178 protein-coding genes and 2 pseudogenes (1 of these 180 running past the window's edge) are annotated in these 230,686 nt (G+C 47.2%); 79 read left to right on the forward strand and 101 right to left on the reverse strand.

Annotated elements, in window-relative coordinates; all coding sequences use genetic code 11:
* Positions 1-144 precede the first annotated feature (144 nt).
* Positions 145-465: a hypothetical protein gene (locus tag NH568_RS03395; protein WP_138553155.1), complete on the reverse strand. Its 321-nt coding sequence runs from the start codon at positions 463-465 to the stop codon at positions 145-147.
* A gap of 302 nt (positions 466-767) precedes the next feature.
* Here NH568_RS03395 and NH568_RS03400 point away from each other — a divergent pair, with 302 nt between their 5' ends.
* Entirely contained in the window at positions 768-1,211 is a 444-nt protein-coding gene (locus tag NH568_RS03400; protein WP_253044584.1) for a GNAT family N-acetyltransferase, read from the forward strand.
* Here the strand turns inward: NH568_RS03400 and NH568_RS03405 are convergent.
* The 10 genes from NH568_RS03405 to NH568_RS03450 all read right to left on the reverse strand — a co-directional run bounded on the left by NH568_RS03405 (position 1,201) and on the right by NH568_RS03450 (position 14,249).
* Positions 1,201-2,010, reverse strand: a complete 810-nt coding sequence (locus tag NH568_RS03405) for a transporter substrate-binding domain-containing protein (protein ID WP_253044585.1) — start codon at positions 2,008-2,010, stop codon at positions 1,201-1,203. The two genes, NH568_RS03400 and NH568_RS03405, sit on opposite strands and share 11 nt — an antisense overlap.
* 108 nt (positions 2,011-2,118) lie before the next feature.
* Complete coding sequence (locus NH568_RS03410; protein ID WP_253044586.1) at positions 2,119-5,169, reverse strand: non-ribosomal peptide synthetase; 3,051 nt, start codon at positions 5,167-5,169, stop codon at positions 2,119-2,121.
* A complete protein-coding gene (locus NH568_RS03415; protein WP_253044587.1) occupies positions 5,166-5,885 on the reverse strand; it encodes a DUF1796 family putative cysteine peptidase in 720 nt (239 codons plus the stop codon). Before NH568_RS03415 ends, NH568_RS03410 begins: the two co-directional genes overlap by 4 nt.
* On the reverse strand, positions 5,882-6,985 hold the full coding sequence (locus NH568_RS03420) for a glycosyltransferase family 2 protein (protein WP_253044588.1): 1,104 nt from the start codon (positions 6,983-6,985) through the stop codon (positions 5,882-5,884). The genes NH568_RS03415 and NH568_RS03420 overlap by 4 nt, the downstream gene beginning before the upstream one ends.
* An 8-nt stretch (positions 6,986-6,993) precedes the next feature.
* Positions 6,994-8,616: an ATP-binding cassette domain-containing protein gene (locus NH568_RS03425; RefSeq protein WP_253044589.1), complete on the reverse strand. Its 1,623-nt coding sequence runs from the start codon at positions 8,614-8,616 to the stop codon at positions 6,994-6,996.
* Complete coding sequence (locus NH568_RS03430) at positions 8,613-9,296, reverse strand: glycosyltransferase (RefSeq protein WP_253044590.1); 684 nt, start codon at positions 9,294-9,296, stop codon at positions 8,613-8,615. Before NH568_RS03430 ends, NH568_RS03425 begins: the two co-directional genes overlap by 4 nt.
* A gap of 8 nt (positions 9,297-9,304) precedes the next feature.
* Positions 9,305-10,477 carry a radical SAM protein gene (locus tag NH568_RS03435; protein WP_253044591.1) on the reverse strand — a complete coding sequence of 391 codons (1,173 nt, stop codon included), beginning with the start codon at positions 10,475-10,477 and terminating at the stop codon, positions 9,305-9,307.
* A gap of 17 nt (positions 10,478-10,494) precedes the next feature.
* On the reverse strand, positions 10,495-11,595 hold the full coding sequence (locus NH568_RS03440) for a glycosyltransferase (RefSeq protein WP_253044592.1): 1,101 nt from the start codon (positions 11,593-11,595) through the stop codon (positions 10,495-10,497).
* Position 11,596: 1 nt separating this feature from the next.
* Positions 11,597-12,205 carry a hypothetical protein gene (locus tag NH568_RS03445; RefSeq protein WP_253044593.1) on the reverse strand — a complete coding sequence of 203 codons (609 nt, stop codon included), beginning with the start codon at positions 12,203-12,205 and terminating at the stop codon, positions 11,597-11,599.
* Positions 12,206-13,436: 1,231 nt separating this feature from the next.
* Positions 13,437-14,249 carry a hypothetical protein gene (locus tag NH568_RS03450; protein ID WP_253044594.1) on the reverse strand — a complete coding sequence of 271 codons (813 nt, stop codon included), beginning with the start codon at positions 14,247-14,249 and terminating at the stop codon, positions 13,437-13,439.
* A gap of 191 nt (positions 14,250-14,440) precedes the next feature.
* On the opposite strand from NH568_RS03450, the gene NH568_RS03455 reads away from it, so the two are divergent.
* On the forward strand, positions 14,441-15,133 hold the full coding sequence (locus NH568_RS03455; RefSeq protein WP_253044595.1) for a pirin family protein: 693 nt from the start codon (positions 14,441-14,443) through the stop codon (positions 15,131-15,133).
* Between the two features lie 373 nt (positions 15,134-15,506).
* Here NH568_RS03455 and NH568_RS03460 read toward each other — a convergent pair whose 3' ends face one another.
* From NH568_RS03460 to NH568_RS03485, 6 genes are read right to left on the reverse strand one after another with little or no spacing between them, the layout of a single operon-like run.
* Positions 15,507-17,396: an NAD(P)-binding domain-containing protein gene (locus NH568_RS03460; RefSeq protein WP_253044929.1), complete on the reverse strand. Its 1,890-nt coding sequence runs from the start codon at positions 17,394-17,396 to the stop codon at positions 15,507-15,509.
* A 19-nt stretch (positions 17,397-17,415) separates the two neighbouring features.
* Positions 17,416-17,904, reverse strand: coding sequence for an aromatic-ring-hydroxylating dioxygenase subunit beta (locus NH568_RS03465; protein ID WP_253044596.1), 489 nt, complete (start codon positions 17,902-17,904; stop codon positions 17,416-17,418).
* A gap of 2 nt (positions 17,905-17,906) precedes the next feature.
* Positions 17,907-19,115 (reverse strand): SRPBCC family protein, encoded by a 1,209-nt coding sequence (locus NH568_RS03470; RefSeq protein ID WP_253044597.1) that lies wholly within the window; start codon positions 19,113-19,115, stop codon positions 17,907-17,909.
* A complete protein-coding gene (locus NH568_RS03475; RefSeq protein ID WP_138543147.1) occupies positions 19,112-20,257 on the reverse strand; it encodes a cupin domain-containing protein in 1,146 nt (381 codons plus the stop codon). The genes NH568_RS03470 and NH568_RS03475 overlap by 4 nt, the downstream gene beginning before the upstream one ends.
* A gap of 18 nt (positions 20,258-20,275) precedes the next feature.
* Positions 20,276-21,730 carry a di-heme oxidoredictase family protein gene (locus tag NH568_RS03480; RefSeq protein WP_253044598.1) on the reverse strand — a complete coding sequence of 485 codons (1,455 nt, stop codon included), beginning with the start codon at positions 21,728-21,730 and terminating at the stop codon, positions 20,276-20,278.
* A gap of 28 nt (positions 21,731-21,758) precedes the next feature.
* A complete protein-coding gene (locus tag NH568_RS03485) occupies positions 21,759-22,364 on the reverse strand; it encodes a glutathione S-transferase family protein (RefSeq protein ID WP_253044599.1) in 606 nt (201 codons plus the stop codon).
* Between the two features lie 123 nt (positions 22,365-22,487).
* On the opposite strand from NH568_RS03485, the gene NH568_RS03490 reads away from it, so the two are divergent.
* Positions 22,488-23,423 (forward strand): LysR family transcriptional regulator, encoded by a 936-nt coding sequence (locus NH568_RS03490; RefSeq protein WP_253044600.1) that lies wholly within the window; start codon positions 22,488-22,490, stop codon positions 23,421-23,423.
* A 74-nt stretch (positions 23,424-23,497) separates the two neighbouring features.
* Here NH568_RS03490 and NH568_RS03495 read toward each other — a convergent pair whose 3' ends face one another.
* Positions 23,498-24,400, reverse strand: coding sequence for a LysR family transcriptional regulator (locus NH568_RS03495; RefSeq protein ID WP_253044601.1), 903 nt, complete (start codon positions 24,398-24,400; stop codon positions 23,498-23,500).
* A 178-nt stretch (positions 24,401-24,578) separates the two neighbouring features.
* Between NH568_RS03495 and NH568_RS03500 the strand changes: the two are divergent.
* Positions 24,579-25,279 (forward strand): annotated as a pseudogene (locus tag NH568_RS03500) (SDR family oxidoreductase).
* On the opposite strand, the gene NH568_RS03505 reads toward NH568_RS03500, so the two are convergent.
* Together NH568_RS03505 and NH568_RS03510 are read right to left on the reverse strand one after the other, a co-directional pair.
* On the reverse strand, positions 25,276-27,339 hold the full coding sequence (locus tag NH568_RS03505; RefSeq protein ID WP_253044602.1) for a TonB-dependent receptor: 2,064 nt from the start codon (positions 27,337-27,339) through the stop codon (positions 25,276-25,278). The pseudogene NH568_RS03500 and the gene NH568_RS03505 overlap by 4 nt on opposite strands.
* A 238-nt stretch (positions 27,340-27,577) precedes the next feature.
* The gene (locus NH568_RS03510; protein ID WP_253044603.1) at positions 27,578-29,383 is read right to left on the reverse strand and encodes a S41 family peptidase; all 1,806 of its coding nucleotides are present in this window, start codon (positions 29,381-29,383) and stop codon (positions 27,578-27,580) included.
* Positions 29,384-29,793: 410 nt separating this feature from the next.
* Here NH568_RS03510 and betI point away from each other — a divergent pair, with 410 nt between their 5' ends.
* From betI to NH568_RS03535, 5 genes are all read left to right on the forward strand, one after another.
* A complete protein-coding gene (gene betI, locus NH568_RS03515) occupies positions 29,794-30,384 on the forward strand; it encodes a transcriptional regulator BetI (RefSeq protein WP_253044604.1) in 591 nt (196 codons plus the stop codon).
* A gap of 1 nt (position 30,385) precedes the next feature.
* A complete protein-coding gene (gene betB, locus NH568_RS03520; protein WP_253044605.1) occupies positions 30,386-31,849 on the forward strand; it encodes a betaine-aldehyde dehydrogenase in 1,464 nt (487 codons plus the stop codon).
* A 16-nt stretch (positions 31,850-31,865) separates the two neighbouring features.
* Positions 31,866-33,533, forward strand: a complete 1,668-nt coding sequence (gene betA / locus NH568_RS03525) for a choline dehydrogenase (protein WP_253044606.1) — start codon at positions 31,866-31,868, stop codon at positions 33,531-33,533.
* 136 nt (positions 33,534-33,669) lie between these two features.
* The gene (locus NH568_RS03530; RefSeq protein ID WP_253044607.1) at positions 33,670-34,887 is read left to right on the forward strand and encodes a BCCT family transporter; all 1,218 of its coding nucleotides are present in this window, start codon (positions 33,670-33,672) and stop codon (positions 34,885-34,887) included.
* A gap of 12 nt (positions 34,888-34,899) precedes the next feature.
* On the forward strand, positions 34,900-35,604 hold the full coding sequence (locus tag NH568_RS03535; protein WP_253044608.1) for a TorF family putative porin: 705 nt from the start codon (positions 34,900-34,902) through the stop codon (positions 35,602-35,604).
* A 46-nt stretch (positions 35,605-35,650) separates the two neighbouring features.
* Here NH568_RS03535 and NH568_RS03540 read toward each other — a convergent pair whose 3' ends face one another.
* The 3 genes from NH568_RS03540 to NH568_RS03550 form a co-directional block, all read right to left on the reverse strand.
* Positions 35,651-35,998, reverse strand: a complete 348-nt coding sequence (locus NH568_RS03540) for a hypothetical protein (protein ID WP_253044609.1) — start codon at positions 35,996-35,998, stop codon at positions 35,651-35,653.
* 380 nt (positions 35,999-36,378) lie between these two features.
* Positions 36,379-37,395, reverse strand: a complete 1,017-nt coding sequence (locus tag NH568_RS03545) for an AraC family transcriptional regulator (RefSeq protein WP_253044610.1) — start codon at positions 37,393-37,395, stop codon at positions 36,379-36,381.
* Complete coding sequence (locus tag NH568_RS03550) at positions 37,392-38,279, reverse strand: GGDEF domain-containing protein (RefSeq protein WP_253044611.1); 888 nt, start codon at positions 38,277-38,279, stop codon at positions 37,392-37,394. The genes NH568_RS03545 and NH568_RS03550 overlap by 4 nt, the downstream gene beginning before the upstream one ends.
* Before the next feature lie 413 nt (positions 38,280-38,692).
* Here NH568_RS03550 and NH568_RS03555 point away from each other — a divergent pair, with 413 nt between their 5' ends.
* Together NH568_RS03555 and NH568_RS03560 are read left to right on the forward strand one after the other, a co-directional pair.
* A complete protein-coding gene (locus tag NH568_RS03555) occupies positions 38,693-40,624 on the forward strand; it encodes a phytase (RefSeq protein WP_253044612.1) in 1,932 nt (643 codons plus the stop codon).
* Between the two features lie 657 nt (positions 40,625-41,281).
* Positions 41,282-42,739 carry an alpha/beta hydrolase gene (locus NH568_RS03560; protein WP_253044613.1) on the forward strand — a complete coding sequence of 486 codons (1,458 nt, stop codon included), beginning with the start codon at positions 41,282-41,284 and terminating at the stop codon, positions 42,737-42,739.
* A gap of 173 nt (positions 42,740-42,912) precedes the next feature.
* Here the strand turns inward: NH568_RS03560 and NH568_RS03565 are convergent, their stop codons facing one another.
* Together NH568_RS03565 and NH568_RS03570 are read right to left on the reverse strand one after the other, a co-directional pair.
* Positions 42,913-43,638 (reverse strand): YebC/PmpR family DNA-binding transcriptional regulator, encoded by a 726-nt coding sequence (locus NH568_RS03565; RefSeq protein ID WP_046007129.1) that lies wholly within the window; start codon positions 43,636-43,638, stop codon positions 42,913-42,915.
* 112 nt (positions 43,639-43,750) lie between these two features.
* A complete protein-coding gene (locus NH568_RS03570) occupies positions 43,751-44,368 on the reverse strand; it encodes an HAD-IA family hydrolase (protein WP_253044614.1) in 618 nt (205 codons plus the stop codon).
* Positions 44,369-44,586: 218 nt separating this feature from the next.
* On the opposite strand from NH568_RS03570, the gene pdxH reads away from it, so the two are divergent.
* The 4 genes from pdxH (at position 44,587) to NH568_RS03590 (ending at position 48,516) form a co-directional block, all read left to right on the forward strand.
* Complete coding sequence (pdxH, locus tag NH568_RS03575; protein ID WP_253044615.1) at positions 44,587-45,165, forward strand: pyridoxamine 5'-phosphate oxidase; 579 nt, start codon at positions 44,587-44,589, stop codon at positions 45,163-45,165.
* 166 nt (positions 45,166-45,331) lie between these two features.
* Positions 45,332-45,757, forward strand: a complete 426-nt coding sequence (locus tag NH568_RS03580) for a DUF2141 domain-containing protein (protein WP_253044616.1) — start codon at positions 45,332-45,334, stop codon at positions 45,755-45,757.
* Positions 45,758-46,023: 266 nt separating this feature from the next.
* Entirely contained in the window at positions 46,024-48,015 is a 1,992-nt protein-coding gene (locus tag NH568_RS03585; RefSeq protein ID WP_253044617.1) for a methyl-accepting chemotaxis protein, read from the forward strand.
* A complete protein-coding gene (locus tag NH568_RS03590; RefSeq protein WP_253044618.1) occupies positions 48,016-48,516 on the forward strand; it encodes a tyrosine-protein phosphatase in 501 nt (166 codons plus the stop codon). It begins immediately after the preceding gene.
* A gap of 38 nt (positions 48,517-48,554) precedes the next feature.
* Here the strand turns inward: NH568_RS03590 and NH568_RS03595 are convergent, their stop codons facing one another.
* The 3 genes from NH568_RS03595 to NH568_RS03605 all read right to left on the reverse strand — a co-directional run bounded on the left by NH568_RS03595 (position 48,555) and on the right by NH568_RS03605 (position 50,945).
* On the reverse strand, positions 48,555-49,367 hold the full coding sequence (locus NH568_RS03595; RefSeq protein ID WP_253044619.1) for an SDR family NAD(P)-dependent oxidoreductase: 813 nt from the start codon (positions 49,365-49,367) through the stop codon (positions 48,555-48,557).
* A 220-nt stretch (positions 49,368-49,587) separates the two neighbouring features.
* Positions 49,588-50,196, reverse strand: coding sequence for a glutathione S-transferase family protein (locus tag NH568_RS03600; RefSeq protein ID WP_253044620.1), 609 nt, complete (start codon positions 50,194-50,196; stop codon positions 49,588-49,590).
* Between the two features lie 74 nt (positions 50,197-50,270).
* Positions 50,271-50,945 carry a type 1 glutamine amidotransferase domain-containing protein gene (locus tag NH568_RS03605; protein ID WP_253044621.1) on the reverse strand — a complete coding sequence of 225 codons (675 nt, stop codon included), beginning with the start codon at positions 50,943-50,945 and terminating at the stop codon, positions 50,271-50,273.
* A gap of 412 nt (positions 50,946-51,357) precedes the next feature.
* On the opposite strand from NH568_RS03605, the gene NH568_RS03610 reads away from it, so the two are divergent.
* The 3 genes from NH568_RS03610 (at position 51,358) to NH568_RS03620 (ending at position 54,413) form a co-directional block, all read left to right on the forward strand.
* Positions 51,358-52,410 (forward strand): alpha/beta hydrolase, encoded by a 1,053-nt coding sequence (locus tag NH568_RS03610; protein ID WP_253044622.1) that lies wholly within the window; start codon positions 51,358-51,360, stop codon positions 52,408-52,410.
* 132 nt (positions 52,411-52,542) lie between these two features.
* Positions 52,543-53,136 carry a hypothetical protein gene (locus tag NH568_RS03615; protein WP_253044623.1) on the forward strand — a complete coding sequence of 198 codons (594 nt, stop codon included), beginning with the start codon at positions 52,543-52,545 and terminating at the stop codon, positions 53,134-53,136.
* Positions 53,137-53,144: 8 nt separating this feature from the next.
* Positions 53,145-54,413 carry a S41 family peptidase gene (locus NH568_RS03620; RefSeq protein ID WP_253044624.1) on the forward strand — a complete coding sequence of 423 codons (1,269 nt, stop codon included), beginning with the start codon at positions 53,145-53,147 and terminating at the stop codon, positions 54,411-54,413.
* A gap of 539 nt (positions 54,414-54,952) precedes the next feature.
* On the opposite strand, the gene NH568_RS03625 is transcribed toward NH568_RS03620, so the two are convergent.
* A complete protein-coding gene (locus tag NH568_RS03625; protein ID WP_253044625.1) occupies positions 54,953-56,029 on the reverse strand; it encodes an amidohydrolase in 1,077 nt (358 codons plus the stop codon).
* A 209-nt stretch (positions 56,030-56,238) separates the two neighbouring features.
* Here NH568_RS03625 and NH568_RS03630 point away from each other — a divergent pair, with 209 nt between their 5' ends.
* Positions 56,239-58,650 carry an ABC transporter permease gene (locus tag NH568_RS03630; RefSeq protein ID WP_253044626.1) on the forward strand — a complete coding sequence of 804 codons (2,412 nt, stop codon included), beginning with the start codon at positions 56,239-56,241 and terminating at the stop codon, positions 58,648-58,650.
* A 29-nt stretch (positions 58,651-58,679) separates the two neighbouring features.
* Here the strand turns inward: NH568_RS03630 and NH568_RS03635 are convergent, their stop codons facing one another.
* Positions 58,680-60,080, reverse strand: coding sequence for an MATE family efflux transporter (locus tag NH568_RS03635; RefSeq protein ID WP_253044627.1), 1,401 nt, complete (start codon positions 60,078-60,080; stop codon positions 58,680-58,682).
* Between the two features lie 97 nt (positions 60,081-60,177).
* Between NH568_RS03635 and NH568_RS03640 the strand changes: the two genes are divergently transcribed.
* The gene (locus NH568_RS03640) at positions 60,178-61,053 is read left to right on the forward strand and encodes a LysR family transcriptional regulator (protein WP_253044628.1); all 876 of its coding nucleotides are present in this window, start codon (positions 60,178-60,180) and stop codon (positions 61,051-61,053) included.
* Here NH568_RS03640 and NH568_RS03645 read toward each other — a convergent pair.
* Positions 61,050-61,619 carry a DJ-1/PfpI family protein gene (locus NH568_RS03645; protein ID WP_253044629.1) on the reverse strand — a complete coding sequence of 190 codons (570 nt, stop codon included), beginning with the start codon at positions 61,617-61,619 and terminating at the stop codon, positions 61,050-61,052. The genes NH568_RS03640 and NH568_RS03645 overlap by 4 nt on opposite strands.
* 170 nt (positions 61,620-61,789) lie before the next feature.
* Between NH568_RS03645 and NH568_RS03650 the strand changes: the two genes are divergently transcribed.
* The gene (locus NH568_RS03650) at positions 61,790-63,958 is read left to right on the forward strand and encodes a M3 family metallopeptidase (RefSeq protein WP_253044630.1); all 2,169 of its coding nucleotides are present in this window, start codon (positions 61,790-61,792) and stop codon (positions 63,956-63,958) included.
* Positions 63,959-64,023: 65 nt separating this feature from the next.
* Here the strand turns inward: NH568_RS03650 and NH568_RS03655 are convergent, their stop codons facing one another.
* Both NH568_RS03655 and NH568_RS03660 read right to left on the reverse strand, forming a co-directional pair.
* Complete coding sequence (locus NH568_RS03655) at positions 64,024-64,401, reverse strand: response regulator (RefSeq protein WP_253044631.1); 378 nt, start codon at positions 64,399-64,401, stop codon at positions 64,024-64,026.
* A gap of 84 nt (positions 64,402-64,485) precedes the next feature.
* Positions 64,486-64,959: a GNAT family N-acetyltransferase gene (locus NH568_RS03660; RefSeq protein ID WP_138553009.1), complete on the reverse strand. Its 474-nt coding sequence runs from the start codon at positions 64,957-64,959 to the stop codon at positions 64,486-64,488.
* 641 nt (positions 64,960-65,600) lie between these two features.
* Between NH568_RS03660 and NH568_RS24165 the strand changes: the two genes are divergently transcribed.
* Entirely contained in the window at positions 65,601-66,527 is a 927-nt protein-coding gene (locus NH568_RS24165) for a GNAT family N-acetyltransferase (RefSeq protein WP_349287981.1), read from the forward strand.
* On the opposite strand, the gene NH568_RS03675 is transcribed toward NH568_RS24165, so the two are convergent.
* Positions 66,524-67,228 carry an MBL fold metallo-hydrolase gene (locus NH568_RS03675; protein ID WP_253044632.1) on the reverse strand — a complete coding sequence of 235 codons (705 nt, stop codon included), beginning with the start codon at positions 67,226-67,228 and terminating at the stop codon, positions 66,524-66,526. The genes NH568_RS24165 and NH568_RS03675 overlap by 4 nt on opposite strands.
* Before the next feature lie 336 nt (positions 67,229-67,564).
* On the opposite strand from NH568_RS03675, the gene NH568_RS03680 reads away from it, so the two are divergent.
* The 8 genes from NH568_RS03680 (at position 67,565) to NH568_RS03715 (ending at position 76,347) form a co-directional block, all read left to right on the forward strand.
* Positions 67,565-68,593 (forward strand): DUF4097 domain-containing protein, encoded by a 1,029-nt coding sequence (locus NH568_RS03680; RefSeq protein WP_253044633.1) that lies wholly within the window; start codon positions 67,565-67,567, stop codon positions 68,591-68,593.
* A gap of 134 nt (positions 68,594-68,727) precedes the next feature.
* A complete protein-coding gene (locus tag NH568_RS03685; protein WP_253044634.1) occupies positions 68,728-69,507 on the forward strand; it encodes an SDR family oxidoreductase in 780 nt (259 codons plus the stop codon).
* Positions 69,507-70,526: an AraC family transcriptional regulator gene (locus tag NH568_RS03690; RefSeq protein WP_253044635.1), complete on the forward strand. Its 1,020-nt coding sequence runs from the start codon at positions 69,507-69,509 to the stop codon at positions 70,524-70,526. Before NH568_RS03685 ends, NH568_RS03690 begins: the two co-directional genes overlap by 1 nt.
* 69 nt (positions 70,527-70,595) lie before the next feature.
* Positions 70,596-72,758, forward strand: a complete 2,163-nt coding sequence (locus NH568_RS03695; RefSeq protein ID WP_253044636.1) for an ATP-binding protein — start codon at positions 70,596-70,598, stop codon at positions 72,756-72,758.
* 231 nt (positions 72,759-72,989) lie between these two features.
* On the forward strand, positions 72,990-73,718 hold the full coding sequence (locus NH568_RS03700; protein ID WP_054016353.1) for a glutathione peroxidase: 729 nt from the start codon (positions 72,990-72,992) through the stop codon (positions 73,716-73,718).
* 90 nt (positions 73,719-73,808) lie between these two features.
* Positions 73,809-75,257, forward strand: a complete 1,449-nt coding sequence (locus NH568_RS03705; protein WP_253044637.1) for a dihydrolipoyl dehydrogenase — start codon at positions 73,809-73,811, stop codon at positions 75,255-75,257.
* Between the two features lie 206 nt (positions 75,258-75,463).
* Positions 75,464-75,820, forward strand: a complete 357-nt coding sequence (locus NH568_RS03710; protein ID WP_253044638.1) for a RidA family protein — start codon at positions 75,464-75,466, stop codon at positions 75,818-75,820.
* 191 nt (positions 75,821-76,011) lie between these two features.
* Complete coding sequence (locus NH568_RS03715) at positions 76,012-76,347, forward strand: hypothetical protein (RefSeq protein WP_054016356.1); 336 nt, start codon at positions 76,012-76,014, stop codon at positions 76,345-76,347.
* 51 nt (positions 76,348-76,398) lie between these two features.
* Here the strand turns inward: NH568_RS03715 and NH568_RS03720 are convergent, their stop codons facing one another.
* Positions 76,399-77,226, reverse strand: coding sequence for a DUF4437 domain-containing protein (locus tag NH568_RS03720; RefSeq protein WP_253044639.1), 828 nt, complete (start codon positions 77,224-77,226; stop codon positions 76,399-76,401).
* A 211-nt stretch (positions 77,227-77,437) separates the two neighbouring features.
* On the opposite strand from NH568_RS03720, the gene NH568_RS03725 reads away from it, so the two are divergent.
* Positions 77,438-82,732, forward strand: coding sequence for a hypothetical protein (locus NH568_RS03725; protein WP_253044640.1), 5,295 nt, complete (start codon positions 77,438-77,440; stop codon positions 82,730-82,732).
* 121 nt (positions 82,733-82,853) lie between these two features.
* The gene (locus NH568_RS03730) at positions 82,854-83,192 is read left to right on the forward strand and encodes a metalloregulator ArsR/SmtB family transcription factor (RefSeq protein ID WP_253044641.1); all 339 of its coding nucleotides are present in this window, start codon (positions 82,854-82,856) and stop codon (positions 83,190-83,192) included.
* An 11-nt stretch (positions 83,193-83,203) separates the two neighbouring features.
* Here NH568_RS03730 and NH568_RS03735 read toward each other — a convergent pair whose 3' ends face one another.
* The 3 genes from NH568_RS03735 to NH568_RS03745 form a co-directional block, all read right to left on the reverse strand.
* Positions 83,204-84,463, reverse strand: a complete 1,260-nt coding sequence (locus NH568_RS03735; RefSeq protein WP_253044642.1) for an FAD-dependent oxidoreductase — start codon at positions 84,461-84,463, stop codon at positions 83,204-83,206.
* Between the two features lie 78 nt (positions 84,464-84,541).
* A complete protein-coding gene (locus NH568_RS03740) occupies positions 84,542-85,549 on the reverse strand; it encodes a permease (RefSeq protein WP_138552997.1) in 1,008 nt (335 codons plus the stop codon).
* 117 nt (positions 85,550-85,666) lie between these two features.
* Positions 85,667-86,545: a LysR substrate-binding domain-containing protein gene (locus tag NH568_RS03745; protein WP_253044643.1), complete on the reverse strand. Its 879-nt coding sequence runs from the start codon at positions 86,543-86,545 to the stop codon at positions 85,667-85,669.
* A gap of 153 nt (positions 86,546-86,698) precedes the next feature.
* On the opposite strand from NH568_RS03745, the gene NH568_RS03750 reads away from it, so the two are divergent.
* The gene (locus NH568_RS03750; protein ID WP_253044644.1) at positions 86,699-87,460 is read left to right on the forward strand and encodes an isocitrate lyase/phosphoenolpyruvate mutase family protein; all 762 of its coding nucleotides are present in this window, start codon (positions 86,699-86,701) and stop codon (positions 87,458-87,460) included.
* On the opposite strand, the gene NH568_RS03755 is transcribed toward NH568_RS03750, so the two are convergent.
* Positions 87,428-88,420 (reverse strand): LysR family transcriptional regulator, encoded by a 993-nt coding sequence (locus tag NH568_RS03755; protein WP_253044645.1) that lies wholly within the window; start codon positions 88,418-88,420, stop codon positions 87,428-87,430. The two genes, NH568_RS03750 and NH568_RS03755, sit on opposite strands and share 33 nt — an antisense overlap.
* A 159-nt stretch (positions 88,421-88,579) precedes the next feature.
* Here NH568_RS03755 and NH568_RS03760 point away from each other — a divergent pair, with 159 nt between their 5' ends.
* The 4 genes from NH568_RS03760 to NH568_RS03775 are packed head-to-tail and all read left to right on the forward strand — an operon-like array spanning position 88,580 to position 91,394.
* Positions 88,580-89,788 (forward strand): MFS transporter, encoded by a 1,209-nt coding sequence (locus tag NH568_RS03760; protein ID WP_253044646.1) that lies wholly within the window; start codon positions 88,580-88,582, stop codon positions 89,786-89,788.
* A complete protein-coding gene (locus NH568_RS03765; protein ID WP_253044647.1) occupies positions 89,785-90,342 on the forward strand; it encodes a hypothetical protein in 558 nt (185 codons plus the stop codon). Before NH568_RS03760 ends, NH568_RS03765 begins: the two co-directional genes overlap by 4 nt.
* Positions 90,343-90,346: 4 nt before the next feature.
* Positions 90,347-90,748: a hypothetical protein gene (locus NH568_RS03770; RefSeq protein ID WP_253044648.1), complete on the forward strand. Its 402-nt coding sequence runs from the start codon at positions 90,347-90,349 to the stop codon at positions 90,746-90,748.
* Positions 90,741-91,394, forward strand: coding sequence for an SCO family protein (locus NH568_RS03775; protein WP_253044649.1), 654 nt, complete (start codon positions 90,741-90,743; stop codon positions 91,392-91,394). Before NH568_RS03770 ends, NH568_RS03775 begins: the two co-directional genes overlap by 8 nt.
* A 151-nt stretch (positions 91,395-91,545) precedes the next feature.
* On the opposite strand, the gene NH568_RS03780 is transcribed toward NH568_RS03775, so the two are convergent.
* Positions 91,546-91,731: a hypothetical protein gene (locus tag NH568_RS03780; protein ID WP_010384442.1), complete on the reverse strand. Its 186-nt coding sequence runs from the start codon at positions 91,729-91,731 to the stop codon at positions 91,546-91,548.
* Positions 91,732-91,965: 234 nt separating this feature from the next.
* Between NH568_RS03780 and NH568_RS03785 the strand changes: the two genes are divergently transcribed.
* From NH568_RS03785 to def, 3 genes are all read left to right on the forward strand, one after another.
* Positions 91,966-92,511: an isochorismatase family protein gene (locus NH568_RS03785; RefSeq protein WP_253044650.1), complete on the forward strand. Its 546-nt coding sequence runs from the start codon at positions 91,966-91,968 to the stop codon at positions 92,509-92,511.
* Between the two features lie 16 nt (positions 92,512-92,527).
* The gene (locus NH568_RS03790) at positions 92,528-93,490 is read left to right on the forward strand and encodes a helix-turn-helix domain-containing protein (protein WP_253044651.1); all 963 of its coding nucleotides are present in this window, start codon (positions 92,528-92,530) and stop codon (positions 93,488-93,490) included.
* A 68-nt stretch (positions 93,491-93,558) separates the two neighbouring features.
* Complete coding sequence (gene def, locus NH568_RS03795; RefSeq protein WP_253044652.1) at positions 93,559-94,074, forward strand: peptide deformylase; 516 nt, start codon at positions 93,559-93,561, stop codon at positions 94,072-94,074.
* Positions 94,075-94,142: 68 nt separating this feature from the next.
* On the opposite strand, the gene NH568_RS03800 is transcribed toward def, so the two are convergent.
* Complete coding sequence (locus NH568_RS03800; RefSeq protein ID WP_253044653.1) at positions 94,143-94,766, reverse strand: NAD(P)H-dependent oxidoreductase; 624 nt, start codon at positions 94,764-94,766, stop codon at positions 94,143-94,145.
* Between the two features lie 142 nt (positions 94,767-94,908).
* Between NH568_RS03800 and NH568_RS03805 the strand changes: the two genes are divergently transcribed.
* On the forward strand, positions 94,909-95,844 hold the full coding sequence (locus NH568_RS03805) for a LysR family transcriptional regulator (RefSeq protein WP_253044654.1): 936 nt from the start codon (positions 94,909-94,911) through the stop codon (positions 95,842-95,844).
* 102 nt (positions 95,845-95,946) lie between these two features.
* On the opposite strand, the gene NH568_RS03810 is transcribed toward NH568_RS03805, so the two are convergent.
* Entirely contained in the window at positions 95,947-96,858 is a 912-nt protein-coding gene (locus NH568_RS03810; RefSeq protein WP_253044655.1) for a LysR family transcriptional regulator, read from the reverse strand.
* 101 nt (positions 96,859-96,959) lie between these two features.
* On the opposite strand from NH568_RS03810, the gene NH568_RS03815 reads away from it, so the two are divergent.
* Complete coding sequence (locus NH568_RS03815; protein WP_138552983.1) at positions 96,960-97,442, forward strand: GNAT family N-acetyltransferase; 483 nt, start codon at positions 96,960-96,962, stop codon at positions 97,440-97,442.
* A gap of 1 nt (position 97,443) precedes the next feature.
* Here the strand turns inward: NH568_RS03815 and NH568_RS03820 are convergent, their stop codons facing one another.
* Positions 97,444-99,471, reverse strand: a complete 2,028-nt coding sequence (locus tag NH568_RS03820; protein WP_253044656.1) for a winged helix-turn-helix domain-containing protein — start codon at positions 99,469-99,471, stop codon at positions 97,444-97,446.
* 172 nt (positions 99,472-99,643) lie between these two features.
* Between NH568_RS03820 and NH568_RS03825 the strand changes: the two genes are divergently transcribed.
* Positions 99,644-100,855 carry an alpha/beta hydrolase-fold protein gene (locus NH568_RS03825; protein WP_253044657.1) on the forward strand — a complete coding sequence of 404 codons (1,212 nt, stop codon included), beginning with the start codon at positions 99,644-99,646 and terminating at the stop codon, positions 100,853-100,855.
* Here the strand turns inward: NH568_RS03825 and NH568_RS03830 are convergent.
* The 5 genes from NH568_RS03830 to NH568_RS03850 all read right to left on the reverse strand — a co-directional run bounded on the left by NH568_RS03830 (position 100,852) and on the right by NH568_RS03850 (position 104,030).
* Positions 100,852-101,340, reverse strand: a complete 489-nt coding sequence (locus tag NH568_RS03830; protein ID WP_253044658.1) for a DUF2314 domain-containing protein — start codon at positions 101,338-101,340, stop codon at positions 100,852-100,854. The genes NH568_RS03825 and NH568_RS03830 overlap by 4 nt on opposite strands.
* Before the next feature lie 132 nt (positions 101,341-101,472).
* Complete coding sequence (locus NH568_RS03835; protein ID WP_253044659.1) at positions 101,473-102,276, reverse strand: SDR family oxidoreductase; 804 nt, start codon at positions 102,274-102,276, stop codon at positions 101,473-101,475.
* 252 nt (positions 102,277-102,528) lie between these two features.
* Positions 102,529-102,819 (reverse strand): YciI family protein, encoded by a 291-nt coding sequence (locus tag NH568_RS03840; RefSeq protein ID WP_253044660.1) that lies wholly within the window; start codon positions 102,817-102,819, stop codon positions 102,529-102,531.
* 116 nt (positions 102,820-102,935) lie between these two features.
* Positions 102,936-103,301 carry a hypothetical protein gene (locus NH568_RS03845; RefSeq protein ID WP_253044661.1) on the reverse strand — a complete coding sequence of 122 codons (366 nt, stop codon included), beginning with the start codon at positions 103,299-103,301 and terminating at the stop codon, positions 102,936-102,938.
* Between the two features lie 159 nt (positions 103,302-103,460).
* The gene (locus NH568_RS03850) at positions 103,461-104,030 is read right to left on the reverse strand and encodes a uracil-DNA glycosylase family protein (protein ID WP_253044662.1); all 570 of its coding nucleotides are present in this window, start codon (positions 104,028-104,030) and stop codon (positions 103,461-103,463) included.
* A 231-nt stretch (positions 104,031-104,261) separates the two neighbouring features.
* Here NH568_RS03850 and NH568_RS03855 point away from each other — a divergent pair, with 231 nt between their 5' ends.
* The 6 genes from NH568_RS03855 (at position 104,262) to NH568_RS03880 (ending at position 112,481) form a co-directional block, all read left to right on the forward strand.
* A complete protein-coding gene (locus NH568_RS03855) occupies positions 104,262-104,558 on the forward strand; it encodes a hypothetical protein (RefSeq protein WP_253044663.1) in 297 nt (98 codons plus the stop codon).
* A gap of 2 nt (positions 104,559-104,560) precedes the next feature.
* The gene (locus NH568_RS03860) at positions 104,561-106,126 is read left to right on the forward strand and encodes a PepSY-associated TM helix domain-containing protein (RefSeq protein WP_253044664.1); all 1,566 of its coding nucleotides are present in this window, start codon (positions 104,561-104,563) and stop codon (positions 106,124-106,126) included.
* On the forward strand, positions 106,123-106,455 hold the full coding sequence (locus NH568_RS03865) for a DUF3325 domain-containing protein (protein WP_253044665.1): 333 nt from the start codon (positions 106,123-106,125) through the stop codon (positions 106,453-106,455). Before NH568_RS03860 ends, NH568_RS03865 begins: the two co-directional genes overlap by 4 nt.
* 711 nt (positions 106,456-107,166) lie before the next feature.
* Positions 107,167-107,874, forward strand: coding sequence for an SDR family NAD(P)-dependent oxidoreductase (locus NH568_RS03870; RefSeq protein WP_253044666.1), 708 nt, complete (start codon positions 107,167-107,169; stop codon positions 107,872-107,874).
* A gap of 375 nt (positions 107,875-108,249) precedes the next feature.
* Positions 108,250-109,341, forward strand: a complete 1,092-nt coding sequence (locus NH568_RS03875) for an efflux RND transporter periplasmic adaptor subunit (RefSeq protein ID WP_253044667.1) — start codon at positions 108,250-108,252, stop codon at positions 109,339-109,341.
* A complete protein-coding gene (locus NH568_RS03880; RefSeq protein ID WP_253044668.1) occupies positions 109,338-112,481 on the forward strand; it encodes an efflux RND transporter permease subunit in 3,144 nt (1,047 codons plus the stop codon). The genes NH568_RS03875 and NH568_RS03880 overlap by 4 nt, the downstream gene beginning before the upstream one ends.
* A 70-nt stretch (positions 112,482-112,551) precedes the next feature.
* On the opposite strand, the gene NH568_RS03885 is transcribed toward NH568_RS03880, so the two are convergent.
* The 4 genes and pseudogenes from NH568_RS03885 to NH568_RS24170 all read right to left on the reverse strand — a co-directional run.
* Positions 112,552-112,941, reverse strand: coding sequence for a disulfide bond formation protein B (locus NH568_RS03885; RefSeq protein ID WP_253044669.1), 390 nt, complete (start codon positions 112,939-112,941; stop codon positions 112,552-112,554).
* Positions 112,942-113,122: 181 nt separating this feature from the next.
* Positions 113,123-113,722 carry a hypothetical protein gene (locus NH568_RS03890; RefSeq protein ID WP_253044670.1) on the reverse strand — a complete coding sequence of 200 codons (600 nt, stop codon included), beginning with the start codon at positions 113,720-113,722 and terminating at the stop codon, positions 113,123-113,125.
* Positions 113,723-113,841: 119 nt separating this feature from the next.
* Positions 113,842-114,264, reverse strand: a complete 423-nt coding sequence (locus NH568_RS03895; RefSeq protein ID WP_253044671.1) for a VOC family protein — start codon at positions 114,262-114,264, stop codon at positions 113,842-113,844.
* A 47-nt stretch (positions 114,265-114,311) separates the two neighbouring features.
* Positions 114,312-114,398 (reverse strand): annotated as a pseudogene (locus NH568_RS24170) (GNAT family N-acetyltransferase); the annotation flags it as partial.
* Positions 114,399-114,589: 191 nt separating this feature from the next.
* Here NH568_RS24170 and NH568_RS03900 point away from each other — a divergent pair.
* From NH568_RS03900 to NH568_RS03910, 3 genes are all read left to right on the forward strand, one after another.
* Positions 114,590-115,936, forward strand: coding sequence for an amidohydrolase family protein (locus tag NH568_RS03900; protein ID WP_253044672.1), 1,347 nt, complete (start codon positions 114,590-114,592; stop codon positions 115,934-115,936).
* 52 nt (positions 115,937-115,988) lie between these two features.
* Positions 115,989-116,798 (forward strand): hypothetical protein, encoded by an 810-nt coding sequence (locus NH568_RS03905; protein ID WP_253044673.1) that lies wholly within the window; start codon positions 115,989-115,991, stop codon positions 116,796-116,798.
* Positions 116,799-116,959: 161 nt separating this feature from the next.
* Positions 116,960-119,080, forward strand: a complete 2,121-nt coding sequence (locus NH568_RS03910) for a TonB-dependent receptor (protein WP_253044674.1) — start codon at positions 116,960-116,962, stop codon at positions 119,078-119,080.
* 60 nt (positions 119,081-119,140) lie between these two features.
* Here NH568_RS03910 and NH568_RS03915 read toward each other — a convergent pair whose 3' ends face one another.
* Both NH568_RS03915 and NH568_RS03920 read right to left on the reverse strand, forming a co-directional pair.
* Positions 119,141-119,605, reverse strand: a complete 465-nt coding sequence (locus NH568_RS03915) for a nuclear transport factor 2 family protein (protein WP_253044675.1) — start codon at positions 119,603-119,605, stop codon at positions 119,141-119,143.
* Between the two features lie 60 nt (positions 119,606-119,665).
* The gene (locus tag NH568_RS03920; RefSeq protein WP_253044676.1) at positions 119,666-119,956 is read right to left on the reverse strand and encodes a hypothetical protein; all 291 of its coding nucleotides are present in this window, start codon (positions 119,954-119,956) and stop codon (positions 119,666-119,668) included.
* 822 nt (positions 119,957-120,778) lie between these two features.
* Here NH568_RS03920 and NH568_RS03925 point away from each other — a divergent pair.
* The 4 genes from NH568_RS03925 (at position 120,779) to NH568_RS03940 (ending at position 123,912) form a co-directional block, all read left to right on the forward strand.
* Positions 120,779-121,276, forward strand: coding sequence for an SRPBCC family protein (locus tag NH568_RS03925; protein ID WP_253044677.1), 498 nt, complete (start codon positions 120,779-120,781; stop codon positions 121,274-121,276).
* A 32-nt stretch (positions 121,277-121,308) separates the two neighbouring features.
* Positions 121,309-122,163 carry an AraC family transcriptional regulator gene (locus NH568_RS03930; RefSeq protein ID WP_253044678.1) on the forward strand — a complete coding sequence of 285 codons (855 nt, stop codon included), beginning with the start codon at positions 121,309-121,311 and terminating at the stop codon, positions 122,161-122,163.
* 126 nt (positions 122,164-122,289) lie between these two features.
* Positions 122,290-123,201, forward strand: a complete 912-nt coding sequence (locus tag NH568_RS03935; protein WP_253044679.1) for an SDR family NAD(P)-dependent oxidoreductase — start codon at positions 122,290-122,292, stop codon at positions 123,199-123,201.
* A gap of 114 nt (positions 123,202-123,315) precedes the next feature.
* On the forward strand, positions 123,316-123,912 hold the full coding sequence (locus NH568_RS03940; protein ID WP_253044680.1) for a rod shape-determining protein MreB: 597 nt from the start codon (positions 123,316-123,318) through the stop codon (positions 123,910-123,912).
* Between the two features lie 530 nt (positions 123,913-124,442).
* Here the strand turns inward: NH568_RS03940 and NH568_RS03945 are convergent.
* Together NH568_RS03945 and NH568_RS03950 are read right to left on the reverse strand one after the other, a co-directional pair.
* Positions 124,443-126,098, reverse strand: coding sequence for a hypothetical protein (locus NH568_RS03945; protein ID WP_253044681.1), 1,656 nt, complete (start codon positions 126,096-126,098; stop codon positions 124,443-124,445).
* 65 nt (positions 126,099-126,163) lie between these two features.
* A complete protein-coding gene (locus tag NH568_RS03950) occupies positions 126,164-128,059 on the reverse strand; it encodes an alkaline phosphatase PhoX (RefSeq protein ID WP_253044682.1) in 1,896 nt (631 codons plus the stop codon).
* Positions 128,060-128,310: 251 nt separating this feature from the next.
* Here NH568_RS03950 and NH568_RS03955 point away from each other — a divergent pair, with 251 nt between their 5' ends.
* Positions 128,311-128,865, forward strand: a complete 555-nt coding sequence (locus tag NH568_RS03955; RefSeq protein ID WP_253044683.1) for a hypothetical protein — start codon at positions 128,311-128,313, stop codon at positions 128,863-128,865.
* Here the strand turns inward: NH568_RS03955 and NH568_RS03960 are convergent.
* From NH568_RS03960 to NH568_RS03975, 4 genes are read right to left on the reverse strand one after another with little or no spacing between them, the layout of a single operon-like run.
* Positions 128,855-129,520, reverse strand: a complete 666-nt coding sequence (locus NH568_RS03960) for a class I SAM-dependent methyltransferase (protein WP_253044684.1) — start codon at positions 129,518-129,520, stop codon at positions 128,855-128,857. The two genes, NH568_RS03955 and NH568_RS03960, sit on opposite strands and share 11 nt — an antisense overlap.
* A gap of 9 nt (positions 129,521-129,529) precedes the next feature.
* Positions 129,530-133,186: an AAA family ATPase gene (locus tag NH568_RS03965; protein WP_253044685.1), complete on the reverse strand. Its 3,657-nt coding sequence runs from the start codon at positions 133,184-133,186 to the stop codon at positions 129,530-129,532.
* Positions 133,183-134,403: an exonuclease SbcCD subunit D gene (sbcD, locus tag NH568_RS03970; protein ID WP_253044686.1), complete on the reverse strand. Its 1,221-nt coding sequence runs from the start codon at positions 134,401-134,403 to the stop codon at positions 133,183-133,185. The genes NH568_RS03965 and sbcD overlap by 4 nt, the downstream gene beginning before the upstream one ends.
* A 53-nt stretch (positions 134,404-134,456) precedes the next feature.
* The gene (locus tag NH568_RS03975; protein ID WP_253044687.1) at positions 134,457-134,687 is read right to left on the reverse strand and encodes a hypothetical protein; all 231 of its coding nucleotides are present in this window, start codon (positions 134,685-134,687) and stop codon (positions 134,457-134,459) included.
* Between the two features lie 424 nt (positions 134,688-135,111).
* On the opposite strand from NH568_RS03975, the gene NH568_RS03980 reads away from it, so the two are divergent.
* Positions 135,112-135,606, forward strand: coding sequence for a DUF6702 family protein (locus tag NH568_RS03980; protein ID WP_253044688.1), 495 nt, complete (start codon positions 135,112-135,114; stop codon positions 135,604-135,606).
* A gap of 337 nt (positions 135,607-135,943) precedes the next feature.
* Here NH568_RS03980 and NH568_RS03985 read toward each other — a convergent pair whose 3' ends face one another.
* Positions 135,944-137,395 carry a metallophosphoesterase gene (locus tag NH568_RS03985; RefSeq protein ID WP_253044689.1) on the reverse strand — a complete coding sequence of 484 codons (1,452 nt, stop codon included), beginning with the start codon at positions 137,393-137,395 and terminating at the stop codon, positions 135,944-135,946.
* 86 nt (positions 137,396-137,481) lie between these two features.
* Positions 137,482-138,279, reverse strand: coding sequence for a transporter substrate-binding domain-containing protein (locus tag NH568_RS03990; RefSeq protein ID WP_253044690.1), 798 nt, complete (start codon positions 138,277-138,279; stop codon positions 137,482-137,484).
* Between the two features lie 169 nt (positions 138,280-138,448).
* Here NH568_RS03990 and NH568_RS03995 point away from each other — a divergent pair, with 169 nt between their 5' ends.
* Together NH568_RS03995 and NH568_RS04000 are read left to right on the forward strand one after the other, a co-directional pair.
* Positions 138,449-140,026 (forward strand): alkaline phosphatase D family protein, encoded by a 1,578-nt coding sequence (locus NH568_RS03995; protein WP_253044691.1) that lies wholly within the window; start codon positions 138,449-138,451, stop codon positions 140,024-140,026.
* A gap of 816 nt (positions 140,027-140,842) precedes the next feature.
* Positions 140,843-141,292: an Hsp20 family protein gene (locus NH568_RS04000; RefSeq protein WP_253044692.1), complete on the forward strand. Its 450-nt coding sequence runs from the start codon at positions 140,843-140,845 to the stop codon at positions 141,290-141,292.
* 90 nt (positions 141,293-141,382) lie between these two features.
* Here the strand turns inward: NH568_RS04000 and NH568_RS04005 are convergent, their stop codons facing one another.
* Together NH568_RS04005 and NH568_RS04010 are read right to left on the reverse strand one after the other, a co-directional pair.
* Positions 141,383-141,787: a hypothetical protein gene (locus tag NH568_RS04005; RefSeq protein WP_253044693.1), complete on the reverse strand. Its 405-nt coding sequence runs from the start codon at positions 141,785-141,787 to the stop codon at positions 141,383-141,385.
* Positions 141,788-141,792: 5 nt separating this feature from the next.
* The gene (locus tag NH568_RS04010) at positions 141,793-145,785 is read right to left on the reverse strand and encodes a tetratricopeptide repeat protein (RefSeq protein ID WP_253044694.1); all 3,993 of its coding nucleotides are present in this window, start codon (positions 145,783-145,785) and stop codon (positions 141,793-141,795) included.
* 158 nt (positions 145,786-145,943) lie between these two features.
* Between NH568_RS04010 and NH568_RS04015 the strand changes: the two genes are divergently transcribed.
* From NH568_RS04015 to NH568_RS04035, 5 genes are all read left to right on the forward strand, one after another.
* Complete coding sequence (locus tag NH568_RS04015) at positions 145,944-147,191, forward strand: hypothetical protein (protein WP_253044695.1); 1,248 nt, start codon at positions 145,944-145,946, stop codon at positions 147,189-147,191.
* Between the two features lie 709 nt (positions 147,192-147,900).
* Positions 147,901-148,347 (forward strand): Hsp20 family protein, encoded by a 447-nt coding sequence (locus NH568_RS04020; RefSeq protein WP_138543240.1) that lies wholly within the window; start codon positions 147,901-147,903, stop codon positions 148,345-148,347.
* 305 nt (positions 148,348-148,652) lie between these two features.
* Positions 148,653-150,377, forward strand: coding sequence for a cation:proton antiporter (locus tag NH568_RS04025; protein WP_253044696.1), 1,725 nt, complete (start codon positions 148,653-148,655; stop codon positions 150,375-150,377).
* A complete protein-coding gene (locus tag NH568_RS04030) occupies positions 150,364-151,341 on the forward strand; it encodes a universal stress protein (RefSeq protein WP_253044697.1) in 978 nt (325 codons plus the stop codon). The genes NH568_RS04025 and NH568_RS04030 overlap by 14 nt, the downstream gene beginning before the upstream one ends.
* Positions 151,342-151,573: 232 nt before the next feature.
* Positions 151,574-154,129, forward strand: a complete 2,556-nt coding sequence (locus tag NH568_RS04035; RefSeq protein WP_253044698.1) for a tetratricopeptide repeat protein — start codon at positions 151,574-151,576, stop codon at positions 154,127-154,129.
* Here NH568_RS04035 and NH568_RS04040 read toward each other — a convergent pair.
* The 5 genes from NH568_RS04040 to NH568_RS04060 form a co-directional block, all read right to left on the reverse strand.
* Positions 154,120-155,028 carry a DNA-binding domain-containing protein gene (locus NH568_RS04040; protein ID WP_253044699.1) on the reverse strand — a complete coding sequence of 303 codons (909 nt, stop codon included), beginning with the start codon at positions 155,026-155,028 and terminating at the stop codon, positions 154,120-154,122. The two genes, NH568_RS04035 and NH568_RS04040, sit on opposite strands and share 10 nt — an antisense overlap.
* Positions 155,025-156,017, reverse strand: coding sequence for a DUF692 domain-containing protein (locus tag NH568_RS04045; protein WP_253044700.1), 993 nt, complete (start codon positions 156,015-156,017; stop codon positions 155,025-155,027). Before NH568_RS04045 ends, NH568_RS04040 begins: the two co-directional genes overlap by 4 nt.
* Before the next feature lie 9 nt (positions 156,018-156,026).
* Entirely contained in the window at positions 156,027-158,321 is a 2,295-nt protein-coding gene (locus tag NH568_RS04050) for a ferritin-like protein (RefSeq protein ID WP_253044701.1), read from the reverse strand.
* A gap of 142 nt (positions 158,322-158,463) precedes the next feature.
* On the reverse strand, positions 158,464-158,844 hold the full coding sequence (locus NH568_RS04055; RefSeq protein WP_253044702.1) for a hypothetical protein: 381 nt from the start codon (positions 158,842-158,844) through the stop codon (positions 158,464-158,466).
* Positions 158,845-159,011: 167 nt separating this feature from the next.
* Positions 159,012-161,183, reverse strand: a complete 2,172-nt coding sequence (locus NH568_RS04060; RefSeq protein ID WP_253044703.1) for a malate synthase G — start codon at positions 161,181-161,183, stop codon at positions 159,012-159,014.
* A gap of 231 nt (positions 161,184-161,414) precedes the next feature.
* Here NH568_RS04060 and NH568_RS04065 point away from each other — a divergent pair, with 231 nt between their 5' ends.
* The 4 genes from NH568_RS04065 (at position 161,415) to NH568_RS04080 (ending at position 167,177) form a co-directional block, all read left to right on the forward strand.
* On the forward strand, positions 161,415-163,019 hold the full coding sequence (locus NH568_RS04065; protein ID WP_253044704.1) for an isocitrate lyase: 1,605 nt from the start codon (positions 161,415-161,417) through the stop codon (positions 163,017-163,019).
* A gap of 561 nt (positions 163,020-163,580) precedes the next feature.
* Entirely contained in the window at positions 163,581-165,674 is a 2,094-nt protein-coding gene (locus NH568_RS04070; protein WP_253044705.1) for an ATP-binding protein, read from the forward strand.
* A 297-nt stretch (positions 165,675-165,971) separates the two neighbouring features.
* Positions 165,972-166,451 carry a hypothetical protein gene (locus tag NH568_RS04075; protein ID WP_253044706.1) on the forward strand — a complete coding sequence of 160 codons (480 nt, stop codon included), beginning with the start codon at positions 165,972-165,974 and terminating at the stop codon, positions 166,449-166,451.
* A 195-nt stretch (positions 166,452-166,646) separates the two neighbouring features.
* Positions 166,647-167,177: a hypothetical protein gene (locus tag NH568_RS04080; protein ID WP_253044707.1), complete on the forward strand. Its 531-nt coding sequence runs from the start codon at positions 166,647-166,649 to the stop codon at positions 167,175-167,177.
* Between the two features lie 121 nt (positions 167,178-167,298).
* Here NH568_RS04080 and rmuC read toward each other — a convergent pair whose 3' ends face one another.
* From rmuC to NH568_RS04110, 6 genes are all read right to left on the reverse strand, one after another.
* Positions 167,299-168,756, reverse strand: a complete 1,458-nt coding sequence (gene rmuC, locus NH568_RS04085) for a DNA recombination protein RmuC (protein WP_349287980.1) — start codon at positions 168,754-168,756, stop codon at positions 167,299-167,301.
* 119 nt (positions 168,757-168,875) lie between these two features.
* Complete coding sequence (locus tag NH568_RS04090) at positions 168,876-169,568, reverse strand: response regulator (RefSeq protein WP_138553559.1); 693 nt, start codon at positions 169,566-169,568, stop codon at positions 168,876-168,878.
* The gene (locus NH568_RS04095; protein WP_054017687.1) at positions 169,569-169,775 is read right to left on the reverse strand and encodes a hypothetical protein; all 207 of its coding nucleotides are present in this window, start codon (positions 169,773-169,775) and stop codon (positions 169,569-169,571) included. It abuts the gene before it with no gap.
* Between the two features lie 238 nt (positions 169,776-170,013).
* On the reverse strand, positions 170,014-173,109 hold the full coding sequence (locus NH568_RS04100; RefSeq protein ID WP_253044708.1) for a DEAD/DEAH box helicase: 3,096 nt from the start codon (positions 173,107-173,109) through the stop codon (positions 170,014-170,016).
* A 155-nt stretch (positions 173,110-173,264) separates the two neighbouring features.
* Complete coding sequence (locus NH568_RS04105) at positions 173,265-174,227, reverse strand: transcriptional regulator (RefSeq protein WP_253044709.1); 963 nt, start codon at positions 174,225-174,227, stop codon at positions 173,265-173,267.
* A gap of 16 nt (positions 174,228-174,243) precedes the next feature.
* Positions 174,244-175,476, reverse strand: a complete 1,233-nt coding sequence (locus tag NH568_RS04110; RefSeq protein WP_138553567.1) for an AAA family ATPase — start codon at positions 175,474-175,476, stop codon at positions 174,244-174,246.
* A 700-nt stretch (positions 175,477-176,176) separates the two neighbouring features.
* Between NH568_RS04110 and NH568_RS04115 the strand changes: the two genes are divergently transcribed.
* Positions 176,177-177,391, forward strand: a complete 1,215-nt coding sequence (locus tag NH568_RS04115) for a replication protein A (RefSeq protein ID WP_253044710.1) — start codon at positions 176,177-176,179, stop codon at positions 177,389-177,391.
* A 3,070-nt stretch (positions 177,392-180,461) separates the two neighbouring features.
* Here NH568_RS04115 and NH568_RS04120 read toward each other — a convergent pair.
* Complete coding sequence (locus NH568_RS04120) at positions 180,462-181,343, reverse strand: DNA replication terminus site-binding protein (RefSeq protein ID WP_253044711.1); 882 nt, start codon at positions 181,341-181,343, stop codon at positions 180,462-180,464.
* Positions 181,344-182,968: 1,625 nt separating this feature from the next.
* Here NH568_RS04120 and NH568_RS04125 point away from each other — a divergent pair.
* Positions 182,969-184,324 carry a class II 3-deoxy-7-phosphoheptulonate synthase gene (locus NH568_RS04125; protein WP_253044712.1) on the forward strand — a complete coding sequence of 452 codons (1,356 nt, stop codon included), beginning with the start codon at positions 182,969-182,971 and terminating at the stop codon, positions 184,322-184,324.
* Between the two features lie 33 nt (positions 184,325-184,357).
* Here NH568_RS04125 and NH568_RS04130 read toward each other — a convergent pair whose 3' ends face one another.
* Positions 184,358-185,167, reverse strand: a complete 810-nt coding sequence (locus NH568_RS04130) for a pyruvate, water dikinase regulatory protein (RefSeq protein ID WP_253044713.1) — start codon at positions 185,165-185,167, stop codon at positions 184,358-184,360.
* Positions 185,168-185,308: 141 nt separating this feature from the next.
* On the opposite strand from NH568_RS04130, the gene ppsA reads away from it, so the two are divergent.
* Positions 185,309-187,684, forward strand: coding sequence for a phosphoenolpyruvate synthase (gene ppsA / locus NH568_RS04135; RefSeq protein ID WP_253044714.1), 2,376 nt, complete (start codon positions 185,309-185,311; stop codon positions 187,682-187,684).
* A gap of 47 nt (positions 187,685-187,731) precedes the next feature.
* Here ppsA and NH568_RS04140 read toward each other — a convergent pair whose 3' ends face one another.
* Positions 187,732-187,938 carry a PGPGW domain-containing protein gene (locus tag NH568_RS04140; protein ID WP_366040734.1) on the reverse strand — a complete coding sequence of 69 codons (207 nt, stop codon included), beginning with the start codon at positions 187,936-187,938 and terminating at the stop codon, positions 187,732-187,734.
* Between the two features lie 147 nt (positions 187,939-188,085).
* On the opposite strand from NH568_RS04140, the gene NH568_RS04145 reads away from it, so the two are divergent.
* Positions 188,086-191,139, forward strand: coding sequence for an FAD-binding and (Fe-S)-binding domain-containing protein (locus NH568_RS04145; protein ID WP_253044715.1), 3,054 nt, complete (start codon positions 188,086-188,088; stop codon positions 191,137-191,139).
* 537 nt (positions 191,140-191,676) lie between these two features.
* Here the strand turns inward: NH568_RS04145 and NH568_RS04150 are convergent.
* The 6 genes from NH568_RS04150 to NH568_RS04175 all read right to left on the reverse strand — a co-directional run bounded on the left by NH568_RS04150 (position 191,677) and on the right by NH568_RS04175 (position 201,267).
* Positions 191,677-192,885: a tyrosine-type recombinase/integrase gene (locus NH568_RS04150; protein WP_253044716.1), complete on the reverse strand. Its 1,209-nt coding sequence runs from the start codon at positions 192,883-192,885 to the stop codon at positions 191,677-191,679.
* A 110-nt stretch (positions 192,886-192,995) separates the two neighbouring features.
* The gene (locus NH568_RS04155) at positions 192,996-193,847 is read right to left on the reverse strand and encodes a DUF417 family protein (protein WP_253044717.1); all 852 of its coding nucleotides are present in this window, start codon (positions 193,845-193,847) and stop codon (positions 192,996-192,998) included.
* 306 nt (positions 193,848-194,153) lie between these two features.
* Complete coding sequence (locus tag NH568_RS04160) at positions 194,154-195,947, reverse strand: S8 family peptidase (protein ID WP_253044718.1); 1,794 nt, start codon at positions 195,945-195,947, stop codon at positions 194,154-194,156.
* 466 nt (positions 195,948-196,413) lie between these two features.
* A complete protein-coding gene (locus NH568_RS04165) occupies positions 196,414-199,599 on the reverse strand; it encodes a M43 family zinc metalloprotease (protein WP_253044719.1) in 3,186 nt (1,061 codons plus the stop codon).
* Positions 199,600-199,903: 304 nt separating this feature from the next.
* Entirely contained in the window at positions 199,904-200,164 is a 261-nt protein-coding gene (locus NH568_RS04170; RefSeq protein WP_253044720.1) for a hypothetical protein, read from the reverse strand.
* 140 nt (positions 200,165-200,304) lie between these two features.
* Entirely contained in the window at positions 200,305-201,267 is a 963-nt protein-coding gene (locus NH568_RS04175; protein WP_253044721.1) for a hypothetical protein, read from the reverse strand.
* Between the two features lie 146 nt (positions 201,268-201,413).
* Here NH568_RS04175 and NH568_RS04180 point away from each other — a divergent pair, with 146 nt between their 5' ends.
* Positions 201,414-201,737 (forward strand): hypothetical protein, encoded by a 324-nt coding sequence (locus tag NH568_RS04180; protein ID WP_253044722.1) that lies wholly within the window; start codon positions 201,414-201,416, stop codon positions 201,735-201,737.
* Between the two features lie 590 nt (positions 201,738-202,327).
* On the opposite strand, the gene asd is transcribed toward NH568_RS04180, so the two are convergent.
* The 12 genes from asd to NH568_RS04240 all read right to left on the reverse strand — a co-directional run bounded on the left by asd (position 202,328) and on the right by NH568_RS04240 (position 219,951).
* Positions 202,328-203,440 carry an aspartate-semialdehyde dehydrogenase gene (gene asd / locus NH568_RS04185; protein WP_253044723.1) on the reverse strand — a complete coding sequence of 371 codons (1,113 nt, stop codon included), beginning with the start codon at positions 203,438-203,440 and terminating at the stop codon, positions 202,328-202,330.
* A gap of 647 nt (positions 203,441-204,087) precedes the next feature.
* The gene (locus NH568_RS04190; protein ID WP_253044725.1) at positions 204,088-206,820 is read right to left on the reverse strand and encodes a TonB-dependent receptor; all 2,733 of its coding nucleotides are present in this window, start codon (positions 206,818-206,820) and stop codon (positions 204,088-204,090) included.
* Positions 206,821-206,898: 78 nt separating this feature from the next.
* On the reverse strand, positions 206,899-208,536 hold the full coding sequence (locus tag NH568_RS04195; RefSeq protein ID WP_253044728.1) for a hypothetical protein: 1,638 nt from the start codon (positions 208,534-208,536) through the stop codon (positions 206,899-206,901).
* Positions 208,537-208,702: 166 nt separating this feature from the next.
* The gene (locus NH568_RS04200; RefSeq protein WP_253044731.1) at positions 208,703-210,007 is read right to left on the reverse strand and encodes a tetratricopeptide repeat protein; all 1,305 of its coding nucleotides are present in this window, start codon (positions 210,005-210,007) and stop codon (positions 208,703-208,705) included.
* Between the two features lie 17 nt (positions 210,008-210,024).
* Positions 210,025-210,630 carry an energy transducer TonB gene (locus tag NH568_RS04205; protein WP_253044733.1) on the reverse strand — a complete coding sequence of 202 codons (606 nt, stop codon included), beginning with the start codon at positions 210,628-210,630 and terminating at the stop codon, positions 210,025-210,027.
* Positions 210,631-210,641: 11 nt separating this feature from the next.
* Positions 210,642-211,052, reverse strand: a complete 411-nt coding sequence (locus NH568_RS04210; protein ID WP_010381303.1) for a biopolymer transporter ExbD — start codon at positions 211,050-211,052, stop codon at positions 210,642-210,644.
* 20 nt (positions 211,053-211,072) lie between these two features.
* Positions 211,073-211,600 carry a MotA/TolQ/ExbB proton channel family protein gene (locus NH568_RS04215; RefSeq protein ID WP_253044734.1) on the reverse strand — a complete coding sequence of 176 codons (528 nt, stop codon included), beginning with the start codon at positions 211,598-211,600 and terminating at the stop codon, positions 211,073-211,075.
* Positions 211,601-211,602: 2 nt separating this feature from the next.
* Positions 211,603-212,973, reverse strand: coding sequence for a MotA/TolQ/ExbB proton channel family protein (locus NH568_RS04220; protein ID WP_138552027.1), 1,371 nt, complete (start codon positions 212,971-212,973; stop codon positions 211,603-211,605).
* 10 nt (positions 212,974-212,983) lie between these two features.
* Positions 212,984-213,736: a DUF3450 domain-containing protein gene (locus NH568_RS04225; protein ID WP_253044735.1), complete on the reverse strand. Its 753-nt coding sequence runs from the start codon at positions 213,734-213,736 to the stop codon at positions 212,984-212,986.
* Between the two features lie 188 nt (positions 213,737-213,924).
* Positions 213,925-215,814, reverse strand: a complete 1,890-nt coding sequence (locus NH568_RS04230) for a methyl-accepting chemotaxis protein (protein WP_253044736.1) — start codon at positions 215,812-215,814, stop codon at positions 213,925-213,927.
* 313 nt (positions 215,815-216,127) lie between these two features.
* Entirely contained in the window at positions 216,128-218,479 is a 2,352-nt protein-coding gene (locus NH568_RS04235) for a GH92 family glycosyl hydrolase (RefSeq protein ID WP_253044740.1), read from the reverse strand.
* A gap of 197 nt (positions 218,480-218,676) precedes the next feature.
* Positions 218,677-219,951 (reverse strand): sugar MFS transporter, encoded by a 1,275-nt coding sequence (locus tag NH568_RS04240; RefSeq protein ID WP_253044742.1) that lies wholly within the window; start codon positions 219,949-219,951, stop codon positions 218,677-218,679.
* Between the two features lie 170 nt (positions 219,952-220,121).
* Between NH568_RS04240 and NH568_RS04245 the strand changes: the two genes are divergently transcribed.
* Positions 220,122-221,312, forward strand: a complete 1,191-nt coding sequence (locus NH568_RS04245) for an AGE family epimerase/isomerase (protein ID WP_253044744.1) — start codon at positions 220,122-220,124, stop codon at positions 221,310-221,312.
* Positions 221,312-222,262: a carbohydrate kinase gene (locus NH568_RS04250; protein WP_253044746.1), complete on the forward strand. Its 951-nt coding sequence runs from the start codon at positions 221,312-221,314 to the stop codon at positions 222,260-222,262. The genes NH568_RS04245 and NH568_RS04250 overlap by 1 nt, the downstream gene beginning before the upstream one ends.
* 210 nt (positions 222,263-222,472) lie before the next feature.
* On the opposite strand, the gene NH568_RS04255 is transcribed toward NH568_RS04250, so the two are convergent.
* Positions 222,473-222,739, reverse strand: coding sequence for a hypothetical protein (locus NH568_RS04255; protein WP_253044750.1), 267 nt, complete (start codon positions 222,737-222,739; stop codon positions 222,473-222,475).
* Positions 222,740-222,869: 130 nt separating this feature from the next.
* Here NH568_RS04255 and NH568_RS04260 point away from each other — a divergent pair, with 130 nt between their 5' ends.
* On the forward strand, positions 222,870-223,955 hold the full coding sequence (locus tag NH568_RS04260; RefSeq protein WP_253044756.1) for an MBL fold metallo-hydrolase: 1,086 nt from the start codon (positions 222,870-222,872) through the stop codon (positions 223,953-223,955).
* 12 nt (positions 223,956-223,967) lie between these two features.
* On the opposite strand, the gene NH568_RS04265 is transcribed toward NH568_RS04260, so the two are convergent.
* The 3 genes from NH568_RS04265 to NH568_RS04275 all read right to left on the reverse strand — a co-directional run bounded on the left by NH568_RS04265 (position 223,968) and on the right by NH568_RS04275 (position 228,396).
* Positions 223,968-224,474, reverse strand: a complete 507-nt coding sequence (locus tag NH568_RS04265; RefSeq protein WP_253044759.1) for a YcgN family cysteine cluster protein — start codon at positions 224,472-224,474, stop codon at positions 223,968-223,970.
* An 86-nt stretch (positions 224,475-224,560) separates the two neighbouring features.
* On the reverse strand, positions 224,561-226,363 hold the full coding sequence (locus NH568_RS04270) for a DUF885 domain-containing protein (protein WP_253044761.1): 1,803 nt from the start codon (positions 226,361-226,363) through the stop codon (positions 224,561-224,563).
* 68 nt (positions 226,364-226,431) lie between these two features.
* Positions 226,432-228,396, reverse strand: coding sequence for a sensor histidine kinase (locus tag NH568_RS04275; RefSeq protein ID WP_253044763.1), 1,965 nt, complete (start codon positions 228,394-228,396; stop codon positions 226,432-226,434).
* Between the two features lie 333 nt (positions 228,397-228,729).
* Here NH568_RS04275 and NH568_RS04280 point away from each other — a divergent pair, with 333 nt between their 5' ends.
* Positions 228,730-229,869: a Na/Pi symporter gene (locus NH568_RS04280; protein ID WP_253044766.1), complete on the forward strand. Its 1,140-nt coding sequence runs from the start codon at positions 228,730-228,732 to the stop codon at positions 229,867-229,869.
* A 124-nt stretch (positions 229,870-229,993) separates the two neighbouring features.
* A complete protein-coding gene (locus tag NH568_RS04285; protein ID WP_253044768.1) occupies positions 229,994-230,518 on the forward strand; it encodes a hypothetical protein in 525 nt (174 codons plus the stop codon).
* On the opposite strand, the gene NH568_RS04290 is transcribed toward NH568_RS04285, so the two are convergent.
* Positions 230,483-230,686, reverse strand: partial view of an anhydro-N-acetylmuramic acid kinase gene (locus NH568_RS04290; protein ID WP_253044771.1) — the final stretch only. 963 nt of this gene lie beyond the right edge of the window; only the last 204 of its 1,167 coding nucleotides appear in the window; the start codon falls outside the window, past its right edge — the gene reads right to left on this strand; its stop codon occupies positions 230,483-230,485. The two genes, NH568_RS04285 and NH568_RS04290, sit on opposite strands and share 36 nt — an antisense overlap.

Below are 230,686 nucleotides of genomic sequence, written 5' to 3' on the forward strand. Positions count from 1 at the left end.
CATACGATGCAGCCCGCCCAAATGGGAAATGCCAGGATCAAACCAATCAGCAGCCTGGTTCCTTCAGCAAAAGGAAGCAACAAGTTTAAGTTCAGTACCAAAGAGACTGACAAAAATAAACCGATGAACAAACCAATTAATGTTCTAGGCCACATAACTTGCCCCTCCGAAAAGTAAACTCACCAGGCACAACGCCGCGGTTATTGAGAAGGTGCGTACTTTCGAATAACCCGAGCTGATGGTAACCGTAAACAAACTCAGCATAAACACCACCAAAGCCGCCAGCATTGACGATACCCAGGGGTAATCAAAACTGAATGTTACGATCCCGAGAATAAACAAAGAGAGCGCGCTAAACCCAGCCAACGGCTTGGGCCATGCTCTGGAAATGAGGGTTTGCCGTTCACTGCCGAGATATAAACTCAGTGCAGACAGCCATAGAGGAATAATTGCAATAAAACTCATATTTATACTAATCGTTATCATTTGCAATTATGGTACGGTTTTACACCCAGACATTCAACTACAAAGCACAAAATATAGTCGCTGATGCGCTGCGTATTGCGCTGCAGACCATTTGTTATGAGTGCCTCAACGCCCGATTTACAGGTTCATTAAAGTTTTGTTTCTTTAAACAATTTACCCTTGCAACCCCAAAAACATTGGGATTAGATAAGCAATAGCATTATCAACTCTTCAGCTTGTGGTTCAGGATGTCGAGGTGTCAACAAGGCCTGAGCGACAGACCCAGACAATAGTGAGGGAATATGGAGATAGAACTAAGACAAGCCAGCAATGCCGACAAGCCTTATCTGTTACAGCTTCGCCTGCAAACCATGGTAGAGCACCTTGAGCAGGCAGGCGTTTTCCTCTGCGAAGAAGCACACCTGTGTCGGCTGGAAGAAGACTATGCCTGCTCACACTTGCTGATCATTAATAAGGTGGTAGTAGGAACACTCAAGTTTAGGCTGATAAATAATCAGATGGACATTATGCAGCTTCAAATTGCGCCTGAATTCCAGAAACAAGGGCTTGGCCGCTGCACGCTCAAACACTTATTCGAGCAATACCCCAATACCCCCTTTATCCTGACAGTGCTCAAACACAATCCGGCGCGTCGTTTGTACCTTTCATTGGGTTTTGAGACCTATGATGAAGACGAGTATGAATACCTGATGCGCAGACCTGCACACAAAACATTTATGGCTTAGCTTGCGCTGAGCCGGATAACAAACGCTGAAAATGCAGGTCAATTAGTTCATCGATGGCAGCCCGATTACGTTCGATGGCCAGATTGAACTGCTGTAACCGTTTCTCGCTAAACAAGCCCGGCCGGATCATGTAATGTGCGGGGTTTTTATGTACAGTTAAACGACTTGCCCTGACGTGTGCTTTATAGGGTTCCCGGTTGATCAGGTAAATGCCGGTGAACAAATCTTCCACCGCGTAATCAACACGCTTTCGCACCAGCAAATTAAAGCGCTCTGTCGCTAAATTGATATCGACCACACAATCAGGACACTGCTGAGCAACGCGGGAAAATGCTTCGCCATAGACACTGCCACGATTCACAGCCACAAGCGATTTGGTCAAAAAGTGCAGGGTTGGTGCAAATGCATGTTGCGGGCTCAGGGGGTTATCCGCGTGGCGAAACAATTGCATGACTTCATCCCGGTACGGCACGCTGAATTCAGAGAATTTGCGTCGTTCCTGCGTGAAGCTGGCTGCAAAAATCACATCGACTTTGCCTTTTTTAAACTCTTCAAAAGCCCGGCTTGAAGAGGGAAAGGACACATAGCGCCAACATAAATTGGCATGTTTCAGAACCAGCTCCAGGATCTCTATATCCAGGCCCCGATACTGCTCGCCCACTCGATAAGAGTATGGCGGCCAGTTGTCACTGGCACTGACAGTGACCGTTTGATCGCAGGATTGTGCAAGGGCTAAATATGGCGCCAGGCACACTACACTGATCAGCAAAAAGCTCATACAATAACGAAAAAAGCGCATAGTTCCCCTCACACAACACTTACCAGCTTAGACCATAACACGCTCTTTAACCGAAGACTCTAATTTTACGCAACAAATCAAAGCGTTCAGCTCTGGCAAATAAGGGGGTTATCCAAAACTCAACTGCTTAAAAGCCTTGACCAGATGCGCTGATAGCACGTCAAGCCAACGCTGACTTACAATACCAGCATCACTTTTCAATTCTACTGTCAAACCGCCCTCTTGCTCACGCACAAAGCGGATCTGCAACCAGTGATAGAGTTGCCCAAAGGAAAAAACCTCTGCGTCGGTGAGCCAGTCGGTTGCACTCAAACCCAGCCTTGGCTGAGCAAATAATTGCTGCTCTGGCAGTTCAATATGATCGGCAAAAGCCACCGATATTCTTGGCGCCTGAGATTGAACAAGCACTTTAAAAGACGCGTCCTTGCTGAATAAACTCAGCCAGCCATAACTGTGCCCGCCAACCGGAAGTGCAAGTAAGTCCGTGCAGGTCGTTTCGAATTGCGCTTTAACAGACTCACAACTATGCAGCAACAAAGGAGCGCTTTGAGCAAACCAGCCCACGGCCTGTCCTGCTTCGACGGTTATGCCGCACTCTGGATCTTTTAAAGGTTGCCTGCCGTTGTTTTCAAGCGCCACCACCATAGACTTTTCTGCTGTGCACCTCAGGTAACTGTGAGCCAATGCCGCAAAAAGAATGCTCTGCAAAGACTGACCTTGCTGAGCAAGCCATGACGTCAGGGCCTCTACCTGCTCCGGTTCCGCCAGTACAGCCTGATTGCGGATAGATTGCAGCCTGTCCAACTGCCTGAGTTTACGTTCTGCTTTCTGACAAAAAGCGCCCCTGTCGCTGAGCGCCCGTCGCCAGTAAACGAGATCCCCGTCAAACCGGCCAGCCATTACTGCACGATGCCATTGCTGCTGCCAATGCAGCAACGCCCAGTCTCGCTGCCTGTCAAATTGTCGCGGCGCATGCAGCAGATTGTGAAGATCGTCGCTGAGCACCTGAAGACTAATATCGTCCACTAACAGGTGGCTTAGCCCCACAGCCACAATATGACCGTAGCGACTGCGATAGCTGGCAATGGTGACCAACTGTTCCTGTAATGAAGACTCCGAGAGGCAGGACTTAAATGCATCGCAGGCCTGTCGTTTAAAGTCATCAAAACTGGCTACGTCAAGCTCATCCGTCAGGTGTAAAGCCCCTTTACTGATAGATTGTGTCATCTCTTTCACATTAAAGCGCAACCTCAGTGTGGGGTATTTACGCAGTATAATCCGCGCAACCTGGTGCACTTTTTCGCTGCTGATCTGCTGTCGGGTAAACAATACAGAGCACACTTGCCAGCGGGCTATCTGCTCTACATGGATCATGGCCAGTTTATTCGGCAAAGCGTAATTGAGCAGCTCAGGTGAGAAAAGCAGCCTGCTGGTATGTTCATTGTTTCCCAACTGAGTCAGTGGCGTGTCATTCAGTAATTGAGACAAAGACAAGCTCCAGCCATGCTGTTTAGCACGTAGCTGCAGTGCCAACGCTTTGAGTGAGTCGCCTCCCTGTTCCTTATACCCTTTAGACATGGCGAGCCTGGCAAGTGGTATACTCAAACTGTGTGCAATAAGCTCGTAAACAGAGGCCATCCTGGAAGATTTTACAAACCGCTGCTGCGCGGTCCGCTGTAATGCCTGCTTATCAATTTTACCAATCGTCGTGGTTGGCAGCTGAGCGTAATAGTAGAACTGTGCAGGCAACATGTAGTCAGACAAAGAGTGGCTCAATGTCTTGCGTAGCTTAGGCGTGTGTGTGTCATGCAGCGCTCCGGCAACAAAGGCTATCAATTCACTACCAATAGCCAGCACCGCTGAACTCTGTACACCGGGATATTGATCCAATACCGCTTCGATACCTTCAAGCTCTATCCGGTGTCCCAGTAAGTTAACTTGATTGTCTTGGCGACCCAGATAAGTGATAAGCCCTTGTTCGTCCCGCTTGACCAAATCGCCACTTCGATAGAAGCGCTGCGTACAGCCTAACCGCTGCATCGTTATAAACTTATCGGCCGTTTTTTGTGGCTCAGCCAGGTACTCTAACGCCAGGCCTTCACCCCCAATCAGTAACTCCCCTTCTTTGGATGGCCGGTTCTGAGCATCAACGATCAGTAAGATACTGCCTGCCGACGGACGACCAATGGGCACTCTTTGCCGTTGCAGATCCTGCCGTGTAACACGATGCAAACATGATGTCACCGTGGCTTCGGACGGACCATATTCGTTATAAAGCGCGACTCGCCCGAACAAGTTTAGCCGCTCCCAGTGACGCACTATATTGTGGCTGAACTCCTCACCACCAAGAATCGCCGTGCTAAGCGTCATGTCCGAAAGCCAGCCTTGAGCACGCGGATCCGCCAGAAAGGTTGCCAGCAGGCTAGGTGGTACATCAATATGGGTGATTTTGTACGAGATACACACAGCCGCAAACTCTGCCGGGTCAAGGACTGTACGCTGTGTAAAGTATACACAGGCACCGGCTGAGAGAAACATCAGCAGCTGCTGCAAATAAGCATCGGTCGAACTGGATAAAATACACAACGCACGATTATCCGGTGTAAGCTGATACTGCTGCCGTGCGGCCTGGATCTGCTGAGCCAGGCTGTGCCGCGAAATGCTGATGCCTTTTGGTTGACCTGTGCTGCCGGAAGTGTACACATGATATGCAACACGCCGTTTTTCGTTATCGATATTGTCTGCAGAGGGTGTATGCACATAGTGCGCAGCAGGTGATTGATTGCAAGGCAAGGCAATTTTGCAGCCAGCAACACCCAATTGAGGGTCATTCTGGCTGTAAAGCACTACCCGCACCTGACTACGTGCCAGCATATGCTGCTTGCGAGCTTCCGGGAAACGGGTATCCAGGCATACAAAAGGGCATCCCATCAGCAACGCACTCAAAATACCTGCCGCACTTAGTCGCGGATCATCTCCACAGATGGCGACACACTCATTCGGCTGAACTTCAAATGCCTTGAGCTGAGCAAGGCAGCAGGCAACCCGTTCTCGCAACTCACCATAGGTCAATGTCCAGTCATCGCCAACTAAAGCCCGTGCTTGAGTCGGTTGTTCGAGGATCTGGGCGACCATATCAGCCACTGTGACAGGCTTCATGCCGACTCCTTTACAACGCTGAGTCCGGAAAATCCGTTGACACCCACTAACATATCACTCCAGTGCTGGAGTTCACGCCCTTCCATCCAGGGCTCATCATTGTCAAAAGTGTACTTGCGGGTAAATGCCAATCCGGGACGGCTGTGTTCAGAAAGCTCATCGTGAAAGGTTGCCACCAGCAGGCCTACTTTTGCGTTTGGACACACCTGCTCAAGCGTTGCTTTTAAAGCCAGTGTGTTAGCCAGGATTTCGTCGGGTGTTTCAAATTGCCAGTCGGCATGCTCTTCCATGGCTACGCTCAGGAAGAACAACACACTGTCGAGGCTGGTAAGCTCGGTAAAAAAGCGCTCGCAGATCCCATCAAATTTCTCGCGAAAAATCGGATATTCCCGAGCCAAATCGTGGTTTTCCAGCGCAAAATCGTGGGCCGATAAATATCCAGCCGAGGGGTCGGCATACTTGCGATATTCTTTGCAGTCGGGCTCGTAGGGCGTTAAGTTTTCCAGTAACAGCACTTCTTTGCAGCGCGTTTGCAATGCTCTGTCGAGATCAGCGACAGAGCGCCCGCCGATCCAGTCGAATGGGCCACGCCGACACCCCAAACCCAGTTGACGGGTCAGGTGCCTGGGTCGACAGTCCATGCCCAGACTGTGCACCCGACTATAATCACCGGCAATATAAGGGTTGCCTGCCTGGACTGATAAAGGGCGACTCATGCACAGGCTCCTTTACCTTGTAATTTGTTTAAACAAACGCGCCCTATTACCCGCCACCAGGTCGGTACTTCCAGTATCACACGCGCAAATGGGATAAGGCAGAGTTTGAGCTTATGGTGAGGGATAGTCCGAAACTCACTGCTCGCCTTGCTGTACAGCCAGAAGGTTTCGACAAACCCCAGCGCCGTCCAGGCCAGCACCAAAGCAACACCAACCACCGTGCTAAACAAAAATGCGCTCAGCAAAATCAAAGGCATCAAAAGAAAGATACTGACAGAGATCATGTCGATGCGATGACGCAAGCCCAGAATGGTTTTGTCTGCCATCTGGGCACGATAAAACTCTGCCTTATGCAGTGCCACCTCAACAAACCCCTGCGACCAGCGACGGCGTTGCTGTAGCAACGCACTAAAGGTTTGCGGGGGCTGCGTCAGTGCCTCTATTTCGGGCGCATAAAACACGGTATAACCCAGCTCCAGACCCAGCAAGCAGGTTTCTCTGTCTTCACCACTGCGCAGCCCGCTATGACGAGATAATAAATCAGCGATGATGGGTCGCTTATACAAGCACCCTGCTCCCGGCATGATAGGCACACTGCCTTCATTTTTGCTGAACTGATAGCTGGCTCGTTCCAGGGCATATTCTAACATCTGAAACTGCACCGCAGGTGTTTTGCCCGCTGTGGGGCGCATGCTGAAATAACATCCCATAGATACCGGATCTGCTGCCAGTTTGCGATGTACTTCAGGCAGATTATCCAAGCCCTGAAGCTCTGTATCAAAGTCGGTGAAGATGATGTACTTATGCGGCAAAGCTTTGATCAGGGTGTAAAGTGCCCCAATTTTTTGGCCATTTGGCGTCACCCGGCTAAGACTAAGATGGGTCAGCTGCTCGGTACTGGCCGAAAAAGGTTGGTCGGTAGAACCATCATCAATCAGGATGATATCGAGTTCAGGGTAGCGCGCTGCCAGCGCATCAAAATATGCAAGTCGCTCGGCAAAGTGCGTTTTATCGCCTGCTTCATTGTAAAAGGGCACCAGCACCGCCGTCGTTTCGGTATGCACCCGCTGTTCAAGCCAGGTTAACTGATAGTCTTTCATAACACTCCTTAGTGCGATTTAACCAATGACAGTGTCTGTGCCGGATAGGGATGAAGCTGGCCGTCCCGCATCAAATAATGACAGTCGCAACAATCAAAGTAAGCCTCATCATGCGTGATCACAAACAGTGTTTTACCCATGGCTTTGAGCGTCGGTAGCCATTGCCGGTAAAATACCTGTCTGCTTTGCGGGTCGATGTTGGCTGCAAATTCGTCCAGCATCAGAATCGGCCGCTCTTCCATCAAAGCCTGCACCATGGCCAGGCGCTTCAACTGACCCGTAGACAAACGAGTATTGGTGAAGCGGCCCGCCCGAAACTGGACTTTGTCACTCAGTTCCAGCCTTTCCAGCCACTGATTAATCATTTCTTCGGCCATAGGCTGACCATAGCGATTTGCAAATACCACGCTGTCGGCCGAAATACCCGCAAAGAGCTGTCGATAAGTGAGTAACTGCCCCTTGTCCAGCGCAGCGTTGTCGAGCCAGACTTGTCCGCTCTTTGGCGTATACAGGCCACTCAGCAGACGCATAAAAGTGGTTTTTCCCGAGCCATTTCCACCGGAAATAAACACAATGTCACCTCGATTCACCGTCAGATTGATCGGCCCCACAGCGAACCCTTGCTGATATTCAAAGGTTAGCTTTTGCAGTATCAGCTGATGTGAAAACGAAGCCTGATTAAACGCCGCATTGTCTTCGCTCGCGTCACAGGCCAGTTGTTTAATTTCAGCCAGCTTGTCTTGCGAGACCTGAAGCTGACTCAGTACCCGAAACAACTCCATACTGCTGTGGAATGGGCTCACGATAAACAAAGTGATGATCACAAAACTAATGCTTTGTTGAGGCGATAAAGCAAGCCATAAAGGTGCTATAAACACCGCCGCAGCGGCGAGCAGGTATAATGCGGCCATCAGCATCAGTTGATTGTGCGCAAAACGGCACTCGGCCAAGATTTTGTTATGCTGAACCTCGGTCGCATCGCGACTCAGGTATTCTTGGTAAAGGCTGTCATTGCGTGTGGCATTTTGTTTGACCTCCCGTATCCCCATCAGCAAATCGTGCAGATGTGTAAAAAAACTATCTTCGGCTTCGCGTGCGCGTTCATACCCCTGATGGATACCTGCAAAGCGCAGACAATAAACAATGACCGCCACGGCCATCAACCCCAGCGCCAGAAGTGCCCCCACAGGCGCAATCACAAACATATAAACCAGTGCTGCTACCACAGTAAACAAGTGACCCACACTCAGTGCAATAAACTGATTCAGCTGGCTGAGCGTATTGGCATCGTAAGCAATCGCCGACAAAATCCGCTCCTGGCCAAATTGTTCAACCATTTGCAACCGGGCATGACGCACTGCGTCCAGAATATCCAGCCGAACCTTTTTGATGGTGGTTTCAGTTAGCCGGATCACGCTGCGCTGAAAAGTGAGCTGAACCACAACAAAAGCGCAAAAAGCCACAACAAACCACAGTGCACCTTGCATCAGGTTGGCTGAATTCGTGCTATCCAGTTGCAGTGCCATGGTAAATGTATGCAGTATAAAAATGGTGGTACAGGCACTCAGGCTGCTTAACAGCACCAGTTTGAGTGACAGTACCTGCCATAAGGCTTTGCACTTGTCTATCATGCCTGGCCTCCCAGACTGCGGGCATAAAGCCGCTCAGAAAGTTGCCAAAGCAAACCACCGAGCACCAAAGAGCAGTAATATCTGACGTAGCCGTGGGTACGAAACTTGCGCTCGTTATGGACAAAATGGCCGCCTTTTAGCCACACATACTGTCCCCCCTGACGCTGGCAGCGCACACCCAGATCGGTGTCCTCACCACGCAATAATTGCGTATTAAAGCCATCCACAGCCCTGAATAAGCCTGCTGCGACAAAACAATTACCACCCATGCTTTGATGTCGACGATTAAAACGGTTAATGTCGGCCGCAATAAAACGACCTAACCAGTGACCACTGTCACTTTGTAGCGGCGCGGTTCCGTATACTGAATTGCCGGTGCCCAGGGCAAGCTGCCCCACCAGTTCAGGCACGTTTTCACTGCATACCGTATCGGCATCAAGAAATAAAAACATCTCGCCTTTTGCCTGCTCTGCTCCGTAATTACGGGCCGCCGCAGCACTGCCCGCGGTAATGGAAAAAACCAGCTCCGTATATCTGCGAGCGATCTCTGCTGTTGCGTCAGAGCAACGATCACAAACCACTATCAGTTCTGCGTTTTCGGGCAATTGAGCGACCAGCGCAGGTAAACTGATTGCGAGCGCCTCTGCTTCATTGTGGGCCGGCAAGATCACTGACAACATAGGCACCTCTAGAGCAAAAAGTTATGCGCGTCGGGGCAGGCATTAAGCACTTTAAGGCTCTGCTGACGCATTGTTTTAGCTGCTCGTTGATAAGGTTCGGAAGCAATTAACTCCTCAATGGGCGTGTCGAGCACATTGCCAAAGATCAGATCCGGGAACTGTTTGGTCATCACCAGCTTGCCGCCAATGTCGACGTCCAGCTTAACGCCCATTTTGAGGTAGTGAGGTCGTGCTGGCATCTTGCCGCGATAGTACTGGCGAATTTCGTCAGCATCGTAGTCTGGTCCGAATAACACCGGGATCTGCGCGGGATAAGCACGTAATGTGTCTATGGTCTCGATTACCTTCTCAATGTAATCCGCACGAAAATCCCCCATATCGAACCCGGTATAGGAATTTGGTACGGTGTCGTAGTCCTCACAAAAACGGTGATATTCACTGCGTGCCATCATGTCCACCACCCACAGGTGGTTGTAGATCATCCAGTCAACACCCGCCTGCTCGCATTCATTCAGTAACTCAGTCGCTCTGTCCAGGTTCTTGGCCATCATGGTGTTTTCCACCCCAATCAGCCATTGTTTGCCTTCTTTTTTGCCTTCTGCCAGCAGCTTAATGCCCGCCATTGTTTTGTTATAAGTGCCTTTTCCCCGGATCGAGTCATGAATATCCTTTGGACCGTCGATAGAGATCAAAAAAGCCAACTGGTCGTGATACTTACTGAGTACCTCAAAGTGGCGTTTAATCATCAGGCCGTTGGTGCAGATGTAGATAAAACACCCAGCTTCGGCCAGGCGGCTAAGAAACTTTGGAAAGTCGGGGTGTAAGGTAGGCTCCCCCCCGGTTAATATAATGTCGCAGCGTTGACGCTCAACAAAATCAAACAGGTGCCCACTCTGATCATAGGGAATAGCAGTGGGATCCAGACCATGGTGGAAACCGGTTTCACGCCATTGAAAACATTGTTCACAGCGCAGGTTGCAGCTACTGGTCATTTTAATTACCAGCTTACAGATATTATCTGCTTCAATTTTTCCGCTCGCGGCATAGCGTCTCAGGGCATTAGCCACGCGTTCGGTACTGGCCTGATGATGAGCGGTAAAGCCCGGGTTTCTGGCCATAAAGTTCTGATGTGCTTGCGGTAATTCGCTGACCGCTAGTTGCGTGGCTTTTTTAGTCCACATAATCGACTCCTACAATCTTATCTGCTACTTGCGAGTAAATAATGACAAATCTGTTGTGATGCATTGGCATTAACCAAAGAGGCTGCTCGCATAGCCGTCTGCCTGCGCAGCTCGGCAGATGTCTGCAAGCGGCTGAGCAACTCACTCAGCTCCTGCTCGCACTGAGCATTCAACGCAGCGCCCTGTGCGACAAACACCGCGCGGTTGTGTTGCTCTTGCCCGGGTAAAGCGCCGTGAATGATCAAACAGGTATTAGCCAGCGCCGCCTCTGTCAGCGTCAGACCACCTGCTTTTGTGATGATGATGTCGGCTTGCGCATAAAACAGTTGCATGTCAGGCACAAACCCTGTCAGCTCTAATCGCTGCTGTGTAATGTCATTGCCAAAACGTGTTTTCAGCTGCTCATACAGCGCCACATTCTGACCACAAATAACGGTCACTTTTCCAAACTGCGCTTGTGTCAGTAGCAGCGCAACGGTAGAGGCAGAAATACCCAACCCCCAGCCGCCGCCACACAGCAAAACACTGAGTCGCGCACCACATGTCTGGACTGCGGTTTTAGGTGAAATAGTTACATCCTGCGTGCCCTTGGTGGGGATACCCAGGGGTAAAATGCGGGTCCCTCTGGCGCGATGCCAGTCCAGTACCGGATGGTCATACTGATGAGAAATAAACAGGCGTGTTAAAGGGGTACGCCAGCCATTAGAAATTTGATAGTCGCCTAACACGCCACTGATCTCAACCTCGTGTCCTGCCAGTCTGGCAAAGTAGCGGGCAAAAAAAGCACCGTAATAACTGCATGCCACCACTTTATTGTGACGACGAAGCACCGCTTTGGCTTCGCTCAATTTATTGTTTCCCTTGAACGCCAGCCATATAGGTAACAACTGATAGAGAAATGGGTAGAACCAGCGACTGGCATACAACTTACTGTGATGTTGCTTGCCCGACATACACCACTCATAGTATTGGCCAAAGAGTATGTCGGATAGCCACTGTGGTAACAGCTCTGATACTGACATCAGCTCGACCAGTTCACCTTGCTGACGAAAGCTGTTCGCCAGCGCCAGTGCCAGTGCTCGCGAACCGGCTCCAGATTCAACATACAGAAGCAGCATGCTACTGCACTCGCTCAAGTGGACGAGTGGTGTTTAACCACAGTGCCCTGACCTCGGCCAGCTCCAGTTTCATCACCACCATATCCTGCTTCGGCCCGTAGAAACTCTCAAAACGCCCGAGCGACGTGAACTGTAAAGAATGATAGATATTGAGAATATTTGACTGCTCAGTGTCGGCGAAGACCTCGATGTACAACTCTTCGTAGTTGGTCTCTTCCAGTAGTACCTTAAGCGTATCAAGCAGCATCGCCATTTTTACCAAAGGTGACACATTCTGGTCGGCAACAAACCAGCCACCCCATACAATGCTTTTTGGGTCCCACAACCGATAGTGATAGCCGGACATACCCACCAATTGCTCGCCCTGTTTAAAGCACCAGTAATGGCGACCATTGTCTATGCCCGCAGCCAGGCAGCGGCGGTGGAAGTCAATGGTACGTATGGTGTCTTCATTGAGTCCGTCGACCATAGCGTGCTCAATGAATTCTAGTTGTTCATCACCAAATGACACCGCTGTCTTTTCAAGCCCTTGATGATTCATAAAGCGCTCGGTACGGCGCATTTTTTGTACTAAAAGTTCTGCTCTGCGATCTTTAAATTGCTGTTCCATATCCGGCCACCCATTGTGTTGCTCTGCGTTGGTGGCCTGCAAGTTATTATAATTATTGGATAAAATCGCTTATGAAAAAGTGATGAATGGTTACGAGAGCACAATGAACACTAAGCAATGGTTATTCTAACTGATGATAAAACAGCCCATTTTAATACTATTAACATGGACTTTTTTGCTTAACATTGAGCGGTAAATCCCTTCTTGTGGCTGAACAGGAAAAGCGTGTTGTTCTGTATGACATGATCCGGCATTTTACGCTAAAAAATGACCTGTTAAGCTGACTGAGCGACACAACCCAATACCTTCTTGTGGCTCAGAAAAACATCCAGTCACTGTAACTCCGTCATGCCGGCCTTGAACCAATATCTATTTGCAGACGACTACTTTGCCAGACAATACACCCACTCCCCAGCGTCATGCCGGCCTTGCGCCGGTATCTACTTGCAGACGACTACTTTGCCAGACAATACACCCACTCCCCGGCGCCATGCCGACCTTGAGCCGACATCAATTTGCAGACGACTACTTTGCCAGACAATACACCCACTCCCCAGCGTCATGCCGACCTTGAGCCGACATCTATTTGCAGACGACTACTTTGCCAGACAATACACCCACTCCCCAGCGTCATGCCGACCTTGAGCCGACATCTATTTGCAGACGACTACTTTGCCAGACAATACACCCGCGTCATGCCGACCTTGCGCCGATATCTATTTAAAGGCGACAGCTATGCCAGACAATGTACCAAACACCATTCAAAGCAAGATCGTCCCTAAAATTATCCCAAAAAGCCTTGCACTCATTAAGTAGCTGAGTTAGGTTACGGTGGTACACGGCGTGTACATATAATTTTAATAAACAAGGAAATGATGATGAAATTAAAATTAAATAAAAAGAAAATGAAGGCTTTATCAGCAGATAACACTAATCTACCTGCCAACATGACACCTAACGTAGCAGGTGCCGGTGCCCTAACTCCAGTATGTGACCCTACAAACCCGAGCGGTTACGGGCGTACTCACTGCATTGAGTTCTCTTGCCACCAGGGTAAAGAGTTTACATGTGGCCCAACACTGTAGTGACTGTTTTCAATTCTGATACTTGAAAATACATAGAGCACCTCAACGAGGTGCTTTTTGATCTAGTCTCAGTTCAATTCTGACTTGCTATTAGCAAACTTCGCAGCGCAATATCATTGGCCGTCTTCTTTAACCAACAGGCTGGCTCACCGCTTAGGACATACCACTTTCTCTGCCTTCAGGTGATACATCTCAATGTCAGGATGACTAAAAAAGCCTACTTCCCAGGGATTTTTAGAGATAAACAACTCTCTCACTTCATTAAACAAAGTACTGTTGGTGGCTATTTGATGCACCCGCCCGGTAATAATGGAATAGTTCCACTCGACATAGTTTTCAAAGGTAAAACTGGCACGGTTGTCGATGGCAAAGTAACACTGATTGTCGCGTTTCATCAGGCTGGATTTAAAAGTTTGTGGCAAAGTGATAAAAAAGACATCGTCATCAGTACTGGATAAAAACGCCATCACGGTAGTGTGTGGTTGCGACTGTGCTTTGGTGATAAGCACGCCAACTTTGTTGTCATGCTCTTCTTCGTCCATCACAGGCGTTGCGGTTAAAGGTGTACAGGGCAAGGGGTTTTGCACGCGCGGATCTTCCGGGAATTCATACCCCGGCGCCCGATATTCCAGCGCTACTGAAATCCCATAATAAACCTGGTACTCAAGCGGTGCTAAGGTGACCTCAGTATTATTCAACGCCGTAACTCGCCCCTTATAAGACAAACGATAGACACTCAGCTCAGCATCATATTCACTCACGCCGGTGCGGTTATCCAGATGCACAGTGACCAAATCTCCCACACTCAACTGATGGCTTTCTCGCAGCTCGAGCGACAACTGGTTACCTTCATCTATCTGAGCAAAACAGATAAAGACATCAATACCACCAAGGTGCGTTTGATATGCCGTAGCGACGGCAATGACGGGTGATGGAATAAATTGCTGTAAAGACGACATAACACTCCCGGAAACAGAATTCACTGGCATATTTCGAACACTATAACTCTAGCATATACATCCACTCAGGCACGAAATCAGTCGCACCACATTCATTCTTTTAAACAGAATGAAAGCACCGATAATGACGCATTTTATTCTACTTAACTAAGTGTTACAGTCATGGTATTCCACTTTCAGAGATAGCACTTATGCCATCAATACGACGCGCTTCCGAGCGAGGCCAGGTTAATCTGGGCTGGTTGCATAGCCAACATACATTTTCTTTTGGCCATTATTACGACCCAAAGCATATGGGGTTTTCCATGTTACGCGTTATCAATGACGATACGGTCGCACCAGGTATGGGGTTTGATACGCATGCCCACCGTGACATGGAAATTATCTCTTATGTGTTACAAGGTGCACTGGAGCACAAAGACAGTCGGGGGAATCACCACATCATTCCGGCAGGTGACGTCCAGCTGATGAGCGCAGGCACCGGGATCGCGCACTCTGAATACAATCATTCTGCCACGGAGCAGACCCGTTTCTTACAGATCTGGATCCGCCCTGATGTAAAAGGGCTCAGTCCCAGTTATGCGCAGGCCAATATAGAACAAGACGGGCCACTTACCCCGCTTGTAACCCCTAATGGCCAGCACGGTTCACTGGTCATTCATCAGGATGCCAGCCTGCATCGTCTCATGCTGCCACAAGGCGATACCTACACACTGAACACGCATAATCGCTGGGGTTATCTGCATATAGTCGAGGGTACCGCCCACTCAGGTGAAATACGCCTGGAACCGGGCGATGCCATTGGTCTGACAGCGCAGGAATCTGTCACGGTGGAGGCAACAGCACCACTTGAGGCACTATGGTTTGAGCTACCACCAGGCTGAATGTCAATACAATAGAATACGTGTCCGCGGCTCAACAGTCTCAACAATCAATACCGGTACCCAAACGAAAAAAGCCATGCGCTGTTAAACAGGCATGGCTTTGCTACGGGCAGTAGTGTCACAGCTACGTCCAGCATTCTAAAAGGGAGTATTATACCAATTTCACTTAATACCTGTTCAATTTGAAGGAGCAAATATGGCGCTAACTGTGTTAAAAATTTCTCATTTAGAGCCTTTACCTAAGGTATAAGTTCGCAAATTTTTGCCTCGCCTATATGGATGTAGGTGCCTCAGCAATAGCAGGACGCGGGAGCGGTGTTACCGACCCTATTTTCTCGCCTCAAAATAGAACACTTAATTAAGCAAATTGGTATTAAGTCTTTTCCTCCAGCGGCGCTGCGCCTTCCTGAAAGCGCAAAAAATCATCAATGTCTTTAATGGACGCAGAGGGCGAAAGCAACCGCAAAGGCACCTCATATTCAGAATGTAAGAAAAACTTAAACCCTTCATATTCGTACGTCTGACTAAACAACTCAGCCAAAGTGCCAGTCTTATTCAACGGGAAAGCCTGCCCCGATGGCCATTGATGCGCAAGGATATCAGCCACACAACGAAACTGTTTGTAGTCATTCCAGTTGTGATCTTGCATTTTCAACATCTTTACGACCTTACGTACCACAGGTGCTATCAAACTCAAAGCACTGGTGAGGCCAAAGAAAAAGAACTTATGCCAGGTTGGTACCTGCATCAGACCGACCCGGCGGATCATCGCCTTGGCCGCCTCAGGATCTTTCCCTGGTCCGCTTAATCTAAATTGCGCGGCGACTAAGCTGCCATGATAAAAGTTGAAGATCAGCCTGGGGTCTGGCAACAAGTGATACCATTTGGGCTCTACGCCCAGCGTCCGGGCCAGTTCACCGGTAAATCGGTAGTAGCGCACATTTTCAGAACGGTCTGGTTCCAGACAAAACTGCTCCCGACATTCCTGCTGATATTCCTCAATGCGCCGCTGCAGAGTGTGCGAATCAGCCAGCTCTGTTTTACCCGCCAAAACACGGGCATATAAACGTGCCTGTAACTCGGCAATGGTCGGAACGCCCCCGACATCCGGACGGGCAAATCCAATCCAGACCAGGCTGTCTCTTAATGTCGGGTGGATCATGTGCAAAAAGTTAGAGCGGATATTCTTCGCCGCATCTTGTGCTGCGCTGTGGTGGATCATGTCAAACTGCGTCTCATAGCCGGTCGACATCATCACATCGGTACATTCAATAAATTGGCCATCGTGAAGATAAACACCATTCTCAGCAAAACGCTTTACAGAAAACAAATGCAGCTGGGTTTGCCCGGTTTCCAGATCCTGCAACCAAATATCATTCTTATTACTGAATTCGCCGTGCAGGCCGTATTTAACCAGAAACTTCCACATCCAAAATGCGCTTAAAGGTCGTTGACGCTTCTGCTCATTTACCTTCAAGCCTTTATTCATAATGCGTTTCTTCAGCGTGGCCTCAAAAAGCGAATGGTTGACCAAAAACGAGTAATGCGCAGCTCGTGTGGTTCTGGAGTCTCCGGTATCACCCAGAATAACCCGGGCAATAATGCTCTTGGGGCGCTTAACCACCAGATGAGTCTCTTGCGCAACTTGCGCAATTTGGTGCACCACGTCAGAGCCAGACTCTCCCAGCCCCAGGCAGACCACCTTTTTACCCTTAAATTTTGACGCTTCTTTGAAATCAAAACTATGGTGTATGGTCCCCTTAAACTGCTCCATGTTGGGAACAGACGGCAGTAATGGGTTGCGAAATTTGCCACTGCACACCGCCACAGAATCAAACAACTCTTCTTTACGTTCACCGTTTTTAAAATAAGTCACCCGCCATTTTTGTGTGCCAACTGGCTCAACAGACTCAATGACAGTGTTAAAGCGGATGAACTTTCTCAGTCTGAAATGCTCGGTAAAATCTTGCAGATACTCGATATATTCACTGGCAGTCCAGTATTTGCGATTCTTCTCTCTTGGCGGAAACGAGGAAAACGCCATAAAAAAGTTAGAAACCGTCAGGTGGATGTCGTTATAGATCCCGCCTTCGTTTTCTTTGTTATAAAAGGCCCCACCAATGTCATCACTGCGCTCAAAACACACCACAGTGTGACTTTGATCTATCAGCTCTTTGGTGGTTACCAGGCCAGATAACCCTGCGCCAATAACCGCAACGCGCTTCATCGGGTGGCTTGGCGCCTGCATAGCTTGTGAATTCATCACATCATCTCCCACTCGGTTAGATTGGGTAAATTATCGAATCAGGTAACACTTCTGCGTCTATAATGCAAAGCCGCTTTGAAAATTGCAGCGTACCGTCTGGTGCGATACTCAGGCTGTCCTGACTTTCGCTGGTAAGCAACAAAGTGGAAGGCTCTCCCTGTCGGGATTCAGTGACCATAAAGCTGCTCACCACGTCTAGTGCATGTTCACTTTGGTGCGTGATCTCTATGCTGCCCGCAAACCTACGTTGCAATCGATCACGAAACCAGACCGCCTTTTGCAGGCCCAGCGCTCTGTCTATCAACATTTTTTTGCCTTCACAAAACACGTTGTATACCAGCATCCCCTCTTCAAAGTTGGCTCGATTGGTCACTAAGTAACTGGCGTCTTCGGTAAAAAAGTCTGGCCACTGGGTCAACATTTGCTGGTCCAGTTGGGCGTGATAGCGCCGGTAAAATTCGCGAACAGAGCGCTCCAGCAACAGGGTTTTCAACATTTCTTCCATGCTCACAGCTCCATCACCTGACGATAATAGTTATAGAACCCACGGATCGCTGATTCCGACACCATATGATCGCAATCTGACGAGCCTTCACCATATTCAATGGCGCATTCAAACTCTGATCGCTGCTGTAAACCCACTTGACAGGAAGCCAGGATCTCATTGTCATCTATGGTGACCAGGCCCGACGCTCCCAGTAAATTGGCCTGTTTAACCCGTCGTGCCGTCAGTGCTGGGTCTTCGTCTTCATACGCAAAGAAAGTCCAGGTTTTTACACATTTATCCTGACTAACCGGTTCCACATGGCGCATGACCAAACAATTTAGCTGCTGCAGAAAAATCAGGTTTGGCCAGATAGTCATGACAGCGCCAGTCGCATGAGAAAACTCGGCCTCATGGGCTATCAAACTCGGATCAAGTAATGAAAACTCCGAATCAACTTCTTCTGAGTGAGTCTGCTGCTTGCTAAATGTGGCCGTAGAAGCCAGCACACTGTGCATGCCTTTGTCCTCAACCACGATCTCCGTTTCCTGATCTGACCGCCAGATCCCAAACAAGGTGAAAAATGAGTGCAAAATAGCCGCATGCACGGTGTCTTTCACATTCTCAATTTGCAGCTTCCAGTTCCCGGCAACAACGTGCTTGTGCTTGCCAATCACCTTTAAGGGACGGCCATCACAGACACGGTCAAAGTAACGCAGTATCTTAGGGCCCAGATAGGTCTCAAGCGGCACCATGTCGTTACTAAAGCTGGCAAACACCACACCGTGGCGCTCACATACATTTAGCTGTTTCAAACCATGATTTTGCGGATCAAACTGCGCCGACATTCCCCCTTTTCCCTTCACCCCCTGACTCAAAGGCACGCCCACCAGGCGGCCCTCCAGATTAAAACGCCATTCGTGATACGGACAGGTAAACAGCTTGTTGTTGCCTTTTCGTTTCTCACATAACCGCGCGCCTCGATGAGTACAGCGATTCACAAAAACGCGAATAGCCCCTTTGCGGTCTCTCGACACAATCACACCGACATTGCCTACCGAGCTCAGAATATAATCGCCCGGCTCTGGCACCTCACAGCTTAATGCCACATAGTTCCAGGAATCGGCGAAGAATATGGCGTCCAGCTCACGCTGAAAGTTATCCTTGTCGGCATAAATGTGCTGGGGAAGCCTGCGCACACCCGCATCAGGCCATCCTTGGAACTCACTCATGATTCAAGCTCAGCTGCCGGTTGCTTAGTTGCTTGCTCTGCGTTGCTGTTTGACTGTCGCTCTGAACCATACACCACTAAGTCAGCGATTCGGCTCATCACCGACATCAGCATGGACCAACCCTGCTCCTGAATTTCAAGCAAACCTTCTGCCTCACTCAGACTGGGTGTCTGACGACGCACAAAGTCATAGCCCATTTTGACGTGTTCGTGGTCGCCATCGTCATGCTCATGGAAATGGCGAGAATGCTGTGTTTCTGACATCACAGGCGCTACATGCTTGTAGAATACAGTGGCTGAGGCTTCAACCACCAGGTGGATCAGAACCAACTTTTGCATGTCAGACAAGCGGTTTAAAATACTGCAGAACCAGCTACTGGTCGCTTCAAGGACCGGATCAAAAATACGCGTGCTCGAATCCCGGCTGGAAGCTAAGTCCATATTGTGACCGAACTCTTCAATTAAGTGGTCCCAGGCCAGATCTAAATGTGCCCCCTCGGCACTGGTCAGATATCGGTTAAACACCATTTTCTGGAAGTGATTTGACCACACCTGAAAACAATCCAGGAAACGATTTCTTGTCTCACTGTCGTTTAGCAGCCCTTTATTTACCAACGCAAACAAGCGATGTTTATCGAAACGATCTTTAAAGATTTCGTTCTTCTGGAACAGTTTGTCGACTATGGTATCGGCGTGCTTCAATTCATAGTTTTCGTCTTCATGGAACGTCGCCCAGGGATCGGCTATGTCTTCATATAATCCACGGGAATCGAATTGTAATGACAGGCCCCAGAAACCCGCGGGCTCTGCGCCGATAAAACCATGGGGGCGGCCAGGTGGAACCAGCAGTGCATCCCCCGCGCCCATTTCTGTTTCTACATCGCCAAGCGTAGACGCGCCGCCTTCACAAATTAAGATCATCGATTCCACAGGATGGATATGCTCATCCAGCTGCTCACCAGCTTCCAGTCTGACCCAGGCCATCGAAATACGATTATCCTTTGGCAAAAACTCTGTTAGCCCTTCATGTTTGGTGAAGTCTTTAACGTGGCCTAACCAGTGCTCAACACCGTTAACCTCGATAGTGCGAATAGACGGAATATCATCGCGCTTCACCAGTGAAACTAATTTACTCTCAGACATGCTCATTCCTTAGGTATCTTATTTTTCTACAACTTGTAGCGATTTCAAAAATTTAATAATGCTCTTTTGCTCAGAAAGCGGTAATAGCGAGAAGTGGTCACGGCTTTGGCGTGCCTCCCCACCGTGGTACAGGATGGCCTCAGTAATGGTCGTGATATCACCCCGGTGACCATAAGGCGCTGAACTGCCTACATCCCATAGCTTTCTGGTAATAAAGAACTCACTGCCGGGACGACCATCCTGTGACGGGCGAGCCTGATCGAGTGTCTCATTACAGAAAAAGCGAATGGCATCTTCACGCTCAACCGGATCACACAAATTGTGGCGTTTCAGGTCGGTATAGGCCCAAACTGTGGCACTGCCATCAGGGTTTTTCTTTAAGCGAGGCTTTGGGCCTTGCTTGGTCATATCCCAGCGCACTGAACGACTGGTATCACGGAAAGTATGAGACGCATTAAGCGGGCTGGGCTCAGAGAACACCGGCGTATCCAGCTTAAGTGCCGGTACGTGGCAGCTGTTGCAGCCAATCTCGTTAAACTTACGCTTGCCAAGACGCACAGCTTTGCGCTCAGCACGGGCTCGCGGCATCACCTGAACCGGCACAGGTAAGCTGGCCTGATACACCGATAGTGCCGTGATGTCACCGACCGATAACTCTCTTTCCACACCATCTTCATCGTGATCTTTATCGAATCCTTTGCCCGGGTTTAAATCAAAACGCTCTTCTGCCTGCATGCCGTGGTGATGGTTCATTGCATCAACGGTAAAGTGACGCAAAGTGGCAATGTTGCCCGACTGGTTAAATGGGCGGACCATCAGATCGGTGTTAATGCCTTCACTTTCCACCACCAATCCGCCTTCCTTGCGGATATCAAAGGACACTCCTTTTGAGATTAAGGTGTGTTCCCCGTCAGGCAGGGCTTCGGCCTGGGCACGCAGATCATAGGTCATTTCACGGGCTACCATTTCAATGGCACCCGCACCATGCATGCCCGGAGTGTTTCTTTCGTTACTAAACTGATTAGAAACGGACTCAGTAACCGGGTCTAAACGCTGTGCCAGAATAAAAGCGTTGACCACAAACTCGCCTGATCCACCTATGGCTGGCTGAGAGTGACACCCGGCACAGGAATTCGTTTCGGGTGATGAGGTACGAATAAAAGCGGGCTGATCCGGCGCGCGTTTCACGCCACCGCCAGTCGTAGCCGGCCGCCCTTGACCATCACATTTATTAAATTTGGCAACGAAAAGATCGCGACCCATTTTATGGATCTGCTTTAAAGTCGCCTTTCCATTTGCAATATCATCATGTTCAATATGCTTCTTAATTGCCCCCTCCTCTGGATAATCAGCCGGACAAGCAGCTTGCACTGATGCACTTACTACACCAGACAAAACCAATGGAACGGCCATCAACAGGTGATGGTCAATTAGTGTATTTACTCTATTTTTTATGCGTATGTAGCTGTTCATGGCCCCTCCAATTACATACAATGCAGGTTTATTTTTCTGGTAATGTGCGATAACCGGGCAGCTGCTCGAAACGTGAAGCCCAGTCAAGTACGCGTGGAAAATCGCTCAGACTTGGCTCAAGTTTGATAACCAAAGCGACGTAACTGTATAGCGCAATATCCGCAAGGGTGGCGTGTGAGCCTGCCAGCCATGCCTGCTGCTCCAACTGTTTACTCATAAGAGAAAACAATTTGATAGTCATTTGCATAGCTTGGTCTTCATTGCCTGGTTTACCCAGTACTCGGATCCCTCTTAACGCGACAGGGCCGGTGCACAGCTCGCCCGCAGAGAATGCAAACCAGCGCTGGATCTCAACCTGAGTTGACAGATCATCTGGATACCAGATTCGCTGTTGGTCGTATTGTTGAGCAAGGTAAAACAAGATAGCGTGGGAGTCGGTGACCGTTTTGTCTCCATCGACCAACACAGGTATCTTGCCGGCTGGGTTAAGACGTAAAAATGAGTCAGACAAATGTGCCTTGGTTTTTAAGTCAACGGTCAATGTCTCTATGTTTAACCCTAACATTGATGCAAGAGTGAGAACCTTGTGACTGTGCCCTGACATCGGGTGATAGTACAGCTGAATATTACTCATGATAGCAACCTAATGCTCCCTATATTGGTGACATGCGGAGCATTAGACATTAAAATTTTCATAGAATAAACATACAAAACGAAAACACTGATCACACAAAACGAAAACAAAAGGACCTAACTTGTGGACACTATAGAAGGCTTTAGAGCAGTTATCGCGGTCGCTGAAACCGGCTCATTTACGGCAGCAGCCTTACGACTGGGTATTTCGAAGTCCGTTGTCAGTAAATACGTCAATGCGGTTGAAAATCAACATGCAACCAAGATATTTAACCGCTCAACCAGAAAGGTTTCTATGACTCGGGCTGGACGACATTTTTATCATGGTATCGTCCACGTATTGAACGAATATACCTCACTGGTGGATCAGGTCAGTGAGGAAAGCACTAAATGTACAGGTCTGCTCAGGATCACTACCTCGGTGACATTCGGAGAACAAGTTCTAGCGCCCAAGTTACCTAAGTTTATGTCTTTATATCCTGATATCCAGCTGGATTTAGAACTGAATAACCGCAAAGTCGATTTAGTCGAAGAGAGTTTCGATCTGGCTATCAGGGTAGGCTCCACTGAAGTTCAGGACTTTGTAGCAACACAAATATGCCAGTTTCCGATGGTGTTATGCGCAACACCTGAGTATATAAAACAACACGGTCAACCTGAGTGCGTCAGAGATCTCAATGCGCATGTCTGGCTCATTGACAAGAAAATGCCAATTAACGACTGGGTAGATGACAAAGATACCGATCAATGGGATGCATTGTTTACGTCAGCCCCGATTTCAGTCAACAGCCCCAATATTCTGAAGACACTGGTCAAATCCGGCGCCGGGATTGCATTGATCCCTAAGTTTCTGGTCGAAGAAGAGCTAGCTGAAGGTACGCTTATTCAGCTAATGAAAGACGCCATTAAACAACCATTAAGTGTCCATGTTATTTACCCAGAGAATAAGTATATTCCAGAAAAATCGCGCGTTTTTATCAACTTTTTGAAACAGCAATATGGCGACAATCCAGTCGATCCGCTGACACAAGGGAGCAGGTTGCTCAACGCTTTGATATAATCACCCAACATACATTCTCATGACTCAGTGTACAAAGTACTCGAAGGTTGATAACGGCTCTGCTGAACATATCATCACGCACCTGTTCCGGTATCAAAGCTGTGCTTGCAATGCTGGCTTATCATATCGATGAAACACCGGATCTTGGCAGGAACATACCCTCCGGGTCGATACAAAGCATGGATTGGAAACCCTTCCAACTGATAGTCAGGTAACAGTGCCACCAGCTCACCTGTATTCAGCGCTTCTTCAAAGGCCCAACGCGGCCCAAGGTGTACCCCTTTACCAGCCAAAACCAGCTGTCGAACTGCAGACACGCTGTTAACTGTAAAGCCCCCTGACACTTTGACTCGTGATGTTGTTTCACCTTTTTTTATACTTACCTGACTGTTGGCCTGAGCGCGCGAATAGAATATAAACTGGCACCGACTCAGCCCGGATGGATCCGTTACCCCATCAATCTGTTCCAGATAACCCGGGCTGGCAACCAGTACACGCTCAGCAGTGCCCAACCCTCTGCAGATCAACCCTGAATCCGGCAGCATGCCAACACGTACTGCTACATCAATGCCATTGGCAGTCAGATCTTCAAAATGACTGCCCAGTAACAACTCGACTTTAAGGTCAGCATATGCGGCCCGCATCTTGTTCAGTACAGGTACAATAAACTGAGTACCAAAATCAACTGGCGCAGCGACCGTCAGGGTTCCACTGGGTTGATCCTGCAGACCTCGCAGACGACTTTCCAACACAGCCTGTTGCTCAGCAATGTGTTTTAGCCCTTGAAAATATACGATCCCGGCCTCGGTTGCCTGGGATCGCACCGTAGAGCGATTGATCAGTTTAACACCCAGATGGCGCTCCAGCGCAGCCACTTTGCGGCTCACTGATGAAGGGTCCGTATTCAATTGCTCAGCTGCGCCTTTGAGGCTACCCGCCTCAATCACTTTCAAAAAAGTGAGTTCATTTGTGTTCATCACTTTTTGCGATATATGCAATTAATAAATGAAAATTTATGGCATACCTGAAATAAACGCAAGCGGCTAAGCTTACTTTCGTCAATTAACCCACACAGGAGAGCGTATTATGTCTACTTCAAACACCCTTGTTGATTTGACCAGTAAGGTCGCGATTGTTACTGGTTCTGCCCGAAACATGGGACGTGCTTTTGCTATTTCACTGGCAAAGCGTGGCGCCAATGTTGTCGTACACTATCACAGTGATGCGTCGCTTAACGATGCTGAGCAAACCGCCGCCGAGATTGCTCAGATTGGCAGACGAGTACTATTAGTTCAGGGCGATCTGAGTCAGGAAAGTCAGGTTCAGGCCCTGTACCAACAGACTCTGGAAGCCTTTGGCCGCGTTGATATTGTCATAAACAACGCCGGAAAAGTCCTGAAAAAAGCCATTGCAGATATTTCTGAACAAGAGTATGACCAACTCTTCGCGATTAATACCAAGGCACCATTTCTAATGATGAAGCATGCTGCTACGCATGTTCAGGATCAGGGTCGAATCATTAATATGGGCACGTCATTATTGGGCGCATTTACAGGCCTTTACGGCGCCTATGCCGGTGCCAAAGCCCCACTTGAAGACTTTACCCGTGCACTTGCTAAGGAAATTGGCGGTCGGGGGATCACTGTCAATGTGGTCGCACCAGGCCGATAGATACCGCATTTTTCCACGGCGAAGAAAATGCTCAGTCCGTTGTCTATCTCAGTGCAGCCAGCGTGCTTAATCGTCTTGGTAACATAGATGACGTCGTACCTATGATTGACTTTTTGGTCAGTGAGGAGGCGCGTTGGATCACGGGTCAGACTTTATTCGTTAATGGCGGCTTTGTTACCCGTTAAAAACGATATGACCAACTCAGGCGCCAGTTTCGTGGCGCCTGAATATACTTAACAGGAGACACACCCCGCGCGTTACCATGATAATAGGTTTCGTCGAACAGATTCTCGATATGCAGGCCTATACGACTGTTACCGCTTGTGTAAGTCAGATTGACATTGAACGTTGTCCAGGCGGGTATGGTGACTATCTCAGTGCCACTTTGCTGAAAGCGATTGGCTTCGGTCAGTACTTTATCCCAATGATCGATAAACGCAGAGATCTGCCAGTGTTGATCCAAAGTGTAACCCAAACCCAGTTTAACCTTGTGCTCTGGTACATTCAGCACCACAGATTGCCCTGCAGCCTGAGTTTTATCCGGTGAGACATAACGTATGGCCAGCTGCCCATGCCAGCGCTGAGCCTGCCAACGCAGCTGATTTTCCCAGCCAGACACTCTGTGCTCTCCGGCCACTATGGTGCGCCAAATTTGGGTATTAGGGTCCTGTACTTTTTGATAAAAGTTCTTTGCCTGCATACTATACAGGGCTGAGATATTGGCAAACTCCACCCCATGCCAACTGAATTTACTGCTCCAGTTAAGCTCATACATCTGCATACTTTGCGATTCGATCTTGTCATCAACCACCAGATCGAACTCAAAAATCGTCGGCGGACGAAATGCTTTGCCATAGGTCAGTTTGAGTGCCTGATCGGGGTTTGGCTGATAGACCATGCTGACGCGGGGCAACCAGCTCGCATTAGTATAATCCTGACGGTGGTACCTGAGTCCGGCATTGACTTTGAGTGTTCGCTCACCAAAGCGCCACGACCTTGAATACTGGCCAAACACAGCGTGCTTATCCGAACGTTCTTTGTCTGTCGGCCAGGAGTCAGGCGTGACCAGTTTAATTCCTTCAGCGGTTCGCCGATATTTAACTTTGCGACCAATTTTAGTGCGCCAGCCATCATACCCCAGGATCCAGTCCTGGCCGGAACCGGCCTGGTAGGTCCATTGGGTATTGAGTCGTATTCTGTCCGAAGGCCCTATGTCTTCACGTTCTGTGTATAATGCCAGTTCTTCATAACGCGTCGCCTGATCAGAGTTATCCACACTGAGGCGATATTTTTCTTTATACTCACGAAAATAGCTCAGTTCAACATTGCCCGACCAATTTGCGCCAGACTGTAGATTCTTGCCCACGTAGTAACTACTGTACCCCCGATACGCATCATCTCCGGTAATATAATCAAACGCGACCGCTTCTATTCCACTGACATTGGTGGTGCGCGTGAGGTTATTGCCAAGATAAAACCAGGGAGTCGTCAGGCGGCTGTCCAGCGTAATATTTTTCTCTTGATTGCGAAAATCATTGGGGTTGTGGTTTCTTAATGCATCTTTGCCGTTGCGACTGAACGCTTCATCATCGACCAAAAATTCACGTATTTCATGATAATCCTGATCACTTTCAAAATAGCTGGCCGACACCGCCAGTTCAACCTCACCTTGCCGATAATGAAACAGACCATGACCATGGCGCGTTCCTGCGTCACCAACCAGTAATGACACTTGGTTCACACCACTGTCCAGGCGAGTGATCACATTGATCACCCCTTGCGTTGCATTACCACCATACAGCGTAGAATTTGGCCCTTGTAATATCTCTACCCGTTCAATTCTGGCGCTCGGGAAGTTATTCATAATGAAGGCTTCATTGGCCAACAGGTTTTGCACTTCTCGGCCATCTATCAGCATCAGGGTACCCGACATATTCCCGGTAAACCCCCGCTGACCTCCTGGTAACCAGGACCACTGATAGAAATAATCCATGTTGGGAACGGAGGCGAGGATCTCTTTCAAATCGCGCCAACCATAACGCTCAATATCTGAGCGATTAATCACATACACGGTGCCGGATGAAGCCAGCCAGGATTCGCTCTTACGTGCTGCGACGGTCACATCCTGATCGAGTAGCTCCTCAAATGACATTGCAAAAAGCGCATCTCCTTCTTCTGCCTGTGCCAAGGTCATTGAAGTGTGCGATATCACGCAGATAAATAAAAAGGTTACTAATCGGGCCATATACTGCTTACTTAGCTAGAGATCTCAGGCAAGTATAGCTAAGCATTTTGACTTTTGAGTGAATCATGACGAGCGCAGCCAGTTTCTGTCATCGAGGCGCTAAATCAAATATCGGCGATTGAACTGAGATTTTAACTTGTAAACTTATGGGCAGAACGAGTAAGTGATAGCAAGTTTATAGTTCAGCACATCAAGTCATAACACTGGCTTGATGTGCTTGATGAAGGTGATACAAGTGTTACAGCTGGTCTTTAAGATACTCAATAGCTGCAGACAACTGATTGTCTTCGTTAGCGACAATAGAATCTATGGTCCGTGGGACATAGATATCGGGCTGAACACCACGCCCGATCAATACGGAACCATCCCCATTATCTATACGTAAACCTGTGTAGCTGAAATAGGATCCGCCATCCATGTACGAACCAAAATAACTCGCAACCATACGGTCGCCATTGATGCCAGCAGTAGGCACCCCTAGCACAGGTATGCCTGCATTTTTTACAAAAGTGAGCGCATGTTCAGTTTGACTCACACTGTATCGGGATGAAAGGGCGACTACAGGCATATTCAGAGGCTGCTCTGAAACATCAATCGTTTGGGTGAACATTTCCTTGTATGTCGCTCGCAAAGAGGGGCCTTTTCGGTATCTTATATGGAGTTTGTCGTGCTCCACAGGCTGTGTCAAAAACCATGACAACCCTTCGCGCCACCCTATTGGATCATTAGGATATTGTCGTAGATCGATGACCACTCCTCGTGCTGTTAATAACTCGGACTTCACTTGCTCTGCATTTTGCTCCGTCAGATTATATAAATTGAGCTTCCACAGTCCTTCCTCTAACTCTCTGATGGGCTCTGGATCATAAGGTACAAGTTCATGGTACTGGGCAAACTTGAATTCTTCAAAGGCAATCGGCTTTGCTGTGATATCAATCACGTCACCATCTTGTTTTTTAAATGAAGCCTTAACTGCGTCTTCTGTAGTAGCATACTTTGAAAACTCTGTGGCATCTGCTTCACTCACATGATCACTACGCATAAGCCAGCTTGCTCTTTGCTCTATCACCTCTTCAAAGGGAACGTCATTGACAGACAACAATTCATCACCAATCTCGATCACCCCGCTAAGTGATTCATCAATGCCCACAACAATTGTTTTCCCTTCAATTCGACGTAACTCGTAAGGGTACCTGCCAACATTATAGGAGCGATATGAAAGGGGGTACCCTAAAGAAACGTGGTTATCCTGCAGTTTTTTGAACTCACGGTTGATGGCAATCTTACGCTCGGCATTGACGTCTTCTGTACATGCTTTAAGTAAGGGGGTTAGACTGCGACGCCAATTGACATCAACTTGTTCGAAATAAGGCCAGAAATGGTGAATTTCCCCCCACATACCTGACATAGTAGACATACATACAGGCAAGCTGGCGAAGTCTGTACCAATATCCCACTGGCGATAATCGTCAACCCGCATACCCTGTTCACTTGCGTGCTGAGAAAGGTAAAGTGGCAAATACACAGTGCGCCAGCCATACCGGACCCGTGAAAAAACACGATCAGGTATAAGTGGATCCATCTTCATTTCGGCAAGCTCACCAGCCAAAAGCGACCGGGTGTGTGAGTGTTGTGTTCTGGCGGCTGTTTGCTCCCACGTAACAACCTGTTCACCATCACTCAGGGTGGGCAACTCCTGCTTGCGATCGGTAATAAACGGGGCGATCTCACGCAGCCTTCGCAAGCCAACCTCCTGTCTTTGGTATGACCTTGCCTGACTCATTTCTACAATCGTTTCTGCAATGAACTTGTCCCAGTTTGTATCGGCAACCGCCTGACTGGGATAGAAAAATTTAACTTTATGTGCAAATTTGACAAATTGTTTTATATCTCTGAGTAATTGCCTGTCTACATTCATAGCTGGCGGGGGCAGCAGCTTAATTGCATCTGCCGGAGGGGATGTATTTTGCGCAAGTGCATTAGGTGCAAAGCAAAGCGTAGAGGTGATCAACGAGGCAACTGTTAGATTCTTATTTATTATCATTTTTTAATCTCCTTTTAGTCAGTCGCATTTCAACCTAGCAACAAATCTAGATGCATTCAACGGCAGAAAATGACCCTCAAGAAGGCGGCTGTAACAAGTGAAAACAAGATCATGCAACTTGTCTGAATAGTGCGCAAAAGTGTTTAGTCCTGAGATAGCACTCCCTAACACATAATCCTGTATCGACTGAAAGCGCCACCAAATCGACCACAACGCCCGAAGCAATGCTCACAAAGCGCACACAGGAAAAATAGTTTTATTGAATTTACCAACACAAAAAAACCAATACATATTATAAAGTTAAGTTAAATTTTCTTTTTCAAAAGATAGCATTCACAAAATGTCAACCTTGAATTCTCTCTCTGTTCACCTTAAAATTTATTTTTATTGAACGGTCAATTAATAAAAATATGCCTAAAGTCGGAATGGAACCTGTGCGTCGCCAACAACTGATTGAGGCGACCTTACAGTCAGTGGCGGAGCTTGGATTACAAGCCACCACGATCAATAGCATCAGTAAGAAAGCCGGGATGTCGTCGGGGATCATCAGCCACTATTTTGGTGGTAAGCAGGGTCTCATCGAAGCCACAGTACGCTACTTGCTGAGCAGCCTTCAACGCAGCTTACTGCAAAGAACAACCAGGGGGTGCACACCAGAGCAGCGTCTGATGTTTATTGTGGAAGCCAACTTTGCTGTGGTGCAGCAACAGCGCGACACCACCCGTACTTGGTTGAGCTTTTGGGCGCATTCCATGCATGATGCAGAATTACATCGCTTACAACGCGTCAATGCACGCCGACTTTACAGCAATTTATTGTACTCGTTTAAACAGTTAATGGCCCCTGGCGAAGCGCGTGAAGCCGCAGAGCTGAGTGCCGCTATGATCGACGGCCTGTGGCTCAGAGCCGTTCTCAATAAAGCCGATGATGCGCAGTTTGACAGCGCGCAGGATCTGGCCAAACGCTATATCCAGTCCCTCATCCAACAATTTGGAGTCTAATATGTCCACACCTGTCTACCAGAACTTTATTCACGGCCGCTACCTTGCCAATCAGACCGGCGAGCAGTTTGCGGTAAAAAACCCCGCGACCGACGAAGTCATTTATCACGTTGAAGTAGCCGACGCACACATTCAAAAAGCGGCCATCGACAGTGCCAAAGCCGGGTTTGCGCAGTGGTCAGCCATGACCCCAATTGAGCGCAGCAGAATTCTGAATAAAGCGGTGGCGCTATTGCGTGAGCGTAATGATGAGCTGGCTAAAATCGAGGTACTGGACACAGGCAAACCCTGGCAAGAAGCCGAGTGCGTTGACATTCAAACCGGTGCCGACGTAATCGAATACTTTGCCGGACTGGCGCCTGCACAAGTCGGCCAGCAACAAATGGTCGGCGATGATTTTTACTACACCCGCAAAGAACCGTTAGGTATATGCGCAGGCATTGGCGCCTGGAACTACCCGCTGCAAATTGCCTGCTGGAAATCCGGCCCGGCACTGGCCGCGGGTAATGCCCTGATCTTTAAACCGTCTGAAGAAACCCCACTGGGTGCAATGAAACTGGCTGAGATCTTTATTGAAGCGGGTATGCCAGCAGGTGTCTTTAACGTTGTACAAGGTGCCGCCGAAGTCGGACAATGGCTGACACTGCACCCGGAAATTGAAAAAGTCTCGTTTACAGGTGAAGTAGGCACAGGCAAAAAAGTCATGCAAAGTGCGGCTTCTAACCTAAAAGAGGTGACCATGGAGCTGGGCGGTAAATCGCCGCTGCTGGTATTTGACGATGCTGATATTGAACAGGCGGTCAGTGCGGCTATGCTGGGCAACTTCTACACCCAGGGTGAGATCTGCACCAACTGTACACGCGTCTATGTTCAGCGCGGTGTGTATGAGCAGTTCCTTGAGCAGCTTAAAACCCGCACAGAGCAAAATATTATCGCCGGCGATCCCCTTAATCCCGAAGTAAATCTGGGTGCCTTGATCTCGAAAAAACATCAGCAGCTGGTGCTGGAATACATTGAGCAGGGCAAGCAGGAAGGCGCAACTGTGCTGACTGGTGGTCATGCCCTGAGCCCGGCTTCGGCACCTAACGGCTACTTTGTTGCCCCCACCATATTCACCGACTGTCACGAAGACATGACCATAGTTCGCGAAGAGATCTTTGGGCCGGTGATGTGCGTCATGGTATTCAATGACGAGCAAGAAGCGATTAACCGCGCCAACAATACGCATCTGGGCCTGGCGGCCGGGGTGTTCAGCCGCGACATTCAGCGTGCACACCGCGTGATCCACCAGTTACAGGCTGGCATTACCTGGATCAACGCCTATGGCAACTCACCCGCCGAAATGCCGGTTGGTGGCTACAAACAATCCGGTATTGGCCGTGAAAATGGCATTGAAACACTGGATCACTACACCCAGACCAAGTCTGTTTACGTAGGTATGAGCCAAATCGAAAGCCCATTTTAAGCAAAGGAGCCAGACTATGAAAAAAGTATTCGACTATATTATTGTCGGTGCTGGCTCAGCAGGCTGTGTACTGGCAAATAGACTGTCCGCCAATCCACAACACCGGGTGTTACTGTTAGAAACGGGTGGCAGTGATAAGAGCATCTTTATTCAGATGCCAACAGCACTGTCTATTCCTATGAATACCGACAAATACGCCTGGCAGTTTCATACCGAACCGGAGCCGTATCTGGACAACCGGGTGATGCATTGTCCGCGCGGCAAGGTGCTGGGGGGTTCGTCGTCTATCAATGGCATGGTGTATGTACGTGGCCACGCCAAAGATTTTGATGAATGGCAGCAATACGGTGCGCAAGGGTGGGATTATCAGGCTTGTCTGCCCTACTTTAAGCGTGCCGAAAGCTGGTATCTGGGCGAAGACTCGTATCGGGGCAGTGAAGGCCCGCTTGGCACCAATAATGGTAACGAAATGGCCAACCCGCTTTATCGCGCATTTATCGAAGCCGGTTCACAGGCAGGATATGCCAGGACTGACGATTACAATGGCGAGCAGCAGGAAGGCTTTGGCCCGATGCATATGACGGTAAAAGATGGCCGTCGCTGCTCCGCCAGCCGCGCCTATCTCGATCCTGTAAAGGGGCGTGACAACCTGACAATCGTCACCGGAGCGCTGGCGCACAAGGTGCTGCTAGATGGTAAACGCGCTGTGGGCGTGGAATATCAATGCAAGGGTAAAACCCACCGTTCCACAGCCGAGCGCCGGGTGATCTTGAGTGCCGGACCAATCGGCTCGCCGCACCTGTTGCAACTGTCGGGGATTGGCGATCAGGATGCGCTCAAAGCCGCAGGCGTTGAGGTACAGCATCATCTGCCCGGCGTCGGTAAAAACTTACAAGACCATCTGGAGTTTTATTTCCAGTACAGATGTAAGCAGCCCATTACCCTCAATGGCAAACTGGACTGGTTCTCTAAGGGGTTGATCGGTGCACGCTGGATCCTCAACAAAACCGGCCTGGGTGCAACCAATCATTTTGAATCTTGCGCCTTTATCCGCTCCAAAGCGGGTGTTGAGTGGCCGGATCTCCAGTATCACTTTTTGCCCGCAGCCATTCGCTACGATGGAAAAAGTGCGTTTGACGGACACGGTTTCCAGGTCCATATTGGTCACAACAAACCGAAAAGTCGCGGTGAAGTCACCATTAAATCGGCCGACCCGACTCAGGCCCCCAAGATCCAATTTAACTACCTGGCACACCCGGACGACATCGAAGGCTTCCGCGCCTGTGTTCGCCTGACCAGAGAAATCATCGAGCAACCGGCCTTTGATGCCTACCGCGATGGTGAAATTCAGCCAGGCAAAGACGTGCAGAGCGACGCAGAAATCGATGCCTTTGTACGCCAGGCCGTCGAAAGCGCCTATCACCCGTCCTGCTCATGCAAAATGGGTGAAGACGACATGGCCGTGGTGGATTCAAACACCCAGGTGCATGGTATCGATGGCCTGAACGTAGTGGATTCGTCTATCTTCCCGACGATCCCGAACGGCAACCTCAACGCACCAACTATTATGGTCGCGGAGAAAGCCGCAGATATTATTCTGGGCCAGCCGGCCCTCAAAGCAAACAATGCTCAGGTTGCCAATCACAACCAGTGGCAAGCAGTACAACGTAGCACGGAGATTTAACAAAGCCACCTGCGGCCCAATCGGGCCGTGGGGTCTGCAGTGGTGCGCGATACAAATTGGTTGTATCGGGTTAATGCAGAAACAATAAAAAACGGAGAGACAATGAGTTATTTTTACTTATTTTGGGAGGGTGACAATGACAGTATGGCTTAGTGCAGGCATTGTATTTACCCTAGTTGCCATCGCTTTTATCCTATTAAAATGGGGGAACCTACGCTGTGTCGGTGTGACACCGGTTAAAACCTTTACCTTTATTGCTATCTTATTTACGTCCGGCCTGGATGTCGGACTTATCATGTTTCCGCTGACGGAGTTTGCGGGTTACGCAGACATAAAAGCAAGCCCAGAATATGCGTTTGCCAATCCACTCGCCATTGAATTTGGCTTTTGGGGCTTCCTGATCTGGGGATTTTATTTTCTGACGTGTTTTTATTTCTGCGTAATAGAACCTAAGGTGAAATTTTTTGAGATCCCTTGGGTTAAATTCATCAACAACGTGGTCATTATTGGTACATGCGCCTTTACGGCCTATTTGCTGCTATCCAACCTGCCCTGGTATATGCCAAGTGTGGGCGATGGCGAGTCCATTGTGCCAACCTTTTATCTCATCGTGTTCGCCGCCATATGTTTTGCGGTGTATTCAAGCACCAGCCTGAAGTATGTACGCATTCTGAGTATCTCTACAACCTGGATGTTTATCGCCTTGATCGCCTTTATGTGGGCCTCCGCGTTCGTATTTGGTGACAGTGAGATGAGCGCCTTTACGAATAACATTGCGTTGCTGGGTAGCTACTTCAGTAATATCAACGAGTTTGTATTGCCACTCAATGATTACCATGAATTTTACCTGTTCTGGTGGTTCGCATGGAGCATCATGATAGGTCAGTTCACTTCACGCTTTGTCGGTGGTCTGAAAACCTATCAGGTACTGGCGGCCATGCTGGTGTTCCCGTCTATTCCCATCGCCGTGTGGTTTAGTGTGTTGTATCACTATCATGAAGCAGGTATTGACACCGCAGGGATTAAAAACCTGGCGATGGTCATTGTTGGCGTGATCTTTGTGATCAACTCTCTGGACTCATTAGTTCGACTGTATACCGACAACCTGGGTTTGACGGTTAAAAAACTCGGGAAACGCAACTATATTTTATTTAATATTGCCGCGCTGTCATTGCTGACGCTGCTATTTAAACTAAACTTTTTGCAGATACAATGGGTTGGTGCACTGGTTATTGCGCTCTTTTTTGGTTGTTTTGGCTATATTTGCTACAGCAAGTTCAAAACAGTGGCCAATATTACCCGTTCACCCAAAGAGAATACCATCGACTTCAGCCGTATCGAGACCGTAAACTAAGGTTCAAAAGAAATGAAAATAAATTTTAAAACTACACTCTGCGCACTTCCTCTGGCCCTGCTGTCGAACATGGCTGTAGCTGGCTGGTCAACCACCATTACCGGCACCTCAGACTATACCTTTAACGGGGTGTCACAGACACAGAGCGACCCGACTATTCAGGGTAGCCTGGACTACGCAGCCGATGCGGGCTGGTATGTGGGCACCTGGGCCTCAGGGGTAGACTTTGGCGATGACACAGGCCATGAGTGGGACTTTTATGTGGGCAATTATAAGGAGCTATCCACTGCCTGGTCGGTAGACTATGGTATTGCTTACTACACCTATCATGGCGATGACGCATCCAGCGACTATAACTACCCAGAGGTTTACACCAAATTTGGCTATGCCAGTGATTTAGGGACCACAAATATCAACTTCTGGTACAGCTGGGATTACTTCGGTCTTGACGTGGGTCATAGTATTGTAATGCTGTCGCATACTTTTGATATCGCCGATAACCACTCGATTACCCTCAGTGGCGACGTATCTAACTCATTCGATGCTGAGAAATATGCCTGGGATGGGCTCGACAGCTCTTACACCCACTATGCCGTTTCTTACACCACCACACAGTTCGATTTCGATCTAACCTTTACCGTGGAAGACACCACCATAGATGGCGAGCATACCGACGAGCGCTTTGTGTTCTCAATTGCACGCACGTTTGATTTATAATCCAATTGAACACAATGAGGGCACTACTGTGCCCTCATTGTTATACTTAATCTGCACGTAAAGCCATTTCTCTGACAATAATAGTGCTGGATGCTGCACTGTCTTGACTTATACTCACAATGATTTCAACGTCGTTCCTGACATTTGTATAATACCCGTCATTTGCATAGTGCTTGGACTGGCTGTCTGCACTTTTATAGGCTTCACTACCACTACTGAATCCAATATCTTTATATGCAACTTTTACGTAATTGGTTTTATTAGATGGAGTGGCAGACATCACATCCCAACCAAAACGGTGAGGCCGATTGTCTTGCACATTGATCCCTAATGTCAGATTGGAGCCAGTACCTTGCGCCTCTACCCCACCTTCTCCTTGGCAGTTTACAGCCACTCTGTTAATTTTGCCTTATGGCAATCTTGAGATTAGTTTCAGCCCATAAAATTAACCACACAACAACCACAAAACAACACAATGTTGACAATTGGAAAAAAAAGAATCAATCTGATACTTCCAAAACAAAAAGGATGTTAACAATGAAAGTGACTTTGAATAAAAAATCGATTAAATCTCTATCTTTTAATTCAGCAACGATTATTCGCGCTCAGGAGACGCCTCAGATAGGGGGTGGCCGTGTAATCGATGAATCGTTTTGGGTTTGTATTGACACCCGTTCGAACTGCGAAGGAACGAAACGCTGCCCGGTCTGAACAATAAAGTTGAGTAACAAGCGCATTATGCGCTTGTTATATCAATGATTGTAGGTGGTATGATTAAGAACCACAACGAAACGCACTGGGCACAGCCCCAGTCCAGCGCTTAAATGCGCGCCGAAAGCTGTGTACATCGGCAAATGCCATAGAACTGGCCAACTGGCTGTTATTCCATTGATTAAGATCCATCAAATGCAACGCCTCTTGCCCCCTGACTTCGTCAACCAATAGTTTAAAATGAGTACCATCTTGCTTAAGGCGGCGCTTCAATGTCGCCGGGCTCATGCCCAGATAGCCGGCAGTATATTCCAGTGACCAGGCCTGCCCCAGGTTCTTCCTGAAAATGCGACGCAGATGAGCCTGTAATAGCTGCGGCGGGTGCAAAAGGTGTTTGGCTGTGTGTTTTGCCTGAGCAAACCGCAGTGTACTGGCCTCCTTGAAAGGCTGGTAAAGCACCTCTTCAGACAAAATAATGGCGCAGCGCGGTGCGTCAAACCGAACATGTTCACCCAGATAGACCGGATAGTGCAAATCCTGCCCGGGTTGCGACCATGGCAGCTCTATCTTCATCCAGGTCTGCGCACCGAGTTGCTCTTTAAGCAGCAGCCGGCAGGCCGAGAGCACAATTTCAAAGAGCATCCGCTGTTGTGTACTCAATGATGCTGATTCAGTCAGCCTGATATAGAGCTTGCCCTGATGCCGCTCTACATTAAGCTGGACCAGGGTCTCAATGCCCTTTTGAACGCTTGCCCAGGCAGTAAGGGCGCTACTTAAATTCGGTGCATAGCGCCATAGGTCAAACAAGACATGGCCATGTCCGGTCGCTATCCTTTGCCCAAGCTCCAGGGCTAGCTGAGGCTGTTCAGTCAGCTCTCGTTTGAGCTTTTTTAATATAAAAAGCACGCTGGCTGGCGCAACCTGCGCACCAGGATAGGCCAGGTCTTCAAGAAATAACTGAGACCCACGAATAAGCTGATGTGGTTTTATCTGATGGTGCTCAGCCAGTTCCAGTATGGTGATGAGGAAATGCGCTGGCATACGCTTGTCATGCAAATAGGCAAAGTTTCCCGGTATCATACTACCTCCACTGCCGCAGAAGACGCACGTTTCGCCCCTGCCAGCCGTTGATTGAGCCGCTCAAACAACGCTTGTTCAGACTCACCTTCAGTTCGGGTAGCCTGAACGGTTGTTACAGTCAGCGCCCCTTTTAACGCTGCGTTGCTACAATTCTGAATTAGCTTAGAAAAAACATCGACCTCATGGGGCGGTGTATCCGGCAGTAATACGACAAACCGGTCACTGGTATAACGACAGGCAAGATCGGTCTCTCGGAGCGCAACTTCCAGTGCCGAAGCAACCTCGTTCAGTGCCTGATCCCCTTTATGAGCACCATGCTCCCGATTGTATTGAGCAAAGCCGTTGATATCCACCATGACCAAAGAAAGTGGCTGATTGCGTTTGTCATGCAATATTGCCTCGCGGTTGAGCTGAATTAACAGATATTGAAGGCTATACAGCTGAGTGACAGGGTCTATCAGGCTATGTTCTCGGTGAAAGTGCTCCCTTTGCTTTAGCTGGCGATTGACCGCCTGTTGTTCTCGGTACCAGGTAACCAACCCCCAGGTCAGCAGGGTCATACTGATCGGGGCAGGCAACGATTCCAGCCAGGTAAACAAGTGACTTTGCGGCGGGTAGGCAATGAACTCGTCCAATACGTCAAGCCAGGTCGTAAGCCAGTAGGTTGCAGACCCCAATAGCAACATGGTGGTCACTCGGCCTCTCGGGCGACATAGCGCCAGAAGTATAAGCCAGATAGCGGCCATCATAGACGAAGTCGCTTCACCAATTAAGTCAACCCAGTCGACATCTTGCATTGATTTTAGTTCGCCAATGAACAGTGCTAACATAGTCAATACGATACTGATAACCAGCGCTAAGCATAAACTGCTGACATTCTTCATCTTTTAAGCCGGATATTGATTATTTCGGGTATCCTAGCGATGCTATATGACACTTTTAAGACGTCGCTGCTTAAGGTCTGAGCTATTTAGACCCGGCCGGAACAGCTCACGTAACATCACCTCGCCCCCTGTTGAGTCACGTTTAAAAACAATAGATAACTGATTTTAAAAGAAACCCTCTTTAAAAAAGCGCCTTTTTTAACGGCAAAGGAGCTCACACTCACGCTAATTTAACGCCCAATCAGCCAGAAATAGTGTACCAGCCAGCCAACACAGGTTGCGGTGAAACAAAACTGTCATATCGACTTTTTAAGGTAGCCGCTCACTTACATCCATTGGCGGTGTCAAAGTCAGCTTAGTGTGCGATAAGTTGGCCCATCTTCGCTAATACTCTGTGACGTCGGAACTTAAAAATGAAAATACAGAAGTTATACAAAACAACGCTTATACTGGGACTATTGAGCGCGCTAGGCGCTTGCCAAAATCAGACACACCAGCAAACGGCTCAGCAGTCTCTGCAACTCAAAACACAAGGCTCAGCGGCAGCTATAGTGGATAGCGTTCAGGTGTCTGGCAGAAACCAGATACTGATCGCCTCTGAGCGAGAGGGATTGGCGTTGCGCCAGGGAGGCTCACTCATTGCACATCTCCCGGGCGCGTTCAAACAGGTCCGATTGAGCGAGCTGGGTGATAACCAGTGGCTATATGCTGCACTTGAGGGCAGCAAAGATAGCGTTTTCGTGGGCACACTGGATGCCAGTTCAGAACAACTACTACCACGCTTTGAACTTTCTCAGACCGGATTATTGGTCGATAATTTCTGCTTATTCGCTGATAGGGCTAACCAGACACTGTCTCTGTTTGTCTCAGACGGGCGAGGAAGAGGGGAACAATGGCTGTTACGTCAACAACAAAGCTGGCTGCAAACGCCACTGCTGCTGCGATCACTGTCTTTACCTTATGACGCGGATTCCTGTGCAGTCGACCCGGGCAACGGCTACCTTTACGTTAGTGAGCCATTAGGTATCTGGCGCTACTCAGCTCGTATTGAAGATAACCCTCAGTATTACCCGGTATCCCTGGTCGCCCCTTACGGAAGTCAGTCAGAGCCAGCCATTAGCCTGGCAACCAGTGACTCAGGAGAACTCTTTGCATTACTGGAAAACGGCCAGGAAGTGCTTTACTGGGATACGCCAGACGCTGCAAATAGCTGGTTACCGGCAGAGACCCTAGTACTTAAAAACCACAAGGCTACCATGATGAACCTGAGCCAGCCTTTGAGCACAGATAAGGCCACGCTGAGCTTTACCAATGAACAGCAAGGCCAATTTACCACTGCTCAATTCACTCTCAACTCAGCATTCACAACGCAAGCCTTACCAATCGTTCGACCCGCAGCACAAAGCCAGCCCGCTTTACAATTTGGTGACGCCATGGATGACCCGGCTATCTGGGTTCATCCTGCTAACCCCGACGCTTCACGTGTATTAGGTACACATAAGAAACAAGGCCTGGAAGTCTACGATCTGCAGGGCAAGCTGCTACAAGAATTCAAAGACGGCCGACTCAACAATGTCGATCTGCGTGATGGTTTTAGCTGGCAAGGGCGCACTATCAGCATCGCTGCAGCCAGTAAACGCAATGATGACAGCCTCGCATTTTACGGTATAGAGGCAAACGGCAACGTCTTTCGTCTGGGCAGTGCACCATCGGGTCTGGAAGAGATTTATGGACTGTGTATGGCCATTTTTGAGGGAAATCACTACGTGTTTGCAAACAACAAAGCCGGCCTGACCTTTCAATACAGGGTTAAAGCATATCAGGATAAGCTGCATGCAGAGAAAGTGCGGGAAATACCCCTAAGCTCACAACCAGAAGGCTGTGTCGCAGATGATGCGCGTGGGCGATTGTTTATTGGCGAAGAAGACGTAGGGATCTGGGCCACCAGCCTGAATCCGGCGGATAACAGCCAGCCGGTTACAGTAGCAAAGGTAGGTGAACACCTGGTCGATGATGTCGAAGGCCTGGCACTGTCTTTTGGTGATGCTCCTGTGCTGGTTGTTTCCAGCCAGGGCAACAACAGCTACCAGCTTTACGAGGCAACACCGCCCTATCGCCATTTGGCTGGATTTCGCGTTGGTCTGGACGGCTTTAAGGGCATTGATGGGGCGTCAGAAACTGATGGGCTGGCATTGTCTACCCGGTTGCGAACCCGAGATTATCCAGAAGGGTTACTGGTACTTCAGGACGGCCGCAATCGCTTCCCTGATCAACCACAAAACTTTAAATACGTCAGCTGGCGGGATGTGCTGGAAAGTACCGGGCTTGCCAAAGTTTCTAAGTAAGGATTGAAATCTGTGTCGAGGCCCAATGGACAATTACTAAGTTTGCCCCGACACACGCTTTTACTTAAGGCACTCAGTTCTCACTTGTCATAATTCACATCGTCTAATTGTGAATCACACCTTAATGTGTAACACAGTGTCCCCGAATTGAACTCAGTTCAGTTACGTATGTATTAATGTTAATTTGCTTAATTAAGTGCTCGATTATTTGAGGCGAGAAAACAGGGTCGATATCACAGCTCCCGCGTTCTGCTATCGCTGAGGCAACTACGCCCATCCAGACGAGACCGCGTTTTCTATTCACTTGTTTTAAAATAGAGTTTTAACGTCTTTAGCGTCATGTTTGCTCCTTCAAATTGAACCCAGTATTAAGTGAAATTGGTATAAGCCTACTTACATGCTTCTCATTCCATGCGCTTATTCTATACCAGTATCGTTTACATAATTTGGGGAACATTCAAAAGACAAAGACACCTTTTGCAATAGAAATTATAGCTAATAATGATTGTCACTTACGGGGTAGTTAGAATAATAGTTAACATATATTGTACATTCATTACATTTGAACCTAATCTAAACAGAGATCAATGATTGAGTATAACCCTATTTAACCTACTCAATTTTTTACTTTTTTAACACCAAGTAAAAGGACCGTTCATGAGAAAGCTAAAAGCCATTACCTCATTGGTTATTTGTGTACTTATGTGCAGCTGTAGCGCCAACTATAGACTCGCAGACAAAGAAGAAAAATTGAATACAAATGGTACCGATATGACGAAGTTTCATCGGGTTGCCACAAAAGACAAAGGGCTTGCCCTGCGCTTTCCTGGTTATTTAATCGGTATAGAGAAAACGTATAAAAGCAATGACCTGAGTGATTATTGGTTTTGTGAAGACAATATGCAGCCCGATTTCCAGCCAACCACAGATGAGAATCAAGTCGCGATAAAACAAGCAAAGTCCATTTTAGACGACTGTAAACCTACAGTGATTTCGCATATCGTCAAATACCAACTGTCAGACAAGAAACGTAATTCTATGCCATTCATCTCTGAGCAATTTATCTATGATTTATATTCAAAAGACATAGAGCTACATAAACCACTTAGTAAAGATGACCCGATCCTGACTGGTCAAATTGCATTGTCCAGATTGGAAGCCGAATTATCACAACAACCTTTCGAATATAGCCATATATTTCTCTTTGCAATGGGATGGAACACAGATCAGCAGGAGGCCATTCGAAACTACAATAGCTTAATAACAAATCTGATTGAATCAGACCAGGCCCCCGACAATTTCAACCCATTGTTTATCGGTATCACTTGGCCGTCAGAATGGTCTTGGGGGGTTTTTCTCGATAAGCTGCTAAGTTACCCTATCAAAGCTGATGATGCCGATGAAATAGGAATTAAGTGGGTATATCCAGTGCTGACCGATATCCTAAAGCCTCTAAAGCGTGAACATAATGTCCCTATTGTCGCACTAGGCCACAGTTTTGGTGCCAGAATGATTACTAGAGCTGTATTCGCACACGAGCTACTGGAGCCTAATGAAAATAATACTGAAGGTACAAAAGTCGATCTTGTCGTCGCACTTCAGGGGGCATTTAGTGTTAATCGTTTTTTCAAAGAATCTGGCTTGGAGGGCAACCCATATAAAAACCACAGCACCGCCGCCAAAAAGATTGTTATGACCTGGAGTGAACACGATACAGCCAACCCTATTGCAAAGTTTGTATCGGGGGCGTTACATGTAGGCGGAAAGCCTGGATTTGACAAAGCGCATACATACGCACGTGATAATCAATGCGAACCACTCTTTACTTTCTATGAAATTCAGTCACCAGAGCAAACAGACAAGCACTACCACAAACTCTATCAAGGTGTTGTTCCGGCCGGAGGATCTCCAGCCTGGCATCATGACCTCCATGATGAGAGTCGTATTGCGTACGTTAACGCCAGCAAGCTAATACATTATGACGTTTATCAAAAGGGAGGCGGTGCACACTCAGATATTTATACCCCTGGTGTTGCATCCTTCTTATGGGATGTCATAAACACATCACTTAGCTCAGTTGAAACCGCACTAAACTCATCGGCCAATTTGCAATAGCGATTAGAACAAACCAGAGGAATATGAGGCTTCACAGATAAAGCTGAAATTGGCCTAAATATGTGAGAACTTGCAGACATATATCATTTTAAATAACGCAAGACCGGACCCAAAGGTCCGGTCTTTTCAATTATACACCTGCGCAAAGTGCAGGGGTTAACTGTGACCCTAGCTTAGTTCTTCACAATCGCGTTGTGATACACGTTTTGTACGTCGTCGCAATCTTCCAGCATGTTAATAAACTTCTCGAAGTTTGCCAGGTCGTCTTCACCCGTGATTTCCACGTGTGTTTGCGGTACCCAAGTGATTTCGTCTACGTCGAAATTGATGCCTTCAAACGCTTCAATCAGTGCAGTTTTCGCTTTGAAGTATTCAGTGTGCGGTGCAAACACAGAGACCTGACCATCTTCTACTTCTACGTCGGTGACATCAACATCTGCCATCATCAGCGCTTCCAGTACGGCTTCATCGTCATCACCGGCAAAGCCAAGAATAGCAAAGTGATCAAACATGTGTGCAACACAGCCCGGACTACCAATTTTAGAGTCTGTCTTGGTGAATGGCAGACGTACATCCTTGATAGTACGGTTTGGATTGTCAGTTAAACAGTCCACAATCACCATACAGTTACCAGGACCGTACCCTTCATAACGTGCCGGAGAGTAATCTTCACCTGCACCACCAGCTGCTTTTTCAATCGCCTTTTCAATAACGTGCGCCGGAACCTGGTCTTTCTTAGCTTTATCGATCAAACGACGAAGGGAGAGGTTGGTATCCGGATCTGCACCACCGTTTTTCGCAACTACATAGATCTCTTTACCATATTTTGAGTTTACTTTGGTCTTTGCCGCTGCCGTTTTTGCCATGGCGTTTTTGCGGACTTCAAATGCTCTACCCATCTTAATTCTCGTTTGTGCAAATTAAATTGGACAAGATTCTAACAAGACATTGCATTTTGGGCTATACCCAGACGAGAATTGCTCAGTATCGTGCGCATTCTATAAAAATTAATCAGGCCAACTGGCCAGAGCGAGCCTGATAGTGTAAGCCCAGCGCACCTGGCAGGTCACAAAAGCGTTCAATGATGATATCGGCCTGATCAGCGTAGTCAGGCATACCCAGTGGTGCGAACAAACATGCATGCATACTGGCGCGTTGTGCTGCCTCGATGTCGTACTTGTAATCGCCTACATATACACATTGCTGATAAGGCAGCGACCAGGTATCTGCGACCATATGGAGTGCCTGCGGGTCAGGTTTTGGTAGCGCATCTTCGCGTGTCAGTAAAAAATCCAGGCCCAGCTGGCAGCGCGAGAGCTTTAATTTGGCCGCTTTTGAATAGTTACGTGTGACAATGGCCATAGGCATGCCCATCGCTTTTAATACAGACAACGTTTCTATCACTCCGGGAATGGGCTCGGCATGCTGTGCATCCTGCATTTCATGTTGATGGATCAATGCCATGGCTTCCTCGCGCATGTAAGGCGAGGGCAAAGACTCAACATAATCAAGTAAATCCGCATCACGGTCGCAGCCAACTTGCGCCTTAATTAAAGCAAAATCGAGGGTAGAGGTTACTAAGGTGCCGTCCAAATCAAAAATCACACCTCTTACCGTTAAATCAGCCATTCATATTTCCTTATCATCAAGGCCTCACCAGCCCTAAACATAGGGTAAGCTGTGATACCTTGCAAAGATATTGAGACAAAATTATTCAGGCCCAACCTGCTGGTCATATCACAGCAAAGGGACGCTACCAAGGTACGTGTCAGCGAGCAGTGTGGATCAATTGAAACCATCGCTAAAACATGACATGGTTGTACATAAAATATAAACACGGAGCCGTGATGAATCATCCTGTCGAGCAGTTTCAGCAATGGTGGCAGCAAGCTAAAGCCTCATCGAATTTGAACCAATGCAGCGCTGTCTGTATTTCTACTTTAGATGAACAGGGTTTCCCCGCCGGGCGTTTCGTCGATTTGAAAGCCGCAGATGAAACCGGTTTTACCTTCTGTACTCATTTGAATTCACAAAAGGGTGAAGATTTAAGGCGCAACCCTAAAGTCGCGATGACGGCCTGGTGGGACTCATTGGGTTATCAGGTACGAGTGACCGGGCTGGCTTGTGAGATTAGCCGTGCTGATGCCGCACGCTATTGGCAAAGTCGTGGTCGTGACGCTCAGCTCACCACGTTAGCCTGCCAACAAAGCCAACCCTTATCATCAATGGACACCATTACCGACGAACTCAGAACACTCAGTAACCGCTTTAAGGAACAAGCGGTGCCTCTTCCCGACAACTGGGGCGGGTTTGTGATACGTCCGCACAGCATTGAGTTTCTGACCTTTGAACAAAGCAGACTCCACTTACGTGAACTTTACCAGCACGCACAGGGAGTTTGGCACAAAACCCTGTTGCAGCCATAGCAAATGTAAAGCCCCTTGCCAGTTCTGTGATTAAGAAAAAGGGTCAGCCGATTGACCACAAATGACATCTGTCATGTCATTGTCATGACAGATCACACACGCAATGCCCCACTCCATTTCGTAAAGTTATCCCATCAACAAAATGATTCAGCAAAGGATAACTAACATGACTAAACATCTGACTCGTACTACCGCCATCGCCTGTATGCTTAGTGCACTTTCGGCCAGTGCAATGGCACAGGATTTGACTATTACATTCAGCGGCCTGGCGCACCAGTCAGGCACCCTAAAGCTGGTAGCCTATGACTCAGCAGCCGGGTTTATACAGCAACGAGCCTGGCGAGTTGCACAGCAACAGGTATCGGACACTCAGCCTGAGCTCACGCTGCATAATGTAGAACCCGGACAATACAGCTTTATGGTCTATCAGGATCTCAATGGCGACGGCCGGCTAAATCGCAATCGTTTTGGCTTGCCAACAGAGCCTTATGGTTTTAGCAACAATGATTTGCTTACCAGCATCCCGCAGTTTCCGCAACTGGCAGTACAGATCACGCAGCCTAATCAGAACTTAGAAATAAGACTGCGTTGACTTAAAAAGTGTCACAGTCATTCTTTATTCTGTGGCACTTATCTCATCCGCCATAATAACCGCTTACTTTTCCATGCACTCGACGGCACCACTTATCGTCCCCACATCAGGTTCATAGTATTTTTTTCTTATTAAATGTTAGCAAGTTACTAGCTTTAAAGCATTGAATTGTGCAATAGTGTGGCTGCAAAGTGATCCAAATTTGGCTCTTCGCACTATAATTTTTAACAGCTATTCCCGCTTTAACCCCCAGAAGTGAGTCGTGCATGCTGAGAACAATAGCTAAAACCATATCCAGCCATTTAACCCTTGTCGTATTACTTCCCTGTTTGTTGCTCGGTGGCGTCATTTTTTATGATGTATCGGTATCAGCGAAACGCATGAATGATGCATACGACGCCGAATATAATGCCTTTTTGAGCCACGCGGTACTCGCGCTGCTTCACGAAACACAGAAAGAACGTGGTGCTTCAGCCGGGTTTATCGGCTCACAAGGCCAGAAATTTCAAAGCAACCTGACGCAGCAGCGCCGTTTAACCGAAAGCCAGCTCAGTAAGCTAAAAAACGAGGTGGAGAACTGGGATTTGTCGGATGAGATGACGCGTGAGCTCAACACCTTTTTGCAAAAATTTAACCAGCTCGACAATGTAAGGCGTAAAGTAAGCACGCTCTCTATGAGCCTGCCTGAAGCTTTAAAGTACTACACCGACATAAACAACCAGGGCCTGCATATTGTCATCACAGCAGCGCGCCTGAGCCGGGATTATATCGTCGCCACAGAATTAATGGCGATATACAATTTCTCCAGCGCCAAAGAATCTGCCGGTATAGAGCGTGCCGTTCTGACCAATGTATTTGCACAAGATAGATTTACTCCGGCACTTCGAACCCGATATACCCAACTTCACACCAAACAAGAGGTTTATCTGGCTGAAGCACTTGAAGCGTCTCCCCCACAAATGAAAGCCATGCTTTCCACAGCGTTAAACAGCAGTGCCATGAAAAACGTTGATGCTTTCAGAGCCGCCGTCGCAGATCGGGATTCTGGGTTTGGGCAAGATCCAGAAGCCTGGTTTGAAGCCGCCACCCGGCGTATTAACGCCCTGAAAGAGGCCGAGGAAAAAGCCTTAACACTTGTTGATAAAACAGCCATAGACATTCAGGAAACGGCGGTGACCATCTTGGTGGTTGAGCTGATTATTCTGGTGATAGGTTTGCTGATCACAGCGGCCCTGTTTATATCAATCCGTCTTCGCCATCAGCAGTCAGTAAAAATTGCTGAGGGAATTGCCATTGCGATTAACAACCGAAACCTGGCACATGAAATCGATATTTTAAGTTCTGACGATTTGGGTAATTCAGCGAAAGACATTAACCGACTGACTCAACAATTTGAAGAAGATTTGATCGAGTTCGGACGTGCATCACACAAGATTGCAACCTCTACACATGAAACTGCCTGCGCCATCAGTCAGAGTCAAACCAACTTGGTTGAGCAACAATCCGGCGTACAAACCATCGCCTCTGCCGCGGAGCAAATGAGCGCTAATATCCAGGTAATAGCCAACTCCATGTTGGAAAATGCTGCGGCTGCGAAGTCAGTCTCCCAGGAGTCGGTTAATGGCCAAAAAGTCGTCACCGATGCGGTCTCGGTGATCCAGCAAGCCTCATACGACATGGAAAAATCAGCGTCTTCCGTAGATGCACTGAACGAGCGTGTTGGTAGTATTTCAAGTATGGTCGATATGATCCAGAGCATCGCAGAGCAGACCAATTTGCTGGCGTTGAATGCTGCTATTGAAGCGGCCCGGGCAGGTGAGCAAGGGCGTGGTTTCGCCGTGGTTGCCGATGAAGTCCGTAGCCTGGCCAGCAGAACTCAGCAATCCACCGAAGAAATCTCGGCGTTGGTCAACGAACTGCAAAGCAGCGCACAATCCGCGTCGGATGTGATTACGCAGGGTAAGGAAAATGCCATGCAAGCCGCCCAGCGTGCCGAGTTAATCAAAGAAGCCTTAGGCAAAATCGTCGAACAGGCGAAACAGGTCGAATCAGTGACAGATTCTGTGTCAGTGAACACTCAGCAGCAAAGCAATGCCATTGACGAAGTCAGTCGGCATATTGTAGAAATATTTGCCAAGGCCACGGAAACGGTCACCGGGGCTGAACAAATTGCCGTAGCGGCCTCTAATATCGCAGAAGCCGCAATGGATATGGATGAATTAATCGACCGCTATAAAGTACAGGAGCAGACCAGGTAAATGACTTCACACCCTTTTGATACGCTACATTTAGACACAGGTGCGGCCTTATTGTTTACGCCTTGTCCGGGTACTAAAGGCACGTCACTGACTGAGTCCGTTCAGCAGTTGCACGATGCCGGTGCACAGGCCATTGTGACACTCATGTATCCTTCGGAATTAGAGAGCAACGAGGCAACAGCGTTACCTCAGGTATGCGACGCCCTTGGCGTGTCATGGTTTCAGCTGCCCATCGCTGACGATGCGCCACCGAATAAAGACTTTACGCAGGCGTTTGCACAGAGCTGGCCGACGCTTAAAGCAATTTTGTCTGAACAAGGCACTGTTGCGGTTCACTGCAAAGGTGGTTCAGGGCGCACAGGAATGGTCATTGGGTTGATCATGTATCAACTTGGGCAGGATAAAGCGGACATCATCCCCCAAATACAGGCGCTGCGTCCAAAAGCCTTAACCCACCCGGCTCAGCTCGCTTTTTTCAACCAATTCTCTCGTGTCGAGTAGCAATCAGGTGCCGCTGTCACCTCACAGCGGCAAATCCACTAAACAAACCCATGATGCTGGCGAAAGGTCTCCAGAACCCGGATCAATTCGGCTACTTTTTGCTCGTCATATGCATCATCATGAGCCCGTGCAAAGCAACCTAAGTCATTGTCAAAATACAGACCAGACGCCTGAGCAAACTCCTCAGACAGTGCGGCTCGAACCAACACATCAGCGCCTTCCTGAATATTCCCCCCTGCCACACCATAGGCCTGCTCAACCATTTTTGAGCCCAGAAAAGACTTAGGGTTCACCGCTATAATCGCTGGCTGATCACGACCAGAGGCAGCGCCCAGTTGCATCGACCACATGGTCAGGGCCAGTTTACTTTTGGCATATGCCGCATTATCCGAAAAACTGCTGGCTCCGGTTATTTCATGTGACACCAGAGATGATTGCGCAGCAGATGATACGTTGATCACTCTGGCACCTTGCTTCATGTCAGGTAGCAACGCTTGGGTAAGCAGATAAGGAGCAATGGTATTCACCATAAAGCGCACATCAATCCCCTCTGGCGTGGTTTGCTCTGGCACCACAAAGACGCCCGCATTGTTGATCAATACATCCAGCTCAGTGCCAGCCTGCTTGAGCTCGTTGATAAAGCCGTGAATATCATGAATAACACTCAGGTCGGCTGTGTACGTCATCAGCTGTTGCGGTGGTGACTGGGTTGCAAATTCCGCTTTCAACGCAGTTAGCTTATCAGCGTTTCTGCCGTGCAAGATCACTTGGTGGCCAAGCTCCAGCAGGGTTCTTGCCGTCGCCAGTCCGATCCCATCCGTTGCGCCGGTAATTAAAATGGTTTTTGTCATCACTATATCGCTCACTAAAGTTAACAATGGCTATTGAGGAGATCCGGAGCACGTAAACTCACGGTACTGATATAGTTTAGATTATTTAATAAAGGTTTATTATTGCCCGGATTATACAATCAGTATTAGTTTTTTATTGATAATGGAAGGTGCGATACAACGAGCTGCCCTGAAAACACGTCTGCTGTGCCCACTACAGAGCAGACGATAGTGAAGTGATTTAGCCCTGTTTTCTGGCGGCCTGATAAGCCTCACGACTTTGTACTTTGCTAAGGTATTGTTGTATATGAGGTTTACCATCCAGCAGGTTGAGGTTGGCAGCAAATTCCAGGGTAATGGTCATCATTATGTCTGCCGCACTAAACTGCGGACCTGCAAAAAACGCCTGCTTTGCCAGCGTAGCTTCGATGTACCCCAAGTCCAGTGCCAGCTCTTTGGCGATATACCCATCCATTGGTGCGGTGCCTTCGCGCTGTTCCATCTGCATCAGCAGGGTGGTGATAACAGGTAGCGCCAGTGACCCTTCCGCAAAATGAGACCATTCCAGATATTGGTAGTAATGGGCGTCGCCTTTTTCAGGGCGTAAACTCGATGAGTCGGCTTGATCGAGCAGATACTCCATCACCGCGCCCGATTCACACAAAACCAGACCATTGTGTTCAATAACCGGAGCTTTATTCAGCGGATGAACCTCACCCAGACTCGCTGGCGCCAGCCTGGTTTGCGCGTCCCTTTCATGGTGTACGACTTCATAGGGTAACTTAAGTTCTTCGAGCAGCCACAATACCCGGGTTGATCGTGATTGGTTGAGATGATGTACCTTAATCATGGATACATGGATTCCTTATCAGAGAAGCCTGCCAGATGCTGTAAGGCACTGACAGTGCCCGTTAATAATCGCAATTACTGTGCAAGATGTTTTGCCAGTGCCACACCCACGGCATGAGCGCTGGCAGGGTTCTGACCTGTGATCAGGCGTGCGTCTTCAATCACCAATTCCTGCCAAGGCTGAACTTTACGATACTGCGCCGCTTTTCGAGCTATTGCTTCTTCAAGCAGGAAAGGAATGTCATTGATGGTACCAAAATCGATTTCTTCTTCACGGGTAAAACAGGTCACCGATTTATCAGCGATGAGCGCTTCACCATTACTTAATGTAATAGGTAGCAAAGCGGCTGGTCCGTGACACACTGCAGCAATGACTCCGCCAGCTTCATAATGTGTTGCTGCCAGTTCAGCAAACAGGCTGTCTGTCGCTAAGTCGCTAAGCAGCCCAAAACCACCTGGGTAAAAAATGGCGTCATAGTCACTGATATCAAGCTCAGATACGCTCAGTGTATTCGCAACCTTATCCTGAAGCTCAGTATCTGCGAGCATCTGCTGATTGACCTCATCTCCTTCTGCGTCTGTGCCATACAGAGGAGCCTGACCACCACTAAGAGAAGCCAAGTCAAAGGCGATCCCCTGCGCTTTGAGTACATGCACTACATGTGTCAACTCAGGGGCATAGGTCCCATTGGCCTGATCTGTTTCGCCTAAGGTTGCATGGTTAGTGACCGGTATTAGTACTTTTTTCATTGAGCTTAACCCTCCAGAATTAAGTGGTAGCTTAGACAACGACTGTGTATGCAGTTGCAACACGCTCTGAGAACACACTGTAGATTATTTCTCAGAAAATGATAATAGAACATGTAGATAAACACTTTTGCAGCTGTGCAATAGTAAGATCAGAGTTGATACGTCATATGCCTAATCATTGTCAGAGCTTGCCTGTCACGGTATTACAAAGTCTGTACGTCTCCGTTGAAGGCCAAATATAAAAAACACAGCGAAAGTCGATGTCGCTTACACAAAGATGTACCTGACCTGAAGTTTTACAGCAGCTTACAACTTTCCACACTGCTTAACACTCATCAGGGAAATCCTTCTATATGGTAGACACCTGATGATATTTGATTGTACCAACTCATTATGTACTCAAGAGTATCGCATGCGTTGGTATCAGTTTATTAAAGGAGAGATCATGATACCCAGATGGAATACTGCTGTTTTTATTACCTTATTGTGCTGTTTACTTGGTGGATGCCATAACAATAACAAGGAACACGTCGAAGAACGCTACGTTGCATTCAGCGCAAACACAAACACCTTAGATGCCAGGCTGGTCGTGCCTCATGTACATCAAAGTCACGATGCAATCATCCTGCTTATCCACGGCGATGGTGCGATGGATCATAGTGCCAACGGATACTTTGACCCTGTTATCAATACTTTAACCCGTAAACGATATGTCACCATGTCGTGGAGTAAACCCGGTGTTGGCGAGTCAAGCGGAAACTGGCTGGCTCAAACCATGCCTCAACGCGCAGAGGAAGTGCGTAGCGCAATTCGCTACTTACGCGACAATGGCTACCCGGATAATCCAATTGGCGTTGTTGGCTTTAGCCAGGCAAGCTGGGTACTGGCCGAACTGCACAATGAACCAGAGATTGAATTTGCAGCTTTGGTGGGAGGCGCGGCAAACTGGCGAGAGCAGAGCAAATATACGATGTGGTTGCGTCTGATAGACGAACAAAAGATCCATGCCGATGACCACTCGGTGTGGTCGGAAATTTCAGAATTAAATGAGATTGAGTACCAGCTTATAAAATCCGGGTATGACACTTATCAAGGCAGTGATCTGCATTTGCATCCTTTTATGGGTACTCCTTTGGAAGACGAAGCCCGCTTCAACTTTGTCCGAACCAATATAGACTCAGATGTCAGCCTGGGTTTTTCTCAGATCCATTTCCCACTGCTCGCCCTGTTTGGCGATTCAGACACCCGGGTTGATGTTGATCACAGCCAACAGATATTTGCCAGCACCATAGGTGCACCAGACAAGCTCACACAAAAGGTCATCAGCAATGCCTCTCATAGCCTGTTAAAAACAGACCTGCCAGTACGGGCCGCTTTGTATCTCACCGAAGACGACTTTGCGCCGGGCGCGCTGGACGCTTTAATAGCGTGGCTTGATGCGAAGGCACATAAACCAGCGCCATAGTCGCTGAAGTACAACGATTTGGGTGAAGAAATGACTCAATACACACAATTTTCACCCTCTCTTCGCTCTTTAGTTGCACTGTTCCTATAAAATCAATATCTTACCTATATAACAAAAATAATTTTTACCACTATGCTGTATATCATACTGACCTGTGCACTTCTGGCGCTCAGCGCTTTACTATTCACTTCTTCATTCAAGGCGTTCACCCGCCACCATGAAGTGGCCTGCAATTTTATTCTGACTCTGGTTGCGACTCTGGTCGGTGTATTACTGGCGATTGCAATTAGCAATTACGACTCAGATCAAAAAGAAATCAGAGACTTAATAAAGGTACTCACCGCTGCTGAGGCGGTTGTAGAAGAGAGTCTGGATTACAGCATCCGCCTTAATGAGGCCTATCAGCAAAACATTGAAGAGTTTGGCGATCAAGCTGACTTTTTTACTAATAACCCCCTCGTTTACCCTCATTACCTGGATACCATGTTAAGCCAGAACCTGAGCAGTAAAAATCTCTCACTGGAAGCACTCAGTGAACTCAATGAGCATCTTATTACATTGCAGCGTTCACAGCGGGTTGCACCCAAAACATTCATTGCCAGTATGCGTTATATAAAACAGGTGCTGATTCTGGAGCGCAGCTATCAGCGCGGAGAACTGTCAGCTGAAGACTATGAACATCAGCTTCATATTCAGGAAGAGCAACTTGTTTACCAACAACAATAAGGATAGTCATGCGCTCATTACTTTTTGCAACTTTGCTGGCGGGTGGTTACGTCAGCAACACAGCCGCCAGCCCCCAATCCACAAGTCAACCAGCTCTTCTGAGCTCAGAGCAAATACAGCAGGACATAGAGCATTTTATTGAGTATGTCCGGCTCGGCTATGCCTATCGTGATGACAAACCGACCGATTTTGCCACTTTTGAGCAGTGTATTCGTCATCAAAGTGTTGAACTCAAAACTAAGCTGCAACTGTCAGGCCGGCTCAATCATTGTCTGGAACATTGGTTTGATCATCACGCTGACGTCACACCACGGCCAAAAGACTATTATCTGCCAATGCCCACGGCCACAGGCTTGTGGGCACAGTGGCGCAATGGACAAGCAACTATCACTGCGGTCCCCTTTGCCGAATCAGCTTATCAGCAAGGCTTTCGCGCAGGTATGCAAATCCTGCGTATTGATGGCACAGCCGTCGAACAAGCCATTGAACAGGCCAATGTTTCGGGGTTCGACACGGCAAAAAGCTGGACACTCAACCGGCTGTTGACGGGTAAACGTAAACAACGCCTCTCACTGGAAGTTCGCAGGCAGGGTAAAACCGAAATAAAGCTGCTGGATATTGAAGCCATTGTAAAAGATGTGATCGCAGAAAAACCCCTTCTGACACAAAAGCGCATTGGCACAGTGGGCTATATACGCCCGGAAAACAGCTTGGGCAATAACGCGCTAATAAGCGCTTTTGATGAGGCTATGGCTCAGTTAAAAGATACCCAGGCCATGATCCTCGATTTACGCCACACCCCCAGTGGTGGCAATACAGAAGTGGCAAGAGGCATTATGAGTCGCTTTATCAAGGCACCTCAGCCTTATCAGATACATGAGTTAGTCTCTATCGAGCGAGAGTTTGGCGTGAAACGCGTCTGGCAGGAATTCGTGTATCCACGTGGAGACTTCCAGTATGACAAGCAGTTAATTGTACTTTGCAACAAATGGACAGGCAGCATGGGAGAAGGCCTGACCATAGGCCTGCATGGCATGAAGCGGGCAACGGTCATAGGCACACAAATGTCGCAACTGCTTGGTGCCATTTACGGTGAAACTCTGCCCCATAGCGAGCTCAATTATATGTTACCCAGAGAAAAGCTCTACCACGTTGATGGTACACCCAGAGAAGCATTTGTTCCTGACATCGTGGTTGAACAGCGACAATACAATCAGGAGCAGGACGCCACGCTACAGGCTGCACTGGACTGGCTCAACAAGCCTCAGGCAGACTAATGCGTAAAAAATGTTACAAATAGGCAATTGCTGGTTTGTTCTTTACCCGCTAAGTTGAAGGTGTTGCTGAAAAAATCAACACAATTCAACTAAGGAAAAGACCATGAAATTAAAATTAAACAAAGACATGTAATACCAATTTGCTTAATTAAGTGTTCTATTTTGAGGCGAGAAAATATGGTCGATAACACCGCTCCCGCGTCCTGCTATCGCTGAGGCACCTACATCCCTATAGGCGAGGCAAAAATTTTGCTATTTAGTTGTTCTAAATGAGAAATTTTTAACGCCGTTAGCGTCATATTTGCTCCTTAAAATTGAACAGGTATTAAGTGAAATTGGTATAAAGCAGCTGTCGAACGAGGCAAAAGGACTGGACGCAGCATTGACGCCCCAAGTGGGTGGTGCGGCACCACCACCAAGCCATTTTTGTGTCACCGATGGTCAGTGTAACACCCACACATTTGTGACTTTTTACTGCCACTGACAGGCGTTGTCTGACCCCGCCTGTCGGGGTCATTTACACCAGCTCACAACTGATGTTATTGGCATATCTCAGGCGCCTGATAGCTTAGTCCCATTAAGTCAAAATAATTCTGACCTAGTGCAATATGGCGAAACGCCTCATCGCTGAGGTACTGATTGATACGACTGTTGATCTCGACTTCACGTAAATAATCCCGGTACTTGTAACCTTTTGCTGCAACAAAATCACTGCCCGGCAGAATACGTGTGGCATAGCGATTAAAAAACGCCACATACTGGGATCTTATTGTCGCATGACGAAAATAAGCCTCATATAAAACGCGCCAGGAAATGTCCAGCATCAAGTTTGGATATGCGTCCAGCAAGCGGGACAGGATCTCAATGTGTTGTTGCGGATCCATCCTGGTTTGCTCCCTCGACAATCCCATATGAACCCAAACAATCGGGTTATCCGGATACTGAGCCAGTACAGATTCCATTAGATGTAAGTATTTGGTTGGCTCAGTATCAGAGCCAATGTCAGCATGTATTGACAAAGGCATGGGCGGGCGACCCTGATCAGGGGCACGTAGCCTGGCCATGAAAGGTGCCCAGTCTTTAATACGTTCTACAGGAGTTGCCTGATGAGAATGGTCAAACAATGCCTGTTTCACTAAGTTGACCTCTCCCATCCAGCCAAATGCGGGCCCAAATTCCTCATCAAGCAATACCATTTGCTGCACTATGTGATGCGGTTTACTCAGATCAGGAAAACTCATAGACAAAGTCAGATGAGTCTCTGTGGTTGGGTGGAGCAGCGCGTTCGACGCGTTAATCACGTCATTTCTAATCGTTGGCTTAATTTCACCGGTTGGGCAGCTCGAAAAGCGCTGACAACCACTTTGGGCGCTAAACATTTGCCCAATGCCAAACGCATTGACGAATAACACGCCTGCGCTTTGAAAGTAACCAACAAGCTCTGTATAGGGCACGGCCTCCCCCCCAAACGGGCGGAAGTGCACATGGGCGTCGACCACAAATGTGTAAGGCTGGGTTGTTCTGTCATAGCATGCTTGTGAAGAGCTGATTTCAAACTGTTCCAGCTTGCGTCCAGCGCCCGGGGACTGACAGGCTGATGTTAATAATGACGCCATAGCCACCAAACACACTGCGCACGACCTCTTTATCCTCACTGTAATTCTCCTTTGGGAGTCTGGGAGTGGTAATTCCGGACTGACCGTCCGATTTTGCAATAGTATCCGACGTTAAATATATAACCTTTTGTTATTATTATACAATTTTTATGGACCAATCTTTGCTGTAGACTAGATCCTGATCACTGACCATTCAATGGATATCCGCTATGCCACAGTGCTACCGTGACTTTATCTGGTATACCTGTTTACAACCGGCACTCATGCAACTGCGCCAGCAACCTCGCTGGGCTTTAAGTATGCTCGTCTTACTGACGCTGACACTCAGCGCCGTGTTGTGTGTTGCAGCGCTGCTTTACCACATCTGGTTTAAGCCCCTGCCCTACCCACAACCCAACGCGATTTACCAGCTTGAGCATCAACGCCAGGGCTCAGCCGCCGAACTCCACGATAATGGCTGGCCTTACCCTGCAGCATCTCAGTTACTCACCACAAGGCGTCTTTCACAAGAGAACGCATTGCAAGCAGATCCGCTTTTGGCTTTTCACTATGGTGAAGAAGTACCACTGGCGTCAGTATATACAGAAAAAATAAAAACAGCGTATCTCAGTGGTGACTGGCAAGCCATGCTGGGCGTTGAGTTTATACACGGCCAGGGGGATCACTTTGTGGTGTCACCTGAAGAGCAACCAGCGGGGGCAGTGATCAGCTTTGCGTTGTGGCAGGAGGTCTTTGGTGGCACATCAGATATCTTACAGCAACACATCAATATTAATGGCGTAATTCACCCCATTCGCGGCGTAGTCAGTCAAAATTATCAACCGCCCGAGCTATTCAAAGCGGGCTGGCAACCACAACTGTGGCTCCCCTGGCGCTATAATAACTCCGAATATAAAGGGTACTGGCAAAGCCCCGACCCAAATATCCGGGTTCTGATCAACTCTGATGACACGCAAAATGCGCTCACGCACCTGCAAAGTGTAGTGAATGAAACCGCTTCTCGTCATGCTCCCCCGCAAATAGCAGATTGGCGAACGCAACTCACAGCGCAGACCTTAACCCGGGCACTGCGCGGCGACCACCCCATCATACTGATTGTATTTGCCTGTACACTCGCCCTGCTGCTGCTGGCAAGCCTGAATCTGGCTCAGTTATTTTTGCTCCAGTTACTGCAAAGCCGCCACCAGTTGGCAGTACGCAGCGCCGTTGGTGCAAAGTACGGCACTATTCGCAATACCTTGCTGTGCCAGTTAATTTTGTTGATTGTACCTGCGATTATACTCTCTCTTTGGCTAACGACTCTGGTCCTTACTCTCAGTGCTGCCTGGCTATCACAATTTATTTATCAGAGTGAATACCTGACACTTACCTTACCTGTTGTGCTACTGGCCTGTGTATTAGGCGGCGCAATTCTGGGCTTATTCATGCTGCTGAGTCGGGCCCATTGCCAACCCGCGAATCTGTTAAACAGCCTGAAACGCAGCGGTAAAGGCCAGGCTCAGCAACTGTCACAGGCGACCATAAGGCGCTTTGTTGCCTCGCAAGTATTGCTGGTGTCATTGACCTTATTGGCTTGCTCTCAGCTTGTCTGGGACAGCCTTAAACAGCTAACTCATCCCCTGGGCTTCGACGCAAGCCAGGTTTATGAACTGGAATTTAGTGTCGCCACACTGGACTGGCAAGGCTGGTCAGCCTACGCCCCCATGGCCAAAGCCTTTAAGCAGACACTGCTGCAAGAGCCGGGCGTGTTATCAGTCAGCTTCGCCCGTTCGCCACTTAAAGATGGCTTTCAGTTTAAAATCACCGCGCCGTGGCAAGATGCCAGCTACCTGCCCTTTCACCGCAACGTCGACCAGGATTACTTTGAGGTTCTGGATCAGCACCTTGTCGCCGGGCGTACATTCACCCGAGAGGACATTGAGGATGAAAACCCTGTGGTGATCATCAATCAAACATTCGCTCACCAGCTAGGTGGCGAAGTCATTGGCAAAACCGTTAATATTGATGGGGCGAATGCCCTGCGGATCATCGCAGTTATCGACGATTTGCAGCTACCTGGTAAGCCTATCTCGCCACCACGCTTTTACCTGCCCAATTACGGCAGCGCCACATATATGCTGGTCAAAGTGACGCCCGGACTTTCATTAAGCAAAACGCAACTCAATACGCTGTTGCAACAACAACACCCACAGTTTGTGCTGACACAATGGCGTGCGCTGGAAGATGAAATAACACACGCACATCAGTATCGGCGCATCACATCGCTGTTACTGATGTTTATCAATGCGCTGATCCTCATCATCACAGCTTATGGCGTCTACAGCTTGCAAAGTTACGCCGCATACCTGCAGCAGGGCGTTGTCAAAGTACATCTCATGCTGGGTGCCAAACGTCGTCAGGTACTTGTCGCGCGGCTTTACGCTTTTCTGCAACCGGCACTGCTTAGTGTTTTGCTTGCGGGGATCATCCTTGCATTTGCATGGCCCTGGCTGAACACCTTGATGGCGTTTTCACCTGACCTTATGCTGGTTGCGATTAGCTTCTGTAGCGTAATTGCTACCTTAATCGCTATCAGCCTGGTCACAGCCAGGCAATATGTGCCTGTAAAGCGATTAGTTTAAAGATGTAAAGGGGGTTGCCACCCCCTTTTTTAATGCAGGCTTTGGTTGAGAACCCTGCCATGTCGCAACCGTGATACATCGCGCCACAATATAGGTGCAACGATCAAAGTCAGGACCAGATTAGACACAGGTACGGACAGCCACACCCCGTCAACACCCAAATACTCAGGCAAAAAGAACAAAAAAGGCACCTGAATGGCCATGTTACCCAGCGAGATCAATAAAGACTTCGCCCCCTGATCCAACGCCACATAATACATCGCCGCGAGGAATATAAACCCGTCCAGAAAAACCATAGAAAGGTGCAGGCGGGCGCCTTTTTGCGCCTCATTAAGTAATGCACTCTCCTGAGAAAAAAGCGACACAATGAATTCCGGGAACAAATTCAGACACAACACGATAACAAGCCCAACCGACAGACTAACCTGACAAGCCAATTTCAATGTCGCACTGATCTTCTCTATCTGTTTTGCTCCGTAATAGTAACTGATCGGCGGTTGCATCCCACTGGCAACTCCCTCAGCAAAAAAGTAATAAATCACACCAATGTAGCCAATCAGCGCGAATGTCGCGACGTGCAGAGGCTCACCATACATCAGTAACTGCTTATTGTGCAGCGCGGTGATAAAGGCAAAGTAAAGGAACATCACAAGCCCGGAGGCCCCCTGCACCAGAGTCCGTCCCGCCAGGTTAAGAGAAAACCTCAGACTGGCTGCCGTCAGCTTAACACCCGCTTTTGCTGAACAGAAATAACTCAGAGCCAGCACAGCAACCAGAGACTGTGATACCACACTTGCCCAGGCGGCACCGGCAAGCTGCCACTGCAACAGCACGATAAAAACGTAATCCAGAACAATATTAGTGACTGCGCCAAAGATCAGTAGGCGCGTGGCGACTCCCGGACTGCCATCATTGCGAATGAGCATAGGCAAAGCGCCTGCAGCCATGGTTGCCACAGCCCCCCAGCCAAATACCGACAGATAGCTGTGCCCAAACCTGAGCACATCACCACTGGCGCCCTGTAGATCCAACAATAAGGTGCCGCTGGCATACAGCGCCAGACTCGTGGATGCAGCCAGTATCAGCAGTAACCAAACACTGGTCGTCAGCACAGCTTGCGCCTGTGCGGCGTCTTTCGCACCGCGAAACATAGACAACAAGCTCCCCGCACCAATCCCGACCAGTGTTCCCAACCCCGCAATCAATCCCACCACAGGCCAGGCGATATTAACGGCTGCAAGTCCATCAGACCCGATAAAGTGGCCCACAAAAACGCCATCCACAACCTGATATAAGCCATTTACCATCATGGCCGCAATGGCTGGGATCGTGTAACGCCAGAATGTTTTGGCAACCGACTCGTTGTGTGGTTCAGTGGACCTTTCTTGATTTTGACCGAGCATTGGCAGCTCAGTATCGTGTGTTTGCATAAAATTCCCCACTCACTGCGAATACCCGCTATTATGCTTGTTTACCGGATGATTTAAAGTTAGTTACTATCCGCTTTTCGGATACTTTGGAGCCCCTATGCACTGGACCCTCGACCAGCTGGAAGCCTTTGTCACAGCCGTCAGAACCGGTTCTTTTTCTGCCGCGGCCCGGAAACTGGGTAAAGCACAATCACGCATCAGCACCGCCATTGCCAATCTAGAAACCGATCTGGGCTTTGAGTTGTTCGACCGCTCTTCGCGGTTGCCGGTGTTAAATGCCGCCGGACATGACTTGTTTGCAGAAGCGGAAGCCGTGCTGATGCAATGTCAAAGATTGCAGTCCAGGGCATTGTCAATGAGCTGCGGAGAAGAAGTCTCTCTGACCGTTGCCATGGATGAAGCCGTACCTGTCAATGCATTCGAAACAATGTTTGAGCGGTTGTCACATCAGTTTCCCCTGCTAAAACTCTCGATATTAAACGGCTCGCAGGATGATATTGCCGGATGGGTCGAAGAACAAAAAGCTGATCTGGGGATTTTATTTCATCAAAAGCCCCTCTCACAAAACCTGGACTTTACTCCGCTAGGGAGCTTTGAGCAGAGATTGATCGTGGCACCCACTCACCCTCTGGCCTCCTGCCCATGCCCGACAGTAGAACAGCTGAACCAGCACCGACAGCTGGTCATCCGCGACCGCATTGGCAACAACCAGTCTCAGGCTATCTCCTCGCATCACTGGCACATCGACAGTTATTACTACATAGTAGGCTTGGTGCTAAGAGGCGTTGGCTGGGCGATGGTGCCTGAGCATGTGGTTAAGTCACACTGGTTTAATGAAGCTGTCATCACTTTGTCAACGCGCAATATTCCCGGTTCTTTGACAGTAGATATGGGCCTGGTCAGGCGCAGAGACAAAGCTAAAGGCCCGGTTATTCACTGGCTGTACGACACAACGCTGTCAATGATGTCCTAAAGCCAGTTGTAATCCATCTGCCGGGCGGTTTTCTCCGCCAGTTTCTTGCCAAAATGCAGCTTGACCAGCTCAAGGCTCATATCTATTCCGGCCGAGATCCCAGCAGAGCTGGTAAAATTCTGATCCATAACAAACCGCGTATCCTTCAGTACTTTCAGGTGTGGGTACTGTGTTTGCAACAGATCCACATCATCCCAATGTGTGGTCACAGACTTACCATCAATCAGCCCAGCTTCGGCAAACAAAAACACCCCGGTACAAATGGATGCACATCGTCGCGTGTGGGTCGCGGTTTCAGCCAGCCAGGCCAACACAGACGTGTTGTTGATAACATGCTGATGTTGCCCACCAGCAACAACCAATAAATCAAATCGGGGGTGACCATGAATACTGTAATGCGGGTTTACAGACAGACCACCACGGCAGCTGACCGGCGCATGACTGGGTGCAATAAGGCTAATGTTTACGGGCTCGTCGATAAAACGCGCAGCCGTACTGAACACTTCAAATGGGCCGCTAAAGTCTAGCACTTCAACGCCATCGTAAATAAAAATACCGATTTCCATTGAATGATCCAGAATAAGGAAGTTTTTGAGCTCTCATAGTGTAGCGCAGATCTTAGCCATTCATATCTTTTTACACTTTGATTTTGGCGATTAATCGAATCCTGATTGCACTTTCATGAAAGAGTCTTTTAGTATGCTGACACTAAAATACCGACAAGCGAAATCCAACTATGTTGAAAATGAAACTAACACTACTCAGCGCGGCCGTAATTATCGGGCTGGCAGGATGCAGCAGCACACAACAAAGCAGCTCAGCAGCACCTACAATCGCTGAAAAACAGTATCAAAACCCACTACTACAACCATTTTCGGGCCCTTACCAGGGTGTGCCTCAGTTTGATAAAGTCCAGCTGAAAGACCTGGAGCCGGCACTGGATATCGCGTTGGCAGATCACCTGAGTGAGATTGATCAAATCGCAAACAATACTGCCCCCGCAACATTTGAGAACACCATTGTTGCGATGGAGCGTTCAGGAGCAGCACTGGATCGCCTTTTTACCTACTTTGGTATCTGGAGCGCCAATAACTCGTCACCAGAGTTTCGTCAGATGCAGGGCGGCCTGATGGCAAAATATGCCAAATACCGTTCTCAAATCACCCAAAACAAAGCCCTGTTTGAGCGCGTAAAAACAGTGTACGAAAGTGCAGAATTCAAAAAGCTCACAGCTGAAGAGCAGCGTATTACCTGGCTTCAGTACAACGACTTTGCCCGCAATGGTGCAACGCTCGAAGGGGAAGCGGCAAAACGTTACGCCGAGATTAACCTGGCATTGTCAAAGCTGCATGCAGACTTCGCTAATAATGTATTGGCCGATGAAGAAGGCTATGTGGTTTACCTGACCAAAGATCAACTTTCAGGCCTGCCTGAGTCGTATATCACCTCTGCGGCTGCAGCGGCTGAAGAACGCGGTAAGCCAGGCATGTACGCCGTCACCAACACGCGTTCCTCTATGGACCCTTTCCTGATGTACTCCACAGAACGTGAGTTACGCAAACAGGTTTGGCAAAACTATTATAGTCGCGGTAATAATGCAGGTGAGCACAATAACAAAGCCATCATCAATGAGATCCTGACTTTACGTCATGAACGCGTACAGCTGCTCGGTTACGAGAATTACGCACAATGGCGCCTGGAAGATCGCATGGCTAAAGATCCCAAAAACGCCATGGAACTGATGAATAATGTCTGGCCAGCAGCCATTGCCCGTGTGAAAGAAGAAGTTGCCGATATGCAGGCACTGGCGGACAAAGAAGGCGCAAACATCAAGATTGAGCCATGGGACTATCGTTTTTACTCAGAGAAAGTACGTAAAGCCAAGTACGACCTGGACTCCAATGAAGTAAAACAATACCTGCAACTGGACAAGCTGCGTGAAGCCATGTTCTACGTTGCCGGACGCCTGTTCAACTTCGAGTTTACCGAAGTACCGGAAGGTTCAGTCCCTGTCTTCCATGAAGACGTACGTGTATGGGAAGTAACCGACAAGACCAGCGGCGAACATATCGGCTTGTGGTATCTCGACCCGTTTGCACGTCAGGGTAAGCGCTCTGGCGCATGGGCAACGTCCTACCGCGGCCACACCACCTTTGATGGCAAAACCAATGTACTCAGCTCAAACAACTCTAACTTTGTGAAAGCACCTGAGGGCCAGGCCAGCCTGATCTCCTGGAATGATGCTGAAACCTACTTCCACGAATTTGGTCATGCGCTACACTCTTTGTCTTCTAAAGTGAAATATCCTGGTTCAAACTCAGGTGTGCGTGATTACACTGAATTCCAGTCTCAGCTGTTAGAGCGCTGGCTGGTGACCGATGAGGTCATTGACCGCTTCCTGGTACACCATGAGACAGGCAAACCAATGCCAAAATCTCTGGTAAACAAAATCAAACAGGCAGCTAACTTCAATCAGGGTTTCGCCACCACTGAATACCTGGCATCAGCCATCATGGACATGAAGTTCCATACCACAGATCCTGCCAAAATTGGCGATCCGGTTGAATTCGAAAAATCGCAGCTGGCAGCGATCGGCATGCCATCCGAAATTGTGATGCGCCACCGCACCACCCACTTTGGCCACGTTTTCTCCGGTGAAGGTTATTCAGCCGGTTATTATGGCTACCTGTGGGCAGAAGTACTGACATCAGATGCAGCACAAGCATTTGCCAGTGCGCCTGGTGGTTTTTACGATGAAGAGGTTGCACAGCGCCTGGTGAACTATCTGTTCTCTGTTCGTAACGCTATGGACCCGGCAGAAGCCTATCGCAAGTTCCGCGGTCGCGATGCTGCGGTAGAAGCCCTGATGCTGGACCGAGGCTTCCCGGTTACTTCGGATAAATAATTAGAACTGAAAAAGCCCCAATAAATGGGGCTTTTTATACTTATCAGAGAGCTGGGAATAACTTACTAATTGCTCATCGCAAGTGCTGTGATACGCTTTAAGTGCTTTTCTAATGTGGCAAGACAGAAGGGTTTGATAATAAAGCCATCAACCTTATGCAGTAGCACCTGCTGCACACGTTCGCGACCATTTTCACACGTTACCATAACCAACTTGAGGTGTTTGAGCTCAGGTCTGGAACGAACTTCATTAAGGAGTGCTAATCCATCCATATGTGGCATGTTCAGATCTGATATCACCAGATCATAGTCTTTATTGCTCAACAACTGCAGAGCACGTAAACCATCTGTGGCTTCATCAATGTCTGTAAAACCAAGTCGACGCAGCATACCTATCATCACGTGGCGCATTGAGGTCATGTCATCGACAACCAAAATTTTCACCCGCTCCTCCTTAACTTCGCGATAGTCAGATTAAAATTAGACTAAGATGGCAGCAAAGTCGACTTCAGGGCCGGAATTTCAACACTACTCGTTTGATTCTTTGTTTAGCGACAAGGACATAAATACACTGAGCGGGTTATCACGGTACAAACCAAAGCGTTCGCATCGCTCAAACCCCAGGGTTTCATAGAGGTTAATGGCTTTTTCTTGTTTAACCCCGGTTTCCAGGCGGATCAGAGGAATTTGCGCATCGCCGGCATAGTGCAGCAGAATTTGCATGATACGTTTGGACAATCCCTTACCGCGATACTGAGGTTTAACATACAGACGCTTAATTTCACCATACAAGGTTTTGTCAAATTGCTTCACGATGGCGCCACACGCCACAATTCCTTCCTCGTTGCGAAGACCAACAGCGCGAACATTAGGCTGATTGAGTTCTTCCAATGCCAGAGATTGGTCACTGGCAATGGGATAGAGGGTATTCATAAGTCGGTCAATTTCTGCAAATAGTTCTCTCACACTGGGATCATCGTTTTTTAAATCAACTAGTTGCATAATTTTCCTTTGAACAGAGCGGTTACATTCCGAGCACAGTTCTGCGCCCTTTTGCATTATGGCATGCCAGACTAAGGGACAGGACCTGCACAACATCGTAAAGGAGTATTTTAACGTATTTTGCGGGAAATATAACTAAATATATTCAGATATTGTAGTGATGAAACAAGTTGCAGCATATGATTAACGAGCACAATGCTTTATATGTTTGTGTCATTAAGCCAGCGGTGTTGGCCATCCATGAATGTCGACCAGCTAGGCGAGTAACAGAGTAATAGCTAACAGAATGACAGTGGCAATCGTGATGAAAAATAAAGAACACTGATTATGACTAGTGCGACCTGACTGAGAAAACAACATGATTAACTCCCCCGCTTCTTTCTCTGACTCTTAAAAACCACAAAAGTATTAATAAGAGAGTAAGCAATACAACCAAAAGTAGTAACATTGATAGCAAAAAATTACCCAAAAGACCAGAAAATAGTGCAATTATTATCCTATAAATATCACTAAATCTCGTAACAACAGAAGATATTATTACAAACCAAACACTTACACATCACCTGCTGAGAGTATTTAAAAACACACAAATGGCTTGGATTTAGCCAGCACGGACCTATATAAGGAAAAAAGGAGTCGCCATGATCACACTAAAACCAGCCACTAAAGACAACTACAGTGGCGTATTTGCACTGCAACTGCTCAGTGAAGACCTGAGCTATATTGCCTCACCAGCCGAAGCGCTCGCCGAGTCGGCATTTTTCCCATATTACCGCAACCTGCTCATCTATCATCAGCAAACGCTGGTCGGGTTTATGCAGTATCATCCCATGGAGCCCGAAGGCACCAAACATGAATATGCCATCACGCAACTGCTCATAGACAAGCGTTATCGACGCCAGGGATTTGCAACTCAGGCTTTGCGGGCATTACTTACCCAACTCCAAGCTAAGTCGGATTGCCAGGTCATTTCCGCTGTCTATGTACAAGGTAATGAACGAATGAGAGCACTGCTTAGCCAACTCTCATTTGAGTTCAAAGGGCGCTGGAACGACAATGCCTGCCTGATGGAATGGCATCGGACATCTCAACACCCGGCGGTGTTTCTGAGTACCATTTGGCATGAAAATTTTGAGCACCTGAGTGATCTGCAACTACACGAAAAGCAAAAGCCACTGGTGGCACCCAACGACTGGACCCTGCTGGAAGCGGCCTATAACCCGGAATATGAGATACGTGCAATCAATTATCGGGGTGAACAGGTCGGCCTTATCATGTGGGTGTTTGAAAAGCCCCACAGGGTCTCAATCTGGCGATTAATGGTGGACAAAACATATCAGCAGCAGGGCATCGGCAGACAAGCACTTAGTGCAGCACTGGAGGAGATCCGTAGCCTCCCGGAAGTCACAGAAATCGCAATCTGTTACGTACCAGATAACCCGGTCGCAAAGGACTTTTATGCCAGTTTTGGGTTTGTTGAAACCGGCTTTGATGAGGAGGAAGAGGAAATGCTGGCTGAGATCCGTATCAGTCGAACTGATCAGGGTATGCACTGTAAAGGGGCTTAACAAAAAGGAATAATCTGCTGTGGTTTGGCATACCCAATGCCTGCGTCTTCAAACGCACGGACGTCGTCCTCTCCGTGATAGTGGTAAGCGCATATCCTGGCCAGTATGGCTGGCGGGTATTCTTTTAGTAGTTCATCCAGACCTGCATGGCTGGGGTTACCCGACGCCACACAGTCGTGAAATATGATCTCCCCCTGACCTGTCTGGTGAATTAATAGTTCAGGGATGGGCCGGGTATCGCCACTATAGAAAAACCGTCCGGGAAGATGCAGGGAGAACGCGCTGCCAGGTGCCTGATGACGCACCGGGTAACAATTTAACCGGACCTGCTGATGAAAAAAGTGCTCACCAACCGGGTGTAACTCAAAAGTGTGCCAGATATCTTCACGTTGCTCTGCCAGCCCAGTATAAGCCAGCATGGCACACAATGACTGGATAAGTTGCACAGGCACATACAGGCGAACTTTTTGCTCACTCAATGCCGCTTTGAAGTAGAGCTGTTCCAGCCCGCCAATATGATCGTAATGCAGGTGCGTAATAAATACCGCCTGAGGCAGAGACTGACCACCAAAAGCCCGCTTAAATCGCAACAGGGTATCGTGGCCACAGTCGATCAGTAACCAAGGTGAGTCGTTACTGCAGATAACACATGCTGAATTCCCCAGTTCCGCTGCACTGGCCGCCCCGACTCCGAGAAACATAGCGCAATCCGGAATTCTTGCCCGCGCCCGTGTTTCACTCGTATTATCCTGTGTCGGCCGGGTTACTATCGAATGTAACATCTGTCTGCTCGTCAATGAAAGCCACTCGGTACACGTCCAATGCTAGTTGCAATAATTGACAATTCAGTGACACACTCAAACTGCACACATAATTAGTTACACTAATATTTGGTTAAATTCACTAAATTCAGTCACTATGCGTTCTGAACCAAGGCTTAAAAATAGGTTATCCGATTGATATTGTTATAAATATCTTTTTGGCACTCGTTTTGCTAATTCTGTACATATCAAAAAAGAACAAAATGGAAACTCACCATGATAAAAACACTCTCTCCCTTATTCGCAGCATTGGCACTCAGTGGTTGTGTGATCCATATTGATGGCCACAGCAAAACAGTGGCCGATGTAGAACTGCAAAAAAGCCTGACACTGGATGCAGCAAACCTCTCCAGCCTGGTCGCAGATACCAGTGCGGGTTCACTGGACATCGTTGGTGATGATAACCTCACACACATCGAAGTCGATGCCAAGATACTGACCGACAAAGAGCATAGCTATCAGCTCAGTCTTGAGCAGGATGGCAACAACGCTCGACTGGTCGCAAAACAAAACACCCGGGTTGGCATTGTCTGGTACAGCGGCAATAGCCCCAGAATCGATCTCACTGTGCGTGTGCCTAAACACCTGGCATTGGATATTGACGATAGCTCTGGTGACATTGCCATTACAGGAATGACAGGTGATATTGAGCTGGAAGACGGTTCCGGGGACATCAGCATTAATGGCGCGGCCAATGTCAAAATTGATGATGGCTCAGGACAAATGATTATCCGCGGTGTCAGTGGCATGCTGGATATTGAAGATGGCTCTGGAGACATCAGTATTCAGGGTGGCAGTCAGCTTAAGCTCGACGATGCCTCTGGGCAAGTTTATATCACTGACATTAGCGGCGATATGGACATCGAAGATGGCTCCGGCGACCTGCAGATCATTGGTGGACGCTCTCTTAACCTGGACGACGAATCAGGCAACATCAGCCTGACTGACCTGAGTGGCGACCTGACCATAGTTGATGGTTCCGGCAATCTCGAGATCCGTGGCGGCAACTCGCTGGACTTACGCGATGACTCCGGCTTTATCAGAGTTCAGAACTTGCAAGGTAGTGCCAACATAAACGATGGCAGTGGTAACCTGGTAGTACAAAACATCAAAGGCCACGTTACCATAGATGATGACTCTGGCGACATCGAAGTGATTGAAGCAGGTGGCCTCACCATCACAGGTGACACTTCGGGTGGCCAGCGCATTGAAAAAGTCCGCGGTGAAGTCAACATTCGCGACTAGTTCGATGTAATACCAGTCCACATTATTAGAAAAAGAACGACACCTTTTGCAAGTAAAGCGTCACCTTTTGCCAGTGCACTTCTTGATGTCAGCTTCTACAATGGCATCATCAACTCAGGTAACAAGGTGACATCATGACTTACACAAACACAGCTCTCATTACTGGCGCGTCGTCAGGTATTGGTTTGGAACTCGCTCGCTTACATGCTCAGCAAGGAGGCGATCTGGTTCTGGTTGCCCGCTCAGAAGGTAAACTCAATACGCTGAAAAATGAACTGGAGCAAGCTTATGGTGTCAATGCCTGCGTCATTACTGCCGACCTGACTGATCCAGACTCAGCACAACAGATTTATACAGCAACCAGGCAGCAGGGGATTGAAGTCGATATCCTGATCAACAATGCCGGCTTCGGTGGCCATGGTTTTTTTCATGAACGTGAACTGCAAGCGGACCTTGAAATGATCCAGGTGAACATCAGTAGCCTGGTAGCACTGACTCACTTGTTTGTTCAGGACATGACGGCACGTAAAAGCGGCAGAATCCTTAACGTGTCTTCCACCGCATCGTTTATCCCGGGCCCGCTACAAGCCACTTATTATGCAACCAAAGCTTTTGTTACCTCGTTTTCCCAAGCCCTGGCAGAAGAGCTGAAAGAGCAGGGGATCAGCGTCACGACACTATGTCCGGGTGCTGTAGCCACGGAGTTTGCCAAAACAGGCAACCTGGAAGAGCTGGCAGTATTCAAGCAAGGCAAAAGCGCTACCTCGGTGGCCAAATGTGGTTATCAGGCCATGCAAAAAGGCAAACTATTGGCGTTTAATGAGCCTGTGTTAAACTTCTTGTTAAACTGGATAGTACCTTTGTTACCTCGCTCTCTGGTATTGTCTATGTCTCGCCGCACAATGGAAAAGTAATGAAGCGTACCTCCAAATTTACCCTGTCGCCTCATTGCCTGATCTTATTTAAAGACCTTGGTCTGGATCAGGTACAGCTGTTAAAACAGGCAAAATTACCCGCCGACCTGTGGCAGAGTTTGCCCGCATCATTGAGTGCCGCGCAGTATTTTGACCTGTGGCACGCCATGGAAGAGCAAATTGGGGAAACGCTGCCACTTCAGCTGGCACAACATCTCAACGTTGAAGCCTTTGACCCGGCCATTTTCGCCTGTCTTTGTAGTACCAACCTGAGTGCAGCGATGCACCGTCTCAGCAGTTACAAGCCACTGATCGGGCCGCTTACCCTGGATGTTCGCGAAGATGCTCAGGGCCTATTGCTCAGCCTGGATTGTTATGGCTATGACAAGCCATTACCTAAATCGGTTGAACTGTGTGAGCTGGCATTTTTCACCCAGCTCGCTCGCCTTGCAACTCGTACTCAGATCGTACCCGCAGCATTGTACGTCACACAGCTTCCTGGCAACGCGACTGAGTTTAATGATTATTTTGGTACCGAACTTAACCTCAGTCACCAGGTTGCATTACGTTTCAGCACTGAGGATGCACAGCGTCCATTTCTGACTGAAAACGCCGCCATGTGGTCTTTTTTTGAAAATGATCTTGCTCGTCGTCTGGCTGAGCTCGACGCTTCTGCCAGTATGACACAGAAGGTCAAAGCCCTGCTGATGGAGCTATTGCCATCAGGGCAGGTAAGTGCAGACCAGGTGGCCGGAAAACTGGCGATCAGCAAACGTACCTTACAACGCAAACTGGATGGTGAGTCTGTCAACTTTCAGTCCCTGTTAAGTACATTGCGCTCCGATCTGGCCCGTCAATATCTGCGCCGCTCCAGTATGTCGTTGCAAGAGATCGCCTTTTTACTCGGCTTTAGTGACGCCAATACGTTCATCAGGGCCTTTAGCCAATGGCATGGAGTGCCCCCCGGTCAGTTTAGGCATCAGGATGAAGCGGGAGCTAACAAGGATTATTCAATTTAATAGAAAAGTTGGATAGGCGTTTATTCCGATAACACATAAAATTTAACGTCACACTACCGGACGTTAATTTTGAAGAACTTATTCGCCTTAACCTTTGCAGCTCAACTTTGTGCACTCTGGCCCTCGGTCTCACATAGCGCGGATTTTGCATCCTATGCGCAACAGTTTCCATTAAAAGGGAAAAAAGACTTCCGCACAGCTCTTGAAGAAGGCGAAGCGCTCCTCGCAGAACCTACTCTGACCCCAGAGCAGCGCACCTTTGTCCTGCACAGAACCGCTTTGCACCTGGTTCGGCTCGACGATTATGACCGCGCTCAGGTCAGACTGGATGCATTAGAATCACATTTAAATGCCCACCCTGATGACTCTATGCTGGGGAAATATCATTGGGTACGCGGTGACCTGGCATATCGCCTGAGCGATAGCCAAACTGCTCAAACGCACTTTCTGAAAGCCAGCGAGTTCTTTTCGCGCACTCAGGACTGGCGCATGCTCAGTCATGCCCATCGGATGGTCGCCAATGCCGTAGCAAAAGGCAGTCCGGACCTAAATGCAATTGAGCATGTCACACTCGCCAAGCACTATGCTGAGTTAGATAACAACATTCCGCTGCACAATGCTGCATTTGATACCGAAGCCCGCATATATAAGCTCTTTGGCCAGTTAGACCGAGCACTGGAGAGTCGCCAGGCCCAGCTCACCTGGCTTAAAAAGCAGGCAACCCCAGAGCCAGCTATGTTGTCAGCCACGTATTATGGCCTTGCTGATATATTCGTTGATTTTGGCGATCATCAGGCGGCACTGGATGGATTTTCGCAATCCTATCGCTTTGATGCACAAGTTAACGATCGCCTCTATATGGGGCAGAATCAGATCAGAATTGCAGAACAGTATTTGCAACTGAATGACCTGGATGCCGCTGCAAAGGCATTTGAGCGAGCCAAAGCACTTAACGAGGAAATTAACCACAAGCGCAACCTCGGTTGGGCCATTGCCGGCTTAGGTCGTGTGCAATTAGCCAAAGCAGATTACCCACAGGCGGCCAGTTTAATTGGCCAGGGTTTAGCATTAATCAACCCAGACACCAGCCGAGCCCTGTACCTGAACAATCTCGTCTGGTATGCCAGCGCCTTGAGCCATCAAAGCCCTGTTCAGGCCATTGAACAACTGACGCCTTATTTCACCGCTACCGTGACTGATACTATGATTGAAGCAGCCAAAGTGTTGGCGTTTGCTCATCAGCAACAGCAGAACTTTAAAGCAGCCCTGACCTATCAGACACATGCCACTGCACTGCTCAAACAACAAACTGAGCAATCCAGACTGACCCGGCTGGCAGCGAAAAAACGCGATGCCGAGCTCAATTTAGAAACACTCAAAGTCAACCAGCTGCAAAGTGGACTGGATGAACAAAAGCGTCAGAGCAGAATGCAGAGTGTTGTGCTCGCGGCAGCCATCATCGTATTGCTGAACTTTTTCCTGATGTTTTATCTGTATCACCTGAAAAAGCGCAAAGTGATGGAGAAAGAAGCCACAGTGCTGAATCAGGCATTGACACTCAAACAGCAGCTACTTGCTGACGTATCACATGAGCTGCGAACGCCCCTGACCGTGCTTAAGCTCAATATTGAGGCGCTGCAACACAATTTGATTACCGATCCGGGCGCCACTTATCAGCTGATGCAAAGTCGCCTCTCAATGCTCAATACGCTTATCGCCGATATTTATGAACTGGCGCAGGCTGATACTCACAGTTTACAACTCGACTTGCAGACCTGGCCGGCGCGCGAGCTATTTGATGAATTACTCAGTGGTATTAAACCCTTAATAGAGCAAGACGACTTAATTCTGACGACAGACAACCGCCTGACAGACACCGATCTCATTGTCTGCGACAGTAACCGGATGCATCAGATTTTCAATAATCTGGCACGCAACAGCTGTCATTATAGTAATAAGCCGGGCCGCGTCAGCGTGACAATAGCCCGACAAGAGAGTCTGTTGGTGTGCCACTTTGACGACTCCAGCCCCGGTGTCAGTGATGAGGATCTGCCCCGCCTTACCGAGCGCCTTTATCGATGCGATAAATCTCGCAGTCGTGATCTTGGAGGGTCAGGGCTCGGGCTCTCTATCTGCCAGAAACTCACTGAATTACATCAGGGCACACTGTCTTTATCGCACAGTGAACTGGGCGGGCTAAGGGTAACACTCACCCTTCCTCTGAATACCTAAGCAAATTGGTATAATGCCTCGTTGATCTGCACAGCTGGTCAACTTCCCTTTCGTACAGTTTTACTTTTGAGTAATTCATACTACCTTGAAAAACATCATCGTCAGAGTGCAATACACTTCTGGCAAGGTGTTTGTTCCATTTTTTCAATCGAACCAATTAATTTAACCCATTATACAAATGAATCGGTGTAGCTGATAATGGCTCCATCGAAATCAAAGGAGACACACATTATGCTAAACAATATCGAAGGTCAGACAGTTCCACAGGTTACTTTTCCGGTACGTGAAAACGACGAATGGAAGAACATCAGCACAGATGACCTGTTCAAAGGTAAAACTGTTGTGGTTTTCTCACTACCAGGTGCGTTTACACCGACCTGTTCATCAACTCACCTGCCACGTTACAACGAGCTGGCTGGCGTGTTTAAACAAAACGGGGTTGATGACATCGTCTGTATCTCGGTTAACGATACTTTTGTGATGAACGCCTGGGCCAAAGATCAGGAAGCCGAAAACGTCACCCTTATCCCTGACGGAAACGGTGAGTTTTCTGAAGGTATGGGCATGCTGGTTGACAAAAAAGAGTTAGGCTTTGGCAAACGTAGCTGGCGTTATTCTATGCTGGTCAAAGACGGTGTGATTGAAAAAATGTTCATTGAACCAGACGTGCCAGGCGACCCGTTTGAAGTATCAGATGCAGATACTATGCTTGAGTACATAAACCCAGAGCAGGTAAAACCTGAGCCTGTCTCTATTATCACTAAGCCTGGATGTCCTTTCTGTGCCAAAGCAAAAGCACTGCTGGATGAAAAAGGCTTGGTTTATGAAGAACTGGTATTAGGTCAGCAAGCGACACTGACTAGCCTTAAAGCGCTGTCTGGCCGCGAAACTGTCCCTCAGGTATTCATTGGCGGCAAGCACATTGGTGGCTCCGACGACTTAGCGGCGCACTTCGCTTAATGTCTGTGCAGGCTTAATTACAAGCCTAACAACACATCTGTAAAGGGGCGTTACAGCCCCTCAATACTCCCCCTTGCTCAGAGGTAAAACATGAAACAACTTGAAACTGACGTCGTCGTCATTGGTGCGGGCACAGCTGGGCTCAGCGCCTATCGTAATGCCAAACAATCTACTGATAATGTGTTAATGATCGAAGCCGGTGCATATGGCACTACTTGCGCACGTGTCGGCTGTATGCCCAGCAAGTTGTTGATTGCAGCAGCAGAAGCAGCCCATAGCGTCACTGAAGCGCCAAAATTCGGAGTCAATACCACGCCCCCCGACATCGATGGTAAAGCCGTGATGGCAAGGGTGCGCAGCGAACGAGATCGGTTTGTTGGCTTTGTACTGGAAGCTGTGGATGAACTGCCCGAGCAAGACAGGATCAAAGGGTATGCACGCTTTTTGGATGCGCATCGAGTTCAGATCGACGACCATACCGTGATAACAGCAAAGCGATTTGTGATTGCAACCGGCTCAAGGCCGAATGTACCGGGATTCTTTCAAGCATTTGGCGATCGCCTTATTATTAACGACGATGTCTTCGACTGGCACGACTTACCTGGGTCAGTTGCGGTATTCGGCCCAGGCGTCATTGGTCTTGAGCTGGGTCAGGCACTGCACCGACTGGGCGTTAATGTGAAGCTCTTTGGGGTAGGGGGTAACATTGGACCACTCACAGATCCGCAAATTCAGGATTATGCCAATACCGTGTTTGCAGAAGAGTTTTATGTCGACAGCGACGCCAAAGTGTCTGATATGAAACAGGTCGGCAACAAAGCTCAGCTCACCTATATTGACCGTGATGGCAAACCGCAGACAGAGCAGTTTGATTATGTGCTGGCTGCGACGGGCAGGGTGCCGAATGTCGACAAACTGGGCCTTGAAAATACCGGTATTGAATTAGATGAGCGCGGTGTGCCGCTGGCTGATTCACATACAATGCAATGTGGTGAAAGCCATATCTTCATTGCCGGTGATGCCAGTAACCAGATCCCGTTACTGCATGAAGCCGCCGATCAGGGCACCATTGCCGGTCAAAATGCCGGGCGTTTTCCGGATGTGCGTAATGGTCTGCGACGTGCACCGATTGCAGCCGTATTTAGTGATCCGCAAATCGCCATGGTCGGAGAGAGCTTTAAACAGCTGAACGAACGATATGGCAAATGTGGCTGCTTTGCGATTGGTGAAGTCAGTTTTGAAAACCAGGGCCGTAGCCGGGTCATGCTCAAGAATAAAGGCTATATGCACCTCTATGCAGAACAGGGAAGCGGTTTGTTTTTGGGCGCCGAGTTCATAGGTCCTGCCGCCGAGCACATGGCGCACTTGCTCGCCTGGGCTGTACAAAATAAGATGACAGTACCTCAAATGCTGGAGATGCCTTTTTACCATCCAGTCATCGAGGAAGGCTTGCGTACAGCGCTGCGCAATCTTAACGCCAAACTTAAATTTGGTCCGGATATTGTCCAGCACTGTATGGAGTGTGGCCCGGGCGCATAATACATATCCGGCAGTCCAGTCTTATCCTGATTGTAAACTGCACACAAGTCGTGCCGATAAGGTTTATTGCTCATCACCTTATCGGCTTCAATGTTTTCCGCATGTCCTTAAATCGCATTCAGAGCCAAAGTGGTTACTCTGTGAATTAAGCAGTGGTACCATGAGTACCTCTTTTGTTCCACTATTCATTCAACAAGGGACCACCCGTGATACAGAGAATTGATACCAAACAACGCATGAGTCGCATCGTAAAACACAACGGCACTATTTATTTATGTGGTCAGGTGTGCAAAGACGCAGAGCAGGGCATTAAAGAGCAAACCGCCACCATGCTTGAGAAAGTCGACGAGCTGTTACAACAGGCAGGCAGTGATCGTCAGCATATCCTTTCTGCAACAATTTACATTAAAGACATGAAGTACTTTAGTGACATGAACGAAGTGTGGGACGCCTGGGTTCCTGAAGGCCATGCACCTGCGCGCGCCTGTGTGGAAGCTGCGATGGCCCGGGAGGCTCTGTTAGTAGAAATTTCAGTAATTGCGGCCGAGATCAACCCCAGCTAAAGCAGCTTTGCTTTACCGGGCGCTACAAACGAAAAGCTTGGTCTGACTGAGCTTTATACTGGCCACCAGGCATTGCGCCCTGACACATTTAGTGTATGAAAAATACACAAAAATCACATCTAAGATTCATTGTTAGTTCCTATATTTGATGCGACTTCATACGGAGTCGGAAATTATCATAAGGAAATATCATGAAAAAACTATCTCTATTAGCTGCATCAGCAGCACTTGTTTTATCTGCAAGCGCGAATGCCGCGCACTGGTGTGAAGCCTTTATTGAGCGTGTAGTACCAAACTCAATGGGCATTACAGTCTATTCAACCAGCGCTTATGACGGGCGTACACTAGATGTCATGTACAAAGATTACGACGACAGCAACTTCGGCGGCATCTATATGCGTGCTCTGGATGCGCAAAAATACCGCTACAAGGTTCGCCTTTACCCTGTAGAAGCAAAAGGGGAAGAGGATGGTGCGCGTTGTGACGATGGTGTCAAAGACTATCTGCGTACTATTTACCGCCCATAACACCTCGTATAAAGAGCAGGCTTTACCCAGCCTGCTTTTGTGACCCTGTGACTATTCTCCCGTTGCCTTAAACGCAGCGTTGGTACGTACATATAACAACACTTGCTGGTCCGCTGAAAAAGACATGTCTACAGGCTGGTGAGCTGTCACAAAACTGCCTGCGTGCAGCACCTGTCGAGCATTTTCCCGCTCGAAATTAAGCTGCCCCTGGATCACCACCGCTTTAAACTCGGTGCCTTCGCTCGACAACGTCATTTTCGTATTCGCAGGTAAGCGCAACAACACACCTGACAAGCTGCTTCTTTGCCACAGATTGGCCATTTCTATTCCGTTACCGCTCAGCTGAGCCGAGGTACTCTGATCCAGCCAGGTCAGGTTATCATAATGAAGGTTAACGGGGCGTTCACCATTGTCGAACTGCTGAGCAGATGGCTTCACCAGATAGGGGCCACTGTCTATCTCCAGATAAATCATATTCGCTGGCGCACTGGCTGAGGTAATGTGATCTTCACCGGCAGGCTGGGTCCAGAAAGAACCCGACGGCATCCACATGGCTTTGGCAGTGGGGTCGTCATTATGTAGTGATCCCTCAATCACGATACCGCGGTAAGACACATTGTGAATATGTGGTGGCGATGAGAAACCTGGCTCAAACCTGACCAGCATCCCGGTAGCACCAGAATCTGTTCTGTCACCCCACAAGTTGGCCGCTCTTGGGCTTTTGTCACCCCGTGCAGGATTAAGGTAACCCCACTCTATTTGCTCAGTGCTGACCACCTTAACCTTGTCTGCAGTGGTGTGTGCATCAGTAGCCAACACAGCAACTGGAATAAACAGGGTCCCAGCCAACAGGCTGTTGAGTGTATTGAGTTTTACCACGGTTATCGGTCTCCCAGAGCAAGCGCAGATTTAATAAGCAACGCGTGTCATGGTAGGCCCTATTGAACAGACAATAAACTGGCTAAAGATTGAAAGATTATCAACAAAACAATGACAATCTTGCTAATAACTGTGCTTTTAACCCCTTTATCTACTGATCAACGTTATAAATTTGCTAAAGTCACCAGATACACCATTACAAGGACTCAATATGTTACTCAGAGGCGTGCTGTTACTGCTCACCTGCTTAACCTGGGCTACTCAGGCATTAGAGGTCGAGGATATTCGCTTTCATACACAAAAAAACACCCTCAAACAAATTCTGGTCCAGTTTGACCAGGATATTGCTCAGCCGGGACAAGTACCGAGCCACGCACAACTGACGCATATCACTTTGACTGATCAATACAAGCAGCAGTGCCGTTGGCGCTATGTAGCATTCAATAAGCTCAGTTGTGATATACACACAAAAACCAGTGCCTATAAACCAGTAAAAGTGCGTGTTGAAACCGGATTTCCTGGGCTGCACTCTCAGTTACAAAATGACCGAACAGCAAAGTGGCACAGTGCCAACTGGCCCGTTTACATAGAAGAGCGTGAAGAAAAGCAGCTTCAGCTGGTTTACTCTGCTGACACAGAAACAGACAAACGCGTTGTATGGGATATCACGCACTCGCTGATCTTTAAGCTCAATGGTCAGTCTATTGTTCCAACGGCACGACATTATGAGATACCCGGCTCAAGGCGAAGCTATCAGCTCAGATTTGACTTTGCTGAGTCGATAGATAACGGCAAGCTGGAGGTTGCATTGCCTGCTGGTTTTCAGCCAACAGAAACGCACCTTGCATTACCGGCCTCACAACCTATTCACTCCCCGGAGCAACGCCCAGAGCCTGAGGCCGAGTTTAAGGGGCTATTTTGTGCAAAGCCTTTCCCCACAGGGCCATTCTGGCAAAACGCTTTTAAAGCGCTCCCTCCTGAAGAGGCAGGCTCCTGTGCCCCAGAAGCACTGGCACTGGGCTTTACCCACAGGGTAGAGAAATTTTGGCTAATGGAGTCTGTCATATCAGCATCGATTGCCACGCAACCTGTGATAATCAAAGGCAACGCGCGTGAAAGCCACGAAAGTGACCTGTACTATTATCCCATCGCACTCAAAGGGGAAACGGACTACCAACTGGATCTCAGCGCACTGCGTTCAGACTCAACAGGGCATCCGTTTAAAAAAGCAGGTATGCTGATGCTGAGTACAGGGCCCAGTAGCCCTTACTGGCATATCAGCGAGCAATCAGGCAGTGCTTATCGGGCACGTACCCCTGCGGCACTGTCTCTGAGCACACGTAATACAGCAGATCTCTCAATTCAATTTTATCCCGTATTCGAGCTGGCGCAGCTGCATCACTGGCTACAGACAAAAGATAAATCAGAACTCCTTATGCCCTTGTCAGATATGCCGCGTCATATGGATAACCAAATACATCAAACTAACTTGCCTGTCAGTGGCCATCTGAAAGACCGAAGTGGCATACTGTTTTACGATCTCCAAGGCCCGGGTTCGTCCTCTGTTTATGATAGTCAGATAACAGTACGTAAGCAGCAGCAAACACTGACTGCGTCAGACTTTAACCTGTCTGTCCATCATGGCTCCGGTATTACCCTGTACAACACGGAATTTGATACTGGTAAGGCCATCGCTGATGTCGATATTTACCTTGCCTGTGCGTCTTTTAGCGCGCCCAAATATCTTGGACAAAGTGATCAACAGGGGCTGCTTACGCTGCCTCCTGAACAGTGGCAGTCTTTACAGCCACAAAACAATGCTGACTGCTGGTTATGGGCCAGCAAAGACACCACACACGCCATGATGGCGCTCGCGCACCAATCTGCTCCGGCAATCAGTGGCGAGCTGCTTAAAAGCCAGCCCATTTATCAGCCCAATTCAGCCATCGACTTAAGTGTCGTTTTGTATCGTCACACCAGCGACGGCCTGCAACCTGTACTCAACAATATCGAGCTCACATTGCAAAGAAGAGGCTCCGAACACAAAGCTCGCCTTGCGCAACAGTCAGTGTCTGAGTTTGGGCTAAGACAATTTCACCTCCCCGAAGGCGTTGATAAGCAGGGCAGATATCATGTGCATGCCAAGGTAGCGGATACATCTCACTTTTTGGGTTCAATCTATGTCTCTGAGTTTATTCCACCTGAGATAGAATTTACCTGGCAACACCCTGACACAGCATATAAAGATCGGCCACTGAACGTCTCTGTGAGTGGCAAAACCATGAATGGATTTGATGCTGACAACCTTAGCGGTGAGCTAAAATACCGGTTTATTCGCTTTGGTTATTCAGATCTGCCCAGTGGCTGGCCACAAGAGTATGACTTTAGCAGCAGAAGGGAAAAGCCTGCGAGCCAGCGCAATAACGCCATTCCTCTAAGCACAAATGGCACGCTGTCTTCAGCTACTTTCACGCCAACTGAGACTTTGCCACTGGTAAAACTGGCTCTGTCTGGCAGAGTGGTCTCCGAGCAAGGCGAAGTACAATTTTTCAATCAGCAACTGACCTACTTATCCCGTGAGCACTACATTGGTGTCCGGGAACAAGACGGACAAGTACATATCATAGCCGTCGACCACATAGGCAACCCGGTGTCTGTACCGGCCTCTGTTCATATGGAAGTTTCAACCACAGAACAGGGCCAACAACGTAAAGAGCAGGTGTTGCTTTGTGAGATCCAGACACCCGCAACCTGTGCTCTGCCCGACAACGAGTCAACCTTTTTTTATCTGGATATTCGCAGCGGGAAGCAGGGTTACTTGTGGAGACGCACCGTTTCTCGCAGTGACTCTTCACCAGATGAAAGCGAATCGGTTGCACAATTCGGCTTAACGGGTAAAAAACACATAACGGCCCAAGCGGAATATACTTTCTCTGTAAACGCCCTCAGAAACGGCGAAATACTGGCTTTTATCACTGCCGGTGAGCATCAGTCGCTACGCACCTTTACAGTAAAAAAGGGAAGCAACGACTTAACTTTGCAGGTGCCTCTCAGCTGGCTACCCGGCTTTCGGATAACAGCCGTGATGCCTTACTCGGACCAACACCGAGAAGCGCTACATCAACAATGGCTGAGTGATGCCAGCGCCGTACAGGCAAAATGGCAAGCCCAGCCTCGCTTTACACGGGCGACTTCTTTGCCTGCTTTGCCAACCAAACCCGACATGCGCGGCCAGTTTGCCAGCCTTTCCGTTGAGGTGCGACCCGCTAACGCTTTGTCAATCAGGGTAGAGCACCCAGAAACAGTGGCAGCCAGTGGTCAGCTGGATATCAAGGTATCCAGCGATCAGGACGCGGATATTCAGCTCTGGCTGGTCAATGATGCATTGTTTAATATTGCCAATGCACAGGCAGGCGAGACACATCTCAATCGATTGTTTAACCGTGAAGGGTATCAGCAAAGCCTTATCAGTGACTATAACCTGAGTGACAGACTGGTTGCATCGCAATTTATCCAACAGCTGGATGAGCAGCTTTTTAAAGCTCAATATGAAGCAATGATGGCATCATCCAGAGCAAGGGTTGTCCCGCCAAATGCATTGTCTCAGGCTCTGGCAAATACCATCTGGCAACCGGTCATCCCCCTTAAAGCTAACCAGACAAAAACGGTCTCACTGCAACTGCCCCAGTTACTTGGGCGCTGGCGTGTGTTTGTCGTAGCCCTGAACACACAGAGTACACAGACGTATACAAACACCATCACCAGTCATGCGGGGCTGGAATATCACCTAACTCATGCAGCACATTTTATCCAGAGTGACAAAGCCATAGTCACCATTCGGGCAGAAAACCGACTGGGTAAACCATTACAGGATAAGGTACGACTCACACTCAATGATAAGACACTCGCAGAGCACGCCATTGAGGTGCAGGAGGCACGGTCGGTTGATGTCACACTCCCTGAGCTGCCACCGGGTGAATACATATTGCAGCTGCACAGCGAACGAATGGCATTCCCGCGACTTTCGGAGTTTAGGGTCAGCGATAGTAGCCGTATTGTGCAGCAGTCATGGCTGTTAGACCCTGCCCGCCAAAACACCGTGATACTGGCGGAGGGTGTACAGGTCGAATCAGCTGAAGCGCACTCCATTGAGCAGCTCGCCCCCAATTGGTCTGCACTACAGCAACACCATCAGCATTATCCTCATCAATGTTGGGAGCAAACGCTTTCCAGAGCATTAAGCTACAGTGTAAACCCCCTTGCCAGTGAACTTTGGCCAGAGGGAAAGCAGGCCCTCCAGCAGATGCTCACCAAGGGCGCAACTGAGAACTCAAGCTGGCAATTTGGTAAGGGATACGCTTACTACCCACACGCCTACCCAGACCCAATGTTGAGCGCCTATACGCTGCTCGTAAGTCAATGGCTCAATAACAGCCCCCTGAGTCTGACTATCGATAAAACAATACCAGAAGCCATAAGCCAGGACTTGCTTGAGGCATTACATATAGCAGAGCACCAACGGCGACCATTTGACGATGACAGTGCCGACTGGCAATGGTGGGCGCTGGCGCAAAGCCGACAGGTGACACTTGAGCAGGTACTCTCCTGGCGACACACCTTCGGTGTAACGGGCACTCGCAGTAATCTGTTACAACTATTGGCAATGAAAGCGCTCGGACACGAGCAGCCTGAACTGGAGCGTGCACTCACCCGGGTTCTCGACACCGGCTTTGAGGATCAAACTCTCAGTGCGCTGTCAGGTCCGTTGGAGCAATGTCTTGCTCTGCTGCTCACTGAGCGTGAGGCATTGAAAGCACAACTCAGTAAACTGGCCATCAGTCGTCAACACCGCCAGGGACATTTTGGCAATACGCTGAATGATGGGATCTGTGCGCTGGCCCTGCAAGACCACCAGCATAATGCAGCAGCCCCCGTATCATTGACAGCATCACCTGATGCTCAGAACAACGAATATAAAATAAAGACACCTTTGGCAGAGCCCTACTGGTTAACAGTGCAAACCCGTCAGCCTCTTTCATTGTCCAAGACGCAGAGTAATGGCCTGGATGTGACTCGACGTTATCATATATACAGCAATGACAAATGGCAGCCCTTTACAGGTCAGGCAATTCAGCCTGGCGATCTGATCAAAGTCACATTAGAGGTCTTTTCGGCTGATACACGAGCGCATGTCCTGTTAACCGATACACTGCCGGGCGGGCTGCGATTGCTCAATCCGCAACACAGCCATACTCAGTATAAAAACTGGTTAAAGGCGGACTCCCCGGATACCAGTCTGCTTATGCAACAGACATCACAAGGGGCACAACAAGTGCTCTGGCATCAGGCATATCTCAGCGCCGGGACGACAACGTTTGAATATCTGGCACAGGCACAGGCCGGTGGCAACTATCTGGCGCCGCCCGCCAGCGTTGAAATGATGTATCAGCCAGAGATAGCCGGAGACAGCAATGCACAGGAAGTGCTTATAAGCACGCGACCCTGAGCATGACTCCATCAAAACAAGCCAGATTGATAAAGTGGCAGACCTACAATTCACTGGTTTGCTTTGCCTCAGTTATATATTTCCAGTACTATGGAATTATATAGCTGAGGAGTACAACACTATGGATCTGGCATCAGCCGCAGATAAACTCGCCGAACTGGGGCACACAACCCGGTTGAGCATTTTCCGATATTTGGTGAAAGGAGGCATGCAGGGCGTCCCTGTTGGAGAAATACAGGCAGCATTGAATGTACCTGGCTCTACCTTGTCGCACCATATAAATCGCCTGGTTAAAGTAGGGTTGGTTAAGCAACGCCGAGAAAGCCGGACGCTTTATTGCGTGCCTCAATATGACGCCCTGATTGGACTAATCGGATTTTTGCAAGAGGAGTGCTGCGCCAATCAGGCCGATGAGCCCGGCTGTGATGATGTGTTATCACAAGACTGTGATAACACATAAATCGACACTACCTAAGAACAACAAGCGCCAGACTGAGCTTCAGATGCGCCGGGAAACCTCACCTGAACGCGCCTGGCCGCGGCTTCATTACCAGCCAAAGATTCAACAATCGAGCGGACCTGCTCATAACCGGTCAGCATCAGGAAGGTAGGCGCACGGCCATAAGACTTCATACCTGCAATGTAAAAGTGTGCATCATCATGGGACAGTTCATCGACACCATGGGCACGCACCGATCCGCAGCTGTGCAGGTTTGGGTCAATCAAAGGCGCAAGCTGTGACGGCGCTTCGACAATCTGATCCAGATCCAGCCTTAACTCTCGCAACATATCCAGATCAGGCCTGAAGCCAGTGGCAACGATGATGTGATCTGCCTGTATCTCAGCCTGGGTGCCAGCCACCAAATAATCGATGTCCAGTCCATGGTCAAAACGCGTGATTTGTCTGATCTCTAACTGAGGAAGCAGTTTTAGTGCACCGCGCTCAATCGCTTGTTTTGCTGCCAGCCCCAGCTGCTTACGAGCCGGCACTTTATCGTTAATACCTCTGCCCAGTAGTTTATCTATGTTGTTTTTTCGCATTCCCCAGATCACCTCAGTGCCCGGTTCAGCGGTTTGCAGTTTCAGTAAGTCCAGCGCAATATTCATTGCAGAGTGACCCGCACCTACGACCAATGTTCGCTTATTCATAAAGTCGCCTCGCTGCGCACCCAGAATATCCGGAATGCCATAATGCACTCTGTCCAGATTTGCCAGCTCACCCGGCACAGGCAGGCCATCTAACCCCAATGGATTAGGTGTTGACCAGGTGCCGGAAGCATCAATCACAGCGTCGCTATGCAACACCTGAATTCGCTGTTCATTGCGACTATGCACCGCGAAACGAGCACGGTCGCGACCTTGCGTTGTGTGCTTACTGATCCCCTCTTTCGACACTCCGAAAACCTCTGTGTTATAGAGGATCCCTTCAGCAAGCTCAGGCAGCTGCGACGCAGGTTGCAAGTACTGCTCAACCACCTCCTGACCAGTTGGGATAGCATTAAGATCGACGCCTGGCCAGCCATGTCGATTAAGCAAGCTTACAACCGCGTCGTCAATCATATAGGACCAGGGCGTAAACAAACTCACATGACCCCACTGGCGCATTGCCGCTCCGGCAGAGTTACCTTTTTCAATGATGGTGGGGCGTATGCCTTTTTCGACCAGTCTCGCTGCAGCGGCCAGCCCGACAGGTCCGGCACCAATAATAATGACGTCTTTGATTGGTTTCATATCAGATTACCTCTTGATTGAATGTGTCCAAGTCTCGCTGTCGTTCAGGCTCACAGCGCAAAAAGGACGTGCCATAATTTAAAAAATAAGCGTATACAGATATCCCGCAGTGATCGCCATCCCAAGCACGACACTCAGAAAAGCCAGGATCATCTGTGTTCTGAAGATGGATTTAAGCAAAATGACTTCGGTCAGGCTGGCACCCGCACTGCCAATGATCAGTGCCATAACCGAGCCCAGTGCCATGCCTTTTTGCACTAAACCGGCACTCAGGGGGATCACTGCCGAAGCACGAATGTAAAGGGGGATACCAATCACGGCCGCAAGGGGGATTGCGTACCATTTATTCTCACCGGCATACTCAACGATGAGCTCCGTCGGCACAAAACCGTAAATGAATGACCCTATGGTGATACCAAGCAACAGATAAGGCAGGGTAGTGCGAAAGTCTTTCCAGGTGGCGTGCCAGATCCGCAACCAGCGATTTTCTGCAGGCATAGCTGCCTCATTCGAGTTTTGCACTGCACAACCGCGCTTCTGGTTAACGGACGTTTGTGAGTCAGCAGGGACGTCTGCACAACCCGGTTTGTCTGCCTGATTAGCACTACAAGCAGATTGGCTGACCGCAGCCTGATAGGCTTCGTCCCGCACATAACGTTCAAACCCCAGCCGCTCCAGTGCATAGCCAGACACCACAGACGTGACAAGTGCAACGACAAAATAAAATAGCGCCACATCGAGGCCGAATGTCACTATCAATAACCCGATAACAATGGGGTTTAACAACGGGCTGGAAAATAAGAACACGGTAACCGGCCCAAACCCGGCGCGTGCCTGCAACAGGCCTTTGAGAAAGGGTATCGTTGAACAGGAACAAAACGGCGTGATGGCGCCCAGCAGCGCAGCAATCATATAACCTTTGCCTTTACGTGCACTCAGGTTTTCCCGGACCTTTTCTGGTGTGATGTATTCCTGCAGCACACCCACTAAATAACTCACTACAAGAAACAATACAGTTAATTCCGCAGCGAGGAACACAAACATATCGGCCGCTTCTTCAAGCATGACCTGCATTTCTGGTGACATACGTCTCTCCCGATCTAAACTTACATTTCTAGTATTATGGAAATATAAATTCAGATCAATAGTTATTTCTATAAATATAGAAATATGGGATTTAAAACCTGTCTTGCCCTATGCGCGTCATATCTCCAGCGCTTTTAACCAGGCCATAAATACCTTCAGGCGGGTTATCCGAGCCGAGTTGGGATCATAAACCAGATAACGTTTTACCGAGTTGGGGTGGGGCAGTTTAAATGGGATCACCAGCTCGCCACTATCGAGTTGACGCTGAAACAGATAAGGCACTGCCAGCGTGACACCGTGGCCATTAGCGACGGCACTGAGTGCCATATCTGTAGAGTTCACATAGGTCCAGTGCGGATGTTCAGCATAGCCAGGCACTCTATGTGCCTCAAACCACTGGGGCCAGTCATAAGCACCAGACTGCTCTAAGGCGACCAGCCAGGTCGACAGCAAATCGGCAGGCGCCGCTAGTGGCAATGATTCAGCAAGCTGAGCGGAGCACACAGGCAAAACAGGCGATGTGCCAAAGTATTCACACGCTAACGTCGTCGGCGTGTGCTTTTCTACTTCAGTGCCAAACCGGATCGCCAGATCAATGCGGGCGTGTTGTAAATCTTCAAAGCTGGCGGATGAGTGCAGACGAATGCGGATCTGCGGATACAAACTCGCGAACTCCTGCAATCTGGGCATCAGCCACAGGGTATTAAATGCCTGGGTGGAACTGATGCAAAGCTCGCCCGCCAACTCTTCCTGACGTAAACGATTTATACCCTGACCGATCATCGTTAAGGCAGGTGCAATATGTTCGTGCAACGTTTCACCCGCCTGTGTGAGCTGCATGTGTCGGCCGGTCCTGACAAACAGCCGCTGTGCCAACTGCTGCTCCAGCAGGCGCATTTGCTGGCTGACCGCCGCCTGAGAGATGCACAGTTCAGCAGCTGCCAGACTGTAGCTTTGATGTCTTGCCGCACACTCAAAGGTCACAAGCAAATTCATATTTTTAAACACGATAGGGATGCTTCCGAGCTTCTGGAAAGCCGTATTATAAGCTCTGCTTATAATACATGTCGATTTTTATCGTTGGTCTTTTATTTCTCGCAAACGCACTATGTCGCTAACAAAAACAAACACCTGGAAAAGCGAGACGATATGCAACACTTCACACAACTACATCAACAAACAACCCCTCTTTTACTGGCGAATGTCTGGGATGCTGCCAGTGCCAAAGCGGCACAACAAGCCGGATATCAGGCCATAGGTACCTCCAGTGCCGCCGTCGCCAGTGTGTTGGGCTACGAGGACGGTGAACAGCTCCCTTTCGACGAGCTTCACTTTATGGTCAGCCGTATCGCCAGTGTCACCAGCTTACCACTGAGTGTTGATATTGAAGCGGGCTACAGCCGTGACCCACTACAAATTGCAAAACATATTCAGCAACTTGCACAACTGGGGGTAGTCGGGGTTAACCTTGAAGACAGCCTGGTTGGCTCAACACGTACGTTAATCCATGCCGGTGAGTTTGCTGAATGTTTAGCGTCTGTACGCAGCCATTTAATCACACAGCAGACAGACATTTTTATCAATGTGCGCTGTGACGCCTTTTTGCTGGGTCTGGAAAGCGCGCGCGAGGAAGCATTACATCGGGCTCAACAATACCAGCAGGCTGGGGCTGATGGTTTGTTCTTGCCCTGCATTGTCAAGCCAGCAGATATTCAGGCCATCACACATGCGTGTGCACTGCCGCTAAATGTGATGGCGATGCCTGATTTACCCGACATCGACACCCTAGCCGGGCTAGGTGTTAAACGGATCAGTATGGGCAACTTCGCCTTTGAGGGCATGCATACTCATCTTAACACTGCGCTTGAACAGATCCGCTCACAGGGCAACTGTGCGCCCTTGTTCAGCTGATCCGTCAAAGCGGATACGCGCCGGCCAATGCTCGGCCCAGGTATGGGTTGGCGTTTCTTGTTGCACTGCTAAAGCCGCAACCAAAAAATCCAGAAAAACCCGTACTCTGGCAGGCAGGTATTCACGTTTGGGGTAAATCGCAAATACCCCGCCCTCTGGCAAAGGCGCTCTGAACGCAGGGTAGAGTGACACCAACGCCCCAGTTTCCAGACCTGCTTTAGCCAAAAAATGCGGTAACTGAGCAAGCCCCAGACCATCGGCACATAACTGTGCCATGGCCTCGCCATCATCGGTGATATGGGTACGACGCAAGTCGCAGAGCTGATAATTTCCCTGCTCATCTGGCAGAAAAATCGGTTGTAGCTGCTGTGTTTCTTTGATCTTAAAGCCTATCCAGGCATGATTGTCAAAATCGCCTCGGCTGACAGGCGTGCCATGCTGTTCAAGATAATCCGGTGAAGCACATACTAAAAAATCCATCGGACTCAGACAGCGAGCCACCAGACGACTGTCTTTGATAAACCCTGTACGTAACGCCACATCAATGTCTTGCTCGATAATATCCACATGCATATCGTCGAGAGATAACTCCAGTGTGATCTCGGGATAACGCTGACAAAACGCTTTAAGTAACGGGCGCATGTAAAGGTGACCATAGCACACGGCGGAATTCACCCTTAACCGTCCTCTGGGTGCGTCATTGAGTTGTCTGAGTTCATCTTCACAGCTGGACAGGGCCTGAATGCTCGAACGTACGGTGTGTGCATAATGCCGCCCGGCAGCGGTGATCTTCAATTGCCGGGTGGAGCGCTGAAATAAAGTTACCCCCAGCTCAGCTTCGAGGCGACTTACGGCTTTACTGATGGTAGAAGGATCAGTATTACAGACACGCGCTGCAGCCGCAAAGCTTTGTTCCTCACAGGTTGCCAGAAACAGTGTCAGTGATCTCAGTTTATCCATGATAGTCAGTCCTGTGAATTGGGTAAACATCGTCGGTATTTGCACTATATCAGCAATGATTCATGAATAGTATTCACGACTTAATGGCAAAATCGCTGGTTTTTCCGTCTCCCGGAACCTCTTAGAGTGATGACAAAGTGACTCAGGAGACGACACACTATGTTACAGCACACTGCAAACCATGCAGAAAACTCAGGGATCCGTTATTTTTGTCTGGCATTCGTTGCCATGGCCGGACTAGCCTCTCTCAATTTTTTACCCGCCGTTGTGGATGCGCTGGCAGGGGGGATTGGTTTTTCCGCACAGCAGGCCGGTACTTTGGTGGCCAGCAATGGGTATGGCGCATTACTGGGCAGCACCTGCGCTATCTTTGTGGTTCGACATATTGCCTGGAAACCCGCTTTACTGTTCACCTTCATCGCATTAGGCGCTATGGAGCTTAGTACATCAGCATGGAGCACTTATACAGGTTTGCTGGCTTGGAGATTTATCGCCGGGGTACTGGGTGGCTTTAGTGTCGGTATATCATTTGCCATCCTCGCGCGTTTAACGAACCCCGACAGAGCCTTCGGCACCTTGCTGTTTATTCAGTTCAGTATCGGCTCTATGGTGATCTATGCCGTACCAGCACTTGAACACCTGCTCGGTGGCTACGCCGTGTTTTATATCATGGCAGCACTGATTTTTATTGCTTTGCTCTTTTTACCCGTGCTGCCGGCCTTGCCGACAGTACATAACCCCAAACAGTACCCAAAACGTCTGCGCTTAACTGCCAAAAGCACCCGGTTGCTGCTGACGATGCTGCTCTATCTGGTTGCGGCCAGCGGGATCTGGGCGTTTGCAGGCCAGATGGGCCAAAGTGCAGGCCTGTCTCAAACCCAGGTCAGCCAGAACATTGCACTGACCGGTTTACTGGGACTGGCAGGCGCGGTACTCCCCATTCTGAAATCAGGTCAGACACACCGCACCATGTATTTATATGGCGGTATTTTGCTTTCTTTTATGGCTGCCTTACTGCTTATTTATGCGCATTTTAACCTTGTCTACATGCTGGCGCTGGCACTGTTATTTTTTTCCTGGCCCGCCGTGCATGCCTACCTGCTCGCCCTCATCGCAGAGCAGGATAGCTCAGGACAGCTTTCATCCGTCGCAGCCGTGGTATCCAGCATAGGCGTGGCATCTGGCCCACTCCTCGGTGCGGCACTTTTAAACAATGATATCTATACCGTTATGTTGTGCACCTTTGCATCCCTGTTTACCCTTTCCCTGCTCTTGCTACAGCGCCCGCTAAAAAGCCTCGCGCAGCGACACTCGCAGCAAAGTGCTCCCTCAGATCAGGCTTACCAAACTACCAGGAGTATCCGATGATCAAATATCTACTGAACAAAATGCTCATATCGATGCAAAAAAAGTATGACTACGACGTCGCGTATATGCAGGACATTCTGTGCGCGGATCTGAGCGCCTTTTTTAACTACCTGAAATTTCAGTCCATGGCAGGTTATCGCGGGGGTATGCCTGCGGCACCATTATATGCCGCCAGGTTACGCGCCATCTTATGGGACGACTGTGGTCCCTGCACTCAGCTGCTGGTCAATATGGCACTGGAAGCAGGTGTGCCTGCGACTCAGGTCAGTGCAGTCGTCAACAAAGACCTCACTGCATTACCTGATGAACTCGCTCAGATAGTGGAATTTACCGATCTGGTGTTAGCCCATGATCCCAGTGCCGATGACATTCGCCCGCATATCCGTGCCATGTGGGGAGATCAGGGACTGATTGCCATCGCCTTTAGTATCAGCTCTTGTCGTGTCTATCCGGCCCTTAAATATACCTTAGGGTATGGCAAAGCATGCAGCCGTGTGGTCGTGAATGAGCAAACGCTGACGCCGTCTGACAAAAGCCGTTCCGTAACAGGGTAGTATTATGCGCAATCAAGTCATCACATCCGTCGCCGTCTTACTAGGGCTGTCGGCGCTGGCCAATGGCGTGTTGATGCTGCTTTACCCGCAACAGTGGTACTGGAGTGTGCCCGGCGTGCCTGACAGGGGATTTTACAACCAGCACTTTATACGCGATATCGGTATGCTGTATATGCTGATTGGAGGGACATTCAGCTATGGCGCTTTTTATGTCCGCTACCGTTTTCAGCTTTGGCTGTTTCCCGCTTTATGGTTGAGCAGCCACGCGCTGTTTCATTTTTGGGAGGTACTTGTCGGGATCTGCGGGCCGATTTTTCTGTTAATTGATTTCGCTGGCGTTACCTTACCCGCGTTATTAGCGCTGGGGTTGTGCTGGCAAGTAAAGAAGGCAGAAAAAGATGCATAACAAATACGCATTAATTTTAACCCTGTTTACTGGCTTAGGTCTGGGCCTGGTATTACCTACCACCCCACCGTCCCAGCCAGTCATAGTAAAGAACCTGATGCAGGAAACTGAACGCAGTCTGAAGCCATTTGAACTACAAGGCGCAGGAAGTAAGTTTGATAAGCAATCATTGCAGGGAAAATGGACATTGATCATGTTCGGTTTCACACACTGTCCGGATATTTGTCCGACAACTCTCTCTCGACTAGCAGTTCTTGAAACTCATATGTCGAGGTTATCAAACCACCAGACGCTGACGTACCTGTTTGTCTCGGTCGACTCAGGGCGAGATTCGATAGCTATGCTCGACAAATATGTACGCCACTTTAGCCCATCATTTTTCAGTGTTACCGGTCACCCGGAACAGCTCAAGTCACTGGCTCATAACGTAGGCGCACAATTTCAACTTGATCCTAAACCAGACAATTATCAAGTTGCCCACTCCGCCTTGCTTTACCTTACGGGTCCGCAGGGAAAATTGCGTGCGCGTTTTAATATTGATCACAACTTGATTGAGTTGGCGCATCAATTACACAGCGTTATAAGCCGAGCAGAGAGTGTAAAGGGGGTTTACGTAGAGAGGAGCAGGGTTGATAGCCCACTATAAGCAAAGAAAAAGGCAGCCATTGGCTGCCTTTTTTCGCGATTAATTCGCTTTCTTGATCGCTTTTTTCAGCTTTTTGATTTTCGCTTCATGTTTTGCGATCTTACCAGTACGTTTCTGTACTTCTTTCTTTAGCTTTTTAACATCAACTTTCTTAGCCATCCTGATCTCCTTTGACCGGTTTCTCTTGCTCTGGCTTGTGCTTTTTCACAAACCGCTTAATAAACTTTCTAATCTCGCGGGAAGAGGAGGTATCAAGTTCGTTGCACAAGGCGACAAACTCATCTCTTTGCGCTTTATTTATGCGCACAATTAATTGTGCATCTTTGTTGTTAGCCATGCTCTGCTTCCTGCATCGGAGGTGTATCTGCCACCCCTGTGTATATACAACGTATATACATTGTGAATGCGTGTCAACCCGCTTAAGCACATTTTATATATACATCTCCGCAGAGCAACTAACATAAACGACCATATACGTCCCCTATATGTCTCAAACCGGCCTCTTTCGATGCCATAAAAGTCACTACACTGCACACAGAACACACCATCAACACAAACAGGACAGTACACCATGAATAAAGCACTACTTGTAATAGATACCCAGGACTCGTTCTACCACACTCCTTATTGGTCCGTTCGCGATGTCGCAGACTTCCAGCACAACCTGACTCAGCTGATAGCTGCATTTCAGCGTAATCAACACAAAGTGATTAAAATTCTTCATAGTCGTGACGACGTGCCAGACAGCCCTTTCAATCCAGCCTCTGGCTTTGTTAAGCCCATGGCATTTTTGGATACGCCATTTGATAAAACTTTCCATAAATCAGTACACAACGCTTTTACCGATACAGGGCTTGCTATGTGGTTGAAAAGAAATAACATAGACTGTGTCGTTATCTCGGGCATTCGCACTGAACAGTGCTGCGAGACCACCGCCCGTGTTGCGAGCGATCTGGGCTTCCAGGTCGAATTTGTCACCGATGCGACCCTAACGTTTGATATGCAACATCAGCCGAGTGGCCAATGCTTTAAGGCCGACGAAATCAAGGTCCGTACCGAGCTGGTACTGGCTGAGCGTTTTGCCAAGATTTGTACGCTACAAGATTTTGTGCTCTAACTAAGGAAAAGGGAAAATGTCAGCACCGCAACAGTTTTACTTTGTTCTGCTAAAAAACACCTTACCACTCGATTTGGCAGGGCCATTGCAGGTGCTACTGGAAGCCAGGCGTGCAGGGCAATTAATTGATATACATTATGTCAGTGCCGAGCGCGAACAGATAATAGATGGCGGGCTGATGCTACATCAGCTCGACCCTTTACCCAGCAAACTGGATGCCAACGATGTGATGATCTTACCCGGCTGCAATGACGCTTTTGCCACCTATGACAGCCCGGCAGGTCTAGTTACTCAGCAATGGTTAAAAGAGCAGGCCAGATATGACCCCTATATTTTGACTATCTGCTCAGGCGCAGTACTCGCAGCAAAAGCAGGGCTAATCAATAATAAAGCCTGTACTACACACTTTGCGCTGATTGAACGTTTCCGTCAGACGTTCCGAGCCAGCAAGGTGGCCGACAATCGTATCTTTGTGCAAGACGGTAAGCTATTTAGTAGTGCAGGTATTAGTTCAGGCATAGACATGACACTGCACTTTGTCTCATTGCAGTTTGGTGAGTACATTGCCGCCCGGGTTGCCAGAGAAATGTTAGTGTACTTTCGTCGCAATGGGCAGGATCCTCAGCTCAGCCCCTGGCTGCAACATCGCAACCATATGCATCGAGCTTTACACCAGGTCCAGGACTTAGTCTGCAGCCAGGTTGGGTGCTCACATAGCCTACAAACTCTGGCAAGTTCGGTCCATCTCTCAGTTCGCCAGCTTAGTCGGCTTTTTAAACAAACCCTCGGGATCACGCCGGGTGAGTATGTCAGCAGTATTAAGGTAGCACATGCCAAAGCGTTATTATCCGGAAGCAGTATTCAGATAGAGGCCATTGCTGAGGCCTGCGGTTACAGTAGTGCTCGTCACTTTCGGCGGATCTGGACTCAATACGAATCCCAGTCTCCTTCACAATACCGTCAGGCTCATCAACCGTGAGAATTACACTGGCCTAAGTGCCCTTTACACTTTAAACTCCGGGTTTTCAGATAACTAAAAATAACAACATGGCCGTTTTAGACATCCTAACCGCACCTGATCCAAGATTGCAGGTGAAAGCAAAACCAGTCAGTGATATCACATCAGTACAACCGCTCATCGACGACATGCTCGATACCTTATATGCAACCAGAGATGGGATTGGCCTGGCAGCAACTCAGGTTGGCCGGGATGAAGCGATTGTGATCATTGACTTATCGGAAGAACGTAATGATCCATTAATCCTCATAAATCCGGAGGTGGTCAGTGGCAGTAATAAAGCCATGGGTGAAGAAGGGTGTCTGTCAGTGCCGGACTACTTTGCCAAAGTGGAGCGCTACACAGAGGTTACAGTCAAGGGACTGGACCGCACTGGAAAGCCCATCACAGTGCACAGCGATGAATTTCTGGCCATTGTTATGCAACATGAAATAGATCATTTGTCAGGCAACCTGTTCATTGATTACCTGTCTCCGCTAAAACGTCAAATGGCCATGAAAAAGGTAAAGAAATACGTTAAGGCTCAAAGTAAGCAAAACGCCTAAACTGACAGGCTCTGTCCAGATATTAGCCAGCAATGCTTAATTTAACATAAATGCTGGCTAAGACCGATTCAGGCGGCGCTACTCAGCCATTGATCAACCTGTGCTTTTGCCCGCTCAGTCGCTATTTCACTGCCAATATGCGGCATACTGATCCCATATGCGGTGATCACCTTAATATCGGCGATGCCAATAAAGCCCAGCACCTGCTTAAGATAAGGAACCTGAAAGTCGACAGCTTGCATCTCAGGTGTTGCCATATCCGCACCCGCACTGGCGATTATCACGGCTTGTTTTCCTTGCAACAGCCCCGATGGTCCCTGCTCTGAATAAGAAAATGTCAGACCAAAACGACAGATCTGATCAATATAGTTTTTCATCAGACTAGTGACACTGAAGTTATGCATCGGAGACGCAAAGACAATGATGTCTGCCTGTTTCAGCTCTTCAATATAGAGTAATGACGGTTGTGCCACTGCGGCTTGTTCAGCTGTTAACGCATCCTGATCACCATAAAAGCTATTGAGGATCTGATTGTCATAAACCGGCGCCGGTGTTTTGCTAAGGTCACGCACTGTAAAGGTCAGGCTTTCATTCTTATTTTGCAATTGTGATTGCAGGTAGTCGGCAATTTCACTCGAAATGGAGAATTCATTTGCCGGACTAGACTTTATAATAAGCACTTGTTTTGTCATAAAAATAATCACTTAAAACTAAATACATCATGTATTATCGTGCTTTCGTGTGCTATGAAAAAGAGTGTTAAACACAAATCAGCTTTGTCTTTATGGCAAAAATAAACTAAATTCACTGCTATGAATGGCCGTTCGGATCACTATGGATAAACTCAGAGCACTGCGCTATTTCAAGCGCGTCGTTGAATTGAACAGCTTCAGTGCGGTTGCGGAGGAGTGCTCGGTACCGGCGTCTTCCGTTTCAAGACGCATTAAAGATCTGGAAGCATCGCTGGGAGTAGAGCTGGTAAAGCGGACTACCCGCCATGTCAGTATTACTGAACTTGGCCAGATCTACTACCAACATATCAGCGAGCTCCTCAGTAAACTGACTCACGCTGACAAACTGATCTCACAGAGTTTTGATAATCCAAGCGGCACACTAAAAGTCAGTGCACCGCCGGGTTTGGCGCAGGCGCTGCTGGTTCCACTGTTCAGGCGTTTCCGACAACAGTTTCCCAACATTCTCCTCGATCTGGACTACACCAATGAATACGCACTGTTTGGTCAAGACTCGGTCGACCTGGCGATAAGAGGCGGGCCTGTCGATGACGCACGTCTTATTGCCAGGCCACTTATCCGCAGCGGCTTTACGCTCTGGGCTCAAACCCAGCTGGCTGAGAAACTCAATGCTGAATTTGGCACTTCAAACTGGTCGCTAAAGCAACTTTGTGATTGCCCGGCGATTATGTTTCGCAGCAAAACTGCGCTCGTTCCCTGGTGGGTACGCCAGGGCGACGAGTGGCAGTCGCTCGATACCAAACCTGTGCTGATCAGCAATGACAGTGCGACCTTACTGGATGCACTTGAACAGGGCGAAGGGCTCTTACTGGCCCCGGACTGGTTGATCCCACCACGCCTGGAAGACAAGGTAACCCCGGTCGCGGCGCACCACACTCTGTCACCAGGTAAAACACCGGCAGTGGAAATCAACTTAGTGTACCAGCACGCCAAGTACCAGCTCCCTAATATAAAGCTCAGTGTCGACTTTATCTGCGAGTATATGCACGCACACAAGGCCGATATGGTAAAAACCTGATCCAAACTAACCTATTGATTTTTATAGATTGGTTTCGTCTTCTAGAAAAATAAGGCGGTGTATATCAGCAATATCAACAGATCAATATTTTACTAACTATACCTAGGTGTGCGTCAAATCATGGAAGTCGCAAAACTGCGACACAAACCATTCAATTTTTGGGTCGCTTTTACGAGTGCGATGCCAATATAACTTAAGTTGATAGTTAGGTACCGACAATGGTGGAGGTTCTGGTTGGAGCTGCAACCTGTCACATACCTGCAAAGCATAACGCTGTGGCATAGTCAGCAGCATATCGCTGTCGGGTAACAAAGTCGGTGCCATCAGCACGTGAGGCGTAGTCACCGCGATGGTTCTGGATTTCTTGATTTTGGCCAGCGCTTTATCAACAATTCCCCGCCGCTCATTCCAGGGAGCAACCAGAATATGCGGATACGCCAGGAAAGTGCTCAATTCAAGCGCTTGGCTACATGGATGAGATTGACAGCGGACTGTGACGTAAGCATCTTCAAACCAGTTAAGTTGTGCCAGGCTCTCCGAAAACTCCTGCTGATGTGCGAACCCGCAAACCAGATCCAAAGCGCCTTCTTCCAGTGCCTGCTCAGCAATACGCTCTTCAAGCTGTACAAACCGTATGTTCAGTTTTGCAAATTTGCAGATCAGATGGGTAATAAAGGGCCGCAAACACCAGGCAGTATAATCCGTGGCAGCAATCGTCAATGTATGCACTTCACTGGCGTCAAACGGCCTGGCTTCTTGTAACCCCCGCTCAAGCATCTGCAAAGCGGGTAATACCGTTTTAGCCAACTGGTGCGCGTGCTCTGTTGCAAGCATACGGTTGTTTACCCTCACAAACAGCTCATCTCCCAGGCGTTCCCTTAGCCGGGTCAGTGCATGACTGCAAGCAGACTGGCTGAGATTGAGTTGCTCGGCAGTGTGCGTGACAGAGCCATTTTGATACAAAGCAGCAAATAGCTTAAGCAAGTTCAGATCTAGATTAGGTAGCTGACTCATTAATAATATACATTTAGTACGTGCAATCTATGCACTTTATTCATTTAAAATTTGAGCTTACACTGGGCACCAATCATGTCAACTTTGGAAGTCATTTACCAATGAGTATCACCATTCGCCACGCACAGAAAAGCGACGCCGCAACCATTTTACACTTTATCAATGAACTAGCCGTCTACGAAAAAGAGCCTGATGCTGTGCTCAATACTGTCGCTGATATTGAACAAAAACTGTTTGGTGACGATGTACGTGCCCATGCGCTGATCTGTGAGCAAGATGGCGAAGCGATTGGCTTTGCTGTGTATTTTTTCAATTACTCGACCTGGCTGGGTAAGTATGGCCTTTACCTGGAAGACCTCTATGTATCTCAGGATCAGCGTGGGCAAGGCGCGGGCAAAGCCCTGATGAAGTTTTTGGCCCAGCTGGCTCTGGAAAAAGACTGTGGCCGCTTTGAATGGGTCGTACTCGACTGGAACAAACCTGCCATCGACTTTTATAACAGTATTGGCGCAAAACCACAGGACGAATGGATCATCTATCGCCTGACAGGTGATGAACTCAGAGCGTTTGCCGAGCAGGAGTGATTTACTGAACGGAAAAAGAAACCAGTTCTCGGTTTAGCTGCATCATATAAGTCAACAGCGCCTGTTCGCCATTGACGTCACTGACATAACGGGCGCGAACAGGAAGCTGTGCGATATAGTGCAGCACATCATCATCCAAATTGTATCGCCACAGCTTTCTGTCAGGGGAAACACCATATAGATCGCGTTCGTACAATGAAAAATAGGGTCGTTCCAGCTTATTAGCCAAGCGACTCACTTCTTTATCCCCAATCCATACCCTGTACGCTTTATCAAGTACAACGACCTCTGTATTCGGTGTGCTAACAGCCCAGAGGAGGTCACGATCTGATACTTTCATGAATCGACTATTCTGAAGATGTAATTGATAGAGCCGCTGCGATCCTAATTCAGGTACCAAAACCAGTAAAGTCTGTTTGTCAGACCATTGCAGGACTTCCAGTACAGGATACCGGGTTTTGATATGCCGGGCACCTCCCTCGAGGTCGTATACAATTACGCCATCTTGTGTCGCAGCCGCAAGGGCACTCCCCGAAGGCGACCAACTTATAAAGCGGGATGTTATTGGTGCATCTGGCACTTCCAAAGGATAGCTAGTTTGCCCATTGGACAACCATACCTGACGTTTGCCTGAGCGAGTGGAAGTAAATGCAACTAACTCTCCATCTGGCTGAAAACGTGCCGCCTCATCGCTTAAGTTAGAGCGCAGTTGAGGGTAAAGCGCTGGCTCATCAACAGAGTTTGTCTTGAACGAGAACATCCGAATATCTGTATCGGCATAAGACTCAGTGACCAATAATGACTGACCATCCGGGTGAAAATGTGGAGCAGATACCTTATGACGAGTTGGGGTCGGCAACACACTTAATCCCCCCTTTAAGGTCAGGTGGTAGAGTTTGCCTGCTATCTCAGCAATCAGAAATCGCTCTGACGGGTGAATGCTCACTTCCTCGCCTTGTACAGCTGATACTGCAGGTGAAAACTGAAGACGATGCTGAGCGAGTTTCTCACCCGAACTCGATAACAGCACCATGTCGTGCTGGTTATTACTATCCATGCCAAGCACAACAAATTGATCGCGCTTTGGCAGATAAGCATATTCATATATCAACATCCCCGCAGGGCTGAACAAGGGCACAACTTTCCCGACTTGTGAGCTATAAGTGGCCAATCGCACCTGGTTGTCTGAATATTCCTGCAAAAATGCCACCGCTCCTTGTTTTAAGCCAAGTACTTTCCCGATACGCAGGTGACTTGAATCTAATATTGTGTCCCCACCGTGTGGCAGGGGCTGATTCGCAACCATATTAAAGCGTTTGATAGACCAGCGCTGCTGTGCTTCTGAACCTGACTGACACTGACCGCGAGCGGAAACCACAATGTATGTACCATCCAATGACCACCTTGGACGCCCATACACGCCGGGTTCCGAGCTAAGACGAAATGTTTGCGCACGTGTCACATCTTTAACCCAGATATGACTGTGGCAAGCATCTATGCTTCGCAGAAATACAATAAAACGGCCATCGGCAGAGAAACTGCCATACATTTCTGCGCCGTCACTACTGGTCAGTGGAGTACTCGCTGTAATTTCAATCTTAGCAAGATTCGTTTGGTTTGCTCGCCAACCTTCTATACTCAACCCGGCTAAGATGAGCCCTCCAAAGATCAATACGTGAGCCAGATATCGCCGCTTTGGCACACTAGCAAAATCATCACCAACAGGCAGCTCCAGACTATACCCGCGTCGCGCGTGTGTTCGGATCACACTTTGTGATTTACTGTCTTCCCCGAACGCTTGACGTAACTGGGATATACACCGCTGCAGGGAATTAGGTGACACGACCCTGTTGTGCCAGACAAGCTCGGTCAGAGTTGAAAACGCAATCACTTTGCCCTGATTTTGGATAAGCACATGCAACACCTCCATCGCTTTAGGAGGCACAGAGACAGTGCTATCACCATGAACGATTTCGTTGCGTGATACGTCAACAAAGTATCGACCAAGTCTATAATGCTTGTTTTCCATTCCCTACCAGCCTGATAATAAAAGCATATAAATCATACTGATAAATGACACATAAGCAAATTGGCGTGTACTCCAAGGTCAACATTCAGCGAAAAATCAGCCACGGCCTCTTCACCCTTCCACACTTCGTATTTAAGCTGCTTCGTACACAATAACAAAGGACTATCCATCTATGCGCATATTACTTATCGCTATTTTACTGGGGCTATTCTCCCAATCACACGCTACACCAGCCGTCTCTTTGGCGCCACTGGTTACAGGACAGACACTCACAATAGAATCAGATATATTGGATGAGAAAAGAGAAGTAACTATTTACTTACCAAAAAACTATAACCCAAAAATGCGGTATCAAACGCTCTATATTCTGGATGCGGAGCATTACTTTGAACAAGCTATCGGCGTAACAAACGCCTTACGCAACACTCGTCAAATTCCAAATGTGATTTTGATTGGCGTAAAAACAAAGGTCAGAGTCAGAGATTATCTGCCTCCTCTTCAAGGTCCTGCGCAAGGGCGTATGCAGTCTCATATTACTGAGCATTTTCCGGAATTCGGGAGTGCGCCCAGGTTCGCTCTGTTTTTAGAAAACGAGCTGATCCCCTGGGTTGAACAAAACTACACCGTCCACCCAACTCGGACCATTGTTGGCCACTCGAACGCTGGGGTATTTGGCATGTACTTGCTGTTTAACCAGCCGACTCTGTTTGCCAACTATTTGTTGGCAAGTCCGGCACCGTGGTGGAGTAGGGCGCAAATCAGTCAGCTGGTTGCGCAATTTAAAAACAGCGGTTCCACACGTCACGCCAATCTATTTTTGACGCTGGGAGAGCAGGAGAGTCAAGGCTACTATGCGTATATGATGAATTTAAGCGCTCAGCTTCACAGTCACACACCTGCGGGCCTGCGTTGGCAATTCAAAATAATGCCTGGTGAAGACCATAGCAGTATCGTCTTTCCGTCGATGCTTTCAGGCTTGCCCTTTCTGTATCAAGAGTTAATTTATCCAGATCTAGAGGAAACGGCTAAATATGGCAAAGTTGCCAACGTTCAGGCCTATTTCGACACGCTGTCAAAGCGTGATGCAACACACTACCTTGCGCCGCAACCAACGCTGGCAGACCTGGCCCATATGCAATTTGAATTTGGCCGCAACAAACAAGCCATGGCAACCTTAGATTATTTTACCACCCTCTACCCGGAGTCGGCGTATGCCCATCAAAGCCAGGGGCTGGGGTATATGAAGATGGCGCAATATAGCCAGGCCGTCGTAAGTTTTAACACGGCACTGTCGCTGCTCGATGCGAACCACATAGAGGATCAAACCGTCTCTGACTTTCTGAATGAAATGGTCACAACAGCCACAGAGAAGTTATCGCTTTAAACATACTTGGCTTGCATTTCCTGAAGCTCAGGAGGCAACTCTACGCCTTCACGCTCGGCGATGGCAAACATCGCCCGCTGTGTGAAGCCGCCGTAGATGTTGCCGTCTTTGTCTGTGATCTGCCAATCTTCCACGTCATCAAAGTGACAGGTGTAGTTATGCGCGACCTTCCCCTGGTGTGTTACTGGGGGTGTAACCAAAAACACGCTGAGTTCATCGCCTTTAATGCTTTCAACATGCGCGCCAAGGTGCTCCGAAACGCCACAGTCGCTTTCAAAATCTAATTTGACAAAGGCATCCTTAGGAAACTGACGGTACAGTGTTTTAAATTCTTCCAATGACGCTTTAGCATCTGCCACAGCCTGAAGTAACAAGGGATCGTTCGGATCTGTTTCCAGCGCTGGATAATCCTCTGAGCTAGAGCTATAGCGGTTATGCAGCCAAAAAGCCAGCACAATAAAAACAACAATCAAACCCCAGTACATAAGCCCGGCTCCTTGTAATTGCGACATCTGTTAATTTGAGCTTAGCAAAACAATACGCAGGACAAAAGCCGGTATTGGGAATATACCGGCCAGGTTTTAGCCCGATCCACCAGGAAAGGGAAGTCGTATCAATTAGCTCGATTTAGGTGATGCGCTGCTACCAGCCAGGATCCCGCCATCTACGTTCAGTTCAATCCCGGTCACATAAGCGGATTCATCTGATGCGAGATACAACACGGCATAAGCAACATCAATGGCACGCCCCATATGACCAAGCGGGATGTCGGCAGCAATGCCTGCAATAGCCGCATCGCGGGCTTCTCCTTCTCCCAACATAGCATCCCACATAGGTGTTAAAATGGCGCCCGGATGCACCGAATTACAGCGGATAGGGTAATTTTGCTGTGCGCAGTACAACGCAACCGATTTACTATGATTGCGCACCGCGGCTTTGCTTGCAGCATAGGCTGCGGCGGCAGGGATCCCCACAAGTCCAGAACGCGAAGAAATATTCACGATACTGGCCGCACCGGACGCTTTCATCAAACGAATACCGTACTTACAACCTAGTGCAACACCATCGCTGTTGGTTTGCTGTACGGTATGCCAACTATTCAAATCCAGATGTTCGGGATCATGTGGCCCGTGCGTTTCTAAAAAGCCCGTGATCCCAGCGTTGTTAACCAGAATGTCGAGTCGACCAAACTGGTCTTGCACAAAGCGCTCAACACTTTGCCACTGTGCTTCTTCGGACACATCCAGCAGGTGGAAATACGCATTTTCACCCAACTTCTCACAAAGTTGTAATGCCTCATCGGCGTTTCTATCCGTAACAATGACGATTGCTCCTTGCTCAATAAAGCATGTTGCGACCGCCGCACCAATCCCCCGGGCAGCACCTGTTACAAGGGCTATTTTATTGTCTAGTCTGGCCATAATATTCTCCGTTAGTTGATTCCTTTTAAACTAAAAAGGGTAAGGCAGAGTAACCAACACACAGTCGCAGTCAGCCGGACATAGAAAGCCGCAGCAGAGATATCATGCAAAACACAAAAGCGGGATAACTTGAAATGATATCGAAGTACCAAAACTGGCGTGTGGACACCCTGCTAATACACCATGCATTGCGCTCATAGCTATGAACGTCAATCATAGTGCTCTGTTCAGCTTTGTATGTGATTTGCTGATTTATAGCGTTAGCAGTTGTGATAAACCACTGGCAGTCTTGCTTACTTCAATTTCTGTGATCTCGTAATTCGCCAGCCCGGCGAGGTAAAAAGGGTCGTTATATAGAATTGCTTCTAACTCAGTTTGGTTCTTTGCCTTAGCGAAAATCATACCCCCGGTTCTGGGCACTTTTTTGCCAGACGCAAAAAACACACCTTGCTGATAATACTGTTGTAAAAACTGAATATGTGCAGGTAGATGCACATCAATTTCTTCTAATTCAACCGTGTACGTTATGTTGACGATAAACACTCAGTACCGCTCCTTGCGCACGTTATCAGATTGGCTGTGTCAAAAACCAACACAAGTGTATAAGTGCACAACCGTTTTGTAAACGGTCTTCTTCGATGTTTACCTTAAGCGAGATGTTATCGGACGCGCTTAACTTTTGGCGCAATGTTAAGTAAGAAGCTGTCTTTATTGACCAAAAAACCACAGATGCTACTGATTACAATAAAAATCCCATACATAGATCCTATGTACACCCAATCATTATTTTCAGCCAATAACATTACACAGGTGCCGTCATTTACGAAAAAAACATTCAGTACAGAAAATACAAATACGCTGCGATAATAGATTAGGTTGCCAGTATGGCTTGCAAAAGAAGAAAGGAGTAAAGCAAATAAGCCCAGGTAAAATCCAATGACCGACAGTGCACCAGTTTGATAACTAGGATATAACGCCAACAGGGAGAGAACGATGGCTGACCAACCCGAAATTCGATATAACATGTTCAAATCCTTTGAATATAAATTGTTAAAATTTGTAATCCTAACTCACCCCAAATTATGAGCTATACAGTACCAAATAGCAACCCATATGAGTTAATTCATTTTCTAAAAGTTTACATTATAGTACCAAATGCCTTTTATACTCTGGCTTTAAAACGTTTAAAAATCACCCAAAACTTCTCGGACACGATTTCTTAATACCGGTATCACATCAGCCTCAAACCAGGGTCGCTTTCGCAACCATAATTGATTGCGAGGACTTGGATGAGGAAGCGCAAGCTGTTTAGGTAAACTCGATTGCCAGCCAGAAACGGCCTGTGACACGTTAACATAATCGGTTAAATGATAGCCTTGTGCATATTGACCAATTAATACAGTAAATTCAATATGCTCAAACACCTCAAGCAAAGGGGCACGCCAAGTTTGTGCACAAATTTTGGGAGGAGGTAAATCACCAGATTTTCCCTTGCCAGGGTAACAAAAGGCCATAGGCACAATCGCAAATAAGGCGGGATCGTAAAACTGAGTTTCAGTCACACCCAGCCAGTCTCTGAGGCGTTTTCCGCTGGCATCATTAAAGGGCTTACCCGTTTTGTGCACAGTCATGCTCGGAGCCTGACCAGCAATCAGTATTTTGGCAGTGGGCAGTCCCTGGATCACAGGTCTTGGCTCAAAGGGCAACTCACCCCGACATAAAGTACACTGCCGGACACGCTCAATAATATTCAAATCTGGTTCCCCTTATCGCATCTTATTACCAGGCCAGTATATCAAGGGTCTATCCATTTAAAGAATACCCGCCAGCGTGCTCATAAACTATGCGGTATCTGATTTTTGGAATTTGATATTCCATCTGACATTAATATTTGTACATTTAACGCATTTGCTAATGATAATTACTGTTATTTATAGCGCGATTCAGTAATAATTCGCCTCCCTATTTTTGACCAAAGAACAAGTATGCCGATATCGTCTTACTTTGCTTATTTTACTGCCTATCGACTGAACGTCGTTGCCCGCTTTGCAACGGCTATTGTCGGCGGCTACGTGCTCACTGCGCTGTCCATCAGCCTGATGAGCTTGTTGTTGCCTGTTTCTAAAGTTGACGCCGTATTATTCAGTGTGTGTCTGAGTGTGCTCATTCACTGCCTTATTTTTATCGCTGTATTTGCAATAAAGCCACTACGTCTCCTTTGCGGTGGATTGCTGCTGCTTGCCACATTGCAATGGATGCTAATCCTGATATTAAAAGGGTAACTATGAAAGACAGTTTTTTTCGCTCTATGACCTGGTTACATACCTGGGTTGGGCTACTCTTTTGCTGGCTGTTGTGGTTGGTATTTTTTGCTGGCACACTGAGTTTTTTCCGTCAGGAAATTACTTTGTGGAGCAAACCTGAATTGCATCTGCACAACAGTGAAGTTCAAAGCTCGCAGCAGGCACTGCTGAATTATGGCTTTGAACGCCTCAATACAGAGGCACCTGACGCAGCGCGTTGGTGGATCAGTCTGCCCTCTGAGCGCAATGCTCTGTTACGCGTTTCTCACTTGCCCTACCCAGAGCCCGGTGAAAAAGCCAGCTGGATAAACCACAATCTGGCGGCCGACAGCAAGGTACCTGTGACACCCAGAGAATCCAAAGGAGGCAGTTTTTTTTATAGGCTGCACTTTGACTTACACTATATGGATCGCACCACAGCACGCTGGATAGTATGTCTGGCTAGTTTATTTATGCTGGTCGCTCTGATCTCTGGGGTAGTGATACACAAGCGTATATTTAAGGATATGTTCCAGTTCAGAGCAGGCAAGGGCAGCCGAAGCTGGCTGGATGGCCACAATCTGAGCTCTGTGCTGGCCTTACCATTTCACTTGATGATCACCTATACAGGTCTGATCACACTCATATTCACGTTATTCCCCTATCCGGCGCAAACCGTCTATGAAGGTGGAGTAAAGGAATTCAGAAAAGAATTCTATCCGGAGCGGCAACGCCCAGAGCTGAGCCATCAACCTCTGACCAGCCCGGCATTTACCCAGTCTCTGGATCACTTTTTTACTAACTGGCCAGAACAACCCATTTCACGCATTATCATAGATCATCCCCGGGATGCGGCAGCTGTCATGAAAATTTACGGCGCAAATCGCAGTGAGATAAAAGACGAGCAAGCGGTGTGGCTGTACTCTGGTAAAACAGGCGAACTGCTCAACACCGCTCACCTGGAAAACAGTGCAGCAGCCCAATTATATGGCGGTATGATAGCCATGCATACAGGTCGCCTTGCTTCCCCTGGCTTGCGTTGGCTCTATTTTTTGTGTGGCCTCGCAGGCTGTGCCATGATTGCCAGTGGCTGTGTGATGTGGGCAAAGCGATTAAGGGAACGTCAAAAGCCGACGCAACCCGTCAGCTTTGGTCTTAAGTTGGTGGAATCACTCAATCTCGCAGCAATTATGGGACTGCCACTGGCAACCGCCGCATTCTTCTATGCTAATCGCCTGATCCCCGTAACAAACAGTGGTCGAGCTGATCAGGAGGTACTGGTGTTTTTCCTTACCTGGTTGGCCACCACTCTGTTTGCCGCAAAGTGGCGTAACACGCAAGGCTGGCGTACGCTGGCACTCGTCAACGCCCTGGCCTGGCTAACACTACCACTGTGCAATGCGCTAACAACTCAAGGCAGTTTAATTAGTTACGTGAGTAATGGACAGTGGGCACTGGCCATGTTCGATACTATGGCCTTGCTGGCCGCTGCGGTATTTTTCTGGCAAAGCAAACAGCTTCAGTCTACACAGCAACCACAGCGTGTCCGCAGGGAGCGTACTGCATGATGTATCTGATCGCGACCTTACTGTGCTTCACCAGCTTCATGGCCTTCGCACTGGCTAAAACACCACACTACAAAGCCGTGTTTGGCACCCGACCAGAGCATGCGCTGAGCCAGCGCTACCTGGTTGCAGCCTGGATCATGCTTTTACTAACCCTGGTGATAGATGTCAGTCAGGCTGTTGGATATGGCAGCCTGATGTTTTGTGGCCAGATGGCCCTCTCTGTGCTGCTTCTGGCCACCTTACTCTCTTTTCGGCCAAACTGGATGAGATCACTATTTTACCTACTTCCGGCCGCCCTATTCCTGATCACTGTGTCACACGTCGCATAGAAGATTGAAGGGCTGAACTTTATTCAGCCCTTCAATCTTTTTATATATCATATAGATACAAAAAGCAGCTCTCAACCGGAGCGCACAGTTCAGAGCAAATAATTACCAAGTTGCTTAAAAAAACCGCCCATCAGAGCGATTTCCAGCGCAGCGCCAGCCAAATAAAACCCTTACTTGGTAAAAATGCTAATCTCTGCACACTGCCTGAACCCATCACTTGGTAAAATCATGATCTCATCCTTCTGAGTTCCTATTTTAGTTGGTAAAAATACGATCTGAGGAAAACTGAGTTGGTAAACTAATGATCTCTGGTGCGTTCCTACTGCAGCATAAGTTAGTAAAAATATGATCTCAGGCTGGCAGCACCATGTTTTATCACTCATTTATAAACCACACACCACCAGTAAAAGCAGATAACAGCCAATTTCTTAACCAGAATCAGCCACGGAACTTCATGAGTTGGTAAATTCGTGATCTGAGTCCAATTCAGTTAGTTATTTACTGATCTGAATACTGACCAAGTTAGTTAAATCTTGATCTACATGGAATCATAAGTTAGTAAAATTGTGATCTATTGACTGCCAAGCAGGGCTTTACACCCCTTCACATATTGAGTTAGTAAAAACCCGATCTACATTGACAGATCCAATCCGTTCTACGATCCGTTTAATATCCTCATATAATAAAACGAACGGTTAAAATGGAGTACAGGTGAAAGTCTTAATTGTCGGCGGTTCAGGTGGAATAGGGCAGGCTCTGGTTAAACGTTTTGCCAATATGCAGCCCGATACTCAGGTATATGCGACATATAGAACCACACAGCCAACGATCACGTTAAACAATGTGAAGTGGATTAAGGTCGATGCGAGTCAGGAATGCGATGTCTGCGACTTAGCAGAGCAGGTTCAGCAGGTAGATATACTCATCAATGCCACGGGGCTGCTGCATACTCCCGACAAACTGCCAGAGAAGTCCGTACAGGAATTCGACCCCGGCTTTTTTAATGAAAACCTGCTGGCAAACACAGTGCCGACCTTACTGTTGGCCAAACACTTTGCCAAAGCGCTCAAGGCAAAACACCCGACTTATTTTGTCGCACTGTCAGCCCGTATTGGCAGCATTTCCGACAACCGATTGGGTGGCTGGATCAGCTATCGCAGTACCAAAGCCGCCCTGAACATGGCACTAAAAACCATCAGTATAGAATGGCGTTATAAACTGCCAAATTGCTGTGTATTATCATTCCATCCGGGTACAACTGATACCGCCTTGTCAGTCCCTTTTCAAAAAAATGTGCCCGCAGGCAAGCTGTTTACTGCTGATTTCGTGGCAAAAAGTTTGATTGACCTGATACACAGTAAGCAGGCATCAGACAGTGGTGGGTTTTACAGCTATGATGGTTCGGCGATTACCTGGTAACCTGCCATCAGAGTGTAAACGGTCCGTACATCTGCACGTGCCCGTTCAGACCGTTATGCACACTAATATAACGAGTCCGGGGCCCTATCTTATACAAATAATACCCCCTGCTATCAGAGGCCGCTTTATTAGCCACAACACATACCTGATCGGGCCGAACCTTATACGTTCTGTTCGTTTTGGCCTCTTCAAAATCGGCGCTAAGGATCTGCTCATAGACAAACCGTTTGTCTGCAGCAGAACAGTCAACCATACCCTCAAAGGAGGCCAGTAATCCCATAAATAGCAAAAATCTCATGTTTAGTCGCAAATCGCATGCTTATTGGTCAAAAGATCCATAGAATTAAATGAAAACTATTATCATTAGAGGCTTATATGCATATTTCCGCACGCGTAACCGCAAGCGTCATGCTAATCACCACAATGTTGCTTTACTCACACGCGGGATTAGCGCAAACCACACAGGTTGAGGTTTACACACCCAGTGCCACAAAGCAACCCAGGGTAATGACCCTTAGCGGCTCAGTCGAAGCCAGACATAACGCACAACTGGCCAGTCAGGAATCTGGATTAGTGGAAGCTTTGCTTGTTGATGCGGGAGACACCGTCAGCAAAGGCGATCCATTGCTAAAGCTGGATGCCACACTGGCAGAATTAAATCTGGCACAAGCCAGGGCCGGTGCGCAGGCTGCCGAGGTTTCGGTCAATGAGGCACAGCGTCTGCTTGATGAAGTTGCAGCCCTATCAAAAAAGCAAAGTGTGGCACAAACGCTGATTGGCGAGCGCACCGCAGCACTGGCCAACGCGAAGGCTGAACAGGTAAAACAACAAGCACTGGTTGCCCTGGCACAGGAAAGACTGCACCGTCATACGCTGTATGCCCCCTTTACAGGTGTAATTGGGCAACGTTCTGTGGATATGGGCGAATGGGTCACACCGGGCAACCAGCTCTTTACTCTGGTCGCAGAATCAGACTTGCGCATTGTGGTCAATGTCCCGCAGGAGTACTTTCCTCTGTTACGTTCAACCGCCAGACTGCCGGTTATGGTGACGCCTGATATCAACGCAGCTAAGCCCATCAAAGCTGAGATCAGCCGCATCGTTGCCGTCACAGATCCATCCAGCCGGACCTTTACGGCACACATAGATTTGACCGATACCATGATGGTCCATGCTCAGTTTACGCCAGGCATGTCGGCCCAGGCGGATCTGCTCCTGAGTGCACAAGACAGTGCCGTATGGATCCCCAAAAAGGCGGTTAAGCAGCACCCGGATGGCGGCAGCAGCGTGTTTATTGCCGACAACAACACAGCCAAACGAAAAATGGTGACCATCACGGCTTCACGACCAGACTATGTTGCGGTAACAGGCCTGACTGGTAATGAGTCGGTGATCACCACTGGTATCGAGCTGTTAAAAGAAGGCACACAACTGCAAATCAGCGCCAGGGCAGGGAATCTACAATGATTGAATCAGCGGTAAAACGCGGCACCCTAGTGGCCGTGGTGGTGCTGATCACCACCATTTTAGGCCTGGTATCAGCTTTGAACATTCCTGTACAAATGATCCCAGACCTGGAAGTAAGAACCATTACAGTACAAACGGGCTGGCCCGGCGCAACCCCGCAAGATGTGGAAAAAGAGATCCTGATAGAACAGGAGCGCTATCTGCGCAGCTTACCGAATCTGCAACGCATGATCTCATTTGCCGAGATGGGTGAAGCCACCATAGAGCTGGAATTCCCTTTTGGCGTTGAGGTCAACGATGCCCTGATCCGAGTAAACAATGCACTCAGCCAGGTGCCCGCGTATCCCGAAAATGTCGACCAGCCACGGCTGTTTTCCAGCTCCTTTTCCAGCAACGCCTTTATGTTCTTCCTGCTTAAACCGCAAGCCGGCAATCCATTACAGCTGGACATGGATCTGCTGCGGGATTACGCCGAAGATTACATTCGCCCACGTATGGAAAGCGTCACAGGCGTCTCAGAAGTTCGTATTGGCGGAGGTGCACAACGACAAATCCAGATCAAGGTCGATGCAGCACGTCTGGCTCAGCGTGGTATCAGCCTGAGTGATGTCAGAACCGTGATCCGCGACCGTAACCGCGATACCTCTGGCGGTGATATCGAAAGTGGCGAAAGCCGTTACCTGTTGCGTGTGATTGGCCGCTTTGAGCAACTTCATGAGCTGGAAAACCTGATCATCAAACGAGATGGCAATGCCAATGTACTGCTCAAAGATGTTGCCAGCGTCACTCTGGATCACTTCGAAACCCGCGGTGTGAGTTATTCAAACGGAGAGCGTACTTTACGTCTGTCGGTGCGACGCGAAAGCGGCTCCAATGTACTTGATATCAAAGAACAGATGCTGCCAGTGGTTGAGGAAATTAACCAACAGTTGCTCGTGCAAAATGGCCTGGAATTGAAATTACTGAGCGACGATGTCCGCTATGTAAAAAGCTCACTGGAGAACGTCTGGACCAATCTGGCGTTAGGCGCACTGCTGGCCACTCTGGTGATGTACTTCTTCCTGCGTTCCGGGCGCGCGACACTGGTTGGTGTGATGGGGATCCCATTATGTACCATCGCTGCCTTTTTTGCCCTGATGAGTTTTGGCCGCACCATCAATGTTATCTCTCTGGCCGGGGTCGCGTTTGCTATCGGCATGACAGTGGACAACACCATAGTGGTGTTAGAATCTATCGTTCAGGCTAAACGTGAAGGGATCAGCCGACGCTTAGCTGCCATCAATGGTGTGAAGGAAGTCTGGCCTGCAGTACTGGCATCAACCGCCACCACGGTATTAGTTTTCGCACCGATTTTATTCGTGCAACAGGAAGCTGGCCAACTCTACTCAGACATTGCGATTGCCATTTCTGGCGCCATCATTGCCTCCATGCTTGTGGCCATTTTTGTCGTACCCGTTGCACTGGCAAACTTTGGTAAGCAGCAAGATCTGGAAGAAAAACGTCAGGTTGAACTAGGTGCCTACTGGCTGAAGTTATCACAGCTATTTACCCGCACAACCACCCAGGCACGTATTGCCAGCGCTGCGTTTATCGTGGTTATTATGGGTCTGGCCGCAACCTTGATGCCCGCTGCCGAATATTTGCCTGAAGGTGAAGAACCTAAGGCGTTCTCAATGATGATTGCCCCTCCGAACTACAACCTGACCGAAATGGAAAAAATAGGTACGGAACTGCGCGCCTATTTTGATGGCTTTGTGCAAACAGACAACGCTGATTTTCTGGCAGGGAAGACTGATATGCCGCCACTGGAGTACTACTCCATGTCAGTGTCAGTTGGGCGGATCTGGTTCTTAAGTGCCCCCGTTGAGCCAGAGCATATTAATCAGATGATGAATGCCATTACAGATAAATTCAGAAGTTACGAGGGAATGCGTGCGTTCTCTGCTCGGGGTTCGATTATTTCCAGTAATGATGGCGGTACGCGCGCCGTGGCGGTCGATATTGCCGGTGCAAACATCACGGACCTCTATAGTGCAGCAGAAGCTGTCTATGCCGAGGCGGATAAACTGTTTGATAAGCCGCAGATCAACTCCGACCCCAGATCACTGACACTCGACCAGCCACTCATCGAAATCCAGCCTCGCTGGGCACGACTGGCAGAACTGGGACTGGATAATAGAGACTTTGGGTATGCCGTGGCTGCGATGAGTGATGGTGCTTATGTAGATGAGTTCATCCTAAATGATGATAAAGTCGACATGTTCCTGTTCAGTGGCTCAGGCAATCGCCAGACCATAGAGCAGCTCTCCACAACACCTATCATCACCCCCAACGGACAGGTGCTACCGCTCAATGCGCTGGCCGATCTGGTTGAAAGTAAGAACAGTAATTCCGTGCGTCGTGTTGATGGTAACCGGACCGTCACCGTGTATATTATCCCGCCAAGAGACGTTGCGCTGGAAACGGCTGAACAAATAGTCCGTCAGCAGCTGTTACCTAACCTCTGGCAACAGGGCAAGATTGCTCAGGGTATTAAGGTCAACATCAGTGGTGCAGCAGATCAGTTAGAGGCCACCAAAGCATCTCTGTCTGGTAACTTCGTCATAGCACTGGTACTGAGTTACCTGCTGTTGGTGGCCATTTTTACCCACTGGCGCTATCCGTTGTTTATACTGGCGACCGTTCCTTTAGGTATGGCCGGTGGCCTGTTAGGGCTGGTGACCGTTAACGGCATTAACAGCACCTTGTCGGCCATTGGGCTCAGTGCCTTCCATCAGCCATTTGATATGATCACTATGCTGGGCTTTTTGATCTTACTGGGCACTGTGGTGAATAACCCCATCCTGATTGTCGACCAAACTCGTCGTTATGTGATGGAGCAGGGAATGAAGGTTAAAGAAGCGGTCCAGCAGGCCGTGGCAAAACGCCTTAGACCAATACTGATGTCAACGACCACCACCATTTTCGGCCTGGCACCTCTGGTACTGATCCCAGGAGAAGGAACCGAGTTGTATCGCGGTGTGGGAATTATCGTACTCAGTGGTATTTTAGTTTCAACGCTGCTCAGCCTGACCTTTTTACCGGCACTGCTGGTTGCCGTTATTAAGGACGAAAAGCTTAAGGACGAAAAACCGGCTTAAAAAGCAACCCAGCCCGGAGAATAATGCTTGGGGCTGGGTTGTCAGGTTTGCGTCTGGCCTGACTGGCCACTTATTTTTTCTGTGTGGTGGCCAACCAGACCAAGCCTATGATTGCCGTCATTGCCAATCCCGAAAGCAAGAAGGGATCAATAATCAGGGTATCGTTAAATTCAAACTTACCAGCTGAAATCTTTTTCCAGCCCATAAAGTGTTGATTCGCAGCAACAACCGCGCCAAAGAAACCAAATACCAGTGCGGCATATTTACCTACCCAATGACGTGCAGCCCCTGTAAACAAAATAATACCAAGCAAACCAATGACTGTGCGTTGAACACGGCAATAAGGACATACATATACGGCCCCCATTAACTCAACCGTCCAGGCAAGAACGGATATTCCAATGGCAGCGAGACCCAGCCACTTCGCATAGCGGGTATAGGTTTCCAACTCAAATAACATATATTTACCTTTCTAAATCAAAAAGCTAAGCACACCGCAGTCTGAACTGGCTAGCGCTCGTACTCCACAATCTGGATATACTATCACATATTCACAATAAGAATAAGTAAGATTATTAAGCTATAAGAAGGGCAATGATAATCGATAGCTTAAGTGGCCTGAGCGGCCACATTAAGATGACTTATCGCTGATGGGCTCGCCCGGTGAGCAAGGCAACCATTAACACCAGCGCCAGTACATCAATTTGAAGTGCGTTCAAAGAAAATACGTCAGAGTTACCAGTCAAGCGGACTGTGGAAGAAAATAAAATACCAAAAGAAAGTTCAAACTCCTTTAGCCAGGTAAAACCGATTTGGATCCCACCGAGCCCCGTATACTTGTAGTTCAGTATTCCAAAAGAAAAACTGACAACCTGTAACCCCTGATTCAGTATCGATAACCAGTACCACTTTACCTGTTCACTAATTGCGGTATAACCCGCTGCAGCGCTGAGCACAATAAACGGCACACTGATGAGTGACTGCCAAGATGTAAGGGGTCCGAATATCAGCCCAACTGTCATCACAAACGCAGCAAGCAGCTGTATATAGCCTATGACCTTCACACGCGTTTCTGCACTGTGCAGTGTTTTCTCCGTCCGTTGCCGGGGTCGTTCAGCTTCCTCCTGGCGCGCATCTATCGCAGCAATCAGAGCTGGGTAATTCTCTGAATCGGGGGGTATTTGTTGCAGCGCTTCGTGAAGTTCAGCCTGAGTATACTGAGAGTAATCAACTTTTATCATTATTATGTAACCCAAATAGAAATAACATCAGATGGTTGCGCGAGTGTACTCTATTTACCCAAGTTCAGCAGTAAGTATCGTTTTGGCCATTCGACGTGATACTGACGACTCCGCCATAATTAGCCGCATCTGGCAGACATAGGGTGCCCGTCAGCATATTGGATCAGATCCCATAAATTCCCATACAGGTCCTCAAAAACAGCTACCGTGCCATAGTCCTGCACAGCGGGCTCTCGAACAAAATGAATACCCCCGGCTTGCATCGCTTCATAGTCGCGCCAAAAGTTGTCAGTGCTTAAAAACAAAAACACGCGGCCGCCTGCCTGATCACCAACAAAGCGTTTTTGTTCAGGTTTAGAGGCTTTCGCCAGCAATAAAGCAACACCATGAGAATTAGGGGGGGCAACCACCACCCAACGTTTATCTTGCTCCGCCTGATAGCTATCCTCTATAAGCTCAAACTTGAGTTTACCGACATAAAAGTTGAGCGCTTCGTCGTAGTCGTTGACCACCAGTGCGATGTGCGCAATATTCTGTTTCATAGTGACCCTTGAGTTTAATTGTGCGGCTGGAATTTCTTGGTCATACCCTAGCTCTTCGGTGCAACCAGTCGATACCCCAATTTTTCGTAAAACACCGGCTCATCAGCAATCATAGAGACATAAGAGCCGGGCAACGAAAATAAATCTTACAATATCACAATAAGTCATATTGAACGCGCTCTGGCGCCTTCTTAAGCGGCGTCAACCCCCTTTACATTGCATAGTCCAGCATATTTAACGTTGCGCGGTATCTGCTAAATAGGCACACTATGACGTTGGATATAACACTAATAATAAACACTTTTTCTGCTCAAGGATCCTGATAATGAAAACAATAATACCCAAACTCACAGGCGTACTCGGTGGTGCCATGATCATGTGCCTAAGTGCACGATTTAGCTATGCAGCTGAAACGCAGGTCATGTCATCCGATGCATTACTACTGACTCAGGTTCAGATTGTCGATGTCGATCAGCAGGAGATCCGCCGTGGTGCCGTACTGATTGAACAAGGCAAGATAGCCGCTGAATACCCTGTGCCTCCGGCCAATTTTAAAGGTCAGATTCTAAATCTAAATAATCGTTGGCTAATTCCTGGACTGATCGACATGCATGTTCATGCGTTTGGCAACCGAGCTCCCCATGCTAAATCAGATTTTGCCGGCACTGAAAAGATCTCCCAACGAGTGCTGTATGCCGGAGTGACCGGATTTGTAGACTTATTTGGCCATGAGCTAGGCCAGATAGCCGCACGGGAAAAGCAAAGAGCAGGCGCCTTTGTTGGTGCTGATATCTACAGCAGTTTATCTTGTCTGACTGCCCCGAAAGGTCATTGCACAGAATACGGCCTGGAAACACGCACTATGTCGACCCCAGAAGAGGCTATCGCTCAGGTGCAGAGTTTAGCCAAAGCCAAACCCGATGTGATTAAAGTGGTATATCAGCCCAGTGACGACCAACCTTCGATTGATAAGGCCACCTTTGCTGCCATCGTCCAACAGAGCAACAAACTCGGGATCAAAACCATCGTCCACCTTAAAACCTGGCAGGATGTCATCGATGCCATCGACGTAGGCGCCACAGCATTCACCCACATGCCCGGCGCGCCGATCCCGGCAGGACTGGCAGATAAAATTGCAACAGCAAAAATGGTGGTGATCCCGACCATGACAGTGCATACCGATCTGACAGACTTCCTGTTCGACAAATCAGTGGTCGCCTCAGAGCTGCTTCAGGCCATGACAACCCCAGCCATCATTGCAGGTTACCAAAGTGCAGAAACAATGAAAAAGTGGGGAGACAGAGAAGCAAAGTGGCGTAAGCTGGATGCGCAAAGAACCGCCAACCTGGCCGAATTAGTTAAAGCCGGCGTCACTGTTTTAAACGGAACGGACGCCGGTAATTATGGCACCATTCAGGGCTACTCAGTACACAGGGAAATGCTTAATTTAACCGAAGCAGGCATGTCGAACTGGCAGGCGCTGGCAGCGACAACCACACAGGCTGGCGCATTTTTGGGGATTAACAACAGCCTAGAACCGGGCGCCCGGGCAAGCTTTGTGATACTTGACGCCTCACCGATTGAACATATTCAAAATACACAAAAAATACATGCGGTGATCCATCAGGGCAAAGTCGTAGACCGACCTAAAGCGCTTAAAAACGGATTTTAATCTCGGGTGCCGCTTCCATGAAGCGGCACCTTTATCAAAAGGTAAGTTTTTAATGCGTAGTACACCTATTGGCCTGCTGACAGGCCTGTGCCTTTCTATTTGTGTGCTGGTGTTTTACCCACAAGATCAGCATAAAGCCGAGCATATCAAAGTTGCTAACCCCGTTGTCGAACAGGTTCAGCACCCGGACCTGACGAATACAATTGTCAGCACAACACACCAGCAACCCGAGCTGGAACAGGTGCCGGCCGAGTCGGCTGAAGCACTGTTTAAACAAGCCATGCAAATACGCCAATGTCGCAACGTACCCCGTACCGACAAAGCGTTTAATCAATGGCTCGATGAGGCATTATCACGCGATGAAGTACATACGATAGTCGAAACCATGAAAGCTCGATATCAGCGCTGTCTGGGCGACACCAACCGTGATGAGAACTATGTAGAGAAACTGATGCAAGCAGCCCAAATGGGCTCTGATGAAGCGGCCGATACACTTTGGCGACTTGCCCCGACAGAAGTGCATCAGGCACTGAAATTCAGCACACTTACCAGAGATGAACAGGTTGCCCGCATGAAAGCATTCACCGCGCAAAAATATCTGGTGACTGAGCAAGTCGCTTTGCTAGGCGGGGAGAAAGCAACCTTACAGTTGATCCGTGGCTATCAATATCTGGACCCTGACACAGGCGGACAAAACTATATTCAGGCGCTGGCATACAGTCATTACTTTTTGCAAACCCGCCAGGACAGCGAGGTATATAGTCGCGTTGAGTGGACAAGGCGATATCTGGAACAGCGTATGACACTCGATGAAATTACACAGGCACAACAACTGGCCAATAAGTTACAGCATCGCGAATGAGATCATTAAACCATACAAGTGAATATCATGTGGCAGGACTTGGATTGCTCCGTCAGACAAAGATCGACAACATAAACACCGTCGTATACTGACCGCATAATTTGTACATTTTTACATGGCAGGATTATCATCCAGCTCCCTGAACGAAAAATGAGGTCTTCATGAAACCCGGTTTGACTGTTTCTGCGTTAACGTTCGCCTTGCTACAGGCGTATTCAGCACTGGCTGCTGCTGACACAGCTGGTATCGACCAGATAGAAAAAATCACGGTTACATCAACCCGTACAGCCAAAGCCAATACCGATCTGGCGCTGAGTGTCGGTCAGGTATCCGAGCAAACCATTGCTGACGACAATGCGCAGCATATCTCCGAGTCATTGCAAACCATACCGGGCGTTTTAATCAATCAACTATCGGGTGGGCAAGGGCACAACGCAGCCGTGCGCATGCCCATTAATTTTGATGGCTACACCTTATATTTGCAGGATAATATCCCGCTGCAATCGGCAGCTTTTTATACCCATAATGCACTATGGTGGACCAGCAGTAACATTGGCCTGTCACGCCTCGAAGTACTTCGTGGTGCAGGAACTAGCTTGCATGGCGCAGGCGCGGTAGCAGCCACGGTCAATGTATTGTCGAAGCCAGTTTCAGCGAACAGAAACTCACTGGGCCTGACAGTCGGGGAACATGGTTATTCACGCCTTAATGGCAGTGCCACCTGGCTGGATAGCAACCAGGGAGGCATGCGCGTATCGGCGGCCTATCTGGAAAATGACGGCTGGCGAGAGCATAACGCCGTTGAAAAAACCGAGCTGGATGTACGCCATGAATATCAGCTGGACGACAAACAAAGCCTGACGACCTCGCTGATTGCCTCATCGCTTGATCAGCAGATCCTGACCACACTCAGCATTGAGCAATTTGAACAGGATCCCTCTCAGTCAGGTCTGCCTGATGAAGTGATCGCTTTAGATCCCCGCAGAACCACAGATTATATGCGCCTCAGCACTGAATATCTGTATGAGGATAAAAACCTGAGTGTGTCTGTTATCCCTTACGCGCGTCATCGCACGTTGGAACACCTCGCGACCTGGCAGCCCAATATGCCGGTAGAAGAAACTGAAGTCACCACATTCGGCCTGTTGGCACTGGCAAGCTGGTCCCACCAAAACAGTGCTCAAACGACACTAGGCGTTGATCTGGAGCATACGTCCGGAGATACCTACTCGTTTCAGCCCACCACCAGAATCACCACCGGACGCGGAGCAGCGACATACCCGCAAGGGCATGTGTTCTACGACGACACCACCACTTTTAAAAGTGTATCACCTTATATCCAGCACCTCGGTTATCTTACCGATGCACTCAGCTATACCCTGGGTATACGCTTTGACCACAGTGAATACGAATTTGACAATGCTCTGCCTAAATACAAAGACGACGGCTTTGGCAATCGTTCCATTGCCTCTCGTAAAGACACTTTTAGCCACCTCAGCCCTAAGCTGAGCCTGAACTATCTGCTTAACGAGCAATCAAGTGTATACGCACGCTTCGCCAAAGCGATGCGATTACCTACTGCACCAGAAATGTACCACCTTAAAAGCCGCCAAAGTAGTGCACAGCTGGGGAGTCTGAAAGAAGAAACGTCCGATACCTATGAGCTGGGCTACAAAGCTAACCTGGATGCGTTGTCGATTGAGCTGGCTTACTATCTGATGGATGTGGACGACGCCATTGTTACGGCATTCAGTGACCTGGGCGCCTCTTACCGGGTTAATGCTTCCAGTGTCAGACATAAAGGCTTTGAGCTTGGGCTGAACTACCAGTTTAACCGCGCATTTTCTGCCGCGCTGGCCTACAGCCAGTCCGACCATGAGTTCCGTCACTACATTCGCGATGAGGGACGAGTTCACCGTGAAACAGGCGAATCAATGGAGCAAGATTTGTCGGGTAACAGTCTGCACATGGCGCCGGAATATGTTGCCAACTTCAGGCTTAACTACACAAGCCAGGCCATCAAGGGACTCAGACTAACAGCTGAAGCCAAAAGTATTGGCGACTATTACCTGAGTGTCGAAAATACTGATACTTACTCGGGCTATACCGTGTTTAACCTCAAGGCCAATTATCGGCTCAACAAGCGCGTGAAACTCCACGCCCGGATAGCTAACCTCACCGACAAAACCTATGCGCTGCAAAACGAAGAGCGCTTTGGCCGAACCCGAATTCAACCTGGTATGCCGCGTACAGCGTATGTCGGGATCAGCTATGATTTTTAATTATCTGACGTAATAAACATACGACAGGCGTATCCGTCACTCCGGATACGCCGCTTGTCACTACCACAATTCCCTGATCAGGCTGATTTTTCCCTCTTTAAAACCAAATATGGCCAGCATCGGCTCTTGCTGTTGCCAGCTGCCATCAGCCTGGTTAACGCCATAGGCATACTCCACAGCAATGTGGTTTTTACCAGGGATAGTACGCAAGACCCGGATCTCGCGGTTGGTTGGGCTGTCGTAACGACCTCCTTCAAGGTTGCGTAAAAATGCGCGTCGCCAGGCGGGTTTGTCAAAGTTAGCTTGATATTCAATATGCTCGTATTTGACCTCGTCGTGCATCAAGTCAATCAGGGCATCAATATCCGCAACCGTAGAGCCTTTATATGAGACAGTATCCAGCGCATCGAAATACTGGTTCACTTTGCTCAACTGGCAATCAGTGGTGCAGTCAGCTTTCGCCTGGGCTCCCAGAGAAAGCAAACTTAAAAAGGCGCAAGCCATTATTTTTATTGTTTTTTTCATTCCATTTCCTTCATTTACCGAGGACATCATTAGTGTCTGGTTTACTTATTCAATCCAAAGCTAATCACCATCGTTCGATTGTTCATATCCGTCAGTTATAGATGGTACAGTGCCCTGCTGCTCACGGTATACTTGCTTAGCGACACTCAATCCCGCCAGATATCCGATACTGGCACCACCAAGCCCAACTCCAAGCAACCAGACCAGAGCACTTTCGGTATCAGCCATACTGGCAAACAGGACCAGGTAATACACCGCTGCAGACGATAACCCGATAACCAACGCAAAGATAAGCGGGAGCCGTTCAGCCCAAATAAACATCATAATTTTTATGTTTGTCTTTTTTTGCATATGACTCTCCTGTGGCGGCTTACCATATCCACTATCGCAAATACCTTAGCATGCAAATACATTACTTATCATCGAACCGACTGTTTCGTTGTATTGAATTGTGACAGATTGGCAATCCTAATTGGCTAGTTATTCGTTCTAACTATCTAAAAAATAGGTAGTTGTAAGTTAACCTGTAAGATTTCTACTACATAAGCTATTCATCATTGCTTACATTTTTACTGGGGTTCGGTGAGGTTATATAAACCTCTTTTAGGCCGTATTAATGTATTGCTTTCCCTTCTATCAACGCAGTACACAAGCGCTCATTTAAAAAGGTAACTCAAGTGAGTTGCCGTTCAGTCAAAGCCAAACCCATAAACCTGTTTTGATAGTAATGATGCTAATATAGAAACCCCGCTTTAAAAAGGGTTTCAATATGCTGAAATAGATATAGAATCCAACTATCCAACTGTCATTTACACAGAACTGTTGCTCAGGCGTATTCAACTTTGAGGCAATATTTAAATTCGTGTCGCATGCCAACAGCTCCCATGTCCAGCACCGGATAACGACATTCAAACAGGTGAATCAAGTAAATTCAGAGCCCAGCTCTAGAATGACTTTTCAATGTGCACCAAAGACAGACCGAGACCGCTGGATAACTTAAACGAGTTCGCTTTCACCTTCCTAAAAACGGCAAACGGCTTTAAAGAAACTAAAAAAGCAATGAAAATTGATAGATTACGCATGCACTTCTTTTGTCAAACGTAGCAAGAAATATCAAAAATGTGCGCATCTAACCTTCTACACTGGCTTCAATATAAACCCCTGGAGCTAATCATGAAGATCACCAAATCAATCATCATTAATAAATCGGCTGAGCAAGTTTGGGAGTTAGTCGCCCATCAATTTGATAAAGCACATCTATGGATGGGACCGATACCCCATTCAGAAGCACTCGGTAAAGGCAGCAGCCGCTTAGGCGCACCAATGGAAGGGCGTGTTTGCAATTTAAGTGACAATCCAAATGGTGCGAAAGTCAAAGAAGTCATTACCGAATTCAATGAAACGGACAAGACCATCGCTTTTAATGTGCTGCCAGTTAACAACCCTGCCATTGTGCCTATTCGGCAGAATCACGTTATGATGTCAGTGCAGCCGATTGGTAAAAACCAAAGTAAGGTGATCTGGATTGCCTCGCCGCAGCTTAAATGGTTTGCCTACCTGTTTTACCCGCTGCTTCGACTGGTGTTTCCCGTCGCCTTTGGCAAACTATTAGCAGGGTTAAAACGTTACGCGGAAGCTAACCTCGTTCAATCAGCACCGGTCAGTGTGTGACTATACCCACCAAGATAAAAGAGGACTATGGGATGGATCGTTTTTTTAAAAGTATCGACTACATTGAAGCGAATTTGCATGAAAAAATCAGCGTGCATGAAATCGCTGCGGCATCCCACTATTCAACATATCACTACAGTAGGATTTTCAAAGCATTGATAGGCGACACCCCAAAAGAGTATCTTCGCAAACGCAGATTAACCTTGGCTGCCAAGCGACTGTTAACAGAGGATGTGAGCATATTAACCCTGGCCATGGACTGTCAGTTTGATTCTCAAGAAGCATTCACTCGGGCATTTAAGGCACTATTCGATATGACACCCGCACAATATCGAAAAATAAACGAACCATTTCGTTTGTTGTATAAAAAGCCATTTAGCCCTGACGATCTGGCATTTTTGCAAAACAACATCAGTATGGAACCCGAGATCATTGAACAACCTGCGATGAAAATCGTGGGGATTGCCAATGTATACGAAGATGGAGATCTCAGCTTGCACAAGCTTTGGTCAGGCTTTCGCCCCTATCGTGACAAAATCCCTAATCGGGTAGGCGATCACTTTTTTGGTATCTATGAAAACTATCAGGAAGACGGTGACGTCACTCGATTTGTTTATATTTGTTCAGCCCAGGTTGAAAATTTTGATGACGTGCCGGATGGCCTGATCACACGAGAACTGACTGCACAAACTTATGCCAGATTTACACATACAGGACCCATTGCAAATTTAGAAGAAACCCTTAGGTATATTTGGGGCAGCTGGCTGCCAAAAAGCCGTTATGAGTACGCTGACAAGCCCGATTTCGAGTTATTGCCAGGCGGCTTTAATGACGCGGACCCCAACAATAAAGTGTACCTAAATATTCCTGTAACACTAAAAGCCTGAACTATCAGGCTTTTTTTTAACCCGACAATACACATTCAATACCGCAAGAAATATCAAAAGCAGCCAGCCGCTTTTCGCTATTCTGGCCTCATAAACTCAATACCCGAATTTAGAAAGAGGCACATTATGATCACCCGCGTATTAATCACTGGCGCAAATGCAGGCTTAGGTAAAGAGGCAGCAAAGCAGATTGCTGCGTATCCGGACATTGAAAAGATCTACCTGGGATGTCGCAACCGTGACAAAGCTGAAGCAGCTAAGATGACACTGGAACAACAGACGGGCAAGCGTATTTTTGAAATTATCCAACTCGATGTCAGCGATTTAAGTTCGGTGCGTTCCGCCGTGCAACAGCTATCAGAAAGTATTGATGCACTGATCATGAATGCCGGAGGCACGGGCGGTAAACAGTTTAACAAACTGAATGAACAGGGCATCACCGAGATATTTGCAGTTAATCTGCTGGGGCACAGTGTACTGACAGAAGAGCTAATTAAGGCGCAGAAACTTACTCAGGTTGCGCTCTATGCAGGCTCAGAAGCCGCCCGGGGCGTGAAAGAAATGGGCATGAAGCGTCCAGAGCTAAACACCTCATCAGTCGAGGAGTTTGCTGCTATCTGTGACGGGTCGTTCTATGGCTCCACCACAGATGCGACCATACCTTACGGGCCAATCAAATATATGGGGGCATTATGGATGTCGGCAATGGCCAGACGCCATCCACAGCTGAAATTCATCACCATGAGCCCGGGTGCAACAACGGGCACTGACGGCTTTAACTCTCTCTCCTTTGTAAAGCAATATGTTATGAAGAGCATGATGCAGGTTATGCTGTGGCTTGGCAAAGTCCATAAAGTTGAAGAGGGTGCGAAGCGCTATCTGATCGGGTTGTTTGATAAAGAGTTAAAAAGTGGCACATTTTACGCCAGTCAAAAGGGATTAACGGGCCCTATCGGGGATCAGGCAGAGCTATTTGAAGACCTGAACAATCAGCAGTATCAGGACAATGCCTACCAGGCAATTCAACGCTTTGTATAGCATCAGATACACAGTGACGCTCTTATCTGGCACAGGTTTGCGTTAGCTTGGTACGAAGCCCCTAAGTTCTATTTTGGTGATAATATTGAGATTTTGCTCTACGAAGGTTTAAATATGCTGATATGGATTAAAAAAAAGTTTGCACCGGTTCTATACGTGCAAATTTGGGAAGGCAAGTTAAAAATCACCGATATTAAAACGAAGCAAATCTACGAGGATGTCCCCTTACTGGCATTACAATCGACAAAATCAGGCAAAAAAGTGATTGCAGCCATTGGTAAAGAGGCAAATGAGCTCACGTCACCTGACATTCAGGTCATTAACCCATTTTCTCATCCCAGGCTGTTATTTTCCGACTTCCATGTTGGAGAAAAAATATTGCAGCATGCGTTTTCCACATTCTACAAAGGTAAATTTCTGAAACTGACGCCGAAAACAGTTATACACCCAATGGAAAAAATAGAAGGGGGGCTTACTATGATTGAAGTCAGGGCATTCAGAGAAGTAGCACTTGGGGCTGGCTCTGCCGATAGCAAAATTCATGTCGGATGCCCTTTATCAATTGCTCAGTTTGACTTTGACCAGGTTGAAGGTATTGATGGCATTAACTGCTCTCAGGCCAGACCTAAAAGCAGCGATGATATCGGGTTATGGCCATTACTATGGGCAGTGCTATTTATCCTGGTCACAATGTATTTAGGGACACGCTGAGCAGGATAAATAAAAAATCCGGTCATCCAACTTTCAATTACACAGAACTGTTGCTCAGGCGTATTCAACTTTGAGGCTATATTTAAACTCGTGTTGTATGCCAATAGATCCCGTGTCGAGCACGGGATGACGATATTCAGACAGGTGCATCAAAGCAAGTTCAGAGCTCAGCTAGAAAGTAATTTTTCAATGTATATCAAAGACAGACCAAGACCGCTGGATAACTTATACGAGTTTTTCACATGGCGCTAAAGCGGCTGAAATTAACTCACAGAACCACCTATTCCCGTCACCCCGGCCAACGAGCCGGGGACTAATTAAAAAACAAGTCGGTCGCATAAGGCAGGAGTGGCTAAACGTCCCTGTAGGGGCTCCCGGCTTTTCATCCATGAAAAGCGCTAAGTGAGCTGCGACGATTATCAATCGTCGTTCTCATAAGGTACGAGTGGCAATACTTCCCTGTAGGGGGCTTCCGGCTTTTCATCCATGAAAAGCGCTAAGTGAGCTGCGACGATTATCAATCGTCGTTCTCACTTAGCCCAATCAAGTTGCATGTCCCATTGGTGTTGGTTTTCTTCTTTTAACGGGGCCTGGGAGTCGTCTACTTGTTGCAGTACGTTGCTTGCTTCAACCAGCGTTGCGTCGCGGCCGAACAGGTAGCTTTGCTCTTGCACTATGGTTCTGTAGGCTTTGTTCAGTGCCAGCGCCCGTTCTTTTGATGGGGTGATCAGCTCGTACAGGTTATCAGCTGACTCGACTTTTTCTTTGTCTACCGTACCATCTGCTTTAAACCACTTTTGCAGCATTTCGCGATTCTGGCGGAATTCGTCGCCACCACCGACCCGATTCATGTATGTCAGGAACTCGCCGAGTGTTTCACCTTTGTTGGGGACATCTTTCATTTCTTTGAGGTTGATATAGCCCCAGCCGCGTGCGCCTTCTACTTTGCGAGCAAATGAGAAGGTCTGGTCGTAGGTTGAGCCTATGGTTTTGTGACAGCCATTACAAAACGCCAGCTCCTGCTTATGCTGTGGTCTCAGGTTACCTTGCTTGTCCTCTATATAGCCATTAATGGTCCAGCCAAAGGTGTTGTTGATACCCTGATCACCCAGATACAGGGTTTGCGGCAGATTTTCGAATTCTTTCTCTTTTTCTTCACGGTGATATGAAGAATTCAGTGACTGGCGGGTCTTAAACCTATGCTTTTTCATGTAGCGTACTTCTTTCATACGCGGCGCGTTGTAAATACCACCATGTTCGTCCACGCCAATGTAACGTACGGTATGCAGGAACTCAGTTTCCTGGGGGTACAGCATATGTGCCAGTGCATCTGTGGCATCCCCCACATAATGTGATTGCCTCGTTATCTCGCTGATTTTGGTGAGCTGATTGTCGCCATTTAAATCCTGGCCAATGCGTTGTTCCGAGATTGTGGGTGTTGAGATCTTATCTAAGCCTTTTAATGCCAGCTCAACCAGACTAAGGTTTGCCAGGTACACGTCCTGATTGTATACGCCACCTTTTGAGCGAAACGCTTCGGGCAAACGGATCATCACATCACCCGTGGAGCCGTTGGTGGGCCAAAACGTCGACGGGAAAGGCTTGTAGTTAAACGCCACCCAGCCGCTCCCATCTCTGGCAAAGCCCATCTCGTCAAAGGCTTTTTCCGGATAGGCCAGATTTTCCAGCGGAGTTATTTCACCGCGCCATTGTTTGTCTTGTTTCAGCTTTTCGATAAACGGGGTGTAATTATCCTGATTAATCCACGCCATGATCTCTTTATCTGGCACACCTGCAATCAAATCTGTCCTGTCAACAAAGAGGTTTTTCCAGTGGTTTTTCAGGCCCAAGTCAGAGAATTCATAGACGCCCTGTAAATGCCCATCGCGCATGGCGTTGGGTCTTTCTGGCTCTTGCTGATAAGACTGATGGCAGGCATAACAGGGGTTATTCACGCCATCGGTTTTGGTGTAACACTGGGGCGGGATCACCGACTCAGGGTTATAGACCTCATCATGCTCCATGTAAGCGGTTGCCGGAATGTCATCACCCGGTTTATAAGGTGCAGCTTTATGCGCTGACTGCGAGGCGATTAGTTCGGCAGCTTGAGTATGATGTTGTGATTCTTCGCAGCCGGTCAGTGCCAGGCCAGTGAGTACCGCCAGGCCGATTACTTGGTATTTCATTTTTATGACGCCCATTTTTGGATAAAAAAATGCGGTGCCACGAACGGGCACCGCGAGTCTTACAATTACTTAGCGTTAGGATCGTATAACCACAGGGTGTTGTTTTCCTGGATACCGTCTTCACCAATGATGATGCGGCCGTCCTGCATAACAATCACGTTATCAGGCTGAGATAGCTGATTGACATCACACTCTTGTGCACCAGTCAGGCTAGAGCGGTGCGTACCACCCATAACCACAGGCTCAATACGAGTCAGGTTGTAGTTGTTATCGATGTGGGCACGGTAAACACCACCACAATCTTTAACACGCGCAGACAATCGGATATCGCCCTCATCACCAGTCATCGTGTCGTCAATGTCGGCAACACCGATATACATGTATGCCTGTTCAACCACTTCGCCCGGAACCATGTCCTGACCAGTTACGGCTTCTACTACGCGATCGTAGTTGATGCTGATCCCTTCCAGCTTGCGCCATTCTGCTGTTGCGCCCAATTGCCTTGCCGCCTGACGAGACTCCAGGAATGCTGAACGGTTATCCATAGGCTTACCCGCCGTAACCAAGCCACCACCTTGCGCCAGTGTTGGGTAAGTTTCGGCACCGTCTGCCCAGGCTTTTACGTCAGCCACAGAAAGATAGCTTGTCTGGCCTTCAACGAAGTCTTCAGTGTCGATCTCATCGTACTCAGCAATCCAGGCTTCAATTTCGGCATTGGTGCCCGATGCAATTTCAACCCAAGTAACATCAAAGCCAGTCACAGCCGGATCGTTCAGGCCCTTGTCCTGCGTCAATTTCGCACCATAAAGCGTACCTGAACTAAGATCTTTAGGTTGATCCGCAATAAACTTAAACAGTACGCCACCAGTATCATCCTGAGAGGAGTAAACTGTGCGCTCATCAGGCATAACTAAGGAGTTTTCATGCTCGTAACGACCAATGGTGAAATGCTTCACAACATCTGGTGTATCAGAAAGCGGATTTTGCACTTCAGCAATATAACCGTAGCGGTAAGGGTTAGGGAATTCAGGCGTAACCAACTCTTTCATTCTGTCTATACGCGTGAAGGCCGGGTCATTCCACTCTGCATGTTGAGTAGAGTCGACGTCAGATCTTACAATCCACTCTTCAGATGTTAGTGGCGTGCCCCACGGAGAAACAGAACCAAAGCAGTTCGCAGCGGTGCCTTTTACTCCATCAAAGTCGAGCATCATGGCTTCTTCAATGTTCCATGTACCCGCGTCGCTCTTGCTCATTTTAAGACGGCTCATACCACCTGGGTATGATTCCCAGTTAGTAAACAGGTAACCTGTATTTTCTTCGTCAGCACTTGGGATAAAACCGTTGAAGTCCGGGTTATCATTTTCGATGATCTTGTCACCAGAAGTGATACCGTAGTGTACACCTAAGCCACCGGCCAGGCCTTTTTCGCCAAGATCGGCATACACATCACCGGTCTGACCCAGGATCTGATATTGACCAATCGCAGTCACAACCGTTTGCATCTCAAACTCTGTCACTGGAACTGGTGAGCTCACAATATTGCGTGGCAACTCATTGAAGTTAACACCGGTTAGTACACCCACAGTACCGCCGTCATAAGGGCGTCCGTTTCCATCTTCCAATGTATTCGCATCGCTTGGGTGCTGTACATTGAAGAACAGATCGCCTTGCTCAGTCAGGAACAAACCTGTGACTTCAGCGCCTGCTGGCACTGTGGCAATACGGATCAGGCCTGAGCCACCGTTTTGGCCATCTTTGCCTACAACACCGTCAGCACCATCAGTGCCGTTCGTGCCGTTCGTGCCGTTCGTGCCGTTCGTGCCATTTGTACCGTTAGTGCCTTGCTCACCCTGAACACCTTGCTCGCCCTGAGGGCCTTGTTTACCATCATCACCATCACAGGCGGTTAATGCCACTGCGACGGCAGCGGCGATCAACGAATATGCTATGCGCTTCATTAGTTACTCCGAGTTAGTTGCTACGATTGCTACAGTTATTGTTATAAAGCGCACAATAGGTTGGGCCGAACCGGTTACAGACACATTTCTTAAATATTAATATTTTCAGTCATTTATAAGTCAAAGATAAGACAACCAGGAAAGTTAGAGCGAAAGCTCAGTGTAAAGGGGGTTTACAGCTGATAACTCGAAAGAGCAGTACAAAAACAGATATAATACTCAGAGAATAGCAATCACCTTTTAGTGAGATCATGAATTTACCAACTTACGGATTTGGCGCAGAGCAGGGCGTGCTAGCCATTTATGTCGAACACCCGCCAAAACTCGCAGAATTTCAAAAGTTAAATAAAGTCATAGCCTTACAGGCAGGGGAAATCGACTACATCAACCAGCAATGTGGTAATGGCTGGCGCAAAGTTTTCAATGTGTATGCCAAGTTTATAGCAAAACTCAGCCACCCAGATCACGATTTTACTAACCAACCAAAACACTATCCAAGCTGGCAAAAGTATCGGGATAAGCGGCTGTTACAGCAGGGGAGTCAGGAGGCTTTACTGTTTTCTGTGCCAGATCTGGCTGCCAATCGCTATGACTGGCACATCATAGCTGGGCGAACTTATGCAAAAGCTTTGCTCAGAGATCATATTTTTACTAACTCTCTACACTGGGTAGATGAGGAATTTGCCATCGACCCCATTAATAAGTTGCTGATCTGCCCGTATTTGGATTATCGCCAGCTTAGTAATATTAAGATCTCAAAGTTGGCTGAGCTGATCCTGGCGGAGCATGCCAGAGTTATTGTCTGATACAGCTTAAGCCACTGAACCCTAGTGCTTTAAAGAACATATGAGCGGGGGAAAAACCGCTTTCATCCAGCAACTCAGCCAGCCTGATCCTATCGAGTGGGTAAAATTCGTGCTCCAGGTTATGGCGCATACGTTCTTCGCCGATGTGAGTCAAGCCCATCGCGCGGCAGTGCTTCAGCTGAGACTCGCGCTCAAACGGGGTCTCGGGCTTCATCAGATCCGCCAGTAACAGCTGTTTACCCGACTTTAGGTTATTATGAATTGACTCCAGTAGTGTCAGCTTAGCACCATCGTCTGCCACAAAATGCATCACCAACAGGCACAGTGCAACATCTGCCTGATACTGGCCCGGCATCAGCGGCCCCGAATGTATGGTCACGCGCGATGACAATCCACAGTTAGTAAAATTTTGATCTGCGATGGCCAGCATATCGTCAGATACATCCTGGACGATGAATGTCCAGTTCGGATTACTCTCTGCCAGCTGCAGTACTTCTTTTCCGGTTCCGGCACCTACAATCAGGATCTCAGCCTGCTCGGGTAACAGTGTCTGTAATTGTGCCTGAACCAGTTCATGTAACAGTTGATAACCCGGCACCAGACGCTCAATACGACTGTCGTAATAGGTTGCTTCATCCTTTGTAAAACTGGGCATGGTGTCTCCTTATCGTTCGCTGATGGTGACTGACGAATAACCGCCTGACTGTTTTTGTACTTTAATCTGCGTCGCAACGCGTTCGGTCATTTCGGCCACATGGGAGATCACACCCACTTTGCGCCCCTGCGACTGCAGAGCATCGAGCGCATCCAGCGCAACACTGAGGGTGTGTGGATCCAAAGTGCCAAACCCTTCATCGATAAACAATGAATTGATCTGAACCTGATTTGATGACAGGGAAGCCAGGCCCAGCGCCAGTGCCAGTGACACTAAAAACGACTCCCCACCAGAGAGCGTGTTTACGCTGCGCTGTTCATCAGCCATATCCCGGTCAATAATGGCAATCTCCAGAGACTGACCTATCACCGTCAGGCGATAGCGATTACTCAGGCTGCAAAGATGGTGGTTTGCATACTGCAATAAGATCCGCAGCGTCTGCGCCTGAGCCAGATTACGCATGGTTTTGCCCGTGGCATCGCCGAGCAAGCGATTTAGCAAATGCCAGTGCTCATACTCAGCTTGCTGAGCCTGAAGCTGTTCATACTGTTCGGCCAGATACGTTTTATTATCTTCGTGCTGTTTTAGCACAGCATTGATGCTGACCAACTTTGCCTGGTTTTCGTCTCGTTCCTGCTGCAACTGTGCCAGCCTTGCATTAAGCTGCTCCAGACTTTGCTCAGTTGCGGGGTGAGCGCGCAGTAGCAGAAGCTCTTCACTCAGGTGCGCATGCTTGCTTTGAGCACTCTGAAAGGCCTTATGCAGCTCTTCATACGTGTGCAACAGGGTTTGCCACTGCGTTTTATCCCATTGCAACAGTGCCTCGACTTCGTCCTCAGTCAATGTCTCAAATTGCGCTTTTACCTCAGTAAACCAAGTTTGATAACGTGCCTGGATTTTTTCTAACGCTTCGTACTGCTGTTGTTGCGACTGTTGTTTGTGTGCCAGTGTCAGTGCCTGAGATTCCTGTGCCTGACGCAACTCGGCTGCATGGTGTGTGGCCTGAGTGAGCGCCGCTTCAGCGCTTTGCTGCGCGTCCAGCAATGACTGGTGCCAGTTGTCTGCACTGATCTCAAGAGGTTGTATCGCAGTACGCTCACGCGTCAGAGCATCACCTTGCTCAGCCAGTTGCTGACCTGAGCGCACCGCTTTTTCGAGTTGCCCTTGTTTATCATCACGCTGTTGCTCTAATAGCTTCGCTTGTTGTTCATCGTTACTGACTTTTTGTTGTAGCTCTGCAAGTAATGCTTGCTGGCGCAACCGCTGTTGCACCTGCTCAGTCAGCGTTGCTATGGCATCATCAGGTGCTTGTTCAAACTGCTGCCACCATAACGACACTGAATATAGCTGTTTTACCTCTGCTAGGGCATCATGCTGCTCCGTTTGAATGTCCGTCAGCCTCCTCTGCGCATAAGCCAGCGACTGCTCGGCGCGCTCGATCTGGCTTTGCAACAATCGCAGCTGTTCTTCCTGTTGCTGCACTTCTCGCTGGCATGTCTGCTGTTGCTGCCATAGCTGTTGCTGCACCTTGCTAAGCTGACTGTAGGTGTGTAACTTTTGATCCAGCTGTGCCAGATATGTCTGCGGGTCGTCTGTATCACGTAACCCTGCTGGCAGCTGCGCTAAAATCTCTGCAACCTGACTGAGCTTTCTGCTGAGTTGCGCTTCATGCTGAAGCGCCGCCTGTAGCTGACCATTACATTTTTCAGCCTGGCCTACCAAGTCATGGTACCGTTGCTGTGTCTGCTCACGGGCCTTTTCTGCGGCCTGATATTGCGATTCAAAATCGGCTATCAGTGTCTGCCAGTGACTGTCGATATGATCCACACCATAGGGGTGCTCTGTCGAACCACACACCATACACTCCTGACCTGCAACCAGCTGAGCTCTTAAACTGCTTACACTGTCACTGGCCCGAAAGCGCACCTGTTGGAGATTCTCCTGAGTCAGTAACACGCGTTGTCTGGTCAGTTCGTCCTGCTGCTCTGTATCTTTGAGCTGCTGCTGCAGACTATGATGCTGGTGCCTTAAGCGGTCAATATGAACACGGTGTTCACCCTGTTCCTGCTCCAGCTCTTTACGCTGTTGCTGACTTTGTTGTGCCTGTAATAATTGAGTCCGCTGAAATTGCAACGTCTCATAATCGAGCCCGCTGAGCTCAGACTGAGTGGCACTCAGACTGGCCTGAACATCTGTCAGTTGTTGCTTTAACTCAGCCAGTTTGGGTTTTAGCCCTTGCTGTGCCGCTCTGTCTTTATCAATATTGGTCTGAGTTTGCTGTTGTTCAGCCACCAGTTTAAGACGTTGCTGCTGACAGCTCTGCCAGTGCATCAACGCATTGCTGGCCTGCGACCAATGCGCACTCAATTGGCTAAGCTCAGGTTCGGAATCACAGCGAAGCTGCAATTGCGTCATTTCCTGTCGGTCAGTCTTCAGTTGCGTACTTAATTTTTCACCGCGTTGTATCAAGGTATCATACTGCACTTGCAGTTCATTGAGCGCCGCATTACTCTGTGCCAGCAGCTGTTTATTGGCTTCGCGCTGTTGATCTAGCTCACGCAATGTATGCAGGGCAGGCGCAGCTGCCTGTAATTGTTGTTTCGCCTGTGTAAGTCGCGTCTGAGCATCTTGCTGGGCACTCTGTGCAGAGCAGATCTGCGGGGTATAATCCTGCCGTTGCAAGGCACCGATATCCGCGTCCAACTGTGTTAACCGGGCGGCAATTTCTCTGGCCTGAGTCCGGTTGTCCGCGATCACTTCTACCGACTGTGCACGCCTGGCTTTATTGTAGTCATCCTGTTGCTCCGCCAGACGCTGCTGATACTGTACCTGCTCCTGCTCGGCCTGATGACACTGTTGAGTCAGTTTTTCACAAGTTTGATACCAGGTAATCCCTTGTTCAAGGTTTTTTTCTTCCTGCCTGGCATCCGCAATAGATGTCGTCAACCCGGCCGCTTTAGCCTGGTGCTCAGCAAGCACCTCATCACTGAGCAGCGTTACGTGATTAAGCGCCTGTTTACGCTGCTCCAGCGCGTCCTGTTTGGCTTTATGATGTTCAAAAATCGCCTTACCTATCACACTGAACTTGGCCGTTCCGGTCAGGGTCTCCAGCAGCTGTGCCCGCTCATCGCTGTTCGCTTTCAAAAAGGCGGCAAATTCATGCTGTGCAAGTAAAACTGCCCGGGAAAACTGCTCAAAATTCAATCCTAACAGTTGCTCCAGCAGTTGTTTGGCTTCAGTAGTTTTGGTGGCAAGTATGGTGTCATCATTTACCCGTACAACCTGATGTTCGGCCTCTTTCACTCGCCCGTTGAGCTTATTGCGAGCACGGCTGACACGCCAGCTTGCACGGTATTGCTCACCATCCTGACCACAAAAAGTCACTTCAGCCAGGGCACTGACACAACCACGACGCAATAGATTGCGCGGATCATTGAGCTTAAGCTCATCGCCATTGAGTAGCACTTTGTTTTTGGCATCTGCTTTTAAGCGCGCTGTCTTACCATAGAGCGCCAGGCAAATGGCATCCAGCAGAGTGCTTTTGCCTGCGCCGGTGTCTCCCGTGATGGCAAACAGGCCAGTATCTTTGAGCGGGGGTTGAGTAAAATCGATTTCAGCATCAGCCAGCGATGCCAGATTCTGTACTTGGATCCCTAATAATTTCATGCTTCCTGCTCCTGTACACTGGCCAGCACCTGCATCAGGCAATTTTGCAACGCATCGGGAACCGGTTGCTTGCTGTCAATTTGTGCCTCATACGCCAACTCCAGTAAACGCATAGGCTCCAGTTTCTCGACCTGACCCAAGTCTTCGAAGTAAGGCATGTCTGAAGATTGTTGTGTTGTACTGATCCGCTCGATACCACAAAAGTGGACACGTTTATCAGTCAACGCCTGCTCAATCTTAACGCGGAACTGGCTATCCGTGTCACTGGCATTGAGTCGCAGCCTCAGGTAAGGCGTCGCTTCAGGCTTGTCTTGATAGTCAGAGAGGTCCAAATCACTCAGTAACTCAAGCAGTTCATCCAACGTAGCGCCACCACGTTCAGGGAGCAAAAGAACCGGCTTTAGGCGAGGAACGTCAAGGGGCTTTACACCACTGAGGGCATTGTCGGAAAACTCCACCAGCAACACCTGATGCCGATAGTTGCGCTCCGAAAATGACATGGGTAGGGGCGTCCCACAGTATCGAATGGATTCACTGCCTGCGACTTTTTGTGCTTTATGCAAATGTCCCAGTGCCACATAGTCTGGGCGCTCACCAAACACCGCAGCGGTAATAGCATCGAATCCACCTATCGTGATGTTGCGCTCAGAATCACCTGAAATGCTGCCACCTTTCGCATGCAAATGGCCCATAGCCAGAACCGGGTGCTGTTCATTCAGGCTTTGATATGCAGCATGATAAGCACGCTCGACACCTTGCTGATACGCCTGGGGGTCGTCAGGTTGGCTGTCCAGGTCGGCACTACGCAAAAAAGGCATAGCTACAACCTGCAACGTGCCCTGTTCGGTCACGAGTGTTTTAATCACATCCTGAGGAGTATGCTTATCAAAGCGACCCACCACATGCGTATCAAACTGGCTCAGTAACGGCTTGGCTGTTTCTATTCTGTTAGCAGAATCATGATTGCCTGCCGTGATCACAATATGCAGGCCTGGGTTGTTCATTTTTGCACGTTTTATGAACGTATACAGTTGCTGCTCAGCCAAAGCAGAGGGCGTAGCGCTGTGATAGATGTCGCCACTGACAATTAAAACATTGATTTGATGAGAGGTGAGCGTGTCGCACAGCCAGTCGAGAAAAAACTGATGTTCAGCGTGACGGCTGTGCTCATAAAACTGTTGACCCAGATGCCAGTCGGATGTGTGTAAAACCTTCATGCAGCGTTCCTTAACCTTAATGACGGTTAATATACACTGCTTAGACGAAGAGGTTAATGGCTGAGTTGACGCCAGGCGTAAATCACGACAGGTATCACCAGTAACCAAAGTGCTCTGAGATAACGGTTTTGTTTACCATGCAATCGTTTCAGTGCCGATTTTTCGTTACATGCGGCCACTTTATCAACGTAAAAATAGCCGTTGTCTAAATACTCTTTACAGTTCTGTTCGTCCGCCGGTATGGCAACGAGTTTCTCATGTTTTTTTAGTATGTAGAAATCCATACTGCTCACCACATTTTAAGCTAAACGGGTACTTAGTACAGAGCAAAACCAACGCCAGTTTTACTCGCCGATTGAAAAGTCCGCGATTTTACTGGGAATTTAGTTCCGATTTCAACCATTGAATTTGGCTTTTTTAATTTATTTGTAAAATAGAGACAATAAATTTGCAAAATGGGGACTTGGCACGGAAATTTATTGTCATTTTGACACACAGGTCATGTCACTTTTACATACCAAGAATGCAGGCCCTATAAAGCCTTCATAACTTGCCTTCAATTACATCACACCTTTAACCAATGAAAAAACAAATGCGCTCACCGCATACTGATTATTTTAATCTGGATAACAAGGTCAGCAGTAAAATAACAATAATCAGCGCCAAATCGCGATATGATAGAGCCCGACAGTAACCAAGGGGGACCACATGAAGGATCGGCTGATTGCCGCACTGGTATTAATTTGGGTAAACACCGCAACAGCACACCAGATAAAGGCCGCGATGACAACAGTGCTGATTGACCCCGGTAGTGACCAGCTCGAACTCATGCACCGATTTTATCTGCATGACACAGAGCATGCCGCTGAAAAACTGTTTGGTGAAGAAGCTGACCTATTTCAAAATGCGTCAGACAGAACTCGCTTTGCTGAGTATGTGCATGCGACTGTAAAGCTGAAAGATGAAACCGGTAAAACCATACCTCTTACCTTATACAGCGGTAGCATAGATGGTCAGTTTTTCTGGGTCACCCAGCGTGCCCCCATGCCCGATGTGTTGAATCGCCTGCAAATGCGTCATAACGCGCTCAGAGATGTCTGGTCAGAACAAGTCAATATGGTCAACTTCAAAACACAGGACACGGTCCACACTTTGCACTTCAACGGCGCTGATGACTGGTTATGGGTGAACTTATCTAAGTAGCCAACCATTTTTTAGCACCAATAACGCTAAAGTAGGGCTGTTTTCTCATCGAAAAAACATATTCCCTTTGAATACCAGTACAATCTCCCTTGCTGCATTGCGAAAGCGTTATCCAGTCACAGTCAGGTTTAATTTCATGGTCAGTATTAATATCTGGCCAGTGTGCAGCGTCAGGGCACCCAGCATTTTGCACAGCTGGACTCACTCAACCTGGCGCCCGAGCTGGCTTACCAGAGGTAAACACCAGCCCAAACAAGGCGCTCACACCTGAGCAGGCAGTTGATCTGATAAACAAGGTGATTGTCGCCACTCATTCATCCCGTAGCGACCTGTTATCTTAGCGTGCAATCTGACAAAGTGCTTTACCTTGCTCAGCCTGCTTGCTGCCACACTTAAGGAAAACCTGCCCCTGGGTGTTGTAAAACTGCCCCTGCCATTGATTGTCTTTTTCCAGCTGAATCGTGATATAGCCAAACTCTCCCTGAGTATTGCCCTGCGCGCGTTTACCATCAATCTGAGTACTAAACCCACTGTTAGCACCGGTTGAACTCAGGCTGACGCCACTGTTCCCCACCACCAACTGAGACGGACGACCGCTATCCTTACCAAAAGCCAATGACTGGTAAATATGCATATGCCCCGACAGGGACAAGCTGACCGCAGGCGGTAACTGCTGTGACAGGGTAGTGTTGAGCGCCGTTTGCAGCATGTTTGTGATTGAGGGCGTGCCAACCGGGCCGCTTTGTCCCCACAGCGGTCTGTGTGTCATCATCCATAACGGGGTTTTCACCCGCGACGCGAGGTTCTGCAACTGGGAGTACTGGTCACGATATTGGCGCGTAAGAGTTTGTGGCGAGCGAGAATCGCAGGCATTGGCCGAATCCATCACCCACAGCGCCAGAGAGTCCAGCTCCAGCAGATAGGGGTCTATCATCACAATATGATCGCTTGCCTCGCTGGGCGGCTGGCTGAACTCTCCCTGATAAGGGCAAGATTGCTGTGCAATACCGTCGGGTAAGTCTGAACCAGGTCCCAGAAAGTAAAACCAGCCTGGGCCTGCGCGGCTGCATAGTTCATGATTGCCTCGGGCAAATACCCAGGGGGCGCTGGCCAGCAAAGACTTAGCCGGTGCAAATAAGTCGGCCTGCCAGCTCTGCCAGGTATCAGGTTTCGGACTGCCACTGGCATTTTGCGAGTAATAGGTTTCAGTTAATCCACATGACGGGCCACCATAGCCACCATCTCCCGCATCATAAGCATAAATGTCTTTGCTGATACTGCCCGAGGTGCCGCGGTAGTTGAAATCGCCCATATGCAGGATTAACTGCTTGGTTTGCTGTGCTCCCAGATCCGCAAGCTGAGCAAAGGGCTGCGCTGCACTTGCGCCTGCGCACACAGAGCTTTTACAACCCGAATCACCAAACACCTGAACTTGCTCAGGTGCCAGGGTAACTGGCGCCAGTTCAATGCCGCCATAAGACAGGCGATACTGAGTATCCGGGCTGATCACAGCCTCACAAACCGTCACCGGAAAATTATCTGGATCCGGATTTAACCGTCTGGCCCGGGTTTTTATCGCCTCACCACCTGAGGGCAGCAATTGTGGGCATTGCTGATCTGTGATGTGTGCACCATCGACTATCGCTCTGGCATAGATTTGCACGCCACCTTTTTGCGTGGGTGCCAGCATAGTATAAGCGGCGTAGACTTGCGGGTTATTGGCGGCACTGTCTGCAGTGCCCATACACCCAGAGAGTAAAACAAACAAAGGGAGAATGTGTTTGCGCATTGTTTTTCCTTTATTGCGGCTCCGTTGGCTCCCTTAGTGTAGACCACATTAAAGCGGTAATTATATTACCGCCTGTTTCAGTTAGTTCAGCGAGGTGCATTATGGTGAGTGTAGCGCTCTACCAGTTTGTCGATATCAGGGCGCAATCTTTCTATTACCCCATTAAAACGTGTCAGTTGTGCCGCATCAAACAACCCCTTGCGCAATAGAAAGTGCACCTGATTGTTATGGACCGGATAGTCCCATATATAGACGTTCTTTATGCCGAGTTTTCGCGCCATAAACCGGCCAAGTATCTCGTCTTCAATAATAAAGTCGACACGCTTTTTAGCCAGCATCTCGACGCGCTGAGTGCTGCCAGAAATCCCGACCAGCAAATGCCCAAAGTTTGGACTTTCGGCGAGGTTTTTAAGCTCTTCGCCATAGTAAGAGCCAATACTTAAACCTATCCGGTACCCCAGCCGCAACAGCGCTTTTAAATCTATGGCCATACGTGGCTGACGAAGAGAAAAGAGCCGCATTTTTTCCCACCGGTAGGGGGCTGAAAATACCCCTAACTCGGCACGTTCCTGCACGTAGCTAACCATCAGCAAGACATCGACGGTTCCTTTACCCAGTTGATCTAAACTACGGGCAGACGTGGGCAGACGCAAAAAACGCGGACAGATATTCAGCTCGGCAAACACCTTGCGGGCAATCTCTACATCCAGCCCATATGCACCGGCCTCATCAACGGCCGTCAGTGGCGGCCAGTCTGCCACAACACCAATTTTCACTTCGCTGACGCACGGCTGCTGCGCACGAGCCTGCGACCCAAAAAACACCCCGCCCAAAATAAGAAAGCACCACACTCTGAGATACAACCTGATATCAATCACTCTCATCTGCTTATTCTCTGACCCAATTCCCTTAGTTATAGCCATTATCGCGTCAGTTTTAAATCAAAGCGGCTAGTTTGGCAGAAAAGCGCATTCAATGTAATAATTTTGCTATATAAAATTAACATAAACGCGTTTAAATATCGCCCAAAAATGATAATTAGAGTATTTACTTATGAGCCTATCCCGTCGCGAATTCTTTAAAACCAGTATGATGCTATCCACTGTTCCCCTCACTCTGGGATTGAGTGGCTGCACCTTTTCTCAAAGTCCGTTTAGTCACGGCGTTGCCAGTGGCGACCCGTTAGATGATCGGGTGATCTTATGGACCCGCATTACCATTCCACCTGAGGTGCAGGAGCGGGTGGATATGGCCACGCTCAGTGTTAAAGTGCTCTGGCAGGTCTCAGAGGATCCGCAGTTTTCTGTGCTGGTGACAGAGGGGTATGAGATAACCGATGGACAACGCGACTTCACCGTTAAGGTAGATGCAACGGGGCTTGCCCCCGATACCCGCTATTATTATCGCTTTATCATTGATGAGCTGGATAAGCCCATCATCTCGCCAACAGGGCGCACCAAAACCCTGCCAGCGTATGATGTCAGCCAGGTTAAACTTGCCATGACGTCTTGCTCACACTTTAGCTATGGGTACTTTAATGTTTATGCCCGTATCGCGGAAATTGACGACCTGGATGCTGTACTACACCTTGGCGATTACCTGTACGAATACGGCAATAAAGATGTTTACCGCAACCCCTTCTTGTGGAACAGAAAAGTGCAGCCAGCTCATGAAATGGTGACGCTGGACGACTACAGGGTTCGCCATGCCTGCTACAAAACCGACGAAGATCTGCAAACCCTGCATCAGAGCCATCCCATGATCTGTATCTGGGACGACCATGAATTTACCAACGATACCTGGTCGGGCGGGGCAGAAAACCACAATGACGGCGAGGGCGACTGGCAAACCCGTAAAGCTGCCGCAATTAAAGCTTATTATGAGTGGATGCCGATCCGTGAACCCAGCGACAACAACCGGGAGCGATCTTACCGCCGCTTCCAGTTTGGATCTTTGCTGGATCTGAATATGCTCGACACCCGTTTGATCGGCCGCGATCAACAAGTTGAGATCAAAGATCCGGCACGTCTGGATGAGTCACGCACTTTACTGGGCTACGAGCAGGAACAATGGCTGTACGATAATCTGTTTGAGGCCAAGCAAAACGGCGTGCAGTGGAAGCTACTGGGCCAGCAGGTGCAGATGATGCAAATTCAGATGCTGGGCAAACCCATCAATGGCGATGCCTGGGATGGTTACCCGGCAGCACGTCATCGCCTGCTAGATTTTATTGAACAAAACCAAATAGATAACGTTGTGTTCTTAACCGGTGATGTACACTCGTCGTGGGCCGCAAACATCTGTAAAAACCCCTATGACTGGCACGAATACAACCGCTTTACCCACGAAGGAGCCATTGCGGTAGAGATCGTCACCTCGTCAGTCACGTCGCCATCAATCCCGGTGCCGGGCTTGCAACAGTTGGTGGGCGATGTTGGTAAAATCCTGATCCCGGAGAATCCTCATATTCGTTATATCGACCTGGCCAATCGCGGCTTTGTAACTCTGGACATCACTCAGGATGAACTAACCGCCAGCTGGCACCATGTGCCATTTGTCGGCTTTAAGAATGATCAGTCGCACATTGGCAAGCGCTTTACCGTTAAGGCAGGCAAAGCAAAACTGGTTTAATCGCGGCGCGAGTGGCACTTTTGCGTGATCAGGTCGTATCAGTGCCAATTAGTGACCTTATCAGGCTCTGCGCCTGAGTCATATACTACCAAGCGACATATGCTTCATGGTCCATCTGCTGGTATGGCAGTGTATTCAAGTAGATCCCGCATCAAGTGCGGGATGACTGGTCGTGTTAGCTAGGTTATGCGTTACTCGCTTAATCTCGCTCGTTTGCTAAAGGGCAACTATGTCTTTAGTTAGACTTTATTAAACCTTTGGAACATTCATATTTGCACTCAACTTTACCCACATATCCGTCATCCCAGCTTCGCCTCCGTCATCCCGGCTTTGCCTTCGTCATCCCGGCTTTGCCTTCGTCACCCCGGCTTTGCCTTTTAATCTCGCTCGTTTGCTAAAGGGCAACTATGTCTTTAGTTAGACTTTATTAAACCTTTGGAACATTCATATTTGCACTCAACTTTACCCACATATCCGTCATCCCGGCCTCTCCTCTGTCATCCCGGCCTTGAGCCGGGAACCACCGACAGCAAAACGGTGGCTGACCTGAGCAAAAGTCCAAAGCAAACAATTAAAAACAAAAGCTATCAAAATCAACCACATAAAAAACATTCAAACTTTTTTTCAAAAAACTTGCTTGAAAAGCATTGGCCCCGGCCATAGATAGATTTGTGAGGACGCCGGAAGGGTCCCGAACCAAAATAAGACTTTGTTTTAAAAGTTTTTATTTAAGTAATGTTAGAGTTAAAAACCCGCTATTTACTGGTTTATTGCAAAGAGTAAATGGCTTAATTATCGCTTTATGAGGATACGATTATGCGTACAGTAGATTTATCACCCCTTTACCGTTCATTCATTGGTTTCGATCACCTTGCATCTATGATGGATGCGGCGCAGCGTAGCAGCGAGAAGCAACCCAGCTATCCGCCTTACAACATCGAAGCTTTAGCTGAAGACAAGTACCAAATTACCATGGCGGTGGCCGGCTTTACGGAGCAGGAGTTATCGCTTGAGTCGGAAAATAACACGCTGACCGTTAAAGGCGAAAAGCAAAATAAAGAAAACAAAACCGACCGTAAATTTATTCATCAGGGCATTGCCGAGCGTAACTTTGAGCGCAAATTCCAGCTGGGCGACCACGTCAAAGTGATTGGCGCAGAGCTTGAGAATGGCCTGTTATTGATTGACCTGGAGCGCGAAGTACCGGAAGCGTTAAAGCCAAGAAAGATTGAGATTGGCACCGGTAAGTTGCTAGAGAGCAAATAAAACACTTACTCCCTTTTTCCTTGTATTACATTGTTGAATTCCCACCCGCCGCCCGAAAGGGCGGCTTTTTTGTGTGCCATAGCAAACAGATTAAATAGCCACGCCCAGTGCTTCGGCCACTCGGGTCGCATATGGGCCTAACCAGCCCAGCACCGGGGTAAAACGCTCGACCAGCTTTTCACTATGGCTGGCAAAGCTCTCGGCCTCTTTGGCTATTTTTGCCGCGCGGGCCAGCGACTCCGCCACCTCAGCCTTATCGGGCTGCGCCTGTTCGATTTCTTCTTGTGCCTCTTCCAGCGCATTATTCAGTTTGCGTGGCTGCGCAATGCCAAGCTCACCCAGTGCAGCCTTGAGTTCACTCAGCGCTAGTTGAATATCCACCGCCTGAGGCTCAGGCATAGTGATTTTGGGGGCGGCCACAATCTGGTTATAGTCGCCTGTGCTTAACACCGCGCCACTGACATTGCCACCTACCTGTATTGTCCTGTCTGTCATGGGGATTACTCCTGTTCTAATTCATTGAGTTTTTCGATAATTGGGTCTATAAGCTCACTATCCGGCTCCTGTTCTGCTTCCTTGCAATGGCGAAGGTAGTTACCCAGCAGCCCTCTAATCCACGCCTGATAAGTGTCAGGCCACTGTATAAAGTAGGGAGAAAATCGCTGTACAGCCTCATGTGAACTAGCCTCCGCAGCTTGGTGCTGATCCAATTCGCTTTGAAAGTTCGCAAGATTATTCAGTGATCTAACTAGGTGGGGTAAAAAGGCATCAGGGCAAGCCCGGGCCAGTATTCTGTAGTGTTCAACGGATTCCTGTACGGAAGTCAGACCGGCCTCTCGCTGGCCTTGCGCGCTTTGCAAGAGAGCAAGGGTATTCAATGACATAGCCAAATCAGGTAAAAAGCTATCGGGATCGGCCTCTGCCAGCTTTTTTCTTAGTTCAACGGCTTCCAGCGCGGAGGCCAGGGCAGCTTTGCGCTGGCCCAAATCGCTTTGGCGACCAGCAAGATTATTCAGTGACATGGCCAGATCAGGCAAAAAGGCATCGGGCCGGGCCTGGTTCTGCTGCCTTAAAAGCTCAACAGCTTCCAGTGAGGTAGTAAGGGCAGCTTCGTGCTGACCGAACTCATATTGTCTGTTGGCCAGACAATTCAGTGATATGGCTAGGTCAGGCAAAAAGGTATCGGGGCGGGTCTGCGCCAGTACTCTGTAGTGTTCAACGGATTCCAGCGCAGTGGTTAGGGCTGCTTCGCGCTGACCCAGCGTACTTAAGAAGAGCGCGAGGTTATTCACTGATGCTGCCAGATCAGACCTAAAGACATCTGGACGGGCCTGAGTCAGTACCCTGTAGAGTTTAACAACTTCCTGCATCGAGGTCAGGGCGGCCTCGTGCTGACCCAACTCTCTTTGTTTGTTAGCAAGACCATTCAGTGACATAGCCAGATTGGGCAAAAAGGCACTGGGTGTGATCTGAGCCAACGTTCTGTAGTATTCAACAGCTTCCTCGACACTAGCCATACCCGGTTCACGCTGACTCTGCTCGGATTGCAAGAGTGTAAGGGTTTTCAGTGATGTGGTTAGGTCGGGCAGAAAAGTATCGGGATGGACCTGAGCCAACGTTTTATAGAGTTCGACGGCTTCCAACGCTGCTCCATAAGCGGCTTCGCGCTGGCCCAGCGTGCTTAGAAAGAGCGCAAGGTTATTCAGCGACGCAGCCAGATCGGGCAAAAAAACATCGGGGCAGGTCTGAACCAATACCCTGTAGTGTTCAATCGCTTCCTGTCCCGTTGTTAGAGCAGCTTCATGCTGGCCAAGTTCACTCTGCAAAACCGCAAGGGTATTCAGTGACGTGGCCAGATGGGACAAAAAGGTATCGGGACAGGAATCAGCAAGCTTTCTCCTTAGTTCAACGGCTTCCTGTGCGGAGAGCAGGCCAGCTTCGTAATGGTTCTGCTTACTTTGTTGTTTGGCAAGAGTATTCAAAGACATGGCTAGGTCGGGTAAAAAGGTCTCAGGGCGAACCTGAGCCAGTACTCTGTACTGTTCAACGACTTCCAGTGCGGAGAGCAGACTAGCTTCTTGCAGGTCCAGTTTGCTTTGTTGTTTGGCAAGAGTACGCAGAGACATGGCCAGGTCAGGTAAAAAGGTTTCAGGGTGAGCCTGAGTCAGAGCTCTGTACTGTTCGACAGCTTCAAGCGCTGCTGTGTGGGCGGCTTCATGCTGGCCCAGTGCACTCTGGCGAGAGGCAAGGTTATTCAGTGACGCCGCTAGGCCGGGTAAAAAGGTATCTGGTCTAGCCTGAGCTAGAGCGCTGTAGTGTTCAATAGCTTCCATTGCTGTGGTCAGGGCCGCTTCATCTTGGCCAAGTGCGCTCTGCAAGACAACAAGGGTATTCAATGACGTGGCCAGATCGCACAAAAAGGAATCGGGATGAGCCTCAGCCAGCTTTCTTGCAAGTTCAACGGCTTCAAGCGCAGAGACCAGGCCAGCTTCGTGTTGGTTCAATTTGCCTTGTTGTTTAGCAAGAGTATTCAGAGACATGGCCAAGTAGCGTAAAAAGGTCTCAGGATTAGCCTGAGCCAGTGTTCTGTACTGTTCAACAGATAACAGCGCTGCTGTGTGGGCGGCTTCATGTTGGCCCAACTCGCTTTGGAAGCCCGCAAGATTATTCAGTGACATTGCCAGATCAGGTAAATAGATATCAGGGTAGTCCTGAAAGAGCTTTCTCCTAAGTTCAACAGCTTCAAGCGCTGCTGTGTGGGCGGCTTCATGCTGGCCCAGTGCACTTTGGCGAGAAGCGAGATTATTCAGTGACGTGGCCAGGCCGGATAAAAAGACTTCGGGGCGGGCCCGAGCCAGTACTCTTAAGTGCTCAACAGTTCCCACCGCAGTGATTAGGGCGCCTTCGAGTTGGCCCAAAGCGCTTTGGCGTAAAGAAAGCGTGTGCAGTGTCGAGGCCAAAAGAGCTAATCTATCTTCACTGGGCTGCTCAACCTGACTCAGGCTTTGCTGATATAAAATTGTTGCCAATTTACAGGCTATTTCGGCCAGTGCAACAGAGCTAAGTGGCATAGCATCATTGAGTAATGCTAACAGAGCAGGATTATGCTGATTATCTTCAACCAGCTGGTCTGCCCACTTTAACAACTGAGCCTGCTGAGCGGTTGTTTGGCTAACCGGGCAGGCAAAGTCCTGCAACAGGCGAACCAGCGTGGCGGCGGCCAGCTCCTGACCGTATTCAAGTGTTCTAGCCAGGATGTCAGGCGCTTTTAAGCTTCGTTCCCTGTCACTTTGTAAAAGCTGTATGCACATGGCCTCGGCGATGAGATCGGGCTGAGTGGTCGACAGTCTGGCTGTTTCATCTCCATCTTCCGCTGGCGGAAACGCCTGCTGCAGCGCCAGTAAATCTTTATCCAGGCTTGGACTGTGCCAGCCCATGGCGATCAGCTCAGTGCTGAGCGTCTGGCGCATATCGGCAATACGGAGCCCGCCACACAGTAAATGAAAGCACAGGCAATGGGCCAGCTTAGTCGCATCGCCCCCTTCGCCAAAACACTTGTAAAAGCGGTCGATTTCTCGCTGCGCCAGTTTTTCAGCCGCAGCCAGATAATGTAATGACAAAGCCGCGCACGGCGACATGTCTCGGCAAAGAATACCGGCCATAACCAGCGCCAGTGGATTACCAAATTGCGGGTCGGCCAGCGCAGTATCAAAGTCGGGTTGTTCACCAGCCTCGGGGATTGCACTCGCTTGTGGGTTCGGCACCAGCGCTTGCGCAGCATTCAGTGCAGCACACAATACCGCTCGCCGTATTGGGATATCACTCAGACCGGCCAGTACATAAGGCTCGTACTGAGTAAACAAATCAAGCCGCGCCTGGTCACTGCCTAACGCTGAGCCAGCTAACGTACGCCACCAGCCAGCCTCTTTACTGGCTTCGCGCTCCAGCAGCAAGATGCGCACCCGGATACCGTCGGCAAGGTCGTCGAGCTGAGAGAGGGCATCCAGCCATTGCGCTAGTGCCTGCGCATTAGCCCCGGCGTAATCAACCACCAGCAACAAAGAGTGAGACCAGTTTGCCTGGGCAAATTTAAAGGCACGTGCCAACTCTGCTAAGTCATCGCTACGTACAAAGCCAGCCGCCCAGCCCGCTTGCTGCTCTGCCTGCTCGCACAGCTCAATGGCCAGGCGCGTTTTGCCACTGCCTGCGGAGGCGGTGATGGCAAAGACGGAAATATCCCTGTTGTCACTTAGCCATTCATGGAGCATCGAAAGCTCGCGCTCTCGGCCCTGTAAGCTCACTGCTTTGTTGTGCGCGCTGAGAATATCCAGCACACTAGCTGGAGTTTGCCGGCCCCGACGGAGCCGGGCAGGGGCATGATAGCGCACCAGCGGAATGCGGAATTCCACAGACCCACCAACCTGATTATGATCGCCGCTAATAATAATGCTCTGATTGGCACTGCCCTGAACCGAAATGCTGCGCTCAGCCATACCTATTCTCCCTGGTTTGTGCTTATTTTTTATCCTAATGCAGGAGTGCAGGTCAGGCAAGGGAGAATTATTACCCAGCTCTGTAAGCTCGTGTAACTGGCACACCACAAATTGTGTTCCATACTTGCTCTCGGAAACCAAAATCCGGGAGGATAATTATGTTGGACTCAACCCCACAGACCACTAAACAAGACACCACCTTTGTACAAAGTTATGGCATACATACGGGCTTTATACCCCGCTCACAACTGATAAAGAAAAACTGGATGCTGGCAGGCGATGATTATGCCAAGTTGCAGGGACACTGGCACGATAATGCGCTCACCGCCATTTATGGCAACTATTTTGTGGTAGAAAAAATTAACGGCGTTGAGGTCAGCGATGCCCAGGCGCAGGCTACCCTTGAGGAGTTGAGCCGGGTAACGCTGGCGCAGCAATTTGGCCCGCAGTACAGCAATAACATCAGCTTTTTTGCCTCCGACCGCAGTGTCGGCTGGGAATACCCCATACTCACCCCAGCGCAGGCCAAAGAAATCAGCACCAGTCTGGATGTGATAGCCTACAACAAGGTACTGCGCTATGCGTTTGCCTCAGCCTATGCGTACGGTCTGGAGCCCGGTGGCACCTTTGCTTATAATGATGATCCACTTTACCAGAAGTTAATGCTTACAAATGGTAAGCTCGAGATCATAGATACATTACTGAATGTAGACGGTGTCTATGCCTTTGCCGTTAAAGTACCCGGCATTGCTTCTGAGGGCCTGGAAGAAGAAGTGATCATTGCCTACAAGGGCACCAACCCGTTTAATACCGGCGACCTGTACGAAGACTTTAAACTGTTTTTTGCCAACCTGGCCGAAACCGATATCGCCTGGCAACGCACCGCGTATGAGTTTTGTCAGCGCATTTTGGATCAGTATCCACCCAATCAGGCATCTATTGCGCCCGGTTATCAGATACCCGAAGCGTCAACCAGCCACAATGTAGTTTTAACTGGCCACAGCCTGGGCGGTTATACGGCAGTCGACTCAGGCGTACGCACCGGCATTCAAACCCGGGTTTTTGCCTCGCCCGGTACTAAGATCATCGACACTTATGCCCGTTATTTCGCCAACACCATGCGCCTGCGTAACGTGATCAACTTCCGCACTGACTATGATCCTATTTCCTCTTCGGCATTGCGCCATGATGAAAACGAAGTGGAATTCCCGGCTTTTCCGGGTAAAAACCTCTTTGTGAATCATTTGCTTGAAAATATGATCAAGGAACGCCTGATCCCGCTCTACCACAACTGGCAAGATCCAACAGCTCGCCCAAGCCAGCTATTCATCACCCCGGACGCCAGCACAGGCGCAGGCCTAAAATTCCGCACAAATGTTTGGGGGTCCACTACAAAAGGCGATTAAGTATCACCTTTTGTCAGTGGACGCGAGCCCTGGATGGACGACGAAAGACCGACGATTAAGTATCGTCGCAGCTTGAGGAGATGAGCGCATGGATGCGCGATGGACGCAACTACACGGACGTACTTTACTCATAGCCTACCCTAAACCAACGATTAAGTATCGTCGCAGGCTCGGCGCCCCCGCATGAGAATAATACCGAGTAGCCTTTAAGAAGTTCCCGCATCAAGCGCGGGATGACTGGTTGTGTTTGCTAGTTTGTGCATTACTTGCTTAATCCCGCTCGTTTGCTAAATGGCAACTATGTCTTTAGTTAGACTTTATTAAACCTTTGGCAAATTCATATTTTCACTCCACTTCACCCATCACATCCGTCATCCCGGCCTCTCCTCTGTCATCCCGGCCTTGAGCCGGGAACCACCAACAGCAAAACGGTGGCTGACCTGAGCAAAAGTCCAAAGCAAACAATCAAAAATAAAAGCTATTAAAATCAAGCGCATAAAAAATATTCAAACTTTTTTCAAAAAACTTGCTTGAAAAGCATTGGCCCCGGCCATAGATAGATTTGTGAGGACGCCGGAAGGGTCCCAGACCAAACTAAGACTTTGTTTTAAAAGTTTTTATTTAAGTAATGTTAGAGTTAAAAACCCGCTATTTACTGGTTTATTGCAAAGAGTAAATGGCTTAATTATCGCTTTATGAGGATACGATTATGCGTACAGTAGATTTATCACCCCTTTACCGTTCATTCATTGGTTTCGATCACCTTGCATCTATGATGGATGCGGCGCAGCGTAGCAGCGAGAAGCAACCCAGCTATCCGCCTTACAACATCGAAGCTTTAGCTGAAGACAAGTACCAAATTACCATGGCGGTGGCCGGCTTTACGGAGCAGGAGTTATCGCTTGAGTCGGAAAATAACACGCTGACCGTTAAAGGCGAAAAGCAAAACAAAGAAGACAAAACCGACCGTAAATTTATTCATCAGGGCATTGCCGAGCGTAACTTTGAGCGCAAATTCCAGCTGGGCGATCACGTAAAAGTGATTGGCGCAGAGCTTGAGAACGGCTTGTTATTGATTGACCTGGAGCGCGAAGTACCGGAAGCGTTAAAGCCAAGAAAAATTGAAATTGGCACCGGTAAGCTTATAGAAGGTTAACACCTTAAGAGTAGTAATTACTCGCTCCCTTTTCCTTGTATTACATTGTTGAATTCCCACCAGCCGCCCGAAAGGGCGGCTTTTTTGTGTCTGCCAATTACGCGACACTTCGAGTATAACTTCCTATAAATACGGTAAATTCATACTATTAAACGCATGCCACGGCGCCTTTTCGCTGCTATTTTGATGTAGAACATGGTCAGCGAAGATCCACAGAACTTAGATTGATTTTTGCATAGGGAGTTGTGATGCTGGCGACCACTAAGGTAAAGCTGTAAGCCATTGAGCGTGAGGAAGGAGGTGCAATGCTCAACCTAAGTTTTATCCATCTGTCGGCTTTTTATGAGCTCACTGCGCTGGTGGTATTGGCCGCCGCACTGGGGTTTATTGGCGTGTTACTTCGCCAGCCCATGATTGTGAGCTTTATTGCCGTGGGGGTGGTTGCCGGGCCTTCGGCTTTAAACATAGTTCAGTCTCATGAGCACATTGAACTACTGGCCGAACTGGGCATCGCAGTATTGTTATTCCTGGTGGGCCTTAAGCTTGACCTGAAACTCATTCGTACACTTGGGCCGGTGGCACTGGCTACCGGACTGGGGCAGGTTGCATTTACCTCCGCCATTGGCTTTTTACTCGGCAAAATGTTGGGGCTGGATACCGTTACCTCCTTGTATGTTGCCGTTGCGCTGACCTTTTCCAGTACCATTATTATCGTCAAACTGCTGTCGGATAAACGCGAAGTAGACTCCCTCCATGGGCGTATCGCGGTGGGCTTTTTGATAGTCCAGGACTTAGTGGTGGTGCTGGCGATGATGGTGCTCTCAGCCCTGGGCATAGGCGCACAGTCGGGTGGCACACACTCAGCGCTGGCGCAAATAGGCAGCGTAATGCTGTATGGATTGATCATGCTTGCGTTTGTGCTGGTGTTTATCCGTTATATGGCCACCCCACTGGTCAGCCGCATCGCCCGCTCTAAGGAGTTATTGATCACCTTTGCCATCGGCTGGGCGACGTTACTGGCGGCAATTGGCAGCCAGCTCGGCTTTAGTAAAGAACTGGGCGGCTTGCTGGCGGGAATATCTTTGGCATCTACCCCATTCAGAGAGGCCATTGTTGCGCGCCTGGCCTCGCTGCGCGACTTTCTTCTGCTGTTTTTCTTTATTGCCCTTGGGACCCAACTGGACCTGAGCCTGCTTGGCGCTCAGGTGTTCCCGGCGCTGATATTGTCGCTGTTTGTACTCATTGGTAACCCTATCATTGTGATGGTGATCATGGGGCTGATGGGCTATCGCAAACGCACCGGCTTTCTGGCCGGGTTAACCGTAGCGCAGATCAGTGAATTTTCACTTATCTTTATGGCCATGGGACTCACGCTTGGCCATGTGTCGGCCGATTCTCTGGGGCTGGTCACACTGGTGGGGCTTATTACCATTGCCATGTCGGTGTATATGATCACTTACTCCCATGGACTGTATAACAAGCTGGAGCGCTGGCTGGGCGTGTTTGAGCGCAAAAAACCATTCCGAGAAGAAGCGCTCGAAAGCCAGCCATCATCAGAGCAAGTCTATGATGTGATCCTGTTTGGGCTTGGCCGCTACGGTAAGGCACTGGCCCACTACCTGCAAAAAGAAGGCTTCAAGTTGCTGGCTGTAGACTTTAACCCCGACGAAGTCAGGCGCTGGCGTAACGACGGCCACCTGGTGATGTATGGCGATGCCAGCGATCCGGCGTTTGTGAACGACCTGCCGCTGCAGGGCGTTAAGTGGGTGGTGTCGGCTATGCCACAGCATGATTTGGGCGTAACCCATGAAGATCCGCGCCTGGCACTGATAGACGGCCTGAAACAACAACACTATAGCGGCGGCATTGCCATTTCTACCCAGCACCAGCACGACCAGCCACTGCTGGAAGAAAAAGGCGCTACACTGGTACTGATGCCATTTCATGACGCCGCCGAGCGGGCGGTAGAGCGTGTTAAGGCGGCAACACCAGCCAGCGCCCAGTTAGAGGTAAATAATGAGACGATTTAACAAGATATTATGTGTGGTAGACCCGCAAGCAACCATGGACACCGCCGTGGTGCAAACCCTCCAGCTGGCGCGCGATAACCAGGCAGACGTTACCTTTATCTCGGTATTAAAGGAGGCCAAGCACTGGCGCGCATTTTTTACCAGCAAAGAAGAGTACGCCAGCCAGCTAGAAGAGCTGATCGCCAACAAGCGGGCCGCCATTGAAGCCAAGATCAAAGCGCTGGACTCAGACCAGGATCCCGCCATCATAGTGTGCACCGGGATCGGCTTTATTGAGATCATTAAGCGCGCGGTCGATGATCAGTACGACCTGGTGGTCAAGTGCGCCGAAGACGCAGACTGGATGGATCGCATGCTGGGCAGTGAAGACATGCACTTACTGCGTAAATGCCCCTGTCCGGTGCTGATGCTTAAGCCCGGCCAGCTCGATGCCTTTGGTAAAATTCTGGCCACGGTCGACGTGAACGACAGCTTCAGAGAGCTGGATGATGAACAAGTGCAAGACAAACTCAATCAGGCCGTAATGGAATACAGCGTATCGTTAAGCCTGCCCGAACTGTCTGAGCTGCATGTGGGCAGTGCCTGGGATGCCTACGCCGAAGACTGGCTGCGCTACGGCACCTTTGCGCATCAGTCGGACGAACAGGTGGATGATTATGTAGAGCAGGGGCGCAGAGACTGCGCCACTAAACTGGCCCGGCTGGTGACAAAAATGGACGCACTGTTCGACAAGTCGGCCGTTCAGTACCTGCAACCCAAGCTGCATCAGGTGAAAGGCAAAGCCAGTAAAGAGATCCCCCTGCTGGCACAAAAACACCAGATTGACCTAATCGTGATGGGCACCGTCGGCCGTGTCGGTATTCCGGGTTTGATTATAGGCAACACCGCCGAGTCCATTCTGGAACAAACCCAGTGCTCCGTACTGGCCATTAAGCCCAAAGGCTTCCAGACCCCAATTAAATAACCCGCGAGGGTGACCCACAGGTCCACCAGCTGACGAGTCGGTGGACCGCTTTTCGGGCGTTTCTCACTTCGCCAACGCCAACATTGTTGTAAGGCTTTGCGCCTCGTACAGGCAAACTGTACCCAATGAGTAAAATCCATCCCATTGTCAGCCATCATAAAATACCGTTTAATAAGGGTATAAAGCCCCATACCGGACTTTTGCGGGATTAAGCAGTTTAAAAGGAATATTGATGTCAGAACATAACCCCGAACTAACTCCAGAGATCCAAGCACTGATTGAAAAGACAGAAAGTGGTGATGCAGAGGCGCAAAATGAGTTAGGCGATGCCTATTATTTTGGTGATGACGTACCGCAAAGTGATAAGAAAGCAGTTAAATACTATCAGTTGGCTGCTAAACAGGGATACGCCGATGCCCAGTTCAACTTAGGTTTAATGTATGAGCAAGGCAAAGGCGTAGTGCATAACGATGGGAAAGCGGTTGAATACTACCGGTTAGCCGCAGAGCAGGGAGACGCCGATGCACAATGCAACTTGGGCGTCATGTATCAGCATGGTGATGGCATAGCGCAAAATGATGAAAAAGCATTTGAATATTTTATGCTGGCCGCAGAGCAGGGAAACGCGATCGGTCAGTGCAACTTGGGCGTCATGTATCAGCATGGTGATGGCATAGCGCAAAGTGATGAAAAAGCTTTTGAATACTTCCAGAAAGCAACAGAACAGGGATATTCACTCGCTCAACACAATTTGGGCGTAATGTATCAGCGAGGTGATGGCATAGCGCAAAGTGATGAAAAAGCTTTTGAATATTTCATGCTGGCCGCAGAGCAGGGAAACGCGATCAGTCAGTGCAATGTGGGGATTATGTATCAATATGGCAAAGGTATTACGCAAAGTGATGAGAAGGCCATTGAACATTATGAGCTTGCCGCTGAGCAAGGAAATGCCCGCGCCCACTGCCAATTGGGTGTGTTGCATAAGCATGGCAAAGGCGTGATGCAATGTCAAAAGAAAGCAGCTGAGCACTTCATGCTTGCAGCAGAGCGAGGAGATGCCCGTGCCCAGTGTCATTTGGGTGTGATGTATAAGCATGGCAAGGGTGTAACGCAATGTAATAAGAAAGCCGCTGAATACTATATGCTCGCAGCAGAGCAAGGAGATGCCCGTGCCCAGTGTCATTTGGGTGTGATGTATAAGAATGGCGAAGGTGTATTGCAATGTAATAAGAAGGCCTTTGAATACTTCGTGCTTGCAGCAGAAAAAGGAGATGCCCGTGCTCAGTTTAACTTGGGCTATATGTATGGCCAAGGAGAAGGTGTAGAACGAAGTAATAAGAAAGCCATTGAATACTATCAACAAGCAGCGAAGCAAGGGGATGCCCGTGCTCAGTTTAACTTGGGCTATATGTATGACCAAGGGGAAGGTGTAGAACGAAGTAATAAGAAAGCCATTGAATACTACCAACAAGCAGCGAAGCAAGGGGATGCTCATGCTCATTTTAACTTAGGCGTTATATATGAGTTTGGCAAGAGTGAAGTATGCTGTAATCAAAAAGCAATTGAACACTACCAACTAGCTGCAGATAAAGGAGTTCCACACGCGCATTGCCAATTAGGGATTATGTATGGACTTGGTAAAGGTGTAACGCAAAGTAATGAGAAAGCCATTGAACGCTTGCAGCAGGCCGCAAAACAAAACCACATTCGTGCTCTGCTCTATCTTGCTTATTATTACTTTGAAGGACGTAAGATTGCCAAAAGCTACTCCAAAACCAAAGATTTGTGCAAGCAAGTATTTAAAGATCCGGAATTCAGCTTTAAGGCCTACGAACTACACGATAGGGCCGAGCGTTTTGAACAATCAGAGTCAATTAGCGCTTTGAGAGAGAGGATACTCTCCCACCTTCAAGTCAAAAAACATCGTACTATGACTCATTACACGTCTTTCGATGTGGGCCAGGCCATTTTACTGGAAAAAAGCCCTTTCAGGTTAGGCCATATCAACGCGGTAAATGACCCCAATGAGGGAAAGTTACTCTGGCAGGAATTAGGTTACGAGCCGGAGGAGGGTAACCCGGTATTTATCGGCTGCTTTTTACCGGACAGCGACAGCCTGAATATGTGGCGCTTCTACAGTAAAAACCATTTAAACGACGATGCCTGCGGCTGCGCTATCACCTTCAGGACGGCAGGCTTTTTTGACTATCGTTTACTGGAAGTGCAGAGCAACCACATAGAGCAAGAGGAAAGGGTGCCCTCATTTGCCAATACCGGCCAGTCGCCTCAGGAAAGCGCTGCGTTCTATCGAGTTGTGTATCTCAAAGATAATTTTAAGATACTGGGTGAGGGTGCCAAAGAGCTGCGAACTTACTTCAAAGACCTCAAAAAAGAAGTCGATAAATTTGTAGGCAAGAAACCTGCACCTGAAAAATTACAAACGCTTGCCTGGCTTCTCGGCCCATTACCCTACCTGCTAAAAGACGCCCATTATAAGGATGAGCAGGAACACAGAGTAATAGTCTCGCACCTAGACTATGGCGCAAAGGAGATCCAAAGCTCTGCTCCTGATTTTGCCAACGGCACAGCACCGCGTTTGTATCTGGAGCTACACAGAGACGATCATCTGGCACCGATAGAGTACGTGACGCTCGGGCCTAAGGCGCCGAACAAAGAGATGGTGGCACCCTACTGGCGCCATCAACTCGCCAGTAAGTTTGAATCGCAGCTTGCAAGACGCAAAGATAAACAGCTGAATATTCGCCCCTCGCGCTGCGCTTATAAATAGTGCGAGGCATCTTCGGTCGTTGTAGTCGGGCGTTTGGCGCGTTCAACCATCAACAGACCACAAGCGACGGCGGCCGGTAGCCACATGGCCAGCCGGGCTCTGAGTAGCGCGGGTTCCATGCCCTGACGACGGGCGCTGTTTACCAGCGCCTGTTCAAACGACATCGCCTGACCACAATGACTGAGTAAATCCGCCTGCCAGTGGGTGAGCGGCTGGGTGATCAGCCGGTAGTTTTGCCGGGTCAGGGCGATATAGCGAGCTTCTCTGCCAGGCAGGGTGTGCGGTTGGGCATTTTCTAACTGCTCAACCATGGGCAGAAGATCATAGTCGCTAACCAGTAAACGCAAGCACGGTGGCACCATCAGGTTGAGCGATGCGCCGCCGCCCAGCAGTTCAAATTCGTTCAGTACCAGCTCGGATGGGGGGGTGTTTTCCAGTCCTTCGGCCAGCAGCACCTCAGCTTTGGCACGCTCGAACCGCGCCAGCTCCACGGGCACATCGAACATAGCGCGCTGTTTGTCGTCGAATTCCCCCTGCGGGCGGGTATTAGCCAGAAAACTGACAAACGATTTACCCAGCGTGTGTAAAGTGAAAGACCGCGACGGTAAGGTCACGATATACGCCTTGGCAAACACCTCAAAAACGTCATCACCCATAAAGGTGCAGAGCAGGGCAAATTCCCCTTTCAGACATTCCACCAGTCGCATAACGTAGCCAGCGGCATAGATATCCATCCGACGCTCGGCAGGCAACTGTGGGGTCGATTTAACACACTGTTCAAGTGTCAGGCCATCACGCTGGCCCGCTGTAAGCAACTTTTCGGGTAAGTCGCCACGAGAAATTAAAACGTGAGACAACCAGTGTTGCAACTGGCTGAGTTGTGGGGTTGAGTAGGTCATTTTGCTACCGGTTTTAAGCTGTGTGCCAGGTCTGTATTTTGATGCATTTCCCGTACCACAGGCGTTGAAAATTTCGCCATATCGCTCTGGTGCACGGCCTGCGCGGGCATCTCGCCATTAAGTACCTGCTTTGCCTTATTCAGCTCCGCCACCAGAGTGTCAAATGGCGGAATATTGGCGTCCCACTCCAGTAAGGTCGACACGCCGCCGGTCAGCTGTTGTGCCAACGCATAAAGCGCCCAGACTTGCTGCGGTACAGGCTGGTCGTGGGTGTCAATCAGACAGTCGCCGCAATCACTTGGGCCCGCCAGATGGATCTGCACAATCTGCTGGTGGGGCAGGGCACGGATATACGCCTCAGGATCAAAACCATGATTAAACGCACTGACAAACACATTATTGACGTCGAGCAAAATACCACAGCCGGTAGCATTCACCAGCTCGGTAAAGAAAGCCGGTTCACTCAGGCTGGAATGGCAATACTCCAGATAGGTAGACGGGTTTTCCAGCACAATCGGGCGCTCCAGCACTTCCTGCACTTGCTTAACCCGGCGGATAACATGGTCGAGACTTTCATCCGTCAGCGGCATGGGTAAAAGGTCGTGGCTATTTACTCCGGCAACCCCTGTCCAGCACAGATGATCCGACACCCACGCAGGCTGCACAAAATCGCTCAGTGCTTTGAGCTTGTTCAGATAGGTAAAATCAAGGGGATCTGTGCTGCCAATGTTCATCGACACGCCATGCATCACCATAGGGTAGTGTGCTCTGAGTGTTTCCAGCACGTGACGGCCATAGCCAAAATTGTCTATGTAGTTTTCGCTGATGATCTCAAACCAGTCCACCGGCTTTTTTGCCGTATCGTGGTCAATGCTCATCAGCTCAGGATAATGCTGACTGCGCAAGCCAATCCCAAATCCTAAGTTACCGGTATGAGAAAAAGAGGCTGCGGCATCACGCCGCACCTCCTCAGTATGGTTATCTGACATGGCGCTTCCTTATGTTGAAGGCGGCAGTGCCAGACGAATGTCATCCACTTCTGGTGGCGCAGGGATTTCACCGGTCTGCTTATTAACCAGATCGTTGGCATTACAATACGCCTGCCAGGCAATCTTGTACACCGCGTCCCCTTCTTTATAGGGCATTGGCGTAGTGTCATCAGATGAGTCGCAGTCCAGCTGTGGATCACCGCCATCAGGCGTAACGTAGCTGATAGGTGTAAAGTTGTTGTCTTCATCAAAACTAAACAACTGCATTTTATAGCCATCACTGTCATCGGCTGGCAGGGATGGGAATAACTGCGACGCCGAAATAGGCACAGCGCACCCACCCAGGTTATTACACTTGTTGTCGGCCGGCGCACTCTTAATGCCTTTAGCGCCACTGGCACCACAGCTGCCACCCGGTGTTGTGCTGTGAACAAAACCACAGCCACCCTGGGCTTTACAATCGTTTGAGCCTTTACAGCTATGGAACACCTGGGCTGGTGGTAGTCCTGCATCCTCCGATCTATAACTCATACCCTGGCAGGCATGGTACAACACGCCTTCTTCCTGCGGCGCAATGCCAGTCACCAGATCAGGTGCCATCCCGGTCGTGGCCCAGCAAATTGAGACACGGTCACCAGAGCCACCCATTGCAGGCCCGGGGAACTCATCGGTTTTCCCTGACCAGTAGCGGTCCAGCGCAGTTGTCAGACCTTTAATGGTTCCGACTGCCGACTGGCTGAACAGCAGGTGGGTTTCCAGTTTGCTTTTTTCTGTGCGGCTCAAGTTGTTTAGTGCAGAAACGATTTCATCAACGCCAGGTAAATCCGGGTGCTGCTCTTTTGCTTCATCACAGGTACCTGGGTTTAGCATTTTCTCATTCCAGCGATTACCTTCGGCATGCCAGTCTTTCCAGGTTAGATATCTCTCTTCTTCTGAGTAGCTGGGATCACTGTATTTAACGATCAATTCCAGTGTTTGCTTGAAGATCAAGAAATGATCTTTGCGCTTATTCATGATCCGTGCACACGCCGATCCTGAGATTGGTGTACCCGGATAATCCGCTTTAAGTGCGTTCTCATCAGGCTGATACTTCTCTTGCACGGTATGCGTATCTTGAGTCTTTTGCGCAAACAAACTGCTCAGGGCTTTTTGTGCCCAGGCTTCATGGCTCCATTTTTGGCAAATTGTTTCAACCACGCCCTGACCTTCGCCCTGATCGGTAATGGCGTTGATGTTATTGATAAGTTTAACTTTGAGTTCATCGTGGCGAGTATCATCCAGCTCTGGCGAATTCAAAGACCCGTCAACGCCAGGAAATTGTGCCTGGTACTCGTCATCGCCAGGACGGACGTTAAAGTAGTCTCTTTGTACCGGTGTTGACCCTAACAGCGCATCGAGCAAAGACGTGCCATCGTCATACTGGATTTGCAGGTAGTTCCAGTAACACAGGTACATATGGCCGATTGAGCCAAACAGCGGCAGATCGGTTTCAGTGTAGCTGGGTTGCCACCAGTCAAACGGGGCATTTTCAAAGTACTTGGGACGACCATCTGCACCGGGTTTGAGGTACTGGGGTGCAATAATTTTTTGTGCGTCTTCTTCGGTTTCTTCAATCAATAAAAACAGCAGCGCCTGCTCTTTGTTAAGCTCCGTCGCATTCACCCTGAGGTCCTGCAAACTTTCACCCTTAAAGTGAGCTTTAAAGTAATCCCTGACTTCAGGACTAAGCTGATTCAGATCGCTGTCGCAGTCTTTAAAATCCAGAATGTGTGGGATCATGGTCTGATTGTTGTAACACTGCCAGCCATATTTCTTATCGATCAGTGCCTCACTGGTAAAAGTCGGTGTAAGTCCAATCTTGCTGGCCATGTTGGAAGCCAGTTGCAGGTGCAGCATTTCTTCAACAAACACGCTGTATACACCATTGAATACTTGCTCGTTGACTGTTAAGACATCCGTCGGTGTCGGCTTCACCACGGCGTCATATTCATCGAATCGCCCCTCAGGCACCGTACCAGCGGTTGCTGCCAAACCAGGCCACCAACGTCCCGGATATAACCCGGAGTTGTCACCAATCTGGTGCATCCCATAAATGGAGTATAGGCCGGTCATATACAGTGGAATGGTAAATAGCTCAACGTTGATAGCCGCCTGCGCGATGGCTTTCACACACGAGATATCAGCAGCCTTGTAATCAACGCTACGCGCTTTTATCTCCTGCTCTTGTTGCTTTGAAATTCTGAGTTCGGGCTTAATGATTTCTTTCAGCCCGCTCAATACGTCTTTATTAATTGGTTCGTTCATGAACTTGCTCCTTCGTGACGGTTTGACTACTGCCCATTCGCTTCTTCAAGGCCGTAGTGCTCGTAAAAGGTAGTTCACAACAAAAGAAATTCCTATTACACCCTATTACTCACAAGCAGAGTGTGCAAAAGAAGAGGGATGTTTACCGACGCCGTTCAATCTCACAAAGGTCAGACGTCTGATTGTCGCAATATTGTGACGCTTGGAGCTGAGTTTTAGCGCTGTCGGGACTCAGCCTTGCTTCGGCATCAATATCAATCCCATTTGCCAGGCAGGCTTCTTTGTAAGCTTGCTGTTGCTGTGCATTTACAATCCCGTTGGACAATACCAGTGCCAGCCCGCCAGCCAATTCCAGCTCATGAAATATCAGGTTGCTGGCAGCACGGGGAGCCATTTCTATACTGGTCGATTCTTTATAAACGCCGCAATATTCGTCAAAGCTGACTTCGGTCTGCGGCACAAAAACACACCCCGACAACAATAGGGTACTTATCCCCGGCAACAGGTATTTCCCTGACAACATAATCAATATTATCCGTATTTATCACTTTGGGTAAGAGTATGCAGGGCACTCAAGAAATTCAACGGGTTACAACATAAGTCTGACGCAATTTTACATCTGCTGACATTTTGCAGAGCAACAGAGCGTAAAGCCCCTTTACACTCTGTTGTTCAGACCAATCAAAGAAACTACTGAATAAGGCCCTTGTACTGACGTCGATACGCATGCAGCAGAGGTTCCGTGTAGCCATTTGGCTGTGCTTTACCTTGCAGTACCAGCGCCAGAGCCGCCGCAAAGGCCAAGTTGTCTTCGATGTTTTCGCCACTCATAGGCTGGTATTGCGCGTCATGATGATTTTGCTCATCGACGATTTTCGCCATACGCACAAAAGTGCGCTTAACCTGCTCCTCAGTGCATATGCCATGGTGCAGCCAGTTCGCAATGTGCTGGCTGGAGATACGCAAAGTTGCTCTGTCTTCCATCAGGCCAACATGATTGATATCGGGTACTTTCGAGCAACCAATGCCCTGATCTATCCAGCGCACCACATAACCCAGAATTCCCTGAGCATTATTGTCCAGCTCGGCTTGGATATCTTCATCGCTAAGCTGTCGTGTGCCCAGTAACGGCGGTGTCAACAGGTCGTTAAGGCTTGCCATCTGCCGCTGGGCAATTTGCTGCTGCAATGTCGCCACTTCAACTTCGTGATAATGCATGGCATGCAAAGTGGCCGCGGTGGGAGAGGGCACCCAGGCGGTATTGGCACCCGACTTTGGATGCGCCAGCTTTTGCTCCATCATCAGCGCCATTTTATCCGGCATTGGCCACATGCCTTTGCCTATCTGCGCCTTACCCGCAAAGCCCGAAGCCAGACCTGTGTCTACATTACGATCCTCATACGCCGCAATCCAGGGCTGTGCTTTTATCTCGCCTTTGGGTAATACCGGGCCTGCCATCATAGACGTGTGGATCTCGTCACCGGTTCTGTCCAGGAACCCGGTATTAATGAACACCACGCGGGAGTGAGCCGCGTTGATACAGGCCTGTAAGTTTACAGATGTACGACGCTCTTCATCCATAATGCCCATTTTTAAGGTGTTTTCAGGTAATTTCAGCAACTGCTCTACTGCACTAAACAACTCGCCGGTAAAGGCCACTTCTTCCGGGCCATGCATTTTGGGTTTGACGATATTCACGCTCTGAGCAGTGGAGTTTTTAAGCACACCATCACCTTGCAGATCGTGCAGCGCGGCGGTTGCGGTGATCACCGCATCGACTATTCCTTCGAATACCTCTTCACCATGCTCATCCAAAATGGCGGGTGTGGTCATCAAATGGCCAACATTACGCACAAACATCATAGCGCGGCCTTTGAGGCTCAGCGACTGGCCATCAGGTGTCAGGTAAGTTTTGTCGGCATTTAGTGAACGGGTTACTGTCTTACCCGCTTTTTCAAACTGTTCTTCGAGTGTCCCCTGCATCAGACCCAGCCAGTTGCGGTAAACCAGTACTTTATCTTCGGCATCCACAGCTGCAACTGAGTCTTCACAATCCATAATGGTGGTCAGCGCGGATTCCAGGATAACGTCTTTGATCCCGGCCTTATCTGCCTGGCCGATCGGATCCTGAGGATCGATCAGGATTTCAAAATGCAGATCATGGTGTTTAAACAGTAACGCCGACGGGCTCTGCGGCTGCCCGTTATATCCGGCAAACTGCGCAGGATCCGCCAGTTTAACCTGACTAGAGTCGTTAAGCGTGATGACCAGCTCACCTTGTACCACCGCATAATTAGTACTTTCAATATGAGAGCCATGTGCCAGCGGCAAAATACGGTCCAATAACTGGCGAGCATAGGCCATCACTTTAAAGCCCCGCACCGGGTTATACCCACTCGCGCGCTCCGCGCCGTCCTCTTCGGGCAATACATCTGTGCCATACAGCGCATCATAGAGTGAACCCCAGCGGGCATTGGCTGCGTTTAGCGCAAACCGCGCATTACTGACGGGCACTACCAATTGCGGACCTGCAATACGTGCAATTTCAGGCTCAACCAGCTCGGTGGTGATAGGCTGCACAGCAACATCAGGCACCAAATAGCCAATTTCGGTCAAAAATGTCCGATACTTATCAGCATCCCAGCTCGGGTTAGCCAAATGGTAGTCATCAATTTGTTTCTGTAATAGATCGCGCTTGGCAAGCAACGCCCGGTTTTTGGGTGTGAGAGTGTGAATAATAGTCGAAAAACCTGACCAGAAGTCATCTGCGTTAATTTGGGTGCCAGGCAGCAGCTCCTGATCGACAAAGTCAAACAGGCGGGTATCGATACGCAATCCGGCCTGTAAAATGTGAGAACTCATGTGAGTGATCCTTGATCGGGTTTGAACGGGTCACTTTAAAATAAGCCAATTTCACTAAAAACAAACCCTTTTACCCATTCACAATAAATATACTGGCAATAACAACTATAAATTTAAAAAATTCAACTGGTCGGTCTAGTGTTTATTTAAGCGCCAGGCAGCACTCTCACACTCGCTCCTGGCAAACAAACATAAACCAGTTAGCTTAAACCCGTTCGAAGGAATTTTGTTATGAGCAGTTATACCTCTCAAATTGATCGTTTTACTACATTGTGCCAGTCTCAGGGCGATACATGGCAGGGGATCAACCCCGAATTTGCAACCAGAATGCACTTACAAAACCGCTTTAAAACGGGCCTGGATATCGCTAAATACACTGCAAAGGTAATGCGTGAAGATATGGCGGCTTATGATGCCGACAGCAGTCAGTATACGCAGTCACTGGGCTGCTGGCATGGCTTTACGGCTCAGCAAATGATGATGGCCATCAAGCGCCACAACAAGACCACTAAGCGCTCTTACGTGTATCTGAGTGGTTGGATGGTTGCCGCGCTTCGCTCTGAATTTGGGCCACTGCCAGATCAAAGTATGCACGAAAAAACCGCCGTGCCTAAGCTGATTGAAGAGATCTACACCTTCTTAAAACAGGCGGATGCGCGTGAACTCGATCACCTTTACAAGGCGCTGGATGAGGCCAAAGCGCAGGGCGGTGATATCCAGGCAATTACAGCACAGATAGACAGCTTCGAAACTCACGTAGTACCAATCATTGCTGACATCGATGCCGGTTTTGGTAACGAGGAAGCCACCTACCTGCTGGCAAAACAAATGATTGAAGCCGGTGCGTGTGCCATCCAGATTGAAAATCAGGTATCGGATGCCAAGCAATGTGGCCACCAGGCCGGTAAAGTCACCGTACCTCATGAGGACTTTCTGGCGAAAATCAATGCAGTACGTTACGCATTCTTAGAGCTGGGTGTAGAAGATGGCATTATTGTCGCCCGAACAGATTCTCTGGGTGCCAGCCTGACGCAGAAAATCCCGGTCTCTAAAACACCTGGCGATTTGGCCAGCCAGTACAACGCGTTCCTCGACACCACAGTTATCTCTGGCGCTGCAGATCTGAACGAAGGTGACATGGTCATTAAACAAAATGGTGAGCTGTGCAAGCCAGTTCGCCTCGACAATGGCCTGTATCAGTTCAGAGAAGGCACTGAAAAAGACCGCGTTGTGCTTGATTGTGTCACCAGCTTGCAATCAGGCGCCGATCTGTTGTGGATTGAAACTGAAAAGCCCAATGTAGAGCAAATAGCAGAACTGGTAAACCGAGTCCGTGAGCAGGTGCCCAATGCCAAACTAGTCTACAACAACTCACCGTCGTTTAACTGGACACTGAAGTTCCGTGAACAGGTTTACGCAGAGTGGCAGGCACAAGGCAAAGATCTTTCTGCGTACCCGGATCCAACTCAAGATCCAAAAGCGCTGATGTCTCCTGAGCTGGATCAATCGGAGCTGGCTGCAGAAGCCGATGCTAAGGTACGTACCTTCCAGCGTGACGGTGCCGCTCAGGCGGGTATTTTCCACCACCTGATCACCTTGCCGACATACCACACTGCCGCGCTGAGCACAGATATTTTGGCTGAAGGGTACTTTGGTGACCTGGGTATGCTTGCCTATGTACGTGACGTTCAGAGACAAGAAATTCGCCGCGAGCAGGCTTCTGTAAAACATCAGGACCTGGCTGGCTCAAACATTGGCGATACACATAAAGAGTATTTCAGTGGTGAAAACGCACTGAAAGCAGGCGGTGAAGCCAACACCATGAACCAGTTTTAATTGTCATATAGTTCCTTAATCAAGCGAGGGCCTTCGGGCCCTTTTTAGATCAGATTTTTACTACCTCTAATTCCAGCACCATAACCACTGCCCGCACAACTCAACGACCTAACGGTTATTGTCGTTTGATTTGCCCCTGTGCATTTCAACCAGATAAGCACGGATCAGAATTTTACCCGCCCGTCTATACTCACCCGAATTACTGGATCAGGATTTTATTAGCTGGGGGACTTTCGATGTCTGCCAGGGATAAGGACAGAAAAAGTGGGTAAAACCATTGTGTTTTGGCTCAAAAATCGAAAAAAGCCACCGATTTTTAGCTGAAAAATTCGACTAGTTGCAATAATAAATACGGCTCAGGCCACATTTTTACTAACTCTGATGGTTATAAATCAAAATTTTACTAAGTCCGCACACGGATAAAACAAAATTTTACTAACTAGATAGCCAATAAATCATGATTTTACCAACTCAGCGTACTGTAAACCCCCTTTACAGATCCATAATTGCACCACAATTATTGCATACTCTGAAAAAAGTCTTATGTACTACTAAGAAATTATGAAAAAAATACTGCTTCAATCTGCTTTTGCGTTACTCAGTATAGTCACAGTTAATGCACAGGCAACCGGCTCTACTTTAACTCTGCAAGAGATAAAAAAGCTCGAGCTGTCGGGCAATTATGAGCAGGCACTCAGTAGTTTGACCCCATTTTACATCCATACTGATGCAAAAAAGCAATTAAAGGCGCGCTTTGTTGAAGCACAAATCTATCGCAAGCAGGGCAATCATCAGCAAGCGATTGATGCGTTAGACAAATTACCCAAGCAATTTCAGCTGGATGTCGACAGCCAGTTTCAGCTTTATAAGGAGCTGGGGATTAATTACCGACGTATGGGCAAGCTGGATGATGCAGAAAGTAACTACAAGCAAGCTTTAGAAACAGCTAAATCAATGAATAATAAGGACTTGATAGGTCAAAGTTATTCTAATCTCGGAACCTTGTATGACTACAAGAATGAAATGGCGATGGCGATGCAGTTTCAGCTTAAAGCCAGAGATGCGCTAAAAGACAGTCAGCTTCACGGGGTGGTGGCAAACAACTTTTATAACCTGGGCGATATGGCAATGCGCTTTAACGACCTGGAGCAAGCCGAGTTCTTTTTTACTAAAGCCTTGGTAGCAGACAAGAAATCGGGTGATCTAAGTAATATTGCCGGCACGGCGCTGAGACTGGCTCAGGTCACATTTAAGCGCAAAAACTACTTGCTGGCCGTAGAAAAAACCACAGAAGCCATTGAGCTGCTTGAGCAAATTCCGGCCAATGTCAGCCTGGCGCGTGCCCATAAACTAATCAGCCAGGCCTATCTCAAGCTGGAAAAAGGAGCCAAGGCTGAAGAGCATGCTAAGTTATCGATGCATTACGCCGCGCAAAGTGATAACCAGATACAGCGTTTCTATGCCCACGTCATTATGGCCCGTGCCTATTTATATCAGCATAAACCAGAACTGGCCCAGCCCCACTACGAGTGGCTGACACATTTTATGGATGTAGAAAATGAGAACTCTCATATGTCTCAGGTTTACTATAACCTCAAGGCCAAATACGATTTTCAGCAAGGCAACCATCAGGAGGCGTATGAAGCCCTAAGCCAGGCAAATACCTTTTTTGCCCAGAATATAGAAAAGGCCAACTCAGAGCAGGCACTGACTCACAAACGCACCATAGATACCGTTATGCAACAGCAACGCTTAGATGACTCAGAGCATCATCGTAAGCTTACAGAAAGTCAGTTGCGCAATGCACAACTGATGCAGCGCATGTGGCTGTTTGTTGCCCTGACCTGTCTGTTATTGGGTATTTTGATCACCTATATTTTATTCAGCAAAAACCGTACGACGCGCCTGAGAGCCAACCTTTACCAGCAAAACCTTAAACAAAAAGATCAAATGCTGGCAGATATTTCTCATGAGCTGAGAACGCCGCTGAGCGTGCTTAAGTTACACATAGAGGCACTGGAATATAATCTGCTGGAAGACGACACTCTGGCATACAGCAAGATCAATGAAAAAATATCCCAGCTAAACCATCTGATCTCAGACGTTTATCAACTCTCGCAGGCTGATAACCAGGCAATGGTGATCAATAATCAACCCTACTGTACCCGTACACTCGCAGACAGTTATTGCTACGACATCAAGCGAATGGTGCAAAGCAATGACCTGCACTTTAGCGCCGATGTTTCAATTCCTACTAATGCCAGTGTGTTGATAGACAAACCTAAGCTGGACAGGGTAATAGATAACCTGGCAAAAAACGCCTGCCTGTACACCGATAAACCGGGTCAGGTACGTCTGAAAATCCGGCAAAACTGTGAGGGACTGATCATTCAATTGGAGGATTCATCACCGGGCGTGTCTGACACTGAAAAGCCGCGCTTATTTGAGCGTTTATACCGGGTAGAAAGCTCGCGCAGTCGAGCAACCGGAGGATCAGGTCTGGGGTTGTCCTTATGTAAAAGCCTGGTGGAGTCCATGTCAGGTGACATTGAATTAAGAGATAGCAGACTAGGGGGGCTCTCTGTGCGGGTTACATTATATGCGGCCTCAGCCACACCTAAAGTAAAAGTGCCACAGACCGCATCACAGATTTAGTACTCAAAATGCCTGACATTATTTCAGGCATTTTTTTAGCGCTTTATTTAATCATACTTATCGTTCTTTTTTAAAACAGGTAAGATTAAAAAACATTCGCTTGGTACTAAAGTCTGACAATATCAAACCATCCGTATATTAACTTTTTCGTATCGCTAAACCCGCTATCGCTTCACAGATCCGACCTCAATAAAAATCATCCCATAACTGATCCGATCAGGTGTCACAAGGGTGCTCCTCCATTTTCTTTCCACAATGATTGGTTTTAATAAGCAATATACACGGGAGGAATGGTCTATGACACAGCGAACTATGAAACACAATGAATGGGTAAAAATTGTTGAATCCAGACATCGTCAGAAAAAGCAAAATACGACAGTAAAAACCACTTTACCAATCTGGTCTATGTTGTTGGGCGGCTTTATCATACTTTCAGCTGCATGGACCTACTTTGTTGATAGCTCATCTGAAGACATTCAGATCGCAGCAATTGATTCAAGTGCTCAAAAACGCATTACACGCTACTTTTCTAAGCAGTTCATGATGGGCAGCTGGAAGTTTAATAATATTGATTTTAAAAGCGGCGAGCTCAATGTGTTTATTCAGATCCCGACCAAATTGGCAATGTCTGAAAGCGAAGTGAAAGAGTATATTCGTAATTCTCTGTGCCCGGCAGCCAACAGTCGTGTTTGGCAAGATGTACAAAATAACGACATGTATATTTACCTGTATACAGACATGCCACGCAGAGGCAAGTACGCCTTGTGTAATAGCTGATCATACCAAATGCGAAAAGGGCCTGAGGGCCCTTTTTTATTATCTGCGACACGCTTATAACTCCCCCCCCTTTTAGCCACTGTACTATGAAAAATGATAACCTTTGTTGACTGGTGTATTATGAATTTACTTTCCAGCATACTCCCAGTTCTTATGAATTAAGGAAAATCAGTAATATAAAATGAGTGACCAACAATGAAAATAATAAAAATACTCTTAGTCATCGTGTTTGCCGCCACCCTAGGTATCATTTTCTTTCACCAAACGTTGATATCCTCAGTACTTTTGCCCCAATATATTAGCTGGGCTGAAGAAACTGATATACAAGGTCGTCAGATTGGCGAACCTTTAGATCAAAAGCACTTAGCAATTGCAAAAGAGATAGGCATACAATCTCCGGAAAAGGTGAGGATAGTCTATGTTGACGAAGTCCCTTTTCCTCATGACAACTTTGCCTTGAAAACGTTAGGCGAAGCACTTGGGTTTGTGGGAGAGGGCATTATCAATAACGCGCAGGTAATTGGTTATTCCATCTACGTACGTCATGGCTTTGAACTCACAACACCTAAACTGGCACATGAACTTGTTCATGTCTTGCAGATTGAACGCTCCAGTCTGCAGGCTATCGTGACACAACACTTTTCTGACCTGGCAGAATATGGCTATGATAACTCTCCATTGGAAGTAGAAGCTTTCAAGGCCAATGAAATTTACAAAGATCGTTAGATCGCAAAGTACAGAGTCGCAAACTCAACAATGAGTATTGCGACTCCACAAGGTATTACCTGCTGCAGGAAACAAGTACTCACACGCTTCCTGCAGACACATTCGCGTTAGAGGTTGTCCCTTACTCAAGTTCAAGTTTCGCTTTTTCCGTTAATTCACTCGGTAACTCGCGAGATACTGAGACGCCAAGTTCTTTAAACTCAGAGGCCTGTTTAATCAGGTTCCCTTTGCCGCTGTAGAGCTGTGCCATCGCTTTATCGTACCCTTCCCGAGCCTTATCCAGTTGTTTACCCACGCCTTCCAAACTATGTAAGAAGGCATTCAGCTTGCTGTAGAACTTTTCAGCACGCAGTGCCAGCTCTTTACTATGTTTACTTTGCTCTTCAAAACGCCACAACTGTTTCACGATATTCAGGCTGGTCAGCAGGGTAGTTGGCGTTGCAATCAACACCTTATTCTCGAGGGCGTATTGATATAAATCGGGCGCATATTTAATGGCCTCAACAAATGCTGACTCCACCGGAATAAACATGATCACCACTTCGGGAGAGTTCAGCCCTGGTAGTCGCTCGTAAGATTTGTCTCCCAACTCTTTTACCCGTGCTTTTACTGCTTCAACGTGGGCGACGATGGCCTGATTTGCCTCGCTATCTTGCTCAGCATTGACATAGCGGGTATAAGCGTTCAAAGAGGTTTTCGCATCCACCACCAGGTGACGCGCTTGAGGCAGATACACAATGACATCGGGACGGTATTTACCTTCTTCGGTCGAAAAACTCACCTCGCGCTGATAATCATTACCCGGACGTAAACCCGCACTGTCGAGCACATTTTCGAGCATCAGTTCACCCCAGTTACCCTGAGTTTTCTTCTGGCCCTGCAACGCGTTTGTCAGCTTATGCGCCTGCTCAGTGATAGCCTGGTTGTTGGCCTGCAAATGCAATAACTCGGTGCGCAGTGCGGCTCTTTGTTTGAGTTCTTCGCTGTGAATGGCTTCCATTTTATCCCGAAAGCCCTTTAGTTCGCCCTGAACGGGTTGTAACAGCTGAGAAATTTTATCCTGACTGTGACGAGCGAACTTTTCACTTTTGTCCTCAAAAATTTGTGTCGCCAGATTTTCAAACTCTTGCTTTAAAACGGCCTTTGACTGTTCAAGTTGAGCTAGTTGCGCATCAAAAGACTGCTGCTTTTGTGCAAGGGTGGTTTTCACATCGGTCAGCTCCAACTCAAGGCGGTGAGCGTACGCTTGAGTATCCTGGGCCATATCTTCTGCTTTTTGCCAGCGATTCTGTAACTCACTACTTTGACGTTGCTTTTCATCCAGCCGAGCCTGCAACTGCTGACAATCACCATGTAGTTGCCAATGTTGGCTCTGTGCCTGTTTAAGCTCATCAGTTAATTGTGCAAGCTGACTCTGTAGCTGCTCATTTTGTAGCATCAACTGTTGTCTGGCAGTTTGGTTCTTTTGCCGAAACAAACTATACAGGGGAGCAAAAACACATGAAGATAACACGGCGCCGGCACTGAGTAATGTCAAAATTTGAGCAGGAGAAAGGGTGGCTAAACTGGACCAAAACATAGGCATTCTCTTGATGTAACTATGTTTAGATGATATCAACTACACAGCCTAAATGCCTATTATATTATGATTTTCTTGAAATTTGTTGCAGGAAGCTAGCGGCGCATCAGCGCCGTCATTTAAGCATCAAGTTGCTGCTCATTGAAACGATATCCGGCACCATATACCGATTCAACAATTTTGGGCGAGCACTCGATTTGCTTGATCTTTTTACGGATGTTCTTGATATGACTGTCTATAACGCGGTCGGAAATATCAAAGTTGTCGGGCTGAATATGATCCAGAATCTGCTGACGGGAGAAAACCCGGTTAGGCGCCTGATACAACATGGCAAATACGTCAAACTCAACTTTAGTCAAAGACAAGGTGTTGCCTTTGATAGAAACGATTAACTGATCCACATCCACCACGATGGCGGCTTCCTGAGACGCGCTAGGGGCAGCCTGGCAGCGACGCAGAATCGCTTTGATACGCATCACCAGTTCAGCAGCACTGAATGGCTTACAGACGTAATCATCGGCACCAAATTCCAACCCTTTTAACCGGTCAGCTTCAGATACCTTTGCCGTTAGCATCACAATCGGTACCATTGAGAACTCTCGGATCTGGCGCATACACTCAACACCATCCTGGTTGGGTAGCATGATGTCCATCAAAATGGCTTCAGGGTTATTTTCTCTCACCCAGTCGACCACCAAAGCACCATCTGCAATATGGGTAATTTCGAATCCAGAAGCTTTAAAAAACAGCATTACCTGCTCTGCAATATCGTAATCATCCTCAACGATAAGAATATGGTGCTTAGATGTCATTTAGCCTCTCGATTTAGCCTTTAGTTGTGAAAGCTGCTTTTTAACCTGACCCTTGAGCTTATCCGACAAAGTTTCATCAAACAGCAACATGGTCAGAATGCTGGCCAGATCATCTGAACTGGCAACCTCGTTTAGTAGATCATAATCACACTGTGACTGAGGTTCAATAAAGTTTAACTGTGAAATTGCGTTTTCGTAGCACAACATAGCTCGCCCCTTGAGTCCATCGCGTCCTAATTCGCCAATATGGCTATTAAAGTCGAACAATGTGGATCAAATATGGAACAGCTTAAAAACGCATAAAAAAAAGCCGGTTAACAATTAACCGGCTCGATACAAAACTTGTATTTAATAGGGGGAAATCAACAATATGCTTACTACAAACTTGGCGTTAACAACAAGCATAATGATAGACCCACCCTTGTTCTAAAAAGTTCAGAAAAAATTAGCTTTTTATCATTTCGAGCATTTGCGCTTCATTAAACTGAGTCAAATTCACGCCTGCATCAGCAAACAAAGCGTCTACCAGAGCCTGCTTGTCTTTTTGCATCTGATAGACTTTCTGCTCAATTGAATTAGCGATGATCAGCTTATAAACAAACACGGGCTTATCCTGACCTATCCGGTAAGCTCTGTCTGTCGCCTGATTTTCGACGGCAGGGTTCCACCAGGGATCAAAATGGATCACGGTATCAGCCTGAGTCAAATTCAGACCCGTTCCGCCCGCTTTAAGACTGATCAGGAAGACATCGACCTCACCCTCAGTGAAGCGAGCAATTACTTTATCGCGTTGACGTGTTTGACCTGTCAGCATAGTGAAAGGGATATTCAAGCCGTCACAATGGCTGGCAATCATGTCCAGTACACTGGTGAACTGGCTGAAAATAATCACCTTGCGGCCTTCTTCTAAGAAAATAGGTAAGTGACCTGATAGCCAGTCAAACTTTGCGCTGTTGAACGTCTGAGTTTTATCAACCAGGCTGGGATGGCAACAGATCTGACGCAACTTTAGAAGGGCATCTAAAAATGCCAGCTTACTGCGCTCCACACCCTGTTCTTTAAACAGATCAACCAGATTAGATTCGATTTTAGCCTGTACCTGATGGTACATATCAGCTTGTGCACCGCTGAATTCAAGCTTTTTAACCAACTCAGTTTTTGCTGGGAGCTCGCGCACAACTTCGGACTTAGTTCGGCGCAAAATGAAAGGCGCAATTAAAGACTGTAACTCTTTGGCACGTCGAGTATCGCTTTCTTTTTCGATAGGCTGCTGGAAGTAGTGCTTAAACTGTTGCTTGGTACCCAGTACGTCAGGCATCACAAAGTCGAGCAAAGATTTTAACTCAAGGAGGTTATTTTCGACCGGCGTACCACTCAGACAGAGTTTAAATTCAGCAGATAGCTGCTTAACACATTTGGAAATCTGCGCGGTTTCATTTTTAATGTACTGTGCTTCATCAAGCACAATAGAATCGAATTCCAGCTCAGAGTAGTGCGCTAAATCACGTTTTAGTAACGGGTAAGTGGTGATAATAAAGCGTGCATTAGCGACCTGGTTGAGCTGCTTGTCACGCTGTGCGCCATGCACCGTCAGCAACGGCAGGTGTGGCGCAAAACGGCGGAATTCGTTCTGCCAGTTACCAACCAGACTAGTCGGACAAACAATCAACGAAGGCTTGGTCACTAACGTGTTATGTTGGGAAATAAAATAAGCTATCACCTGAAGCGTCTTACCCAGCCCCATATCATCAGCAAGAATGCCACCAAGTTGATGGCGATTCAGGAAACGTAACCAGTCTACTCCCTGCGCCTGATAATCACGGAGCGTAAAATGCTCAGCAGAGTCGGGCACACCTGAAGCATGCTGTTGTTCAGGCTTGCTCAGTTCATCAAGATAATCTAACAAGCGCCTGTCATCAGACACACTTTCAACTGCGTTTAGCTCAAACAGCTTACTGGCATACGACAGAGGAAATTTGAACTGCGAACTGGACAGGTAATAGCTAAACCTTGTTTTTAGCAGTATCAACTCGTCGTAGACGGCTTTAGGTATGGCATAGAACTGCTCTGCGATATCAATGTACTGATAAACATTAGCCAGAGAATTGACTTCATGGGAAGGTACTTTGTCCCAGTCCAGCGTAACCAGCTTATCATCAAACATAACCCGGCCAATGACGTGGTGTTTTTTGTCTCGTTTTAGTACCAAAGTGACCTTGGGCGCCAGTACCGCTCGACCACCTTGTAATTCATCTACCTGCCAGAGTTTACTTTGTAGGTAAGGGCGAACTTCGCTATTAAACCAGTGATAGGTAACATCATCATCATGCGGAAGCACAAAGTGATTTTGTTGAGCTGAGAAGCCAAGTCCATTAAGCATTTTCTCGCATCGGTTAAGCTGCTTAGCTTTGGAGTAACGACCCTCTTTATCCAATAATGACAAAGCCAGCTTCAAAGGTGAACCAGGCTCAATACTCAATCTGGCAACCAGCTTGTCTTTGTTGATAAGATGCTCATGTCCATGAGGCGGCGGAACTATATTGTCGGCAAACACATCCTGAAATCGTTTAATCACAGCCTCAATCTTACTAGCGTTGATCAAAGGCATTGTGTGCAAGTGGGCAATTTCCTGAGCACTTAGTTCCGATTCGATCCGACCTAGTAACATATTTTCAGTATCGAGATAGACAGGCGGATCCGTTTTGATCAATTGCCACTGCTCGACCCCACTTAAATGACTGGTCAAGCGATATTCATCACGCTCTTTTTCCCAACTAAACTCCAGGTGTTGCTTATGACCAAAAGCAAGCGGTCTGCGGCTGTTTTGGTAAAAACAGCGCTTGCTCTGCACAAGCTGTTGTAAGGCTGAAAATCCCCAGCTTCCTGATAGCTCGAAGTGACCTGGCGTATTTTGCGAGCGGATCCAGGAAAACAACCTGAAGTCGCTTTCCAGGATATCCTTTGGCGGTACCTGACTGTTGAGCTGGTGTTCGGTCAGTGCGCGGCCAAGAGGATAAACACCATCGGGCTTTTGCGGGGTGGTTTTTGGGTTGACCAGCAGTTCATTACCACGGGACTCGAGCACGAATAACAAAACATTGGTGACATCCAGATCATTGGCCTGTTGCAATTGTGCGAGCTCATTGAACCAATCGTTGACCAGATAGGACTCACCAAAACCACCCGAGTGGTCTATTTTCAGCTTCAACAGGACAGCCGCGATGTGGCGACATTTAGGGTTGTTTGAACACGTGCACTGGGCTTCGACAGAAGGCGTCCCTTTAATCTGTTCTATTTTGATGTGTTGAGTGAAGGTATTGCCGAAGTTACCCATCACCTGAGCGTCTATCTTTGTAAAGTCCTCAGAGTGCTCCAGAAAGCTAATCTGTTCATCATGCAAATATTGCTTGGCCTTACTTAACAAGGCAGCATTGAAATACTGTTTGAGAAATCGTTCGGACAGCGGAAACTGGGTCGACTGTTCTTGTTTAATTTCCTCAAATAGTGCTAGAAGTTGCTCTTTAGATAACTGCGAAGACATTCGTTTACAATAAAAAAGACGTAAAAGAGCAGTATATGAAATTACGTATTTGAGCTAAAGGGGCAAATGGCGATAAATCCGGAAAATTTGACTGGTTGGATGACAACAGTGCGGATACAGTACGAATAACGGCCGATAAACCCGGCCGTTATTGTTTAATTGAAACTTGCAAGCAATTTTTCTAGTTGCTCCAGCCGTTTCTCGGTCATAACGCGATCATCTATCTTAACTGTGACAGCACCGCTCTTTATGTTTCTTTGAATTTTGACATAGTCGTTTTCAAGTAATGCAATGTTTCGGGACTCTGTCTTTGCAAAAGTGGTCAGATAATTTGTGAGTAATACCGCTCGTTTTTCGTCACTGACGGCCTCCGAAGTTAGTTTCTCGGGCATATACTCTGCCACTTTTTGCTTAAACCCCTCACTATGTTCCTGAATAGCACTGATCAGCTTTTTAGCAGCTTCACGGCCCAAATGGTTCGCCGTTGGATATAGACTCACAACTTCGAGCGGGATTTGCTCATATGCTTTTAACGAATCTGCAATAGCGGTATGTGATAAGCCCTCTATAGCTGCAATTTCACGGTAAGATCCTTTCTTACCCTGTTGGATAAGTACCTGCTTGGTTTGGGAGAAGGCTTTACCTTGTTCCCACAAACTCGGCGCTATATATTGATCCGATGACACTGAAAGTACTTTGGCATCTTCATCTGTGAAGTCAGCAGAAGTTAAAATGACATAATCAGCGCCTCCGAGCAGGCAGGCTTTCCTGCGTCTGGAGCCTGACAACACTTCGTGCACAGCGCCTTTCTCCCAGCATAACGCAGGGTGCAGATTGCGCTTGTCGGCCTCAATAGCTGGTAGAATGTCAGCCACAGAACGCTCGTTAAGCAGTGTCTGGTCACGCCTGTTATCGCCATATACTTTTGTGATCTGAGCGATCTCGTTGTGCTTAATTACCTTACAGATCAGAGTGATCATTCTGTTAGGATCGCTGGGAGCCGGCATGGTGATCACATCACCCACTTTTGCCTGATCCAATAGATCATCTAGACTACTGCCCTCAACGGGTGTTGCAAATGGATCGATGCGTGTATCGTTCTTACGTTTTCTAGCCATGAAATTGTTTACCTGCTTACTGATCGAGTGATGACTGAGTTGATGGCCAATTTGACCGAACTAACATTTCTAGCTCATCCACGACATCTTTTATATTTTCCTGTGATTTGATCAAAGACTCTCTGCTTGCAAGTGAATCAGAGGTTTTTTGATCAAAAATAGTATTAAACGATGAAGAGCTTGCGGTGATCGCAGAGCTGTGATTTATAGGGTAGCTCATCACTTGACGACCAAACGCACTACGGACATCTTTCACGATATCACGTTGTGAATGGTTTCCTTTGACGTAATTGGTGACCAAAAACTGCATGAAATCCCAGCCTTCATGTCCAAGCGCTGCGACTGTATGGTAGATCTCTCCCAGTCTTTTTAAGTACTTGTTATTGGCGTCGAAATCGACGGCTTCCGGATGTACAGGAATAAGCATAGCCGTAGAGGCCATCAGCGCGTTGTAGAACATGAAATTAAGCGAAGGTGCTGTATCTATCAAGATAATGTCGAACTGTTCTGAGACTGGCTCTATGACCTTTTCTTTTAACTTATGGTAATGACGTGTTTGTGCATAACTGGATGATTCTTTTAGTTCAGTAGCAGTCTCATGTTCAAAGTAAAAATCGTCCATACCTGACGGTAACACGCGAATATTAGGAATATGCGTTTCTCTGAATGCATCCGATACCAATTGTTGCCAGGTTTCACCTTCATCTAACTCGATACAGTCACGCATAAGATCGCCAACAGTGATTGGTTCCGGATCCTGAGAAGGGAAGAAACTGGAAGACGATCCTTGCGGATCCAGATCGATGATCCCAATGCGATATCTTTTAATGTTGGTGGTCGCAAGGGCTGCTGCGATATTTACCAGACTGGTTGTTTTACCACATCCACCTTTGAGGCTGTTTATTACAATAACCTGTAACTTGTCATTTGGTTTTCTGTGGTCAGCTTCAATACCTAATATCTCAGCCATTGAGAAGATATTGGCCAATGTATAGGCGTAATGGCCGTTTGCACCTTTTTGGATAGCCAAGTGATCAAAATCACCTTGATCATGACGTCGCTTAAGTGTTCTATTGTTTACGCCAAGTAAGTCTGCTGCTGCCTTTTGTGTATATGTGCGAAGTTCTTTATCTTCACTTTTGAGATGTGCACGATAATGCTGAATTCGACCTTCTAAGGATTTTTCAGCGACTTCTGCGGTTGCTTTAAGCAGCCTGTACGTTGAGAGCGCATTGCTATTGATAGACATACGTTATTTCCTTCAAATGATGGGAATTATTATAATGTCCATTACTTTTGCAGTAAACATAAAAAAACAAAGACATCTATATTTACACTTTACCTAAAGTATAAATAAATAAGTTTAGGAATGGTTAGATCTATAGGTATTAAAGGCTAAGAGACAAATATCTACACTTATCTTGCTGTTTTTTATGAAAATATTATCAAACTGCTGGATCAAGAAAATACTTGGTTAAGATCAGATCTTTTCGTACTCCTAGATCGGTGTTTTACTAACAGGGTTTTTAATATTCCCAATATGCACAACTTATACACATACTTGTCCACTCTCTGTGCGTGATGGATCCATATTTTACTAAGTTAATTCAGTAAGTTATACACTTTATTTATCGTCTACACAGGTTTCAATAGGTATAGATCTGATCTGTACTTAGAATAGATCGGATCCTTACCAGCTTGATCCGTTTTTATCCACAACAGAACAGAGAAAGCCTGGCTTACAGGCGTGTTTGTAGCCTTTAAGGGCGTTTTTGGAGTGGTTTGGTGTATGAGTTGGTATAAACTGGATCTCTGGAAGTCGAGTCTTAGTAAAAAAGTGATCCAAGACTGATTTTTTAGTTCAGATCAGTTTTTTACTAACTTAAACAATTAACTTTTGATCGTGAATGTGTTGTCATTAACCGTCGCAAAATTCTGGAAGTAATAAAATGAGCCGTAAGGTAAACATCTCCGTTGATAATTTACCTGATTCCCTTAGAGGTCAGATCCATGGTGTTGAAAGCGCAACCGATAACGAAAGTTTAGCGTTGTTTACTGACAACAAAGATGTTCGAGTATCATTAGAAAGTGCTAGTCATGGTTTGCGAGCTTATTCTAACACTTTTAATCATTATGACCTTTGGGGCCGCTTTGTGCGCTCTGGCTATAAAAAGTTACCTCTTGAAGAAGCGCCAAAGAAAACCATTATTTCCAGAAGAATTTCGGAAAAAGTCGATGGTATTGTTTACGATGGTGAACTAAAAATCACTCCGGCTGTTGTAAGTAGTAAAAAAGATGGTGAAGAAGCTGAATTTCTTGTGTGGCCGTCGGACCGAGAGGAAAAAGTTGAGCGTGCTCTTATTCGTCTGGCTTCAAAAGGTAAGATTGTAAAAATCAATTTTAAGTCCGGTATTCAATATGCTGTGATTTTCTCTATGAATGAACTGGCCCAGGAGCTAAAAGCTGTTGGTCAATCAATGCCTTATCCACAAATTAAAGAATCTTTAGAGGCTTTGCAAGGTTCAAAGCTGTCGTTCAAATACCGTGCAACAGACACAAAGAGTACAGATATAGATGACTCGTTTTACGAGTCTAATATGAACTTTTTATCGTCACTTCACTTCAGTGGTAAAAAAGGGCAGGGCGGTAACGTTAAGTGTGTGGCCTGTCTGAATGCTTTTGTTCATAATATGATCGACAATTTAGAGTATAAAGGATACTACTTTAATAGCGCGCAAGAACTTAAACGTGGCCTTTCTCGCTGGATGATGTTGCGCTTATACCACTTGTGGAGATATGCCGCCCCGGGAAAAACTTATCATTTCCGTCTATTATCTATCATGGAAAAGTATGGCTCCATCTACCCAGATGATGAAATAACCGACAATAAATTGAAAGCATTACGACGAGATATGACGACGACTATGAAAGATCTGATCGAAAAAGGGGCTATCTCTGAGTATCATATTTCTAATGTAAAAGATGATAAAAGTGGCAAAATCGTAGACTATGTATACGAAATGCATCCTTCAGCGCAGTTCTGTGATGAAATATTAGCTTTAAATAAACATAATAAGCGAATTGAAATCCAGGGTGGTAAGCGAATTGTCGAAAACGCGGAAGTGATAGACGAAGACATCTTGGAAGAAATCGTGAAAAAGTAACTTGATTGGTAACAATTGAGTTTGGCGCTTTCATGTAAAGAACGAACTATTATTATGTTAAATTTTAAGTGACATTGTATTTTCGACATGTCGGGCGCAGAGTTTTGACATTAATAAGATGGATTATGTGTCTTTCTGAATTGCATAGTGTTGATAGAAAAACCAGATTTAACAACACATAGAATCATATTTCGTATTACATATCTTGTGTTCTTTTGATGGTAAAACGTTCGCTGATATCCGACCTTTGAAGTAACCTTTTTGTTCAGGGATATATTGATAGCAGGGTAAAGGGTTTCAGTATAGGTAATCTTAAAAGAAGAATTTCAACACCTTAATTAATGATGTGTTCTTTACGAGATAGTAATTAGCATCAAACTTGGATGGACTGGGCGGTCATGTGGATCAACCTCAAACTTGTCAGTTTTCAGTCGGTGTTCCGACGTATCCGGTCTGAAGGTTAAGATACCGACTGTTGTTTTAGCTGAATGGCTCGCAAGGCTGCGATGATGGAGGTGTTAATCATTAAGTTTATGATGTGTTCTTAAGGGGAGGCTCAGCTTCTAAATATGGCGAGGACAAGTGCCCATCAGGATCAAAACTAAGCGGGTTTGTATTCGGTGTTCAGACCAGGAGGGTATCCAGGTTAAGATACCGATTGCGGTGGCAGATGACAGGGGCACGAGGCTGCGATGATTTATGTGATCTGTCACTTAATTTATGATGTGTTCTCCATGAGTAGGCACTCAACTTACAAATCTGGGACGGCTCAAGTATTGATGGCTGTGTTAGGAGGTTGCGATGCTTTGTGTGATCCATCGCTTATTAATGATGTGTTCTTAAGGGGAGGCTCAGCTTCTAAATATGGCGAGGACAAGTGCCCATCAGGATCAAAACTAAGCGGGTTTGCATTCGCTATTCAGACCAGGAGGGTATCCAGGTTAAGATACCGATTGCGGTGTTCGATGACAGGGGCACGAGGCTGCGATGATTTATGTGATCTATCACTTAATTTATGATGTGTTCTCCATGAGTAGGCACTCAACTTACAAATCTGGAACGGCTCAAGTATTGATGGCTGTGTTAGGAGGGTCGAGTAGTGAGGTTGCGATGCTTTGTGTGATCCATCGCTTGATAATGATGTGTTCTTAAGGGGTGGCTCTGCTTCTAAATATGGCGAGGACAAGTGCCCATCAGGATCAAAACTAAGCGGGTTTGCGTTCGGTGTTCAGACCAGGAGGGTATCCAGGTTAAGATACCGATTGCGGTGTTCGATGACAGGGGCACGAGGCAGCGATGATTTATGTGATCTATCACTTAATTTATGATGTGTTTTTCATGAGTAGGCACTCAACTTAAAAATCTGGGACGGCTCAAGTATTGATGGCTGTGTTAGGAGGGCTGAGTAATGAGGTTACGATGCTTTGTGTGATCCATCGCTTGATAATGATGTGTTCTTAAGGGAAGGCTCTGCTTCTAAATATGGCGAGGACAAGTGCCCATCAGGATCAAAACTAAGCGGGTTTGCATTCGGTATTCAGACCAGGAGGGTATCCAGGTTAAGATACCGATTGCGGTGTTCGATGACAGGGGCACGAGGCTGCGATGATTAATGTGATCTATCACTTAATTTATGATGTGTTCCCCATGAGTAGGCACTCAACTTACAAATCTGGAACGGCTCAAGTGTTGATGGCTGTGTTAGGAGGGCCGAGTAGTGAGGTTGCGATGCTTTGTGTGATCCATCGCTTACTAATGATGTGTTCTTAAAGGAAGGCTCTGCTTCTAAATATGGCGAGGACAAGTGCCCATCAGGATCAAAACTAAGCGGGTTTGCATTCGGTATTCAGACCAGGAGGGTATCCAGGTTAAGATACCGATTGCGGTGTTCGATGACAGGGGCACGAGGCTGCGATGATTAATGTGATCTATCGCTTAATTTATGATGTGTTCTCCATGAGTAGGCACTCAACTTACAAATCTGGAACGGCCCAAGTGTTGATGGCTATGTTAGGAGGGCCGAGTAGTGAGGTTGCGATGCTTTGTGTGATCCATCGCTTATTAATGATGTGTTCTTAATGAATGAGTACTCAACTTAAAAACTTGGTGCGGATCAAGATTTAGGTACTGACGATTGTTTTAGGAAAGCAGGGCTGTAAGGCCGCGAGCATTCCGGTGTTTTATACCTTTATTTATGAAGTGTTCATCATGATGAGGGTATCAACTTAAAAATCTGATGCGGAACAAGGTTTAGGTACAGTTGTCTGTTTTGGGTTAAAATATCAGTAAAGTAGCAATGTATCATGATATCTAACTCTTTAATAATGATGTGTTCCTTTCAGGTGGTAAAATAATCGTTGATTAACGACTTTTTAAAGCCCCCACCACATAAAGGCATACATTGATAGTTGGGGAACTAAACAGTATTGGGTAACTCTAATGTTATATTTTTACTAAATATTGATGATGTGTTCTTGATGTGAAGGTTCCCTTATTTTTTTGGCTAGGAGTATAATGGTTAGCCAGCTTACGAGTGCTCTTATTAGTTGTAAAAATTGATCTAGTGACAGTGTTCGGATATAGATAATAACGGCTGACGTACTTTAGTGTATTTTGAAAAATGTTGGATATGGATTAATGTTGTTAGATATACCTGATTTGAACTTGGTCGCTTTATTAAAGAAAATAAAATTTCATGTTTTCAACCTGACGCTGGGCATATTATGTTTATGTTACATATCACTTTACCGAAAAAGCCATTGCTTACTAAAAGAATAGTGAACAATGTAAGTGCTTACTATCATATTTTTGATTTGACCTCAAAGTTATAATGAAACGGATTACGTGAGACGAGCAACGAAGATAATAATTTCAAGAACAGACACATAACCTAAATTAGTTAAAAAAATTAATGATCCTTAAATAACATACAGATACATGAACAGTAAATTTTTCACTCAAGTATATTAGTAGTTCATCAAACTAACCTTTCGATCGGAAATAACTAAAAAGGAATAGATACCCACTCAGTGTCTGTACTATCAACTTTGTAGGTACGTTAATTCAGCTTCTACGTGTGATCCTCGTTAACTTTTTCTAGATAAATTCTTTCTATCAAATAATTGTATTCTTTCTTTCGTGGATCTGTATCTTCTCGAATATAATTTTTTAACTCACCAATCTTTGTTTCTTTTTGCGGATTTAAAAGAACGAATGGAAGTGCACCGCTTACATGATATCGATTCTTTGCACTAAAACGAACATTCACCTCTGGGCTAACTCTGGTAGGGCGCCTAATCCGTAACTTTGCTGATGACGATAAACTTGAAACCCTAAGTCGTTCTTGTTCTACGATTGATTGCCAATTATTTTGGTCGATTGCTCTTGGATTAGTATATTGAGATGAGCGTTGGAGTATGTCCAAAGCGGCCTTTTTAGACAATGTTTTTGTTGAGTGTTTGGTCATCCAGGTAAAACGGACTGAATATGGCACTGTGTGTTCAAAGTGTATCTTTCTATAAGCTGCCAAAGTTACTAACCCTGGCACTGCACTATGCACTGCTTCAAATCTTGCGTCGTTATTTGCAATTTCTAAAACTAGTTCTTTAAAGGCATCTTTAGCTAAGTTAATTTCGACTAGGCGATTTCGAATTTCACTTTTTGGGTCGTTAACTAAAAGCAATCCTGGATGGCGTGTAAGTACTTTGCCACTTTCTTTCTTATCAAGAAAAAGGTCTTTAAATGATGTAATACAATGTGAAAGAGCTACATCTCCCGTCAATTTTTCTACAGGAATACTTTCAGGAGCCGAAGTCTCGTCCTTTTTTTCTACAGCAGGAAGCTTAAAATATACAGCTTGTGTAACATCTGCTGCTTGTATCTCCTCACAGAACAAAGATATTTGTTCAAAAAGATAATCAAAATGTGACCTTATAGACAGTTTACTTTTCATGAGATGACCAATCAGAACTATTTAAAAACAGAAGTGATTATACACTTACTTACTCATTTTCTTGATAAAATTTGTTATAAGCTGAATTTTGCTGAGATAAAAATTGAACCAGGAAAATGTATGATGTGTTCCTTTTATTTTAGACTAGCTTGCTCTTTTTTACAACTGGATCTGGAGCCGTTGTTAATTTAGTAGGAGCTTAACTTATTTTGAAATATAGAGAATTACTCGTAACTTCAAGAGCAGGGGCTAAAGTAAAAATAGGTTGTTTGCTTTTGTGGGTCTAAATTAACATTTGTTGTAGTCAAAAAATACTGGTACATCCTTTTCCATAAAATGACTCTTTCTACATCAGTTATTTCTGCAATCAATGAAAAGTAGCAATCTCAGGCACATATTTTTTCTTCGTAATCTACTGTTTCATTTCAATATAAGGCCGCTTATCAGATCTCAAAAATGATAGCCTGAAATGCTCAGAACAATCAAATTTGCTAAGGTCAACTTCGGTGGAAAATAGTTTTCTTAGAAGACTTGTTTATGTGTGACTTAGCCGCAAACCTTAGTCTTACAAAAATGCATCAATGATGTGCCAAATAGATCAAATTTAATTACCTATAGGAAACACATCTCGATTACCTGTCTTAGCTTTTGAGCTCTGGTACTAAAATGATCGTCAATCAGGCCATCTGAAATCGGTGATTGATAGTGGCTGTTAGCTCTAACCCCGAAGTTGAACTTGTGATGAGCTATAAGTCCGCGCCGTTGTCGCACCAAAGAGCCACAGTATGTTTCTCTGATATTACAATAATGAGCGCTCGCTATAGTGCGCAGACTTATCCAACGAATCACTTTATGGCCCTTTAAGCGATGTAGCTTTAACTGCCACTTAAATCCTGCAGTTGTAAATTTTATTACTCCAGTTAATGGTTAGCCGATTTCCTTAGCAATAAACGATCGTTGGCTTTCCATGCTGCATGATACTTCAGTTAAAATATGTCGCTGTAAATTAGGCAGCACGTGTGATGGGCATATTTACACATTGATTGATTTAGACAGAAACCTGGCATGGCAGGGCTCGCAATCTGTGCATTAAAGTAAGGACATGCTTTTGGGTCAAAAGTGTCTATCGCAAGTATCTTATTCGAAATTGTAGTGTGTCATGGTATTAAGGCTGGGTTAGGCAACTGCTAAATGAGCGCCGCCGTTAAACTTTGACTAGTTCTAGACATGATACAGATTGTAGCGATAACCCCTTGAAATAACCATGATACGATATTCTGTCTGGATACAAGGGTCATCATCTTATAATTGCTTTGTAGCAGGACATTGTAATCATAAGTTATCTTAGCAAATATACGCAAACTTCTTGATAGCGAGTTAATTTAACATAATTCTTTGATGTAAAGAATTACTCGTAAACACATTAAACAGACCGACTGAGATAACCTTATCTCCTGGAGAATATAGGGCATATTACTGAGGTGCTGAGTATAATAAAAACTCCAAAAAATGTATGATGTGTTCTATATTTTCTTTGAACTATTAAATTCTTCGAAATATCCTTGAAGCTGTAGCGTCTATAAGGTACCTTGCCTTTGAGGTAACTAATGAGGAATGAGGAAAATATGAAACCTTGGAGCCCAGATAGCTGGAGAGAACATCCGATTGTTCAACAACCTGAATATCCTGACAAATTAGAGCTTGAATCAGTAGAAAAACAGATCAATGCTGCACCGCCTTTGGTATTCGCAGAAGAAACTCGAAGTCTGTATAAGAGCTTAGCAGATGTGTGTGAAGGGAAGGCATTTTTGTTGCAGGGTGGAGATTGTGCCGAATCGTTCGCAGACTTCAGTGCGACCAGTATAAGAGATACATTTAAGACGCTGTTGCAAATGGCTGTAGTTCTGACTTATGGCGGCAAGTGTCCGGTTGTCAAAATCGCAAGAATGGCAGGGCAATATGCTAAACCCAGGTCATCCGATTTTGAGACGATCAATGGCGTGGCATTACCTTCCTACCGAGGTGACATAGTAAATAGTTTTGAGTTTACAGAAGATGCTCGCATACCTGATCCGAAAAGATTACTGACGGCCTACCATCACAGTGCATCAACGCTCAACTTGCTGCGTGCGTTCGCGCAAGGCGGGCTTGCAGACCTTCATCAAGTCAGCCGTTGGAATATGAGCTTTGTTGCAGCAAACCCGATGAAAGAGAAATTTCAGCAACTCGCCAATCGAATCCAGGAAGCACTTGAGTTCATGGAAGTGTGCGGTATCGACTCTACTGTTGCCCCAAGTCTTAAAGAGACTCACTTATATACATCACACGAAGCACTGTTGCTTGGTTATGAGCAGGCTCTCACTCGCAGAGACCATTTAAGTGGAGACTGGTATGACTGCTCAGCTCACTTTGTTTGGATTGGTGAACGTACAAGGCAACTTGACCACGCGCATATCGAATTTTTCAGAGGAATAAAGAACCCGATTGGTGTGAAAGTAGGCCCAGGTATGAAGCCAGACGAGCTTATCGAGTTGATCGACGCTTTGAATCCAGAAAACATACCCGGCCGCCTTACGCTAATCACCAGAATGGGGGCTGATGTTTTACCAGAAAAGCTACCGGCTTTGGTCAGAAAGGTTCAGCAAGAAGGGCGTAAGGTCGTGTGGAGTTCCGACCCGATGCACGGTAATACTGAAAAGGCGAGTACAGGCTATAAAACCCGTAGCTTCAATAACATTTTGCGCGAAATTAGTCAGTTTTTCGCTGTGCATAAGGCTGAAGGCTCATACCCTGGTGGTGTGCACTTAGAAATGACTGGTCAGCACGTCACAGAATGTATCGGCGGTGCATATGGTCTGTCTGATGAAGACCTGGCGCAACGTTACCGCACACAATGTGATCCACGTTTAAACGCAGATCAAGTACTGGAACTCGGATTCTTGGTTGCAGACCTGCTAAAGGATGCGAGAAACCGAGTATAGAACAAAGATAAAAGGGCCTTGAAGGCCCTTTTATTAATATTTACGCCTTTCCAGATTAGTTTCAGACATAATCTTGGCAGATATCTCCTCGACTGAGAATTTAGTGGAGTTGAGGTAAGGAGTTTTATTTTTCTTAAACAGCATTTCCACTTCTCTTACCTCAATCCGACATTGTCGTATCGATGCATATCTTGAGTTCGCCATACGTTCCTGTCTGATGGCCGACAAACGTTCAGGGTCGATCGTTAGACCAAATATCTTCTGTTTGTAAGGCATCAAACACTTAGGTAAAGCGCCTTTTTCAAGGTCATCTTCTGTCATTGGATAATTTGCAGCTTTGATACCGTACTGCAGGGCCAAGTACAAACTCGTCGGCGTTTTGCCGCTGCGACTCACGCCAACCAAAATAATATCGGCTTTTTCGTAGTCTTTTACATTTGCGCCATCATCGTTGGCCAGTGCGTAATTGACCGCATCAATCCTGAAGTCATATGTAGCTTCATGAATGCTGTGTGTGCGGTGAACTTTTGGTACCGGAGCGACTTTCAGCTCTCTTTTTACAATTTCGCTGGAGTAAGACAAGAAATCATAACAAACCCCGTCTGATGCAAGAATAATATCGGACAATTCGGGGTTTACAAAGGTGAAAAACACCAGCGGCTTTTCGCCACTTGTTTGCGCAGTAGCATTAATTAGCTCTTTGATTTTTTCTGCTTTTTCGACAGTCTCTACAAAAGGGATCGTCTTATGATTAAAGTCAACGGGAAACATCGACAACGTCGCATGCCCGAATACCTCTGATGTAATCGCTGTTCCATCAGATATATAAAATGCAGTTCTCATTTTAACCTTTCAATTACTTTTTTAGTATTTTTTCGTGTCGCGGTTTACGCCGCTATGCATTAAGTTGTAGAATGCCTTCGACCTATAGGAAGGTCAATTTTTCTCTCACATTAAATACAATTTGTTTTTGGAGACAGTTCCGTGCAAGACTACGTTCTCTGGTATCAAGAATTAGGTATGCAAGACGTACCTAGGGTTGGTGGTAAAAATGCCTCTCTGGGTGAAATGATATCTAATCTTGCCAATGCAGGTGTACAAGTACCCGGTGGATTCGCAACAACGGCAGACGCCTTTAATGAATTCCTCGAGCAATCAGGCCTGAATGAGAAAATTCACACTATTCTCGATTCCCTCGATGTTGACGACGTCAACGAACTTGCCAAAGTCGGCGCACAAATCCGCCAATGGGTTATTGATACTCCTTTCCAACCAGAATTAGACCAAGCCATTCGCGACGCATACGCCTCACTACACGGTGATGAAAGCAACGATGTCTCCTTTGCTGTTCGTTCCTCTGCAACAGCCGAAGATATGCCAGACGCTTCGTTTGCAGGACAACAAGAGACTTTCCTTAACGTTAAAGGTATCGACGCAGTAATGGTCGCTATCAAGCACGTTTTTGCCTCTTTGTTCAACGACCGCGCAATTTCTTATCGTGTTCACCAGGGCTACGACCATCGCGGCGTCGCGTTATCAGCTGGTATTCAGCGTATGGTACGTTCAGACAAAGCATCTTCAGGTGTTATGTTTACTATTGATACAGAATCAGGTTTTGAGGACGTAGTTTTCGTCACCTCGAGCTATGGTCTTGGTGAAATGGTCGTACAAGGCGCAGTAAACCCAGACGAGTTTTACGTCCACAAGCCAACACTAGCCAAGGGCTTGCCGGCAGTTGTAAGACGTAACATTGGCTCCAAAGCAATTCAAATGGTCTATTCGAACGATGAGTCTCACGGTAAGCAAGTAGAGATTGTTGATATGGACCCTGAGCTGTCAAACAAGTTCTCCATCACAGACAGCGAAGTACAGGAATTAGCAAAGCAAGCTGTTATCATCGAAAAGCATTACGGCCGTCCAATGGATATTGAATGGGCAAAGGATGGTAACGATGGCAAGCTTTATATCGTACAGGCTCGCCCAGAAACGGTACGCTCTAATGAAGATGCTAACGTAATGGAGCGTTATCAGCTTAAAGAAAAATCAAGCATCGTTTGTGAAGGTCGTGCAATTGGCCACAAAATCGGTAGTGGTGTCGTACGCGTACTTAACTCGATTGACGAAATGGATAAAGTCGAGCAGGGCGATATCCTGGTTACTGACATGACAGACCCGGATTGGGAACCTATCATGAAACGCGCAGCTGCAATCGTAACGAATCGCGGCGGTCGTACCTGTCACGCTGCAATCATCGCTCGAGAGTTGGGAATTCCGGCAGTAGTTGGTTGTGGTAATGCGACCGACACCATTAAACATGGTGATGAAGTAACGGTTTCATGTGCAGAAGGCGACACTGGATATATCTACCAGGGCAAACTAGACTTTGAAGTCATCTCATCACGTATCGATTCAATGCCTGACATTCCGATGAAGATAATGATGAATGTGGGTAACCCAGACCGTGCTTTTGACTTTGCTAAGTTGCCACATGCAGGTATTGGTCTTGCTCGTTTAGAGTTCATCATTAACCGAATGATTGGTGTACACCCTAAAGCGTTGATCAATTTCGACAGTCAGCCAGCTGATTTACAAGCTGAAATCAAAGAAATTATTGCTGGTTACGAGTCTCCTGTTGAGTTCTACATTGCTAAACTTGTCGAAGGGATCTCTACCCTTGGCGCAGCATTTGCGCCAGAGCGCGTGATTGTTCGTATGTCAGACTTTAAGTCTAACGAATACGCAAACCTTGTTGGCGGTCAGCAGTATGAGCCGGAAGAAGAAAACCCGATGATCGGTTTCCGCGGCGCATCTCGTTATATTTCAGAAGATTTCCGCGAATGTTTCGCACTTGAGTGTGAAGCAATCAAACGCGTTCGTAACGAAATGGGTCTCGATAATGTTGAAATCATGATCCCATTCGTTCGTACACTTGAAGAAGCTGCAAAAGTTATACAGCTACTTGAAGAACACGGTCTTAAGCGCGGCGAAAATGGCTTGAAGGTTATCATGATGTGCGAGTTACCTTCTAACGCATTGTTAGCAGAAGAGTTCCTTGAATATTTTGATGGCTTCTCGATTGGTTCGAACGACTTAACTCAGCTTACTCTTGGTCTTGACCGTGATTCCGGCCTTATTGCTCACTTATTCGATGAGCGTAACCCGGCCATCAAAAAGCTGCTTTCTATGGCAATTCAAACAGCCAAAGCAAAAGGCAAGTATGTAGGTATTTGTGGACAGGGACCTTCTGACCATGAAGACTTTGCAGCCTGGTTGGTTGCTCAGGGGATCGATTCAGTATCGCTTAACCCTGATACTGTTCTCGAAACCTGGCTATACCTTGCTGAGCAAAACAAAGCTTAGAAAGAGATTGATTAAGGCCTGCATTATGCAGGCCTTTTTTAAAAGAATTATCTAAAACGTTTGTCTAGTTGAACACAGGCACTCTTAAACCATACTTGACTCTTTTTCAGCCATACTCGTGCCCACGGGTAATTGAAGGATAAGCAAAGCAACGCACCAAGCAGAAAGAAAATCGACGGGCCTGGTACCACAATAAACACTATCGCTAGCAAAGCACAAACCCCTGCAACTAAGTTCATCATAATTTTACTCATAGTGTGACCTCAAATTCGATATTAGTATTAAATTTACTCCATATACCTGCTTTGATCCTTTTCAAAGTGTAACAAAACAAAAAATTCCAGATTTTTAACGAGACTCAACATGATACAATAATGCCAAAGCAATAAATTATTACCGTCATGATTGCCGAAATTACCCAGCAGAATTCTGCCAACACATTATTAAATGACTACATCAGTAAAATTTGCGGCCAAGGCTTTAGCGGGGATACAGATACAAGTTATGCGACCCGTATAGTCACTGCTACTGATAACAGTATCTATCAAGAAATACCTCAAGCCGTTATCTACCCTAAAAATACCAAAGATGTACAAGTTGCAATGCAAGTAGCATCTCTGGACCCTTTTTTGTCTTTAAGCTTTGGACCCAGAGGGGGAGGAACAGGTACTAACGGGCAATCTCTTACACCTGGGATAGTGGTCGATCTCTCTCGTTACATGCGAGAAATTCTTGAAATAAATGAAGAAGAAGGCTGGGTACGAGTACAAACTGGCGTCATAAAAGATCAATTGAATGATTTCCTGAAGCCTTACGGATTCTTTTTTGCGCCAGATCTATCAACCAGTAATCGCGCGACTATTGGTGGCATGATTAATACCGATGCTTCTGGTCAGGGCTCTCTGGTCTACGGTAAGACCAGCGATCACGTACTGGAACTTAAAACCATACTTGTAGATGGCACTGAGCTCAACACCAATAAACTTGAACTTGAAAAAGCGGAACTTCTAGCTGAGCAGACTAACAGAGTTGGTGAAATATATAAGACAGTATTAACTAGCTGCCGGGAAAACAGAGAACTTGTCCTTGAGAAATTTCCGAGACTTAATAGATTCCTCACGGGCTATGATCTCGAAAATGTCTTTGACGATGAGATGACCACATTTGATTTAAGCCGTGTAATCACAGGATCTGAAGGGTCGTTAGGCATAGTTACCGAAGCGAAACTGAACGTAACCCGCATACAGCCGTACAAAACACTCATCAATATCAAATACGATTCTTTTGAGTCTGCTTTGAGGAACTCACCTTTCTTAGTTGCAGCAAATGCAACTTCCGTAGAAACAGTAGACAGTAAAGTTTTGAATCTAGCCAAGCAAGACATCATTTGGCATTCAGTATCGGACTTAATCTCGGATGTTCCAGGAGTTGAGGTTCAGGGCCTCAACATGGTTGAGTTTAATGGCGAGACCCCAGAAGAAATCGAAGGAAAGGTTTCTTCGTTATGCAATCAGCTTGAACAACTTATCACCAACCGAGAAGCGGGTGTTGTTGGCTATCAACTTACTAATGATAAAGCCGATATACTAAAAATATACGCTATGCGTAAAAAAGCAGTGGGCTTGTTGGGTAACACTAAAGGAAAACAGAAGCCACTTGCTTTTGCAGAAGATACCGCTGTACCACCAGAAAATCTTGCAGAATTTATTTTAGAGTTCAGGGCACTGTTGGACAGTAAAGGTTTGCACTATGGCATGTTTGGCCATGTGGATGCCGGCGTACTACATGTTCGACCCGCTTTAGACATGTGCGATCCTGAACAAGAAAAATTGTTGCGTGAAATATCAGATCAAGTCGTTGCATTGACCGCTAAGTATCGTGGGCTCATGTGGGGCGAGCATGGTAAGGGATATCGAAGCGAATATGGTCCGGCTTTTTTTGGTGACGTACTTTTTACTGAACTTAGAAAAATAAAATCAGTGTTTGATAAGAATAATCGCCTGAACCCGGGAAAAATCTGCACGCCGCTAGAGTGTAATGATAGTCTGGTCAGTGTTGATGACCAGAAACGTGCATGGTTTGATAGAGCTATCAATATTGAAGTCAAAGAAAGTTTCGAAAATGCGATGAACTGCAATGGTAATGGACTTTGCTTTAATTATGATGAAGCCTCTCCCATGTGCCCGTCATATAAAGTGACCAAAGATCGCCGTCACTCACCTAAAGGCAGAGCTTCTCTGATACGAGAGTGGTTTCGTCTTCAGGAAGAGCAGGGGGTTGATTTACTATCTTCAGAGAAAACGCTGATAGAAAAAGAAAACGATACCACCTGGTGGGAGCGTTTTAGAAACAACCGAAAGAAACAACAGGGCATCTATGACTTTTCACATGAAGTTAAAGAATCAATGGATGAATGTCTTGCTTGTAAGGCGTGTACCACTGCATGTCCGATTAAAGTTGATGTGCCAAGTTTTCGGGCTCGCTTCCTAAATCTATATTACAGTAGATACAACCGTCCATTAAAGGATCACCTTGTTGCAAATGTGGAACAAACAACGCCTCTGATGGCTAAGCTGCCAAGACTTACTAACTTTGTTGTGAATTTTGCTCCTGTCAAATCAGCATTGAAAAATATTGTAGGTTATGTAGATACGCCAACGTTAAGCGCCCCAACTTTAGACAAACGCACCAACAGTGAGTATAAGTACGACGAAAAAAAGTTTTCTACACTGTCAAAAGAACAAATGTCCGATATTATTTTTATCGTTCAGGATCCGTTTACCAGTTTCTACGAAGCTGAGTTAGTAGAAGCATTTATGCAAGTAATTACTAAACTCGGTAAAAAGCCAGTGCTCTTACCATTTGTTCCAAACGGTAAAGCTCAACATGTAAAAGGGTTTTTAAAAGAATTCAAATCAACAGCTAAGTCTGCGACTGAGTTTTTGTCACGTATTGCCAGTTATGGCCGCCCACTCGTAGGATTAGATGCCTCTTTGGTACTGTGTTACAGAGACGAATATCTCAAGATCCTGAATGAAGACAAATTAGCATTTACAGTTCACCTTGCGCATGAGTGGCTGTCAACTCAGGACTGGAGTTCAGTTGGGAAGTTGTCAAACGTAAACGGCAACTCCGTTGTCAAGTTACTTAGTCATTGCACAGAGACCAGTGCTATGCCTGAAAGCAAAACTGTTTGGAAAGATATCTTTGAGCATCTTGGTGTGAACTTGGAGACTCCAGCAACAGGATGTTGCGGAATGGCTGGCACTTATGGCCATGAAACCGATCATCAGCACAACTCAAGATCATTATATGAAATGTCGTGGCAAAAACACACGAGTAATATGGCAGAAGAAACAGTACTGGCTACGGGCTTTTCTTGTCGTTGCCAGGTTAAGCGTTACGAGAATAAAAAACCAATGCATCCGATAGAGTACATTGCAAAGAGTCTTTAATACAAAAGATGGTAGCGATACGTATTTGTGTCGCTACTTTTCGATTTTACTTACACTCTATCACTGATTTTCTTATCAAACCTCAATTTAACATAATTTAAAAATCACGACTTCATTTGACTGTTTTTTGAGATCAACGGGAATAATGTTGCGGGAGTAGCATCGCGCTAAATGGTATGATGTGTTCCACTACGCTTCTAAATTCAAGAGATTGGAGGATTTAAACTATAGTGGTGTGAACAAGGGCCAGGGTTTACAGAGCTTCCTTTTTTAGTACTGAAATAAGCGATTCAGATACGCTCTTTGAAAACACAGGTAATTCGAATCAGGACTTTAGCTTTGCTGAAGAGATATTTTTTATACTGAGTTTAAACGCCTGTTTCACAAAGCCGATATGAACGAATCACATTTCAATATGGATTCGTGTTTTATTAGACTGTAAGCGAGCTCTATTCGATTTTCATGAAGTAACAACGATACCCAATGATGCTCAAATAAATCATTAGGCTTTCGTGGTATTAAGAATAAAAAAGAGATCTACAATTTACGTTTTATCCCAGACTTGGCTCTTTCCTTAATATTAGTCTGGATATATATCTGATCGGTCGTCGCTATTTTTGAATGGCCCAGATCTTCGGATAAATGTTTAAGAGGGCGGTGCTGCGCATCGTGCGTGGCACCTGTGTGGCGAAGCCAATGCGATGTAGCTGCTTGTAAGTTTTCAGCTTCCTCGTGAAATCCATCCTCGTTGAGCTTTTTAATTGCCAGATCAAAACTTTCCTGCACGATTCTGCGAATTTGTCTTACATTCATACCTCCGCTACCGCGAAGCTTGTGAATAATTGGGTGGGGTTCATCGACGCGAGGTAAGGAAGTCAGCCCTCTGCTTAAACGATAACGCTTTAAATACTCGATGAATTCTTCGCTTAATGTGACATCTCGAAGCTTGTTTCCTTTGCCCATAATACGCAAAAACCAAAAACCATCTTGGTCTTGCCAGAAATGACTCATTACAGGTGCCCATTGCGGGCGGTCAGACAATTCGGATATCCTTAAATATAAGCCTTTTAAACAAGCTAATGTGAACAGGTTTCTTTCAAGCTTAGGGTCCTTTTCACACCGGTCTTTTGTAACACCAAACACATATTCCCACTGCAGGTCACTCAGTGTGTCTGGCATCTTAATTTGTGACTGTACGACGAGATAAGGACAGTTCTTTTTCACCACAGGAACAAAGTTAGCGAATGATTTTTCTTCCAAAATGGCAAACTTATAAAACACATTTAATGCGGTGAACATTGATGCGAGTGTTTGCTGACTCACCCCATTAGCCTTATAAACAAAGGGTCGCCAGTTTGAATTCACAACCCTTAAACCATTGCTATCCTTAAAACGCCATTGCACTGATTGAGCAACCCAGGCGTCACTGGTCTCAACGACGAACTCAACATATGCCTCAATGTCTTCACGTTTCAGATCAAATACAGAGGCTTTTTTTATTGTCCAGGACCACAGATAAAAGCGCTCTATTTCATTACGAAATCGATTAAATGTGGCTTCTGACTTGCGGCCATATACATACAAAAATTGATATAGAAACGCCAGATCGTTTTTACAACAATGTGGATCAAAGACCTCACTGGTTAGAAAGTTGGCAATATCTGGGTATTCTGTCTCGAGTGTATTGTCCTCAAGATGTGCGACTAAGTACCTGAGCTGCTTAAGCGTATCAACTAATGGCGTCATTGTATGTGTATAACACTGATTATATAAACAGTGTTTTATTCTGAACTAAGCTCAGCAAGATTGCAACGGAAAACCGAGCTCGCGCGTTATCCGCAGCGAGCACTTAAGCCTTAATTTTCTGCTTTCGAAGCATGCAATTCGCGAGTGTACTCGAAGATGATGGCAAGATTACAAATGAACCAGAGATCTTTGATTATGAATAACCCCAACCCGTCTATCAGAGTAGTCGGTGAAAACCCACCATCGGCTGTGAACAAAAATGTCTGTGTCATAATAAATACAGCACCTGTACCGACTATACCAATCAAAACCAGATTACGTCTGCCAAGCCAAATGCCGGCACCAAGTAGTATTGCAAATCCCAGGTCATAAACACCGATTAAATCTGACGCTTGCTGGATTGTGAACACCTGATAAAGCCATGCCATAAACGGGGAGGTTTCGACCAAAGGCACTATGGCCTTGGCTTCCAATTCTAGAAACTTCATTCCACCAATCCAGAAAAGTACAATAGCCACGGGAATATAATTTAATATCGCATGCTGGCGTGCTGAGATCCGCTTAGTGAAACATAAATAAAGTGCCAAAGGTAACAGAGCAAAATACTTAATAATCCCCTGACCTGAACCAATAACCGGAAACCCGCCGTGTGCTGCAATCCAGCGACCAGCGTCGAACAGGGTTAGCAACATAATACCACTCAATACAACGAGCAAAGCAAATTGCGGTCTGCGTAACTGAGTTATAAAAAGCGCTGCGCCAACGCTTATACCCGTAATTAAGAAAAATAGCCCAAATACCTGACTAAGACTCTGCATTGAATATAAATCGTTGAGCGAGTAAAAACCCAGGGCTTTTTCTACATAACCAATATTCCCCCCAAGAATAAACGAGCTACCGAGTAACATCAGGCTTAGGGCAACGGCAAAAGCAATCACCTTATAATTTATTGAGTGTGACATAATGGTCCTATGCAAATGGATGTACCAAGAAGACCGGACAAGCCCGTTTTAATTTCACTAAGGGTTAATTTTTTGATGAGTGAGAATCAAAATGGAGCCATTTGTGAGATTGTTTGTATAGGTGCACGTTACCCATGAATAAGAAAGATGAGGGCGTTAACTCGCCATGTATCTAAAAGGAAAAATAAAAAGGGCAGTGCGCTAAAGGTAACACAATGCCCAATCGATAATTCAGCTTTAACTGAATAGGTTATAGATAAACTAAATGTAAGCCAGGAGAAAGGTCAACCGGCTTACAGCAAAAGCTTAGTTTGTTTGGGCTTTAAGACTAACGCCACTATACGACGAGTAGCCTCGTAACATGATATGGAACGTGCCTGCCGATGGGTTATTAACCGTACACACCTCGTTATTGCCATTTTTATAAGGACGACAGTCATAAGTCGTACGAGTTGGCTGCGCGTTTGCACGTACATACAGGTCAGCATCGCCTGAGCCACCGCTCATTGTAAACGTCACTTTGCTTACCCCATTACCAACATTAAATGTGTAAAAGGTTTCACTGCCCGAACCACCACTCAGGCTGGATTTGGTTACACCATCTTGCAACTCATTACCACCGGTGCCATTTAATGCTGCATCAACCGCGGCTGAAGCATCAATGATACCGCTACCACAACTGCTACATGTGGCAGGGAAGCTACGAGCAGTACTCTTCAAGATACTTTCAACTTCGTCCGGGCTTGCTGAGGGTTTAGCTTGCTTGATAAGGGCCGCTACACCTGCAACATGAGGTGCCGCCATTGACGTACCTTGAGAGTATGCATAGCTATCACTTGAAGGTCCGTTACTACCAGAGTTGTAAGTAGACAAAATACCTTCCGGGTCATTGGCAAAGCTTTGCGCGCCACCTGGTGCTGCAACGTCGATGTTTGAACCGTAGTTTGAGTAATAAGCGCGGCCACCGTTACGACCTACAGAAGCAACATTGATGATGCCGGAGCAGTTACCCGGATTGAAATTGGCAGAATTTGAGTTGTCGTTACCCGCTGCAATTACGATGGTCGTACCGTTAGCACGCGCCGTGTTAATAGCGCTCTGTGTCGTTGAGCTACATGCACCGCTACCACCTAAGCTCATGTTGATGACATCAGCCGGGTTTGCGTTAGATGGTACGCCTGATACTGAACCACCTGATGCCCAGATGATACCGTCTGCGATATCAGAAGTCAGACCGCCACATTTACCTAGTACACGTACAGGTACAATTTTGGCGTCATAAGCGACACCAGCCACACCCTGACCGTTGTTTGAAACCGCCGCGACCGTTCCCGCAACATGTGTACCGTGCCAGCTAGAGCTGCGAGCACTATGTGTATAGCCGCATTCATTGGCAGATACTGCATCACCCGGGTCACGTGCATCACTGTCACGACCACCGCCGTCGTTTGCTACTGACAAGTTGGAGATCATGTCGTAACCTTGCAGGATGTTTGCGTTCAGATCTGAGTGAGGGCGGTAACCAGTATCCAGTACAGCCACTACCACACCATTACCCGTTGCCTTATCCCACGCAGCAGGTGCGTTGATACCACCAGCAGACTCAAAATAGTGCCACTGGCTTGAGTACTGTGGATCATTAGGGGTAGCGAAAGGTTGCAACATCTGGTCGATTTCGATGTATTCAATATTGCCTGTCTCGACCATTTCCTGCATCAGACTATGCGCATCAGCCGCAGAAAGCGTTTGGTCAACGCGCATAACGTGGTGATTGCTCAATGCCATTTGACGGACATATTTAGTTTGTAACGACGCTTTCTTTTTGCTCTTGAAGCTCTTAACAAAAGTTTGTGCTCGCGAATTCATCATCGCCGGAGACATCTCGGCCTCAGAGATGGACATAAGCTGATTGCTATTGTCCTTGTATTTAATGATAAACTGCGTGCCTGCGGTGTTTTGGCCTTCAATTTTCTGGCTCAACTGCGCCATACTTGCAACGCTATTGAACGCTTCAGCGTTATTTGCCGCAGCTTGAGTTGCGGCGAACATGCCTGAAATAGCCAGCGCAACGGCACCAATTTTTAAATTATTAGTTGTCATAATAGTTTTTCCCTAGATTTAGTTGTTGTTCCTTCCGTTCAGCAACGCGTACAGAAGGCACTTGAATGTAAACACGCAGTTACTTTTAATTTAAATTCCGTTTACTTATAATGCATGTAATTTGGGTTATAAGCGTTGAGCAGATTTCACACAGCTAGTTGTTTTGTAATATTTAATTCACGATTATTGGAGTTGTTATGATATATTTTTCATGTAAATGAATGTAAACAACTAGTGATAAATTATGAGTAATTCACACCTCTTTGGCCCTTTAATAAACACATGATCTGCATTAAGAAGTTCCAGTAGGTTTTGTAAATTCTGACTATCTTGAGTTATGGGCGGGCAGTTTTCTTTTAACTTTGTGAACACAGATATGTTCCTGCAAAAACACCTTAGAAAAGAGTAATAGCCAAAAATCAGCGCACTTTTCAGGTGCTGCTTTTTGGCTTAAGCTTGTTATCGACTACTGTTTACGACATTGCTGTGCGTCAAAGTCGACAATTATGCTGGTGTTTTCTGCATTACCAGAGATCTTTAGGTAAGACCAATACTCGCTTCCAGCTGCGATTTGAATGCATTCCGATGTGCCACCAGAATTAGATTGTGCGTCCTTATCGTTATCACTTGGCCAGCCACCATTTTTGTACAAAATGTTCAGACTTCCACTGCCATGCGCTGTTGTAATAGCCAGGCTTTGTGTAGAGGTAATATCTCCAATAGATAACCATAAAGTACCGTCTCCTCCCAGACAGGCCGCTTCGCCCGCCACCAGTCGACCGCCGGTTACTGGCTGCTGAGTCGCACATGCATCAGGTACCGAGCCACTGGTATCTTTGGGCATGATCTCAACGGTATAGTCCTCAACTTCTCCATCACCTACCGAGCCACAGGCACTGGCAGCAGCGCCGTTGTACTTCATAGCAATACGTAATCTCGCTTTAGAACCCACCATATTTGCAGGAACATTAATTGAGCCTGTCACTTCGCCTTTACCAGACACGTCTGACATAACCTGCTCAGTTTCTTCGAACTGACCATTGTTATTAAAATCTATCCAGGCAACCCAATGCTCGGTGTAACTTCCGCCTGGCGTAAAGGTAAACAGGTTAGATCCCTCTGTAAGCTTAATAGTCTGATTAGAAAAATCACCATATCCGTCTGCCTGAGAAGGGTTGCTAAACGATCCATTTTGTACATTTGCGATCCATTCATATCGGGTGTTGCCACTGGCTGAACAGTATTCAATGCCGGAAATGCTTACGGCGGCTTGCGCGCTGTTACTCAGTCCATCGTTATCTGTCACTGTTAAAGTTGCCAAATAGTCGCCAGTCTGAGTGTAGGTATGGCTTGGGTTCTGCTCATTGCTTGAGTTGCCGTCGCCAAACTCCCACTGGTAAGTAACAATATTGCCATCCGGATCTTCAGAACCTGCACTGCTGAAGGCGACGGCTTGTCCTGACATGGCAGAGTAGGGGCCATTGGCTAGTGCAGTAGGGGCGACAAGTTCTGATTTCACCTCAGCAGTTGCAGTATCTGTTGCCGTGTTACCGTCATTATCTGTTACGGTCAGTTTCACTGTATATACCTCTGCGTTTTGGTAGGTATGCACAGGGCTTGCAGCGGTGGAGGTGTTACCATCACCAAATTCCCAGTAATAACTAACAATACTTCCGTTAGCATCGTTTGAGCCTGCACTGCTAAACTGAATAGACTCGCCAATAGTGGTGCTATAAGGGCCATTGGCTTGTGCGATGGGTAAGCCAGAGTCACCAGCTCGTTCATAATAAACAACTAACGAGGCGCCGCTATACTCTAGGAAAGGGTCAACCATGATATTTAACTGGCCACCGCCAGCTGCAAATTCGCAGTACTCGCTGTGTCTTGGCGCACTGAATGGCCCGCAGTCATGGTTATCAGCCGTTGGCACTGAGTTCATACTAACATAGGCATCTGGATCACCCTGATACCCGCCAGGCATTACCGCAACCGTGCGTACAGCGTCAGATGGAATTTCAAACTGATAGGTTTTTGGATCGGCACCTTTAACAGACTCCAGGTTATTAATCTCGGCTAAGAATACGCGCTCACAGCCATTGCACAGCGTATTGTCAGTGCCAGAAATGACACTAAGCGTCGCATTTGAATAAGCACTAAAAGCGTCAATTGCAGTGTGATAGGGCACTGTACTGGATGGAGCAGAAATCGTCACCAGCTCCGGAGAGCCTGCACTTCTGAATGAGATAAAATCAGCGTCCCAGTTGTCGCCATTTTTAACCGGTGCTTTGCCCTTAGATACATACATATCAGGATCTTCATCGTAACCGTCTAAATAAAAGGCGACGGCCTGAGTACCTTCAGGCACCGAGACCTCGTAATTATCTACTTCACCTTTTTGTCCCGACAAATTAGTGAATGACTGAATAACATCGCCCTTTGGCGGCGTAACCGCGCCGGACGTGCCATCCCATGGATGATCAGCATTGCTGGTATATTCATCAAGGCCAGTGGCGATTAGGTTTGCATTAGACCAAAGCGTTGCCCTTGCAGGCCCATGAAGGGCAGCGGTCATTCTGTCTACCTGATCACTGGTGAACATGGCATAGTTATCAGAGTAGTGCATAAAGTTTTCTGTGTTCGTGGGCTGACCCAGGCAGTTTTTTGCGTTGTTCTGTAATATGCTGCTACTCATTTGCGGCGTATCGCACGAGCCGTCGCCAGTCGCATTACAAAAAGCCTCAGAATGAATTGTACAGACATCGCCATCAAAGGTATGGGGCAGGTTTAGCCAGTGACCAAATTCATGGGTCAAAACAGAGCGGAAGTTTTCATTGGTGTTAGCGCCAACATAATCACCATTATAAACAACCCGTGACAAGCCATTTTGAGACATACTCAATTGCGGATACCAGGCTACGCCGGAGTTATTGGTAGACCCATCATCATATAAGTCTTGCTGAATATAGATATTCATATACTTAAAGTTGTCCCAGGCATCAGCTGAAATTTGATCGTCAACGCCACTGCCTTTACCATATCCTGCCTTTTCTGGGTGGCGGACAATACCATTTGTTGGTTGGCCGTTTGGATCTTTTTTTGCCAATACAAATTCAATGTTAAGGTTTTGCCTGATTGCCTGAAACTCAGGCGCAATGGGTCCATCATCTGTGATTAAACCCAGGAAATCCTGGTTAGACTTGTTCAGTCCGTCTATGACTTTTTGCTCAGTTAAGCAGTAGGTGCCTGTTTCACAGTTGTATCTGTCGCCATAAATATGCACTACCACAGGAATATAGTAACGTCCGGGAACACCATTGCCATTTTCTGCTGCAAGATCGTCCTGGCTCGCAAGCTCAGACATAATGTGCGTTGCAAAACTAGAGCTCAAAGACCGTTGTCTGAAATTCTCTTTCTGGATAGCAGACCAATCCTGCGAATTGTGGTCGGTACCACAGATCTGTCCTGCATGTTTATGGCTGGTGGAATTCGCAAATACGGATTGTATCCTACTATCAAGTTCAGTTTGTTTTACCTTGACAGGCTCGCCTGCAAATACAGAGACGGGGGACAGCGTAGTCAGCAAAATAGCCGTAGCCTGGCTGAGTGTTTTTCTGGTCGGTGTTTTTGCCAACACACGTTTAGAAAAAGGCATAGTGTTCTCCTGTTGTTTTTATTTGTTAACATATGGATGTTAAGAACCTGTTTTCTTATCCCTTAAGTTAACTTGTAGCGTTGTTGCAAGTACCTTTATTGGTACTATGTTATTTTCCTTGAACTGCATAAAAGTGCATTTATATCAGCCACCTAACTTCAAACCATAAAGATACAGTGGATTTTTGAACGTTACGAAAGCTTTGTGTAACTTACATCAGCAAGATTATATTGTATACAGTATAATTTAACATTTTGCATAATTGTTATTTTGGTGAAGCAGGGCGGGCACCTCAGTAAGTAGGTTAATGGCTTGTTTTTAGTGCTAATGTTAGCGATACAAGCGACAGGTTTGGGTTGTCACAAGTTCGGTCAACAGCAGGGCTTTTTCTAGATTTGAAGTCTTGCATGACAAACTTGCCCAGCTGACCACGGAATTCGGCCAGGAACGCATCCAGGGCTAATGCGTCATCCTCACGGACATTGGTTAGTTCGAGTTCAAATTCTCGGTTCGCGCCTTCAAGGTCACAGACCTTTGACGCGTTGTTGGCCTTGCTAACAAGCACCTGGCTGTTCGGTTTCAACCGGAATACGCAAAATTTAGGCGGTTTTGGTAGGGGCAATTGCTCCATAGTTTTTCATCGCTCGTCGTTTACTGTGGGAGCGAGTACAAAATTATGGAGCTGAGTTCTTGGTGTCAAACGTTTTACAAGGGATTGGAGTCGGCAAGAGCTTTTAACCCTTCGAACTCTACCGAAGTAAAATGAAACTGATATTCTTTGGAAAGTACATCTTCGTAATCAGAATTTTCAATTAGTTGTCTTACATTTGCAGCCATCTCAGCTACCAACATATCTTGATATTTACTTGGGTCGCTTACTTCATTTCGCTCTTTGTATTCTTTGACCACCGAAAAATATGTTTCTTTATAGAGGAGCAAGACTAGGTTGTTAAGGATCCTCTTTATATCCTCTTCTTTTCTATCTCCCAGGCCTGATTTCATAAGTCTTAAATAAGCAGTTGCGTGGTGCTTAGACTGCATACTGAAAATATCTCTAAATGTTGGAGCCTTATTCCCAACTGATGCGCTTAAGACTATAAGCTCATCAAAGGTATTGTGCGCATCTAATCTCAACGGCTTCGCCGAATCTTTTAGCAGTATGCCTCTAACCCTGTTTATTACCGAATGTAAATCATCCAAAAAACCGGATTCGTTTGTTTCACTGTTGTTTTTTAAAACTTGCACACTAGCCTTAAAGTCTAAATAGGCTGAAGGCGTTACATCGAGATTTTTGTTCAACAGTTGTATCCTTGACCTCAAAAGTTCTAAATCTTCTTTTTTTCTCAGAATATCCTGAGTCTGGGCTAGTTCTTGTTTGCTTGTTAGCCACGTACGGTATAGCAGATAGATCGTGGCCAACAACAATATAGGAGTTAGCATATTGTTTAGGTACACAGCACCATCTACCCAGTCCTTGATATTTCTGTTGTTGGGGTCAAATCCAAACTTATCAAAGTACTCAATAAGGATAATGGCAACCGATAAGAAGAGTGGAATGATGAAATGCATACTGTAAGGGTCTTTTTTCAAACCTCTTGTTAGTGCTTTCCAAGACAGGCCGACAGCAATCAAAGTACTGAGGAAAAGCATTTGAGACATCCAGGACATCTTTAAACTCCTTTTAACGAAATTCTCAATATATCAGGAAATCTCATATGGATCAGCTGAACACTCACGTCTGAAATAAACGTCTTTACAGACTATCGAATGTAACTTACTGTCTGTTATGTATGTAGGACATTAGGAGGGACACAGTGAATTACTTTATAAAACATACATTCCTAGTTGTCATTGCAGTATTAGTGCTAATAGTAAATGTGTTCGATGTTAACCCGTTTGTAGCAAAGGCTGGCGAATTCGCATATTCGGCGAATGCACCTGCAACTGCAGCCAAACTCTTTTCAGCAGCGGGCTATGCTGATTTCGCGGCAAAAACTATACCCGCGATGTCATGCATGAAGTTGTTTGCAGAAGCTACCGAGCATCTGGCAAACAAGCCAGCATCATATTCAAACGAATGGCAGAAGCGACATAATCAAATCAATTCAATTATTCATTCAGCGTGCTCAAGCCATTAAAATGTATCGGCGCGCCAAAAGAAAAGACGCCGTAGCTTTTGCTTGGATTTATCTTTTTGAGCGCGCTTATTTGTATGATATTTAGCTGGTCTGCTTCAAACAACAATAAAGACCGATACTGGTTAGTATCGGTCTTTTAAGTGCATCAGATATCCCTTATTTTCAGATACTACAAAAGTGTTTATCATCTCAGAACCTCGAGTGGAGATCTTGCTCAAGATTTTCGAAAAAAGATGTAGAATTAGCTGAGCCAAAATGGCTCATTAACTGATGATAAATAACATCGAGAGACGAATCTGGTATCCTCAACTAAGCATGTCTTAAGCTAGTAATACAAGATAAATAGGGCCATGGCATGGAGAGGCTATTTTTAGAAAATAATGCCATTTAACATAATATATATTATAGGATATAATATATAAGTAACAGCTGCCCATGTGGGTTCAGCAAATTAGCTGGTTTGCTCTGTTTGACTATATACGACGTATGTCATGTCCAAATTGACAGTCTATTTTCTGCTGAAACGAATGACAGATAAAAGCACTAAGCCTTGCTTGATGCTTTTATCTGAAACTTTTAGAGCGTGGGCTTTATTGCTCTACAATAATCCGCAGCATACGACGTAAAGGCTCGGCAGCACCCCAAAGTAGCTGATCGCCTACGGTGAATGCGCTAATATACTCCGGGCCCATCGTCAGTTTACGTATTCTACCAACAGGGATATTCAGTGTACCCGTCACTTTAACGGGTGTCAGCTCCTGTTCGGTTATTTTTCTATCATTAGGAATGACCGTAACCCATTCGTTGTGCGCTTCTAAAATTTCTTCTATTTTTTCAATCGCAATGTCTTCTCTTAACTTAATCGTTAATGCCTGAGCATGGCAGCGCATTGCACCGATACGAACGCAGATCCCATCAACTGGGATCGGTTGCTTACTTGAACCCAGGATTTTATTTGCTTCGACCTGCGCCTTCCATTCTTCCTTACTCTGGCCACTTTCCATAGATACATCAATCCAAGGGATCAAGCTACCGGCCAGAGGTACACCAAACTGATCTGTAGGCAAGCTTTGTGACTTAAGCTTTTCGGCTACAAGTTTGTCAATTTCGAGTATTGCCGCACTGGGATCTGTCAGCTGTGTTTTCACAGAATCATGTATTTCGCCCATCTGAGAGATCAGCTCTTTCATATTTCGTGCGCCGGCTCCGGAAGCTGCCTGATATGTCATTGGGCTGACCCATTCAATCAGATCCTGTTCAAACAACCCACCCAGGGCCAGTAACATCAGTGACACGGTGCAGTTACCGCCAACAAAGGTCTTCACGCCCTGCTCAAGACCCTGCTCTATTACATCTCTGTTCACCGGATCCAGGACAATAATGCTATCCGACGACATTCGCAAAGCTGAAGCCGCATCAATCCAGTAACCATGCCAGCCAGTTTCTTTTAATTTATCGTACACTGCTTTTGTGTAATCGCCGCCCTGACAAGACAAAATGATGTCCATCTCACAGAGACTACCGAGATCATATGCATCTAACAATGCCTTGGACTGAGACTTAACTTCTGGCCCCGGTTGACCGGCTTGCGATGTTGTAAAGAAATAAGGTTCAATATCAGAAAAGTCATTTTCTTCGTGCATACGTTGCATCAACACAGAGCCGACCATTCCACGCCAACCAATTAGTCCTACTTTTTTCATGGTATTACCTTTTTTTGAATCATTGAGTATTTTGCGTGAGAGGTATGTCTAGACGTCTAAAAATAGCAAACATTGTTATAAGAAACTATACTTTTAGCGTCAAAATTGAACATTAATCATAAAAAACCCCGCGAAAGCGGGGTTTGGATACAACATGTAAAGGTTGTGTCCCACACTGTCGCCTAAGCAACAGTTTAGAACTAGGTTGTTGATAATTTGAGCTCAGGTCAAATTATCATAAAATTGCAGTACTAAATTAGAACAAAGTATGGCTTAAGTTTAGCGAGTATTCAAGTAATTTTGATTACAACAAGCTGAAATTAAAGAAAATAATTTGTAACTTAAAACTGACTTAAGTCTCATTTACATTACACTGCCAATAAACGCTTCTATTGAAAGCGTAAGCCACACCTTAAACTAAGGCATCTTAAATAAGAAACTTTGCTTCAATGCAGATTTTTACTCAGTCTAATTTACAAAGTATCCAATTTGAAAAAAGTAAAACTGCGCCCCTTCAATACGCGTCACAACGATACCGTTTTAGTAAATAGTTTCAACGCTAACTGTCAGATCTTAAGGTAAATCGATGTCAGAATTAAAAAAGCCTGACCGAAGGTCAGGCTTTTTCTCGCTCAAACCGCGAATCTTTAGAACTCAACAGAAACATCTAGACTGATTTGCTGTGCATTCTCACGAGAACGAATAACTACATCGTTTTGCTGAACTTCAAAGTCCTGACCAAGCAGGTTCTTAGCTTTTACAGTAATCGTTGTGTTAAACGTTGGATAATAACTATACACAAGGTCCAAAGAATTGATTGGCTGCTCGTACGCATCGTCGAATCCATTTACACCTGCCGCCAGGATGCGGTCACCAAATACATTATATATTAATGAACCCTGGTGGTTACCGTTGTGCGAATCGTAGTTCAACTGAAAGTTGGCTACGTATTTAGAGTGGCCACTCATTCGGCGCTTAATATTTGTTAAATCACCACGTGCACTTTCTAAAATTTCAACTTCAGAATCACTGACTGTCAGGTTACCAGACGTAAAGAACGCACCACCTAGCATATCTGCTGACAACTCGACCAACCACTCAGCTTCCAGGCCGTATACATAGGCGCTGTCGGCATTTTCAAACTCAAGTGTAAAACGACCGTCGCGTTCAGTAAGCTGTGCTTCAATTGGCTTATCGATGTCCTTATAGAAGGCACCAACTGAGAAGTTGTCACCACCGTCGAAATAGAACTCGACTCGCGCGTCGAAGTTATCAAGATAGCTTGATTGCAAAGTTGGGTTACCCAAAGTTCTGTAATCTGTTAGCGGGTCTTGATACTGAACAGGTGTAAGTTCACGTAAATCTGGACGAACGATGGTTTCACCCCAGCCAAAACGAACCTGATAGCCTTCCTGGCTGTATGTCATGGACAATGAGCCGAATGTTTCATCTTCCATCACAGTAGCATCTTTAATCGCTTCTTCGCTTAATTTATCTTGCAATAATGCTGAGTCATAAGCTGAACGAGAAAATGCCAGTGCGACTTGTCTGAAATCTTCGTATCTCAAACCACCAGAGAGTCGCCAGTCGTTTTTAAAGACGTAGTCGAATGCGCCAAAGTAAGCATCGATTTTTTGTGCAGCAAGATAGTCATCTGCTGTTGGTTCCTGGAACAATAGTTCTACATCGACACTGTCTACTACTGCATCGTCCTTAAAGTAGCTGCCCATACCCAGTGCCTGACTGTGAGTATCAGCAAGGCTGATCACTTCACTAGGGCCAAAGCGATATTTAAAGAAATCCGTTCGATAGTCACGTGTTTTCTCTACAAAATAACCACCGCCTTTGACTTCAAGCTCTGAATTGTCGAAATAAAAGGCTTTAGATAAGTTCCAGCCGTAATTTTCAACTTTATCTTCCATATCGACAAAGCGATATAAGAAAGGATCGCCACCTAGTGCGCCGCTGGTATAGGTTTCGACGTACGCCCCATCTTCATAACGATCTCTAGCTGTAATTTCCAGCTCGCTTGGGATGTTAGTAGTTGCCGTAGAATCTGTATAATGCCAGTCAAAACCGAGGCCATCGAGGTTCACGCTCTTAAGGAAATCATAATTTAAATTATGTGTACCGCGGAGCTGGACTATTTCCAATTCGCGTTGTTCGAAAGAGGTCAAATGCTTACGCTGAACTTCGCCGTCTTCTTTACTCAGAGACTTCGAAGGCTCCTGGTAAATGGACACTGACGCTTCATCTTCTGTGTCGCGAAGCTTCATAAAGCTTGCCGTCAGATCATGGTCATTGATTTTATAGCCAAGGCTCAGTGAACTGTTTAACTTAACATTTTTCTTAGTTGACTCTTTGTCATCACGAGCGGAATAACAAGCCAATGGGCTTTCGCCACAGTTAGAATCGGCATTGTCTACCGACGCCAGAACTGCCGTATAGCCTTTACTGTGTGACCATTCATGGTCGTACGCCAATGACGCTAAAAAGCCAAACTGCCCACCCAAACCGAACAGGTCGTCAAAACGGTCGCCATAAACCAGTTTACCGCCAACATCAGGATCCAGGTCTTTTTCAACCATACCAAAATCGCGATGCAGTGCTTTGGTAATGTCTTTATTAAGCTCGATTGCCTGCTGCTGTGTTACCGCTTCACCTCGGTCTTGTGCTTCTACAGCACGAATGTTCAGACGTGAGATATCCGATATGCCATTTACGTATTTGCTCAGCGCATTAGTTACCGCAACCGGCATACCGCGCAGGCCGTCGTCTTCTCCTAACCAGTCGTCATCGCTTCCGTTGTAAACAAAGCCTTTGCTGTTAGTGTCTTTATGTGCAACGCCAATCTCTAACTTAAGGACGCGATCACTGGGAATACTTTTGGTACGGATATTTACGTCACCGCCACCAAACGCTGCTGGCATATTTGGTGAATATGCTTTTTGCACAGCGAGAGATTCAATGATACTCGATGGAAAGATATCTAGCGGAATTACGTTACGCGTTAAGTCAGGACTTGGAACCTGAGCGCCATTTAATCGGACGCTTGAATATCGCTCACCCAGACCACGCACATAAATAAACTTATCGTTTACCAGGCTGAGACCTGTTACACGGCGAAGTGCCGACGCTGCATCACTGTCACCAGTACGCGAGATCTGCTCTGCACCCATGATATCAGCAACGAAGGCCTGATTTTTCCTTTCTTCAATAACTGCACTGGCACTGCCTTTAAGGCGGCTGCCCACCGCAACTACTTCTTCAATCTCTTGCGCTGTCTCTTCTGCTGAAACCGAATGTACAGCCAAAGGGGAAGTAAGAGAAAGCAAAGAAAGCGTGATCAAATTGGTTTTAAACTTTTTGATTGGTTTCATTTGTCGTTCCTCTAAACCAAAACCGGATTCACAAAGGGCGCATGAATGCGCCCTGTTAAAAGCTAGAAATGGATTAGATTACTTCGTGCGCTCTAAAGACATAGCAACAAATTTCGCCCAAGTAGTGTCTGTTTCACTTTCGCCGATTGCACCGATGTAGGTAACATCTTCGAAGAATGAGTTGTCTTCGCTCAGCTTGCTGCTTTCGACAGCCACTGTGTTGCCATCTTTATCAAGAATTGAGCCTTTAGTTGCAACACCGTTCTCGCCCAGTACGCTGGCAAAATCTTTAAAGCCGATTAGTTTGTTGCCGCTGTCAGCTGCCGTGAACCAAGCTTCGATGTCGAAATCAGCCAGGTCACCAGTAAGCGTTTCTTTAACCGCTTCGAAGTTCAGGCCACATGCAAATACAGAGTTTTTGAACGCGATGTCGCCAGCTTTGGCATTAGCGTGAACACCCATAGGGGTAGATTTATCTTTTTCATTGTAAAGGTCAAAACACCCTGCACCGGCTTCTGTACCCGCGTTTACAAACAACATGTTATGAAGCTGAGCTTTACCCCACTCTTTCATTTCCATACCTGCGCCGTAACCACGTGGACCTTTTACGCCATTACTAACAACAGTTGCGTTAGCGATAGTTGGGTAAGATACCGTTGTTGCACGATCCTGACCATCAGCAGATGAAGGATCTTTTTTACCACCGTCAGTTTCAAAACCGTGGTTACCCTGAGTTAACGTTTGAACCAAAATGAACTGACCGTTACCTTTCCAGCCAGTATCCCAGTCGATACCGTCATCTGCTGTTTCAGTAACTACAATGTGTTTGATATTAACTGTACCGCCGAATAGCTCGATACCATCATCGTAACCATTGTGGATGTGTACATAGTCAACAGTTGTGCCTGAACCAACCGCATTTAGGGTAATTGAGTTAAGTTCGTCGCCTTCAACGCCGAAACCAGCATATTTAACTACTACGTGTTGTAGTACACCACTGCTGTCTTCGTTGTTATTGCCGCCGTAGTAAGAAACTACGCCTTCTGCGTCTACGTTACATTGACCTTGCTCTGCCTCAGTTTTTGAACATTCAACAGTCTGAGCCATACCGTTTACCTGAATACCACCCCAGTCCTGCATCGCTGGCACAGTTGTGTCATCGCCGTCAATTTCATTAATTGATGTAAAGGTGATTGGCTTATCTACCTCACCGATAGCGTTGATTTTCGCACCACGAGCAATACGAACAAAGTTTTCAGCTTTAGTGAATGCTATGTTTGCACCGGCTTCGATTGTCAGAGTTGGGCCGTCTGTATTAACAGTTTCGCCTTTAGAAGTATCAACATCCTTACCGATGAAAAGCGCACCTTCAAAGATGTGCGCGCCGCCATTAGGAAGTGCGTTAATCAGGAAAGAAGATGTAATGTCTTTTGCGTAGCTAGCGAATGCCTGGGTGTAAACACAGTTCTTGTTATCTGAATCTGGCTCACCTTTATATTCTGTGCCTTCCATTGTGTAACTAGCACAAGTGATTGCCGTCGGCGAATCTTTGTCGCCGTTATCAACGTCGCCACCCGTACCTGGTGATACGACATCCTGAGAGTTATCTACGCGATTGTCATTTGTAGTTGGTGTTATATTGACATCACCGCCACAGCCAGCAAGAACCAAAGCAGAAGTGATAAGGCTTACTTTAAATAACCCAGCAAGTTTCATTTTATATCTCCGAAAAAGTAATAGTTATAAGCGCAATAAAAAGCTTGAGTAAAGAATAGATTCACCTCATGACGATAAGGTTACACTTTTGGTAAATAAAGATGACATTTGACTTTTAAACATAAAAAAACCGCCCGAAGGCGGCTTTGGTGTTGCGATTATAAAATCATAACAGTGCTTGTTTTAATGTTTCAGCGTGAATTTTTTCACGCTTTACGTACTTAATCCATTGCTTCGCAAGATTAGCCGATTTTTTGTGCTTTTCCGCCTGTTCAAACGCCAGTATAGAAGCATCGAAGTTTTTAAGGTTATATTGAGCCATACCCAATGCAACATAAGCATTAGACTCGAACGTTAAAGCACCTTTTTCCAAGGCAGCTCTGGCAGAATCCGCGGCTTCATCAAACTTTTCCAGATTAATGTAGACTTCGGCAATACGCTGGAGGTAGTTACCATGCTCAACTTCTTTGTCTGCCTTAGCGAAGAAATCGATAGACTTATCTTCATCTTTAGACTGGACATACGCTTCTGCGATGAATGCATAGTTCTTTGCATTACCCTTAACCACGCCACTTTTAATGCCTTCCTCTAATGCAACGGCAGCCTTATAAGGCAAGCCATTAAAAAGATAGACCTGAGCAAGCTGAATTATATCGCTACGTTTCTTTATAAAACCACGCTGATGAGCAGTTTCGAGAATAGCAAGCTGCTTTTTCTCAGCTCCAAGCTCACCAAACATACCTGCAAGCTGAACCCAGTATTCTGGCTTATCAAACAGCTTAATCATTTTTTCAAGGACTTCTGCAACTTTTTCTGGCTGATTAAGTGAGTAATATAAAGCCCTCTGCAAAACCAGCCAGTTTTCTTTCGGCACTTTATTTTCACTTTCAGTTAACGATATTGCCAGATTAATATTCTCTACAGCTGCCTGGTAATTTTTATCCTGGTAAAGTGCTTGCGCTTTCAATACATAATAATTGCTTTTAACTGGCTGAGTATTTATCTTCTTCCAGTTGTCCAGATATTCTACAGTTGCTTTATAATCACCATTAGCCATTGCCAGCTGTGCCAGACTAAATGTAGTAGATAATCGTAATGACTCTGGGATGGCCTCTTCAGCTACCACCAGCTCAAAAGAGGCAATGGCTTTGTCCAGCTGATTTTCGTTGTAATAGATGAAACCATAGAAGTTATACATCATTGCCACTTCATAAGAGTTCATGCTGCCTGCACGTTTCTTGATGGTATCAAGTACCTCAAGACCGCCTTTAACATCCCCTTCATCGGCAAGCTTTTGCGCTCTCGCAAGCTGACTGTATACCTTTTCACGCAATGCCGGCACTCGCTTAGTTTTAGTCTCAGCGTTCGCAACGGCAAGGTCAACGCCGGGCAAAACAGACAACAGACTTGGGGCTACCAGACCGGTACAACTTAATGCACTGACAAGTAGTAGCTTTTTAAACGTTTTCATAATCGCACCTTTTTACTCTAGCCGTTAATCTGGAATGAGATCTTGTTCTGAACACCGGCGACCTCAACGGCCTCACCATTCACAACTCTCGGCTTGTATTTGAACTTCAACGCTGCGTCCATTGCTGCCCGGTCAAATATATTTTCTGGTTCGGCTTTCACCACAACCGGATTTCTGACTGTACCTTGCTTTGTTACGACAAACTCTACGATGACATACCCTTCGATCCCTCTTGAAAGGGCGCGTCTGGGGTAAACAGGTGCCACTTTAACAATAGGCAAATATTCACCGTCACTGGATTCCAAGGCCAGGCCACCAGCTAGATCAACATCAGCCGTCACGTCAGCACTGAAGTTGAAATCGGCGCCAGCAGCATCCAGGTTGTTGCTTTGCATTTGAGGCGCATCCATTGGCGGAGGAGGCTCTTTGGGTGTAGGTGGTTTTTGTGGTTTTCGTTCTTTTTTCTCAACAGTTTCTTCTTTTTTCAGGCGGACAAAATCAAGCACGTTGCCCTTAACAGGCTCGTCCATCTTGCCTTCTCCGCCTGTGATCAGTGCCTGCATGCCAAGAAACAAGAAAAAAGTCACAATACCTGCAATAACGAGTGCTAGTAAGTAACGCATCTTTTCTATTCCTATGATTCCTGGGCCGCAATTGATACATCGAATGCGCCTGCAGCACGAGATGCATCCATTACCTTGATTAAGGTATCGGTTGTTGCTTTCTTATCGGCCTGAATGACCACGCTACCCTGTGGGTTTTCCGCTTTCAGACGCTCAATGTTTGCCTGTACAGCGCGGATATCGACCTGGCGTTTGTTAATCCAAATTTCACCTTTGTCTGAGATGGCAACAAGTATATTTGCACGCTGCTTTTTAACTGCCGTGGCTGCTTCCGGGCGGTTTACATCGATACCAGCTTCTTTAACGAACGATGCTGTTACGATGAAGAAGATAAGCATGATAAATACAACGTCCAACATGGGTGTCATGTTAATTTCTTCGGCTTCTTCTTCCTGAAAAACCTTTGCTAATGGAGCTCTCATTACGTTTCCTCAATTCTTTTCTAGTGATCAAGCAACAGCTTGTCTTCTAACAGTTCTACTTCGCGTTTTGCCTTACGTTGCAAGAAAGTAGAGGCAAAAACCCCTGACAGCGCGCCAACCATACCAGCCATAGTTGGGATTGTTGCTTTAGAAACACCGGCAGCCATAGACCGGGCACTTCCCGACCCTGTGATTGCCATTACATTAAATACTTCAATCATGCCGGTTACCGTACCTAGTAGCCCGAGTAGCGGACACAAGGCAACCATGACATTGATGTAAGGCAGGTTTGAGTTAAGCTGAATTCCTGCTCGTGAGATCATGGCCTGACGGATCTGCTCTGCGTTCCAGCTGTTTCTTTCCTCTCGACTTGTCCAGCTGTTCAGCAGATCTTTGCGATAGGCTCTGAACTTGCCGAAAACAAACATAAAGCGTTCGAGGATCAACAGCCACATCACAAATGTGACCAGTCCGATGACCAGGAGAACCTGGCCACCTGTGTCTAGGAACTCACGTAGCGCATTGATTGCATCTACTAAAAGAACCACAATTACGCTCCTTTCTCGCTGCGCTCAGCAATGATGCCTGCACTTTGCTCCTGAAGGATAAGCAGCAAATTACGAGAACGCGTGTTAAGCAAGGTGTACAGGAATACGGTAGGAATCGCGACCACCAGACCCAGTACGGTTGTAACAAGCGCTGTTGAGATACCACCGGCCATCAGTTTCGGGTCACCTGTGCCAAACAGGGTAATCGCCTGGAAGGTGTTAATCATACCGGTTACAGTACCAAGCAGACCCAATAGGGGTGCTACCACTGAGATAATCTTAATCAGAGTCAGGTTACGTGTAATTTTCGGCATTTCACGCAAGATAGCTTCACTTAACTTAAGCTCTAGTGTGTCATAGGCAACATCCGGATATTGCTCTTTGACTTTCATTACGCGGCCAAGCGGGTTGTCTTCGCGTGCAACAGAATCTTTCAGCTGGCGGTTGATTTTCGCACCCATAATCATCAGAGAGATAAAGCGCTCAAGGGCAATTAATAAGGCAATCAGACCGACACCCAGAATAACGTAACCAACGGCTCCGCCCTGCTCTACTTGTTCTTTGGTGTTTGGCGCCTGAACCAACAGACCCAGGATTGAACCGCCTGTCGGATCTAGTGCAAAGTCAACGGCACCAGATTGCGCAGATTGAAGCTCAGCCGCACTCTCCATGAAACGTGCTGTAGGCTGACGGGTCAACTCAGACAGTGTATTGGTTTCCGGGTTGTAAGACAGGTATTTACCATCAGCAATCAGGTTAAACGCACCAACACGCAAAACTTCTTTTTGCTCTTTGGCACCGCCTGCAACAATCACATCCGTGGTATAGCGAGATACTTTCCCTTGCTCTGTCATTTCACGTTGCAGCTCAACCCATACTTTTTCAATGTCTTCGATAGACGCCAGTTTAGTGCTTGAGCCCATGCGTTTGGCCATGTCATCCATAAACGCACTACGGTTAGGAATTTCTGCAGATACAACTGAGGTACGGAACTTATTGCTTGAATCGCCTGCTACTTGCTGAAGCACACCAAACAGTTCCTTCAATGAACCCATGCGCTTTGACAGCGTGTCGCCCAAATTACCTAGCTTAATTTCGTTTTCTTCGAACTGAGTTTCCAGGCGCTCCGAGCGATTGAGTTCGCCATCACGGTTAGCGGTCAATTCGCGCAACATTCTTACCTGCTCACTCTGTTGCGCTTTAAACTGGGCTTCACGCTGTGCATTTTGTGCATTTTGTGCGCTCTGCCCCTGTTCAAGTTGCTTTAACAGTGTATCCAGGTCCATTGCTTGTTCTGCTGCAAACGCTGAGCTAGATAATGCAAGCGTCGCTGCCATTACAGTTTTTAGGCTGAAAGATTTAAAAAAGTTCATCATATACCTCTTATTCTGCAGCCTGAATTGGCAGAGTTAACATATCCGGTGCCAGTTGCTTACGCGCGATGCGGATACCCTTGTTGATTTGACTGATGTTGGTGTCTGGCAGTGCAGTAAATGACTTGCTGTCTTTGTTCCAGCTGCCCGCTTTGCTGCCATCTTTAGTCACGTAAAGCAGTTCAAGGCGACCAATGCGTAGCATATCGACTTCTCGTTCCTGACCGTCTACCGTCAGCAAAGTAGAGTAAGCTTCGATAGTGCGTCCGTACTCAACTTCTACCTGATAGGCTTCGAGTACGCGACGGAACTTTTCACTTGAAGAAACATCCGCGCGGTCCATCATTGCTTGTAATTTAGCAATGCGCTCCGCACGCTCTTCTTTTAGGAAAGGAACATCCAGTGTAACGAACTGCTCAAGACCTGTGATCATACGCATCATCAGCGGCGTGATCTGACGTTCAATCACAGACACCTGATCCATAGACTCGTTAATCGCAGCCATTTCTTCTAGTTGATTTTTGATCTGCTTGTCTAACTGGCTGTTGTAAACAACCAGGCCATCAATTTCTTTATTCAGTGTTCTAAACTTTTGCAGTCTTGATTGCATGTCATCTGCAATAGAATTTATTTTATTCTGAGATTGGAGGGCTGACTGGTTAATAGCCGAACTTGAATCAATGACCTTGTCCAGATCATTTGCCTGAGCATTAGCCGCAACGGCGACCATACCTGCTAATAGCAAGTGGTTAACGCACTTCATCGCATACACCTTTTAATATTTGCTTGTTGCTATATTGGAATTGCGTGCAGTCTAATGTGCCTAAATGACACCCATGTTGCGCTAAAAATACATTTAGGTTACAGCTGTCATATATCAGCAATGGAGAAGTTTATTTATACTTATGCAATAAATTAAAAAAGGCTGCGTATTCGCAGCCTTGTGAAAGATTACACTTTAAATTTGGCGAGCATGTTTTCGAGTTCGTCAAATTGCAATTTTAATGTCTGACATTCCCGGAGCGTCTTGGTCAAACTGTCACTGCCTTCGACACACAGATCACTGATGCCATGAATATCACTGTCGAGTGACTGGATCACTGCATTTTGCTCTTGCGTTGCGCTGGCAACGGCATGGTTTACACCGTCGATAGAGTCGATGGCATGAGTAACTTCCTGCATCCTAGTCCCTGCGGATTGCGCTTGCTGAGCGCTATTGCTGGAGTCATCAATACTTGATTTCATGACCGCAACGGCTGATGCCGAACCTTGCTGCAACTCACCTATCGTATTTTCAATTTCCTGAGTCGACTCCTGAGTACGCTGGGCTAGCTGTCTTACTTCATCGGCCACAACAGCGAACCCTCGTCCGGCTTCGCCGGCTCGTGCTGCTTCAATTGCGGCATTAAGCGCCAGCAAGTTGGTTTGTTCACTGACGCCTTTAATAACTTCCAGCACCTGACCTATACTTGCGGTGAGTTTATCCAGGCCATCAATAGTCGATTGTGCTTCCTGCATTTTAGCACTGAGAGAGCCAATCTCTTCAATGTTGGCATTCAGTGCCATCTGGCCCTGGCTGGACAAACTATTTGCCTCAGTCGCCAGCTCTGAGGCGTGTTTGGCATTATTTGAAATCTCTACAGCACTGGATGATAATTCATTGATCGCCGTCGCGACACTGTCGGTACGCTTGGTTTGCTCTGTGTAGATATCGAGTGCGCCCTGTGTTTGCGATTGCAGCCCCGCCATAACCTGCTCAAGTGCCAGCGTGGTCTCTTTTACTTTAGAGATACTCTCATGGATTTTGTCTACAAACAGGTTGAAGTAATTGGACAGCTCACCAAACTCATCGTTGTTTTCAACCTCCAGCCTGCGGGTCAAATCGCCTTCTCCCTGGGCTATGTCTTTGATCGCTTCGTTTAAGTGAACCATAGGCCGCATCAGATATTTAAGCAGCAGCTGTAGCATAACAACTATAACCACAACGCCCACCAGCATATAGATCAGGGCCATATTTCTAAAAGACGCCACAGAGCTGTAGGCAATCTCTTTGTCAATCACCACGCCCAGGTACCAGTCGACATTTTTAATGCCGCGCATTTTAATAAATGACACCAGCTTTTCTTTCCCATCAATGGTCAGATCCGCAAACGTCTCTGATAGTGGAAGCTTAGTGCCGAACAGATCTGTCATTGGTTTATCGTTGAGTTGGGTATCTGGGTGGCTTAGGATCCGACCTTCCGCATCTAACAGGAAACCGTAACCATAGCCGAGAAAGTCAATTTCATTGACAATGTTTGTGATTGTTGCCATGTCGATGTCTCCACCGGCGACACCAGAGAAACGTCCATTGTTCATAATGGGCACAACGGCTGTGATGGTGAGCTCGTTGCTTGTTACATCGATATAAGGCGTGGTAAACGCAGTATCTTGCTTTCGCTCCGCCAATTTGTACCAAGGCCTTTGCGTAGCATCAAAATCGTTAGGCAACACCACTGTTGTGTCATTTAGTACAAACTGACCATTAGGCGTACCGATAAAAGTATTCTTGAAGTGACCAGCCTCATGTGCGGTTTGAACACGCCTTAGTATGTCTGAGTAAGCGTCACTACTGCGGTGTCCACCGGCAACAGCGCTAACTATATCCAACCGGTCGTTTAACCAGTTAGCAATATTTTGCGAAACCGACTCAGAGATCTCCTGTAACACCAGGGTTAACTGGGCCTGCGTTTGTGAGCGCATCAGGATAAAGTTGTTCACGGTAAAGAGGGAAAGTACGATCACCAGCACCAATGAAGCGGCCAGTGTTATTTTAGTTGTAAATTTGAGCGCACTGAACATGGGAAGCCCTGTCTTAATTCTACTAATACAAATTTGTTTTACCAAATCTTAACGAGTTTGTCTTACCTTATCGGCGAAACTTTTGTTGCCTAAAGTTAATTATACACTTGTTTTCACGATTTATTTTTCAACTGATTAGTTATTGTTCAGGTTTCAGCACTCAAAATGAAAAAAGGCGGGACAAATCCCACCTTTTTTATTAGTTACAATGATCATCACAAACTTGTCTTTATTTCGTGTGGCGCAGTTTTTACCTGTATCCTGGTTCAACTCAGTCAGGCTTGTCATGTGATCATCTGGTCGACATGCGAGTTTACTTATATTCAGATAAAGCTGGCGGTCTTGCCGTCAGGCCTTTACCCCAATTTTTATTTGGTTTATCGCTCATCACATATTTAAGCTCACCACCAGCCATGATGTCATCGTGTGTCAGGTAACTGCGCTCTAGTGCTTTTCCGTTTAAGGTAACCGACTGAATATATTTATGTGTTTTGCTCAACCCCACGGCTGTTGTTGTGAACTGCTTACCGTTTGCGAGCTTAAGCGTGACCTTTGGTGTTTGAGGCGCGCCAATTGCATAAGCCAGGTCGCCAGGCGCAACTGGATAAAAGCCCATTGCAGAGAAAATATACCAGGCAGACATCTGACCAACGTCATCATTGCCAGCAAGACCATCTGGCTTATCCGAACTCAGCGTGTCCATGATTTGGCGAATTCGTTCCTGGGTTTTCCAGGGCTTGCCTGCATAGTTATACAAATAGGCAATATGATGGCTTGGTTCGTTGCCGTGAGCGTAATTACCAATCAGGCCTGCAATATCTTCATGCTCCTTAATCATTTCTTGAGACAAAGGCGTATCAAACAAATCATCAAGGCGCTGAGTAAAGGCGTCATCTCCGCCCATCAAATCAATCAACCCGGCTACATCCTGAGGTACATAAAAGCTGTACTGCATGGCGTTTCCTTCTGTGAAAGGTCCCATGTACTTTGCTTTAAAAGGGTTAAACTCTGGATCCCATCGACCCTGGCTGTCACGACCACGCATAAAACCACTTTGTGGATCGAACACATTTTTGTAGCTCATAGCGCGTGCATAATATTGCTTCGCCTGCTCGCTTTTACCCATCGCCTCAAACATTCTGGCAATCGCAAAATCGTCGTAGGCATATTCCAGTGTAATAGAGACAGATTCTGGCAATACATCCATAGGCACATAACCAAACTTTTTGTACTCAGGGATGGCATCATAAACTGGGTTGTTGGCTGTATTGATGATGGCTTCCACGGCCAGATCTACATCATAATCCCGGATCCCCTTAAGATAGGCATCGGCGATAACTGATACCGCATGATAGCCAATCATGGTCCAGGTCTCATGTGCATGGAATGACCAGATAGGCAGCATCTTTTCATAGCTTTGCTGATAGTGAACGAGCATAGATTGTATCATGCCAGACACTCTGTCAGGGTCGATATAGGTCAACAGCGGGTGTAACGCTCGGTAGGTATCCCAAAGCGAGTACAAAGTATAATGCTCAAAGCCTTTACCATCATGAATTTCGCCGTTTACGCCGCGGTACTGCCCATTAACGTCCTGATATAAACTTGGCGCCTGTAACGCATGGTAGAGCGCGGTGTAAAATTGACGCTTTTCGGAACGGGTGCCCTCTACGTCTACCTTGTCCAGATAGGCAGCCCACTGAGCATTCGCATCTGCGCGCACCTTATCGAAATCCCAGTGAGGGATCTCAGCTTTGAGGTTCTCGAGCGCATTACTGCGGCTAACCGCAGAAAGCGCTACTTTAATCTTCAACGGTTTGTTTTCGACATCATCAAAACTTGCTACGAACTTAACGGCTTTACCAGCTGTCATTTTTACCGCTTTATTTTCGATAGTAGAATGCTTTTCTTTACCAAGACATCCCATACAACGATAACGCATATTGTCTTCATTGATAAAGCGGTAGTTATCTATAGGTTGAGAAAACTCTATCGCAAAATACATTTGACGGTTACGCGCCCAGCCATTGGTGGCTCGATAAGCGACCAATGTTGTATCATTGATTTTACGAATATCGCTCCAGATAACCTTGTTCTCGAAGTTGTAAATAGCGCTGGTGAGATCAAACAAAACATGGCCCTGACCACCGTTTTTGAAGCTATACTGATGCATACCGACTCTGGGACTCGCGGTGAGCTCAGCCTTTATATTGTAATCTTGCAACTCAACCCCATAGTAACCAGCCTCTGCCCATTCCTGTTGATGAGAGAAACGCGAGCGATACCCTGAATCAGGATCTTCCGCCGTACCGGGATTAGTTTTTACCTCACCGCTGATTGGCATAACCAGCAGATCCCCAAGGTCAGAATGACCTGTGCCTGAAAAGTGCGTATGAGAGAAACCGACTATCGTGGTGTCGTCGTAATGATATCCGGCGCATCGCTTGTATATCTCAGGCTGCGGTGAGACGCCGCGCATTGGATTATCGGTATCCGGGCTAAGTTGTACCATGCCAAAAGGCACAACCGCACCGGGAAACGTGTGGCCGTCACCACCAGTACCTATAAATGGATCTACCCACTGCGTATTAGACTCCTGCGCCACCCCTAACGATGAGACAGATATCAAAGCAGCCGCTGTGGCTACCGATATGATGCGAAACATGCACCTCTCCTATCTTTAATTTGTTATTATTTGGACCGTTCCAACCAGCATTATCTTACACTGCAAATGAATACGTATTCAATAGAAACAAGATAAGAAATAAATGCGGATAATGTAGGTATAGCAGGAGGAAAAAGACAATGGCTAACGACTGAATAACAAAAGCCGGCTATGGCGCCGGCTTGATGTGATAAATTTTAACTTTCGACCTTTTGCTGCCACCGTTTGTAAAGTGACACAACGTTCAGGCCATACCAGGCGATAAAGACGTAACACACCATAGGTACTATGAAGCTAATCTGGATCCCAGCGTTATCAGCCACCAGGCCTTGCACTAACGGGATCAATGCGCCCCCTACAATTGCCAGACATAGCCAGCCAGACCCTTTACTGGTCAAAGATCCCAGACCTTCGATGGCGATGGAAAAGATAGTCGGGAACATAATTGAGTTAAACAGACCTACGGCTAGCACCGCAAACATGGCCAGCTTACCATCGGTAGACATAGTTAGCAGTAACAACGCTATAATTGCAATTGCGTTAAACATCAGGGCTTTTGAAGGTGCGATCTTCTGAAGTGCGGCCGAGCCAATGAACCGCCCTACCATAGCGCCACCCCAGTAGTAGGAGATGTATTTCGCTGCGGTATGCTCTTCCATACCTGCAATTGAAGGCTCTGCAAAGTAATTTACCAAAAAGCTACCAATTGCCACTTCAGCGCCGACATAGCAAAAAATGGCTGCAACCCCCATCACTAAGTGTGGCGCTTCTGTGAGCTTGTGGCCGCGAGCCTTACAGTCACCCTCTTCAGTATGCGCTTCAATGGTGGGTAGTTTTAGAAATGCAAACACTGCCGCGATAAGTAACAGCGCACCAGCGAGCATCAGATAAGGCACTTTAACCGAGTCAGCACTGGCCGCATCGGTTGCCATGCTGGCACCAGCACCAAACAGCAACATGCCGCCGACGGCAGGACCTACAGTAGTCCCCAGTGAATTAAGGGCCTGTGCCAGGTTTAACCGACTGGAAGCCGTTTTTTCTGGCCCAAGCGCTGCTACGTATGGGTTCGCAGATACTTGCAATACAGTAATACCCGACGCCAGCACAAACAAGGCCGTCAGGAAAAGCCAGTATTCATGAACGACAACAGCCGGGTAAAACAACAAACATCCGCCAGCCGCTATTACAAGGCCCGTCAGGACACCATTTTTATAACCAAAACGCTTCAAAAACGCGCCGGCAGGTAAAGACACGATAAAATAAGCGCTGAAGAAACAAAACTGCACCAGCATCGCTTCAGTATAGCTCAGGTCAAACACCGCTTTAAGGCGCGGGATAAGTACGTCATTTAATACAGTAATAAATCCCCACAAGAAAAACAGGGTTGTCATTGCTGTCAATGGCAACAAATAGTTGTTGTTTTTTGCATCTCCACTGGCAACATAACTTTGGTTAGTGTTGATTTCACTCACTTGGAATACTCCGTGTTAAAGGATTTAGAGATTCTACACACTGTTACAGAAAAATCACAAATGTTTTATTGGACCGTTCCAATTTAATTTTGATAATGCTAAAGTGAGTTCAAAAGTAAGCAATGCTGGGTCAATTTGCTCTGGCGGAATCCCCAATGACTGGAAAGGTTATGTCAATAAACTTCAGAAGCGATCAATTTTTACTTAAACATATTGAACGGACAATGGCGTTCTATCACCCAAGATGCATCGATCCCCAGGGCGGGTTCTTTCACCACTTTCTGGATGACGGTACGATTTACAATGCACATGTACGCCACTTAGTTTCGAGTACACGTTTTGTTTTTAACTATGCCATGGCTTATTTGCAAACATCCGATCCTGACTATTTGGTCCAAGTAAAACACGGTCTGGAATTTCTGGAACAATCACACAAGCAACCTGGCGGCGGATACGCCTGGGTGCTGAATAAAAACCAGATTGAGGACGATACGAACCACTGCTATGGACTCGCATTTGTTTTACTGGCCAATGCGGTGGCGCTCAATGCGGGCATAACATCGGCTGCGGCGACCATAGAGTCCGTCTGGACTTTGCTGGAAGAAAAATACTATCAACCTGAATTTCAGCTCTATCTAGATGAATATAACGGCGATTTTAGCAGTGCTGATCCTTATCGGGGCCAAAATGCCAATATGCATATGTGTGAAGCATTATTAATGTGCTTTGAAGCAACAACAGATAGTAAGTTTTTAGAGCGTGCTCAATCACTTGCCTTTACGATGACGGTACAGCAGGCTGAGTTGGCTGACGGACTTATCTGGGAACATTATACAAGCGCATGGCAAATTGATTGGCAATATAATCTGGATAACCCTAAACACCTTTTCCGTCCGTGGGGCTTTCAGCCCGGACATCAAACCGAATGGAGTAAGTTACTCCTGATCCTGTATCGCCATAGTCCACAAGACTGGATGCTGGAGCGTGCAAGAGCTTTATTTGACAAGGCTTTAGACATCGCCTGGGACGCAAAGAACGGCGGGATATTTTATGGCTTTGCACCTGATGGCGGCATTTGTGATTCTGACAAGTATTTCTGGGTGCAAGCTGAAAGCTTCGCAGCTGCGGCCTTACTTGCCGATGCAACAGGCGAAGACCGCTACTGGCAGTGGTATGACAAAATATGGCAGTATTGCTGGGCGCACATGATTGATCATGAACACGGCGCCTGGTATCGGATCCTGGATTGTAATAATCAAGCTTACAGCAATGAAAAAAGTCCGGCCGGAAAAACGGATTATCATACCATGGGTGCTTGCTACGAGGTACTGAGAGCACAACAACTTAAGCGGGAGGTATAATGAGCCTGGTATGTTTTGGTGAAGCTCTGATCGATTTTCTTTCAGACGGCAAAGAGCCTGAATCTTTTACAAAATATGCTGGTGGCGCGCCTGCAAATGTAGCGGTCGCAGTAGCGCGTCAAGGCGTAAACGCAAGCTTTTGTGGCATGGTGGGTGACGACATGTTTGGTCACTTTATCAAGCGCGCTTTGGCGCAGTATGAAGTTAACTGTGATTATGTGAAAGTGACAGACAAAGCAAAGACAGCATTGGCATTTGTTTCACTGGACGACACGGGAGAGCGAAGTTTTAGTTTCTACCGTCCGCCCGCAGCCGATCTGTTATTTCGGGCAGACGATTTTGCCGAAACAATGTTTGACACCCATTCACTGTTACATGTGTGCAGTAACAGCCTGACAGAAAGCAACATCTATAAAACGACAATTTATGCGTTAACTCAGGCTCGTGAGCACGGCATGCACACAAGTTTCGATATGAACCTGAGAGAAAATCTGTGGACATCTCTGACCCACTGTACCAAACGCATCTGGCATGTTATTTCACTCTCAGATATCGTTAAACTCTCCCATGAAGAGCTGGTATTTCTGAATGCACAAAGCCACCCTGAACAACCACTGTCACATACCATTGAAGCCATCATAGCGGCCAAGGTGAAGCTGCTAATCGTCACCGACGGGAAAAACCCCATTCACTTTTATGGTCAGTCTTATCAAAGCTCTGTGAATGTCCCGGACGTAAATGCTGTTGATACCACCGCCGCAGGAGACGCATTCGTAGGTGGATTATTGGCAGCAATTATTCGTGCCCGGAATGAACAAAGCATTGATGCATTTTTAGCAAATCAATCAGCAGTGAACAGTGCCATTGCTTATGCCAGCCGCTGTGGTGCCTTTGCTGTGACACGCTATGGCGCGTTTGATTCATTACCCAGCTTCGAAGATGTTGACTAAAACTTTGTGAGAGAAGGTACAAGGATGTCCCTTTATACAAAATTGCTTAATTAAGTGTTCTATTTTGAGGCGAGAAAATATCGTCGATAACTAGGCAAAAATTTCGCTATTTAGTTGCTCTTGATGAGAAATCTTTAACACCGTTAGCGGCATATTTGCACCTTCAAATTGAACAGGTATTAAGTAAAATTGGTTTTACACGCCTGAGGGTTAAATGTGCACCAGAAAACGCATATAGATGTAGTAAAACCCGGGTGAGCACACCGCCAGACCAAGCAGATATATCTTAAAAAAACCATCCCGCTGAGCACTTATCTGGGACACTACCAACACTGAGTTCTCATCAGGCTCTGGCACATTCTTGGGCCGATAAAACCGATAAAGTTTCATCAAACACAGGCCAATAAAAAATGGCCCTAAAATAAGAGAGAAAAAAAAGCCCACTGCGTACCAAGTTTCAGGCGCAACTCTATCCATTATATACCTCTGATAACAACACCCAGCCAAATACATACCTGTTTACATCTGAATGTTTGATATTATGCCTGTCACTTGTACTATGCAACCAAAGCCTAACACATTAGAAGAACTAAAAAAGACCCATTATATGAGCAAAGCCTACTTCCTCTTTCCTTTAACTCTTTTTCTTGGTGCATGTACTGCCAATAAAGTTGCGGTTGAACAGTCAGATCAAACTGTTGTTAAGTATAAGACTTCCGAGGGGTATACTGACCGGTTTGCCAACCTATACAAACAACCAGAAACATACCCCTATACCTGTGAAGAGGCGTGTTATCCGGATACACCGCTTATTCAATGTCAGGACGACATGGAGCAATGTCAGTACATAGGCGATCGCCCAGACATAGTACCTGAACTCGGTTTTAACGTGAAATGGCTGGGTCATGCGAGCTTTTTACTGACTATGCCCGATGGCCAGCAGGTATTGGTAGATCCGGTAAGCGAACAATTTGACTGGCCGATAGACGTTGGATTCAAGCTGACCGGAGGCTTTTATCGAACTGAACCAGACTGGCCTTCTGAACCTGAGCTGGACCAGCTGAGCACCGTTGTTTATTCCCACATACATTATGATCACTTCAATAAATCAGACATAGACACTCTGGGGACTGGACCAACTTATTATACACCGCTGGGGTTTGCGGACTATTTTTCAGATCGCGGTTACAAAATTAAGGAAATGGCCTGGTATGCAAGTGCGCAAAACCAAGGGCTTACTGTGCATTTCGTACCGGCACACCACTTTAGTAGCAGGATCATTGTGCCCTATATCACAGAAGACAACGACGCCACACTTTGGGGAGGCTGGCTCTTTGAATTTGAAGGAAAAACGTTGTTTTACGCAGGTGATACCGGTTACTCACCCCACTTCCGTGACATACAGCAACGTTACGGCGACATTGATGTTTGCCTGTTACCAATCGCCTCTTATCACCATGACGAATATGCTAAGTGGTATAGAAATGTACATTTAACGCCCGAAGATATGCTTGCAGCAGCTAACGACCTTAACTGCAAGCAGGTGGTACCTTGGGGGTACGGTAACATGAGCTGGAAGATGGGCGATCTGACGTCACACTCAGCTTTGTTCAGGCTGTTGCATGTAAAACAAGCAATTGCACCGCAACAACCTCTCTATATTCTCAACGAGGGAGAGAGCGTTCGCTTTTAGATGAGCCATTGCTTAGTCAACATCCAGCTCAGGCCAGGTAACGATGTGGTCCTCAAACGCCTCTTCGAGATCCACGTCGTTCTCACTAATGGCCTTGCCTAGGATACTGATCCCTGCATCATGCATGGCCTGTTTAGAACCGTCATGGTGCAGCGGATGCCAACTGGCAAGACCTCGACCTTCATGAAGTCTGCGATAACTACATGACTGAGGCATAAAGAAAATATCTTTCAGGTTGTCCTTGGTTAATTGGACACATGAGGGAACCAATGTCTGCCTTTCAGTGTAACGGGTACATGCACAAGTCTGCTCATCACTGTATTGACACACGACATCGGTATATAGCAACTCTTCCCCTTCACGAAGTACATCTGTGCTGCTAAATTGTTCTTCCTCTTCTTCGTCAGAGTCTATAAAAGAATGCAAACAGCATTTTGCGCAGCCATCACAAATGGCTTCCCACTCCTGCTGGTTCATTTCTTCCAATGATTTTTCTATCCAAAAAGGAGTTGTACTCATAACTTCGCACTTGCCACAAACTAACGGGGCGCAGATTGTACTAAAAGAACAAGACCAGCGCAAAGCTGGCCTTAAACACTATGGTGTTACAGCTGAGATTTCACCCAGCGCTCGATTTTATCCTGTAATACAGGCATGGGGACGGCGCCGTCAATTAATACCTGGTTGTGGAAGGCGCGAATATCAAACCGCTTACCCAGCGCCTGCTCAGCATATTCGCGCAGCTGGCGAATTTTAAACTGGCCGACTTTATATGATACGGCCTGACCCGGCCATGCAATATAACGCTCGACTTCCGCTTCTACATCACTTTTCGCCATAGAGGAGTTATTCAACATAAACTCTATGGCCTGCTCACGGCTCCAGCCTTTGGCATGTAGCCCGGTATCAACAACCAGACGCATCGCTCTTAATTGTTCATCCGCCAGACGGCCATACCATTGATAAGGGTCGGTGAACAAACCCAGTTCTTTACCCAGACTCTCGGCATACAGCGCCCAGCCTTCGACAAATACCGTTGAGCCGCCAAACTTTCTGAACTTCGGCAGATCTTCTATTTCCTGTTGCAATGCCAGTTGAAAATGGTGACCGGGCGCAGCTTCATGTATTGACAAGGTTTCGACAATAAACCTGGGCTGTGCCTTCAGGTTATGACTGTTAATATAGAACACACCCGGGCGCGATCCGTCTGGCGCAGGACTTTCGTATGACGCGCCGGCTGCCGATGCAGCTCTGAATGCTTCAACGGGCTTTACAACGTAATCTGCCTTTGGCTGGATATCAAACAACAGAGGCACGCGCGCATCAATTTTCTTTTTCACTTCTTCATACGCTTTTATCAGTTCAGCTTCTGACGAAAAGTAAAATTCGTCACTGTCACGCAAGTGTTGAAAGAACTGCTGCAGGTCACCATCAAACCCGACCGTCTCTTTGACCCTCCCCATCTCATCGCGAATACGCTTTACTTCGCTCAGGCCAAGCGCATGGATCTCTTCCGCACTCATATCAAGCGTCGTATTTTCTTTGATGTAATGTTGGTACCAGGCTTGCCCATTTGGCAACGCACTGTACCCCACTGTCTCTCTGGATGCTGGCAGATACTTAGTTTCAAGAAACTGTACCATGTCGCTATAAGCAGGGATCAGGGTTCGCTCAATGTAATTTTTGTAGGACTGAGCTATCTGGTGTTTTTCTTGCGCAGAAAAGGATTCCGGTAAATTCTTTACAGGTCCCCAAAAAATGGAGTCCTCTGCCCGTTCAACCACATGTGTTTTAAACTGAGGGATAACTTTAACCGTGATGGCCTTTGGCAACACCACCTGATGTTCGATGCCTTGAGACATCATCTCCTGAGCTGAACTTAGCCATGCGACAAAGCCATCGGCACGTTTAAGAAAGTTACCGTAATCTTCTACTGTTTCAAAAGGCTGTGCACTCTCTCCTGAGCCTAATGAAGCAAAAACGTGATGTGACCCATACATTTGATCGATAGGCAGAAAATGGCCATCAAACTGTTCAGCCGCTTGCTGCTGTGTTAATTCATAATGAAGTATGTCAAAAGACAATTTAGCCTGACCAGAAAGCCCTTCCCTTTCTATCTTATCTAGCATGCCAAGGTATTTGGCGGTAAATGCCTGCTGTTCTTTCAGGCTTTGAGGTCCCAGTTCTGATTCGAACTTATCGTTGTACTCAGACATGCCAAAGAAAGTTGCTGACAGCGGGCTCAATGTAACGCTCTCATTAAAGTAGGCCTCTGCAAGCTCGATCATTTGCGTGTTTGCATCCACCTTTTCAGCGCTGACCTGATGAAACTGGGCTTGTTGGGAAGTCACTTCGCATCCGCTCAATGTTAAACCGACTACGAGCGCGACCAGTGTTTTTCTTATCATGTCTGTAACCTTACTCTTTAATAACTCGCGCGCAGTCTGACAGACATCAAACAGATTACAACTGTTTTCTATGCCAGCGCCAGATCAACTTCAGATGTAGGCAGGATAATTTCGATGCACAGTCCACCCAACAGACTATTGTGTGAATCAATTTTTCCACCATGGCATTCTATTATTTTCTTGCACACGGCCAGTCCCATCCCTTTACCGCCACTGAGTGAACTGCGCGATGCTTCCTCTCTGAACAAAGGTTGGAACAGTTGCCGATGGGCATCATATGACAGCGGCATGCCCGAATCTTCAATACGCAAAACCAGGTTTCGCTCATTTACCAGTGCACTCATTTTGATATCTACGCCGTCGCCGCCATATTTGAGCGCATTTTTAACCACTTCTAAGATCGCGTTGCCAATAGAACGTCTGTCAAACTGCATGGTAAAATGAGGGTCCAGTCGGTTGATGATTTCGAGTCTGGCCTTCTTAGGATCGACATAGGTCATGCAGGTCTGAAATGTTTCATTCATAAAATGTGCAACTTTAACCTCTTCTTTTTTCAAAATATTGGCAACCTCTTTATCGCCGGTTACCAACATCAGCTGGTCAATGAATTTGTGTAACTCGTCAATCTTGGCCATCAGCTTGGCGTAAGAATCTTCTACGTTTTCAACAATGTTATACTGCAATGATTCAACCTGAATCTTCATCACGGTAAGTGGTGTACGTAATTCGTGCGACAGGTCAGTAAATAGCTGCTCTTCTTTCGCTTTCAGCTGATTAACCTGCTCGTTTACCACCTGGCGCTCGCTGTCCACAGTGCGATTGAGTGCATTCACCTGCTGCTCGAGGTGCCTGACCAGCTGGCCCTGAAGTGACTTATGTTGCAATGCCAGTGCAACGGTAAACAACAACACTTCAATAAGGTAACCCACCTTGATAAATGAAGTGATGTCAAAAACATCAATAAGATTGCCATAGCTAGCACCAACTATGGTTAACAGGTTTAGAAACACCAGGTGGTTAATCAGACTGTAGGTAAATGTTCTCATGCCCGGTCCTCTCTGTCTGAAACTCCATATACAAGTATAGACGAACAGCGGGATAACGAACGTACTGGCCAGTAAGTTGTAATAAACGCTTTCCAGATATAAGGCGGTAGGGACCAAACCAATGTAAAGCCAGGTTGCTGCAATATAGACAGAGTTAAGTGTCGGGTGATAATGCTTAAGCTGCAAAAAGCCACGAACGAATAGCAAATGAAATATCGGCACTGTCGCCATCAGAGCGATTGAAAACTGACCACTGAAGAAGCCATGATCAGGCCAGAAATACTGGAAAGAAAAACCGGCCATGTCGATTACGATAAGTAAGAAAAGTAAGGTCCATAAAGCGTAGAAGACATTAGTTGTATTGCGGTTAAAAGCCAGGTTCACGATGACAATGAGCAAAATGGCTGCAACCACCCCAGCCAGGCTGGCGTTAGTTAAAATGCTAAGTTGCGACGTCGATAAGTAATGTGCGTGGGAATGCAGACGTAAGTTGGCTGGCGCATTTGCAAAAGTCTGGTACTCAATCAGTAATTCACTTTTTCCAGATTTAATGTCAAGGGGCAGGTACATTTGAGGGTCCTGAATAGGGCGCTGGCTAAAGCTCGCATGCGCATCCTGCCAGTGCACCTGCCGAAGAGTACCTTCGTCCAGTTGATATACTGCGAGTTTAGGTAGTCTTGCAAAGCCAAATGATAGCACCCAGTCAGTGTTTCGACTTCTGTTATCGAACGTCAATCTTACCCATTTTGAATAAAGTGCGTGCTGGGGTCGCTTCTCTATCCTGTCTAAAGGTACAAACTGCTCAGAATGTTTGTGCACATCCTCAGCCGTATCAATTTGATTATCATAGTCAAAGAAAAAAACGGCGTCGTTCAGCGAGCGCTGCGTTGTGCTGTCTCCTAACAGAATACTTTGCTGTTGATTTGCGCTGACAACTTTACCAGCGAACAAAAAATACCCCATTAAAAGCAATAAGATAAAACGCATGAACAAGACTCGGTAACCATTTGTAACTATCATAGGTCTAAATCGTGTAGGAAATGTGGATTACGGACGAAATAACTTTCTCTCGCCTCTTGAATGTAAACCAATGTAACACTGTTGCGAATTTCAAAATAGTACTATTTATTAGAAACTTAAAAAAACTTCCACAATTCCTTCATAGCCAAAATGCCAAACTTGCGCCTTAAACTTTGAGTACCTGGTTAAATGACAATCGCTTTGAAATATTTCTGTCATATAACTTTGTTTTAATCCGCCCTGAAATAAAAACGTCATCAAAATGCCACATAACATGGCAAGACATAACTGAGTAAAATCATGAGTGAACAAAATCAAACCTCTCTTTTTGCAAAGATCTTAAACTGGACCGCAATTGCTTTACTGGTCTACCTCGTATTAGTTGCTGTTGGTACAGTCAGCGGCGGCTTTAAGCTGGCTTCAGGCGGCACGGAAGGCGCAAAAGAAATTTTCGCATTTGCAACTAACCCGTTCGTCGCATTAATGCTAGGTGCATTTGCAACCGCTCTCGTTCAATCTTCATCTACAGTTACATCAGTTATTGTCGGCCTTGTGGCCGGTGGCCTGCCGCTGGGTATTGCCATTCCAATGATTATGGGTGCAAACATTGGTACTACCATTACCAATACCTTAGTATCGATTGGTCATATCCGTGATAAAGAAGAATTCCAGCGCGCTTTTGCTGCTTCGACGGTTCACGACTTCTTTAACCTGCTTGCTGTGGCCATTTTCCTGCCGTTAGAAATTATGTTTGGCTTGCTGGAAAAATTCTCAGCTGCACTGTCTCACCTGTTCGTAGGCGATGCTGACCTGTCTCTTAAAAGCTACAACTTCATCAAACCGCTTGTAAAACCAGCTGTAGGGGTAGTAAAAGATGCAGTCAGTTTCCTGGATGGTAAAGCCGTTGGTGTTGCTATGGTTATCATTGGTATTGCCATGATCCTGTTCGCAGTTACAACCCTTGGTAAATTACTGAAGAAAGCATTGGTTGGCCGCGCTAAAGAACTACTACACAGCGCAATTGGTCGTGGTCCTGTTGCTGGTATCAGTTCAGGTGCAGTGGTGACTGTCATGGTTCAATCTTCTTCAACCACAACCAGTTTGATGATCCCTCTTGCAGGTAGCGGTGTATTCAACACTCGTCAGATTTATCCTTTCACACTGGGCGCTAACATTGGTACTACTATCACTGCACTGCTTGCAGCCACCTCAATCACAGGCCCTAACGCTGAAGTCGCACTGACGATTGCACTGGTACACGTAATGTTTAACGTATTCGCTGTTGGTCTGATATACGGTCTGCCACTTCTGCGTGAAATCCCTCTGCAACTTGCTGAAAAGCTTGCTCAAATTGGTACCCGTAATAAATCAGCGGCATTTGGTTACGTGCTGGGCTCTTTCTTCGTCCTGCCAGGACTGTTGATGCTAGCCATCAAGTAGTGAGATTAATCTGACGTACCACCTGTCAGAATATGGTAAAAAAGGGCTCAGCTAAGAGCCCTTTTTAATAATTTTGACATATTGAACCGGCATAATTCGCCTAGTTTAATTTTTCGGCAAAATCATGAATACACGTAAGCGGTCTTTGACTTTTGATATAAAGGACCAGGCACAGCAATTGTTTTTTCTTGAGCATGGCTCACCGTTTGATCAGCTCGAGTTTTACATAGAACAAGACGAACTGATTGTCTCTTGCCAGCTCCCAAAGGACGCTGTAGCTGGAAATCAGATCCGAGCAACAGCTAACCATCAGGACAATCGCAGCGTCGACTTTGTAGCTCAGCTGCAGTTGCACGAGCATGACATAATCAAAGGGTCGATAGAGTTACGCCTCAGCGGTGCTGGTAAATGCGGTTCATACAACTTACAGTTGAGTTTACTGGGCCACAAAGAGCGGGTTAAAAATAGTATGGATTACATGGCGTATTTGTCTCGTGAGATTAGCAATAGTGACATGGACCGCAAGTCAAGCGCGGCACCATCAGGTTCGCCATCAGGTGTTTTACACATGGTTGCGAAATACATTCGCACAGAATTCAGCACCCTGTTTGGCTCATCCCGGCAGGCTTATCTTACCGAAAGAAAATAGTCCATCCCCAGCTACGCATTCATTTGCCAGGACCGCAAATAATGCCGCTTCTTTAGAGTCTACTCCAACCCCGTCACATGAGAGTTTTGATATATCAAACTCCTCAGAAAGCCGTGACTTTAACTTGGTTATCAGTAGCGTGTTATGGGCGCCACCGCCACTTAACAA

Origin of the sequence: Pseudoalteromonas sp. XMcav2-N (genome assembly GCF_024124545.1) — a bacterium.
Taxonomy (GTDB): Bacteria; Pseudomonadota; Gammaproteobacteria; order Enterobacterales; family Alteromonadaceae; genus Pseudoalteromonas.

What these genes read in the sequence shown, in the direction of transcription:
- NH568_RS03395 (WP_138553155.1), bottom strand. Translation starts at nt 465, where the DNA reads ATGAGTTTTATTGCAATTATTCCTCTATGGCTGTCTGCACTGAGTTTA.
- NH568_RS03400 (WP_253044584.1), top strand. Translation starts at nt 768, where the DNA reads ATGGAGATAGAACTAAGACAAGCCAGCAATGCCGACAAGCCTTATCTG.
- NH568_RS03405 (WP_253044585.1), bottom strand. Translation starts at nt 2,010, where the DNA reads ATGCGCTTTTTTCGTTATTGTATGAGCTTTTTGCTGATCAGTGTAGTG.
- NH568_RS03410 (WP_253044586.1), bottom strand. Translation starts at nt 5,169, where the DNA reads ATGAAGCCTGTCACAGTGGCTGATATGGTCGCCCAGATCCTCGAACAA.
- NH568_RS03415 (WP_253044587.1), bottom strand. Translation starts at nt 5,885, where the DNA reads ATGAGTCGCCCTTTATCAGTCCAGGCAGGCAACCCTTATATTGCCGGT.
- NH568_RS03420 (WP_253044588.1), bottom strand. Translation starts at nt 6,985, where the DNA reads ATGAAAGACTATCAGTTAACCTGGCTTGAACAGCGGGTGCATACCGAA.
- NH568_RS03425 (WP_253044589.1), bottom strand. Translation starts at nt 8,616, where the DNA reads ATGATAGACAAGTGCAAAGCCTTATGGCAGGTACTGTCACTCAAACTG.
- NH568_RS03430 (WP_253044590.1), bottom strand. Translation starts at nt 9,296, where the DNA reads ATGTTGTCAGTGATCTTGCCGGCCCACAATGAAGCAGAGGCGCTCGCA.
- NH568_RS03435 (WP_253044591.1), bottom strand. Translation starts at nt 10,477, where the DNA reads ATGTGGACTAAAAAAGCCACGCAACTAGCGGTCAGCGAATTACCGCAA.
- NH568_RS03440 (WP_253044592.1), bottom strand. Translation starts at nt 11,595, where the DNA reads ATGCTGCTTCTGTATGTTGAATCTGGAGCCGGTTCGCGAGCACTGGCA.
- NH568_RS03445 (WP_253044593.1), bottom strand. Translation starts at nt 12,205, where the DNA reads ATGGAACAGCAATTTAAAGATCGCAGAGCAGAACTTTTAGTACAAAAA.
- NH568_RS03450 (WP_253044594.1), bottom strand. Translation starts at nt 14,249, where the DNA reads ATGTCGTCTTTACAGCAATTTATTCCATCACCCGTCATTGCCGTCGCT.
- NH568_RS03455 (WP_253044595.1), top strand. Translation starts at nt 14,441, where the DNA reads ATGCCATCAATACGACGCGCTTCCGAGCGAGGCCAGGTTAATCTGGGC.
- NH568_RS03460 (WP_253044929.1), bottom strand. Translation starts at nt 17,396, where the DNA reads ATGAATTCACAAGCTATGCAGGCGCCAAGCCACCCGATGAAGCGCGTT.
- NH568_RS03465 (WP_253044596.1), bottom strand. Translation starts at nt 17,904, where the DNA reads ATGGAAGAAATGTTGAAAACCCTGTTGCTGGAGCGCTCTGTTCGCGAA.
- NH568_RS03470 (WP_253044597.1), bottom strand. Translation starts at nt 19,115, where the DNA reads ATGAGTGAGTTCCAAGGATGGCCTGATGCGGGTGTGCGCAGGCTTCCC.
- NH568_RS03475 (WP_138543147.1), bottom strand. Translation starts at nt 20,257, where the DNA reads ATGTCTGAGAGTAAATTAGTTTCACTGGTGAAGCGCGATGATATTCCG.
- NH568_RS03480 (WP_253044598.1), bottom strand. Translation starts at nt 21,730, where the DNA reads ATGAACAGCTACATACGCATAAAAAATAGAGTAAATACACTAATTGAC.
- NH568_RS03485 (WP_253044599.1), bottom strand. Translation starts at nt 22,364, where the DNA reads ATGAGTAATATTCAGCTGTACTATCACCCGATGTCAGGGCACAGTCAC.
- NH568_RS03495 (WP_253044601.1), bottom strand. Translation starts at nt 24,400, where the DNA reads ATGAACACAAATGAACTCACTTTTTTGAAAGTGATTGAGGCGGGTAGC.
- NH568_RS03505 (WP_253044602.1), bottom strand. Translation starts at nt 27,339, where the DNA reads ATGGCCCGATTAGTAACCTTTTTATTTATCTGCGTGATATCGCACACT.
- NH568_RS03510 (WP_253044603.1), bottom strand. Translation starts at nt 29,383, where the DNA reads ATGATAATAAATAAGAATCTAACAGTTGCCTCGTTGATCACCTCTACG.
- betI (WP_253044604.1), top strand. Translation starts at nt 29,794, where the DNA reads ATGCCTAAAGTCGGAATGGAACCTGTGCGTCGCCAACAACTGATTGAG.
- betB (WP_253044605.1), top strand. Translation starts at nt 30,386, where the DNA reads ATGTCCACACCTGTCTACCAGAACTTTATTCACGGCCGCTACCTTGCC.
- betA (WP_253044606.1), top strand. Translation starts at nt 31,866, where the DNA reads ATGAAAAAAGTATTCGACTATATTATTGTCGGTGCTGGCTCAGCAGGC.
- NH568_RS03530 (WP_253044607.1), top strand. Translation starts at nt 33,670, where the DNA reads ATGACAGTATGGCTTAGTGCAGGCATTGTATTTACCCTAGTTGCCATC.
- NH568_RS03535 (WP_253044608.1), top strand. Translation starts at nt 34,900, where the DNA reads ATGAAAATAAATTTTAAAACTACACTCTGCGCACTTCCTCTGGCCCTG.
- NH568_RS03545 (WP_253044610.1), bottom strand. Translation starts at nt 37,395, where the DNA reads ATGATACCGGGAAACTTTGCCTATTTGCATGACAAGCGTATGCCAGCG.
- NH568_RS03550 (WP_253044611.1), bottom strand. Translation starts at nt 38,279, where the DNA reads ATGAAGAATGTCAGCAGTTTATGCTTAGCGCTGGTTATCAGTATCGTA.
- NH568_RS03555 (WP_253044612.1), top strand. Translation starts at nt 38,693, where the DNA reads ATGAAAATACAGAAGTTATACAAAACAACGCTTATACTGGGACTATTG.
- NH568_RS03560 (WP_253044613.1), top strand. Translation starts at nt 41,282, where the DNA reads ATGAGAAAGCTAAAAGCCATTACCTCATTGGTTATTTGTGTACTTATG.
- NH568_RS03565 (WP_046007129.1), bottom strand. Translation starts at nt 43,638, where the DNA reads ATGGGTAGAGCATTTGAAGTCCGCAAAAACGCCATGGCAAAAACGGCA.
- NH568_RS03570 (WP_253044614.1), bottom strand. Translation starts at nt 44,368, where the DNA reads ATGGCTGATTTAACGGTAAGAGGTGTGATTTTTGATTTGGACGGCACC.
- pdxH (WP_253044615.1), top strand. Translation starts at nt 44,587, where the DNA reads ATGAATCATCCTGTCGAGCAGTTTCAGCAATGGTGGCAGCAAGCTAAA.
- NH568_RS03580 (WP_253044616.1), top strand. Translation starts at nt 45,332, where the DNA reads ATGACTAAACATCTGACTCGTACTACCGCCATCGCCTGTATGCTTAGT.
- NH568_RS03585 (WP_253044617.1), top strand. Translation starts at nt 46,024, where the DNA reads ATGCTGAGAACAATAGCTAAAACCATATCCAGCCATTTAACCCTTGTC.
- NH568_RS03590 (WP_253044618.1), top strand. Translation starts at nt 48,016, where the DNA reads ATGACTTCACACCCTTTTGATACGCTACATTTAGACACAGGTGCGGCC.
- NH568_RS03595 (WP_253044619.1), bottom strand. Translation starts at nt 49,367, where the DNA reads ATGACAAAAACCATTTTAATTACCGGCGCAACGGATGGGATCGGACTG.
- NH568_RS03600 (WP_253044620.1), bottom strand. Translation starts at nt 50,196, where the DNA reads ATGATTAAGGTACATCATCTCAACCAATCACGATCAACCCGGGTATTG.
- NH568_RS03605 (WP_253044621.1), bottom strand. Translation starts at nt 50,945, where the DNA reads ATGAAAAAAGTACTAATACCGGTCACTAACCATGCAACCTTAGGCGAA.
- NH568_RS03610 (WP_253044622.1), top strand. Translation starts at nt 51,358, where the DNA reads ATGCGTTGGTATCAGTTTATTAAAGGAGAGATCATGATACCCAGATGG.
- NH568_RS03615 (WP_253044623.1), top strand. Translation starts at nt 52,543, where the DNA reads ATGCTGTATATCATACTGACCTGTGCACTTCTGGCGCTCAGCGCTTTA.
- NH568_RS03620 (WP_253044624.1), top strand. Translation starts at nt 53,145, where the DNA reads ATGCGCTCATTACTTTTTGCAACTTTGCTGGCGGGTGGTTACGTCAGC.
- NH568_RS03625 (WP_253044625.1), bottom strand. Translation starts at nt 56,029, where the DNA reads ATGGCGTCATTATTAACATCAGCCTGTCAGTCCCCGGGCGCTGGACGC.
- NH568_RS03630 (WP_253044626.1), top strand. Translation starts at nt 56,239, where the DNA reads ATGCCACAGTGCTACCGTGACTTTATCTGGTATACCTGTTTACAACCG.
- NH568_RS03635 (WP_253044627.1), bottom strand. Translation starts at nt 60,080, where the DNA reads ATGCAAACACACGATACTGAGCTGCCAATGCTCGGTCAAAATCAAGAA.
- NH568_RS03640 (WP_253044628.1), top strand. Translation starts at nt 60,178, where the DNA reads ATGCACTGGACCCTCGACCAGCTGGAAGCCTTTGTCACAGCCGTCAGA.
- NH568_RS03645 (WP_253044629.1), bottom strand. Translation starts at nt 61,619, where the DNA reads ATGGAAATCGGTATTTTTATTTACGATGGCGTTGAAGTGCTAGACTTT.
- NH568_RS03650 (WP_253044630.1), top strand. Translation starts at nt 61,790, where the DNA reads ATGTTGAAAATGAAACTAACACTACTCAGCGCGGCCGTAATTATCGGG.
- NH568_RS03660 (WP_138553009.1), bottom strand. Translation starts at nt 64,959, where the DNA reads ATGCAACTAGTTGATTTAAAAAACGATGATCCCAGTGTGAGAGAACTA.
- NH568_RS24165 (WP_349287981.1), top strand. Translation starts at nt 65,601, where the DNA reads ATGATCACACTAAAACCAGCCACTAAAGACAACTACAGTGGCGTATTT.
- NH568_RS03675 (WP_253044632.1), bottom strand. Translation starts at nt 67,228, where the DNA reads ATGTTTCTCGGAGTCGGGGCGGCCAGTGCAGCGGAACTGGGGAATTCA.
- NH568_RS03680 (WP_253044633.1), top strand. Translation starts at nt 67,565, where the DNA reads ATGATAAAAACACTCTCTCCCTTATTCGCAGCATTGGCACTCAGTGGT.
- NH568_RS03685 (WP_253044634.1), top strand. Translation starts at nt 68,728, where the DNA reads ATGACTTACACAAACACAGCTCTCATTACTGGCGCGTCGTCAGGTATT.
- NH568_RS03690 (WP_253044635.1), top strand. Translation starts at nt 69,507, where the DNA reads ATGAAGCGTACCTCCAAATTTACCCTGTCGCCTCATTGCCTGATCTTA.
- NH568_RS03700 (WP_054016353.1), top strand. Translation starts at nt 72,990, where the DNA reads ATGCTAAACAATATCGAAGGTCAGACAGTTCCACAGGTTACTTTTCCG.
- NH568_RS03705 (WP_253044637.1), top strand. Translation starts at nt 73,809, where the DNA reads ATGAAACAACTTGAAACTGACGTCGTCGTCATTGGTGCGGGCACAGCT.
- NH568_RS03715 (WP_054016356.1), top strand. Translation starts at nt 76,012, where the DNA reads ATGAAAAAACTATCTCTATTAGCTGCATCAGCAGCACTTGTTTTATCT.
- NH568_RS03725 (WP_253044640.1), top strand. Translation starts at nt 77,438, where the DNA reads ATGTTACTCAGAGGCGTGCTGTTACTGCTCACCTGCTTAACCTGGGCT.
- NH568_RS03730 (WP_253044641.1), top strand. Translation starts at nt 82,854, where the DNA reads ATGGATCTGGCATCAGCCGCAGATAAACTCGCCGAACTGGGGCACACA.
- NH568_RS03735 (WP_253044642.1), bottom strand. Translation starts at nt 84,463, where the DNA reads ATGAAACCAATCAAAGACGTCATTATTATTGGTGCCGGACCTGTCGGG.
- NH568_RS03740 (WP_138552997.1), bottom strand. Translation starts at nt 85,549, where the DNA reads ATGTCACCAGAAATGCAGGTCATGCTTGAAGAAGCGGCCGATATGTTT.
- NH568_RS03745 (WP_253044643.1), bottom strand. Translation starts at nt 86,545, where the DNA reads ATGAATTTGCTTGTGACCTTTGAGTGTGCGGCAAGACATCAAAGCTAC.
- NH568_RS03750 (WP_253044644.1), top strand. Translation starts at nt 86,699, where the DNA reads ATGCAACACTTCACACAACTACATCAACAAACAACCCCTCTTTTACTG.
- NH568_RS03755 (WP_253044645.1), bottom strand. Translation starts at nt 88,420, where the DNA reads ATGGATAAACTGAGATCACTGACACTGTTTCTGGCAACCTGTGAGGAA.
- NH568_RS03760 (WP_253044646.1), top strand. Translation starts at nt 88,580, where the DNA reads ATGTTACAGCACACTGCAAACCATGCAGAAAACTCAGGGATCCGTTAT.
- NH568_RS03765 (WP_253044647.1), top strand. Translation starts at nt 89,785, where the DNA reads ATGATCAAATATCTACTGAACAAAATGCTCATATCGATGCAAAAAAAG.
- NH568_RS03770 (WP_253044648.1), top strand. Translation starts at nt 90,347, where the DNA reads ATGCGCAATCAAGTCATCACATCCGTCGCCGTCTTACTAGGGCTGTCG.
- NH568_RS03775 (WP_253044649.1), top strand. Translation starts at nt 90,741, where the DNA reads ATGCATAACAAATACGCATTAATTTTAACCCTGTTTACTGGCTTAGGT.
- NH568_RS03780 (WP_010384442.1), bottom strand. Translation starts at nt 91,731, where the DNA reads ATGGCTAACAACAAAGATGCACAATTAATTGTGCGCATAAATAAAGCG.
- NH568_RS03785 (WP_253044650.1), top strand. Translation starts at nt 91,966, where the DNA reads ATGAATAAAGCACTACTTGTAATAGATACCCAGGACTCGTTCTACCAC.
- NH568_RS03790 (WP_253044651.1), top strand. Translation starts at nt 92,528, where the DNA reads ATGTCAGCACCGCAACAGTTTTACTTTGTTCTGCTAAAAAACACCTTA.
- def (WP_253044652.1), top strand. Translation starts at nt 93,559, where the DNA reads ATGGCCGTTTTAGACATCCTAACCGCACCTGATCCAAGATTGCAGGTG.
- NH568_RS03800 (WP_253044653.1), bottom strand. Translation starts at nt 94,766, where the DNA reads ATGACAAAACAAGTGCTTATTATAAAGTCTAGTCCGGCAAATGAATTC.
- NH568_RS03805 (WP_253044654.1), top strand. Translation starts at nt 94,909, where the DNA reads ATGGATAAACTCAGAGCACTGCGCTATTTCAAGCGCGTCGTTGAATTG.
- NH568_RS03810 (WP_253044655.1), bottom strand. Translation starts at nt 96,858, where the DNA reads ATGAGTCAGCTACCTAATCTAGATCTGAACTTGCTTAAGCTATTTGCT.
- NH568_RS03815 (WP_138552983.1), top strand. Translation starts at nt 96,960, where the DNA reads ATGAGTATCACCATTCGCCACGCACAGAAAAGCGACGCCGCAACCATT.
- NH568_RS03820 (WP_253044656.1), bottom strand. Translation starts at nt 99,471, where the DNA reads ATGGAAAACAAGCATTATAGACTTGGTCGATACTTTGTTGACGTATCA.
- NH568_RS03825 (WP_253044657.1), top strand. Translation starts at nt 99,644, where the DNA reads ATGCGCATATTACTTATCGCTATTTTACTGGGGCTATTCTCCCAATCA.
- NH568_RS03830 (WP_253044658.1), bottom strand. Translation starts at nt 101,340, where the DNA reads ATGTACTGGGGTTTGATTGTTGTTTTTATTGTGCTGGCTTTTTGGCTG.
- NH568_RS03835 (WP_253044659.1), bottom strand. Translation starts at nt 102,276, where the DNA reads ATGGCCAGACTAGACAATAAAATAGCCCTTGTAACAGGTGCTGCCCGG.
- NH568_RS03845 (WP_253044661.1), bottom strand. Translation starts at nt 103,301, where the DNA reads ATGTTATATCGAATTTCGGGTTGGTCAGCCATCGTTCTCTCCCTGTTG.
- NH568_RS03855 (WP_253044663.1), top strand. Translation starts at nt 104,262, where the DNA reads ATGCCGATATCGTCTTACTTTGCTTATTTTACTGCCTATCGACTGAAC.
- NH568_RS03860 (WP_253044664.1), top strand. Translation starts at nt 104,561, where the DNA reads ATGAAAGACAGTTTTTTTCGCTCTATGACCTGGTTACATACCTGGGTT.
- NH568_RS03865 (WP_253044665.1), top strand. Translation starts at nt 106,123, where the DNA reads ATGATGTATCTGATCGCGACCTTACTGTGCTTCACCAGCTTCATGGCC.
- NH568_RS03875 (WP_253044667.1), top strand. Translation starts at nt 108,250, where the DNA reads ATGCATATTTCCGCACGCGTAACCGCAAGCGTCATGCTAATCACCACA.
- NH568_RS03880 (WP_253044668.1), top strand. Translation starts at nt 109,338, where the DNA reads ATGATTGAATCAGCGGTAAAACGCGGCACCCTAGTGGCCGTGGTGGTG.
- NH568_RS03885 (WP_253044669.1), bottom strand. Translation starts at nt 112,941, where the DNA reads ATGTTATTTGAGTTGGAAACCTATACCCGCTATGCGAAGTGGCTGGGT.
- NH568_RS03890 (WP_253044670.1), bottom strand. Translation starts at nt 113,722, where the DNA reads ATGATAAAAGTTGATTACTCTCAGTATACTCAGGCTGAACTTCACGAA.
- NH568_RS03895 (WP_253044671.1), bottom strand. Translation starts at nt 114,264, where the DNA reads ATGAAACAGAATATTGCGCACATCGCACTGGTGGTCAACGACTACGAC.
- NH568_RS03900 (WP_253044672.1), top strand. Translation starts at nt 114,590, where the DNA reads ATGAAAACAATAATACCCAAACTCACAGGCGTACTCGGTGGTGCCATG.
- NH568_RS03905 (WP_253044673.1), top strand. Translation starts at nt 115,989, where the DNA reads ATGCGTAGTACACCTATTGGCCTGCTGACAGGCCTGTGCCTTTCTATT.
- NH568_RS03910 (WP_253044674.1), top strand. Translation starts at nt 116,960, where the DNA reads ATGAAACCCGGTTTGACTGTTTCTGCGTTAACGTTCGCCTTGCTACAG.
- NH568_RS03915 (WP_253044675.1), bottom strand. Translation starts at nt 119,605, where the DNA reads ATGAAAAAAACAATAAAAATAATGGCTTGCGCCTTTTTAAGTTTGCTT.
- NH568_RS03920 (WP_253044676.1), bottom strand. Translation starts at nt 119,956, where the DNA reads ATGCAAAAAAAGACAAACATAAAAATTATGATGTTTATTTGGGCTGAA.
- NH568_RS03925 (WP_253044677.1), top strand. Translation starts at nt 120,779, where the DNA reads ATGAAGATCACCAAATCAATCATCATTAATAAATCGGCTGAGCAAGTT.
- NH568_RS03930 (WP_253044678.1), top strand. Translation starts at nt 121,309, where the DNA reads ATGGATCGTTTTTTTAAAAGTATCGACTACATTGAAGCGAATTTGCAT.
- NH568_RS03935 (WP_253044679.1), top strand. Translation starts at nt 122,290, where the DNA reads ATGATCACCCGCGTATTAATCACTGGCGCAAATGCAGGCTTAGGTAAA.
- NH568_RS03940 (WP_253044680.1), top strand. Translation starts at nt 123,316, where the DNA reads ATGCTGATATGGATTAAAAAAAAGTTTGCACCGGTTCTATACGTGCAA.
- NH568_RS03945 (WP_253044681.1), bottom strand. Translation starts at nt 126,098, where the DNA reads ATGAAATACCAAGTAATCGGCCTGGCGGTACTCACTGGCCTGGCACTG.
- NH568_RS03950 (WP_253044682.1), bottom strand. Translation starts at nt 128,059, where the DNA reads ATGAAGCGCATAGCATATTCGTTGATCGCCGCTGCCGTCGCAGTGGCA.
- NH568_RS03955 (WP_253044683.1), top strand. Translation starts at nt 128,311, where the DNA reads ATGAATTTACCAACTTACGGATTTGGCGCAGAGCAGGGCGTGCTAGCC.
- NH568_RS03960 (WP_253044684.1), bottom strand. Translation starts at nt 129,520, where the DNA reads ATGCCCAGTTTTACAAAGGATGAAGCAACCTATTACGACAGTCGTATT.
- NH568_RS03965 (WP_253044685.1), bottom strand. Translation starts at nt 133,186, where the DNA reads ATGAAATTATTAGGGATCCAAGTACAGAATCTGGCATCGCTGGCTGAT.
- sbcD (WP_253044686.1), bottom strand. Translation starts at nt 134,403, where the DNA reads ATGAAGGTTTTACACACATCCGACTGGCATCTGGGTCAACAGTTTTAT.
- NH568_RS03975 (WP_253044687.1), bottom strand. Translation starts at nt 134,687, where the DNA reads ATGGATTTCTACATACTAAAAAAACATGAGAAACTCGTTGCCATACCG.
- NH568_RS03980 (WP_253044688.1), top strand. Translation starts at nt 135,112, where the DNA reads ATGAAGGATCGGCTGATTGCCGCACTGGTATTAATTTGGGTAAACACC.
- NH568_RS03985 (WP_253044689.1), bottom strand. Translation starts at nt 137,395, where the DNA reads ATGCGCAAACACATTCTCCCTTTGTTTGTTTTACTCTCTGGGTGTATG.
- NH568_RS03990 (WP_253044690.1), bottom strand. Translation starts at nt 138,279, where the DNA reads ATGAGAGTGATTGATATCAGGTTGTATCTCAGAGTGTGGTGCTTTCTT.
- NH568_RS03995 (WP_253044691.1), top strand. Translation starts at nt 138,449, where the DNA reads ATGAGCCTATCCCGTCGCGAATTCTTTAAAACCAGTATGATGCTATCC.
- NH568_RS04000 (WP_253044692.1), top strand. Translation starts at nt 140,843, where the DNA reads ATGCGTACAGTAGATTTATCACCCCTTTACCGTTCATTCATTGGTTTC.
- NH568_RS04005 (WP_253044693.1), bottom strand. Translation starts at nt 141,787, where the DNA reads ATGACAGACAGGACAATACAGGTAGGTGGCAATGTCAGTGGCGCGGTG.
- NH568_RS04010 (WP_253044694.1), bottom strand. Translation starts at nt 145,785, where the DNA reads ATGGCTGAGCGCAGCATTTCGGTTCAGGGCAGTGCCAATCAGAGCATT.
- NH568_RS04015 (WP_253044695.1), top strand. Translation starts at nt 145,944, where the DNA reads ATGTTGGACTCAACCCCACAGACCACTAAACAAGACACCACCTTTGTA.
- NH568_RS04020 (WP_138543240.1), top strand. Translation starts at nt 147,901, where the DNA reads ATGCGTACAGTAGATTTATCACCCCTTTACCGTTCATTCATTGGTTTC.
- NH568_RS04025 (WP_253044696.1), top strand. Translation starts at nt 148,653, where the DNA reads ATGCTCAACCTAAGTTTTATCCATCTGTCGGCTTTTTATGAGCTCACT.
- NH568_RS04030 (WP_253044697.1), top strand. Translation starts at nt 150,364, where the DNA reads ATGAGACGATTTAACAAGATATTATGTGTGGTAGACCCGCAAGCAACC.
- NH568_RS04035 (WP_253044698.1), top strand. Translation starts at nt 151,574, where the DNA reads ATGTCAGAACATAACCCCGAACTAACTCCAGAGATCCAAGCACTGATT.
- NH568_RS04040 (WP_253044699.1), bottom strand. Translation starts at nt 155,028, where the DNA reads ATGACCTACTCAACCCCACAACTCAGCCAGTTGCAACACTGGTTGTCT.
- NH568_RS04045 (WP_253044700.1), bottom strand. Translation starts at nt 156,017, where the DNA reads ATGTCAGATAACCATACTGAGGAGGTGCGGCGTGATGCCGCAGCCTCT.
- NH568_RS04050 (WP_253044701.1), bottom strand. Translation starts at nt 158,321, where the DNA reads ATGAACGAACCAATTAATAAAGACGTATTGAGCGGGCTGAAAGAAATC.
- NH568_RS04055 (WP_253044702.1), bottom strand. Translation starts at nt 158,844, where the DNA reads ATGTTGTCAGGGAAATACCTGTTGCCGGGGATAAGTACCCTATTGTTG.
- NH568_RS04060 (WP_253044703.1), bottom strand. Translation starts at nt 161,183, where the DNA reads ATGAGTTCTCACATTTTACAGGCCGGATTGCGTATCGATACCCGCCTG.
- NH568_RS04065 (WP_253044704.1), top strand. Translation starts at nt 161,415, where the DNA reads ATGAGCAGTTATACCTCTCAAATTGATCGTTTTACTACATTGTGCCAG.
- NH568_RS04070 (WP_253044705.1), top strand. Translation starts at nt 163,581, where the DNA reads ATGAAAAAAATACTGCTTCAATCTGCTTTTGCGTTACTCAGTATAGTC.
- NH568_RS04075 (WP_253044706.1), top strand. Translation starts at nt 165,972, where the DNA reads ATGACACAGCGAACTATGAAACACAATGAATGGGTAAAAATTGTTGAA.
- NH568_RS04080 (WP_253044707.1), top strand. Translation starts at nt 166,647, where the DNA reads ATGAAAATAATAAAAATACTCTTAGTCATCGTGTTTGCCGCCACCCTA.
- rmuC (WP_349287980.1), bottom strand. Translation starts at nt 168,756, where the DNA reads ATGTTTTGGTCCAGTTTAGCCACCCTTTCTCCTGCTCAAATTTTGACA.
- NH568_RS04090 (WP_138553559.1), bottom strand. Translation starts at nt 169,568, where the DNA reads ATGACATCTAAGCACCATATTCTTATCGTTGAGGATGATTACGATATT.
- NH568_RS04095 (WP_054017687.1), bottom strand. Translation starts at nt 169,775, where the DNA reads ATGTTGTGCTACGAAAACGCAATTTCACAGTTAAACTTTATTGAACCT.
- NH568_RS04100 (WP_253044708.1), bottom strand. Translation starts at nt 173,109, where the DNA reads ATGTCTTCGCAGTTATCTAAAGAGCAACTTCTAGCACTATTTGAGGAA.
- NH568_RS04105 (WP_253044709.1), bottom strand. Translation starts at nt 174,227, where the DNA reads ATGGCTAGAAAACGTAAGAACGATACACGCATCGATCCATTTGCAACA.
- NH568_RS04110 (WP_138553567.1), bottom strand. Translation starts at nt 175,476, where the DNA reads ATGTCTATCAATAGCAATGCGCTCTCAACGTACAGGCTGCTTAAAGCA.
- NH568_RS04115 (WP_253044710.1), top strand. Translation starts at nt 176,177, where the DNA reads ATGAGCCGTAAGGTAAACATCTCCGTTGATAATTTACCTGATTCCCTT.
- NH568_RS04120 (WP_253044711.1), bottom strand. Translation starts at nt 181,343, where the DNA reads ATGAAAAGTAAACTGTCTATAAGGTCACATTTTGATTATCTTTTTGAA.
- NH568_RS04125 (WP_253044712.1), top strand. Translation starts at nt 182,969, where the DNA reads ATGAAACCTTGGAGCCCAGATAGCTGGAGAGAACATCCGATTGTTCAA.
- NH568_RS04130 (WP_253044713.1), bottom strand. Translation starts at nt 185,167, where the DNA reads ATGAGAACTGCATTTTATATATCTGATGGAACAGCGATTACATCAGAG.
- NH568_RS04140 (WP_366040734.1), bottom strand. Translation starts at nt 187,938, where the DNA reads ATGAGTAAAATTATGATGAACTTAGTTGCAGGGGTTTGTGCTTTGCTA.
- NH568_RS04145 (WP_253044715.1), top strand. Translation starts at nt 188,086, where the DNA reads ATGATTGCCGAAATTACCCAGCAGAATTCTGCCAACACATTATTAAAT.
- NH568_RS04150 (WP_253044716.1), bottom strand. Translation starts at nt 192,885, where the DNA reads ATGACGCCATTAGTTGATACGCTTAAGCAGCTCAGGTACTTAGTCGCA.
- NH568_RS04155 (WP_253044717.1), bottom strand. Translation starts at nt 193,847, where the DNA reads ATGTCACACTCAATAAATTATAAGGTGATTGCTTTTGCCGTTGCCCTA.
- NH568_RS04160 (WP_253044718.1), bottom strand. Translation starts at nt 195,947, where the DNA reads ATGACAACTAATAATTTAAAAATTGGTGCCGTTGCGCTGGCTATTTCA.
- NH568_RS04165 (WP_253044719.1), bottom strand. Translation starts at nt 199,599, where the DNA reads ATGCCTTTTTCTAAACGTGTGTTGGCAAAAACACCGACCAGAAAAACA.
- NH568_RS04175 (WP_253044721.1), bottom strand. Translation starts at nt 201,267, where the DNA reads ATGTCCTGGATGTCTCAAATGCTTTTCCTCAGTACTTTGATTGCTGTC.
- asd (WP_253044723.1), bottom strand. Translation starts at nt 203,440, where the DNA reads ATGAAAAAAGTAGGACTAATTGGTTGGCGTGGAATGGTCGGCTCTGTG.
- NH568_RS04190 (WP_253044725.1), bottom strand. Translation starts at nt 206,820, where the DNA reads ATGAAACCAATCAAAAAGTTTAAAACCAATTTGATCACGCTTTCTTTG.
- NH568_RS04195 (WP_253044728.1), bottom strand. Translation starts at nt 208,536, where the DNA reads ATGAAACTTGCTGGGTTATTTAAAGTAAGCCTTATCACTTCTGCTTTG.
- NH568_RS04200 (WP_253044731.1), bottom strand. Translation starts at nt 210,007, where the DNA reads ATGAAAACGTTTAAAAAGCTACTACTTGTCAGTGCATTAAGTTGTACC.
- NH568_RS04205 (WP_253044733.1), bottom strand. Translation starts at nt 210,630, where the DNA reads ATGCGTTACTTACTAGCACTCGTTATTGCAGGTATTGTGACTTTTTTC.
- NH568_RS04210 (WP_010381303.1), bottom strand. Translation starts at nt 211,052, where the DNA reads ATGAGAGCTCCATTAGCAAAGGTTTTTCAGGAAGAAGAAGCCGAAGAA.
- NH568_RS04220 (WP_138552027.1), bottom strand. Translation starts at nt 212,973, where the DNA reads ATGAACTTTTTTAAATCTTTCAGCCTAAAAACTGTAATGGCAGCGACG.
- NH568_RS04225 (WP_253044735.1), bottom strand. Translation starts at nt 213,736, where the DNA reads ATGAAGTGCGTTAACCACTTGCTATTAGCAGGTATGGTCGCCGTTGCG.
- NH568_RS04230 (WP_253044736.1), bottom strand. Translation starts at nt 215,814, where the DNA reads ATGTTCAGTGCGCTCAAATTTACAACTAAAATAACACTGGCCGCTTCA.
- NH568_RS04235 (WP_253044740.1), bottom strand. Translation starts at nt 218,479, where the DNA reads ATGTTTCGCATCATATCGGTAGCCACAGCGGCTGCTTTGATATCTGTC.
- NH568_RS04245 (WP_253044744.1), top strand. Translation starts at nt 220,122, where the DNA reads ATGTCAATAAACTTCAGAAGCGATCAATTTTTACTTAAACATATTGAA.
- NH568_RS04250 (WP_253044746.1), top strand. Translation starts at nt 221,312, where the DNA reads ATGAGCCTGGTATGTTTTGGTGAAGCTCTGATCGATTTTCTTTCAGAC.
- NH568_RS04255 (WP_253044750.1), bottom strand. Translation starts at nt 222,739, where the DNA reads ATGGATAGAGTTGCGCCTGAAACTTGGTACGCAGTGGGCTTTTTTTTC.
- NH568_RS04260 (WP_253044756.1), top strand. Translation starts at nt 222,870, where the DNA reads ATGAGCAAAGCCTACTTCCTCTTTCCTTTAACTCTTTTTCTTGGTGCA.
- NH568_RS04265 (WP_253044759.1), bottom strand. Translation starts at nt 224,474, where the DNA reads ATGAGTACAACTCCTTTTTGGATAGAAAAATCATTGGAAGAAATGAAC.
- NH568_RS04270 (WP_253044761.1), bottom strand. Translation starts at nt 226,363, where the DNA reads ATGATAAGAAAAACACTGGTCGCGCTCGTAGTCGGTTTAACATTGAGC.
- NH568_RS04275 (WP_253044763.1), bottom strand. Translation starts at nt 228,396, where the DNA reads ATGCGTTTTATCTTATTGCTTTTAATGGGGTATTTTTTGTTCGCTGGT.
- NH568_RS04280 (WP_253044766.1), top strand. Translation starts at nt 228,730, where the DNA reads ATGAGTGAACAAAATCAAACCTCTCTTTTTGCAAAGATCTTAAACTGG.
- NH568_RS04285 (WP_253044768.1), top strand. Translation starts at nt 229,994, where the DNA reads ATGAATACACGTAAGCGGTCTTTGACTTTTGATATAAAGGACCAGGCA.